Origin of the sequence: Streptomyces sp. NPDC056479 (assembly GCF_042795335.1) — a bacterium.
Classification (GTDB): domain Bacteria; phylum Actinomycetota; class Actinomycetes; order Streptomycetales; family Streptomycetaceae; genus Streptomyces.
In genome coordinates this window covers 1-229,706 of record NZ_JBHTRZ010000011.1, presented here as the reverse complement: position 1 = coordinate 229,706, position 229,706 = coordinate 1, and the positions used below count along the sequence as shown (strand labels likewise).

Genomic DNA, 229,706 nt, shown 5'->3' with positions numbered 1-229,706 from the left:
GACGACCACCGGCAGCGGATGGTAGTTGTGCGCCAGGACTGGCTCCTCGGCGCGGATCAGATCGGCGGACGAACGGGTCTGCGCGGGCGCGGTCATGAGCGGATCTCCTGGGTGCAGCACTTGATGCCACCGCCGGCCTTGCGGAACTCGGACAGGTCGACGGGGACGGGGACATAGCCGCGCTCGTCCAGCCCGGCGGCGAGGGCCTCGGCCTGGGGCGCGATGAAGACGTGGCGGCCGTCGGACACGGAGTTCAGACCGAAGGCCGACGCGTCGTCGCGGGTCGCGAGCACCGCGTCGGGGAACAGCCGCGCGAGCACCTCACGGCTGCCCGGCGAGAACGCCTCCGGGTAGTAGGCGATGTTGTCGTCGTCGAGCACGAACAGCGCCGTGTCCAGGTGGTAGAAGTACGGATCCACCAGCGTCAGGCTGATCACCGGGTGGCCGAAGAACTCCTGCACCTCGCGGTGCGCCTCGCGGGTGGTGCGGAAGCCGGTGCCGGCGAGCACATAGCGGCCCGTCCACACCAGATCGCCCTCGCCCTCGCACACGGACTCGGGCCGGTACACGTCGAAGCCCGCCGTCTTGAACCACGTCTCGTAGTGCGTGGACTCGGCGCGGCGCTCGGGCGCGTGGAAGAGGGAACCGAAGACGCGGCCGCCGACGACGACCGCCGAGTTCGCGGCGAAGACCATGTCGGGAAGGCCGACGACCGGCTCCACGACGTCGACCGCGTGGCCGTGGGAACGATAGGCGCGGATCAGCGACTGCCACTGATCCTGGGCCAGATCGAGGTCGACCCGGATGTCGGGTTGCATCCAGGGGTTGATCGCGTACTGCACGGCGAAGTGTCTGGGTTCGCAGACCAGGAAGCGCCGCCGGCGCGGCACACGGGTTTCGGGCACAGAGGGGTTCCTCCGCTTCCTACGGTGTTGATGAGGATTGACTCCAAGGTAGAAAGAGACGCCGACGAGCGACAAGAAACAAGAAGTGCGTGTTCGCGCAGGAACGCTGCGTCTTCGAGCCGGTCAGCGCACGACTGCTGCGTCAACCCCACGATCCCGTGTCTTCTTCCTGAATGGCCTGGGTGGCACCCGCTTCCGGACTCTCCGGGATGAGATGGGACAGCACCATGACGCTGATCGTCTTGCGGATGAACGGCTCGACGCGGATCCGCTCCAGCACCTCCTCGAAGTGCTCCACGTCCCGCGCCCGCACATGCAGCAACGCGTCCGCGCCCCCGGTCACCGTCATCGCCGCGGTGATCTCCGGATGGTTGCGGACCACCTCCGCCAGCCGCCGCGGCGGGGCCGCACCCTCGCAGTACACCTCGACGTACGCCTCCGTACGCCAGCCCAGCGCCGCCGGCTTGACCGTGGCCGTGAACCCGGTGATCACACCCGTGTCCCGCAGCCGGTCCACGCGCCGTTTCACCGCCGTCGCCGACAGCCCGACGCTCGAGCCGATCTCGGCGAAACTGGTCCGGGCGTTCGCCATCAGGGCCGTGATGATCTTCCGGTCGAGTTCGTCGAAGGAGGCCGCGCCGCTGTTCATGACGGCACTGTAAGCGGCACGACACCCGGCGGAGACGTCCACGCAGACCACATGTCCACGCGCACTCATTGCTCTTACACTCCCGTTCATGCTGCGCGCCCTGGCTGTCGACGACGAACGCCCCTCGCTGGAGGAACTGGTCTACCTCCTGAACGCAGACCCGCGCATCGGCAGCGCGGAGGGCGCCGGCGACGCGACCGAGGCGCTGCGCCGGATCAACCGCGCCCTGGACTCCGGACCGCACGGCCCGGAGTCGATCGACGTCGTCTTCCTCGACATCAACATGCCCGGCCTGGACGGCCTGGACCTGGCCCGGCTGCTCACCGGCCTCGCCAAGCCGCCGCTGGTCGTGTTCGTCACCGCCCACGAGGACTTCGCCGTCCAGGCCTTCGACCTCAAGGCCGTCGACTACGTGCTCAAGCCCGTGCGCAAGGAGCGCCTCGCGGAGGCGGTCCGCCGTGCCGCCGAGCTCAGGGACACCGCTCCCCGAATACCCGTGAGCGAACCCGACCCCGACCACATCCCCGTCGAACTGGGCGGCGTGACCCGATTCGTCGCCGTCGAGGACATCACCCACGTCGAGGCCCAGGGCGACTACGCCCGCCTGCACACCGACAAGGGCAGCCACCTCGTCCGCATCCCCTTGTCCACCCTGGAGGAGCGCTGGCGCTCGCGCGGCTTCGTCCGCATCCACCGCCGCCACCTCGTCGCCCTGCGCCACATCGGCGAGCTCCGCCTGGACGCGGGCACCGTCAGCGTCATGGTCGGCGCCGAGGAACTCCAGGTCAGCCGCCGGCACGCACGCGAGCTGCGCGACCTGCTCATGAGGAGGCCATGACGATGCCGCAGAGCCCCACCGAACGCCGGGTCGTCGTCACCGGCCCGCCCCGGCGGACCGGCCGGGTCTCCGGCTACTACCGCCCGCGTACCGAGATCGACGAGCAGACCACCCTCGGCCACACCTACGTCCGCTCCCTGATGCGCACCCAACTGCGCGCCGGCCTCGCCGTGTTCGCGGTCCTCGGCCTGCTGATAGGCCCCCTGCCGCTGCTGTTCGCGGCCATGCCGGACGCCCGCGGCCCGGAGTGGCTGGTCCTCGGCTTCTGCCTCTACGCCCCCATGGTCCTCCTCGCCCGCTGGTACGTGCGGCGCGCCGAACGCAACGAGCGCGACTTCGTGCGCCTCGTCGAAGACCGCTGAGCGGCGAGGGACAGATGAGGCCGTGAACTCCAGCTACGCCGTCCCCGCCGTCGCCCTCGTCGTCCTGGCGACCATCCTCGTCGGCGCCTTCGGCCTGCGCATCTCCCGCACCACCTCCGACTTCTACGTCGCCTCCCGAACCGTCGGCCCCCGCCTCAACGCGGCCGCGATCAGCGGCGAATACCTCTCCGCCGCCTCCTTCCTCGGCATCGCGGGCCTCCTGCTCGTCCAGGGCCCCGACATGCTCTGGTACCCGGTCGGCTACACCGCCGGATACCTCGTCCTGCTGCTCTTCGTCGCGGCCCCGCTGCGCCGCTCGGGCGCCTACACCCTGCCCGACTTCGCCGAGGCCCGGCTGTCCTCCCAGGCCGTACGGCGACTCGCGGGCGCCTTCGTCGTCGGCACCGGCTGGCTGTATCTGCTGCCCCAACTCCAGGGCGCCGGACTGACGCTGACCGTGCTGACGGGCGCGCCCGACTCACTCGGCGGACTGATCGTCGCCGTCGTCGTGGTCGCCATCGTCGCCGCGGGCGGCATGCGCAGCATCACCTTCGTACAGGCCTTCCAGTACTGGCTGAAACTCACCGCCCTGCTGGTCCCCGCCCTGTTCCTGATCCTCGCCTGGCAGGGCGACGGCGCCCCCCGCCACGCATTCGACGAACCGGCGACCTTCCGCGAACAGAGCGTCGTCCGCATCGACGACAGCATCAGGCTGAAGCTCGACCGCCCGCTCGCCGTCACCGTGAGCGGCACCATCGACGGCCGCGGTCACGAGGACGACAAGCTCGAACTCCGCGCCGGCACCCACCACATCGAGGCCGGCACCCGGCTGACCTTCGCCAAGGGCGCCGAGGTACCCGAACGCGAGCGCAGCGCGGGCGGCGGTCTGTCCCCCTCCCAGGCCGAGAGCCGCGGCGAACGCCCCCTGTACGCCACCTACGGCCTGATCCTCGCCACCTTCCTCGGCACCATGGGACTGCCGCACGTCGTCGTGCGCTTCTACACCAGCCCGCACGGCGTCGCCGCCCGCCGCACCACCGTCGCCGTGCTCGGTCTGATCGGCGCCTTCTACCTGCTGCCCCCGGTCTACGGCGCCCTCGGCCGTATCTACGCCCCCGAACTCACCCTCACCGGCGACGCGGACGCCGCCGCACTCCTCCTGCCGGACCGCATGATCGGCGGACTCGGTGGCGACCTGCTCGGCGCGTTGGTCGCGGGCGGTGCCTTCGCCGCGTTCCTGTCCACGGCGTCGGGCCTGACCATGGCCGTCGCGGGCGTGCTCACCCAGGACGTCCTCCCGGCACGCGGCGTACGGCACTTCCGGCTCGGCACGGTCCTCGCCATGGCCGTCCCGCTCGCCGCGAGCGCCCTGGTCGGCGGGCTGCCGGTGGCCGACGCGGTGGGCCTCGCCTTCGCCGTCTCGGCGTCGTCCTTCTGCCCGCTGCTGGTCCTCGGCATCTGGTGGCGCCGGCTCACCCCGCCCGGTGCCGCCGCCGGGATGCTGGTGGGCGGCGGCTCGGCGCTGCTCGCCGTCGCCGCGACCATGGCGGGCTTCCCGGGCTCCGGCGCGCTGCACGCGCTGCTCGCCTGGCCCGCGCTCTGGTCGGTGCCGCTGGGCTTCCTCACCATGGTGCTGGTCTCGCTGGCCACCCCGGGCCGGGTGCCGCCCGGAACGGCGGCGATCCTGGCGCGCTTCCATCTGCCGGAGGAACTACGGGCGGAGGCGAAGGCATGAGCGGATTCATCGCGGGCCTGTGCGTGGCGATCCTCCCCCTGCTCGCCGCGGGCTTCTGGCTCGGCCGGCGCACCGCCCGCCCCGAGAACCTCGGCGGCCTCGGCACCCCCGTCGAGCACGCCACTTTCGAGACACTGCACACCGCCTCCCTCGCCGCACCCCCGCTGCGCGCCGGACTCACCGAGGAGACCGCCCGCAAATCGGCCCGCAGGCTCCGCTCACTCCTCGGCACCGACGCGCTGTGCCTGACCGACCAGAAGGACGTCCTGATGTGGGACGGGGTGGGCGGCCATCACCGTACGCAGATCATGGAACTCCTCGCCGGCCCGCTGGAGTCCGGCCGCGGCGAGGCCTTCCCGCTCACCTGCGACACACCCGACTGCCCGGTGCGCTGGGCGGTCGTTGCCCCGCTCACCGTCGACGACCGGGTCCACGGCGCCCTCGTCGCCTGCGCGCCCCGCGAATCGGCGGTGCTGGTGCGCGCGGCCGGCGAAGTGGCCCGATGGGTGTCCGTGCAGCTGGAACTGGCCGACCTCGACCAGTCCCGCACCCGCCTGATCGAGGCCGAGATCAAGGCACTGCGGGCACAGATCTCCCCGCACTTCATCTTCAACTCGCTGGCCGTCATCGCCAGCTTCGTCCGCACCGACCCCGAGCGCGCCCGCGAACTGCTCCTGGAATTCGCCGACTTCACCCGCTACTCGTTCCGCAGGCACGGCGACTTCACCACCCTCGCCGACGAACTGCACGCCATCGACCACTACCTGGCGCTGGTGCGGGCACGCTTCGGCGACCGCCTCTCCGTCACCCTCCAGATCGCCCCGGAGGTACTGCCGGTCGCCCTGCCCTTCCTGTGCCTGCAGCCGCTCGTCGAGAACGCCGTCAAGCACGGTCTGGAGGGCGCGTCCGACAAGTGCCGCATCCAGATCACCGCGCAGGACGCCGGCGCCGAGGCCCTCGTCGTCATCGAGGACGACGGCGCCGGGATGGACCCGGCCCTGCTGCGCCGCATCCTCGCCGGCGAGGTCAGCCCTTCGGGCGGCATCGGGCTGTCGAACGTCGACGACCGGCTACGGCAGGTGTACGGCGACGACTACGGCCTCGTCATCGAGACCGCCCCGGGCGCGGGCATGAAGGTGACCGCCCGGCTGCCGAAGTACCAGCCGGGCGTGCACTCGGCGGGGCGACTCGCCCGGGAGTGAGGCTCACGTGGGACGGCTGACGACCATCCCCAGCGTGATGAGCCCCAGCACCACCCACCCGAACCACAGCCAGCCATTGCTCCCGAGCGCCACCGTGTAGGCCGTGACCACGACGAGTCCGCCCACGGTGAGCACCCCCATCGCCTTCGTAGAACCGTCCGTAGAACCGGGCATCGCAACACCCTCCTAGGGTTCGTCCCCCTCCATGGTGCCCCCGTTCTGCTTCCGGACGGTGCACACGACGAAATGCGTGCCGTTCTTCCAGGCCCCCTCGCTGGTCCAGGAGCCCGCCGTGTACACGGAAGGATCGAATCCGTAGTCGCCCGGCGGCACCTCCCGGGCGCACGCCGTGTCCGACTCGGTACGGGCCTCGCTCAGCGTGACGTCGGCGCCCAGCCGGGCGAAACCGAGCACCTGCTCGTCGTGCGGCCCCGTGCAGGACACCAGCCGGGCGTCCCGGTGCGAGCGGACGTCCAGACAGTCCCGCCGCTGCATGGTCGCCGTGTCCGCGAAGGCAGCCCCCATCTCGCGGTGCTCGCCCAGCGGCCCGTACACCGGCCCGTGCCCGCCCAGCACCAGACAGGCGGTCCGCCGCCCGGCCGCCTCGAACCCCGCCTCACTCGGCACCACGGCGAAGCTGCGGACGTCCGCCAGCCCCTCCCGGAGCTCCGCCGTCCGCTCCTCACAGGCCGCAGGACCCTCCTGGCGGGCCTCGGCGGCGGACGCGGCCGGCGCGAACGCCATCACCTGGCCGTCGGGCACCTTCTCCCCGCAACCGGCATCCAGACTCAGCCGGGGCGTGCCCTGGAAGGCGGCCCCGCCGGGCCAGTCGGCGAGCACACAGTCGCCGCCCTTCAGCGGTGTGCCGAGTCCGACGGCGTCGCCGTACGGCCGCTCGGTCCCGCCGGTCTCCGACTGCCGGGACATCGCGTACCAGACGCCGGTGCCCGCGAGCGCCAGCCCGAGCAGACCGGCGAGGACCGCATGGAGGATGCGGGGGCGGGTCCGGCGTGGCCCACCGGCCCCGAAGCCCTGCAGCCCACCGGGAGGCTCCGGCAACCAGTCGCCGGGCTGCCCGTACCCGGAGCCCGGGCCCTGCGATCCTTCGATACGTCCGGACGGGGGACGGAAGCCCTGCGCACCGCCCGGCCGCTCGGACACGGGCAGGGACCCGAACCCTCCCGCCTCGGGCACGGCCCCCGAAGGCGGCGCTCCACCCCAGTGCGGCTGCGAACCGAGGTCGGTCTGGGTCCGCGCGTACGCGTCTGCCTCCGGAGCGACGATCCGCGACAGCGCCGCCTCCGCCTCCGCGGCCGACATCCGCCGCGCCGGATCCTTCTCCAGCAACGCCCGCACGACGGGCTCCAGCGCCCCGGCCCGCCCGGCCGCCCGGGGCTCCTCCATGACCACCGCGGTCAGTTCCGCCAGATGGGACTCGCGGTCGAAGGGACCCCGGCCCTCGACGGCGTAGTACAGCGTGCAGCCCAGGGAGAACACATCGGTGGCCGGCGTGGGTGCCCCGCCCGTGACCCGCTCCGGCGCCAGATAGCCCGCCGTGCCCACGAGCACCGACGCCAGCGTGTACCGCGTCTCACCGGCGTCCGGCTGCACCGAGATGCCGTAGTCGGTGAGCAGCACCCGCCCGTACGGCGCCCCGGTGCGGTCCGGTGCCAGCAGGATGTTCGCCGGCTTCACATCCCGGTGCATGACACCCCGCCGGTGCCCGGCGGTCAGCGCGTCGAGCACGGCGAGGCCGATGCGGGCGCACTCCGCGGGCGCCGGCGGGCCCTGCTGATCGACCAGGTCACGCAGGTTGACGGCGCCTTCCACGTACTCCATGACGATCCACGGCAGCCCCTCGTGCTCCAGCACGTCGTGCACGGTCACCACATGCGGATGCCCACGCAGCCCCGCCGCGTGCCGGGCCTCGGCCCGGGCACGGGCCACCCGGGCCTCGTGCTCGTCGGCCTCGGCCGGGTCCCGGAACACGATCTCCTTGAGCGCCACCTCGCAGGCGAGTCTCCGGTCATGGGCGAGCCAGACATGGCCCATGCCGCCGCTGCCGAGCCGGTTCAGCAGCAGATAGCGGCCGGCGATGACCCGGCCCACTCCCGACGTCGGTGTTCCTGAAGGCATCCGGTGACTCCCCGGTTCTGCGGGTGCGCTGGCTGCGTGGTGGTCAGGCGGACGTGCTCGCGGTGGGCCCGTCGGTGGACGGCCTGCCCGTCGCCGGGTCGCTCGTGGCGGGGGCGGTGGTCACGGACGGCGGCGGTGCGCTGCTGGTGACCGGGGCGCTGGTCGGGGGAGCGCTCGTGGTCTCCGGCGGTGCGCTCGTCACGGTCGGGGGTGGTGAGCTCGTCGTGCTCGGCGGTGGTGAGCCGGAGGTGGTGGGGGCCTTGGTCGACGGGGGCGGGTCCGAGGAGGGCGGCGCGGAGGACGGCGGGGCCGGGGACGGGGGCCCGCTCGTGGGGCCGGGGCCACTGGGCCCGGAGCTGCCGGGAGGCGAGCTGCCGGGGCCCGAGCTGCCGGGGCCGGAGGACGGGGCCGACGGCGTCGAGGACGACGGATCCCGCGACGGCCGGGATGTGTCCGAGCCGGGGGGAGTGGACGTCGTGCCGTCGGACGATCCACTGGACCCGGAGCTCCCTCCGGCCACGCTCAGCGTCACGTACTCCCCGAACCGCAACTCGGTCCCGGCCGGCGGATCCGACGACGTCACCCGGGCGTCATCGGGCGGCAGCCCTCCGCCGTCGAAGCCCACCGCGAGTCCCTTGTCGGCCAGTCGCCGGCTCGCCTGCCCGAACGTCGCCCCGGCGAGGTCGGGCACCGCATGCCGCTCGCGCGTGTCGAAGGCGGCGTCGTCCTCGCCCGTGGTGCCGACGGGACGGTTGATGCCCCGGTCGGGCTCGTCGACATCGACGAGGGCGAGCCGCTCCACTTTCCGCGTGGCGGGCCGCACGGCCACCACGGACTCCTTTTCGTATCCCTTCCACTCCTCGTTGCGGTTGTCGAACTCGACCTTTATCCGAGTCGTGTCACCCGCGAAGGGCCGCAGCGGATTCCCGCACGAGCACTTCACTGCGGGAAGCCCGTCCGCGTCGACAAGAATCGCGATTCCCGCCTGAAGCAACGCGTTGAAGGGGGCGGCCTTTCCCTTCTTGTAGTCGTGATTCCGCACGAGAGTGTCGTGACGCAGGAGAACAGGTGTGAGTCGATCGATATAACCCGGAATCTCGTCCCTGGTGAGGGAGAGCGCGGCTGCCCACGCCTGTGCCTTGCGGTCATTGGCGGGATCGGTGAGAAACTCCTTCAGCCGTTCGACATCGCAGATCGTCGGCTGCTTGGAACCCCCGTACAGACCTGGCGTATCACCCTGCTGCAGACCGCCGTGCACCGTCTGCGCCCTGACCTGCGCGTCCCTCCCGAGCCCCTGGTTCTCGTCGAAGAAGGGTGCGAGAGAGGGAACTCCCGCCGCCACGGCCTTCACCACGAACAAGGGCGTGTCCCGGTCGCACGCACTGAGCGCCAGAACCAGGACCAACAGGACGGCTATCCTCCGAATCACCGCTTTACCGGACCTGTGTACGAAAACACGAAACGCCATTACCGCTCCCCCCGGCGGTTCCCCCGACGCGCTTCATGCTACTGAAAGGCGAAGCCTTTCGGTTTCGTCAGTTTCCGCGTGCGTTCAATGAGGCCAAATAGGCGTTGTACGCCTCGAGTTCCTTGTCGCCGTCGCGGTCGGCGGCCCGGTCCTTGCGCTTGGCCTGCCGCTGCTCCGAGCCGTACCACTGGAACAGCAGCGCGAGCAGGACCAGCACGGACGGAACCTCACTGAACGCCCAGGCGATACCGCCGGCGGCGTTCTGGTCGGAGAGCGCGTCGATACCGAGCGAGGCGGGCGGGTTCCTGAACGTCTCGACCATCGGCGACGACGCCATCATCAACGCGATACCGAAGAACGCGTGGAACGGCATACCGGCGAACAGCTCCAGCATGCGCATCAGATATCCCGGCCGATGCGGACCGGGATCCACCCCGATGATCGGCCAGAAGAACACCACGCCCACGGCGAGGAAGTGCACCATCATTGCGATGTGCCCCGTCTTGGAGCCCATCAGGAAGTCGAAGAGCGGTGTGAAGTACAGCGCGTAGAGGCTGGCGATGAACAGCGGGATCGTGAACGCCGGATGCGTGATGATCCGCATGTACCGGCTGTGCAGCAGGGCCAGCAGCAGCTCCCGCGGCCCTTTGTGTCCCCGCGCGGCGGGCGGCAGCGCCCGCAGCGCCAGCGTGACGGGCGCACCCAGCAGGAGCAGGATCGGCGACAGCATGCTGATCACCATGTGCTGCACCATGTGCACGCTGAACATGACCATTCCGTAGTCATTCAGCCCGGTACACATGACGAGCATCACGGACAGCACACCGACGACATAAGAGACGGTCCGCCCCAGCGGCCACTTGTCCCCACGCCGCCGCAGCCGCACGACACCCCACGCATAAAGCGCGAGCCCCACAAGACAGGCCACGAGAAAGAACGGGTCCGCGGACCACGCAAGCCCCCGCCCCAGCGTGAACGGCGGCAGATCCATCATCATGCCGTGCCCGCTGTGATCCATCCGGCGGCTCCTGCTTCGTGGGGGTTGTGCGCTGTCTGTCCCCCACAGACTAGAACCGCCCCCGGCCGAGCCATCGACCGGGGGCAATTACAGCAAGGCCCTCAGAGCACGCACTCAGCCTCTTCGTAACGGTTCTCGGGAACCGTCTTCAACGTCTCCACGGCCTCGGCCAACGGCACCATCACGATGTCCGTCCCCTGCAGCGCCGTCATATGACCGAACTCCCCACGGTGCACGGCCTCCACCGCATGCCACCCGAACCGAGTCGCCAGCACCCGGTCGTACGCGGTGGGCGTACCACCCCGCTGCACATGCCCGAGAATGACCGGCCGCGCTTCCTTCCCGAGCCGCTCCTCCAGCTCGATGGACAGCTGACGGGCGATCCCGGCGAACCGCTCGTGCCCGTAGATGTCCTTGCCGCCCTCGTCGAACCGCATCGAGCCGGGCCGCGGCTTGGCCCCCTCCGCCGCCACGACGATCGCGAAGCGCTTCCCGGCCTCGAACCGCGCTCCGACGACCCGGGTCAACTCCTCGATGTCGAAGGGCCGTTCCGGTACGACGACGGCGTGCGCGCCGGCCGCCATGCCGGAGTGCAGCGCGATCCAGCCGGTGTGCCGGCCCATGACCTCGACCACCAGCACCCGCTGGTGGGACTCGGCGGTGGTCTTGAGCCGGTCCAGCGCCTCGGTGGCCACGGTCACCGCGGTGTCGAAGCCGAAGGTGACGTCGGTGACCGCGATGTCGTTGTCGATGGTCTTCGGCACACCCACGACGGGAAGGCCGCTGTCCGACATCAGCCGGGCCGCCTTGAGCGTGCCCTCACCGCCGATGGGGATGATCGCGTCGAGGCCGAGCTCCTCGACATGGCCCTTGGCCCGCTCCACACCGTCCCGCAGATGGGAGGGCTGGACCCGGGAGGAACCGAGGATCGTGCCGCCGCGGGCGAGGATGCCGCCCACAGCGTCGAGGTCGAGCTTGAGGTAGTCGCACTCCAGGAGGCCCTTCCAGCCGTCCCGGAAGCCGATGACCTCGTCGCCGTGGTCGACGACGGCGCGGTGCACGACGGACCGGATGACGGCGTTCAGGCCGGGGCAGTCGCCGCCGGACGTGAGGACACCAATGCGCATAGCCCGAAAACCTTCTCGACGTGGGCCGGGACCGGACCACGCTGTCCGGCTCGAATCCCCGCCACCCTAGCGGCATCGGGGGGCGGGGCCGAACCATGCGTCCGCCTGCTGGACGACCCCGCTCACCTGTGCGGACGCACCGTCAGACGGGCTGGTTACAGCAGGCAGGCAGCCAGATGTACGAGCCCTCAGGCGGGCTGCTGCGCGGACGCGATGCGCTCGCCCCGCAGCGCCTCGTACCAGCGGTCGTCCGTCGGGGGCAGCGCGTTCACATCGAGCGCCAGTTTCAGCAGCAGATCCGCGATCAGCGGGTTCCGGGCTAGCACCGGGCCGTGCATGTACGTACCGAAGACGGTGTCGTTGTACGCCCCCTCCGTGCCGTCCCCCGTGCCGTTGCCGTTGCCCAGGCGGACCTGGGCCAGCGGGCGGGCGGTGGGGCCGAGGTGGGTGACGCCCTGGTGGTTCTCGAAGCCGGTCAGCGGGGGCAGACCGAGGCGCGGGTCGATGTCGCCGAGCACGTCGCCGACGCACCGCGCACCCTCACCACGCACGGACACCACGTCGATCAGCCCGAGCCCGGGCTCGCGCTGGCCGAGGTCGTTGATGAACTCGTGGCCGAGGATCTGGTACCCGGCACACACCGAGAACACGATGGCGCCGTTCTCGACGGCCCGGGAAAGACCGCCGTCCCGGCGTAGCCGCTCGGCCGCCAGCCGCTGCGGGCGGTCCTCGCCGCCGCCGATGAGGTAGATGTCACCGGAGGTCGGGATCGGCTGGTCGCTGCGCACGTCGAGCCGGGCCACATCGAGACCGCGCTGCCGCGCCCGCCGCTCCACGACGAGGACGTTGCCCTGGTCGCCGTAGGTGCTGAGCAGGTCCGGGTAGATCCAGACGACCCGCAGTTGGTTGTCGCTCACTTAAGTCCCCTGAAGTCTCGTGCTCAGTTGCCGACCCGACGGCGCAGGTCCTGGAACGCGGTGTAGTTGGCGATGACCTCGATCCGGCCCGGCGGGCACATCTGCACGGCCTGGTCGAGGTTCTCGCAGACCTGGAACTGCTGGTTCGCGACCTCCAGCCGCACCGCCAGGTCGAGCTTGCGGTCGCCGAGGACACAGATCGGGTGCCCGGTCAGCCGCGTGTAGTCCACGTCCCACAGCCAGGAGGTGTCGGTGCCGTCGGCGCCGCGCGCGTTCACCGAGAGGATCACCGGGGTCGGCGGCGGGTCGATCAGGGAGAACGTCTCCAGCCAGCCGGCCGGGTTCTTGGCCAGCAGCAGCCGCAGATCCCGCCCCTCGAACTGCACGACGTCATAGCGCCCGGCGACGGCCTGCACCTGGTACATGCGCTCCAGGGCGACCTGCGGGGGCACCCCGAACACGGCGGCGACGGCGGCCGAGGAGGTGGCGTTGGCCTTGTTGGCACGCCCCGGCAGCTGGAGTTGGATCGGCCAGGCCGAGCCGTGCGGGTCCAGCACATGGTCACCGGACAGCGCCCAGCTGGGGGTGGGACGCCGGAAGCCGCACTCACCGCAGAACCAGTCGTCGCCCGGCCGCTGCATCACACCGCCGCAGGACGGGCAGGACCAGGCGTCGTCCTTCCACATCTGCCCGGCGGCGACCCAGATCACATTGGGGGACGAGGACGCGGCCCAGACGACCAGCGGGTCGTCGGCGTTGGCGACGATCACCGCCTTCGAACCGGTGAGCCCCTCGCGCCAGTTCTCCGCGAGCATCCGGGTCTCGGCGGCCCGGTCCAGCTGGTCGCGCGAGAGGTTGAGCAGCGCGATGCACTTCGGGTCCGTGTCCCGGGCGACGCCGGCGAGGTACTTCTCGTCGACCTCGATGACGCCGTACCGGGCCTCCGAGCCGCCCGCCAGCGCCGAGGTGATGCCCGCGGGCATGTTGGCGCCGAGGGCGTTGGAGACGACCGGCCCGGCGGCCCGCAGGGCCTCGGCGATGAGCCGGGTCGTGGTGGTCTTGCCGTTGGTCGCCGAGACGAGGACCACGTCCAGGTTCTGGGCGAGCCGGGCGAGGAGGTCGGGGTCGAGTTTGAGCGCCACCCGGCCGCCGATCACCGAACCGCTGCCGCGCCCTGCGGCGCGCGATGCCGCCGCGACCGCCTTGCCCGCGGTCACGGCGATCTTGGCCCGCGGCGTGAGCGGGTCCGAGTTGCCTGCCATCAGTTCTCGATCCTCCTTGCGTACGCGCCGCGCCTGAAGCCCTACGGCAACGTGGTGGTGGTCAGCCTATCGAGATCCATTCGCACTCCCGAATCGCCGTACCCTTGCGGCCATGCGCAACGGCTCCATTCCGGGCACCCACGGACGTGTCCGGCCCCTCACCCTGCTCGGAAGCCCGGTGCTCCAGGCACCCTGCGAGCAGGTCACCGACTTCGGCCCGGAACTGGCGACGCTCGTGGACGACTTGTTCGCGACGATGTACGCCGCGCAGGGCGTGGGCCTTGCCGCCAACCAGGTGGGGGAGTCGCTGCGGGTCTTCGTGTACGACTGCCCGGACGACGAGGACGTACGGCACCTCGGCCATGTGGTGAACCCCCGGCTGGTGGAGGCGGACGGCGTGGTGATCCGCGGACCGGAGGGCTGCCTGTCGCTGCCGGGGCTGGAGGCGGGGACGGAGCGGTACGACCACGCGGTGGTCGAGGGTTTCACGGTGACGGGGGAGCCGGTGACCATCCATGGGACGGGCTTCTTCGCGAGGTGCTTGCAGCATGAGTGCGACCATTTGGAGGGCAGGGTGTACGCGGAGCGAGTCGGCGGCTGGCGCCACCGCCGCCTCATGCGCCAGGTGGCCCGCGCCTCTTGGCACCGCTGACCGCGGTGCCGTCAGGGGCGCGGGACTGTATCGATATGCGGCTTCCGCCGCGTGGGCGCGACCAGCCCCCACCGGCGGGTCGGACGGACTGCAACCGTCAGAACCCGGGACCGCCCACCTTGTCCCCCGCCGCGGCGAGCCGACCCCACAACAGGTCCGCCAGGCTCCGCACCAACTCCGCCCGCGTACAGGGCCGTTCCCCCAGCCACCAGTCACCCGCGGCATGCATCATCCCGACGATCCCATGCCCCCAGACCCGCGCCAGCTGCTGACTCCCGGGCCCGAGATCCAACCGCTCCTCGATCACGGTGGCCAGCTCCTCGCCCATCGTGCGGAGCAACGGCATCGAGTGCTTGCCGACGTCGAATCCCTGATCCGCCGTCTGAACCCCCTCGGTCGGATGCATCAGGAACCGATAGACCTGAGGGCGTGCCTCGATCGCCGCGAGGTAGGTGTCCAACGTGGCCTCGACCCGCTCGCGCCGATCCGCAGGGGCATCCAACGCCGCCCGGAGCGAGTCCAGCAGAGCGTCGGTGTGCCGCTTGGCCAACGCCGCGTAAAGTCCGCCCTTGTCGCCGAAGTGCCGGTACAGAATCGGCTTCGTAATACCCGCTTCCGCGGCGATGGCGTTCATCGAGGCCTGTGGCCCGTCGCGCAGGACCACCCGGTCGGCGGCCTCCAGCAGCTCGCGCCGACGCCGGTCGGCGGATCGTTGCTGATCGGTCCGCTGCGTGGTGTCCATTCGCTCTCCCCACCCGTGCTCAATCGATGACGCCTGCGCAAACTAACACCCACCATGCTCCATCCATCGAATGGGCTGTCGATGAGGCATCGGGAGTTGACTTTACCTACTAGCCAGTAACAAACTAGGGTTACCGCTAGTAACACGCACGTACCGCCGCTGGAGGGGACATGGCCGAGTTCACCATGGAGCTCAACGACGAACAGAAGGAGGTCCGGGACTGGTTGCACGGTTTCGCCGCCGATGTGATCCGCCCCGCGGCCGCCGAATGGGACGAGCGTGAGGAGACTCCCTGGCCGGTCATCCAGGAGGCCGCGAAGGTCGGCATCTACTCACTCGACTTCTACGCCCAGCAGTACTTCGACCAGACCGGCCTCGGCATCCCCATGGCGATGGAGGAGCTGTTCTGGGGTGACGCGGGCATCGCCCTGTCGATCGTCGGAACCGGTCTCGCGGCCGTAGGCGTCCTCGCCAACGGCACCGAGGAGCAGATCGGCACCTGGGTGCCGCAGATGTACGGCGACGCCAACGATGTCAAGCTCGCCGCGTTCTGCTCCTCCGAGCCCGACGCCGGATCCGATGTGGCCTCGATGCGTACGCGCGCCGTGTACGACGAGGCCAAGGACGAGTGGGTGATCAACGGCACGAAGACCTGGGCGACCAATGGCGGTATCGCCAACGTCCATGTGGTCGTCGCCGTCGTCGACGCCGACCTCGGCTCCAAGGGGCACGCGTCCTTCATCGTCCCGCCGAACACGCCGGGCCTGTCCCAGGGCCAGAAGTTCAAGAAGCACGGGATCCGCGCCTCGCACACCGCCGAGGTCATCCTGGACAACGTGCGGGTGCCGGGCTCCTGCCTGCTCGGTGGCAAGCAGAAGCTGGACGAACGGCTGGCGCGGGCCCGTGAGCGGGCCAAGGCGGGCGGCGAGCGCGTGAAGAACGCGGCGATGGCCACCTTCGAGGCGTCGCGGCCGGCCGTCGGCGCGATGGCCGTCGGTACGGCCCGGGCCGCGTACGAGGTCGCCCTGGACTACGCGATGACGCGTGAGCAGTTCGGGCGGCCGATCATCGACAACCAGGGCGTGGCGTTCCAGCTGGCCGAGATGGCGACGCAGATCGACGCGGCACGGCTGCTGGTGTGGCGGGCCTCCTGGATGGCGGTCAACGGCAAGCCGTTCAAGGCCGCCGAGGGGTCGATGTCGAAGCTGTTCGCGAGCGAGACCTCGAAGAAGGTGACGGCTCAGGCGATACAGATCCTTGGCGGCAACGGCTACACGCGGGAGTACCCGGTGGAGCGTATGCACCGGGACAGCGCGATCTACACGATCTTCGAGGGGACGAGTGAGATCCAGCGGCTGGTGATCGCCCGCACATTGTCGGGTATGCCGATTCGGTAAGCGCCGTATGGGTTCCGCGCCCCTGGGGTGGCTGCGCCGAGCCCGATTCCGAGTTGGAGGACGTCGATGACGGCCAACCCTTTCGTCGCGCAGATCGCTCGCGGTGAGGCCGACCGCACCAGCCTGGCCGGCCTCGCTCTCGAACAGAGCCGGGTGATCCCCGCCGACCGTCGCGCGTTCCTCCATCTGGCCCAGCGGGCCACCCCCGACGCCCCCGAGTGCGCCGCCTTCTTCACCCTGCTGGCCGAGGGCGAGGTCCTGGCGGGGGAGCGCCTGGGCGCGTTCGCGGCCGCGTGCGGAGTGACGGAGGCGCAGTCCGCCGCCCACGAACCCCTCCCGGGCTGCCAGGCCTACCCCGCGTACGTGGCCTGGCTGGCCCTGAACGCCGCACCGGCCGAGGCCGTTTTCGCGCTGACGGCCAACTTCGCGGCCTGGGGCGGCTACTGCGCGACCATCGCCGAGGCCCTGCGCACCCGGTACGGCTTCAGGGACGAGGCCTGCGCCTTTTTCGACTTCTTCGCGGAACCGTCCCCGGAACTGGACCGGCAGGCACGAGAGGCCCTGGAGGCAGGTGAACTGAACGAGCCACGAGCTCACCGGTACGCGCGCTTGCTCCAGTCCTACGAGGACCAGTTCTGGTCAACGCTGCGCGGGGCAACCCCGTAGGGGCGCGACCAGCCACACACGACCGACACTCGGCAACGCACGGCACCCCCCTACGGCGTGGTCCCGCTGCTGTGCGCGATGCACGCCACGTCGATCCGGTCCGCGAGCTTCGCCAGCTCGATCGTCAACGCGGCCACCGTGTCCTCGTCGAGCCCTTCGTCCCCGGCCTCGACAAGGTGCAGCCACCGACCACCGACCGTACGCAGCAGCTTGCTCACATCGGCGGCAGCCACCTGCAAGGTCCCGCGGTCATCGACGATCAGCGGCAGAGTAACTTCGCGGTTCACACCCGGGATCGTAACCGCGCGGCGCTCACGCACCCTGCCAAACCGTAGTGATGTTGCAGAACTCGCGGATTCCGTGCCCTGACAGCTCACGCCCGATACCGGACCGCTTCACTCCGCCGAACGGGAACGCCGGATGGGAGGCCGTCATCCCGTTGACGTACACGCTTCCGGCCTCCAGATCCCGTACGAAGCGGTCGACCTCGGCCTCGTCACGGGTCCACACATTCGAACTCAGTCCGAACGGCGAGTCGTTGGCGATCAGCACCGCCTCGTCCAGATCGGCCGCGCGATACAGCGTGGCCACCGGGCCGAACGCCTCCTCCCGGTGGATCCGCATCTCACGGGTGATGTCGGCGAGGACCGTGGGCGGGTAGTACCAGCCGGGCAGTTCCGGCCGGCGGAGCTCATGGCCGCCGCACAGCACGGTCGCTCCGCTGCGGCCGGCGTCGTCGACGAGTTCCTCGAGGTCCGTCCGGCCCTGTTCGCTCGACAGCGGGCCGACCTCCGTCTCCTCCCGCATCGGGTCGCCGACGACCAGCGCCTTCATGCCCTCGACGAAGCGCTCGGCGAAGGCGTCGTAGACGTCCGTGTGCACGATGAACCGCTTCGCGGCGATACAGGACTGTCCGTTGTTCTGCACCCTCGCGGTCACCGCGATCCTCGCGGCACGGTCCACGTCGGCCGACGGCATGACGACGTACGGGTCGCTGCCGCCCAGTTCCAGCACCGTCTTCTTGATCATCTCCCCGGACGTGGAGGCGACGGCCCGGCCCGCGGGTTCGCTGCCGGTCAGCGTCGCCGCCTTGACGCGCTCGTCGCGCAGGATCTCGTCGACCTGTCCGGAGCCGATGAGCAGGGTCTGGAAGCAGCCCTCGGGATAGCCCGCCCGGTGGAACAGATCTTCGAGGTACAGGGCGGTCTGGGGAACGTTCGAGGCGTGCTTCAGGAGGCCGACGTTGCCGGCCATCAGCGCGGGGGCGGCGAAACGGATCACCTGCCAGAGCGGGAAGTTCCACGGCATCACCGCGAGCACCGGCCCGAGCGGGCGAAACCGCACCCGAACGCGCGAGGCGCCCGAGTCCTTCACATCGGAGTCGGCCGGCTCCTCGTCGGCGAGCAGCTCTTCGGCCCGCTCGGCGTACCAGCGCATCGCTTTGGCGCACTTGGCGGCCTCCGCGCGGGCCTGCTTGATGGGTTTGCCCATCTCGGTGGTCATCACCCGCGCGATGTCCTCCTGGTCCGCGTCCAGGAGATTCGCGGCCTGGAGCATCAGACGCGAGCGGTCGACGAAGCTCGTCGTCCGATACGTGCGGAACGTGGCCTCGGCGAGCTGAAGCCTGCGCTCGATCTCCTCGGCGCCCATGGCCTCGTACGTCTTGAGCGTCTCGCCGTTCGCCGGGTTCACCGTCGCGATGGGCATGACCGACCTCCTGGGAGCGGACTGTTGCTTCGACCTTCCCGCGCGGCGGTGGCTACCGCAACGCGTGTACGGCTGCTCAGGCCGAGTGCTCCGCCAGCCGGTCGAGAAACGCGGCCTGAGCCTTGACGACGACCTCGCGCGCCCGGTCGAGGTCCAGCCACTCGACCCGGTCCAGCTCCGGGAACTCCTGGGTCCGGCCCGAGCGCGGTGGCCACTCCATGACGAAGGTGCCCGGCACCACCGTCGCCGGGTCGAGGTCGGCCTCGATCGCCCACACCGTCACGATCTTGCCGCCCGATTGCCTGACCTCGCCGAGCGGTACGGCCTCCCCGTCGGGCGGCGCCAGCCCCAGCTCCTCCTCGAACTCGCGACGGGCCGCGTCCCAGGCGGGCTCGTCGGGTTCGTACTCGCCCTTGGGCACCGTCCACGCCCCGGCGTCACGCTTGGCGAAGAACGGGCCGCCCATGTGGCCGAGCAACACCTCCAGGCCGTCATCGGCGCGGCGGAAGAGCAGCAGGCCGGCGCTGCGCTTCTCGCGGGACGCGGTCATGGCTTCACCTCCGGATGGGCGGCGAGCAGCGTCTCCACCGTGTCGGCCTCCTCCGGCCGCTTGTCCTCGCGGTAGCGGACCACGCGGGCGAAGCGCAGGGTTACGCCGGCCGGGTAGCGGGTGGACCGCTGCAGGCCGTCGTAGGCGATCTCGACGACCAGCTCGGGGCGTACGGTCACCACCCAGTCGCCGCTCTCCATGGCGAGCTCCTGGAGCCGCTCGGTCTGCCAGGTCAGCATCGCGTCGGTCATGCCCTTGAACGTCTTGCCGAGCATGGCGAAACCGCCGTCCGCCGTGCGCGCCCCGAGGTGCAGGTTGGACAGCTTGCCGGTCCTGCGCCCGTGGCCCCACTCCGCGGCCAGGACCACCAGGTCGAGGGTGTGGACCGGTTTGACCTTCAGCCAGGAGGCGCCGCGCCGGCCCGCGCTGTAGGGGGCGTCGAGGGCCTTGGCGACCACGCCCTCGTGGCCGCGTCTCAGGGTCTCGGCCAGGAAGTCCTCGGCCCGCGGGAGGTCCTCGGGCCCGGACACCAGCGCACGGCGCACCCGCATCGGCTCCGGGACGAGTCGGGCCAGTTCCGCGTGCCGCTCGGCGAACGGCAGGTCGAGCAGGTCGTGTCCGTCGACGGACAGGGCGTCGAAGAACACCGGGGAGACGGGGACCTCCCTGGACGCCGTCGACACGTCCACGCGCGAGCCGACGCGGCCCGCGGTCTCCTGGAAGGAGCGGGGGCGGCCCGCCTCGTCGAAGGCGATGACCTCGCCGTCCAGGATGAAGCGCTCACCCCTCAGTTCCAGGGCGGCGGCGGTCAGTTCGGGCAGCCGGTCGGTGATGTCGTCGAGGGTGCGGGTGTAGAGCCGTACCGTGTCTCCCTCGCGGTGGATCTGGACGCGGATGCCGTCCAGCTTCTCCTCGACCGCGCAGACGCCCAGCTTGCCGACCGCCTCGGACACCGAGGAGGCGGTGTGCGCAAGCATCGGCAGGACCGGGCGGCCGACGGTGAGCCGGAAGCGGGCCAGCGCCTGCGGTCCGTCCGCGAGTAGCGCCTGGGCGACGCTCTGGAGGGACCCGGCGAGCATCACCGCCCGCCGGACCTCGGCCGGCGGTGCCTCGGTCGCCTGGGCCAGGCCCTCCACCGCCACCGCGTCCAGCGCGCCCTGCCGGACCTCCCCGGTGATCAGCCCGAACAGGAACCGCTGCTCGTCCTGAGTGGCCGCACCCATCAACTCGCCGACCAGCCGGGCCCGTTCGGCCTGCGAACCGGCACCGGACACCTTGCCGAGCTCACTGAGCCGGGCATCCACCTCACGCACGGTCAGGGCCGGCTCGGCGGCGGGCGGCACCGGGCGGCTCAGCACCTTCCAGCCGATGCCGAGCCTCCCCTGCGGCAGTCGGCCCGCCAGATACGGGATCACGATCGGCACGTCGTCCGCCTCGGCGTCCCGGAACAGCTCCGCCAGCAGAGCGATCTTCCGGGACCGCGCCGAGGTCGCGGCGACCTCCTGGGACACCTGGGCCAGCCGGGTCAGCAGCATGCAGCCATCGTGCGGTGCGCTCCGCTGGTTTTCACCCGGACGAACGGGTTGTTGTTCGGCTGCGGCGCCGTCGTGGCTGGTCGCGCCCACGCGGCGGAGCCGCACATCGATACAGCCCCGCGCCCCTTAGGGCGTTGCGTCGAGGTCGGCGAAAAGTAGCTCTCCGTTGATGAAGGCCCCTGCCCGGTAGCCGCCTGCTGCCGCGTTGATGACCTGCTCGGCGAAGCCCATCACGTTGCCGACGGCCCAGACGCCGGGCACGGAGGTGAGCCCGGTCGGGTCGACCACCGGGTACGCGCCGAAGGGCGTCTGCTGGAACTCGGCGTCGAGCTGCTCCAGCAGTTCGTTCTGCGGTACCGCACGGGGCGCGACGAACAGCGCCTCGCGTGCGTGCACCGTGCCGTTCGCCAGGCGTACCCCCGTGAGGCGGTCCTCCTCGATCACCAGCCCGGCCACCGCACCCGGCACCACCTTCACGCCGGCCGCCGCCAGCCTGCGCAGGTCTTCGTCCGAGAGGTCCGGCTCGGCGACCTCGTGGAGGAAGAAGGTCACGTCCTTCGACCACTGCGACACCATCAGCGCCTGGTGCACGCTCAGCGTGGTGGTCGCCAGTACGCCGAAGGCCTGGTCACGGACCTCCCAGCCATGGCAGTACGGGCAGTGCAGCACGTCCTTGCCGAAGCGCTCGGCGACGCCGGACACGTCCGGCAGCTCGTCCTTGAGGCCGGTGGCGACGACGAGTCGCCGGGCGCGGACACTCCGGCCGCTCGCCAGGACGACCGTGAAGTTCTCGTCGCGCGTGACGTCCACCGCCCGGTCCTGGACCAGCTCGACGCCGTACCGCGCGATCTCCTCGCGTCCCACGGCCAGGAACTCGGCGGGCGACATGCCGTCCCGGGACAGATAGCCCTGCATGTGCGCGGCGGGCGCGTTGCGTGGTTCGCCGGCGTCGATCACCAGCGTGCGGCGCCGGGCGCGGCCCAGTACGAGGGCCGCGGACAGACCCGCCGCGCCGCCTCCGACGACGATCACTTCGTAAGTCTCGGTCACGTTGACCACCTCCACGAACGACGGTTGCGCGACGGCACGGGATTGACAAACATCTTTGCCGAAACTGCAATACGGGCATGAGTACCGACGACGACGTTCTCGCGGGCGTGGGCCCGAGGCTGCGCCAGATGCGGAAGGAGCGCGAGGTGACCCTCACCTCGCTGTCGGAGGCCACCGGAATCTCGGTGAGCACGCTCTCCCGACTGGAGTCCGGCCTGCGCAAACCCAGCCTAGAACTGCTGCTGCCGATCGCGCGGGCCCACCAGGTGCCGCTGGACGAGCTGGTCGGCAATCCCGTCGTCGGCGATCCGAGGGTGCGTGCCACCAAGCCGATCGAGCACTACGGCCGCAAGCACTGGCCGCTCACCCGCCAGCCCGGCGGTCTCCAGGCCTTCAAGGTGCTCGAACCCCAGCGCACGCTCGAACCCGAGCCGCGCACGCACGAGGGCTACGAGTGGCTGTACGTCCTGTCGGGCAGACTGCGGCTGGTGCTCGGTGACCACGACGTGGTGCTCACGGCGGGAGAGGCCGCCGAGTTCGACACACGGGTGCCGCACTGGTTCGGATCGACGGGGGAGGGGCCGGTGGAGTTCCTCAGTCTGTTCGGGCCGCAGGGGGAGCGGATGCATGTGCGGGCGCGACCCAAGAAGTCGTGACGCACGTGACTGTTCCCTGATCGGCAAGCGACCGCTTAGTATGCGAAGCGACCCCGGTCAGACGAAGCAGTCCCCCGTGGAGGCACCGCATGCAGGCATGGCAAGTGCACGAGAACGGCGAGCCGAGCGAGGTGATGCGCCTCGAGGACGTCGAGACGCCCACGCCCGGCGACGGCCAGGTCCTGCTGAAGGTGCGCGCCGCGAACATCAACTTCCCGGACGCGCTGCTCTGCCGGGGTCACTACCAGGTCCGGCCGCCGCTGCCGTTCACGCCGGGCGTGGAGATCTGCGGCGAGACCGCGGACGGGCGCCGCGTGCTCGCCAACCCGGCGCTGCCCTACGGCGGCTTCGCCGAGTACGCCGTCGCGGACGCCGCCGCCGTCCTGCCCGCGCCCGAGGCGCTGGACGACGCCGAGGCCGCCGCCCTGCACATCGGCTACCAGACCGGCTGGTTCGGCCTGCACCGCCGGGCCGGGCTGGAGGCCGGCGAGACGCTGCTGGTCCACGCTGCCGCTGGAGGGGTCGGCAGCGCGGCCGTGCAGCTCGGGAAGGCGGCCGGGGCGAGGGTCATCGGTGTCGTGGGCGGCGCCGACAAGGCCGCCGTGGCAAGGGAGTTGGGCTGCGACGTCGTCATCGACCGACGCGCCGAGGACGTCATCGGCGCCGTCAAGGAGGCCACCGGCGGCCGGGGCGCCGACGTCATCTACGACCCCGTCGGCGGCGAGGCCTACGCCCAGTCCGCCAAGGTCGTCGCCTTCGAGGGCCGGATCGTGGTCGTCGGCTTCGCGAGCGGCAGTATCCCCAGCCCGGCACTCAACCACGCCCTGGTGAAGAACTACTCGATCCTCGGCCTGCACTGGGGCCTGTACAACACCAAGAACCCGAAGCTGGTCCAGCACTGCCACGAGCAGCTCACCGAACTGGCCGCCCGGGGCGCCATCAAGCCGCTGGTGAGCGAACGCGTACCGATGGGCGGGGCCGCGGCCGCCGTGCAGCGGGTCGCCGACGGCGTCACCACGGGCCGCGTCGCCGTGATCCCGGGGCTCACCGAAGGAGGAGCGGCATGATCGACGCCACCGAACTGCGCCGCCGCACGGCGGAATTGCTGGCCGCGCATCCGCCGGCCACGACCGAGCGCCTGGACTTCCTGCGCGCCCGCTTCGACGCCGGACTGGCCTGGGTGCACTACCCCGAGGGCCTCGGCGGACTCGGCGTGCCCCGCTCCCTCCAGGTCGTCGTCGACGCCGAGCTGGAGGCCGCGGGCGCCCCCGACAACGACCCGCGACGCATCGGCATCGGCCTCGGCATGGCCGCGCCGACGATCCTCAAGTACGGCACCGAGGAGCAGAAGCAGCGATATCTGCGGCCCCTGTGGACCGGCGAGGAGGTCTGGTGCCAGCTCTTCAGTGAGCCCGGCGCCGGGTCAGACCTCGCGGCGCTCGGTACGCGTGCGGTGCGGGAAGGTGGGGGCCCCTCCCGCTCGAGCGAAGTCGAGAGTGGGGGAGACTGGGTCGTCAACGGGCAGAAGGTGTGGACGTCCAGCGCCCACATCGCCCGCTGGGCCATCCTCATCGCCCGCACCGACCCGGGAGTGCCCAAGCATGCGGGCATCACCTACTTCCTCTGCGACATGACCGACCCCGGCGTCGAGGTCCGTCCGCTACGCCAGATCACCGGCGAGGCCGAGTTCAACGAGGTCTTCCTGACCGACGTCCGCATCCCGGAGTCGCGGCGCCTCGGCGAGATCGGCGAGGGCTGGAGGGTCGCGCAGACGACGCTGAACAACGAACGCGTCGCCATCGGCGGCATGCGGCTGCCCCGCGAGGGCGGCATGATCGGCCCGATCGCCAGGACCTGGCGCGAGCGGCCCGAGCTGCGCACCCACGATCTGCACCAGCGGCTGCTGAAGCTGTGGGTGGAGACCGAGGTCTCCCGCCTCACCGCCGAGCGGCTGCGCCAGCAGCTCGTGGCGGGCCAGCCCGGCCCCGAGGGCGCCGGCATGAAGCTCGCCTTCGCCCGCCTCAACCAGGAGATCAGCGGCCTGGAGGTGGAACTGCGCGGCGAGGAGGGCCTGTTGTACGACGACTGGACCATGCGCCGCCCCGAGCTGGTGGACTTCGTCGGCCGCGACGCCGGCTACCGCTATCTCCGCTCCAAGGGCAACAGCATCGAGGGCGGGACCAGCGAGGTCCTGCTGAACATCGTCGCCGAGCGCGTCCTGGGCCTGCCGTCCGAGCCGCGCACCGACAAGGACGTCGCCTGGAAGGATCTGGCCCGATGACCGACCTGCTGTACTCGGAGGAGGAAGAGGCGCTGCGGGCGGCCGTACGGGACCTGCTCGCCGACCACTGCGACGCGCCCGGCGTCATCGCACGCACCGAGTCGGACGCCCCGCACGACCTCGCGGCCTGGAAGGCGCTCGCCGACGGTATGGGTCTGGCGGGGCTCCTGGTCCCGGAGGCGCAGGGCGGCCAGGGGGCCACGCACCGCGAAGTGGCCGTCGTACTGGAGGAGTTGGGGCGCGCGGTCGCTCCCGTGCCCTATCTGACGAGCGCCGTCGTGGCCACCGAGGCACTGCTCGGCTGCGAGACCGACGGGGGCCTGCTCGCCGAGCTGGCGTCCGGGCGGAAGATCGGCGCCCTCGCCGTCGCCCTGAATGTCGCACCCGACGGCGCCTACAAGGCCGTACGGCATGAGAACGGCGCCCTGCACGGGGAGTTGACCGCCGTCGCGGACGGGGCCGTCGCCGATGTGCTGCTCGTGCCCGCGGACGACGGCGGTCTGTACGCGGTGGAGGCCGACGCCGTGACCGTCACCCCGCAGTCGTCCCTCGATCTGACCCGGCCGGTCGCGACGGTCACCCTGGACGGTGCGCCCGGCCGGCTGCTGGGCGACGCCGAGCCCGCCGTACGACGCGCCCTGCGCGCCGGCGCCGGACTGCTGGCCTCCGAGCAACTCGGGCTCGCCGACTGGACGTTGACCGAGACGGTCCGCTATCTGAAGGACCGCAAGCAGTTCAACCGTCCCGTCGGCGGCTTCCAGGCCCTCAAGCACCGGCTCGCCCAGCTGTGGCTGGAGGTCGTCAACCTGCGCGCGGCCGCCCGGGGTGCCGCCGACGCGCTCGCGACGGGCGAGGACGTCGAGGTGGCGGTCGCGGTCGCCCAGGCCTACGCGGCGCCCGTCGCCGTACACGCGGCGGAGGAGGCCCTGCAGTTGCACGGTGGTCTCGGGATGACCTGGGAGCACCCGGTGCATCTGTATCTGAAGCGGGCCAAGGCCGACTCGATCGCCTACGGCACCGCCGGTGCCCACCGTGAGGCACTGGCCGAACTCGTCGACCTCCGGGCTCCCTGACGTACACCTGAGCGAACCACACGAAAAGCCCGCCCCACCTGGGGGCGGGCTTTTCGTGTGCGCTGCGCGGAGGAAGTGAACGAAGGACGGCAGTCCGGCCAACTCACCGCTCAGGCACTGCTGTTCGGGCCCTTCGGAATCGCATACTCACTGCGGTTCCATCCGGCCCTATCAGGGAGGCAGAGCATGGCCCTCACCACCCGTCGCAGAGCCCTCACCACCCTCGGCGCAGCCCTCGCGGGCACGGTCGCCCTGCCCGCCACCGGTGCGCTGGCCGGCGAACAGAAGCACCGTCCGCGTCCGCTGTGGCGGGCGCACGCCCACAACGACTACGAGCACCCGCGGCCCCTCTTCGACGCCCTCGACCACCGCTTCGGCAGCCTCGAAGCGGACATCTACCTGGTCGGCGACCAGCTCCTGGTCGCCCACGACCCCGAGGACCTCGACCCCGAGCGCACCCTTGAGTCCCTCTATCTCGACCCGCTGGCCGCGCGTGTCCGGGCCAACCACGGCTGCGTCTACCGGGGTCACCGGGGTTCGCTTCAGCTGCTCATCGACATCAAGACCGAGGGCTCCTCGACCTACCTCGAACTCGACGAGCACCTGCGCCGCTACAAGCACCTGTTCACGACGTACGCCCACGGCCGGGTGTTCCCGGGCCCCGTCACCGCCGTCATCTCCGGCGACCGCGCCGCGCGTACCCCGATGGAGGCCCAGACCGTCCGTCGCGCCTTCTACGACGGCCGTCTCAGCGACCTCGGCACCTCCGCGCCCGCCTCCTTCGTCCCGCTCATCAGCGACAACTGGACGCTTAACTTCACCTGGCTCGGCGTGGGCGCCTTCCCGGACGCCGAGCGGCAGAAGCTCCGCGGCATCGTGCGGGCGGCGCACTCGCGTGGACAGAAGGTGCGGTTCTGGGCCACCCCCGACATCGCGGGTCCCGCCCGGGACGCCCTGTGGGGCGAGTTGCTCGCCGCCGACGTCGACTACCTCAACACCGACGACCTCGCCGGTCTGGAGGCCTTCCTCGACGCCCATCGGACGGTCTAGCGACACCACGGAGGACACCACTCGTTCGGAGTACAGGTCAGCCGCACGGACGAACCCTCCGCTACGCCACACTTACGGCCGAACGCCGTGAACCGGGCAAGAGGCGTGGCGGAGGAGACTGACGATGGCCATTTCCATCTCTGTGGTGCTGCTGCTGTTCGTCCTGGCGGTGATCTTCGTGCGCAACGGCGGGCTGAAGATCACCCACGCGCTGGTGTGCCTGCTGCTCGGCTTCTATCTGGCCAGCACGAGCATGGCGCCCACCATCAACAGCGGGCTGACGGCCACGGCCGACATCGTGAGCGGCCTCAGACCGTGACCGTCAGGATCGACGCGAGGGCGTCCGTCAGGGGGCCGAGAAGACCCCGATGCCGTTGGGAACGGGGCGTTCCCGCCCGTCGGACGGATGGTTCCGTACGGACACCGTCGCCGCCCCCGGCTCACGGGCGACGAGCGTCGACGAGCCGCCGCCGTCCAGGCTGAAGGCGTCGGCCGAACCCAGATCACGCATCACCGAGGCCACCTCCGCGATGGTCAGGCCGGTGCGGTACTCCGGCGCGCCGTCCAGCGCGAGCAGCACCAGGCGCCGGCCGCCGTCCGCGATGCCGACGGCGGTGCGCACGGCCGAGGCCCGGTCGTCCAGGCCGGGCAGCGGCTGACCGTCGTCGAGCACCGGGTAGCCGCCGAGCGCGAAGCGGTACGGGATCCGCGACGACGCCGCCACCAGCCGGTGCCGTACCGACACCGCCTCGCCCGCGAAGAACTTCCGCAACTGCTGGGCACCGGCCTCGCGGCCCACCAGGACGGTGGTGCCCTCGGCGATGGGGCCGCTGCCCGGGGTGTCGGCGGTAGACACGACCTTGCCGTCCCGGACCGCCACCTCATAGGTGTCGGTGCTGCACGGAGCCGCCCGGTCCGTGTCCGTGCCGCAGGTCGCGCGCACCCGGGAGACGCTGCCCCACTTGGAGGTGAACGCCCCGATGGAGCCCACCGGCAGCGCGTACTGGTTGAGCCCGCCCAGCGGCAGGCTGCCCTCGGGCGTGGCGATCGAGCCGTCGAGGCTCAGCCCGTCCAGCCGGGCCCGGCGGTCGGTCCCCACACCGAACACGTCCTCGGTGCTCGTGCCGGGCGGCAGCGCGGGCCCGAAGCGCTGGCCGTTCGGGACCGCCGCCTTCAGCGCCAGGCCGCTCGCGATCACCGGTCCCACGCTCGAGCCGGTGGCCGCGACACCGGGGTGCTGGGTCTCGCTGATGTTGAAGAAGTCGCCGTTCACGCCGGCCACCGCGCCCTGTGCGGTGGCCTGCTGGGAGACGGTGGCCCGGGCCGCCGACGCTCCCGGGTACAGCAGATCGAGATGTACGCGCGGATTGCGCAGGTCGACGGTGAGGACGTGGGCGTGTGCCGTGCCCTTCGCCGCCGGGATGTCGAACTCGTCGTAGGCGACACCCGGCGCGAGCGGAGTGCCCTGCGCGGCGCCGGCCGGTGCCGCCCCCGCCAGGGCAGCGCCGGCCAGCGCGCCGAATGCCGTGAGCAGCGTGGCCGCCGCTCTCGCTGCCGCGAACCGTTTCTGACGAACAGTCACGTCTCTCCCTGAGGTCTCGTCAAATGTCCCAGGACTCAGGGAAAGTGCACCAGACGGCGATGGCCAGCCGGGTTTCTAGGTGCCGACGACGCGAGAACGGATGAGGAAACGCACTCCCTCGGGTGCCTCCAGCGAGAATCCGCTGCCCCGTCCCTCGACCACGTCGACGATCAGCCGGGTGTGGCTCCACGCCTCGTACTGGTTGCGCGACATCCAGAACGTCACCGGCTCCGCCACGCCCTCGACCTGCAGCTCGGCGAGCAGCACGTCCGAGCCGCCGGTCCGGAACTCGCCCGCCGGATAGCACATCGGCGCGCTGCCGTCACAGCAGCCACCGGACTGGTGGAACATCAGCGGGCCGTGCGCCGCGCGCAGTCGGCGCAGCAGGTCGGCGGCCGCGAGGGTCAGCTCGACGCGCGGGGTCTCCTCATACATGGCAGCAAGGGCAGCACAGGCAACGTTGCGAGAGGGTTGCACCAGCCGCGGCGCACGCGGCGGCGCTTCTAGCGCCGGCCGCCGCCGACGGTGATGAAGCCCGCGGTCCGTGCGCCGGTGACGTTGTCGTGGACCACGTCACCGGTGGACTTCTTCCAGATCCTGATACGGAAGGTGTCCGGGGCGTCGGTGGCGGTGACGCGGAAGCCGTAGCCACCGCTGCCATTGACCTTGCCGGAGCCCTGGTACACCGCCCGGGACCCGCTCACCACCAGCCAGTCGGAGCCGGTGGACCGGAACTTCAGCCCGGCCCGAGCGAAGTCGAAGTCGACCTTCCCGGTCGGGACGGTGGCTCCCTTCGGGTAGGCGACGGCGAACGAGAAGACCGCCTTGCCGGTCAGTCCGGGCCTGGCGGGGTAGGCCCCGGCCGGCGAGGTGATCACGCCCGTGCCCAGCGCGGGGCCGGCGGCGCGGTCGTAGACGATCAGCTCGGGGAGGGTGGTGCTGTCCGAGGCGTCGTCGTTGTCGGTGACGGTGACCACCGGGCGGTGGATGCCGGCCCCGGCGTAGGTGTGCTCGGCTCGGCAGGTCGAGCCCTCCACCTTGCCCGCCGTCGGATCCGTGCCGTCCTTCCAGTCGACCCGGCAGGTGTGCCGGTCGCCGACGTCCGCGTCCCGGAACCCGGCCGTGACGGTGACCCGGTGACCGGCCGGGACGGGGGACGTCGGTCCGGTCGAGGAGACGACCGTCGGAGCGCGGTTGACGATCGGGTCGATGCCCGTCAGCGTCGGGACGACCTTCTTGATCAGCCCTTCGGAGTCGAACTCCAGCTTGTCGACGGTCGTTTCACGGTGGGTGCCGTCACCGCCCGGTACGGCGAACCGGTGGTAGGCGATGTACCACTCGTCCGTCTTCGGGACATGCACCACCGAGTGGTGGCCGGGGCCCTTGATGCCGAGGGAGAGGTCCTTCTCCAGGATCACTCCGTGCCTGGTCCAGGGGCCGGTGGGGGAGGGGCCGGTGGCGTACGCGACACGGTAGTTCTCGTCCCGGGTGTCGTTCTCCGACCACATGAAGTAGTACGTGCCCTTGCGCTTGACGACGAAGGAGCCCTCGTTGTAGCCGTTCGGGGTGATCTCCTCGGCCTTCGAGGTGTCGATGGACGTCATGTCGGCGTTCAGGGGCGCGACGTACGCATGCCCGTTGCCCCAGTACAGATACGACTGCCCGTCGTCGTCGGTGAAGACCGCAGGGTCGATCATCTGGCCGCTGAACTGCCCGGCCTTGAGCAGCGGTTGGCCGAGCGCGTCCTTGAACGGACCCGTCGGCGAGTCGGACACCGCGACCCCGATGTTGGCGTCGGCGCAGAAGTAGAAGTAGTACTTCCCGTCCTTCTCGGCGATCGTCGGCGCCCAGGCCCTGCCGTCCGCCCAGGAGACGTCCGGACCGAGGTCGAGGATGACGCCGTGGTCCTTCCAGTGGACCAGGTCGGTGGAGGAGTACGCCTTGAACTGCGTACCGCTCCAGCCCTCGAAGCCGTCGGTCGTCGGATACAGGTAGTAGGTGTCGCCGAAGCGGACGATGTTCGGGTCGGCGTTGAGCCCCGGCAGTACCGGGCTCTTCATGACGAGTGCCGAGACCGTCCAGCTGCGCTTCCTGCCGTCGGAGCCCGTGACCTCGTACGTCACCGGCTTGCTGAAGTCCTGGACGCTGCCCGAGGCCGGGCTGATCGCCGCACCGTGCGCGAGGGTGAACTCCGGGGCGAGGGCGGTGAGATCGGTGCCCTCCCGCATCGGCAGGGTGACCCTGCTGCCCGCGTTGTCGATGAGCGCGTCGACCTTGAGCGCCGGGTGCGTCGCCTTCGCGATGCCCGCGGTGTTGCCGCTGAGCTCCATGACCTCGGCGGCGGTCAGGGCCCGGTCGTAGACGCGGAAGTCGTCGACCTCGCCGCCGAAGTACGGATCGGCGGCGTAGAGGGATCTGCCGATGTAGCCGCTGTGGTCCTTGCTCGCGTCGTACAGCTCGGACGGCTTGATGGTGGTCGTCGTGCGGGCCGCTTCGACGCCGTCCGCATAGAGGACCATCGTGCCCGTCGAACCGTCGAGGGTGACGGTGACGTGCCGCCACTCGCCGGGCGTGAGCCGTGAGCCCGCCGTCAGCTTCGACTCCGCCGACCAACTCGCCTTCGTGATCGCCGAGTACAGGCTGGAGCCGCCGTTGGAGGGGGTGGCGAAGAGGTACTTGTCGCTGTCGGGCCCGAGGCCGAACAGCCACTGGAAGTTGTCCCCGCCCTTCCACTTGGCGTACGTCGAGACGGTGACGCTGTCGGCGTCCTTCAGCACGCCGTTCGGGATCTTCACATATGGCGAGTTCGAGTCGCCGGACATCTTGAACGAGCCGCCCTCGACACCGGTGCCGAAGTCGGGCGTACGGACGTAGGTGCCGTGGTGGCCGTGACCGCTGGAGTCGCGGGCGATGCTGCCGCCGGTCTCGTCGAATCCGTAGTGCAGGAGCAGGTCGGCGGGGACGCCTGGGCCCGCCTCCGACACGGTGACCTCGGCGCGGACCGGGATCGCGGCGCCGTCGGGCAGGCTGCCCGTCACGGTGAAGGCGCCGGGCTGCGCGTACTTCGACTCCGGGACGTCCTCCCAGGTCACCGCGACGGGACGCTTCACACCGTCGGCGTATGTGGCGATCACGGTGGCCGGCAGAACGGGCGCCCGGCCGATGCCGGTCTGCACGGAGACGTCCTCGACGCCCTCCACCAGCTGGTCCGGCTGATAGGCGCGCAGCAGGCGGTCGTACTCGGCCTGGGTGACCGGGAGCACCGTGCCGTGGCGGGGCCTGGCCGGGAGGTCGTAGCCGGTGGACGGGGTCCAGACGCCGGAGGCGAGGTCGGTCGTCTCGAAGGGGATGTAGCCTCGGCCGCCGAACTCGTCCAGGAAGGCGTACCACTTGTCCTCGGTGTTCGACTTGAACACCAGCGGCCCCTCGGCGGCACTCATCGCGCCCTTGCCGATGCCCTCGGCGACGGCGTCCCAGGAGAGGTTGAGGAGGGAGTCGCTCTTCTCCTCGAAGATGAACTTGCTGTTGGGCGTGGAGGAGGAGTTGTTCCGCTCGTCCTTGGAGAGGCGGAAGTAGGTCCCGTCGTGCCGGATCACCGTGGAGTCGATGACCGAGTAGCCGCGGTCGATCCAGACCTTGGGCTCGCTGAAGGTGTAGAAGTCGCGGGTGGTCGCGTACATCATGCGGTTGTACGTGTCGCCCGAGTGCGCCTCGTTGTCGTACAGCTTCGACGCCCAGAAGACGACGTACTCACCGCGCCGGGCGTCGTAGAACGCCTCCGGCGCCCAGGTGTTGCCCGCGCTGTCCGGTGAGACCTCGACGAGGCGCTGGTTCGTCCAGTGGACGAGGTCGGTGGACTCCCACACCATGATGGACTTGCTGCCGGTGCGCTGGGCGGCGTCCCAGTCGCCGTTGCCGTAGATCCTGAGGTCGGTGGCGATCTGGTAGAACTTGTCGCCCTCCGGGGAGCGGATGATGAACGGGTCGCGCAGGCCCTTCTCGCCCAGCGTGGAGGTCAGGACGGGCTTGCCGTCGTTCAACTCCCGCCAGTGCAGCGGGTCGTCGCCCTTGCTCAGCGCGGCGTAGAGCTGTTCGCCGTCGGCCGTGCCCTCGCCGGTGAAGTAGCTGAACATGTAGCCCTTGAGGGCCGCTTGCTTCGCCAGCTCGGGCACCTTCGCGGTGAGGACGCGGGTCGTCCTCGCCTCGCCCTTGGTGACGGTGGCGGTCAGTTCGACGGTGGTGGCGCCGGTGCCGTGGGCCGGGCGGTGGACCAGGCCGTCGGAGGTGATGACGTCCGGCTGCGCGGAGGTCCAGGTGACGTCGGTGCCGTGGCCGCCTCGTGCGGGGAGCGTCAGATTGCCGCGTACGTCGTCGAGATTGCGCACGGTGAGGGCCGCGGCGGCCTGTTCGGTGGCGGTCCGGTCGTCGAAGTCGGGGAGCACGGTGACATCGAAGACCTTGGTGTCCGTCACGGTTCCCTTCTTCAGGGTCGCCGTGAGCGTGGCGTGGGCGTCGGGCTGACCGGCGGCGGGGCGGTTCACCTTGCCGGAGTCGGACAAGGCGGCCGGGTTGTCACTGGCCCAGCCGATCACGGAGCCGCCGGCCGTGCCGGTTCTCGGGAGGTCCAGGTCTGCGACGACGGCACCGGTGTCGCCGAGGCTCAGCGCGGCCTTGTCCTCGGCGACGCCCTGGGTGGCGACGGGGAGGGCGAGCTGCTCCACCTCGGTGGCGGCGAGGGCGCGGTCGTAGACCCGGAAGTCACGGATGCGGCCCTTGAAGAGCTTGTCGCCGGAGTAGACCGACCTGCCTATGTAGTTGGCGGTGGTGGTGCCGGAACCGATGGCGCCCGCAGTGATGCCGACGGCGGTGTTGCGGCCGACCTCGACGCCGTCCTCGTACAGGACACCCGTGGTGCCGGTCTGGGTGTAGGTGAGGTGCTTCCAGACCGAGCGGGTCAGGTTGTGGGAGTCGGCGGGCTTGGTGGTCTGCTCGGTCGACCAGTTGCCGCTCGCGACCGACGTCCGCAGGGAGTTGCCGGTGGTGAAGAGGTAGCCGTTGCCGTTGCCGCCGCTCGAGTTGCCGAAGCCGTAGACGAAGTACGGCGTGCTCTGGGCGGCGTCGACCATCACGTCCAGCGAGACGGAGATCGAGTCCATGCCCTTCATCACGTCGTTCGGCACCTTGAGGTAGGTGTCGGAGCCGTTGAAGGCGAGACCCTGACCGGTGCCCGACCAGTCGGCGGTGCCGTTCACCGAGGCGTCCAGGCCGTGGCCGGAGGCGTCGGTCACGGTGTCTCCGGAGGCGGTGTCGAGCTTGTACCAGAGGGCGAGTCCGTCGGTGACGTCCGCCGCCTCGGCCGTTTCGGCGGCCTGCGCGGGAAGGGCGGGGGTCAGTCCCAGTAACAGCGACGCGGCGGTGAGCCCGGCGAGTCGGCCCGCCAGGCGTCTCGCGCGGACACGGACACGTGCGATGTACGGCATGTCGAGTTCCCTGCTGAGGCATGGCGGGGCCTCGGCCATGGGCACCCTGCCGTTTCGGCTGTGTGACGTCGTGTGGCGAGAGTTTCAATCGGGGTGTGGTGGGGCGTCAAGGGTTTTCGAACAATGTCCGACCAGTCGAACGAGGTTGTTCAGCGGTCGCGCTTCGCCCGGCGGGCCTCCGTCAGCAGGGGGAGCAGCGGCAGCAGGGAGATCACGACGACGATGCCGACCATCGGCAGCAGATAGTCGTCGATGTCGGGGACGGACTCCCCGAGGGCGTATCCGGCCAGGACGAGACTCTGTGACCAGAGCAGCCCGCCGACGATCTGCCAGAGGGTGAAGGTCCGCGCGGGCACGCCGAGCGCCCCGGCCGCCGGGTGCAGGACGGTCCGCACCATCGGGATGAAACGGCCGATCACCAGGGCCTTGCCGTAGCCGTAGCGCGCGAGGAGTTTCTCCGCCCGCGCCGCCGTGTCGCGGACGCGCCGTCTGGAGGTGCGGGCGAGCAGGGGCCGGCCGCCGTGCCGGCCGATCAGATACCCGACCTGGCCGCCGGCCACGGCGCCCACGGCCGCGCAGAGCAGCACCTGCCACAGGACCAGTGGGGCCGCCTGCTCGGCGCTCGCCGCGCACAGCACACCGGCCGGGAGAAGCAGGGTGTCGCCCGGCAGGAAGAAGCCGACGACGAGCAGGCCGGACTCCGCGAAGATCACCACGAGGACACCGATGGCCCCGAACGTCGCCAGCACCGAGTCGCTGTCCATCGGGTTGACGGCGATCATCACCCTCACCTCCCGGCCGCCCTCGGCGCTCGCCCTCCGTACGGCATCTCCCGCTTCGGCCCGTGAAGCCGGGCGTCAGGCCCGTCCGTGCGCCTCCTGGGAGCGCCGCGACAGCGCGTCGATGACCACGGCGGCGAACAGCACCCCGCCCGTGATCATGAACTGCACGGCGGCGGGGGTGTCCGTGATCGCCATGCCCGAGGCGATCGACTGGATCACCAGCATGCCGAGCACCGCCGTCCACGTCGAACCACGGCCGCCGAACAGGCTGGTGCCGCCGATGACGGCCGCCGCGATGGCGTTGAGCAGCAGCACGCCCGAGCCCGAGGTCTGGCTCACCGAGGTGATGCGCGAGGCCAGGAACAGACCGCCGATCGCGGCCATGGTGCCCGAGACCGCGAGTACCGCGGTCTGTACCCCCGTAATCCGCAGGCTGGCGCGCCGGGCCGCCTCGACGCCGCCCCCGAGGGCGTAGACCTGGCGCCCGTAGTGCGTGCGGCGCAGCACGATGTCCAGGCCGGCCACCACCACGAGGAAGATCAGGAGGGCGAGCGGCAGGCCCTGGAACCGGTTGAGCAGATACGCCACGGTGAACGCGATCACCGCGAGGCCTCCCGCGCGCAGGGCGATGACCTGGAGCGAGCGGTGCGGCATGCCGGCGGCCGTCCGGCGCCGCAGATCCAGGTAGGAGACCAGGAAGACCATCCCCGCGGCGAGCGCCGCCAGTCCGTAGGCGACGGCGTCGTCGGTGAAGTAGTAGCTGGTCAGCTTGGCGATGAGCCCGTTCTCGTCGAGGTTGATGGTGCCGCTGGTGCCCAGGATGTACAGCATCAGGCCGTTCCAGGTGAGCAGCCCCGCGAGCGTGACGACGAACGCCGGCACCCGCGTTCTGGCGAACGAATAGCCCTGCACCGTGCCCGCCGCCGTGCCCGCGAGCACCGCGATGATGAGCGCCAGCCACTCGGGCACGCCGTTGTTCACGTTCAGCACCGCGAACACGGCCGCCGCGAGCCCGCTGATCGAGCCGACCGACAGATCCAGTTCACCGAGCAGCAGCACGAAGACGATGCCGACCGCTATCAGGCCCGTGCCGACGATGTCCACGCTGAGATTGGACAGGTTCCGGGGTGAGAGGAAGTTGTCGTTGAGGGACTGGAAGGTGATCCAGACGACGGCGAGGACGACGACGACGGGGAGCGAACCCACTTCACCGGCCCTCAGCTTGCGCCGCGAGAAGGCGACCCAGCTCTCCAGGGTCCGGGCGACGGACGACCCGCGGTGCGCCTTGCGGGCCTCGGCGGTGGGTGCGGAGGATTCGGCCTGCGGGGTGTCCGCCGTCTCGCGCGTACTTTTCACCTCGGCGCCTCCTGACGGGCTCACCACGCCGCCTCCTGGTGCGCCGGCCGGCGGGGCGTGTTCTCCGTCGCCCCGGTGATGCAGGAGATGATCTGTTCCTGCGAGGCGGTGTTCACGTCGAAGAAGCCGTTGTTGCGGCCGAGCCGCAGCACGGCGGCCCGGTCCGCGAGGGCCTTGACGTCGCCCATGTTGTGGCTGATCAGCAGGACACCCAGGCCGCGGTCCCGCAGTTCGTCCACCAGGTCAAGGACCTCGTTGGTCTGATTCAGGCCCAGTGCGGCGGTCGGCTCGTCCAGCACCAGGAGCCGGGGCTCGCCGAGGAGTGAGCGGGCGATGGCGACGGTCTGCCGCTGACCGCTGGACAGCGACACCACGGGGGCGCGCAGCTCCGGGACGCCTCTGGTCAGGCGCTCCAGCAGGGCGAGGGTGCGGCGCTCCATCTCCATCTCGTCGAGGAAGCCGTATCTGCGGATCTCGCGTCCCAGGAACAGGTTGCCGACGATGTCGAGGTTCCCGCACAGTGCGAGGTCCTGGTAGACGGTGGCGATGCCGAGGTCGCGGGCGTCGTTGGGGCGCCGGATGTGGACGGGACGGCCCTCCCACTCGATGACGCCCCGGTCCGCGGGGGCGACGCCGGAGATCGCCTTGACCAGGGTGGACTTGCCGGCGCCGTTGTCGCCCAGGAGCGCGACGACCTGCCCGGCATGGATCTCCAGGTCGATGTCCACGAGGACCTCGACGGCGCCGTAGCGTTTGCACACGCCACGCAACGCCAGCAAGGGGGCAGCAGGCACGGAGAACCATCTCCTTCCCGTGGCCCGGACGGCGCCGGGGCAGAGGTCAGGTCAGCCCCGCCCTGGCACAGGCGGCGCCGAGACCGGGGGTGCAGATCTGCCGGACCGTGTACACGCCGTCCTTCACCAAGGTGCTCTTGATGTTGTCGGCGGTCACGGAGACCGGGGTGAGCATGACCGCCGGAACCGTCTTTCCGGTGTTCGTCCTCACCTCGTCCTTGCCCACACGGTCGAGGTTCTCGCCACGGGCGGCGGCCACGACCATGGCGGCGCCGGCGGCGGTCTCCGGCCGGAAGGGCTTGTAGACGGTCATGTACTGCTCGCCGCGGACGATGCGCCGCACGGCGGAGAGTTCGGCGTCCTGCCCGGTGACCGGGGGCAGCGGGTCGACCTTGTTGGCCTTGAGCGCGGAGATGCTGCCGGCGGCGAGGCCGTCGTTGGCGGCGTAGACCCCCTGGATGTTGTCGACGCCGAGCGCGGAGATGGCGCCGGACATGTTCATGTTGGCGCTCTCGGGCCGCCACTGCAGCGTGTCGTACTCCTTGCCGATCTTCACCTTGCCGGTGAGCACGGACAGCGCGCCCTCCTTGAACAGCACCGCGTTGGGGTCGATGGGATCGCCGTTCATCATGACGATCTGGGCGCCGGGCACCTTGTCGCCCATGGCCTTCAGCAGCGCCCGGCCCTGCAGTCTGCCGACCTCCTGGCCATCGAAGGAGACATGGCCGGCGATGGGTCCCTCGGCGAGGCGGTCGTAGGCGATGACCGGGATACCGGCCTCGTCCGCCTTCTTGACCGTGGTGGCGAGCGATCTGGAGTCCACCGCCACGAGCAGGATGGCATCGACTCCCTGGGCGATCAGCGAGTTCATCTGCTGCTGTTGCGTCGCCACGTCACCCTTGGCGTTGCCGTGCTCGATCGTGCACGTGGGGCACAGTGCCCGGATCCTCTTGTTCAGCAGCGGCCGGTCCTGGGTCTCCCAGCGGGCCGTGGTCGCGTCCGGCAGCAGCACACCGATCCGGGGTCCGTCATCCGGCTCGGAGGTACTCCCGCCGTCCGTCCCGCAGGCCGCGAGGCCGACAGCGACGGAGATCGCGATCATGGAGAGGGCCGCATTCCTGATGGGGGCCTTCGAACGGGAGAACTCACTGGTGAGCATGGCGACACCTGGCCTTCTCACATGTCGACCACTTGGTCAGTGTGACACCGGGTGTCGTGATCTGCGAACGCAGCGAGGGCGCCCGGCAGGGTGGGTAAGCGGGCAGATATGTCCGGGTCATCCATATATGCGATTCTGGTGTTCAGGCGTCGCCTCACCGCGCTCGAACGTGCTGCGAGCGGGCGCCCCGATCTCCTTCGGCACCTCCGGCAGGGACGGGAGGAAGGTTGCGGACATGCCTCACGACGGCCGGGCCCGGACCGGAGTTTCGGCGCCGGGGGCATCCGGGGCCGGCACCGCGGACAACGGCTCAGCGCCCTCGGGGCCCGAGGCCGCCACGAGTGATCGTGCCCTGACCTTCGCCGGAGCGGCACTGGCGGCGCTGTACGCGCCCGCCGCCGGGGACGAGGAACTCGAACTGCTGGAGACGACCGGCGGCGCTCCCGAGTACCGGCTGCCGAAGCGGCTTTCCCTGTCGGGCGGTTCGGCCGCGGCCCACGCCTTCCGCACCGACCGCCCCATGTGGCTGAACGCCGCGGCTCTCGCCGCCTACCCCGAGGGCGCCCCCACCCCGCCCAGAGCGCGGACGGCGTCGCTCGGCGCGCTGCCGCTGGGGGCGGACGGGGAGCGGCTGGGCTGCCTCGTCGTCGTGGGGGCCATCGCGGACGGCTTCGACGCCGGGCAGCAGCGCTTCCTCGAGCGGTACGCCGTCGCCGTCGCCTGCGTACTGCGCGCCGGCGCCGAGGACTCCCCGCTGAGCCGTGCCCTGCGGGGGCTGCGCGTCGGTTCGTTCGTGCTGGTGCCCGACACCGGCCTGATCGAGGCCGACGATGCGCTGCTCGAAATCGTCGGCATCACGCCGGACGACTTCGACGGCAAGGTGGACACCCTGCTCGCGCACGCCCTCCCCGAGGACATGCCCGCGCTGATGTCCGTCACGGAGCCGTCCCTGCACGCACTCGGCCGACGGGAGCTGGAGTTCCGCGTCCGCCGCCCCAGCGGCGAGGTGCGCTGGCTGAGCCTGAGCTGCCGGGTCCCGGCGAGCGCCGACGACGAGCCGGAGCGGGTGCTGGGCGTGGTGACGGCGACCCAGGTCAAGAGCCGTGGCGTCGACGACGTTTCCCGGATCCAGTGGCTGACCGCCGCACTCGACGAGGCCGCGTCCGTCGGTGACGTCGGACAGGTCGCGGTCACCGCCCTGCGCGAGCCCTTGGGCGCCGACCGGGTGGCGCTCGCCGATGTACGCGACGAACGGCTCATGGTCACCCTGCTCGACCCGCCGGATCCGGACTCCTGGCCGCAGCTGTGGCGCCCGCAATGGCGTTCGGAGTGGCCCGACGCACCCATCAGCGCCCTGCCCACCCTGCAACTGGCCCTGCGGGACGGCCGGATGGATCTCTGGCCCGCCGGCACGGCCGTCGAACCGGGACTCGCGGGCGTCGGCCCCGGCGGACTGGCCGTTCTGCCGCTCCCGGCCAAGGGCAGCGTCGCCGGGGTGTGCCTGGTGGGCTGGGAGGAGCCGCACGAGTTCATCCCCGAGGAGCGATCCCTGCTCACCGCCACCGCGGCACTCGTCGGGCAGGCACTCAAACGGGCGCACGCCCACGACGCCGAGCAGGAGCTCGCCACGCTGTTGCAGCGCAGTCTGCTGCCCCGGCGCCTGCCCGAACTGCCCGGCGGGACGGCCGTCGCCCGCTATCTGCCGGCCCGGCGGGGGCTCCAGGTCGGTGGCGACTGGTACGACGTCATCGCCCTGTCCGAGGACCGGGTCGCGCTGGTCATCGGCGACGTACAGGGGCACAGCGCCGCCGCCGCGACGATCATGGGCCAGATGCGCACCGCGGTCAGGGCGTACGCGGTGGAGGGCCATCCGCCCGACGTGGTCGTGGCGCACGCCAACCGCCTCCTCGTCGGCATGGAGACCGACCTCTTCGCCACCTGCTGCTATGTCGAACTGGACTTGGAGGAGGGCACCACCCTGTTCGTCCGGGCGGGCCACATCTCGCCGCTGCTGCGCCATCCCGACGGCTCCACCGAGGAGGTGCTGATCGAGGGCGGGCCCCCGCTGGGCATTCTCGCGGAAGCTGAGTTCCCCCTGACCGCGGTCGCGCTCACCCCCGGCACGGTGCTCGCCCTGATCACCGACGGCCTGGTCGAAGCCGCCGACCTGCCCCTGGACGTCGGCATGGAGCGCACACGCACCGCGCTCGCCGGGGCCGATCCGACGGATCCGGCGCGGATGGCCGACGCGCTGCTCGGCGACGGCGGCCGCCGTGAGGACGACGTGGCGCTGCTGCTGCTGCGCTACGACGGCATGAAGACCCGGCCGATCCGGGCCGGCTGGGTGGTGTGGCGACTGCCCGACGCCGTCATGCACGCCCGCCGCTTCACCGCCCGCACCCTGCGCCACTGGCACGTCCAGGAAGCCGCCGACGCGGTGCTGCTCGTGGTGTCCGAACTGGTCACCAACGCCTTGGTGCACACCCAGGGCGCGGTCCGCCTCGACCTGGTGCTGCGCGGCAACCGGGTCCGGGTCAGCGTGAGCGACTCCTCGCCGCGCGCGCCCGCCAAGCCGGTGATCGTGGACTGGGAGTCGACCGGCGGCAGGGGCCTGCTGCTGGTCGAGGCGGTGTCGGACGCCTACGGCACGGTGCCGGTGGCCGGCGGCAAGCAGGTGTGGAGCGAGATCACGGTGCCGCGGGGCGAACCGGCCACCGCGGACGCGAAGGCATGACGGAAGGGAGGAGCTGCGATGAGGACCCGTACGCTGCCGGTCGTCGCGGCGCTCGTCACAGGACTCGTGATGGTGCCCCTGGCCGCCTGCGGCGACGACGACGCGGCGGGCTCGGACAGCAGTTTCACGGTCGGCCTGCTTCTCCCGAACCGGGTGACCCCCCGCTGGGAGCACGCCGACAAGCCGCTGATCGAGAAGCGGCTCAAGGAGCTGTGCGACGACTGCACCATGATGTACGCCAACGCCGAGAACGACGCGGCGAGGCAACGGGAACAGATGTCGTCCATGATCACCAAGGGGGCGGACGTCCTGATCCTCGACCCCGCGGACAGCAAGGCACTGCGCTCCTCCATCCAGGAGGCACGCCGGTCGGGTGTCCCGGTCGTCGCCTACGACCGGCTCGCCGAGGGCCCGATCTCGGGCTTCGTCAGTTTCGACGGCGCCAAGGTCGGCAGGATGCAGGGCGAGGCCCTCCTGAAGGCCATGGCGAACCGGGGGAACGGCAGCACCGTCGTGATGATGAACGGCGATCCGAGCAGCGCCAATGCGGTGTGGTTCCGCCAGGGCGTGATGTCCGTACTCTCCGGCAGGGCGACGATCGCCAGGTCGTACGACACCGCGGGCTGGAGTCCGGAGAACGCCCACGCCAACATGTCCGCCGCCATCGCCTCCCTGGGGGCGGACCGCATCAGCGGCGTCGTGGCGGCCAACGACGCCATCGCCTCGGGCGTCATCTCCGCCTTCAAGAAGGCCGGCGTGACGGACCTTCCCCCGATCACCGGTCAGGACGCCGACCTGGAGGCGGTGCGGCGCATAGTCGGGGGCGAGCAGTACATGACGGTGTACAAACCGTTCGAGAAGGAAGCCGCCGCTGCCGCCGCCATGGTCGTCGCCCTCGGGCGCGGCGAGGACGCCGAGGACGTCTCGACGACGAGCATCGACAGCCCCACCGACGAGGACATCCCCTCCATCCTGCTCACTCCGATCCTGGTGACCGCCGCCGACATGGAGAAGACCGTCATCCACGACGGCGTCTTCACCGTGGAGCAGATCTGCATCCCGAAACTCCGCGCCGCCTGCGTCAGGATCGGGCTCGCCGGATGAGGAGCACTGGTCGGCGGGCCAGGTCGGGCGCAGCATGGGAGAGAAACGACCGACGGAGGTCAGCCATGAAGACCGGAGACTCGGACTACGACCGCTGGCTGTACTCTCACACCCCCTCCCAGGCCGAGGGGGAACGCGAGGAGCCGCCCGGGCGTGCGGCCATGGAGCGGCATCCGCAAGTCCCCAGGACCGAGCCGTCCCAGGCCGAGGGCGAGCGGATGGACGACACCGGGACCAAGTGACCTACGAGCTGCTCGGCGTAGGGTCATCCGGCGCCGGACGAGGCGCCGGCGGAACGGCGGGCCCAGGCCGGCGTCCAGATCTCGCCGTCCGGGCGGTCGTGGTGCAAGGAGGCCAGATACGCGCGGAGTGCGGCGAGGGCCGGGTGCCGGTTGTCGGCTCGCCACAGGAGTGAGTGCGGGTAGACCGGGGTCGGGTCGCGCAGCGGGATCAGCCGCATCTCGTATCCGGCGGGCCGGATCAGGGGCGTCTGCACGCCGAGGAACGTCGCCAGCGTCGAGGAGGCGGCGACCCTCTCGATGAGTGCCTCGACCCCGAAGTTGGGGCCGGACGCCTCGATGGTCAGCCCGAACTCGGCGGCCAGCGCCTCGTAGTACGCGGTCCACTCCGTGCCGGGGACGTTGCCCGGCATCCAGATCCGGTGCCCGGCCAGCTGGGCCGGGGTGACCGCGGTGGCACCGGCGAGCGGGTGGGCGGGACCGGTGAACAGATGGAGCGGCTCGTCGCTGACCGGGGTGATCTCGATGCCGTCGGGGATCGGCTGACCGGGCATGGTCACGGCGCGGAAGGTGGCGTCGATGCCGCCGTCCCGGACGGCTGCGACGGCCTCCTGCGAGCCGGCGAGGGTCACGACGTCGAGATCGATCCCGGGACGGTCGCGGTGGAAGCCGCGCAGCAGACCTGCGAGCGAGGCCCGACGGCCGATCACATCGACACGCAGGGCACGACTCCCGGGTCGCACGGAGGCCCTCGCCCGTGCCTCCGTCCGGAGGAGGGCACGGGCGTGCGCCAGGAACGCCTGCCCGTCGACGGTGAGCTCCGCACCGCGCGGCGTACGGGTCAGCAGCCGCACCCCGAGCTCCCGCTCCAGCGCGGCGACACGCTTGGAGACGGCCTGCTGGGTGAGGGACAGATCGACGGCGGCCTTCTGGAACTGACCGGCGTCCGCGACGGCGACGAAGGTTCGGACGGCGTTGAGGTCCACGTCGGGCAGCCTATGCGTACGACGTGTGGTCGTGCCCGCGGCTCTAGAAGCCGTCCACACCCAGCTCGGTGATGCCTGCGTAGAACCAGCTCCACACATGGCCGCTGGGCGTCGTGCGGTCGAGCAGGCCCGGGGCCAGCTCGTCGATCTCCGCCAGGAACACCGCCGTCACCGCGTCCTGGCCCCGCTCCACCGGATAGGGGTGCCAGCAGGCGTTGCTGTAGCGGTAGACCGCCTCCAGGACGCGTGTGAAGACATCGAGGTCCGGAGCCAGTTGTACGAGTTTCCCGCCCGCCTTGCGGTCCAGCAGGCTCCACATGTGCACGGACCCGTTGTGGCGGTGCAGAAACAGCTCGCCGTAGTCGACCTGGCCGAAGGCGATCAGATCCGAGGTGCGCACACCGTCGGGCAGGCCGTTCCCCGAGAGGTCGCCGTCGGCCGGAGGACGCATGGCGTCGGCCGGCCGCGCCTCGTACTGGGCGCCATGGCACATCCACAAGGTGGGGAGGCCGATCTCCCGCAAGTGCCTCCTGCTTCCCGGGTGTTCGAGGCCCTCGGGAAGGCCGCTCTCCGGGATGCGCATCACGTGCCGTTCCCCGAAGGCGTCATCGACGCGGGCCGGGGTGAGCGGGCCGGTCGGCCGCCGCAGCTCCGGTTCGGGATCGGGCAGCGCCTCCTCGGACGAGGAGCAGTCGATTCCCTCACCGCGCGGCCAGTCCAGCAGTACCTTCTCGTCCGCCTCCAGCACCGCCAGGCCGTGGTTGCCGTTGACGAGATACCGGATCCTGCCCTCCTCGGCGCTGAACGCGGCCGCGTGCTCCCAGCTCTCCGGCGCGACCAGGTCGAACTCGTACAGCTCGGGCGCGTTGAGGGCTTCCAACGACAAGGGCGCCTCCGGCAAAGGCTCCTGGACCCGGACCTGCAGCCTCCGACCGGTCTCCGCGTCGAGCCAGGTCGGGCCCCGCCAGTTGTCGGCGACCTCGATGAGCTCGCGGCCCTCGTGGAGACGATGACGAACCTGGTAGTAGTCGCCGTTCAGACTCGGGTTGGCCACGAACCAGTTGGCCGGCCGCCACCACGCCCACACCGTCCGCCATGGCATCTCCGGCTCGACCGCCGCGATCGACTCGGCGTACTCCTCGTGGCCGGTCGCCTTGGCCGCGAAGTGCAGCCAGGAGGCGAACTCGGCGGGTGTGACCTCCGCGTTCCCGAAGATCGCCTCGGCCTGGAGGAAGACCTCACGCCCCACGCCGTCCACAGCGTCCCCGGCGGCGATGCGGTCCCGCACCGCCGCGCGGTCGGCGGTCAACAGCCGTGCGGGGTCGGCCAGTACGTCGTCAAACTCAGCACACATACGGCCATCCTGTCACCCTCCGGTGACGCCCCGGGTTGACGTCTCCAACGCTGAACTCAAGCCCCCTATACATCGGATGAGTTGGAGACTCCTGATGTCGCTGAGGTCATTGACAGGTTCATGAGCCCTGCTAGGTTCCGCGATACACCCGATGTATCGAAGATCCGTCAGGTCTGGAGGACAAGGATGACCTCACAGCCGGAGCAACGTTCGACGGTGGCCCGCCGGGCCTTACTCGGCACCGCGCTCGGCGGCGCGGCAGCGGCGGCCCTGCCCGGAACGGCCCACGCGGAAGAGCCCATGGAGAGCGTGCCGCCCGCCGCGGCCGGCGGCACCAGACGTCCCTGGCGTCTGCGCGACACCATGACCACCGACGGCGCCTGGGCGGGATTCCTGCGCGGCCAGGATCTGCGGTGGGCCAGGCTGCCCACTCGTTGGTACGAGGGCCCGTTCCTCGGCGACGGGCTGCTCGGCAGCATGATCTACCAGGAACCGGGCGCCAACCGCATCCGTTTCACCGTCCAGCACGGCCGGGTCCAGGACCACCGGCCGCAGTTCGGCAGCGGCTGGGGCACCTGTCGCCTCCCTGTCGGACACCTCACCCTCGACCCGGTCGGCACCGTCACCGCCGTCGACTGGCGGCTGAGCCTGTGGAACGCCGAACTCACCGGCACCGTCACCACCACGGCCGGCACGCTCACCCTCGCCGCCCTCATCCACGACGAGGTCCTCGCCGTCCGCGCGACGGCCGACGGCGACGAGCGCGTCGTCTGGACCTTCCACCCCGAGGAGGCCGTCAGCCCGCGCAAGATCAGCGAGGCTCCGCCCGCCGGCTACACCGCCAACCCGCCCTGGACCACACGGACCACCTCCGACGGCACCGAGCAGGTCCTCCAACCCCTCACCGGCGGCGGCAGTACCGCCACCGCGTACCGCCGTACCGGCGACGACCTGCTGCTCAGTGTCGGACACGGCTTCCCCTCCGCCACCGCTGCCGAGACCGACTCACTGCGCAACCTGAGCCGCGCGACGTCCTACGGCGACCTGAGACGACGGCACACCCGTTGGTGGCACGCCTTCTACCGCAAGAGCTTCGTGTCCTTCCCCGACCAGCGGCTGCAGAGCTTCCACTGGATCCAGCTGTACAAGGTCGCCTCCGCCAGCCGCGCGGGCGGCCCCGTCATGGCGACCTGCGGGCCCTGGCTGGAACCCACGCCGTGGCCCGCGGTCTGGTGGAACCTCAACGTCCAGCTGGAGTACTGGCTCATCCACGGCTCCAACCACCTGGAACTCGACGCGCTCGCCACCACCCTGCGCCAGAGCCAGGAACAGCTCATCGCCAACGTGCCCGCCGCCTACCGCGCCGACAGCTCCGGAGTCGGCCGCAGCTCCGACATGTTCGCCAACCGCGGCGTGGGACAGCCGGGCACCGGCGCCGAGACCGGCGACCTCACCTGGGCGCTGCACAACGTGTGGCTGTCCTACCGCCACTCCATGGACGAGGCCCTGCTGCGCGACACGATCTACCCCGTGCTCCGCCGGGCGATCAACTACTACCTGCACTTCCTCACCCCCGGCAGCGACGGCAGACTCCACCTGCCGAGCACCCTCTCGCCCGAGTACCCCATCGTGCCCCCGAAGGACACCAACTACGACCTCGCCCTGATCCGCTGGGGCTGTCGAACACTCATCGAGTCCGCCGAACTCCTCGGCATCGACGACGAGTTGACGCCGCGCTGGCAGGAGGTGCTGGCCTGGCTCACGCCCTACCCCGTCGACGGCAACGGCTTCATGATCGGCGCCGACACCCCGTACGCGCAGTCCCACCGGCACTACTCGCACCTGCTGATGGTGTACCCGCTGTACCTCGTCAACTGGGACCAGCCCGAAAGCCGCGAGCTGATCACGAAGTCCGTCGAGCACTGGCACGCGCTCACCGGCGCCCACCGCGGCTACAGCTACACCGGGGCCGCCTCGCTGTACGCGATGACCGGGGACGGCGACACCGCGATCGGCTACCTGAAGAAGTTCTTCGACCCCACCACCCGGTACCCCTGCCAGGCCAACACCCACTACACCGAGGCGGGTCCGGTCATCGAGACGCCGCTGTCCGCCTCGCAGTCCCTGCACGACATGTTCTGCCAGAGCTGGGGCGGGGTGATCCGGGTCTTCCCGGCCGTGCCCACCGCATGGGCGGACGTCACCCTGCACGACTTCCGCACCCAGGGCGCCTTCCTGGTCAGCGCCGTTCGCAAGGCGGGCACCACCAGGTTCATCCGGATCAGGAGCCTGGCGGGCGAGCCGCTCCACCTCCGCCACGGTCTGACCGGCACCCTCACCGTCCTCCTCGACGACGGCACCCCGGCCCGCACCCGCGACCTGGGCGAGGGCACCCTCGCCATCGACCTGCCCAAGGGCCGCGAGGTCCTCGTCCACTCCGGCTCCCGCCCCGACCTCGTCATCGCGCCCGTCGCCGTCGGCGAACCGGGTCCGGCCTGGGGACTGCCGTAGCCACCGTCCGAAACCACGCACAACAGGGAGGGTCCACATGGCGGTTCCCCTCAGGACCGCGGTCGCCGTGCTCAGCGCCGGGCTGGTGGCCACACTTCTCACCAACGGGCCCGCGCGGGCCGACCAACGCGAGCACGTCTGGACGGTGTCCGGCCCCGCCGCGCACCAACCGACAGCGCGGATACGGCTGGACGACACGACCGGCACCGTCAGTCTCTCGGTGACCCGCGGCGGCCGTACGGTCATCGAGCCGTCGCCCGTCGGCATCGTCACCGAACAGGCCGACCTCTCCGAGGACTTGCGCTTCCTGCACCGCAAGAGCCGGATGGTCGACGAGCGGTACCGGGCCAAGTCCGGCAAACGACTGGAGCGCCGGGTCCGGATGAACGAGACCCGGCTGTCCTTCGCCACGTCCACGGGCGCCCGGCTCGACCTCGTCGTCCGCGCCTCCGCCGACGGCGTCGCCTACCGGTACGTCCTGCCCGCCGGATACGGCGACGTGCTCGGCGAGTCCTCCGCGTTCAACCTGCCTCGGGACGCCGGCGCGTGGCTCGGCACCTACCGGGTCGACAACGAGGGCCAGTTCGCGCAGTACACCGCCGCGACGGCACCGACCGGCGAGTACTCGGACCAGGCACTGTTCGAGACCGACGGCGGCTACACCCTGCTCGCCGAGTCCGACCTCACCGGCGCCTACTCCGGTGCGCGGCTCGCCCACGACCAGGGCACGGGCAGCTACCGCATCAAGCTCGCCGACGACCGCGTCCCCGCCGACGGCCCGCTCGCCACCCCCTGGCGGGCGATGGTCACCGGCGACCTCGCCACCGTCACCCGCTCCACCTTCACCGACGACCTCGCACCCGCCTCCAAGGTCCCCGACACCTCCTGGATCAAGCCCGGTACCGTGCTGTGGACCTGGCTCGCGGGCGGCAAGGAGGCAGGTCAGAGCCTCGCGGCACAGAAGGCCTACGTCGACTACGCCGCCGAGCGGAACTGGCCGTACGAGGCGGTCGACGCGGGCTGGTACTTCAAGGCCGACGAGTGGGACACCACCGACCCCGACTGGCAGACCGACAGCTGGATGCCCGAACTGGTCGACTACGCACGCGCCAAGGGTGTGGGCATCATCGTCTGGATCCACCAACGCGACCTCGACACAGCCGAGGAGCGTGCCCGGTGGCTGCCCACCCTGGAGCGGTGGGGCGTCAAGGGAGTCAAGATCGACTTCATGAACTCCGAGGCGCAGCCCATGCTCCGCTGGTACGACACCATCCTCACGGAGACCGCCGCCCACCACCTCATGGTCGACTTCCACGGCTCGACCGTTCCCAAGGGTATCCAGCGCACCTGGCCCCAGGTCATGACCCTGGAGGGCGTCGCCGGGGAGGAGAAGCGCACCAACACCGCCGCCCACCTGACCACCCTGCCCTTCACCCGCAATGTCATCGGTTCCATGGACTTCACCCCCGGCGCCTTCCAGCGCGTCGGGCTGCGCCCCAACTCCGACGCCGCCGAGGTCGGGCTCACCGTCGTCGCCGAGTCGGGCCTGCAGATGTTCGCGGGCACACCCGAGTCGTACGACGAACGTCCCCTGGCCCGCGCCTACTTCGACCAGGTGCCGGCGGCCTGGGACGACACCCGGCTGCTCGCCGGCCGGCCAGGCCGGGAGGCCGTGCTCGCCCGGCGCAGCGGGGACCGCTGGTTCCTGGGCGGGGTGTATGCCGGCGCCGCCCGCACGGCCGAGGTGCCCCTGACCGTCGGCCCGGGGCGGTGGCTGGTCGAGACGGTCGAGGACGGCGCCACCGGCCTCGTAGGGAACCTGCGGGTACTGCGCGGCGGCGACACGCTGAGCGTGGATGTCGTCGCCAACGGCGGCTTCGCCGGTATCGCCTGCCCCTGGCGGCCGGGAATCACCACCTGTCACCGCTGAGCGGGGCCGTCCCGGCGGTCACGTGGACCCGCCGGGACGGCCGCTCCGCTGGATGTTCACATTGATGAACATTGCTCATGTGGGTGTACAGCGCGGAGCCTGTCGTGCAAGGCTCGGTCAACTTCGTTCTCCCGTTGACCAGTTGGAGGGACCGGCATGAGTGTTTCCCGGCGTACTGTGCTGGCTACGGCGGCCGGCGCCGCGGCGCTAGGTGCTTCCGTGGCACCGGCCGTGGCAGCGGAAGCGACCGCCGCTCGGACACCGGCACCGACCCTGCGGAAGTTCCGCGCGGCGGCCGACTACGCCGTCGACAAGCTCCACGCGGTCGCACCGACCGTGACCGCCTTCCCCGTCGGCACCAAGTTCGAGAAGTGGACCTACTCGCAGAACGGCGACTGGGTCGGCGGGTTCTGGCCCGGCACGCTGTGGATGGCGTGGCTCTACAGCAAGGACGACGCCTTCCGCACCTGGGCGCTGGCGTCGGCGGAGAAGCTGGCCCCGCGCCAGTACGACACCGGCACGCACGACCTCGGCTTCCTCTTCTACCCGTCCTGGGTCACCGCCTGGCGGCTGACCGGCGACGACAGGTGGCGCACGGGTGCCGTCAGGGCGGCCGACTCCCTGATCCAGCGCTACAACCCGCGCGGGCGCTTCCTCCGGGCGTGGGGTGCGCTGGGCGACGAGCGGAACGCCGGCCGGGTCATCATCGACACCATGATGAACCTCGACCTGCTGGCGTTCGCGAGCGGCGAGACCGGCGACCGGAAGTATCTGGACATCGCCGTGGAGCACGCCAAGACCGCCCAGCGGGTCTTCCCCCGCCCGGACGGTTCGACCCCGCACGTGTACGACTTCGACCCGGCGAGCGGTGCCGCGATCGGCCCGAACACCGTGCAGGGGTACAGCCCCGCGTCGTGCTGGTCGCGCGGACAGGCGTGGGGGCTGTACGGATTCACCACGATGTACCGGCGCACCGGGAACGCCGAGTTCCTGGCCACGGCCCGCAAGCTCGCGGACTTCGCGGTGGGGGCGCTGACCGCGGACCACGTCCCCGTGTGGGACTACCGCGCTCCGCAACAGCCGTACGACATCAAGGACGCGTCGGCCGGCGCGATCATGGCGTGCGGGCTGCTCGACCTGGCCGCGGCCACCGGCCGACAGACCTACCGCGAGGTGGCGCTGCGGCTGCTCAGCGCGCTGGCGGAGAGCTGTCTGACGAGGAACTCGACCCGCGCGGACGCGGTGGTGGCCCGCTGCACACGCAACCGGCCGAGCGAGGACGGGGTCGAGATCTCGCTTCCGTATGCCGACTACTACCTGTTGGAGGGCATCCTGCGGGTGTTGCAGCCGCAGGACGTCGACCGGGCGATCGACCTGTCCACGGTCTGATCGCCCGGGGACCGCCGCTCAGCCCGCGATCGAGTCCAGCTGTTCCGCCGCCGGGCGCAGTACCCACAGGTCGCCGCCCGGCGGCTCCTCCAGCAGCGGTACGGCCCGCTGGGCGGCCCTGTCTCCCGCGTCGGCGGCCGCGTGGACGACGTCGGTCGCCGCGTACCGGCGGAACTCCAGCTCCGGATGCGGCCAGGCGGCGGCGCCTGTCGCGGAGGGCAGCAGATAGTCCACCGCCTTGAACAGGCTCTGTCCGTCCGGTCCTCGGTAGCCCCACAGGTCCACACCGACATGCCGGCCGATGGCCGCGAGCCGGGTGTAGGCGACCAGGTCGAACGTCGAGTAGTGCCAGCTCCTGGTCCGGGTCAGCTCCTGGGGCTGGCTGCCGTCGGACGCGATCTGCGGCGCGATGCGCTTGGACCGGGCGTCCAGGACCGTTCGGCGGGCGAGGTCCTTGTCGCCGGTGGCGTAGGCGAGGCCCGCGAGCTGCATGTCGTAGAAGGTGCCGTGGTTGTTGGTGGCGGCGGCCTCCTGTTTGCCGAAGTCGCTGTTCTTGAGCCAATCACGGAAGTCGGTGTTCCACTTGGCCATGGCGGTGCGGTCCTTCGCGCTCCAGCCCGGTGCGCCGCTCTCCAGGAGGGCGAGTGCGTCGAGGACGCTGGTGTACGACTGCGAGAAGTCGATGATGCCGATCGCGCGGCCGTCGTACTTGCACGGGATGAACTGCGCGTGGTTCAGGTTCGGGTTCATCCGCGTGGCCGGATCCAGGAACCAGGTGCGCAGCACCTGCCCCGCCTTCTCGGCGTAGCGCCCATCGCCGGTGTAGTACCAGGCGAGGGAGAGGTCGTAGACGGAGTCGAAGGTCTTCTCGACGTCCTGGCGGTCGGTGCCGGAGTCCACCTCGGGGTTGCGCTCGCCGTCGCGCTGGACATAGGGGCAGCCCCAGGGGTTGTCCGGGGTCGGGGCCTTGGTGGGCCACCAGTACGGAGCCTGGCTGAGGTAGTCGTGGACATCGCCGCCGGGGGCGGGCCGGGGTTTGTCGACCACGGTCCACGGGCCCTGGTTCAGCCACTTGTCCGCGCGGACCTTCAACGCTGAGACGGCCCGGCGGAGTTGCGGGTCGCCGCGATCGAGGCGGATCTTCGTCTGCTGGAGGCGTGCGCCGTCCAGTACGGCGGTGTGCGGGACGCGAGGCGCGTGGTGGGCCTCCGTCCGGGCCGTGGCCACGGGGGCGACTGCGGTGGTGAACGCGGCCAAGGCCACCAGCAGGACGCCCAGTCGGGGGACGTGCACTCATGTCCGCTCTCCCCTGCTGCTCTTCATGGATGTGAACGACGTTCATATTTGCGTGCGATGGCCGTGAGCATGACATGCGCGTTCGGAAGTGTGAAAGGGGCGTGCGGCGACTTATTGGTTGACCCCTGCCCGGTGCTCCATGATGCTGTGTTGCGACAGATGAGATGTGTGCCGTAATGAGCAACATCAGCTTCAAGTCTCTCGACCAGCCGAGGAGTGGCCATGACGCACCAGGTCCGTGCTGTCGTCGCGCGGGGCAAGGGCGCCCCCGTCAGCCTGGAGACGATCCTCGTGCCCGACCCGGGCCCGGGTGAGGCACTGGTGAAGGTCGAGGCCTGCGGGGTCTGCCACACCGACCTGCACTATCGCGAGGGCGGCATCAACGACGACTTCCCCTTCCTGCTCGGCCACGAGGCGGCCGGCGTGGTGGAGTCGGTGGGGGAGGGGGTCACCGACGTCGCCCCCGGGGACTTCGTGATCCTCAACTGGCGGGCGGTGTGCGGGCAGTGCCGGGCCTGTCTGCGCGGGCGGCCCTGGTATTGCTTCAACACCCACAACGCGAAGCAGAAGATGACCCTGCCGGACGGCACGGAGCTGTCGCCGGCGCTGGGTATCGGCGCGTTCGCCGAGAAGACGCTGGTCGCGGCCGGGCAGTGCACGAAGGTCGACCGGGCCGCCTCGGCGGCCGCCGCCGGTCTGCTGGGATGCGGGGTGATGGCGGGCATCGGCGCGGCCATCAACACCGGGAACGTGGGGCGCGGCGACTCGGTCGCCGTCATCGGCTGCGGCGGTGTCGGCGCCGCGGCCGTCGCCGGCTCGAACCTGGCGGGTGCGGCGAAGGTCATCGCCGTGGACATCGACGACCGCAAGCTGGAGACGGCCCGTTCGATGGGGGCCACACACACGGTCAACTCCCGTGAGACCGATCCGGTCGAGGCGATCCGCGAACTGACGGGTGGCTTCGGCGCCGACGTCGTCATCGAGGCGGTCGGCCGCCCTGAGACGTACCGGCAGGCCTTCTACGCCCGCGACCTGGCCGGCACCGTCGTGCTCGTGGGCGTGCCCACCCCGGAGATGAAACTGGAGCTGCCGCTGCTGGACGTCTTCGGCCGCGGCGGAGCGCTGAAGTCGTCCTGGTACGGCGACTGCCTGCCGAGCAGGGACTTCCCGATGCTGATCGACCTCTATCTCCAGGGCCGCCTCGACCTGGACGCGTTCGTCACCGAGACCATTGCGCTGGACGAGGTCGAGAAGGCCTTCGAGCGGATGCACGACGGCGACGTGCTGCGCTCGGTGGTGGTCCTGTGACGGCCGGCGCCCGCATCGAGCACCTCGTCACCTCGGGCACTTTCTCGCTGGACGGCGGCACCTGGGACGTCGACAACAACGTCTGGATCGTCGGCGACGACCACGAGGCGATCGTCATCGACGCCGCCCATGACGCGGAGGCGATCGCCGGGGCCATCGGGGACCGAACCCTGCGGGCCATCGTGTGCACGCACGCCCACAACGACCACATCGACGCCGCGCCCGAGCTGGCGGCGCGTACCGGCGCCCCGATCCTGCTCCACGGCGACGATCTGCCGCTGTGGAAACAGACCCATCCCGACCGGGCACCCGACGGCGACCTGACCGACGGACAGGTCCTCAAGGTGGCCGGTGTCGAACTGGCCGTGCTGCACACACCCGGCCACGCTCCCGGCGCGGTGTGTCTGTACGCGCCCGCCCTGACAGCTCTCTTCAGCGGCGACACCCTGTTCGCCGGTGGCCCGGGGGCGACGGGACGGTCGTACAGCCACTTCCCGACCATCGTCGAGTCGATCCGGGAGCGGCTGCTGACGCTGCCCGGCGAGACGGTCGTGCACACCGGGCACGGGGCGGCGACGACCGTCGCCGAGGAGGCGCCGCACCTCCAGGAGTGGCTCGACCGGGGCTTCTGACCGTCTCGGCGGTGCTCGTCGTGGGGCGCCCGTTCCGCCTGTTTCCGCAGGTGGTTCGGGCGTTTCGCGCTGCCCGGAGAACGCGCCGCGGGCCGGTCCGAAGCGGGCTTTTTGACGCCTTGACAACGGTTCGGAGCGGCCCCCAAACTGGCGTTGCGCCAATCGCAATCCGTTTCGCTATACGCACCCGAGGTGTCATGATGATTCCCGCGTGCCGTCTCGCGGATCTCCCGCGAGGCGAGGCCCACCGGCTCGACATCGGTCCGCCGGTCTCGGTGTTCCACACCGAGGATGGTGAACTCTTCGCCATTGACGACACCTGCACCCACCAGGACGCCTCGCTCGCCGACGGCTGGTTGGAGGGCTGTGAGGTGGAATGCCCTCTGCATGCCTCGAAGTTCGACCTGAGGACCGGTGCGGTCGACGCACCGCCGGCCAAGCTCCCGGTCCGGACCCATGAGGTCGTCGTCGAGGAGGGCATGGTCTACGTCCAGCTCTCCCTGGACGCGCCCAACCTGCCGCCCTGCATCGCAGCCCGGCTCGCCGGAGGTCCCGCGTGAGGACCGTCGCCGTGGTCGGCGCCTCGCTGGCCGGCCTGTCGGCGGCGCGTTCGCTGCGCAAACAGGGCTACGACGGACGGCTGGTCGTCATCGGGGACGAGCTGCACCGTCCGTACGACCGGCCCCCGCTGTCCAAGGAGTTCCTCACCGGCTCACTTGGCGAGGCCGAGCTGGCGCTGGAGTCGGACGACGAGGATCTGCGGGTCGAGTGGCTGCTCGGCAGCCGCGCCGTCGGACTGGACGGCACCGACCGTGCCGTCCGGCTGGCCGACGGGAATCAGGTGCGCGCCGACGGCATCGTCGTCGCGACCGGTGCCGCGGCCCGCACCCTGCCCGGCTCCGAGGGCCTGGCCGGGGTGCACACCCTGCGCACCCTGGACGACGCCCGCGCCCTGCGGGACGAACTGGCCCTCGGCGGACGGCTGGTGGTCATCGGCGGCGGCTTCATCGGCGCCGAGGTCGCCTCCACCGCGTACGCCCTCGGGCTCGACGTGACGGTCGTGGAGGTGGCCCCGACGCCGCTCGCCGGGCCGCTCGGCGAGACCATGGGCGCACTCGTCTCCGCCCTCCACGCGGACCACGGCGTACGGCTGTTGTGCGGGGTGGGCGTCAAGGGACTCAGCGGTGAGACCCGGGTCGACGCCGTCCTGCTGGAGGACGGCCGCACCCTCCCCGCCGACATCGTCGTGGTCGGGGTGGGCGCACGCCCGTGCGTCGAGTGGCTGGAGGGCTCCGGCGTCGCACTCGACAACGGCGTCAAGTGCGGCGCGGACGGCCGCACCAGCCTGGCCGGTGTGGTCGCGGTCGGCGACTGCGCCAACTGGTACGACCCGCGGGCCGGTCTGCACCGGCGCGTCGAGCACTGGACCGGTGCGCGCGAACGCCCCGACGCCGCGGTCGCCACGCTGCTGGCGGGCGGTGCGCTGGAACCGGGCGTGCCCCGGCCGCCGTACTTCTGGTCCGATCAGTACGGCGTGAAGATCCAGTTCGCCGGCCACGCGGCGGGTGCCGACAGCGTGACCGTCGAGGCGGGCGCCGCGGCAGACCGCGATGTCCTGGCCGTCTACCGGCGGGCCGGGGTCCCGGTCGCCGTGCTCGGGATGAACCAGCCGCGGCTGTTCACCCGCTTCCGCAAGCAGATCGCGGCAGCGACGTCTTGACATCGCCCTTGGGCCATCCCATGCTGCGGTTTCACATGGCGCGCAGCGTTGCTCCATACACAACGCCGTCCGGAGTCGCTCTTCCCGGCGCGTGAATGACCCCTCAACGACGTTCGACGAGGAGTGCACCGTGACCTCGACCAGCCTGCCGGACAGTCTGATCGCCACCCTCCCCGGCACCGCCTACACCGATCCGGCGGTCTTCGCCCAGGAGCAGGAGCACATATTCGAGACCATGTGGTTCTGCGCCGTCCGCGCCGCCGACCTGGCGCGGCCCGGCGCCTTCCGCACGGTCGACGTGGGCCGCGAGAGCATCCTCGTCACCCGGGCCCGGGACAACAGCGTGCGGGCGTACTTCAATGTGTGCCGGCACCGCGGCGCCAAGCTGTGCACGGAGGAGACCGGCGAGGTCAAGCGGGCCTTCCAGTGCCCGTACCACGCCTGGACGTACGACCTGAACGGCAAGCTCGTCGCGGCGCCCAACCTCACCAAGATGCCCGATGTCGGCCGCACCGAGTACGGCCTGGTGAGCGTGGCCGTGCGCGAATGGCTCGGCTATGTCTGGGTGTGCCTCGCCGAGAACCCGCCCTCCTTCGAGGAGGAGGTCATGGGAGAGGTCGTCGCCCGGCTCGGCGACGTCGAGTCGATCGACCACTACGACATCGACACCCTCTCGGTCGGCCGGCGGATCGTCTACGACGTCAAGGCGAACTGGAAGCTCATCATCGAGAACTTCATGGAGTGCTACCACTGCGCCACCATCCACCCCGAACTCACCGAGGTGCTACCGGAGTTCGCGGACGGTTACGCCGCGCAGTACTACGTCGGACACGGTGCCGAGTTCGGCGAGGGCGTCCAGGGTTTCACCGTCGACGGCTCCGAGGGGCTCGACCGCATTCCCGGGGTCGCCGAGGACCAGGACCGCCGCTACTACGCGATCACCGTCAGGCCCCAGGTGTTCATCAACCTCGTCCCGGACCATGTGATCTTCCACCGGATGTATCCGGTGTCCGTGGACCGCACGATCGTCGAGTGCGACTGGCTGTATCTCCCGCACGTCGTGGAGAGCGGCAAGGACGTCAGCAGGTCCGTGGAACTCTTCGACCGGGTCAACCGCCAGGACTTCGAGGCGTGCGAGCGCACGCAGCCCGGGATGAGCTCCCGGATGTACGCCAAGGGCGGAGTGCTGGTGCCCAGCGAGCACCACATCGGTGCCTTCCACGACTGGGTGACCGAGCGACTCGGTGCTCCCCGTCCCTAGTCGGGCGGGTCAGCCCAGGTAGCCCATCCGGTGGCTGATCTCCTGGGCGCCCTTGAGGAGCATCGGGGAGAGCTCGTGCAGGCGCTCCTCGGTGAGCCGGTAGGCGGGACCGGAGGCGCTGAGGGCCGCGATGACCTCGCCGTCCCGGTCGCGGACCGGGGCGGCCATGGCGTGCAGGCCGATCTCCAGCTCGTCGAGGGTGAAGGCGTAGCCGCGCTCCCGAGCGTCGGCGAGGTTCTTCTCCAGCTTCGTCTTCGCGGTGATGGTGTGGGGGGTGACCTTCTTCATCCCGGCCGCGGTCAGCACGGCGGTGCGCTCCTTCGTGGGGAGGTGGGCCAGCAGGATCTTGCCGCTCGACGTGGCGTGCAGCGGAGTCAGCTGACCGACCCAGTTCTGCGCGGTGACCGCACCCGGGCCGCGCACCTGGTACAGGTTGATCGCGTAGTGCTCCTGCATGACCGCGATGTTGACCGTCTCGCCGAGCTCCTCGGCGAGACGCTCGCAGACCGGGCGGCCCTGCTGGGTGATGTCGATACGGCCGGTGACCGCACCGGCCAGCCGCACGATGCCGAAGCCGAGCCGGTACTTGCCGCGCTCGCCCGCCTGCTCGACCAGACCGCGCGCCTCCAGGGCGCCGAGCAGGCGGAAGGCGGTGGACTTGTGCACGTCGATCTCGCCCGCCACCTCGCTGACACCGGCCTCGCCACGCTGGGCGAGGATCTCCAGGACGCTGATGGCCCGGTCGACCGACTGCACTCCGCCGGCCTGCGTGTTCGACGTTTCCGCGTCAGGGCTGTAGTTGCTCACAGTGAAACTATACGCGTAGTAAACAACGTCACCACAAGTAACCGCGTCGAAATGCGACCGTCGGAAGTTGCGTCGTTCGCAACCTGGTGCGTATAGCGATACCGGCGCTAGCATGCCTCGCGTATCAAACGGCGCGAGCGAGACGAGGCACCATGGCTCCTGTGCACTACGACTTCGTCATCGTCGGCGGTGGTTCGGCCGGCAGCGCACTGGCGAACAGGCTCTCCGCGGACCCGGCGAACCGGGTGCTGGTGCTGGAGGCGGGCCGCTCCGACTATCCGTGGGATGTCTTCATCCACATGCCCGCGGCGCTGACTTATCCGATCGGCAGCCGGTTCTACGACTGGAAGTACGAGTCCGAGCCCGAGCCCCACATGGGCGGCCGCCGCGTCTATCACGCCCGCGGCAAGGTACTGGGCGGCTCCAGCAGCATCAACGGCATGATCTTCCAGCGCGGCAACCCCATGGACTACGAGCGCTGGGCGGCCGACGCGGGCATGGAGACCTGGGACTACGCGCACTGTCTGCCGTATTTCCGGCGGATGGAGAACTGTCTCGCGGCCGACCCGGACGACGAGTTCCGCGGCCACGACGGTCCCCTCGTCCTGGAGCGCGGCCCCGCCACCAACCCGCTCTTCACCGCCTTCCAGAAGGCCACCGAGGAGGCCGGCTACGCGCCCACCGACGACGTCAACGGCTATCGGCAGGAAGGCTTCGCCAAGTTCGACCGCAACGTCCATCGCGGACGCCGGCTGTCGGCCTCGAAGGCGTACCTCAAGCCCGCGATGAAGCGGCCCAACCTTGACGTCAGGACCCGCACCCTCGTCACCCGCGTCCTCTTCGAGGGCAAGCGGGCCGTCGGCGTCGAGTACCGGCGCGGCCGGGGCGCGCCCCAGCAGGTCCGCGCCCGCGAGGTCATCCTGTGCGGCGGCGCGATCAACTCCCCGCAGCTGCTTCAGCTCTCCGGCGTCGGCAACGCCGAGGAACTGCGCGCCCTCGGCATCGACGTGGTGCACGACCTGCCGGGCGTCGGCGAGAACATGCAGGACCATCTGGAGGTCTACGTCCAGTACGCCTGCAAGCAGCCGGTGTCCATGCAGCCGTACATGGCGAAGTGGCGTGCCCCCTTCATCGGGTTGCAGTGGCTCTTCCGCAAGGGCCCGGCCGCCACCAACCACTTCGAGGCCGGCGGCTTCGCCCGCAGCAACGAGGACGTGGCCTACCCCAACCTGATGTTCCACTTCCTGCCGGTCGCGGTCCGCTACGACGGCTCCTCGCCCGCAGGCGGCCACGGCTACCAGGTGCACGTCGGGCCCATGTACTCCGACGCCATCGGCTCGGTGAAGATCAAGAGCAAGGACCCGCGCGAGCACCCGGCGCTCCGCTTCAACTACCTCTCCACCGAGCAGGACCGCCGGGAGTGGGTCGAGGCGATCCGCGTGGCCCGGGGCATCCTCAACCAGCCCGCGCTCGCCCCCTACAACGGCGGCGAGGTCTCGCCCGGTCCGAAGGTGGCGACGGACGAGGAGGTCCTCGCCTGGGTCGCCAAGGAGGGCGAGACCGCCCTGCACCCGTCCTGCACCTGCAAGATGGGCACCGACGAGATGGCGGTCGTCGACCCGACGAGCCTGCGGGTGCACGGAGTCGAGGGCCTGCGTGTCGTGGACGCCTCCGTCATGCCCTACGTCACCAACGGCAACATCTACGCGCCGGTGATGATGGTCGCCGAGAAGGCCGCCGACCTGATCCTCGGCAAGGAGCCGCTCGCGCCGTCGAAGGCCGTGTACTACCGCCACCATGACGCCCAGAAGCAGGCGGAGTAGGCATTGGGCGCCGCAGGTCTCCGGGCGCTGCTGAGCAGTGTCCGCTACGAGGTGCTGCCCGCGAGGCCGACCGAGGACAAGGTCCTCGCCCATGTGCCGCGCGACGTCGTCGTCACCGTGACGGCGTCGCCGGTCAAGGGCCTGGAGCCGACCCTCGACCTCACCGCCCGGCTCGCGGCGCACGGCTACCGGGTCGTCCCGCACGTGCCGGCCCGGCTGTTGCGGGACGACGCCCATCTGAAGGAGGTCGTCGACCGGCTGCGCGAGAGCGGCGTCGACGACCTCTTCGTACCGGCCGGCGACGCTGATCCGCCGGCGGGATCCTACGAGGGCGCCTTGCCCGTGCTGCGCAGTCTTGGCGAGCTGGGCAGCCCCTTCGCGCACCTCGGCGTCACCGGCTACCCCGAGAGCCATCCCCTCATCCACGACGACGTCACCGTCCAGTCCATGTGGGACAAGCGCGAGCATGCCACGTACCTCGTGAGCAACCTCTGCTTCGATCCGCGGGTGCTGGGGGACTGGATCGGCCGGATACGGCGCCGGGGCATCGCCCTGCCCCTCCATGTGGGGGTCGCCGGGCCCGTGCAGCGGGCCAAGCTGCTGGCGATGGCGACGAAGATCGGCGTGGGGGAGTCGACGCGCTTCCTGACGAAGCACCCCTCCTGGTTTCTGCGCTTCGCGGCGCCCGGCGGCTACGCGCCCGACAGGCTGCTGCGACGTGCCGAAGCGGCCCTCACCGACCCATCGGCAGGGGTGGCGGGTCTGCACGTGTTCACCTTCAACCAGATAGCGGAGACCGAACGGTGGCGCCGTGCCCTGCTGGAAGGACTGGGTGGCTGAAACTGGGTAGGGGAGTGGGATGGCACCCGTCCCCACCTGGCAACTGACCCACAGCTTCACCAGCGCGTCCGGTGACGTCCGCTGGGACCGGCTGGGCCGGCCGGACCGCCCGCCCGTCGTCCTTCTGCACGGCACGCCGTTCTCCTCCTACGTCTGGCGTGCCGTCGCCCGCTCGCTCGCCCGGCACCATCAGGTGTTCGTCTGGGACATGCCCGGCTACGGGACGTCAGAGAAGGCGGCGGGCCAGGAGGTGTCGCTCGCCGCGCAGGGCCGGGTCTTCACCGAACTCCTGGGCCACTGGGGCCTCACGGAACCGCTCGTGGTGGCCCATGACTTCGGCGGGGCCGTCGCCCTGCGCGCCCATCTGCTGCACGGTGCCCGCTATCGTGCCCTGGCGTTGGTGGACCCGGTGGCGCTGGCGCCCTGGGGTTCCCCGTTCTTCCGGCTCGTCGGCGAGCACTCCGACGTCTTCGAGCGGTTGCCGCCCGCACTCCACCGTGCCCTGGTCCGTGAGTACGTCGCTTCCGCCAGCAGCCCCGGTCTGCGTCCCGGAGTCCTCGACCGGCTCGTCGAGCCCTGGCTGGGCGACCTCGGCCAGGCGGCCTTCTACCGTCAGATCGCCCAGGCCGAACAGCGCCACACCGACGAGATCCAGGGCCGGTACGCCGGGATCACCATCCCGACACTCGTCTGCTGGGGCGAGGACGACACCTGGATCCCGGTGGCGAAGGGACGCGAGCTCGCCGCCCTCCTGCCCGGCGCGCAGTGGGAGCCCATCGCCGGCGCGGGGCACCTCGTCCAGGAGGACGCTCCCGCGGAACTCACCGCCGTACTCCTCGACTTCCTTCAGCGGCAGCTCTGAACGGGGGCGTCGTGCACCTTCGTATACGACATCGCGTTCGCCTTCGTAACGACGTCCCGGGCGCCGTCGTACACGAGTCAGCGGAAGACCACCGTGCGGTTGCCTTCCACCATCACGCGGCTCTCGCTGTGCCACTTCACCGCGTGCGCGAGCACCTGCGCCTCCACGTCCCGGCCGACCGTGACCAGCGCGTCGGGGTCCAGCGAGTGGTCCACCCGGACAACGTCCTGCTCGATGATCTGGCCCTCGTCCAGATCCGGCGTCACATAGTGGGCCGTCGCGCCGACCAGTTTCACCCCGCGCGCGTAGGCCTGTTCATAGGGGCGCGCGCCCTTGAAGCTGGGGAGGAAGGAGTGGTGGATGTTGATCGCGCGGCCCTCCAGCTGCTTGCACAGGTCGTCGGAGAGGATCTGCATGTAGCGGGCCAGCACCACCAGATCGATGTCCAGCTCGTGCACGAGCTCCAGCAGCCGCGCCTCGGCCTCCGGCTTGGTCTCCTTGGTCACCGGCACATGGTGGAAGGGGATGCCGTAGGTCTGCGCGAGCCCCTCGAAGTCCCGGTGGTTGGAGACGATCGCGGGGATCTCGATGTTCAGGGCGCCGGTGCGCCGGCGGAAGAGCAGGTCGTTCAGGCAGTGGCCGAACTTGGACACCATGATGAGCGTCCGCGTCGGTGTGGCCGCCTCGGCCAGGGCCCAGGAGATGCGGTAGGCCTGGGCGACGGGACCGAAGCGGTAACGCAGGCTTTCCAGGCCGGCGTCCGGGTCGGAGACGTCGAAGTGGACCCGCATGAAGAAGCGGTCCTGAAGTCGGTCGTCGAACTGCTGGCTTTCCAGGATGTTTCCGGAGTTCCGGACGAGAAAGCCGCTCACGGCGTGGACCAGACCGGCGCTGTCGGGACAGGAAAGGGTGAGGACGAACTCACGGCCAGGGCGCGGTCGAGAGGGCTTGGTGGACACGTCGACCTCCGTCGGTGCGTATTGCACAACATGGTGAGCGATACGCAACATGGTCGGGTCGGTGCCCCCTGCGGTCAAGGGTGGCAGGGTAAGTGGTCACGCGGTGAAATCGTCACCGGCCAACCCCTTGACGTCTGTCTGGACATTCGCCAGGGTGTTCCACCACAAGCAATCGAGTGCACGATGCGCAACGAATTTCGTTGAAAGGCTCGGCGCGTGGCAGACCTGTACGTGGATGGCGAATGGCGGGATCCGGTGGCCGGCGGGCGCCGGGAGATTCGATGTCCCGCCGACGGCACGCCCGTGGCGACCGTCTCGGAGGCGACCCGTGCCGACACCGAGGCGGCGATCACCGCGGCCCGCCGCGCCTTCGACGAGGGGCCGTGGCCGAGCACCCCCGAGCGTGAGCGCGGCGCTCTGCTGCTGCGCACAGCCGACCTCATCGAGCGCGCGGCCAAGGAGTTCGCCCGCGCCGAGTCGCTGGACACCGGCAAGCGGCTGGTGGAGAGCGAGTACGACATCGCCGACATCGTCTCCTGCTTCCGTTACTACGGCGGCATCGCCGGCACCGACGCCGGCCGCGCGGTGGACACCGGCCGCGACGACGCCGTAAGCCGCGTGGTCTACGAGCCCGTTGGGGTGTGCGGACTGATCACCCCGTGGAACTACCCGCTGCTGCAAGCCAGTTGGAAAGTCGCTCCGGCGCTCCTGGCGGGCAACACGATCGTCCTCAAGCCCAGCGAACTCACTCCCTCCACCTCGATCCTGCTGATGAAGGCGCTGGAGGAGGCCGGGCTCCCGGCCGGTGCCGCCAACCTCGTCCTTGGCGCCGGACCCGAGGTGGGCGCACCGCTCTCCGAGGACCCCGCCGTCGACATGGTCTCCTTCACCGGAGGCCTCGAGACCGGCAAGCGCATCATGGCCACCGCCGCCGCGGGCGTGAAGAAGGTGGCGCTGGAACTCGGCGGCAAGAACCCCAACGTCGTCTTCGCCGACGCCGACTTCGACACGGCCGTCGACTTCGCCCTCACCGCCGTCTTCCTGCACTCCGGACAGGTCTGCTCGGCCGGCGCCCGGCTGATCGTCGAGGACTCCCTGCACGACCGCTTCGTCGACGAGGTCGTGCGCCGCGCCCGGCAGATCCGTCTCGGCGGCCCCTTCGACCCCGAGGCCGAGACCGGGGCGCTGATCTCCGCCCAGCACCGCGAGAAGGTCGAGGCGTACGTCGCCTCCGGCCTCGCCGAGGGCGCCGTACTGCGCTGCGGTGGCGCGCGACCCGACGACCCGGCGCTGGCGGGCGGCCACTACTACCTGCCCACCGTGCTCGACGAGTGCCGGCAGGACATGCGCGTGGTGCACGAGGAGTCCTTCGGCCCCGTTCTCACCGTCGAGTGCTTCACCGACGAGGACGACGCCGTACGCATCGCCAACGACACCGAGTACGGACTCGCCGGTGCCGTCTGGACGCAGGACGCCGGCAAGGCCCAGCGGGTGGCCCGGCGGCTGCGTCACGGCACGGTGTGGATCAACGACTACCACCCCTATGTGCCGCAAGCGGAATGGGGTGGCTTCGGGCATTCGGGCGTGGGCCGGGAGCTGGGACCGACCGGCCTGAACGAGTACCGCGAGCCCAAGCACATCTGGCAGAACATCCAACCCCGGCCGCAGCACTGGTTCCGCGGCTGAACGCCGAATGAGGTCGATCGTGACCACTCAGACCGAGGTGCCGCAGCGGCGCGGCACGCCCCAGGACTCGGGCTCCACCCCGGTCATCTCCGTGCGCGGGCTGTGGAAGGTGTTCGGCCCGAAGGCCGACCAGGTGCCGGAATCCGAGGAGTTGTGCGGCCTCACCCGCCGTGAGCTCATGGACCGCACCGGGTGTACCGCCGCCGTACGCGACATCCACTTCGACGTCTCGCCCGGCGAGGTCTTCGTCGTCATGGGCCTGTCCGGCTCCGGCAAGTCCACGCTGGTGCGCTGTCTGACCCGGCTGATCGAACCCACCGCCGGTGAGATCGTCTTCGAGGGCGAGGACATCCGCCAGGCCGACGCCGGGCGCCTGCGCGAGCTGCGGCGCCGCAAGTTCTCCATGGTCTTCCAGCACTTCGGTCTGCTGCCCCACCGCCGCGTCGTCGACAACGTGGCGTTCGGGCTGGAGATCCGGGGCATGAGCCGGGCCGAGCGCGTCAAGCGGGCCCAGGAGGTCGTCGAACTGGTCGGTCTCGCCGGTTACGAGAACTCCTACCCCGACCAGCTGTCCGGCGGTATGCAGCAACGCGTCGGCCTCGCCCGGGCGTTGGCGGGCGACCCGGACGTGCTCTTCTTCGACGAGCCGTTCTCCGCGCTCGACCCGCTGATCCGCCGCGACATGCAGAACGAGGTCATCCGTCTGCACCACGAGGTCGGCAAGACCATGGTGTTCATCACCCACGACCTCTCCGAGGCACTCAAGCTCGGCGACCGCATCCTCATCATGCGCGACGGCAAAATGGTCCAGTGCGGCACCGGCGACGAACTCGTGGGCGCCCCCGCCGATGACTACGTACGCGAGTTCGTCAAGGACGTGCCGCGCGGCGACGTGCTGACACTGCGCTGGATCATGCGCGCCCTGGAGGACGGCGACGAGCTGGACGGCCCCGAGCTGGGACCGGACGTGGTGGTGCGCGAGGCCACCCGCGCCGTGCTGGCCGCCGAGAAGCCGGTCAAGGTCGTCGAGAACGGCAAGCTGCTCGGCATCGTCGGCGACGAGGAGATCCTCGCGGTGGTCGCCGGACGGGAAGGCGACGCGTGATGACCGTCGCGATGGAGAAACCGGAGAAGACCGGGACCGTCGAGGAGCGGCCCCCTGCGCTGAAGACCGAGCGCGGGATCAGCCGGTCCACGGTGGTCGCCGTGATCCTCGTGCTCTGGCTGGCGCTGTTCTTCGTGCTGCGCGGCAAGCAGACCCTTTCCCTGGCGGCGGCGGACCTCACCGATCTGCACCGATGGTTCAACGACGTCAACGACTCGATCGGCGCCGATCGCAACTCCAACCCGCTCTTCCTGTACTTCTTCAACGAGATCCGGCTGGTCATCGACTCGCTGGTGACCTTCGTGCAGGAACTGATCTCGCAGCCCTCCGCCGGCCGCCCCGTCCCGCAGATCGGCTGGCTCGGGGTCGTCGGCATCGCCGGCTATGTCTCCTGGGCCGTGGGCAACTGGCGGGTCGCGCTGCTGGCGGTGGCCGGCTTCACCTTCCTGGGCCTTCAGGGGCTGTGGCAGGAGAGCATGGACACCCTCGCGCTGACGGTGTCCGCCGTCCTCGTGGCGCTGCTGTTCGCGATCCCGCTGGGCGTGTGGGCGGGGCTGTCCGACCGGTTCAACCGGATCATGACGCCCTTCCTGGACTTCATGCAGACCATGCCCACCTTCGTCTACCTGGCCCCGCTGACCCTGTTCTTCCTCATCGGCCCGGCCTCCGCCACCATCGCCACGCTGATCTACGCGGCGCCGCCCGCCATCCGCATCACCGCGCACGCCATCCGTTCCGTGCCCAAGACCACGGTCGAGGCGGCCGACTCGCTCGGCGCCACCCGACGGCAGACCCTGACGAAGGTGCTGCTGCCGATGTCCAAGCGGACCGTGGTGATGGGCGTCAACCAGACCATCATGGCCGCCCTCGCCATGGTGACCATCGCCGCGCTGATCGACGCGCCCGGCCTCGGCAAGACCGTCGTCCAGGCCCTCCAGTCGCTCGACGTCGGCACCGCCTTCAACGCGGGTCTGGCCATCGTCGTCATGGCCATCGTGCTGGACCGGGTCACCACCGCGGCGAGCGCACGCGAGGAGGCGGCCCGGCGTACGAAGAACCGTTTCCTGACCTGGCGGCGTCCGCTGCTGGGCGCGGGCGCGGTCGTCACGGTGGTCCTGATCTACCTCTCGCACACCTACCTGTGGGCGGCCGAGTTCCCCGGCGAGGGAGGCGTGGGCAGCGCCATCTCCAGCGGGGCGGACAGCGTGACCACCTGGGCGCAGGACAACCTGTCCGGCCTCACCAACGCGATCCGCGACGCCCTCACCAACGGCCTGCTCAACCCCTTCCAGACACTGCTCACGGACTCCCCGTGGTGGCTCGTCGGCGCGGCCCTGATCGCGCTCGCCGTCGTCCTCGGGGGCTGGCGCGCCGGCATCACCACGGCCGTCTGTGTGGGCCTGCTCGTCGGAACCGGCGTGTGGTCCGACAGCATGACGACACTGGCGTCGACCGTCGTCGCCACCGTGCTGGTGATGCTGCTCGGCGTCGGCTTCGGCGTGTGGATGGGCCGCAACGCCCTCGTCGACCGGCTGCTGAGGCCCAGCCTGGACGCGGCACAGGTCATGCCGCCGTTCGTCTATCTCGTGCCGTTCCTCGCGCTGTTCGGCGCGACCCGGTTCACGGCCATCGTCGCCGCCGTCGTCTACGCGGCACCCGTCGCCATGAAGATCATCGCGGACGGGGTGCGCAACGTGCCCGCCACCACCGTGGAGGCGGCCACCTCCGCCGGGTGCAGCACCTGGCAGATCATCACCAAGGTCCAGCTGCCGATGGCGCGCAGCGCCCTGACTCTCGCCACCAACCAGGGCCTGATCTATGTGCTGTCGATGGTCGTGGTGGGCGGCCTGGTGGGTGCGGGCGCCCTCGGCTACGACGTCGTGGCCGGCTTCTCGCAGGGCCAGCTGTACGGGAAGGGGCTCGCCGCGGGGCTCGCCATCGTCCTTCTCGGAGTCATGTTCGACCGGATCACTCAGGCAGCGGCTCGCCGCACCAGCGCATAAGGAGCACCACACCATGGCAAGACACTGGCGAGCAGGGGCGGCCGGCCTGGCGGTCCTCGGCCTCACCCTCACGGCCTGCGGCGGCGCGAAGGTCGGTGACGACTCCGCGGGGTCCGGCTCGGGCGACTCCGGCAAGTGCGGCACCTTCAACCTGGCGGTCAATCCGTGGGTGGGTTACGAGGCCAACGCGGCGGTCGTCGCCTACGTCGCGGAACACGACCTCGGCTGCAAGGTCAACCAGAAGGACCTCAAGGAGGAGATCGCCTGGCAGGGCTTCGGGACGGGCGAGGTCGACGCCGTCATCGAGAACTGGGGCCACGACGACCTGAAGAAGAAGTACATCACCGACCAGAAGACGGCCGTCGACGCCGGCGCGACCGGCAACAAGGGGCTCATCGGCTGGTACGTACCGCCGTGGCTGGCCAAGGCGCACCCCGACATCACCGACTGGAACAACCTCGACAAGTACGCGGCCGAGTTCAAGACCTCCGAGTCGGGCGGAAAGGGCCAGCTGCTCGACGGCGACCCGTCGTTCGTCACCAACGACGAGGCCCTCGTGAAGAACCTGAAGCTGGACTACAAGGTGGTGTACGCGGGCAGTGAGACCGCGCTCATCCAGGCCTTCCGCAAGGCGGAGAAGAACAAGGAATGGGTGATCGGCTACTTCTACGAGCCGCAGTGGTTCATGTCCGAGGTGCCGCTCGTCAAGGTCAAGCTGCCCGAGTACAAGGAGGGTTGCGACACCGACGCGGAGAAGGTCGCCTGCGACTATCCCGTGTACGAACTGGACAAGATCGTCAGCGCGAAGTTCGCCAAGTCGGGCAGCCCCGCCTATGACCTGGTGAAGAACTTCACCTGGACCAACGACGACCAGAACACCGTGGCGAAGTACATAGCGGTGGACAAGATGGCCCCCGAGGCGGCGGCCAAGAAGTGGGTCGAGGCCAACCGCGACAAGGTGGACGCCTGGATCAAGTAGCCCCTTGAGGAACGCCCGGTGGGCGGTGCGCGCAGACGCGCACCGCCCACCGGGCATTGCTGTTTTCCGGGCCGTTTCCCGACGTCACCGGGCCTCTTGACACCCACTTGCACGGCAGGCACATTGAGTTGCGCAACCTGAATCACGTTGCGTAGAAAGCAACTGAACCGGAGGTGCGGCGATGGCGGGACCCCGAGTGGTCATCATCGGAGCGGGCGTCGTGGGCGCGGCACTCGCGGACGAGATCTCCGCACGAGGCTGGACCGAAGTGACCGTGGTCGACCAGGGCCCGCTCCCCGCCACCGGGGGCTCCAGCTCGCACGCCCCGGGTCTGGTCTTCCAGACCAACTCCTCCAAGACCATGACCGAGCTGGCCCGCTACACCGTCGAGAAGTTCTGCTCCCTCGACGTCGACGGCAAGCCCTGCTTCCTCCAGGTCGGCGGCCTTGAAGTCGCGACCACCCCCGAGCGCCTCACGGAACTGCACCGCCGCCACGGCTGGATCACCGCCTGGGGCATCGAGTCCCGGCTGCTGACCGCCGACGAATGCCTCGAGCAACACCCCCTGGTCGACCGGGACAAGGTCCTCGGCGGCCTCCTCGTCCCGACGGACGGACTCGCCAAGGCCGTCCTCGCCGTCGAGGCGCAGATCCGCCGGGCCACCGAGCGCGGCGTACGCTTCCTCGCCCGCCACGAGGTCCTCGACGTCCTCAAGGCCGACGGCGAGGTGACCGGCGTCCTGACCGACCAGGGCGAGATCCCCGCCGACATCGTCGTGTGCTGCGCCGGCATCTGGGGCCCGAGGATCGCCCGCATGGTCGGCATGAACCTCCCGCTCACACCGCTCGCCCACCAACTCGCCTGGACCGGCCCGATCCCGGCCCTCGCCGGCCAGACCCAGGAGGCGGTCCGCCCGATCCTGCGTCACCAGGACGCCGACCTCTACTACCGCGACCGCTTCGACGGCATCGGCATCGGCTACTACGGCCACCGCCCGATGCCGATCTCCGCCGACGACATCCTCTCCGTGGACGAGGCCCACGAGATGCCGTCGGTGCTGAAGTTCACCGAGGAGGACTTCGAGGACGCCTGGACCGAGACCCAGTCCCTGCTGCCGGCGACGCGCGAGGCGAAGATCGAGGAGGGCATCAACGGCCTCTTCTCCTTCACCACCGACAACTTCCCCCTCCTCGGCCAGTCCCCGGACGTGAGGGGCTTCTGGGTCGCCGAGGCCGTCTGGGTCACCCACTCCGCGGGCGTGGGCCGGGCGATGGCCGAGTGGTTGGTCGACGGCCACTGCTCGTCCTTCGACCTGCACGAGTGCGACGTCAACCGCTTCGAGCCACACCAGCTCTCCCCGGAGTACGTCCTGGCCCGCGACTGCCAGAACTTCGTCGAGGTCTACGACATCCTCCACCCCCTCCAGCCGTCCGGGCACCCGCGCCCGATCCGCACCAGCCCCTTCCACCCCCGTCAGCAGGAGCACGGCGCCTTCTTCCTGGAGGCGAACGGCTGGGAACGCCCGCAGTGGTACGAGGCCAACGCGCCGCTGGTCGAGGGGCGTTCGGTGCCCACCCCGAACGACTGGGCGGCCCAGTACTGGTCGCCCATCGTCGGCGCCGAGGCCCAGGCCACCCGCGAGACCGTCGCGATGTACGACATGACGGCCCTCAAGCGCCTGGAGGTGAGCGGCCCCGGCGCCGCCGACCTCCTGGAGCGCCTGTGCACCGGCAAGGTCGCCAAGTCCGTCGGCTCGGTCACCTACACCCTGCTCCTCGACCACGACGGCGGCATCCGCAGCGACATCACCGTGGCCCGCTTGGCCCGCGACCTCTTCCAGGTCGGCGCCAACGGCAACCTCGACCTCGACTGGTTCACCCGCCACCTCCCCGCCGACGGCACGGTCCAGGTCCGCGACATCACCCCCGGGACCTGCTGCGTCGGCCTGTGGGGCCCGCTCGCCCGCAAGGTCCTCCAGCCCCTGACGGACGAGGACTTCTCGAACGACGGCCTCAAGTACTTCCGCGCCAAGCGCGCCTGCATCGGCAGCGTCCCGGTGACGGCGATGCGGCTGTCGTACGTCGGTGAGCTCGGCTGGGAGCTGTACACCACCGCCGACCAGGGCCTGAAACTGTGGGACACCCTGTGGCAGGCGGCCAGGCCGCTCGGCGGCGTCATCGCCGGCCGCGGCGCCTTCAACAGCCTTCGCCTGGAGAAGGGTTACCGCTCCTTCGGCACCGACATGACCTACGAGCACGACCCCTACGAGGCCGGCGTCGGCTTCGCCGTCAAGCCCGACAAGGGCGACTTCATCGGGAAGGCGGCCCTGGAACGCCGTAGGGCCGACGTCCGACGCAAACTGACCTGCCTCACCATCGACGACCCGCAGTCGGTCGTCATGGGCAAGGAGCCGGTGTACGACGGCGACCGCGCGGTCGGCTATGTCACCAGCGCCGCGTACGGGTACACGATCGGCAAGGGGATCGCGTACGCGTGGCTGCCGGCGGAACTGGCGGTCGCGGGAACCGCGCTGCACATCGGCTACTTCGACCGGCGTGTCTCGGCCGTGGTCGCCGAAGAGCCGCTGTTCGACCCGACCATGTCCCGTCTTCGGGGTTGAACCACTCGTAGTGGATGCCGCCATGGGCTGCCGGTCGACCGCCGGTACATGGTGGCCGGTCGCGCAGTTCCCCGCGCCCCTGTAGGCCTTGCAGCCCAGGTTCTAGGAAGGATTCCCGCCGGTGACCGCACAACTCCTCGACGGCAAAGGGACCGCCGCCGCCATCCGCCGCGAACTCGCCGAACGCGTGGCCAAGTTGACCGCGACCGGCGGTCGTCCGCCGGGACTCGGCACCGTCCTGATCGGCGACGACCCCGGCAGCCACGCCTACGTCGCCGGGAAGCACCGGGACTGCGCCCAGGTGGGCATCGCCTCCATCCGCCGGGACCTGCCCGCCGACGCCTCACAGCAGCAGGTCGAGGACGTCATCGACGAGCTCAACGCCGACCCGGCCTGTACCGGATACATCGTCCAACTCCCGCTCCCGCGCCACCTCGACGCGGCAGCCGTACTTTCCCGCATGGACCCGGCCAAGGACGCCGACGGTCTGCACCCGGTCAACCTCGGCCGCCTCGTCCTGGGCGTGGAGGGGCCGCTGCCGTGCACCCCGCGCGGCATCGTCGAACTGCTGCGCCGCCACGACGTGCCCCTCGCAGGCGCGCGGGTGTGCGTGATCGGCCGGGGCATCACGGTCGGACGTCCCCTGGGACTGCTCCTCACCCGCCGCTCCGAGAACGCCACCGTGACCCTGTGCCACACCGGCACCAAGGGCCTGTCCTGGCACGTGCGCGAGGCGGACATCGTCGTCGCGGCCGCCGGCTCACCCGGCCTGATCACCAAGGAGATGCTGCGCCCCGGCGCGGCCGTGCTGGACGTCGGCATCACCCGCACCGACCAGGGGCTGAGAGGCGACGTGCACCCGGAGGCGACCCAGGTCGCGGGGTGGATCGCGCCGATGCCCGGGGGAGTGGGGCCGATGACGCGGGCGATGTTGCTGGCCAATGTGGTGGAGGCGGCGGAGGGGTGCGCGAACGGCGGATGACCGTGTATGTCACCGAAGGCTTCACTGGTGGCATCCCCGGTGGCCTCCCTGGGGTTTCCCATCACCGGTGATAATCCGCTTGCACCATGGACAGGCGAACGTGGCAGGCTTGCGCGGTGATAGTCGACCTGGCTCCCCGCTTTCTGACCTGGGACGATGTGGATCCCGCCCGGCACCCCTTCGACCACGGTTCGGCGCCGTCGGTGGTGGGATCGCTCGGGCCCGCCCGGACGGTGCCCAGCCGTCCGGACGCCCCTCACGGAGACCCCGCGGTGCATGCCTGGAGCTGGGACAAGGGACAGCCCTGGGCCGACGCGATGTCGCACGCCCTCGCCGAGCACTACGGCCGCTGGACCCTGGGCTGGCGCTGGGCCCACGACGAAGGCGACTTCGACGGCGGACCGGTCGGGAACTGGTGCTGTCCGACGCACTCGATCACCACCCCCGAGGAGACGCTCGAGCGAGTCGTCGCGGCGCTCTGCGAGTGGCGTGAGTGGCTGGAGAGCCTCGCCGGGTGGTTCGAGGCATATCCGCTCGACCTGTCCGACATCGAAGGCCAGCGGATCCTGTGGGAGCGCGCGGCGCGAAATCTGATCCTCCAGGTGACCGACCGCACCGGCTGCGGCAGCGGCTGGTACGGGCACTGCCATCAGGTGCTCACCTGGTTCCTCAGCCGCTGGGGCGTGGCACCCGACCTCGGGCGGAAGCTGGTCGACGAGGCGATCGGCGGGCGGTTCGGCAGCTGGACCGGCCCCGACCCGGAGCTGGTCGAGGATGTCGCGGAGCGGCTCGCGAGGTCGCTGCGACCGGAAGACCACACCGCTTCAGGGCGGGCACGATCCGCCGCCCCCGTACCGGACCACCTGCGTCTCTGGCTCGACGTGCGCGCGAACGTGCCGTGGCAGGAGGCTCCGAACGGTGGCGGCGACGAACCGGTGGCCCCGCGACGCGACGGTGCCGCGGAGTACATCCGCGCCTACGACGCAGCGTTGGATCCCGCCCGGGCCCAGGGCCTGCTCGACGCCCTCCGACTGCTGCGGTCCGACGCGGCCCGCGGCGCCCGCCTCGACTTCGAGCTGCTCCGGCGCTGGCAGCAACACGTCCTGGGCACGCCGGAGCTCCCGCCCCTGCGCGACCAGCCGGCCTTCGCCAAGCAAGGCCGGGAACGCTACGGCATAGGCCCGGACACCCGAGTCCGCCTCGACACCTGCCTGGCCGAGAGCGAGCAGGACCCCGAACGACCCCTCCCGCTCACCGCCCGGGCCGCACGCGCCTACCTCGACGTCTGCTTCTTCCACCCCTTCGGCGACGGCAATGCCCGGTCCGCCTTCCTCGCCCTCGTCTACGTCCTCGCGCGCTCGGGCGTCGCGCTCGACGGGGTGAGCCTGTTGCGCCGGGTCACTTTCCAGGCCGACGAGCCGCAGGACGCGATGATCCTCGCCAGGTACATCGACGTCCACCTCACGGAGACGCGAAGCAATGCGGCGTCGGGCGGCTCATAGGGACCGGCGGCAGGTAGGGCAGGACGGTCCAAGCGATCCTACGGCCGATGGCGGCCGAGACCATCGGCGGCAGGCGCGGTCAGGTGGCCGGAGGGCCGAGTTGGACGGGGAGCTGCTGGTGGCCGTTGCTGATGAGGGAGGCCACGGGCTTCAGGTCTGTAGCGGGCACGGCGAGCCGGATGTCGGGGAAGCGGTCGAAGAGGTGTTGGAGCGCGCTGGTGACCTCCAGGCGGGCCAGCGGGGCGCCCAGGCAGAAGTGGATGCCATGGCCGAAGGCCAGGTGGTCCTTGTTCGTACGGGTGGCGTCGAAGGTGTCGGGGTCGGTGTGCCAGTCGGGGTGGCGATTCGCGGCGGCGTAGGAGGCGAGGATGGCTTCGCCGCGGGCGATGGTCCGGCCGTCGGGCAGCGGGATGTCTGCCACGGCGAAGCGCAGCGGGAGGTGTTTGACGGCGGGCTCGTGGCGCAGGGTCTCTTCGACGACGTCGTTCCAGGTGATGGCACCGGCACGGACCAGCTTCAGTTGGTCCGGGCGCGTCAGCATCGTGACGACGCTCTGGTCGATGACGTTGACCGTGGTCTCGTACCCGGCACTGATCATCAGCAGGAGCGTGTCGCGCAGCTCCTGCCGGCCGAGGCCGGTGCCGCCGTCCTCGTCGTCGCGGGCTTCGATCAGCAGCGACGTCATGTCATCACCCGGGTCGAGGCGCTTGGCGGCGATCAGCTCGTCCAATTGCCCGTACAGGCGCGCGGTGTTGGCCTGGGCCTCCGCCGGGCTCAGAGTGGTGTCGAAGACGCCGTCCACGAGCTTCCGGAAACCGTCACGGCGACCCTCGGGCACCCCCATGAGATGGCCGATCACGGCGATGGGGAGTGGGTAGGCCAGGTGCTCGCGCAGGTCCACCGCCTCGTGCGCCGGGAGCGTGGCGAGGCGATCGACCAGCTCACCGACCATGGTCTCGACGGCCGGCTTCATGGTGGCGATGCGCCGCGCGCTGAAGGCCGGCGCGATCAGACGCCGCAGCCTGCGATGGTCCGGGCCGTACGCCGTGAACATGTTCTCCACCGCGATCCACAGCGCAAGTGGCCAGCGAGTGACGGTCTCTTGGAAGGCCGGCCAGTGAGCGCGCCCGTCCTTCGACACATCCGGGCTGGTCAGCAGACGCTTGAGGAGATCCGGGTCGGTAACGGCCCAAGCCGGGACACCGAGGACGTCCACCTGCGCGGCGCTTCCGTGTGCCCGCAGCGAGAGGTGCTCTGCGTGGCGGTCGGCGCCGGTGGGGTCGAGGACGAACGGGGGCTGCTCGGGCACGGAGGGCTCCTTGGTGAGCGGCGGGGAAGTGGAACTGGTCGGGGAATGCTTCGAGCTCGCGGTGGACGCTCCTCGACAGTTTGACCGGATCACGAAAGAAGCCTCCCCGGCGGAGGCGTCTCCGGCTGAAAAGGCTTCACTGATGCCCGGAACTGATGCCGGGGGTGCGCGGCATCACCTTCCGCGATGTGGGCCGTAAACCCAGGCTCGCGGCGATCGTGGGCGGCTACGTGGTGCTGCGCCTGCGCGACGCCTGACCGCGCCACGGGCCTGCGGCTGTCCTTCCCGCAGGCCCGCGGCACAACTCCCGACTTGCGGCACGGTGATGCCGGTTAGAAGAAGCCCAGCTTCTGCGGGGCGTACGACACCAACAGGTTCTTGGTCTGCTGGTAGTGCTCGAGCATCATCTTGTGCGTCTCACGCCCGATACCCGACCCCTTGTACCCGCCGAACGCCGCGTGCGCCGGGTAGGCGTGGTAGCAGTTCGTCCAGACGCGGCCCGCCTGGATCGCGCGGCCGGCGCGGTACGCGGTGTTGATGTCCCGCGTCCATACGCCCGCGCCGAGGCCGTACAAGGTGTCGTTGGCGATCTTGATGGCGTCGTCGAAGTCGTCGAAGGACGTCACCGAGACGACCGGCCCGAAGATCTCCTCCTGGAAGATCCGCATGCGGTTGTCGCCCTCGAAGACGGTCGGCTGGACGTAGTAGCCGCCCTTCAACTCGCCGTCGTGCTCGATGCGTTCGCCGCCGGTCAGGATCCGGGCTCCTTCCTGACGGCCGATGTCGAGGTAGGACAGGATCTTCTCCAACTGGTCGTTGGAGGCCTGCGCGCCGATCATCGTGTCCGTGTCGAGCGGGTGACCGGTCTTGATCAGCTCGGTGCGGGCGACCGCCGCCTCCATGAACTCGGCGTAGTTGCCGCGCTGCACCAGCGCCCGGGACGGGCATGTGCACACCTCGCCCTGGTTGAGCGCGAACATCGTGAAGCCCTCGAGCGCCTTGTCGCGGAAGTCGTCGTTCGCCGCCCAGACGTCGTCGAAGAAGATGTTCGGGGACTTGCCGCCGAGTTCGAGCGTGACCGGCGTGATGTTCTCCGAGGCGTACTGCATGATCAGTCGGCCGGTCGTGGTCTCCCCGGTGAACGCCACTTTGGCCACCCTGGGGCTGGATGCCAGTGGCTTGCCCGCCTCCACGCCGAAGCCGTTGACGATGTTGAGCACGCCGGGCGGGATCAGGTCGGCGACCAGGCTGAGCCAGTAGTGGATGGACGCCGGGGTCTGTTCGGCCGGCTTCAGCACGACGGCGTTGCCCGCGGCCAGCGCCGGCGCCAGTTTCCATGTCGCCATGAGGATCGGGAAGTTCCACGGGATGATCTGCGCGACCACGCCGAGCGGCTCATGGAAGTGGTACGCCACCGTGTCGTCGTCGACCTCGCCGAGCGAGCCCTCCTGCGCCCTGATGGCGCCCGCGAAGTAGCGGAAGTGGTCGATGGCCAGCGGAATGTCGGCCGCCAGCGTCTCCCGCACCGGCTTGCCGTTCTCCCAGCTCTCGGCGACGGCCAGCTTCTCCAGATTCGCCTCCATACGGTCGGCGATCTTCAGCAGGATGTCGGCACGTTCGGTCACCGACGTCCGGCCCCACGCGGGGGCGGCCGCGTGCGCCGCGTCCAGCGCCCGCTCCACGTCCTCCGCGGTGCCCCGCGCGATCTCGGTGAAGGGCTGCCCGTTCACCGGCGTCGGGTTCTCGAAGTACTGCCCCCGGATCGGCGGCACATACTCACCGCCGATGAAGTGGTCGTAGCGCGCCTGGTAGGAGACGATCGCACCCTCGGTGCCGGGCGCCGCGTAACGGGTCATACTGCTCTGCCTCCCGAAGAAGCGCTGCCCGCCGTTGGGCAGCTCTCCGCGCGAGGCTAGGGACGGCGAGGTTGCAAGTACGTTGCGTGGGCCGGGGTTCCGCGGGGCGCTGGTTCGGTCAGTGCGTCGGCCGCCGGTCCCAGGCGGGCGGTGCCGAGAGTTCGGACTCCAGCGAGGCCAGCCGGGACCGTACCGCCGCCGTCGGGCGCACCACGGCCAGTGCCCGCCATACGCCGATGTCGTCCTCGCCCCACGGTGCGTGCGCCCAGTCAGCCAGCAGGTCCGGATCGTGGCGGGCGATCAGCGCCGTACGCAGCCCGTCGGCGAGGAGACGCCTGAGCCGCACCACCGCCGGCGCCTGGGAACCGGGCAGCAGCGGGCCCGTGTACGCCGTGGCCGCCGCTGTGACCGCACCCGTCTCCAGGCGTCGTTCGACGACCGTGACGTCCGACTCGACCGGTACCGTGAGCCGGTACGGCCGAGAGCCGAGCAGGCCGGGGCCGAGCAGACGGCGCAGACGGGCCAGTTCGGCTCGCAGCGTCACCGGCGTCACCGACTCGTCCTCGTACAGCGCGCACAGCAACTCGTCGCCGGTCAGACCCTCCGGGTGGCGCGCCAGCAGCACCAGGATCTCGCTGTGCCGGCGACTGAGCCTGACCCGGCGGCCGGCGATGCACAACTGCGCCTCGTCGCGGCCCAGCGCCGACAGCTCCAGCGTGTCGGCGCCGGGCAGCTGCGGCGCGAGCAGCGCCAGATGGGACTCCGCGGCACGCGCGACCGCCTGCACGAACCCCAGGCTGTGCGGATGGGCCAACCCGTCACCGCCGGTGATGTCCACCGCCCCGAGCACCCGCCCGGTGCGCGGATCGTGCACCGGCGCCGCCGCACAGGTCCAGGGCTGCACCCGGCGGATGAAGTGCTCGGCCGCGAACACCTGCACCGGCCGGTCCACGGCGACCGCCGTGCCCGGCGCGTTCGTGCCGACCGCGCTCTCCGCCCACCGTGCCCCCGGCACGAAGTTCATCCGCCCCGCCTTGCGCCGGGTCGTCGGATGGCCCTCGACCCACAGCAGCCTGCCGTGTGCGTCGCACACTGCGAGCAGATGCTCGCCGTCGGAGGCGAAGGTGCCCAACAGCTCCCGGAACAGCGGCATCACCCGCGCCAGCGGATGCTCCGCGCGATACGTGCCGAGGTCGCCGTCCGCGATTTCCACGCACGCCGTCCCGTCCGGACCGACACCGGCCCGCGCGGAACGCCGCCACGAGTCGGCCACCACGCCACGCACCGGCTTCGGCACGGTGCCCACCTCGGTGAACGTTTCGTGCGCACGGCGCAGCACCCGTACGCGCTCGGCGGGGTCGGCTCCCGGCTCCAGAGCCACCCACGGATCGGTCAACTCGGCCTCCCGGGAAAGCGATGCGCTGGGGACATCGTCACTCCGAGTACGCGCGCGGACAACCTTTTCGACGAGGGGCACCCGAACGACGGGCACACCGGCGCAGATGTACGAGTCCTCAGGCCGCGTTGACCAGCCGTATGTAGCGCGTCCAGTCCCAGTGCGGACCGGGATCGGTGTGGTCGGTGCCCGGCACCTCACGGTGCCCGATGATGTGCGTCCGGTCCTTCGGTATGCCGTGCCTGGCGCAGATCGAGGCGGTGAGACGGGCCGACGTCTCGTACATGACGTCGGTGAAGTAGGCGGGTTGGTCCACCCAGCCCTCGTGCTCTATGCCGATGCTGCGCGTGTTGTGGTCCCAGTCCCCGGCGTGCCAGGCGATGTCCGCCTCGCGCACACACTGGGAGGTGTGTCCGTCGGCCGACCGGATGACGTAGTGGGCGGACACCTGGTACTTGGGGTGCTGGAAGACGATCAGGGACTTGGGATAGCGGGTCTGTGTCACGTGGATGATCACCCGGTCGATCGGATGGGTCGTGGGGCGGTTCGACACGGTGTAGTTGGCGGTGCTCGCCGGGCGCCACTCGGCGAGCGGGTAGTCCGGGCCCGGGACGTGCGTGCCGGGCTGCCATTCGGGGAGCAGGGCGTACGGGACGGCGGCGAGAGCGGTGCCTTGGAGGATCTGCCGTCGGCTGAGACGCGGTCTCGCGCGTTCCAGACTTGGTCTTGCGCGTTCCAAAGGGACGATTTCCTTTCCGTGTTGACCTCGGCTGCGGGTCGCGGGTCGCGGGTCTCAGGCCGCCGGCGAGTGCGGCCGGGCGCTCAGGGCAGCGTCGTCGAGTGCGGCCGGGCAATCAGTGCAGCGTCGCCGCCGTCTCCCGCAGTCGTGCGTGTACTCCCCGGTGCGTCTCGCGCGTGGGCAGCCACTGTTTGCGGATCTTGGCCACACATGTGTAGTTGGTGTCGCACACGTTCGCCAGCGGTGACTCGACGGCCTGCGTCGCGAACTGGTACGCGTCCAGCTCACTGAACCCGTAGTCCCGCGCAAGCCACTGCACGAGGTCGAGCTGGGATATCCGGAACGCGTCCTCCAACGGCCGTGCCGAGCCGGTCGAGATGATGTGCGTGTCCGACTCGATCCGGGGCCAGGGCGTCGCGAGCCCCTTGAGAAGTTCGACGATCACCACGGTGTTCATCGCGCACTCGACCGCGACCCCACAGGTCTCGCCCTCACCCTGCCGGGCGTGCCCGTCGCCGAGGCTGAGCAGCGCGCCCTCGACGTTCACCCCGAGATAGCAGGTGACGCCCGCCCGCATCTCCGGCGTGTCCATGTTGCCGCCGTGCGCGTCGGGCACCAGCGCCGAACGGACCTCCAGGTTGGCAGGCGCCACCCCTACGGTGCCGTGCATCGGGTCCATGGGCAGCTCGGCCTCGATGTCACTGTCGTGCGCCCGGAACAGCGCCGTACGCCGTGTCCGGTCGAGTTGCCAGATCCAGACGGTCTCCGGCAGGGGCGGCTGCAGCGTGGTCGTGCTGTGGGTGGAGGTGAGCGCGCCGAACAGCGGGACGGTGGTGGACGCGGCCCAGTCCCGGGCCGGTTCGATCGACACGAAGTGCACGGCGATCGTGTCGCCCGGCTCGGCGCCCTCGATGTGGAAGGGGCCCGTCTGGGGGTTCAGGTAAGGGAATTCGCACACCTCCGAGACGAGGTCCTTCTCAGACCGCACCCGTCCCGCGAAGCAGTCCTCCGTGTACAGGTCGAGGACCGTACCGGGCGCGATGCGCGCCACGGGTGGTACGCCGCCGAACGTCCAGGCGTACTCGCCGGGCTCGGGTCGCACGGTGAGGATCCGGGGGTCGCTCATCGCTGCACAGCTCCGTTCTGCGAAAGGCCGGTGGGGAAAGGGGCGTCGACGAGGACATCCGCGGTGTCGGCTGTGGGCCCGGGGTGACACCGACACGACGGCTGCGCCTCGCGTGAATCACGGTACGGCGCTGGTGGGACGGGCAGAAGAGCACGCCGGGTTTCCGTGGACAGCCGCGAGATTGTGGATAACTCGCTCACTCACACGAGTGAACACGGCCTGGAATCAGCCCCGTTGTGCCCTGGGCCGGCCGAACCCGCCCGGAATCAGGCCCGCTCCGCCACCGCGGCCGGATCGTCCAGCACCGCTCGCACCACGGAGTGCGCGGCCCCCAGCAACGGCCCCTCGGGGCCCAGCCGGGACACGGACACCGGACAGGCCGGACCCGCGGTGCGCCGGTCCAGTTCGGCCTCCAGCGACGGCAGCAGCCAGGGCGCGAGCCCGGCCAGCGCACCGCCCAGTACCACGCTCTCGGGGTCCAGCAGATTCACGGCCCCGGTCAGCGCTACACCGAGCGCCGTTCCCGCGTCGCGCAAGGCACGCCGTACGTCCTCGTCCCCCTCGGCGGCCCGCCCGGCGAGCAGCCCGACGCGGTCCTCGCCGGGCTCCAGTCCGGCCGCGCGCAGCACCGCCTCCTCACCGGCGTACTGCTCCAGGCAGCCGCGGCCCCCGCACGGGCACTCGGGTCCGTCGGGCCGAACGGGCACGTGGCCCAACTCGCCCGCGAAACCGCGCGTTCCACGCAGCAGCCCTCCGTCCACCACGACCCCCGCGCCGATGCCGATCTCCGCCGACACATGCAGGAAGTCCCGAGGGGTGCCGTCACCGAGCCAGAGTTCGGCGAGCGCGCCGAAGTCGGCCTCGTTGCCCACGGTCAGGGGGCAGTCCGCAGGGAGCAGGGCGGCCAGGTCGGTGTCGTGCCAGTCGAGGTTCGGGGCGCGTACGACCGTGCGGGCGTCGCGCGCCACCAGACCCGGCACGGCGACCGCCAGGCCGGCGGGCCACAGTCCCTCGCGCTCGGCTTCGTCGACGACCCGGCGCACCAAGGCGTGGAGTTCCTCGATCACCGGTTCCGGGGCCCTGCCCCGGTTCGCTCCGTGCCGTACCGCCCTGGAGCGCACCTCGCCGCGCAGATCGACGGCACAGACGGCGAGATGGTCGACTCCGATCTCCGCGCCTATCCCGGCCGGACCGTGCCCGCTGACGGCGAGTGCCGACCCGGGACGGCCCACCCGGCCGGGCCGCTCGGGGCCGAGTTCCTCCAGGAGGCCCGAGCGGATCAGCTCGTCGACGAGGGTGGACACCGCCGCACGCGTCAGCCCGATGCGGGAGGCGACGGCGGCACGGGAGAGCGGCCCCGCGGCGCTGACGGTGTGCATCACCCGGGCGAGATTGCGGCGGCGCATGCCCTGCTGGGTGTTGGGCAGCGCGCGCCCGGCGCCGGTCGGGTGGGCTTCGTGCAGCGGTGCGGTCATTCCTCCGTCAGTCCTCAGTCCTCAGTGCGCCTCGGGGTTACGTTCCAGCAGCGGGGCCGCGTCGGAGAGTACCCCGCTGATCCTGTTCAGCGTCTCCTCGTCCCGCTCGACGGCGTCCAGCACCGGCCCCCGCGCGGTGTTCCAGCGCCGGGCGACCGCCGCCGGATCCTCGCCGGTCAGCAGGCCGGCCGCCTGGGCGGCTGCGCCGAGCGCGACCAGTTCCCTGGCCTCGGGCACCTGCACCGGACGCCCCGACAGCCGTCGTACCGTCTGCTGCCAGGCCGTGCCCCGGGCGCCGCCGCCGATCAGCAGCAGCGGGGCCGAGCGGTCCGCGTCCTCGTCCAGCACCAGGTCGAGGGCGCCGAGCAGGGCGTGCACGGCACCGTCGTAGGCGGCCTGGAGGACCTGGCCCCCGGTCGTGTCGTGACGCAGGCCGTGAAGGATGCCGGAGGCGTTGGGCAGGTTGGGCGTGCGCTCGCCGTCGAGGTAGGGCAGGAGCGTGAGGCCGGTGGTGGGTTCCACGGCCTCGCGGTCGAGGCCCAGCAGCGTCGCGAGGCGATCGACGGCGAGCGTGCAGTTCAGGGTGCAGGCCAGCGGCAGCCAGTCGCCGTGCGCGTCGGCGAAGCCCGCCACCGTGCCGGTCGGGTCGCCGGGGCGTCGCTGCGACACGGCGTACACCGTGCCCGATGTACCGAGGCTCAGCACCGGCATGCCGGGGCGCAGGCCCAGGCCCAGCGCGGCGGCGGCGTTGTCGCCGGTGCCGGGCGCGACCAGGGTGCCCTTGGAGAAGGGCAGGTCATGGCTGTCGCGCACGGTGCCCGCGATCTCACCGGGCCGGACCACACGGGGCAGCAGCGCCGGGTCGAGCCCCACATGCGCGAGGATCTCGTCGTCGTACGACTCCGTCCCGGACGCCCACCAGCCCGTACCGGAGACATCGCCCCGGTCCGTCGTGCCCTGGCCCGTCAGGCGTTCGGTGAGGTAGTCGTGGGGGAGGCGTACGGCCTTGATGGCCCGGACGGACTCCGGCTCGTTCTCGGCCAGCCAGGCCCACTTCGTGACCGTGAAGGACGCGGCCGGGACGGAGCCCGTGCGCTCGGCCCAGAAATTCGCGCCGCCCAGCTCCTCGGTCAGACGGCGCGCCTGGGGCGCCGAGCGCACGTCGTTCCACAGCAGCGCCGGGCGGACCGGCTCGCCCCGGTCGTCGAGTGTGACCAGGCCGTGCTGCTGCCCGCCGACCGACACCGCGGCGGCCTCGTGCGCGGCGTCGCCGCACTGGCGCAGCGCCTCGCGCAGGGCGTCCCACCACTGGCGCGGGTCGCTCTCGCGGCCGGCCCCGGAGGACACCGTGTGCGCTGCCTGGCCGCTCGCGACGACCTGCCCGGTCGACGCGTCGACGACCAGGGCCTTCGTGGACTGGGTGGACGTGTCCACGCCGACGACGAGCGGACCCTCGGCTGCTGACATCGGGCTCTCCCTTTTTTCCGGCTCGCGGGATCTGACCTGCTGTTTTGCGAGTGCCCGGAGTGTCACGGCCCGGACCTCACCCCTTCGGGGACATCTTGTCCCTTCCCAGGGACGCGTGGGCATACTAATTTGTAAAGCGCCATGACGAAATAGTCGTAGCGAGTCGTGCAAGCAGTCGTCAGCAAGCAAGGAGCCGCGACATGAGCTACCAGCCCACCCCCGACGACAGGTTCACCTTCGGCCTGTGGACCGTCGGCTGGCAGGGACGGGACCCCTTCGGCGACGCCACCCGCCGTGCCCTCGAACCGGTCGAGACGGTGCAGCGCCTGGCCGAGCTCGGCGCGTACGGCGTCACCTTCCACGACGACGACCTGATCCCCTTCGGGTCCTCGGACACCGAGCGCGAGGCGCACGTCAAGCGCTTCCGCGAGGCTCTCGACGCGACGGGCATGACCGTGCCGATGGCCACCACCAACCTCTTCACGCACCCCGTCTTCAAGGACGGCGGCTTCACCGCCAACGACCGCGACGTGCGCCGCTACGCCCTGCGCAAGACGATCCGCAACATCGACCTCGCCGTCGAACTCGGTGCACAGACCTATGTGGCCTGGGGCGGCCGTGAGGGCGCCGAGTCAGGCGGCGCCAAGGACGTGCGCGTGGCCCTCGACCGCATGAAGGAGGCCTTCGACCTCCTCGGCGAGTACGTGACCTCCCAGGGCTACGAACTGAAGTTCGCGATCGAGCCCAAGCCGAACGAGCCGCGCGGCGACATCCTGCTGCCCACCGTCGGCCACGCGCTCGCGTTCATCGAGCGCCTGGAGCGCCCCGAGCTGTACGGCGTCAATCCCGAGGTCGGCCACGAGCAGATGGCCGGGCTGAACTTCCCGCACGGCATCGCGCAGGCCCTGTGGGCGGGCAAGCTCTTCCACATCGACCTCAACGGCCAGTCCGGCATCAAGTACGACCAGGACCTGCGCTTCGGCGCCGGCGACCTGCGTGCCGCCTTCTGGCTGGTCGACCTCCTGGAGAGCGCCGGCTACGCCGGCCCGCGCCACTTCGACTTCAAGCCGCCGCGGACCGAGGACCTCGACGGCGTGTGGGCCTCGGCCGCGGGCTGCATGCGCAATTACCTCATCCTGAAGGAGCGTTCGGCCGCCTTCCGCGCGGACCCGGAGGTCCAGGAGGCGCTGCGTGCCTCACGTCTGGACGAGCTGGCGCAGCCGACGGCGCCGGACGGCCTGAAGGCGCTGCTCGCGGACCGTACGGCCTTCGAGGAGTTCGACGTCGAGGCGGCCGCCGCGCGCGGGATGGCCTTCGAGAGCCTCGACCAGCTGGCGATGGATCACCTGCTGGGCGCGCGCGGCTGAGGCCACGTGTGTATGCCCGACCGCGTGTGACCCCAGGTCGAGAGAACCGGTCGCACGCGGTGCGGCATGAAGATCGACCCCGACGCGGAATGTTCCGGAATCGTGCGGTCCGTGGCTTGGGCGCGTATTAACTCCCGTGTGGGGGTCGCGCCTTGCGCCGTACGCGGCGATTCTGGACGGTATGGCCATGCCGCCCGTACCGCCTCAGCCGCCAGGACCGCCGGGTGACACGCCACCTCCGGGTGGCGGCTTCGGACCGCCCACCGCAGGGGGGTATGGGACGCCGGGAGGATACGGCCCCCCTCCGGGGGACGGCGGCCCGCCCGCGTACGGTGGCTGGCCGCCTTCGGAACCGCCTGACTCAGGCGGCGGACCGGGACGGCGGCGCAGTCCGCTCGTCATCCTGCTTCTCGCGATAGTGGTCGTCGGAGCCGTCGTGGCCGTGGTGCTGATGGCATCGGGCAGCGACGACTCACCCGACGACAATCCGCCTGCCGGGAGCAGCACGAGCGGCTCGCCCAAGCCGTCCTTCAGCATTCCGACCGAACTGCCCAGCCGACTGCCGAGCTCCCTGCCGACGTCATTGCCGTCGGGGTTCCCGACCGAGCTGCCGAGTGATCTGCCGAGCGGTTTGGAGTCGCTGCTGCCGTCGCTGGCGGACGAGTTGCCGTAGGAGCCCGAAAGGAGCGGCACGCGCGCGTACCGCTCCCCGACGGCCACGCACGCGTGCCGTTCGTCGTGAGTCCGACGTCAGATGCCGTGCGGGAGGCGTACGTAGGTCACGGACGTCTCGATGCCGCTGTCGACCAGCCGGCCCTCGTCGTCGAACGCGCCCGCGCCGTCCGTCATCCCGAAGTCGTTGTCGTTGATCAGGGCAAGCGTGTCGTGGTCCACGCGCGCGATGCCCTCGATCTTCCCCGGCACACCGGCGACCGTGCCCAGGTCGACGACCAGCCGCTTGCGCAGCACCGGCACGCCCGAAGTCGCCGGGTCGTCGAGCTGCTCGAGCGACGGAGACGTCGTGTCGTCGTCCCAGCGGCTGCCGAGGATGTTCGCCGAGCGGTCCAGACGTACCAGCTGGACCCGCGCGGCCTTGTCGGTGCGCTCCTCGACCAGCAGCCGGTTCCCGCCGACGGCCACCACCGACGAGATCTTCAGCTCGGAGGTGTCGTCCTCGCTCGGGTCCACCACGTTCACCGCGTCGAAGCGGTACGCGTACTCCGCGGTGATCGCCTTCTTCTTCGGCGAGAAGCGCATCAGCCGTGTCGTGCGCGACGCCTCTCCGGCATCCGTGTCGGGCAGGGACAGCGGGCTCTGCACGGCCATCACCAGGTCGCCGCCCGGCAGCAGGGCGAGCCCTTCGAAACCGCGGTTGATCTTCCGGTGCAGCAGCACGGAGGGCAGCGCCTCCACGACCGGGTAGTCCGCGCCGGTGAGCCCGAGCCCCTGGGGCACGTACCGCGTGAGAACCTTCCCGCGCGCGGAGACGTGCACCAGGGAGGGTCCGTACTCGTCGACGAGCCAGAAACTCCCATCGGCGGCCCGGACGATGCCCTCGGTGTCCAGTCCGTTCGGGTTGTACGTGAGAGGAGTCCGCGCGTCGTAGGAGTACGGTGCCTCGTCGCGTCCCTGCTGGTTCGAAAGACCGGTGACGGCCTTGCCGGACGCCGTCGTGATCGCAATCGCGTCCAGCACCTTCACGGAGCTTGCCGTCACCCGGATCTTCACGATCGCCGGATCGAAGCCCGGCACGGGGAACGTACGGCGCTTCGTGCCGTCCACCTTGATCTGGCCGTTGGGCCCGCGGTCGGTGACCGTCCAGAACTCGCCCTTGCGGCCCGTCGGGTAGATGTCGCTGCCCATGCCGCCCAGGTCCACGCTCCGGTCGTCGCCCACGGTGCCGGGCAGCAGCGCGTTGCTGAACGCGCCGAGCGGGATGTCTCCGAGAGTGGCCGTACGCACGACGTGCGCGGTGCCGTGCCCGTCCCCGGCGCCGGCTGCGGGGCCGGCAGCCACAAGTGCCGCGATCACGGCGAGGGGTACGCCCCCTGCGACGAAACGGTGAGCACGGCGCCTGCCTGTGGCGTGCGGGGACATTCGGGCCTCCTGAGGACCAAGTTCGCTGACAGCGGCCAGATTTGGAGCCCGCGCGGAACACCGGACGACCAGAAGGTGAACGCGGAACGACGGGCGCTCGGCGAGCCGAAGACGCCGACAGGGGCATGAACTCGCCCAGAAATCAAGCCCGTTCGTCCCGAGTGGTGCCGCGCGATGGGGGTTTTCCGGTGCCCGTCACCCACGCCGTTGCCGCTGCGGGCCGGTCCTACGGTTGCTCCTCCTCCGTGTGCCGCACCGACGCCAGCGCCGTCGCCGGATCCCGCGCGGGGCCTCCCGCCGGCACCCAGCGGCCCCGTTCCTCGCGGTACGGCCACCAGCGTCCGTCCCGCCCGAGGCGCAGTTGCCCCGGTGTGCCGACGACCGTCCACCGGTTGCCCTGGGCCCGCAGGGCAGGCCGCTCCTCCTCGTCCCAGGCCGACTCCAGGGCGGCACGCGCGCGTGCGAGCGCTTCGCCCTCGACGGACCACTCCTCGTCGAGCACGGACAGCGCGGAGACACCGCCGAGTTGCCAGGCACGTACAGCCGTCGCCAACCCCTCCCGGCCGCGCCCCGATCCGTCGGCCAGCCGTTCGGTCACGCTCGTGTGGGGAGCGCCGTCGGTGAGGCGCACGGCGTCCTGTTCGAGATTCAACTCCATGTCTGCAATGTGCTGTTCCGGATCCGTCCGCAGCGCCTCCGCGAGCATGCGGTGCGCTTCCGCTGCCGTCCGGGCGGCAAGGAATTCCAAGGCGGCCGGATCGACACCGGGCGCGGGAGGGGTCTCGGTGTCCAGGGACGGCGGCACTCCCGGCTCGGCGGGCAGCTCGGGCAGGGCGGGCAGCGACGGGAGGATGTCGCCCGTCGCATAGGCCTCGGCGGCGTCCACGCCCTCGGGCTCTGACGGTTCGGGCCCGCCGGCGTCGGGCGCGGCGCTGCGGGCCTGGAGGTCGTTCAGGAGGTCGCGTTCGCCCCGTCCGCGCATCAGCAGCAGGACGAAGGGGTCCTGGTCCAGCAGCCGTGCCACCTGGTAGCAGAGGGCCGCTGTGTGTCCGCAGTGGTCCCACGCCTCGCAGCCGCACTGCGGCTCGAGATCGCCCATGCCCGGCAGCAGTTCGATGCCCGTGGCGGCCGCGTCCTCCACCAGGTGCGGCGGCATCTCGCGGTCCAGCAGCGCGGCGACATGCCCGGCCCGCTCCACGGCCATGTCCAGGAAGCGGTCCCACTCGTCCGCGGTCAGTTCCTCCAGCAGAACATCGGCCCGGTGCGCCGTACGGTCGCGGCCCTGCACCACGGCCGTGATGCGCCCCGGACGCACCGACACCGCCCCTACCGCTCCTGCCCGCGCGAGTCTGCGACCGGCCTTGAGCTGCGTCGAGTCCAGCGCGGTGTCCTCCAGCGCCTTCAACCAGGCCTGACCCCACCACGTCTGCGCGAACCCTCGCCCGTGCGCGGGCGGCAGCGCCGCGAAGGTGCGCTCCATGTCACCGTCGTACCGAGTCATCGCGTGCCCCCTCGCAGTTCCACCAGATCGGCCAGCTCCGCGTCCGTCAGCTCGGTGAGTGCCGCCTCGCCCGCGCCGAGCACCGCGTCGGCGAGCTCACGCTTGCGGCTCAGCATGTCGGCGATGCGGTCCTCGATGGTGCCCTCGGCAATCAGCCGGTGCACCTGCACGGGCCGGGTCTGGCCGATGCGGTACGCGCGGTCGGTGGCCTGTGCCTCGACGGCGGGGTTCCACCAGCGGTCGTAATGCACGACATGTTCCGCGCGGGTCAGGTTCAGGCCGGTGCCCGCGGCCTTCAACGACAGCAGGAAGACGGGCACTTCACCGTCCTGGAAGCGCTCCACCAGGGCCTCGCGCGCTGCCACCGGTGTCCCGCCGTGCAGGAACTGCGTCGGCACCCCACGGGCCGCCAGGTGCTCTTCGATGAGGCGTCCCATCCGCACGTACTGCGTGAAGATCAGGACGCTCGCCCCTTCGGCGAGGATGGTGTCGAGCAGTTCGTCCAGCAGCTCCAGCTTCCCCGAACGTCCGGCGATCGTCGGCCGCTCCTCCTTCAGGAACTGCGCCGGGTGGTTGCAGATCTGCTTCAAGCCCGTCAGCAGCTTCACGATCATTCCGCGCCGCGCCATGCTGTCGGCTTCGGAGATCTCCGCCAGCGTCTCGCGGACCACCGCCTCGTACAGACCCGCCTGTTCCGTGGTGAGGGACACCGCACGGTCGGTCTCCGTCTTGGGCGGGAGTTCCGGCGCGATCCCCGGGTCCGACTTGCGTCGGCGCAGCAGGAACGGGCGTACGAGCCGAGCGAGCCGTTCCGCGGCGGCCGGGTCCCGACCGCCCTCGACGGCCCGGGCGTAGCGCGCGCGGAAGGTGCCGAGACGGCCCAGGAGGCCCGGGGTCGTCCAGTCGAGGATCGCCCAAAGTTCCGACAGATTGTTCTCGACCGGGGTGCCGGTGAGCGCCACGCGCGCGCGTGCGCCGATGGAACGCAACGCCCGCGCGGCAGCCGAGTACGGGTTCTTCACATGCTGAGCCTCGTCCGCCACGACCATGCCCCAGGGCACCTCGGCCAGCCGGTGCGCGTCCAGGCGCATCGTGCCGTACGTGGTCAGCACGAACTCACCGTCCGCGACGGAGTCCAAGTCGCGCCGCGAGCCGTGGAAGCGACGCACGCGCGTGCCGGGCGCGAACTTCTCGATCTCGCGCTGCCAGTTGCCCATCAGGGATGTCGGACACACCACCAGCGTCGGGCCGGCGGACGAGGCGTCGGACTGCCGGTGAAGGTGCAGCGCGATCAGCGTGATCGTCTTGCCCAGGCCCATGTCGTCGGCCAGACAGCAGCCCAGACCCAGGGACGTCGTGCGGGCCAGCCAACTCAGGCCGCGCCGCTGGTAGTCGCGCAGCGTGGCCGCGAGGGCGGGCGGCTGGCCCACCGGCTCCAGTCCCTCGGGGTCCGCGAGGCGCTCTCGCAGCGCCGCCAGCCAACCCGTGGGCCGGACCTCGACCTGCCGGCCGTCCACCTCGGTGGAGCCCGTGAGCGCGGCACCCAGCGCGTCGATGGGCGTCACCTTGTGGTCCTGCTGCGCACGGGCCCGGCGCACCTCGTGCGGGTCGACGAGAACCCACTGGTCGCGCAGCCGCACCACTGGACGGTTCGCCTCCGCCAGACGGTCCAGCTCCTCGCGCGTGAGCCGCCGGTCGCCCAGTGCGAACGACCAGTTGAAGGCAAGCAGCGCGTCGGCGGACAGGAACGACGGTGTGTCCGACGAGATCCTGCCGGGCGCGGACTCGTCGTCCGGCGGACCGATCACCGCGCGGGCCGTCAGCTCGCGGGACAGTTGCCTGGGCCAGTGCACGTCCACGCCGACCCCGGCGAGATGCCGCGCGCCCGCCCCCAGGAGGTCGGTCACCTCCTCGTCGGAGAGTCCCACGACGTCCGGTACAGCTGCCGAGAGCAGCGGAGTGAGTGGAGGCCAGGCGCGGGCCGCGCGTCGCAGCGCCAGCAGGGCGTCCATCGGCGCGCGTGGGCCGAACCCGTCCGAGCCGGACCACACGTCGGCGGCGTCCGCGACCAGCGTCGGATCACTCACGCTGTGCACCTGGAGCACCGCCCGGAACGACAGCGCCGTATCGTCCTGCGTCACCTCGGCGAGGCCGGGTACCTCGAGCCGCAGCGAGAGCCGCACGCCCGCGTCGTGGCCCGCGGCGACATCGGCGGCCCACGCGCGCAGCGCGGGTACCTGCTGCGGCTCCCGCGCCGCGTAGGCGGGCCCGCCCGTCACGAGCGTCGCCGCGGGGGAGCGTGGCAGCGCGTCGGCGACGGCGTCCAGGAAGGCCCGCAGCAGCAGCTCCGGAACCGGCAGCCTCAGCGGCTGCACGCCGCTGAGCGGTACCGCGTGCGCTTCGGGTGGCATGGCGGCGGCGAGGGCACGGATGCGTTCGACGTCCTCGGGGCGCAGCGGACCGACGCGCCAGGCGTCGTGATCGTCCGCGGAGAGGCCCGGCAACATCAGTCCACGTGCCACGAGTTGCAGGGCCAGTACGGCGGCCGTGCCCCAGAAGGCCCCCGCTCGGGGCGCCTGCGCGAAGGTGCGCGCACGCGCGAGCGCGGGCAGGGCGGCACGGACCGGGAGGAGCACGGCCGGCACGCGCACCAGCTCGACACCGTCGCCGCCGGGCAGAACGACGTCCAGATCCTCGATGGATCCGGACGCGACGGGTGGTACGGCGCCGCCGTCGGCGCGCCAGAAGGCGATCCGGCCGGTGCGCGCCGGATCACCGGGCACGAAGACCGCACGGCAAAGAGCCAGTTCGGAGATCTCGGACGGTGTTGCCTCGGGAAGCCTCGGCACAGTTCTGCGACACTCCTCAAATTTGACTACCCGGGTTGGAGTGGTCGAGGGTACAGCACTCGGAAGCGTTCCGGCTTGCCTATGCTGTGACCTGGGTCACCCGTGTTCGGTATGGGTATCTCACATGTGCGGAGCCCGGGGCTCGACCGGGTGGAGCCGGCGCATCGGCCGTCCCCGGACCTTCGCAACCCGTAGGGGCCGCACCTCAGGGTCGTCTCAGGGTCGCGATTAGGAACCGCCGGCAACGCGGACCCGTTTTCAGGTCAGAGAGCGGCAGTGGCCGCGAAGGAGGCGACGCACATGTCGAAGAACGCGAAGATCGCCGCAGGAGGTGTGGCGGCCGGTCTCATCCTGCTGATCTGGCTGCCGTGGTGGGCCGCGCTCCTGATAGTCCTGGGAGTCCCGGCCGCCGCGTACCTCACGCTCGACCCGTCACAGCGGCGCAGGCTGCGCCGTGCCACGCGCAAGGAACTGGGGCGCTGATCCTCACCTGGCCGCCGGTGCGACAGGGGTGGACAGCGCGCAGGAGTTGAGCACATCCCCGCTCGCGGGCCTGCCGACGGTACGGTCCGCGGGCGGTCGGATGCCTCGCTCCACCCAGGAGACCAGCGTGTCGAACGCCGACCGGTAGCAGGGCAGGATCGGCCGGAGCCGGTCCGGGTAGGTGTCGTACAGCCCGTCGACGTGCGTGCCGCCCGCGATCGTGTAGTAGCGGTGCAGTGACCCGCGCCCGCTCGCGTCGATCATCCGCGCGTAGACATCGGAGTCGGCCGCCTTCGGCAGCAGCGCGTCCAGATCGCCGTGCAGCGTGATCAGCGGTCGGCCGACGCGCCCGGTCAGGGCGACGCGCTCCACGGCGCGACGGACCGACGCGGGGCGGGACGCGTAGTCGTACCGGGCGTCGGACGCGCACGGCGCGAGGATCTGCTCCGGCGTGCTCCCGGCGGACGGGCCAGGGCAGCCGGGGTCATAGGCCGGGTCGAACTCGGCGCGATAGATCTTCTGGGTGACCCCCCAGTAGGCCTGCTCGTGATACGGCCACAGAAACTCGGAGCCACGTGCGAAGCCGACCGCGTACAGGTCCTCATCCTGTGCGGAGCCGAGCACGCGGGCCACGGCCGTCGGCAAGGAGGTGAGGAGGCTGGGGCCGTCCGCGGTCCACAGGGCGCCCTCCCAGTCGACGCCGCCGTCGTACAGCTCGGGATGGTTCTCGAGCTGCCAGCGCGTCAGGTATCCGCCGTTGGAGATGCCGGTCATGTACGTGCGTCGCGGAGTGTGGCCGTAGCGCTGGGCCACCGCCTTGCGCGCGGCCCGCGTCAGCTGAGTGGTGCGCGTGTTCCACTCGGCGACCGCGTCACCGGGCCGTCTGCCGTCCCGGTAGAAGTCGGAGCCGCTGTTGCCCTTGTCGGTCGCCGCGTAGGCGTAGCCCAGCGCGAGCACCTGGTCGGAGATCGCCTTGTCCGTCGCGTACTGCCTGCGGGTGCCGGGGGCCCCGGTGACGACCAGCCCGCCGTTCCAGCGGTCCGGCAGCCGGATCACGAACTGCGCGTCATGACGCCAGCCATGGGTGTTGTTGAACCGAGAGGAGTCAGGGAAGTAGCCGTCGATCTGAACCCCGGGAACCCCGGACGGCGTCCGGGTGCCCCGTGCCGTCAGACCGGCCTGGTCGGCGGTGTCGGTGTAGGGCGTACCGGCGAGCCCCGCCGTGGTCAGATCCGGGAGGCAGACGGTCTGCTGGAAGGCCGCGCCGGGTGCCCGTACGCGATCCTGGTGCCCGCAGTGCTCCTCGCCAACTGCCTCGGCCATTGCGGGAGTCGGTCCGCTGAGGGCGGTGGCCAGCAGCGTGGCGGCGACGATCGGAACAGCCCTGGACAGGCGCATGGCGGTCTCCCGGCAGAGGAGATACGGGTGACATGAGAGAGCGGAATCGCGAAAGCTGCCTCATGGTGCGGGTCCGCCTCCGCGCCATCCATGGGTTGGGGCCACATGGAACGCCGCCGTCAGATGGGGCCTCGGGACAGGACCGCTGGAGAAGGCCCGCAGTGTCGCCACCATGAGCCCGATGGCCCTGGGGTCAAGGCGCGATGCGTCGCGCTCCCGGCACCGCAGCCGTGCCGAGACCCCACACCTAGCGTCCTGCCGACGCGCCACCCTCCGCCCGGCTCAGATCGGGCGGACGGCCATCTTGTCGAGGGCGTCCAGCAGCCCCGGCAGTTCCGGTCCACGGCCTACCGGCAGGACCTCGCCGGGTTCGTCGTCCAGGAGCACGAACGCGATGTCGTCGGTCCTGGCGACCAGCGACCAGCCGGGGCCGTCCGCGCGCAGGGTCCGCGCGTCACCCGGGGCGAAGGAGGACCGGACGCGGCCGAGGGGCGGCGGGGAGTCGACGTACGCCCGAGCCTCCGCGAGAACCCGCCGGATGCCGCTGTGGCCGCCCTCGCCCTCGGCGTTCTCACCCTTGTCGCCGCTCGCGGGCTGGTCGGCGTTCGCGGCCTCCGCGCCCTCGCCCTCGCTCTCGTCCGAGGTCGCGGCGGCCTCCGACGCGCCGCCCGGCGCGAACTGGGCGTCGTCGATCTGCTCCCGCCAGATCGCCCATTGCAGTGCGATCTCGTCGGCACCCAGACGCCGTTGAGCCGCGCCCCACACGCTCGTGTCCGGCGGAGTCAGCGGCGGGCCGTCGGCGATGTCGGGGGCGGGATCGTGCGGCGCGGGCACATTGGGGGCGGCGACGGCGACCGCCAGCGGCCAGCCGGGCAGCGCGGCCACGACCGTGCGTTCGTCGGGTGACAGGTCGTACTCCATGCCGCAGTCCCAGGACGCGATGGCGACGGCCACCAGGGACACGTCGTCGATGACGACCGTCCACCGGGCGCCGTCGCCGTCCTGGCCGATCACCAGGCCGTAGCCGTCGGCGAGCGGCGCGAGGCCGAGCGCCGCGCAGGCCTCCGGATAGTCGTCGCCCAGCACGCTCGGAAACTTCGCCGGCGTCAGCAACACCGCCGTGAGCACATAGAGCGCATCGTCCGCGGCGGCGACGGCCTCCTCGTCCGTCCCGGCCATCCCAGCCTCCCCATCGGTTCGTCCATCGGCGCGCACCCTAGTGCGACCGGAAGCCGCTTGTCACGACTCCCAGGCGCACCCGAGCTGCAGTTTTCCGGCCGGACGGGGCGAATCGACCGCGATTTTGCCAACACTGTCAGGCGGCCGGGAGCCCGAGCAGCGACCGGGCCACGGTCTGCGGCGACTCGTCGCGCTCCTGGGCGAGCGCGATGACGGCGCGGCACGCCAGCTCGCTCACCCCGAACGACAGTGCCTCCGGAGACACCCAGCCGGTGGCCTCGTCGATCTGGTCCTGGTCGTCCTCCGCGCAGGCCGACACGTACACGGCGGCTGCCTCGAACAGATTGTGTGTGCGCCGGTCCCCGCCGGTGTCCGGTTCCGAGCGAAAGGCACCGAAGAACCTCGCGCACGCCTTGCGCACCCTGCCCCACATACTGACCACCATCCCCCTCTTGGCTGTCCTGGTTGATCGCCCATCTCCTGGCAATCAACGTAGAGTTGGAGTCCCGGCGACAGAAGGGGGACGACGCGGTGAAGGGTCCCCGGCTCCCGGCCCTCGATGATCGTGACTCAGTCGTCGAGTGAGGCGATCGTCTCCCGCAGCCATCTGAGTTCGGCCCTGGACGTGGCCCGCGCGATGGTCAGGATGCCGCGGCGGAAGGGGTCGTCCAGCTCCTCGGCGCCCAGCGGGCGGTCGCCGTCGTAGAAGAAACTCGCGGGCTCCTCGAGGAAGGCCAGCCGACGTCGCAGTACGGCGGACTGGGCGGCCGCGTCGTCGAGGTGCCGCAGGAATGCGAGCACGGTGAACCACCGGTTCTCGTCGCTGATGTCGCGCGGGTCCGGCTCGGCGAGTCGGCGGCGCAGCTCCCGTCGTCCTTCCTCGGTCAGTGTCAGCACATGGCGCGGAGCCGCCACGGACCCGGGTGCCGTGGTCCGCGCCAGCAGGTCGGCCTTCTCCAGCCGCTTGATCGCGGGATACAGCGTGCTCTCGGCGACCGGTTTCACGTGCCCCGTCAGTGCCGCGATGCGTTTGCGCAGCTCATAGCCGTGGAGTGGGGTGTCGCAGAGGAATCCGAGGATGGCGAGCTCAAGCATGTCCACATTCTCTCCCGGCTTCGTTGTACATCGGAGTCCGCGTACACCTGTGTCTGGGTACATCGGATACTTGATACCTCGGCGACGATGTATATAGTTCGAGTAGTGAGTGCTGAAACGACTCCCAGGGGGCGCAATGAAGCAGGCCGACTTCGACGGCAAGGGCAGTCTCATCCGCTGGACGGAGACGCCGGGGGAGGAGCCCGCGCGCGTGTACGTGCACGGACTGGGGTCGGTCTCCTCCGTGTACCACGCCCACATCGCGGCCCGGCCCGAGCTCGCGGGGCGGCGAAGTCTGTTCGTCGATCTCCCCGGTCACGGCATCAGTGACCGGCCCGAGAGCTTCGGCTACACGCTGGAGGAGCACGCCGACGCGCTGGCGGCGGCGCTGGATGCGGCGGGGTTGAGCGGCGCCGAGCTGATCGCGCACAGCATGGGTGGTTCCGTCGCCATCGTGCTCGCCCACCGCCGCCCCGACCTCGTCTCCCGGCTGCTCCTCACCGAGGCCAACCTCGACGCCTCGCCCCCGCCCGCCGCAGGGAGCGCTTCGATCACCGTCTATGACGAGGAGACCTTCGTCGAAGAGGCGCACGCGCGCGTGCTGGAGGCGATCGGGCCGGCGTGGGCGGCGACCATGCGGTTGGCGGACCCGCGAGCGCTGCATCGCAGTGCCGTGGGGCTGAGGCGCGGCTCCGTGCCGATCATGCGCGACATCCTTGTGGGGCTGGCGATCGACCGGGTGTTCCTCCAAGGCGAGTCGAGCGGTGAACTCGCGGGCAGGCAAGCCCTGGAGGAGGCGGGCGTACGCGTGGTGAACGTGCCCGGCGCAGGCCACAACGTCATGCTCGACAACCCCGACGCCTTCGCCGCGGTCGTCGCCGGACAGGACTGAGCCGGCCGGGCTGAGCCGTCAGGACTCCCGTACGGCCAGCGCCAGGAAGCGGTCGTTCTCGTCGGCGTACGTCGTCATGCGCCACCCGGAACCGGCCAGCAGCGGCCGGAGGTTGGGCTCGGCCCGTAGGTCGTCCGGGGTGATCTGCCGCCCCTGCCGTGCCGCGAGCGCCGCCCTGCCGATCGGGTGGAACAGTGCGAGCATGCCACCGGGGCGCACCACCCGGGCCAACTCCCGCAGGTTCTCGGCGGGATGCGGCAGATGCGCGATGAGGCCGGCCGCGAACACGGCGTCGAGCGACTCCGACCGCAGCGGCAGCGCGGCCACGTCGGCGAGCAGCAACTGCCCGTCCGCGTCCCGTCCGGCCTGTACGGCGGCCTCCAGCATGGCCGGGGTCAGATCGGCCCCCAGTACCGCTCCCGAGGGCCCCACGGCGGCACGCAGCGGCGGCAGGGCGCGACCGGTGCCGCATCCCGCGTCCAGCACCCGAGATCCCGCGCGCAGTCCGAGCTCGGCGACCGCGGCAGCGTAGGCGGGCCCGTCGTCCGGGAACTTGCGGTCCCAGCCGTCGGCACGGGCGGTGAAGAACTCCTGCACATGTGTGTGGTCGTCGCTCATGCTCCGCATGATCCCTCACCGGCACGGATGACGCCGCTGTGCACACGTTCGAGCGTGAGGCGGTCGTTCCGGTGCATATCCACGTCATATTCCAACAGCTTTCGAAATGCGCCCCCTTCGTGCGCCCTTGCCCCGGCTAGCGTCCCGGGGCCATGGGACACCTGGACCACGCCGCCCTCGGCTGGCTGACCCCCGCTCTGTCGTACGTGATGGCCTGCACAGGCGCCGCGCTCGGCCTGCGCTGCACCGTCCGCGCCCTCGACGCCACCGGCCGGTCGCGCCGCAACTGGCTCGTCACCGCCGCCTCGGCGATCGGCACCGGCATCTGGACCATGCACTTCGTGGCCATGCTGGGCTTCAGTGTCAGCGGCACCGACATCCGCTACGACGTGCCGCTCACCATCCTGAGCCTCCTCGTCGCCATGACCGTCGTCTGCGCCGGCGTCTTCGCCGTCGGTTACAGCCGTGACCGCACCCGCGCGCTCTTCCTGGGCGGACTCACCACCGGGCTCGGCGTCGCGAGCATGCACTACCTGGGCATGGCCGCCGTACGACTCCACGGCGACATCACCTACGACCCGCTGCTCGTCGGACTCTCCGTGCTGATCGCCGTCGTCGCGGCGACGGCGGCCCTGTGGGCTGCGCTCAACATCAAGTCGCCCGTCGCCGTCACCATCGCCTCGCTGATCATGGGGGCCGCGGTCAGCAGCATGCACTACACCGGCATGTTCGCGGTCGGCGTCGACGTCACGCCCTCCGACCTGATCCTGCCCGGGGCCACGGCGATGCAGTTCATCTTCCCCCTCGCCGTCGGCCTCGGGTCCTACCTCTTCCTGACCTCCGCCTTCGTGGCGCTGTCGCCCACGACGGGCGAGCGCCAGGAGTCCGGGTCGGCCAAGCAGTCGGCACAGAGCGTCCCCGGCTAGCCGCGCGGCCGGACCGGCCCGGACCGGCGAGCCCGGGAAGTACGCCCCAACCACTTCCGAGCGAGGAGGCCATGCGCCCACCCCGTAGGACCACCGCAGCCGGCGCCGAGACGCCGTCCCCGCCCCCGGTGCGCGGCCGTCGCGCCCATGCCGGGCCCCCGGCCGACGAAGGGTCGGACGAGCCCGCGGGCCGGGAGCCGGACGATCCACCCGCGCGCGTGGTGCGTCGGCACATACGGCCGCGCACCGTACGCGCCAAGATCATCTGCCTGCTGATGGTGCCCGTCGTCTCGCTGCTGGCGCTGTGGGGCTACGCCACGGTCACCACCGCGCAGAACGTCTCCCGGCTGCGCCAGTTGCAGCACGTCGACTCCGAGATCAGGGCACCCGTCGCGGCAGCAGTGGCCGCGCTCCAGGCCGAGCGTGGCGCCGCGGTGCGCTTCGCGACCGACCCGTCGGACGGGCGCGGCGACGACTTGAGGAAGCGCGCGCGGGACACGGACAGGGTGGTGGCGCGCCTGCGGCTGGGCGAGCGCACCACGGTCGCCGACAGCGGGGAATTCCCCGCCGGAGTTGCCAGGCGCCTGGAGGCGTTCGTCAGCGGCGCGGAGCAGCTGAGCACCGTACGCGGTGACGTCCTCGACCGCCGTTCGGGATGGGACGCGGCCTACGGGCGGTACACGCGGACCATCGCGACCGCGTTCTCGGTGGACGGCGCGCTCACCGGCATCCAGGACGCGGAGCTCGGATCCGACGCGCGCGTGCTGCTCGAATTCGCCCGCGCGGGAGAGGCGTTGGCCCAGGAGGACGTTGTGCTCGACAGCGCACGTCTCGCGGGCCGCCTCGACGGAGTGCGGCTGCGGCTGTTCACCGGTGCCGTCGACACCCGCCGTACCCTCACCGAGTCCGCCACGGCCGACCTGCGCGGACCGGAAGGCGCGGCCTGGCAGCAGCTCACCGGCGGCAGGGACTACACGACCGTGCTGGCCGCCGAGGACCGGGTCCTCGCCGCCGCACCGGGCGTACAGGCCGTCGCCACGGCGACCGAGGGCACCTGGAGCAAGGCACACGCGCGCGTACAGGACGCCATGCGGACGATCGCGCAGGACGCCGGGCGCGATGTCGCCGATCGTGCCGACCCCTTCGCCCGCGGACTGCTCACCCCGGCCGGCGCCGCCGTCCTCCTCGGGCTGGTCGCCGTCGCCGCCTCACTCGTGATCTCCGTCCGCATCGGCCGCGGCCTCGTCGTCGAGCTGGTGAGCCTGCGCAACAGCGCGCTCGACATCGCCCGGCACAAACTCCCCGAAGCCATGCGGAAGCTGCGCGCCGGCGAGGAGATCGACATCCGGGCCGAGGCGCCGCCCGGACCGCCCGCCGAGGACGAGACCGGTCAGGTCGGCGAGGCCCTGGGCACCGTCCACCGTGCCGCGCTCAGTGCGGCCGTGGAGCGCGCCGAGCTCGCCAGCGGCATCTCCGGCGTCTTCGTCAATCTCGCCCGCCGCAGCCAGGTGCTCGTGCACCGCCAACTGAGCCTGCTGGACAGCATGGAGCGGCGTTCCGACGACCCGAACGAACTGAGCGACCTCTTCCGGCTCGACCACCTCACCACGCGCATGCGGCGGCACGCGGAGAGCCTGATCATCCTCTCCGGAGCGGCGCCCGGACGCGCCTGGCGGATGCCGGTCTCCCTCACCGACGTGGTCCGCGCGGCCGTCTCGGAAGTCGAGGACTACGCGCGCGTGGAGGTACGCCAGCTCCCCGAGGCGTCCGTCATCGGAGCGGCCGTCGCCGACGTCACGCACCTGCTGGCGGAACTTGTCGAGAACGCCGCCCAGTTCTCGCCTCCCCACACGCGTGTGCGCATCACCGGCGAGCCCGTCGGCAACGGATACGCCGTCGAGGTCGAGGACCGCGGCCTCGGCATGGGCAAGGAGACCCTGGCCGAGGCCAACCGGCGCATCGAACAGTCCGAGGCCCTCGACCTGTTCGACAGCGACCGCCTGGGCCTCTTCGTGGTCAGCAGGCTCGCCTCCCGGCACGGCATCAAGGTGCACCTGCGCACCTCGCCCTACGGCGGCACGACCGCGGTCGTCCTGCTGCCCACGGCCCTGCTGCACAGCGCATTGGCGGAACGTTCCCCCGGCGCCACGGCGGACGCCCCGCGGCCCGCGGAACGCGAGCACGCGCGTGTGCCCGTCACCGAACGGCACCAGGAGCCCGTCCACGCGGCCGCCGACCGGCCCGCCCTGGTGGCTCCGGCACCGGCCGCGACGCAGCCCGCGAACCACACCCCACCCTCCGGAGTCACCACCTTGAGACTGCACCGCCCACCGGAAGACTCCGAGACCTCCGACGACCTTCCACGCCGTGTGCGGCAGGCGAGCCTTGCCCCCCAACTGCGCGAGGGGCGCCCCGAGGAATCGGCAGCGGCGACCCCCTCACACGACGACCAGCGCACCCCCGAACTCGTCAGAGACCGCATGGCGGCCTACCGCGACGGATGGGCGCGCGGCGGCGGCAGGCAGCCCGGCCGCGCTGCCACCCCCGACATCCCACCGCGCGGCGACAGCAGCGAAGGAGACCCCGCATGATCCAGGATCCGAGCATGAGAGCCGCCCAGCGGTCCGGCGAACTCGACTGGTTGCTGGACGACTTGGTGCTGCGCGTGAGCGAGGTACGGCACGCCGTGGTGCTGTCCAACGACGGGCTCGCCGTGGGGGCGTCCACGGGCCTCCGCCGAGAGGACGCCGAGCATCTTGCCGCGGTCGCCTCCGGCTTCCACAGCCTGGCCAAGGGCGCGGGCCGGCACTTCGGTGCCGGCGGGGTGCGCCAGACCATGGTGGAGATGGACGACGCCTTCCTGTTCGTCGCGGCCGCGGGCGACGGCTCCTGTCTCGCCGTGCTCACCGCCGTGACCGCCGACATCGGGCTGGTGGCGTACGAGATGGCACGGCTGGTCAAGCGGGTCGGCGAGCACCTCTACACGCCCGCGCGCGCCGCCGCGCGGCCGCCCGCCGCGGGATGAGCCGGAAGGGCGGCTCACGCACATGACCGACGAGACGACGGGCGTCCCGCGCGAGCAGGGCATCCAGTGGTACGACAGCGAGGCCGGACCCCTGGTCCGCCCGTACGCCATGACCGGCGGCCGCACCAAACCCGGCCCCACCGGCATACGTTTCGATCTGATCGCCCTCGTCACGCTGTCCGCCTCCGCATCCGGAGCCGACGACGACCGCGCGCTCGGGCCGGAACACCGGGCCCTGATCGAGCTGTGCCGGCCGGAGACGCAGTCGGTCGCCGAACTCGCCGCGGGCGCCGACCTGCCCGTAGGCGTCGTCAGGGTGCTCCTCGGCGACCTCCTGGAACGGGGGCATGTCACCGTCAGCCGTCCGGTACCCCCCGCACAGCTTCCCGACGAACGGATCCTGCGCGAGGTGATCGAAGGATTGCGAGCGCTGTAGATGAGATGTCAGAACAGGAAGGAGACGGTCGCATCGGGCAAAAAGCGATCCAATCCCACGAAAGGCAGGCGCAGTTGTCATGATGCTGACTTCGCACAGTGACGTCGACCGATGCCGGCACTCCCGAGAGAAGTGATCGATGGTCTCCGAGCACTCCGACGCCTCCGACGGCGAGACGGCCGCGCTGGCGCTGAAGATACTGGTCGCCGGTGGATTCGGCGTGGGCAAGACCACCTTGGTGGGCGCGGTCAGTGAGATCAGGCCGCTGCGCACCGAGGAACTGCTCAGCCAGGCCGGTCAGTTGGTGGACGACACCGACGGTGTGGATCAGAAAGTGACCACGACCGTCGCCATGGACTTCGGACGCATCACCATCCGGTCCGGCCTGTCCCTCTACCTCTTCGGCACTCCCGGGCAGGACCGCTTCTGGTTCCTGTGGGACGAGCTGTCGCAGGGAGCACTGGGTGCCGTGGTCCTCGCGGACACCCGGCGTCTGGAGGACTGCTTCCCCGCCGTGGACTTCTTCGAGCACCGGCACATCCCGTTCGTCGTCGCCGTCAACTGCTTCTCCGGCGCCCGGACGTACGGCGCCCAGGACGTCTCACGCGCCCTCGACCTGGACCGGGGAACGCCGGTCGTGCTCTGTGACGCTCGGGACCGCGACTCGGGGAAGGAGGTGCTGATCCGACTCGTCGAGTACGCCGGGCGGATGCACACCGCCCGGCTGCTCAACTCGGTCGGCTGACCGGCGTCGGCCGGTCGGCACCGGGGCGCCGACCGGCCTTCTGCCTGCCGTCAGTCGGCGACGTCCTGCTCCGCCAGCACCTTGTCGATCGTGACGCGGACGAGGAGTTCACCCGGGACGCCGTTGCGTTTCCCGAACTCCTCCGCGCGCTCCTCGCCCATGTAGCGCGCCCCGATCCGACCCGCCCAGTGCCTCAACTCATCGAGATCCTCCGAGAGCTGGGCCCGTCCCTGGAGCACCACGAAGGAGTACGGCGGCCGGTCGTCGTCCACGCACAGCGCCACCCGGCCGTCACGGGCCAGATTGCGGCCCTTCACGCTCGACTTGCCGGTGTTGAAGATCAGGTCTTCGCCGTCGAGTACGAACCAGATCGGCGTCACATGCGGACTGCCGTCCGCGCGCACCGTCGAGAGCTTTGCGGTCCGCGTGCCGTGCGAGACGAACGCCCGCCATTCCTCATCGGTCATCTTCTTCGCCATGCCCCCATCCTCCTTGCCCATGGGCCGGATTGTCGGGAAGGCTGGCGAAGAGATCCTCCGGTGCAGGGGGAGACATCTACACGGGGAGACCGCATCATGGCGCAGAACCAGGGGCTTGACTGGCTGCTGGACGACCTGACGGAGCGTGTCGATCATGTGCGGCACGCGCTGGTGCTGTCCAACGACGGTCTGGTGACCGGCGCCAGTACCGGACTGCGACGCGAGGACGCCGAGCACCTCGCCGCCGTCTCGTCCGGACTGCACAGCCTGGCCAAGGGCTCGGGACGGCACTTCGGCGCGGGCCGAGTGCGTCAGACGATGGTCGAGTTCGACGACGCCGTGCTGTTCGTCACCGCGGCGGGCACCGGCAGCTGCCTGTGCGTCCTCAGTGGCGCGGAAGCCGACATCGGCCAGATCGCCTACGAGATGACGCTGCTTGTCAACCGGGTCGGCGAGCATCTCGACGTGGACGCCCGACAGCCCGAACGGGCACCGCTCACAGACCTCTGACCTGCCCATTCGACCTCACCCGTGGAGTTATCCACAGGCCGGCCCGAAGATCCGGCGAACCGGTTACGGTTTTTGTCACGGCGAGCGCACGGAGCGTGAGCCACTGACCGCACGGGGGAGATCGGCCATGTCGGGCGACACCATCACGACCACGCACCGCCTTGCCTGCACGCCAAGTCGCGCGGCCCGGGAACTGGGTCTGAAGCGAGGGGAGTTGGACCTCGCCCTTCACCTCGGGCTCATCCGGACCGTGCCCGACGAGGGAGGCGGGGGCCGCCGTGTCCCACGGTCCGAGATCGACCGGGTGAGTTCGGGGGACGGCTTCCCGGACACGTTGCTGGACCGTGTGAAGGTCGTGGGCACGACGCAGGGCGCGGACGTCATGGGCGTGCCCGCCGGCAGGTTCACGCGACTCGCCCGTCTGGGCCTGGTGGTGCCGGTCACCTTCTACCTGAACCGCTATCGAGCCGTGGTCTGGCTGTATCTGGCCGAGGAGTTGAAGCGGTTCGCCACCGACGAGAAGAACGCCTCACTGCTGAACGACCGCCGTATGCCCGAAGGGCTGCGCGCCATGCTGGACGCGGGCGTGGATCTGCGTCCTCGCAACTGGCGCGGACGCCACCGTGGATTCCTGCTGCGGCCGGCCGAGGACCCATGGGAGCGCGCCGGGGCACTGGCCGCCTTCCTCGATCCCGTCCAGATCGCGGAGATCGTCCCGGACCCCTATGAGCGCTCCCGTCTGAACCGCTTCCGGCCGGGGCCGCCGGCATCCGGTACTCCGGGTTCGCCCTTCGGGCTCATCGCCGAGAGGATCATGACGGCCGACGACCCGGACGAGATCGGCCTGCTGCGGGCCGACCTGACGGCGGTGCTGGACGAGGCGCGCCGGGTACGGCCCGCGCCGCGTCCCACGGGTGAACGGCCCCCGGCACCGGCGCATCCAAGGCAGCTCGGCTCGCCCCGGCCCGAGGAGCCGGCACCGCCCCGCGGACTGCTGAGCCGGTTCCGGCGCAGAACTCCATGGGCTACAGCGCTCTGAACAGTCCCTCCTGGACGACGGACACCAGCAGGCGTCCCTCCAGGTCGTAGATCCGTCCACGGGCGAGGCCCCGGCCACCCGTCGCGATCGGCGACTCCTGGTCGTACAGGAACCACTCGTCCGCGCGGAACGGCCGATGGAACCACATGGCGTGGTCCAGCGACGCGATGTCGAAGCTGCGCGGGCCCCAGAGAGGTTCGACCGGGATGCGGACGGCGTCCAGGAGCGTCATGTCGCTTGCGTAGGTCAGCGCGCAGGTGTGCACGACCGGATCGTCGCCCAGCGGCCCGACCGCGCGCATCCACACCGCGCTGCGCGGCTCGGCGTCCTTGACGTCCTCCTTGGTCCAGCGCAGCCGGTCGACATAGCGGATGTCGAAGGGCTGACGCCGGGCCATCCGCTCCAACTGCTCCGGCAGCCTGCCCAGATGCTCCCGGATCTCGTCGGTGACCGTCGGCAGCGACTCCGGGACCGGGACCTTCCGGGCCGGCGGCAGCTGGTGCTCGAAGCTCCCCTGCTCAGGCTTGTGAAAGGAGGCGGTGAGATTGAAGATCGTGCGGCCCTGCTGCACGGCGGTGACCCGCCGGGTCGTGAACGACCTGCCGTCCCGCACTCGTTCGACCTGGTACACGATCGGCACGCCGGGCCGCCCCGGGCGCAGGAAGTACGCGTGCAACGAGTGCACGGGGCGGTCGCCGTCCGTGGTGCGTGCGGCGGCGACCAACGCCTGGCCGGCCACCTGGCCGCCGAAGACCCGCTGCAGGGATTCCTGCGGGCTGCGGCCCCGGAAGATGTTGACCTCGATCTGCTCCAGGTCGAGCAGGTCGACGAGCCTCTCGGCCGGGTTGGTCGTCATGGGTGGGAGTCTCCTGTGCTCAGAGCTGGCCTACGTCGGTGACGCGGACCACGGCTCGGCCCTCCGCGTCGGAGGCGGCGAGGTCGACCTCCGCACTGATGCCCCAGTCATGGTCGTCGCTCGGGTCGTCGAAGATCTGGCGGACCCGCCACAGCCGATTCGCCGGCTCCTCCTCGATCACCAGGAGCTTGGGGCCGCGCGCGTCCGGTCCGGTGCCGAGGTCGTCGTACTCGTCCCAGTACTTGTCCATCGCCTCGCCCCAGGCCTCGGCGTCCCAGCCGGCATCGGCGTCCATCTCGCCCAGCTCCTCGACCTGGTCGAGCGCGGCGAGCTCGACGCGACGGAACATGGCGTTGCGGACCAGGACGCGGAAGGCGCGCGCGTTGGTGGTGACCGGCTTGACCTCGTCGGCCTTCTCCTGGGCCTCCTCGGCGGTCATCTCCTCGGGGTTGGCGAGCTGTTCCCACTCGTCGAGCAGGCTGGAGTCGACCTGGCGCACCATCTCGCCGAGCCACTCGATCAGGTCCTGCAGGTCCTCGGACTTCAGGTCGTCCGGGATGTTGTGGTCGAGGGTCTTGAAGGCGCTGGCGAGGTAGCGCAGCACGATGCCCTCGGTGCGGGCCAGCTCGTAGAAGGACACCAACTCCGTGAAGGACATCGCCCGTTCGTACATGTCCCGGATCACGGACTTCGGCGACAGCGGATGGTCGCCGACCCAGGGGTGGCTCTTGCGGTACGTGTTGTACGCGTGGAAGAGCAGTTCCTCCAGAGGCTTCGGGTAGCTGATGTCCTGGAGGCGCTCCATGCGCTCCTCGTACTCGACGCCGTCCGCCTTCATCGCGGCCACGGCCTCGCCCTTCGCCTTGTTCAGCTGGGCGACGAGGATCTGCCGCGGATCGTCCAGGGTGGACTCGACGACGGACACCATGTCGAGGGCGTAGGAAGGCGACTCCGGGTCCAGCAGCTCGAACGCGGCCAGCGCGAAGGTGGACAGCGGCTGGTTGAGCGCGAAGTCCTGCTGGAGGTCGACCGTGAGCCGGGCGATGCGGCCGGAGGCGTCCGGTTCGTCGAGCTTCTCGACGATGCCGCCGTCCAGCAGCGAGCGGTAGATCGCGATGGCCCGCCGGATGTGCCGCAACTGCTGCTTGCGCGGCTCGTGGTTGTCCTCCAGCAGATGCCGCATCGCCTCGAAGGCGTTGCCCGGCCGGGCGATCACCGACAGCAGCATGGTGTGCGTCACCCGGAAACGGGAGGTCAGCGGCTCGGGCTCGGAGGCGATGAGCTTCTCGAAGGTGTTCTCCGTCCAGGCGACGAAGCCCTCGGGAGCCTTCTTGCGGACGACCTTGCGGCGCTTCTTCGGGTCGTCGCCCGCCTTGGCGAGCGCCTTCTCGTTCTCGATGACATGCTCGGGCGCCTGGGCCACGACGAAGCCCGCCGTGTCGAAGCCGGCGCGTCCGGCGCGGCCGGCGATCTGGTGGAACTCACGGGCGCGCAGGGTGCGCACACGGCTGCCGTCGTACTTGGTCAGAGCCGTGAACAGCACCGTGCGAATGGGGACGTTGACCCCCACACCGAGCGTGTCCGTGCCGCAGATGACCTTCAGCAGACCGGCCTGCGCGAGCTTCTCCACGAGGCGCCGGTACTTCGGCAGCATCCCGGCGTGATGCACACCGATGCCGTGCCGGACGTAACGGGAGAGGTTGCGGCCGAACTTGGTGGTGAAGCGGAAGTTGCCGATCAGCTCGGCGATCTGTTCCTTCTCCTCGCGCGAGCACATGTTGATGCTCATCAGCGCCTGCGCCCGCTCCACGGCCTGCGCCTGCGTGAAGTGCACGATGTAGACCGGCGCCTGCTTGGTCTCCAGCAGTTCGGTCAGGGTCTCGGTGAGCGGGGTGAACTTGTACTCGTAGGACAGCGGCACGGGGCGGGTGGCCGAGCGGACCACCGACGTCGGGCGGCCCGTGCGCCGGGTGAGGTCCTGCTCGAACATCGAGACATCGCCGAGGGTGGCCGACATCAGGATGAACTGTGCCTGCGGCAGCTCCAGGATCGGGATCTGCCAGGCCCAGCCGCGGTCCCCCTCCGCGTAGAAGTGGAACTCGTCCATGACGACCTGGCCGACGTCCGCCTGCTTGCCGTCGCGCAGCGCGATCGACGCGAGCACCTCGGCGGTGCAGCAGATGACCGGAGCGTCGGCGTTGACGGACGCGTCGCCGGTCAGCATGCCCACGTTCTCGGTGCCGAAGATCTTGCACAGCTCGAAGAACTTCTCCGACACGAGCGCCTTGATCGGAGCGGTGTAGAAGGTGACCTCGTCCCGGGCCAGCGCGGCGAAGTGGGCGCCCGCGGCGATCATGCTCTTGCCGGAGCCGGTGGGCGTCGACACGATCACGTTCGCACCGGAGACCACCTCGATCAGCGCCTCCTCCTGGTGGGGGTAGAGCGTGAGCCCACGCTCCTCGGCCCACGACTCGAAGGCTTCGTAGAGGGCGTCGGGGTCGGCGGTCGGCGGCAGCTGATCGATGAGGGTCACCCGACCATCTTGCCTGCCCTCCTCCCCCATAGGGGAATCGGCTGCGAGCACGAAGATCGCGAACGCTACGCTGTGTCGCCGACAACACGTCAGCGAACCAGGTCAACTGGACAGCGGCACACGAGGAATGGGGCGGGCAACGGCCATGATGGGACCAGCACACTCTCTGTCGGGCGCTGCCGCCTGGCTCGGCGTCGGAGCGGCGGCCGCCGCTGCCGGGCACGGGATGCCCTGGCCGGTCCTCCTTGCCGGTGCGCTGATCTGCGCCGGAGCCGCACTCGCCCCGGACCTCGATCACAAGGCGGCCACCATCTCGCGGGCCTTCGGGCCGCTGTCGCGCTGGCTGTGCGAGATCGTGGACAAGCTGTCGTACGCCGTCTACAAGGCGACGAAGAAGCAGGGCGACCCGCGTCGTTCCGGTGGGCACCGCACCCTGACACACACCTGGCTGTGGGCGGTCATGATCGGCGGGGGCGCCTCGGCCCTGGCGATCACCGGTGGGCGCTGGGCGGTGCTGGCGATCCTGTTCGCGCACATGGTGCTGGCCATCGAGGGCCTGCTGTGGCGTGCGACCCGTGGCTCCAGTGCCGATGTCCTGGTGTGGCTGCTGGCCGCGACCAGCGCGTGGATCATCGCCGGGGTCCTGGACAAGCCGGGCAACGGCTCGGACTGGCTGTTCACGGCACCGGGCCAGGAGTATCTCTGGCTGGGGCTCCCGATCGTGCTGGGCGCGCTGGTGCACGACATCGGGGACGCGCTGACGGTTTCCGGCTGCCCGATCCTGTGGCCGATCCCGGTGGGCCGCAAGCGCTGGTACCCGCTGGGTCCGCCCAAGGCCATGCGGTTCCGGGCCGGCAGCTGGGTCGAGCTGAAGGTGCTGATGCCGGTGTTCATGGTGCTCGGCGGGGTGGGCTGCGCGGCGGCGCTCAATGTGATCTGAGCGGGTGGGTGCCGGTAGGGCACGACCCCGGTGACGGATCTTCGGGACCGGGCAGCCGCGGACCACGGACCTGCGGTGCGCTCAGCCCCGCCCGTCCAGGATCAGCCGCCCTGCCCCGTGCCACCGCCGTAGCGCCGCTCGAACGCGGCGACGCGGCCCTCCGAGTCCACCGTCCGGGCCTTGCCGGTGTAGAAGGGGTGGCTCTCCGAGGAGATCTCGACGTCCACTACCGGGTAGGTCTCGCCGTCGTCCCACTCGATGGTCTGGTCGCTGGTCGCGGTGGACCGGGTCAGGAAGGCGTAGCCTGCGGCGCGGTCACGGAAGACCACCGGGCGGTAGTCGGGGTGCTTGTCCTGCTGCATGGGAACTCCTCGGGTGGCGGCATCGGCAAGGCCGACGGCGTGGGACCCAACGGTGGGGCCGACGGGACGGGGACTGCGGTACGGCGGCGGGCGTCGGTCGCAGGGCGTTCACGGACGTCAGCTGCACGGCGGTCACGGGCGTCAGCCGTTCAGGGCGTCCTCGTCGACGATGTGCATGGCGGCCTCCTCGGCGGACGCCGCCGCGCCGTCGATGCCCACGTCCGTCGCGACGAGCGCGCTCTCGTCGTCCTCGTGGGCGCCCTCGTCGGGTGCCACGAGGCGGCCGGAGCGCAGGGCGCCGACCTCGTCGTCGAGGAGTTCCCCGTCGGTGCCCTCGGCGTCCCCGATGCCGTCGCCGTCGGGCGCGGGCTGGTCAGGCATCTCCTCGGCGAGCCGCTGGTCGAGGGTCTCGCCCTGGTGCCGCTCGGCGGCCGTGACACCGGAGTGCTCCACCGCCCACGGTCGCTCCGGAGGGGACCAACCCCGGTCCAGAGGGTCGTCGACGCCGTCGTTCTCCAGGGTGTCCTCGGTGTCCAGCAGCCCCGTGTCCTCACGTTGATCGGATGCGTCGGGCTGGTAGACGTCGTCACCCCATCCGTCGGCGCTGTTCACGGCTACCTCCAGGTGGTGCGGACGGGCCCGAACCCACCGCGGCCGACGGCAGGCCGCCGCGGCGCGGGGCACAGGCCGCACCCGGCGCGAACCGCGAGGTTCCCGTTCCCGGGTGCTCCCCGAACCGGTGCCGCTATCCAGCCTTCCACCCCTTTTCGCCCCGGCGCAACGGCACGGGCAAGGGTGAGCGTTCCGGATCCGTCGAGGCCGGTTCTCCGCCGTCGTGCAGGGTGCAGGCGACTGGGGCCGCCTCGGGGCGCCGACCGCGGACACGGCTGCCGTCGTGCCGGGTGGTGGCGGTCGGTCCCGCTCCGGGACGCCGACCGCGATCATGCCGCCCGGCCCATGCCGTGCCCGCTCTCCAGCCAGAGGGAGCGGCGTCCCAGGTCGCGACGGCACGCAGGCTCGAACACCGGTCCGAGGTCCGCCGGGGTTCCCCGCCTCGGCCGACCGGGTTACCGGTCCGGTCGGCTCAGGCTCCCGCCCTGGCCGGAGACCCTGCTGGTTCCGGCCGCGCGACGCCCCGGCCCTCACCCCCACTCACCCATGCCACGAGCGCCACAGCGCCGCATAGGCCCCGTTCGCCCTGACCAGTTCCTCATGGCTGCCCAGCTCGCTGATTTGGCCGTCCTCCACGACGGCGATGACATCCGCGTCGTGGGCGGTGTGCAGGCGGTGGGCGATGGCGACCACCGTGCGGCCGTCGAGGACGCGGGCCAGCGAGCGTTCCAGATGGCGCGCGGCGCGTGGGTCGAGGAGGGACGTCGCCTCGTCCAGGACAAGCGTGTGCGGGTCGGCCAGTACCAGGCGGGCCAGAGCGATCTGCTGGGCCTGGGCCGGAGTGAGCGCGAAGCCGCCGGAGCCGACCTCGGTGTCCAGGCCGTCGTCGAGCGCACGGGCCCAGGCGTCCGCGTCGACCGCGCCCAGCGCCGCCCACAGCTCGGCGTCGGCCGCGTCCGTGCGGGCCAGCAGCAGATTGTCGCGCAGGGAGCCGACGAACACGTGGTGCTCCTGGTTGACCAGGGCCACATGCGAGCGGACCCGCTCCGCCGTCATCCGGGACAGTTCGGCGCCGCCGAGGGTGATCCGGCCGTCCCGGGGTGCGTAGATACCGGCGAGCAGCCGGCCCAGGGTCGACTTGCCGGCGCCGGAGGGGCCGACGAGGGCCAGCCGGGTGCCGGGGGCGACCTCCAGGGAGACCTTGCGCAGCACGTCCACGCCCTCGACGTAGCCGAAATGCACCCGGTCGGCGTGCACGTCACGGCCGTCGGGCGCGAGCCGGGCGTCCCCGGCGTCCGGCTCGATGTCCCGGACGCCGACCAGCCGGGCCAGCGACACCTGGGCCACCTGGAGCTCGTCGTACCAGCGCAGGATCAGCCCCACCGGGTCGACCAGCATCTGCGCGATCAGTGCGCCCGTCGTCAGCTGGCCGACGCCGATCCAGCCCTGGAGGACGAACACCCCGCCGATCATCAGGACGGAGGCGAGCACGGTCACATGGGTGACGTTGATGACCGGGAAGAGCACCGACCGCAGCCAGAGCGTGTAGCGCTCCCAGGCCGTCCACTGCTTGATCCGCAGCTCCGACATCTCGACCCGGCGCCCCCCGAGGCGGTGGGCCTCGACGGTGCGACCGGCGTCCACGGTCTCGGCGAGCGCGGTGGACACCGCGGCGTACCCGGCGGCCTCCGAGCGATAGGCGGCCGGCGCCCGCTTGAAGTACCAGCGGCAGCCGGCCACCAGCAGCGGCACCGCGAGCAGCACGGCGGCCGCGAGCGGCGGCGCGGTGACGATGAGCCCGCCCAGCAGCAAGGCAGCCCACACGACGCCGATCGCCAGCTGGGGCACCGCCTCGCGCATGGCGTTGGCCAGCCGGTCGATGTCCGTCGTGATCCGGGAGAGCAGGTCGCCCGTGCCGGCCCGTTCCAGGACACCGGGCGGCAGCCCGACCGACCGGACGAGGAAGTCCTCGCGCAGATCGGCCAGCATCCGCTCGCCGAGCATCGCCCCGCGCAGCCGCACCTCCCGTACGAACACGGCCTGGACGACGAGAGCGACGACGAACAGGCCGACGGTGAGCTCCAGATGGAGTTCACGCTCGGCCGCCCCGTCCGACACCCGTTCCACCAGCGCGCCCAGCAGCCAGGGCCCCACCATCGAGGCGACCACGGCGGCCGTGTTCACGGCGACGAGGAGCAGGAAGGCACGACGGTGCCGACGGAACAACTCGACCACGTAGGTGCGTACGGTCGTGGGGGCGCCGACCGGCAGGGTGTTCGCCGTGGTCGGGGCCGCCGGGTCGTACGCCGGTGGCGCAACGCCGATCATGCCGACTCCTCGATCTCTTCCAGTTCCTTCAGTACGTCGTTGAGGCGGGACCCTTCGCGCGGTCCGTCCTCGCGGGTGGAGCTTTCACGCGGACCAGTGGTCGGGTCCGCTTCCTCCTCGGTCTCCCGGGTCACCACCGCCCGGTACCGCGGTTCGGCATGTACCAGCTCGCGGTGGACGCCGACCGCCGCGACCTCGCCCTCGTGCACGAGCACGACCCGGTCGGCGCGGTCCAGGAGCAGGGGCGAGGAGGTGAAGACCACCGTCGTGCGCCCCGCCCGCAGGTCCCGCACGCCCTGCGCGATCCGCGCCTCCGTGTGGGAGTCGACGGCGGAGGTCGGCTCGTCCAGGACGAGCACCTCCGGGTCCGTGATCAGCGACCGGGCGAGCGCGAGGCGCTGGCGCTGGCCGCCGGACAGGGACCGGCCACGTTCGGTGATACGGGCGTCCATCGGGTCCCCGGCGCCGAGCGAGCCCTGGACCAGTGCGGCCAGGACGTCCGCGCACTGCGCGGCGGCCAGCGCCTCCACGGCGCCGACGTCGCCCGACCTGGGCACGTCGAGCAGTTCGCGCAGGGTGCCGGAGAGCAGCACCGGATCCTTGTCCTGCACGAGGACGGCCGTACGGGCGTTGTCGAGCGGGAGTTCGTCGAGCGGGACGCCGCCCAGGAGCACCGATGTGCCCTCCTCGGAGGGGTGGCCGCCCAGCCGATCGGCCAGTCGGCCCGCCGCGTCCGGGTCGCCGCACACCACGGCGGTGAACCGGCCGGTGGGGGCGAGGAGACCGGTGGCCGGGTCGTACAGATCCCCGGACGGCATCTCGGACCCGTCGCGCGACCCGCCGGTGTCGGTGGCCCGCTCCAGGGCGAGCACGCGCGCGGCGCGCCGGGCCGAGGGCCGCGAGAAGGAGTAGGCCATCGCGATCTCTTCGAAGTGCCGCAGCGGATAGGTGAGGATCATGATCGAGCTGTAGACGGTGACCAGTTCGCCGACGTTCACCCGGCCCTGGCGGGCCAGATGGACGCCGTACCAGACCACCGCGATCAGCAGCAGCCCCGGCAACAGCACCTGGATCGCGGAGATCAGGGACCACATCCGGGCGCTGCGCACGGCCGCGTGGCGCACTTCCTGGGAGGCGCGGCGGTAGCGGTCGAGGAAGAGTTCCTCCCCGCCGATGCCCCGCAGGACGCGCAGGCCGGCGACGGTGTCGGAGGCCAGTTCGGTGGCGCGGCCGGCCTTCTCGCGCTGGAAGTCGGCCCGCCGGGTCGCGCGCGGGAGCAGCGGCAGCACGGCGAGGGCCAGCACGGGCAGGCCCACGGCGACGATCGCACCGAGCGCGGGCTGATAGACGACCAGGGCGACGCAGACCACGACGATGGTGACCGCCGCCGCGGTGAACCGGGACCAGGCCTCCACGAACCAGCCGATCTTCTCGACGTCACCCGTGGAGACGGACACGACCTCACCGGCCGCCACGCGCCGGGTCAGCGCCGAGCCCAGCTGCGCGGCCTTGCGGGCCAGCACCTGCTGGACGCGGGCGGCGGCGGTGATCCAGTTGGTGACGGCGGTGCGGTGCAGGAAGGTCTCGCCGATGGCGTTCCCGGCGCAGCACAGCACCAGCAGCCCGCCCGCGAGGGCGAGCCGTTCGCCGGAGCGGTCGACGACGGCCTGCACGGCGACGCCGACGCAGAACGGCAGCGCGGAGACGGACAGGAAGTGCAGGAGTCCCCAGGCCAGTGCCTTGAACTGGCCGTCCAGCTGGTTCCTGAAGAGCCACCACAGGAATCGGGGACCTGAGCGCGCGTCCGGCACACCTGGGTCGGGATACGGAAGGTCTTTGATTTGCATGACGTCCCAGTGGCTCGTGTCAATGGGGGGAGGTAGGGGGAGTTGGTCGGAAACCGGTGCGCGGAGCGGGCAGCGCACGGCGGCAGCAAACCGTGACAGGTTCGCGCCGCAGCGTGGCCGGACGCAAACGGTTTTCCATGCGGCCGCACAGTTCCGGTCCCCGCCGGGTACGTGGTGCGACCATGGAGCGATGCGCAACGGCGGAGCATGGCGTGCGATGGCCGTGACGGCGGCCCTCGGATCACTTCTGACGAGCCTGACGGCGTGCGACGGGGCGCGGGCCGGCGCCGGTTCGGACGTCGGCAAGCCCGCACCTCGACGGTCGGTCACCACCGTGCATCCGACCCGCATCCCGGACGTCGGCGACCGCTGGCAGCGGCGCATCCCCGCCGACTCCCGCCAGGTCGTCGCGGTCTACGGCGACGGCAAGGACTCCCCGGACTCCACCGTCGTGCTCTACACCAGGCACGGCTCCACCTGGGACCGTGTCCGCAGCTGGCCCGCGCACAACGGCAAGAGGGGCTGGACCACCGATCACCACGAGGGCGACAACCGCAGCCCCGTAGGGGTGTTCACGCTCAGCGACGCGGGCGGGGTACTCACGGACCCCGGCTCCAAGCTGCCGTACACACGGTCGGCCGCGTTCGCCGCGCCGCGCTGGTGGGCGAAGTCGTACTGGCACGACTTCGACTACGTCATCGCCATCGACTACAACCGGGTCGAGGGCACCCCGCCCAACGACCCCACCCGTCCCCTGGGGGACGCCAAGGGCGGCGGCATCTGGTTGCACATGGACCACGGCAGCGGTACGTCGGCCTGCGTGAGTGTGTCCGAATCGGCGATGGGGTATCTGCTGCGCACGCTCGATCCGGATCGGCATCCCGTGGTGGTGATGGGGGACAGGGCCGACCTGAAAGACTCGCGCTGACGGCGAAGGCCTCATTGCGGCGGATGGCCGACTCCCCGTAGAACACGGCCATGAAGAGACGGATCGTCATGTCCATGCTCGCGGGAGCGACCCTCCTGGCGAGCTCACTCCTCGGGGCGTCCCCCGCTCAATCCGCCGATGGGTCTTCCCCTGCTCAATCCGCCGAGGTGCCGCCCGAGTTCGGCACCGACTGGCACGACCCCATCACCGCCGCCCCGCCCATCGCCGCACCCTCGGGCAGGTCCTGCCAAGTCACCGTCGCCGAGGCGCAGTTCCGCGACTTCACGCCGTACAGAGGCAGCTACACACCGCCCGACGGCTGCGGCGACCGCTGGAGCAAGGTCGTGCTGCGGATGGACGGCAAGGTCAAGGGGCGCCAGTACGACCGGCTCGGCCATCTGAGCATCGGCGGGGTCGAGGTCTTCCGTACGTCGACTCCGGAGCCGTCGCCGGACGGCATCGAGTGGTCCGTGGAGAAGGACGTCACGCGCTACAGCGACACCCTCCGCCGTGGCCAGGACGTCGAGATGCTGATCGGCAACGTTGTCGACGACACCTACACCGGCGTCATCGACGTCAAGGTCACGCTGACCTTCTACACCGGCCGCGAGGCCGCGGCCGTGACCCCCGACCGGGTCCTCACCCTCCAGGACGGCACGCTCACCACCCCGCGCAACAGCGAACGCATAGTCGCCGAGGTGTACGCGACCGGCTCCGGCGGAGGCTGCGAGGAGTTCTGGTACCTGTCGGCACCCGACCCCGCGCCCTACTCCTGCAAGGCGGCCGGCGGCCCCTACCGCGAGGTGCAGATCAAGGTCGACGGTCGACTGGCCGGAATCGCCGCGCCGTTCCCGCATGTGTGGACGGGCGGCTGGTCCAACCCCTTCCTCTGGTACGTCGTTCCGGGGCCGCGCGCCTTCGACGTCAAGCCGATCGAATACGACCTGACGCCCTTCGCGGGCATCCTCAACGACGGCCGCCGGCACCGCGTCGAGGTCTCCGTCCTCGGTGTCCCCGAGGGGCAGAGCGGGTGGAGCGCACCCGTGAACGTCCTCGTCTGGCAGGACGCGAAGAGCGTGCACGTCACCGGCGGGCTCACCGCGCACCGGGTCGGCGACCTGGCCAACTCCTCTAGGTACACGCCCGGTTCGGAGCACCGGGTGGACACCGAGGGTGGTCACCGGCTGACCGTCTCCGGGTACGTCGACACCTCGCACGGCAGGGTGGCGACCACGGTGCGCCGGTCGCTGACGAACGACTCCGCGCACCGCTGGACCGACGGCGAGAACCTGGACGCCCTCGACGCCACCTGGACGGACGACGAGTCGGTCACCGTCGACGGACGCGGCCCGGCCCGAACGACGCGCACGCAGCGGACGTACACGATGGACGGCTCGATCACGATCGGCGCGGGCGACCGGCTGCGTACCGTGCTGACCCTCGGTGACCGTGCCGCGGTCGTCGCGACCCAGGACGGACGACGGACCGCGTGGTCGCGGCTCGACGACACCGTCGAGGGCGACGCCTCATGGACGTTGAACGTGCCGCGCGACCAGCGGCACGCGGTCGGGACGACGAGCGAGCGCTATCGGTCGTACGGCTCAAGCGGTTGCTACGACCGTTCGCTGACCACCGTCCAAGGGATGCTCACCGAGGATCGCGGCGGCTGCTGAGGCGAGTTGTGTGCGACGCGTCGCGCGGGGCGTGATTTACGCGGAAGCAACACGGCGGTCTTGTGCGGGAACAACATCACCCGCAAAGTGATCGGCACGGAATGCGCTTTCCGTATGGCAGAAGTCCCGGCCGTCCCTGGGGACTTCTGTGTGCCGCCGTCCCCAAGGAGTGCCCGTGCCGCCGTCCGTACCGTCCCTGCCGCGACGCGTCGCACGCATGCTGCGTACCTCTCTCTTCGCGCAGGTTGCCTGCGCGCTCGTGCTCGGAATCGTCGTCGGGAAGCTGTGGCCCGGATTCGCCGCGGATCTCCAGCCGCTCGGCGACGGTTTCATCCGGCTCATCAAGACGATCATCTCGCCGCTCGTGTTCTGCGTGGTCGTCGTCGGCATCGCCAAGGCCGGTGATCTGAAGGCGTTCGGCCGGATCGGGCTGAAGGCCCTGATCTGGTTCGAGGTCGCCAGCACGCTCGCGCTGGTCATCGGACTCCTCGCCGCCAACGTGGTTCAGCCCGGGTCCGGGATGAACGTCGACCCGTCCACGCTCGACGCCTCGGCGGTCGACGCGAAGACGGGCGGCGGGCATCTGCCCTCGACAACGGAGTTCGCGCTGGAGGCGATCCCGACCTCGTTCATCGGTGCCTTCGCGGAGAACTCTCTGCTCCAAGTGCTGGTCCTGGCCTGCCTGGTGGGTGCCGCGCTGCTGCATCTCGGTCATACCAAGGTGCCGCAGGTGCTGCCCGCCATCGAACAGGCGCAGGAGATCATCTTCGCCATCGTCGGCTTCGTCATGCGACTGGCCCCGATCGCGGTGTTCGGCGCGATGGCGGTTCTGATCGGCAACTACGGGCTCGGTGTGATCGAGACGTACGGCAAGCTGATCGTCCTGTGCTACGTCGCCGCCGCGCTGTTCATCGCGCTGCTCGCCCTCGCCCTGAGGGCGGTCACCGGGCTCAGCCTGTGGAAGTTCCTGCGCTACATCCGTGAGGAGATGCTGCTCGCGCTCGGCACCGCGTCCACCGAGTCGGTCCTGCCGCGGGTGATGCAGAAGCTGCGCAAGGCGGGGGCCCGCGACGACGCCGTGGGTCTGGTGCTGCCGACGGGCTACTCCTTCAACCTCGACGGCGCCTCGCTCTACCTGTCCATCGGCACGCTGTTCATCGCCCAGGCCGTGGGCGTCGACCTCAGCCTCGGCCAGCAGATCACCGTGGTCCTGGTGCTGATGCTGACCAGCAAGGGCATGGCGGGCATCCCGGGCTCGGCGTTCCTCGCCCTGTCCGCGACCGCGTCCTCGCTGGGCGCGATCCCGGCCGGCGCCGTCGCCCTGCTGCTCGGCGTGGACCGCATCATGGACTCGATGCGCGTCGTCACCAACCTGCTCGGCAACTGCGTCGCGGTCTTCGCGGTGTCCCGCTGGGAGGGCGCGCTCGACCGGGAGCGGGCGAGGAAGGTCCTGAACGGCGAGATCGAGGTCGATGTGGAGGACGGCGGGTCGGAGAAGCCGGAACCCACGGAGCCCGAGGTGCCAGAGATGGCGGAACTCGAGAAGTCCGAGGTACCCGGGAAGGCCGGACCCAGGAAGCCCGACGTGCCGACGGCCGCAGCCTCCGAGACCGGTTGACGTCCACGCACAGCCGGCGCCGCGGCCACCGCTCCAGCACCACGGAGCGGTGGCCGCGGCTCTTCGCGCTCAGCAGCCTCGGCCGGCGGTCCCGTCGATCAGCGTGTCCAGCAACTCACCCAGCACCGCCCGCTGTTCATCCGTCAGCGGCGCCAGGATCTCCTCGGCGGCCGACCGTCGCGCCCCGTGCAGTTCCCGCAAGGATCTACGCCCGTCCTCGGTGAGCTCTATCCGGATCACCCGCCGGTTCGTCGGATCCGGCGCCCGCCGTACCTTCCCGCTCGCCTCCAGCCCGTCGACGAGCGTCGTCACCGCGCGCGGGACCACCTCCAGGCGCTCGGCGAGATCGGCCATCCGGGGCGGCGAGTCATAGTGCGCCAGCGTGCGCAGCAGGCGCGACTGCGCCGGGGTGACGCCCAGGCCGCACTCCTGGAGGTGCCGTTTCTGGATCCGGTGCACCCGGCGGGTGAAGCGCAGCAGCTGCTCGGCGAGCGGGCCGTCGGGATCGGGGGTGCTCATGCGGGAACAATATCAGGACCATGTGCATTGTGAGCATAGGTAACAATGAGCTAAGCTCCGTCAGTCCCTTTCGTCACCCCTCCGTAGGAGCCCATGCACCCCGACAGCGAACCCACCTGGACGGCACCAGCCGAGCCGAAGGAACAGCCCCGGCAGGTCCGCCGCATCCTCAGGCTCTTCCGCCCGTACCGCGGACGGCTCGCCGTCGTCGGCCTCCTGGTCGGCGCCTCGTCGCTGGTCGGCGTCGCCACGCCGTTCCTGCTCAAGGCGATCCTCGACGTCGCGATCCCCGGGGGCCGCACCGGCCTGCTCAGCCTGCTCGCGCTCGGTATGATCCTCAGCGCCGTCCTGACCGGTGTCTTCGGAGTGCTGCAGACCCTGATCTCCACGACGGTCGGCCAGCGCGTCATGCACGATCTGCGCACCGCGGTCTACGGCCGCCTCCAGCGCATGTCGCTCGCTTTCTTCACCCGCACCCGCACCGGCGAGGTGCAGTCCCGCATCGCCAACGACATCGGCGGCATGCAGGCCACCGTCACCTCCACGGCGACCTCCCTGGTCTCGAACCTGACCAGTGTCGTGGCCACGATCGTCGCGATGATCGCCCTCGACTGGCGGCTGACCGTCGTCTCGCTGCTCCTGCTTCCGGTCTTCGTCTGGATCAGCCGCCGCGTCGGCAACGAACGCAAGAAGATCACCACCCAGCGCCAGAAGCAGATGGCCGCCATGGCCGCGACCGTCACCGAGTCCCTCTCGGTCAGCGGCATCCTGCTCGGCCGCACGATGGGCCGCTCCGACTCGCTCACCGACGCCTTCGCGGACGAGTCCGAGCGGCTGGTCGACCTCGAGGTGAGGTCGAACATGGCCGGCCGCTGGCGCATGGCCGTCATCACCGTCGTCATGGCCGCGATGCCCGCCGTCATCTACTGGACCGCGGGGATGGCCCTCCAGGTCGGCGGCCCGCAGGTCTCGATCGGTACGATCGTCGCCTTCGTCTCGCTCCAGCAGGGCCTGTTCCGCCCGGCCGTCAGCCTGCTGTCCACCGGCGTCCAGATCCAGGCCTCGCTCGCGCTCTTCCAGCGCATCTTCGAGTACCTCGACCTGCCCATCGACATCACCGAGCGGGACAACCCCGTACGCCTGGACCGGGTGAAGGGCGAGGTCCGCTTCGAGGACGTGGAGTTCCGCTACGACGGCAAGAGCGGCCCGATCCTCGACGGCATCGACATCACGGTCCCGGCGGGCACCGGCCTCGCGGTCGTCGGCCCGACCGGCGCCGGCAAATCGACGCTCGGCCATCTCGTGCCGCGGCTGTACGACGTGACGGGCGGCCGGGTCACCCTCGACGGGGTCGACGTGCGCGACCTCGACTTCGACACCCTCGCCCGCGCGGTCGGCGTCGTCTCGCAGGAGACGTACCTCTTCCACGCCTCGGTCGCCGACAACCTGCGCTTCGCCAAGCCGGACGCCACCGACGAGGAACTGCACGCGGCGGCGAAGGCGGCCCAGATCCACGATCACATCGCGTCGCTGCCCGACGGCTACGACACCGTCGTCGGCGAGCGAGGCCACCGCTTCTCCGGTGGTGAGAAGCAGCGCCTGGCCATCGCCCGCACGATCCTGCGCGACCCGCCCGTCCTGATCCTCGACGAGGCGACCAGCGCCCTGGACACCCGGACCGAACACGCCGTCCAGGAGGCCATTGACGCCCTGTCCGCGAACCGCACCACGGTCACCATCGCCCACCGGCTGTCCACCATTCGGGGCGCCGACCAGATCGTGGTCCTCGATGCGGGGCATGTCGCCGAACGGGGCACGCACGAGGAGTTGTTGGAGCGGGAGGGGCGTTACGCGGCGCTGGTGCGGCGGGACGCCCAACTGGCGCCGACCGGGTGACGATATGCCGGGTTTGTGACCATGTGCGGGTTACCGTTCCCGCATGTACTTGAACACTCCGCCACGGAGCACGTTTCGACTGACGCGCCGGGGGCGTATGGCCCTGATCGCCGCCGGCGCCGTCGTGGCCGGCACCGCCGTGGCGGTGCCGCTGCTGATCACGGACGAGGAGGAGGCCTCCAGGCCCACCTCGCTGGTGATCCCGGAGGGCTGGCGGGCGAGCCAGATCTACGTCGCCGTCGACAAGGCCCTCGCCCTGCCGTCCGGCACGACTAAGAAGTCCCTCGGAAAGCTCGACCTCAAGCTGCCGAACGACGCCGACGGCAACCCGGAGGGCTACCTCTTCCCGGCGACATATCCGCTCGAGCGAGGCGGGCAGAAGGAGACGTCGGATTCGCTGCTGTCGGCCATGGTCGACACCGCCAACAAGAAGTTCAGCGGCGCTCCGATCGCCGCCGGAGCGCAGCGCAACGCCATGAACGTCTATCAGGCGGTCACCATCGCGAGCATCGTCCAGGCCGAGGCCGCCACCAGGACCGACATGGCCAAGGTGGCCCGGGTCGTCTTCAACCGGCTCGAACGCGGCATGCCGCTCCAGATGGACTCCACCATCAACTACGCGCTGAACCGCTCCACCCTCAGGACGACCGAGGCGGACACCCGGATCGAGAGCCCCTACAACTCGTACCAGCGCATGGGCCTGCCGCCCACGCCGATCGGCAGCCCGGGCGACGAGGCGATGCGTGCCGCGACCAGTCCGGCCGCGGGCGACTGGCTGTACTTCGTCACGGTCAAGCCCGGCGACACCCGCTTCACGGCCGACTACGCGGAACACCAGCGCAATGTCGCCGAGTTCAACGCCGAGCAGAAGAAGGCGAGCCCCAAGCCCACGAAGTGAGCCGACGGGAGATCATGCGGATGCTGGTCCGTCCGGTCGGCGCGTCACGCCGCCACCGGCTCCTCGGCCAGCAACCGCCTGATGTCCCGTACGGCCGCGCGGCCCGCCCGGTTGGCGCCGATCGTGCTGGCGGAGGGGCCGTAGCCGACCAGATGGATACGGGGGTCGGCGACCGCGCGGGTGCCCTCCACCCGGATGCCGCCGCCCGGCTCGCGCAGATGCAGCGGGGCGAGGTGGTCGACGGAGGCCCGGAAGCCGGTCGCCCACAGGATGACGTCGGCGGCGACGTGCCGAGTGTGCTGCCCGTCACTCCACTCGACCCCGTCCGGTGTGATCCGGTCGAACATGGGCTGCCGGTCCAGAACCCCGTCCGCGAGCCCCTGCCGGATGGCGTCGTTGAGAGGCAGCCCCGTGACCGAGACCACGCTCTTCGGCGGCAGGCCCTGGCGGACCCGCTCCTCGACCAGCGCCACCGCCTCCCGGCCGACGTCCTCGGTGAAGGGACCCTCGCGGAACACCGGCGGGCGCCGTGTGACCCACGTCGTGGCGGCGGCGTAGGGGGCGATCTCCAGCAGATGCTGGGTGCCTGAGGCTCCACCGCCCACGACCACGACCCGTTGACCCGCGAACGCCTGGGGTCCGGGGTACTGAGCGGTGTGCAACTGGCGCCCCCGGAACGTCTCCTGACCGGAGTAGCGCGGCCAGAACGGCCGGTCCCAGGTGCCGGTCGCGTTGATCAGTGCCCGTGTCGCCCAGGTCCCGGCCGAGCTCTCGACGAGCAGCCGTCCGTCCGGACCCTCGCGCACGACACGCACGTCGACGGGCCGCCGCACACGCAGGTCGAAGGTCCGCTCGTACGAGTCGAAGTACTCCGCGATGACCTCGGACGACGGCCGCCCGGGGTCGGCGTCGGTCAGTTCCATGCCGGGCAGCGAGTGCATCCCGTGCACCCTGCCGTACGTCAAGGACGGCCACCGGAACTGCCAGGCGCCGCCCGGACCGGGGGAGTGGTCGAGGACGACGAAGTCGCGGTCCGGCTCGAAGCCGGTGCGCCGCAGGTGGTAGGCGCTGGACAGACCCGCCTGACCAGCGCCTATGACGACCACGTCGACTTCCTCGACCGCCTCAGCATTGTTCACGCTTCCACTAACGGCTTCGGGGGCGCGGATCTTCCCGAACTGAGATGGGCGGTCAGGTCAGGACCCCTCCGAGGCCCGGGCACGAGTGGTCGACGGCGGCAGGTCGCCGTTGTAGCGCGTGTCCACGAAGTCGCCGAAGTCCACCTTGTTCGGGATGAGCTTCAGCTCGGTGAAGGTGTCGGCGATCTCCTGCTCGGAGGCGATGACCGGCTTGTCGAGCGCGACCGAGATCCGGGTGGCGTTGGTGCGCTTGACCGAGGCCAGCGCGACGTCGTACGGCAGCCCGGTGTCCTTCGCCCAGACCTCGGCCCACTCCTCCTGGTGGTCGTACACCCACGCGGTGGCGCGCCGCAGCCGCTCCAGATAGTCCTTGATGGCGGCAGCCTTCTTTTTGTCCTTCAGCGCGGAGGGGGCCGCCACCTGGAAGGTCAGTCCGTTGGTGATCCCGTCGCCGGTCGTCAGGACCCGGCCCTGCTTGGACACCAGCACCTGCGAGGTGTACGGGTCCCACACCGCCCACGCGTCGACCTTGCCGGCGCTGAACGCGGCCAGCGCGTCGGCCGGTTGCAGGTACTTGACCTCGACGTCGCTCAGGCTCAGCCCGACCTTCTTGAGGGACGCGACCAGCTGGTAGTTGGCGGAGGAGCCCTGTGCCACGGCGATCGACCTGCCCTTGAGCTGCTCGGGCCCGGTCAGCTTCGAGTCGTTGGGTACGAGGATCGCGTCGCCCTTGGAGGTGCCCTTGAACGCGGCCACCGGCGTGATCTTCGAGCCCGCGCCCGCCGCGAAGACCGGCGGTGTGTTGCCGACGCCGCCGATGTCGACGGCCTTGGCGTTGACGGCCTCAAGGAGCGGCGGGCCGGAGGTGAAGGTCGACCACTTGATCTTGTAGTCGAGGTTCTTGAGCTCTCCGGCGGCGCGCAGGATGGCCTCCGAGCCGCCCTTCTGGTCACCGACTTCGAGCGTGAGGGAGCCCTGGCCGTCGATGTCGGTCCCCGTGCCGGCGGACGAGTTCCCGCCGCAGGCGGTGAGCAGGAGCGCGAAAGGGAGGAGGAGTGCGGCGGGGGCGAGGCGTCGTCGCATGGTGGTTCCGTTCAGGTGTGGGTGGTCAGGCGGCTTCGGCGGCGGTGTCGACGCCGAGTCGCTCCAGGAGGCCGGCGCGCAGTTCGGCGAACCGGGGGTCGGCGATGTCGCGAGGGCGGTCGAGATCGATGCGCTGCTCGTGCGCGATCACCCCGCCGTCCATCACCAGGACGCGGTCGGCCAGGAGCACGGCCTCCTCGACGTCGTGCGTGACGAGCAGGACCGCGCAGCCGCGCCGCTGCCACAACTCGCCCACCAGGCGCTGGGCCTTGATCCGGGTGAGCGCGTCGAGCGCGCCGAAGGGCTCGTCGAGCAGCAGCAGATCGGGTTCACGGACCAACGCCCTGGCCAGGGAGGCACGTTGGGCCTCGCCGCCGGAAAGTGTCTTGGGCCAGGCGTTCGTACGGTGGTCCAGGCCGACCTCCTCGAGCGCCCGCTCGGCGACCGCGCGGCCGGGCTTTCCCGGCAGGCCGAGCAGGACATTGCGCCACACCTTCTTCCACGGCATCAGCCGCGGTGCCTGGAAGGCGACCGCCTTGCGGCGCGGCACCAGGACGGTGCCCTCGATGTCGCGGTCGAGTCCGGCGAGGATGCGCAGCAGGGTGGACTTGCCGCAGCCGCTGCGGCCGAGGAGGGCGACGAACTCGCCGGGGCGGACGTCGAGTTGCAGGTCGTCGATGACCGCGCGCCCGTCGAAGGAGCGGGTCAGCCCCGCCACATGCACGGCCTGGGGGGCCTTTGTGGCCTTGCGGCTCACCGGCCGGTGAACGTCGGTCGCCATTGCAGCAGCAGCCTTTCGAGGGAGCGGACGATGAAATCGGCGAGCAGGCCGAGGAAGGCGTAGACGATCAGGCAGACCACGATCACGTCGGTCCGCAGGAAGTCCCGCGCCTGCACCATGAGGAACCCGATGCCGGAGTCGGCGTTGACCTGTTCGGCGAAGACGAGGGCCAGCCAGGCGATGCCGAGCGAGTAGCGCAGGCCGGTCAGGGCGCCCGGCAGCGCACCGGGCAGCACGACATGCCGTACGAGCCCCCACCTGGACAGCCCGAGCGACTCCCCGGCCTCGATCAGCTGGGCGTCCACGCCGCGGATACCCGCGTACACATTGAGATAGAGCGGGAAGGTCACGCCGAGCGTGATGATGGCGACCTTGGGTGCCTCGCCGATGCCGAACCAGATGATGAACAGTGGGATGAGCCCGACGAAGGGCACGGTCCGCAGCATCTGCACGGGCGCGTCCACCAGGTCCTCGCCGACCCGGAACAGGCCCGAGACCAGGGCGAGTCCGGTCCCGACGGCGGTACCCAGCGCCAGCCCGGCGGCGACGCGCTGGAGGGAGGTCCCCATGGCCGAGGTCAGCGAGCCGTCGGCGATCAGATCGCTCGCGACCTGGGCGATGCGGCCGGGTGAGGCGAGGACGTCGGCGGTCAACACGCCGGTGGCGCTGAGCAGTTGCCACAGGATCAGCAGCAGTACGGGGCCGGTGGCGCGGCGCAGCCAGCGCGGGATGCGGGTGCGGCGGGAGGAGGCGGGGACGAGGGGGACGAGGTCGGGTGGGGAATGGGTCGTGGCGGCGACATCGGCACCGGATATATCTGAAATATCCGTCGCGGATGAGTCGGGCGGGGCGTGGCTGATGCTCATGAGTGAGTGCTCCACGGGGGCGAGCGACCGGTGGGGGTCCGCGCTGGGGCACCGCCCCGTCTCATCGAGAGCTCAGGCGTACGGGTGGAGCGGTGCCGTGCCGGCGCAGGCGAGGTGAGGTGAGGTGAGGTGAGGTGAGAAGGGCGTCAGCGGCCGCGGCGACACGCGGCGGAGGCCACCCGCAGCAGGTCGATGTGACCGCGCGTGGTGAGCAGGGCTGAACGCAACATGCCGCAGAAAGTAGCCAGATGGCGTGGCCACGGTCAACGGTGTCTCGCGAAGTGGACCTCGCGTATCGCGCCCCGTCCGCCTCCTGACGTGTGAACTCCGTCGCATGGGGTGAGGATGGAGGACATGTCAGACGCCTTCACCACCCGAGTTCTGAACGTCGACTCCGGCTCCTCGGAGCGGGTCATGGACCTCACCCGCGACTGCGAGGCCTTTCTGCGGGAGGTGTCGGCGGGCCGCGACGGCCTGCTGAACATCTTCGTGCCGCATGCCACGGCCGGTGTCGCGATCATCGAGACGGGCGCCGGCAGCGACGACGACCTCCTGACCGCCCTGCACACCCTCCTGCCCGCCGACGACCGCTGGCAGCACCGCCACGGCAGCCCCGGCCACGGCCGCGACCACGTCCTCCCGGCGATCGTGCCGCCCCACGCGACGCTGCCGGTGGTGGGCGGGCGGCTGGAGCTCGGGACCTGGCAGTCGGTGTGCCTCGTGGATACGAACAAGGACAATCCTCGTCGCCAGGTGCGGTTGTCGTTCCTTGCGTGACGAAGGTGCCGACTGCAGGTCTGAAGTCCGGCCGAACCAAACGAGTCCGGCTCGCACTCTGCAGTCCACCCGCAGCTGACATCGAGCGATGCGGTGAACGATGAAGCCGAAGGCAGGGGGTGCTGCTGTGTTGTCTGAGCAGCGCGCCTTGTCTCTGATCGGCCTTGGGTTCGAGTCCCACCCGCCCCACCTGTGCGGGTCCGCGGCCTGGGGAAACGTCTCATCATGGGTGCGGATTCAGGACGTTGAGCCACCGGACTGAATCCGCTGCTCGCTGAGTTCGACTCCGTGGCCCTCAGCGCTAGTTTGAACTGCTCTGACCTGCGCAGATGTGGTGGTCCGGCGAAGGGGTAGGTCCCCACGGGTGGCGTGTACGAGGCCTTGGACGCCGGATTCGGGACGCCGGTAGGACAAACGCCGGGGAATCAGCTCAGTCCGTGGGGCGGGTGCCAAGCCGCGGACCGGCCCCGGCCGCGGAAGGAAGCTGTTCTTCCTGCTGGTGCTGCCGCTGTACCGGCTGGGCGCCGAGCCGCCGGCGCTGATTGCGGCGGGTTGGGCCCTGGTGGGCCCGCATCTGCTGTACCTGCTGCAGCCGGTGGTCGGCAGCCGCTCATTCCTCATCGTCGGCCAGGCAGAGGGCCTCGTCTCGCGGTTCTTCACGGGCGGCTGTCCGGCCCTGACCTGGGTCCCGTTCGTCATCGGCGGCATGGCTGTCGCACGTCTCGATCTGGCCGCCACGGCTGTCCTGGCTCTCGCCGGCGTCGCCCTTGCCGTCGTCGGCTACGGCGGCTCCTGGCAGGCGCTGCGTCTCGTGTCCGGTGCCGCCGCAGCCGTCCGGGAGGCCAAAGCGGGGTCGTCGATGCCGTCCGTGTCGCCCGGCAGTGTCGGCCTCTTCGGTGCCCCCGCCGGGTCCCGGACGCCAGCGCGGTGGCGGGTACGGCCACGGCCCGGGCGGCGTCGGAGCGGCGCGAGCGGGCTCGGCGCGGATGTGGGGTGGTGTTGCTGGTGTCGGTCGCAGAGAACATCGCCCTGAACACCGGTATCCCGCGCCGCGCCGGACTGATCTCCTGGCGGCGCCACCTCGTCAGCCAAGGCTCGCCGGCGGACCACCCCCCTGCCCGCCTGGGGCACGCCATCGGCGAGGAGCTGGCTGAACACCGCACCACCACGGCCCCAGCCGGCGGTCCGGCCGTCCTGGCCTTCGGCGGCGTCCAGCGAGCAGCACCAGGCGGTCACCGTACGCGAGCCGCTGTCCCTGCAGGGCCGGCAGACCGCCGACGAGTTCCGAGCCTTCTCCGGCCGTCGGCCAGCGGATATGTGGCCCCCTTCGTTGGGTTACCAGGGGGCGTACTGGGTGAGCAGGAGGGCGATGTCGTCCGCCCTGTCGGCGGACCGGCGGGCGTCCCGCAGCAGCGCGTCGGCCAGATCCTCCAGGCGGCCCCCGCCCATGCGGGCCAGTGACGCCCGGAGCCGGTCGACGTCGGAATCGATGTCCGAGTCACGCTTCTCGATCAGTCCGTCCGTGTACAGGGCCAGGACCGACCCGGGTACGAGGCGCAGCTCCGACTCCGGAAAGTGTGCCGCTGTGTCGATGCCGAGCAGGGGGCCGCCGGGCACGTCCAGGACTTCGGCCTGTCCGTCGGGCAGGCGTAGCAAGGGCGGAGGGTGGCCGGCACGGACGATGCGCACGACCCCCGAGCGAGGATGGAGGCGGGCATAGCAGCAGCTTGCGAGTAGCGCCGGGTCGAGGTCCATGTGGAGCCGGTTGGCGTTGGCGACGACGTCGCTCGGCCGGTGGCCGGCGGTGGCGAAGGCCCGCACCGCGCTGCGCAGCTGGCCCATGGCGGCCGCGGCGGCGACGTTGTGCCCCTCGACGTCCCCGACGATCAGCGCGACCTCGTCGCCGGTGGGGATGACGTCGTACCAGTCGCCGCCGATGTCCATCCCTCGGGTGCCCGGAAGATAGCGCCCGGTGACATCAAGGCCCGGCAGTGTGGGCAGCCGGTGCGGCAGCAGCGCGTTCTGCAGGCCGCGGGCGAGGGCGAATTCGGCGTCGTAGAGCCTGGCGCGTTCCAGGGCCTGGGCGATCAGGCCGCCCAGCGCGGTGAGGACTCCACGCTCCTCGTCGGGAAATCGGTGGACGTCGTTGAAGCCGAGCAGGCAGACGCCGACCGGGCGGTTCGAGGCGATCAAGGGCAGGAACGCCCAGGAGTTGGCCTGACTGACCATGATCCCGGGGTAGGTCTCGAGAAGCTCCTCACGGGACTCGACGAACAGCGGGGCCCCGGAGGTCAGCGCGTCCGTCACGGGCAGCCGGGCATGCAGCGGAGTGCCTTCGAACCGGGCGAGAAAGCGCTTCGAGTAGCCGCGCTGATCGAGCAGGCGCAGGCGCCGCTCCTCCACCACGGCGATCGCCAGCTTCTGACCGCCGAAAGCCGGCAGCAGCTGCTCGGCGACGGCCTCGAACACCTCGTGCGCGGTGACCGCCTCGGTGAGCGCGCTGCCCAGCGTGAGCACCCGATAGAGGGAACCCACACGCGGGGCCGCGGGCGGAGGCGACCAGGAGACGGGCGGCCCCCCGTCCGCGAGGGTTGCCCCGGGTCCGGTGTCGGCCGGTACGGGCTGTCGCACGGGTGCCGCCCACCCCGTCATGCCCTGAGCGCCCGGGTGGAGGGAGAAGACCAGCCATGTGGCCGGTGGGCGGCGGACCAGGAAGGAGACCGGTTGCTGGGAGACCAGGGCGGCCCGGTAGCGGTCCTCGTACACGGGATCGGCCAGCCAGGGCAGGACGTCCCAGGGGCGTCGGCCGAGCAGTTCGTCCTGGCGGACCCGCAGCAGATTCTCCAGGCTGTGGTTGGCGTAGGCGAGACGTCCGTCGGGCGAGAGCGCGAAAAAGCCGTCCGTGAGCTGCTCGATCGCAGCCACGGCGGCCATGCGGCTCCCGGAGTCGAGAACGGCGCCGACCAGATGGGCCGGGGCCTCCAGGTCGTCAGGGCTCTCGGGCACCCGGCCCCACAGCTCGACGGTGTGGTGGCCTCCGCGGCCGTCCCGGATGCGCAGGCAGTGTGCCAGTACGTGGCGTTTCTGGACCGCGGCACGGGCGGCGGCCCGGAAGCCGGGCAGATCGGCGGGCTCGATCATGGCCGCCAGGGTGGCCGCCCGTCCGTCGAACTCGCGGGGCGGCATTCCGAAGATCGCGCACAGCTCGTCGTCGGCCGTGAGGGCTCCGGTGTCGAGATCCCAGTCGAACAGGCCCACCCGGATCACCGGGGTGGATGGCAGCGGGACCACCACCGGAGCCGTCTGTTCGTCGTACTCACCGAGCGCGCCGCGGGCCCGCAGTCCGGCGAGGGTGGTGCCCAGCCGGTCGGCGGCGGAGCGCAGCTTCCGGCGCTGCGCCCTCGACAGCCCTGTCCCGTCCGGCCTGGCCGACCACACCACGGCCATGGTGCCGAAGGTCCGCTCGCCCGCCCGTACGGGGACCGATGCAGAGCCGAACGGGTAGGGCAGGGCGACCGAGAGCTGCGGGAAGCGCCGCATCGTCTCCTCCGCGCCGGCCAGATGGACCATGCGCCCGGAGCGGTACGCCTCCGCCACTGGCAGACCGCTGTTCACCGGGATCCGACGCCACCCGCTGAGCAGGGAGGGCGGCGACCCGCACGACGCGGCCACTACGAGCGAGCGGTGGTCGCCGGAGAGCAGAAACACGCTTCCGGTATGCGCTCCGGTCAGCTCCACGGCACCGACGATGGCGCTGACCAGCGCGTCCTCGCGCTCGGGTGCTTCGTCGACACTTGCGGCGCCGAACGGGTACAAGTTCGATGCCACACCGTTGGCCGACACGTTGCCCTCGATCATCGATGGATAATTCGTTCCATTTTAGGACGGTCTGTAGCTCCCCGTGGACAGGTGCCGGGCCGGGAAGGCTGCCCAGCACCCACGGACCGAGCGGCAAGTGCCCACGTTTCCGCTTGGCCGGCGGCCAGAGCAGGGGCCCACCCGGTCGGGATCGACCTGTCGGAGAAGCAGCTCGCCACGGCTCGCGCGATGCAGGCGGAGTGGGGCATCGGCTCCTGCACGACAGGGGGCTACCGTCCGGCCGCGCCGGTGGGGCTCGCCTCGACCGGTCACGCTCCTTCGACGCTCTGAGGGCCCCGGCACCCGCCCGAAGGACCGCGAAACGCCTACTGACCTGGCGTTCTCTCGCTCCTGCTTCATGCGAAGCGATTCCGGTGAGGCATCCAGTGGGGATTCCGTGCTCGGGTACCTTGGCGGTTGTCTTAACGGAGTTTGGCGGATATGAATAGGGATGATCCGAGCCGTCGGGTGCGATTGAGCTTCATGGCGTGAACCGGGCGCCTTCAGCTTGTCCCAGCCGACCTTGCCGGGAATCCCGTCCGCGTCCAGTCGGGGCTCGGGCCCTCCTCGTAACGGCCGCAGCCCTCCTCGACCAGGCGCTTGCCCAATGCGGTGATTCAGCGGGTCGCGGCGGCCGATCTGGAAGAAACCGGCGCCCGGGAACGGCTCGTACTCGGGCCGGGGCTGGGGCAGGCGCCTCCGCCGCCCGGCTTGCCCCGCAGGCGGCCCGCGATGCGGGAGCGCATGCCGTCGATCGTGAAGCCGCGCGGGTCCTGCTTGCCCGGCTCCCACTCCTCGTGGCCGATGACGGAATGTTCGGCAAGGTCGGCCCGCACACCTGGGGGCGCTGCGCCGATGACGGCGTCGGCGCGTGCTCGACCGGCGGCCCAACTGCGGGCGCTGCGACGGCGCACCAGCCTCAGCCCGGCCGGACCTGCCCACCGCTTGCCGTACGGCAAGTCCTCCCGGTCGCGGTACCTGAACGCAGAGCCCCGGTGCCCCGGCAGGCGGTCGAGGTGCTGTGCCGGCTCGCGGGCGAGCCTCGCAGCGGCCGGTCGCCCTGTGGGAACTGGCCGAGTGGAGCGGCCGTACGGGGGAGCGGAGTTCCGGCGACGCCTCGGCGACCGACGCGGACGGGGAGCGGACGGAGCCGGCGGATGCCGGGCGGCGGGAGGAGGCGCCGACGGAGTCCCCAAGGTCGGCCGGTTGTCGCGGCGTGTGTCGGCCCTCGTGGTCGGGACTGCCGTTGCGGTGGGGGTGGCGGTGAGGATGGTCTGGCCGCAGGGCGGGGAGGTGTCACCCGGTGAGGCCACGACGGTGTCGGTTCCGCCCCCGGGCTGTCGTGGACAGGCCTGCGAGGGCGGAGATCCGCAGAGCATGGCCTGCGGGCGGGACGCGCGCACGCTGGCCGGCTGGCGCACCCGCGCGGGAGCCGGGGCTCGAGATCAGGTTCAGCGCGCGATGCGATGCAGCCTGGGCGCGGATCTGGCAGACGCCGTCGCCGACAAGTTCGACGCCGGGGGTGGGGTAGCTCTTCACGCAGATGGTCCCGGCACGACAGCCCTCGGCGCTGCACGCCTGCCTCATGCCCACGTCCGGTGACGCGCGCGAGTGCGTCGTGCCTCAGGGCCTCGCTCAGCGGCTGGCGGCGAGTGCCGCGAGGACGGCGCGGGTGAGGCGGGCGACGTAGGCGTCGTCGGTGGGTCCGCCGACCGCGAGCATCCTGAAGTACAACGGGGCGCCGAACAGGTCGACGGCCAGGCCCATGTCGATGTCGGCCGACAGCTCTCCGCGGTCGATCGCCTGGTGCAGCACCGTCGCCACCGCGGCGCGCCGGGGGGCGAGGACCGCCTCGTGGAGCGCGGCGCTCAGCGAGGGGTTGCGGGCCGACTCGGCAACCAGGTCGGGGACGATCCGGCCGACGAGCGGATGGCGGAGGTCGGCCATGGTGTCCCGGACGAACCGTTCGACGTCGTCGCGCAGTGACCCGGAGTCGGCCGTCGCGGGGAGGTGTTCGGCGGCGGCCTCGGAGACCAGCTCCACGACCATCGCCTCCTTGGAGGGCCAGCGGCGGTAGAGGGCCGCCTTGCCGACGCGGGCCCGGCGGGTCACGGCCTCCATCGACATCCGGGCGAACCCGGTCTGGGCGAGCTCCTCGAACACCGCCCGCCTGATCGTCTCGGTCACGGACTCCCGCAGGACCGCGGAGCCCGTGGGCCTGCGGTCGACGTCGTCACGGCTGGTCGATTCCACTGCGGGAGATTAACACCGAACGGAACGGTTGCGTTCCGTCCGGGCCGGGTGTACGTTCCGGCGCGAGACGGAACGGCTCCGTTCCGTTCCATCTCGAAAGGGGCCCCGATGAAGTTCCTCTTCGACGACGCGGCGTTCTCCTTCCAGGCGCTGCGCACGGCCGGGCACGCCGCTTACGCGGGCGCCGATCTCGGCGAGGTCCTGGCCGCCTGCCGCAACATCCCCGACGGCGACGAGGAGGCCTGGTGCCGGGAGTGGACCGCCGTCTCCGAACGCCTCCACCGTGTCGGTGCCGAGGCACTCGCCGCCGGCCACCGGGTCAGCGCCCGCGAGTCCCTCCTGCGGGCCTCGAACTACTACCGCACCGCCGACTTCTTCCGCGTCGAGGACCGGGACTCCGACCTCGAGTCGGCCCGCCTCGCCCGGTGCTCGCGGCAGACCTTCGCGCAGGCGGCACAGCTGTTCGACACTCCGGTCGTGCCCCTGCGGATCCCCTACGAGGACACCACCCTCCCGGGATACCTGTTCCTCGTGGACGACACCGGCCGCCGCCGGCCCACCGTCATCCACCACGGCGGATACGACTCCACCCTGGAGGAGCTGTACTTCATGGCGGCCGGCGGGGCACTACGCCGCGGCTACCATGTCCTCGCCTTCGAAGGCCCCGGCCAGCAGTCCGTCCGCCGGGAGCAGGGACTGTTCTTCCGGCCGGACTGGGAACGCGTGGTCACGCCCGTGGTGGACCACGCCCTGATCCGCCCGGAGGTGGACCCTGAGAGGCTCGTGCTGTTCGGCACCAGCTTCGGCGGACTGCTGGCCGCCCGCGCGACGGCCTTCGAGGACCGCTTCGCCGCGTGCGTCCTGCACAACGGGGTCTACGACTTCTACGAGGCCCCCCTCCGCGGCATTCCGCCCTACCTGGGTGAGTGGGTGACGGACGGCCGGGACGACGTGGCCGGGCCCGCGCTGGCCGTCAGCATGTCCCAGAGCACCCAGGTGAGCTGGTTCCTGCGGCACGGCATGTGGGTCTTCGGGGCCAAGACGCCTCCCGAGGCGCTGCGCGCCTGCGCGCCGTACAACCTCGACGCCGCGGCCGCGCACATCACCTGCCCCACGCTCGTCCTCGACGCGGAGAACGACCTGGCCTTTCACGGCGAGGCCCAGCGGGTGCACGAGGCGCTGCGCTGCGCGAAGGAGTTGATGCTGTTCACCGTCGCCGAAGGGGCCGGCGAACACTGTCAGGAGGGCGCGGCACTCCGCTTTCACCAGCGGGTCTTCGACTGGCTCGACGAACGTCTGGCCCGCGCATGACCGTTGGGGCGGACACCCGGTCGGCCACGGCGGACGGCACCCGCCGCCGGGCCCGCACCGTCCTGGCCGTGCTGGCGCTCTTCATCGTCGTCAACGCCGCTGACAAGGCCGTCCTCGGCCTGACCGCGGGCCCCATCAAGGACGACCTCGGGCTCTCCGCCACCGAGTTCGGCACCATCGCCAGCAGCTTCTACCTCCTGTTCAGCCTCTCGGCCGTCTCGGTCGGCTTCCTGGGCGACCGCATCCGCCCCCGGCCCCTGCTCGCCGTGCTCGCCCTCGTCTGGGCGGCGGCGCAACTGCCGATCCTCGTCCCCGCCACAGGATTCGGAGCCCTCGTCGCCACCCGGGTCGTGCTCGGTGCGGGTGAGGGGCCGGGCTTCCCGCTGGCCAACTACACGGCGTTCACCTGGTTTCCGGAGAAGCGGCGCGCGCTGCCCTCGGCCGTCGTGGTCGCGGGCGGCGCGGGGGGCACCGTCCTGGCCGCCCCGCTGGTCGTCCTGGTCAGCAACACCCTCGGCTGGCGGGCCGCGTTCGGCCTGCTCGGGGCCACCGGGGTGGTGTGGACCCTGGTCTGGCTGCGGGTCGGCGGCGGCGGGCCGTACGCCGCACACCTGGGCCCCGGACCGGCAGACGACGAACCGTCGGCAGGGGACGTCCCGACGGTCTCCGCCGACGGGGCGCCTCCCACGGTCCCCTTCCGGCGCATCGTCACAACGGGCACCTGGCTCGGGGCCACCTTCTCCACCTTCGCGGTCATGTGGACGCTCTCCCTGGGTTTCGCCTGGCTGCCGCTCTTCCTGGAGGACCAGGTGGGCTTCAGCGACGCGGAGATCAGCGGGATCGTCGGGCTGCCCGCCCTGTCCATGGCCGTCCTGGTCCTCACCGCGGGAGCCGTCGCGCACCGGCTGCTGCGGAGAGGGGTGACCGCCCGGGTCGCGCAGGGACTGGTCGGCGCGCTGCTGCCGCTTCTCGCCGGCGTGTGTCTGCTACTCGCGACCCGGGCCGGTCCCGCCGTCCTCCTGCTGCCGTTGCTGGTCCTGGCGTTCTCCGCGGGCAACGGGCAGACCCCCCTGACCAACGCGGCGATCGCGGACATCTGCCCGGCCGGCCGGCGCAGCGCCGCCCTGGGTCTCTCGTACGCCCTCGCCGCCCTCTCGAGCCTGCTCGCCCCCTATGTCACCGGGCGGATCATCGACGCGGCGTCCACCGAGGCCGCCGGCTACGGCCGGGCCTTCGACCTGGCCGCCTGTCTGCTGATCGCCGGTGCCGTGGTCTCGGCGCTCCTGATCCGACCCGACCGGGACGCCCTCACCTTGCTCGCCGCACACCCGGCGACGTCCAGCGCGTCCGCCGCGTGTCCGCCGAGTCCAGCGCGGACGCGGAGCCCTCAACGAAGGAGTGACCCCCGATGCCCGTAGACATCGCCGTCGTCCACGGGGCGCGTACCCCGATCGGCCGGTACAAGGGCGCACTGAGCTCGGCTCCCGCGCACCGGCTGGGCGCCCTCGTGATCCGCGAGGCGGTCGTCGGCGGTGGGCTGGACCTCGGCGCCGTGAGCGAGGTCGTCCTGGGCTGCGTGGGCCAGGTGGGCCCCGACGCGTTCAACGCCCGGCGTGCGTCCCTGGCCGCCGGGCTACCCGTGACGACCCCCGCGTACAACGTCAACAGGCTGTGCGGGTCCGGCCTGCAGGCCGTCTGGTCGGCCGCGCAGAGCCTCACCCTCGGCGAGGTCGACGTCGTCGTGGCGGGCGGCAACGAGTCGATGACCCGTCAGCCGCTGCTCGACTACAGCGAACGGGCCCCCGACGAGGTGCCGGGAGAGCCGACCGTGGACGGCACCGTCTCCCTGGTCACCGACCCCTTCGGGCGTTACCCGATGGGCATGACCGGCGAGGTGGTGGCGGACCGGTACGACATCTCGCGGCAGCGCCAGGACGGGTGGGCCGCCGAGAGTCAGCGCCGGGCCGCCGTCGCCGTCGGCGAGGGACGTTTCGACGAGCAGATCGTGCCCGTGGCCACCCCGGGCGGCGTCGTGGAGCGGGACGAACATCCCCGGCCCGGCACGACGGTGGACAAGCTCGCCGGCCTGGCTCCCGTGTTCTCGCAGAACGGCACGATCACCGCCGGGAACTCCGCCGGCATCAACGACGGCGCTGCCGCCGTGCTGCTGATGCGCTCGGCCGATCTGACCCCCGGCGCCGTACCGCTGTGCCGGCTGCGCGACGCGGTCGTCACCGCGCTGGAGCCGGAGATCATGGGCGTCGCCCCGGCCGAGGCGATCCGCAGCCTGCTGCATCGCAACGGCCTCACCCTGGACGCGATCGACGTGATCGAACTCAACGAGGCGTTCGCTGCCCAGGTCCTGGCCGTCATGGACGGACTCAAGCTCGATCCGGACCGCGTCAACCCGAACGGCGGTGCGATCGCCCTCGGCCATCCCATCGGCGCTACGGGAACCGTCCTGTTGCTCAAGGCGGCTCACGAACTGCGCCGCACGGGCGGCCGGTTGGCCGTGATCGCCCTGTGCATCGGCGGCGGCCAGGGAATCGCCGCACTGATCGAGAACCCGGGCGGGACCCGATGAGCGCGTATGTCTGGCATCCCACGCCGGAGTTCACCGAACACGGCAACATCGCGGCCTTCTGCCGCAAGCACGGCATCGACGGCGGCTACCGCGAACTGCAGACCAGGTCCGTCACCCACCCCCAGTGGTTCTGGGAACGGGCCGTGGCGGACATCGGCATCGTCTGGCACACGCCGCCGACGCGCGTGTGCGACGACACCGGAGGCATCGCCTTCACCCGCTGGTTCCCGGGCGGACGCACCAACCTCGTGGACTCCTGTCTCCACCGCCATCTACGGCAGGGGCGCGGGCGGGCTCCCGCACTGCGCTGGGAGCGGGAGGACGGCACGAAGGGGGTCCTCACGTACGACGAGGTCGCCGCCCGCAGCTCCCGGGTGGCAGGCGGACTGCGCGCCCTCGGGGTCGCGGAGGGCGACCGAGTGGCCGGATATCTGCCGGCCGGTCCCGAGGCCTTCGTCCTGCTCTTCGCCTGCGCGCGCATCGGCGCCGTGCTGGTGCCGCTGTTCTCGGGCTTCGGCACCGAGGCGATCGCCGTACGGCTTGTCGACGCCGGGGCGAGGGTCCTGGTCACCGCGGCGGCCGCCACCCGGCACGGCCGCCGGCACGACATGGAGACGGTGGCCCGTACAGCACTGGAAAAGGCCACGTGCGTACGTCATCTCGTCGTCGTTCTCGAAGAGCCGGGCGCCCCGCTGGAACCCTCCGGGCAGAGCCGCCGGAACGTGCCGTCCGCACCCGTGGGGGCGGGCGCAACGCCCCGTGCGTCGAGGCACTCCCGGGCAGGCGACGTGTCGCAGGACGAGCCGACCGCCTCGCCGGGGCCCACGACGACGACCTGGCACCGGCTCTCCGGCGCCGAGCCCGCGGCGACCGTCTCGCTCCCCACCGACACCCCCTTCCTCCTGCTGCACACGTCGGGCACCACCGGGCGCCCCAAGGGCGCGATCCACACCCACGGCGGCTTCCCGGTCCAGGTCGGCAGCGAGACCCGGTACAACCTCGACCTGCGGCCGGACGACGTGGCCTTCTGGGTCACCGACCCCGGCTGGGTCATGTTCCCGCTCGTCGCCGTGGGCGCCACCCTCGCCGGCGCCTGCGTCCTGGCGTACCAGGGCACGATCGACCATCCGGACGTCACCCGCCTGTGGCGGCTGCTCGACGAACACGGGGTCACCGTCTTCGGCAGCTCGCCCAGCCTGGCCCGCATGCTGATGGGCCGCGCCCCCAAGCATCCGGCGCCGTCCCGGTTGCGCGTCCTCGGCTCCACCGGCGAGCCGTGGACCGAGGAGGCGTGGCGCTGGTACTTCGCCGACCTCGGCGGCAAACGCTGCCCGGTGATCAACATCTGCGGCGGCACCGAGGTCGGCGGATCCCTGCTCGCCTCCGCGCCCACCCTGCCCCAGTCGCCGTGCAGTTTCTCGGGGCCCTGCCTGGGCATCGACGCGGCGATCGAGGACGACCAGGGCACCGAGACGCCCGAAGGACACGTCGGTGAACTGGTCGTGCGGCACTCCTGGCCCGGCATGACCCGGGGACTGTGGCGAGCGCGGGAACGCTTCGCCCACACCTACTTCGGCCGGAGGCCGGGCCGCTGGTCCCACGGCGACCTCGTCTCCCGGACCGGTGACGAGTGGTTCGTCCACGGCCGCCTCGACGACATCATCAAGGTGGCCGGCAAACGCCTCGGGCCCGCCGAGGTCGAGGAGGCCGTCGTCGGCGACCCGGCCGTCGCCGAGGCGGCCGCAGTCGGGATACCGCACCCCGTCAAGGGCGAGGCCCTGTGGTGCTTCGCGGTCCCGGCGGCCGGGCGGCCCCTCGGCGCACCGGAAGCCGAGCGGATCCGCGGACGGGTGGCCCAAGCGCTCGGCCCCGCGTTCCGGCCCAGCCGGGTGGTCGCCGTACCGGAGCTGCCCAGGACCCGCAACGGCAAGGTGATGCGGCGGCTCATCCGCAGCCTCGTCACCGGCGAGGCGCCCGGTGACCTGTCCACCCTCGTCAACCCGGCCGGCCTCGACGCGATCCGTACCGCGCTGCAGGACCAGTGAAAGCGGGCAACCCGCCCACGGACCAAGGGAGTTCCATGCCGACGATCGACATCCTCCTGCCCGGCTTCGCCATCGACACCGACCAGGGCTATCCCGCCTTCTGCGGGGTGTTCCTGGTACGCGGCCCGGACGCCGCCGGACGGCACCGGAACATCCTCGTCGACGCCGCCCACGTCGGCCGCCGCCCCTTCCTGTGGAACGCGCTCGCCGCACACGGCCTCGACGCCGAGGACATCGACACCGTCGTCCTCACCCACGCCCACTGGGACCACGTCCAGAACATCGACCTGTTCCCGCAGGCCACCCTCGTCCTCCACCCCGACGAGCGCCGGTACGCGCACACCCCGCACGCCAACGACTGGGCCACGCCCGCCTGGACGGGGCTGCTCCTCGAACAACTCCCCGTCCGCGAGGTCACGGACGGGGAGGAGATCATCCCGGGCGTGGACGTCATCGGCCTGCCCGGCCACTCGCCCGGCAGCATCGGCGTGGTCGTGCGGACCGAGCGGGGGCGCGCCACCATCACCGGCGACGCCCTGCACTTCGCGTACGTCGCCCTCACCAAACGCAACCCCCTGGTCTTCTGGGACGCCGACCAGGCCGCCCGCAGCATCGAACGGGTCCTTACCGTGTCCGACGTGGTCTACCCGGGCCACGACCGGCCGTTCCGGCTCACGTCGGACGCCGGCATCGACTACCTGGAACCCTTCGCGCTCACCCTGACCGGACTGCGGCCCGACACCCGGGGACTGAGCTTCGCCGAAGCCTCGTCACGCCCGCTGTGGGTCATGCCGGGCGTCAAGGAGCAGCACACGCTGTACGAGAAGAACGCCGACGAGATCCAACGACGGATCAACCGGGTGCCGAAGGTGGTGCGCCCAGTTCCGCGAGAAGCCGGGCCAGCGAAGGGCTGAGCCGGTCGAAGAACGGATCGGGTGCCTGGCGCGGAAAGAAGTGACCGCCAGGGACGGTCGTCATGCGGAAGCTGTTCACGTACCTCCCCCAGGCCCGCACCGCGCCCGGGGTGACGAGCGGGTCGTCGACGCCCGCGAAAGCCTCGACGTGGAGCGGCAGCCGGGCCCGTTCGTCGTCCGGGTCCGGCAGTCCCGCCCGGTGGTGGGTCGCGCAGACCCGCAGGTCGTCGCGGAGGATGGGCAGCAGCACCCGCAGCCAGTCGTCCCGTCCGAGGAACCGCGGACTCAGACCGCCGAAGTCCACCAGCAGACGGGCCAGTTCGTGGTCGTCGTACCGGTCGGGCGGCGGCAGCGACGGCGACACATACGGCGCCGCGTACGCCCCGAGGAACAGGGCCTCGGGAGGGCGGCCGCCCTCGCGCAGCCGGGCCGCCGTCAGCGCGAAGGCCACCATCGCGCCCATGCTGTGGCCGTAGGCGGCCCAGGGCCCCTCGTCGAGCCGAGGCGCGAGATCGCGCCCGAGGGCCTCGACGACCTCGCCCGCGTCCTGGAAGCGGGGCTCGCGGTAGCGCGCCTCGCGGCCCGGCAACTGCACCGGCAGGACGTCGACGTCGAACGGAAGGCGACCGGGCCACGAGCTGAAGAACGAGGCCCCGCCGCCCGCGTGGTGGAAGCAGAACAGCCTGAGCCGGGCGCCCTCGCGGGGCGCCCGGCCGAGGCAGGACGCCGGAGCCGTGGTGGTCATGCAGGGGCTCCGGGCAATGTACGGGCGAGTCGGCGGCGTGCGCGCAGGACCCGGGCCCGGGCCGAGGCGGCCCGGCGGACGCCGCTCGCCGTGCCGGCCATGCGCAGCGCCTGCGACAGCAGCCACAGCCGGGTCTCGGCAGCCTGGTCGGGCCGGCCGCCGAGGGCGTCGTTCTCGACCAGGCGCAGGTGTGGCACGGTCTGCTCCAGCAACCGGACGTCGGACGGCGGCGCGACCTCGTCGTCGCGGCTCGCCGCGTACGCGACCGGGGTGCGCAGTCGGGTCAGCCGCTCCTCGTCGACGCCCCAGTCGGCGAGGGCGGCCGGGAGCCGGTCCACCGGCGTCCGCATCACGTGGGACAGGGTCAGCGTCATCAGGCGGGGCAGCGGCGTGCGGTGCGCGGCGCGGGTGAAGAAGTGGCGCACCGGCGCCCCGGCGGTCGCCAGTCCCCGGATGCGATCGTCCTCCAGCGCGTGTCGCAGGGCGAGATGCCCGCCGAAGCTCAGGCCCACGACACAGGTGCGGGAGGCGTCGGCGGCACGGCCGAGCAGGTCGAGGAGATACATGAGCATGCGCGTGCTGTCCGATCCGTAGGTGAGGGTGTTTTCGCCGACGCCGGGCAGTTCCGTGACCACGACGGCTGCGCCGAGCCGGTCGGCTCCGGCCAGCACCGGGGCCCACTGTTCCTTCGTACTGGTGACGCCGCCCAGAACGAGGATGAGCGGGAGACTGCTGCGCTGGGACAGCCCGGCGGCCCAGCAGGCGAAGCCCTCCCCATCGAAGGGCAGATCGAGCCGGGAGATGCCGCGGACGCGTTTGCGCCAGCGGTCGAAGGCCTCCACACCGGCGCTCTGTGCCGCCTGCCGGCTCGGCCCGTCGACGTACGGGAAGCGGGCCATCGTGTAGTAGCGAACCGCGTCCAGATCGCGGCCGCGTGCCTCGGCCGCCTTCGCGAGCGACGACCACTCGTGGGTCCAGACGCCGGGGCCTTCGCCCTTGGCGTCCTCATTGACGCTCCGCATCACCCGGTGGACGACATCCCCGGGGATGCCCTGGGCGTACGCGTGGGGAAGGGCGAACCTCCACAACTCGGCTACGGGGATCACCGGGCCGTTCCTTTCTCTTCGGGGACACGTGCCTCTTCCGGGACACGCGCCGGGACCTCGGACGCGCCGCCGGTGACGAGGCGGGCGAGGCCGGCCCGCATCCGCCTGCCGAAGCCGGGGGACAGGACGAGGTCCAGCGGGGTGTCGAGGAACAGGGCGCGGAAGTGCAGGCAGGCCTCGGGTTCGGCGGATACGAGTGCGGGATCGACCTGGGGCGTGGTCACCGGCCCACCACCACTTCGTACATCTGCCGGAAGGTCCTCGTCTCCAGCAGGTCGACCACTGGGATGCGCCGGCCGACGAGGTTCTCCACGACGGTCACCAGCCGCAGCAGCAGCACCGAGTCCCAGTCGGGGAAGTCGTCCAGGGGGCGGTCGAGGTCCTCGGCCCGGACCTGCAGGCCGAGTTCCTCCTCCAGGAGAGTGCGGAACTCTTCGGTGTCGGCGAGGGCAGTGGTCATGCGGAGTCTCCGTCGAACGGCCCGAACGCGGCATGCAGCCGCAGATGGGCGGGGGCAGGGGTGATGTCGCCGAGGTCGTGCCGCAAGATGACGGCGTCGGGGTGGTCCGGATCGATGCCGGTGACGGCGAAGCCGTGCTCGGCGTAGAAGGAGGCGAACGCGGAGTTGCGGGGCGTGGGCCGATAGCGGCCCGTCACGGCGCCCGCGCCGGTGTCACGGGCGAACTCCAGCACCGCCCTCACGCAGGCGCTCTCGATGCCCCGGGAGAACACCCGGCAGCTGAGGACGAAGTTGTCGATGCGCAGCACCTCTGCGTCGCGCCGCAGGAACAGGGCGCCGACCAGGCCGTGGTCGCCGAACCGATCGCGCGCCCGCACCGCGATCACGTGCAGCCCCGGGCGCTCCATCCGCGCCGACACCTGCGGGACCTGCAGGCGTTCGGTGGCCAGGTGGAACTGGTTGGTGCGCAGTGTGAGCTGGGAGACCCGGGCGATCTCCGACTCCTCCGGCGGCCGCAGGACGACCTCCAGCCCGAGTCCTTCGAGATAGTCCTGGTAGGAACCGAAGTCCTCGCGGAATTCCTGCCGCAGGGCCTCGGTGCGGTAGCGGCCGGCCCGTTCCAGGTCGGCCTCGGTGAGCTCGAACAGGTCGAACCAGCCGTCGGCCAGCAGCGCCGAGGGGTGCAGGGCGGGCTCCTCGTCGACCCGGATGACGGCGACCTCGGGCAGCTGCTCGGCGACCAGCCCGCACTCGAAGAGGCTGTCGTCGACGAAGACGAAGCTGTCCAGGCCGAGCCCGAGCCGGTCGGCGATGTCGCGGAGGTTGTCGTGCTTCGCCTTCCAGTTGGCGTTGACGCGGACGAAGTCGTCCTCGCGCAGCACCATGGCCGGATGGGTGCGCAGCGTCTCGCGCACCGCGTCGGTGTCGTTCTTGCTGCTGACCGCCAGCAGCACACCCTGCGCGCCGAGTTGCCCGAGCACCCGCTGGAACTCCTGGAAGGCCTCGCCCCGCAGCCCGGAGCCGAGTTCGACGCCGCCGGGCCCGTCCTCGCCGAGCACCCCTCCCCACAGCGTGCCGTCCAGGTCCAGCACCAGACACTTGCGGGTGCGGCCCAGGCGCGCGCGGACGACGTGTGCGGCCTCCCGGGCGTAGGCGGCGAGCAGCGCGTCGGACAGCCGGGCGCGGGCGTACTGCGCGGTGCGTGGATCGCACGCGGGAACGCCCTCGGCCACCAGCGGATCGAGGTCCACGATGACCACCCCGGGGTGCTGCTCGGCGAGGGACAGCAGACCGCGGTTGAAGTCCCGCCACTCCGCGCCGAGCCGGGCGCGGGAGCGCAGGTCGACCAGCTGGTGGGTGTAACGGCGGTGCAGCGGCACGGTGTTGAGGACTAGCAGGCCACGCCCGGCCTTCTGGTGAGTGCGCACGGCGCCGGCGACGAGCGAGAGCCGGGCCCGTGCCGCGGCCTCGACGTCTTCGACCCGCCAGGGCACGGTGACGTCGTCGAAGACCGTGTGCGCGTCGAGCAGACACAGCGTGAGTTGCGGTTGCACCTCTCCGGCCGCCGCGGGCCGCATCAGGTCCTGCAAATAGGAACCATACGGTGCGACCTTCGCCTCCAACAGCATCCCGTGCCGGGCCAGTTCGGCGGTGAGGGGGGCCACAAGGGGGGCTACCGTGGAGTGGCCCGTGACGGCGACCGTGACCACCGGCACGTCGGCGTGGCGGCATACCTCCTTCGCATCGAGCCGGGTCAGCAGCTGGCCCGCGGCCGGCAGGTCGGTCGCGGGCATGCGTGCCAGCAGGGCCCGTACCCGTCCGTACTCCGTGGCGAGCGTGCCCGCCCGGTGCAGGGCGCGCAGGGTGCCGAGAGCCTGGGGGTCGTGCCAGGTGCCGGACGCGCCGAAGGTGCGGTTCTCGGCCTCGGTCATGAACGCTCCAGGGCGATACCCGACTTGATCCACTTGCTGGACTCGATGGCGACCGCGACCGCGCGCCCGGGGCCGTCCCACTGCCGCAGCAGCTCGGCGAGCTGGAGGAACGGCAGGGCGTTGCCGTTGTTCCCGACGGTGCGCACCACGTTGATACGCCGGGCTTCCGGGGCGGGCATGCCCGCGGAGATGCGGTCGCTCATCCGGCCGGAGAGCTGTGGGGGCAGCAGGAAGTCCACTGCGTCGGCGCCCCAGCCGAGTTCGTCCAGGAGCTCCCAGAACATCTGCCCGGCCATGATCGGCACCGTCTCCTCGATCGTCTTGTAGTCCTCGGAGACAGCCGGGCGGTCGCTGTGCCGGTCGCCGAGCCCGAACCAGTCGATGACCTGGCCGGGCTCCCGGCCCAGGCCCACCAGCCGGTTGAGGACCTGCCGGATCTCGATGCCCTGGCCCATGGCCTCGGTGCTGAGCACGGCCGCGCCGGCCCCGTCGCCGAAGAGCACGTAGTTGACGAGTTCGGCGGAGGTACGGCTGCCCGGGTCGAAGTCCGTCTGAAGATGCTTGGCACACACGTCACCGCCGATCACCAGCGCGGTGCTGCAGCGCCCGGCCAGCAGCAGGGTGCGGGCCACGTCCAGGGCCTGTACGGCACCGGCGCAGCCGGACTGGAGCTGGTACGTGGGGACGTTGTCGACGCCGAGCCGGTCCGCGACCAGGTTCACCGTGGCGGGCATCAGATGGTCCGGGGTGGCCGTGCCCATGACGACGCAGTCGATGTCACCCGGCTCCAGGCCAGCCTCCACCAGCGCCCGGTCGGCCGCGGTCGTCGCGATGTCGGCCAGGCTGTGCCGTACCTGGCCGGTCGCCAGGTCGACAGCGAGGTACCGGCTGGTGTTGCCGATGAACATCTCTGCCCAGGTCTCGTCGACGCCGACGAGTTTGGCCAGGGTCGCGTTGTCCACCGGGTCCCCAGGAAGGCAGGTGCCGACCGAGGCCAGGTACGCGGTGGGAGGTGCCATCAACGTGTTCCTTCCATGGTCATGGGTACGGGAGTGGCGGAGCCGTGGGCGAGTTGGTCGCGCAGGTACGCGACCAGGTCGGCCACCGTGCGCAGGCTGGCGAGCAGGTCCTCGATCGGGAGCGACTCGAGCTGCGGCAGCGCGTCCTCGATGCGGGTCTTCAGCTCCATGACCCGGATCGAGTCGAAGCCCAGGTCCTCGTGGAGCCGGTCGTGGTCGTGCACGTGCTCCGGGTCGTGCCCGCCGACCCGGCACACCAGACGGCGTGTCAGCACGGCGAGGGAGTCGGGCAGGTCCCCCGCCGGGGCCGGCGGGCACGATTCCCCGCGGTCCGCGCCACTCGGTACCGCGGCGGTGTCCGCGCCAGGGGGGACGGATGGCGTGGACGGTTCCGGAAGCCCGGGGGCGGCACCGGAGCGCCAGGACCGGAACGACTCGTCGAACAGGTACGGCGGCAGTCGGCGCGGCACCCGGTCCGCCGCGTCGTACAGCAGGTCCCAGTCCGGCGTGAGACCGGCGCACCACAGCTCCCCGAACAGCTGCTGGGGGCGGTGTCCGGGAGCGTGCTCTCCCGGGTGCGCGCTGTGCAGGCTCACGGCATGGTCCCCGTCCGCCCGCAACGTCGACAGCAGCGGGGTGAGCACCGCGCGCGGGCCGATCTCCACCACATGGGTGACGCCGGTGGCGAGGAGCGCGCCCGCGGCCTCGGCGAACCGGACCGGCTCGGTGATCTGCCGCGCCCAGTACGCGGCGTCCATGGTCTCCTCGCCGCTCAACTCACGGCCGTACACCGTCGAGAACACCGGGAGCGCCGGCCGCCGGTCGGACACGTCCGCGCACTCCCGGCGGAACTCCTCGACCACGGGCCGCATCAGCGGCGAGTGGAAGGCATGCGAGACGGTGAGCCGCCGGACGGACACCTTGCGCTCGGTCAACTCCTCCTCCAGCGAGGCCAGTTCGCCGAGATCCCCGGCGATCACGGTGCTGCGCGGGCCGTTGACCGCGGCCACGCCGAGCCGCTCCCGTCCCACCAGCAGCGGTTCCACATGCGTGGCGCCCAGGCTCACCGAGAGCATCCCGCCGTCCTTGGGCAGCTTCTCCATCAGCGCCCCGCGCCGGGCGACCAGCCGCGCCGCTTCCGCCACGTCCAGCGCCCCGGCCGCGCACGCGGCGGCGAACTCGCCGATGCTGTGCCCGATCACGTACGACGGCCTGATCCCGGCCTCGGTCAGGGTGGCGGCCATCGCGTACCCCACGGCGAACAGCGCGGGCTGGGCCAGCCGCGCGCGCTGGACCTCCGCGTCTGCGTCGAGCACCTGGTCGCGCACGGACACTCCGGTGTGCGGGGCGAGCAGCGTGTCGATCTCCTCGAGGTGGCGTGCGTAGGCGGGGCACGACCGATACCAGGACGCGGTCATACAAGGGTGCTGGGCGCCCTGGCCCGTGAAGGCGAACGCCACCGACGGCCCCCCGCGCCGCCCGCCGTCCACCCGCGCGGTCCCCTCGGCGCGCTCCGCGGCCTTGCGCAACCCGGCGACCAGCGTGGGCAGATCGCCCGCTGCCACGGCCGCGCGGTGCGGCAGCCGGGACTTGACACGGTTGCTGGTCCAACACAGCTGCGCCAGCTGGCTCCCGGGACGGCGGGACAGGGCGTCGGCCTGCGCCAGCAGATTCGCGCGCAGCCGCTCCGGGGTGCGGGCGGAGAGGGTGAACACGCCCGGTGCCGCGTGCCGGCTGTGGTGGACCGCGCGGGGCGCTGAGGCCAGCACCGCGTGCGCGTTGCTGCCGCCCATTCCGAAACTGCTCACCGCGGCGTGCACGGTGCCGGACGGCAGCTTGAGCGGCGACCTCAGCAGGGACAGCCGGCGCCCGGACAGATCCAGTTTCGGGTTCTCGTCGTCGGCGAACCGACTCGGCGGCACCGTGCGGTGGTGCAGTGCGAGGACGGCCTTGATGAGCCCGGCGATCCCGGCCGCGCCCTCCGCGTGCCCGAAATTGCTCTTGACCGAGCCCAGCGCGACGCTTCCGCCGCCGCGGCCACTGGTCAGCTCGCCGAGCGCCTGGGCCTCGATGAAGTCGCCCAGCAGGGTCCCGGTGCCGTGCGCCTCCACGAAGCGGATGTCATCGGCGGTGACGTCGGCCCGCCGCCACACGGACTCGATCAGCCGCTGCTGCGCCCAGCGGTTGGGTGCCGTGATGCCGTTGCTGCGCCCGTCCTGGTTGATCCCGGTCTCCTTCAGAACGGCGTAGACCGGCTGACGGTCCGCCAGGGCGTCGCTCAGCCTGCGCAGCACCAGCACCGCCACGCCCTCGGCCCGTCCGATCCCGTCGGCGGAGGCGCTGAACGGCTTGCAGCGGCCGTCCGGCGCCGAGAGACCGGCCTGGGCGTAGAAGATGTTGATGACCGGCGTCATGATCAGGTTGGTGCCGGCCGCGAGGGCGTGGTCGCACTCTTTGGCGCGCAGCGCGTTCACCGCGAGGTGGACGGCGACGAGCGAGGAGGAGCAGGCCGTGTCCACCGCCAGGCTGGGGCCCTTGAGGTCGAGGTGGTACGAGACGCGGTTCGCGCCCATGAAGTAGCCGTTGCCCGAGCCGTAACGAGCGGTGATCCGGTCGTAATCGGCGAGTTGCAGGAACGCCCACTCGTTGGCCATCACGCCGACGAACACGCCGGTCTCGGTGCCGGCCAGGTCCTGAGGAGCGAGCGCGGCGTCCTCGATGGCCCGCCACGAGCACTGCAGCAGCAGCCGTTGCTGCGGGTCCATGGCGGTGGCCTCGCGCGGGGCGATCCCGAAGAAGCCGGGGTCGAAGGCATCGGGGTCGGCGATGAAGCCGCCGCGCACCGTGTTGCTGCGGCCCCGCGGCCGGGCCTCGCGGGCGCTCTGCGGGGCGGCCGACGGAGTGGCGTGGTAGCGGTCGGCGTCCCAGCGCTGTTCGGGCACGCGGTCCGTGCCGTCGCGTCCGTCCATGAGGAGCGACCAGTACTCCTGGGCGTTGCGTGCGCCGGGGAAGCGGCAGTCGAGGCCGACGACCGCGATGGGTTCGCGTTCGGTCATGAGGGCTCCTCGTCGTGCTTCGTCCTGTCGGCCAGGCGCTCGGCGAGGTGACCGGTGATCGCGTGGACGGTCGGGAAGTCGTACGCGATGGTGGGGGCGACCGCGAGCCGGTAGTGCTGTTCGATCTCGCCGCAGATGCTGATGGCCGCGACCGAGTCGATGCCGTAGTCGGCGAGCGGGGTGTCGGGGTCGATCTCGTCGCACGCCCGGTGCAGGTGGAAGGCCACCCGTTCGGTCAGCCACAGCTCGAGGTCGGGGGCGTTCCCATGCGGCAAGGGACGGTCCAGGGGTTGGGGGGTGGCGGTACGCGTGTCGGGGGCGATGCTCATGGCGTACTTCTTTCTCGGGATCTCGGACGCGGATCTCAGGGGCGGGGAGACACGGCGGCGGTGGGCGCGGGTGCCGCGTCCGTGGCGGGCAGCAGGGCGACGACCGCGGGTGCCAGGCGCTGGTGCAGCACGGGCAGGCCGCCGTCGAGGAAGAGCCGCCGCATGAGCGTGCGCTGCGTCTTGCCGCTGGTGGTCTTGCGGATCGCCCCGGGCCGTACGAGCACCACGCTCACCGCGGGCAGCTGGAACTGGCGGCTGAGCAGCGCCTGCACGGCGGCGGCGAGGCGGGTCAGGGTCTCCTCGTCGCTGGTCGCCCGGGCCCTGAGCTCCTGCACCACGACCACGTGGGCGCGTTCGGACGCCTCGTCGGTGACGCTGAACACCGCGCCGCCGCCAGGCCGGAACGCGTCCCCGGACTCCTGAACGGCCTGCTCGATGTCCCGCGGGTAAAGGTTGCGGCCGTGCTGGATGAGCATCTCCTTGATCCGCCCGGTGACATAGAGCTCCTCGTTGAGCAGCGCCCCGAGGTCGCCGGTGCGCAAGTAGCCGGCCCGGCCGTCCGCCGTCACCGCCCGGAAGGTGTCGGCGGTGAGCTCGCGCCGGTTCCAGTAGCCGGCGGCCACCGACGGTCCACGCAGCCAGATTTCGCCGACCCGCCCGCCGGGCAGCGCCCGCAGGGTCATCGGGTCCACGATCAGCACTTCGGTGTCCTTCGGGCGGCCGCAGCTGACCAGGGTGCGGCTCTGGCGGTCGGTGCGGGCGGGACGCAGCTCGTCCTGCTCCAGGGCCTGGGCGTCGACGGTGAGTTCCAAGTGCGGCGAATCGGGGTCGTTGCCGGAGACCAGCAGCGTGTTCTCGGCCAGGCCGTAGCAGGGCAGTACGGCCTCGGCGCGCAGTCCGTTGCCGGCGAATCGCCGGACGAAGGCGCGCAGGGTGTCGGCGCGCACGGGCTCGGCCCCGTTGAGAGCCACCCGCAGGCTGGACAGGTCCAGCCCCGCCGACTGCTCCTCGGAGACGCGCCGGACACACAGCTCGTAGCCGAAGTTGGGCGAGGCGGTGCCCTCCACCCGGTAGTCGTGGATCATGCGTAGCCAGCGCCCCGGCTGTTTGATGAACGAGATCGGTGACATCTGCACACTGGTGCCTCCCACCCACAGCGGCTGCAGCGTCATGCCGATGAGCCCCATGTCGTGGTAGAGCGGCAGCCAGCTCCCCGCCACGACACCCTGCGGCGTCTTCATGGCGGAACGGATGGCCTCCTGGTTGGCGGCGAGATTGGTGTGCGTGACCATCACGCCCTTGGGCTCGCTGGTGGAGCCGGAGCTGTACTGGAGGAAAGCCACGTCGGTGCCGCGCACCTGGGGCGGGGTCCACAGGTCGGGATCGGTGCCGTCGTCCTCGTCGGCGCCGGTTGACAGGCACACCACGTCCTGCTCCCCCGAGGCGGCCAGCCAGGCGCTGATGGCCTGCCGGTACTGGGGGAGGGTCAGGACCGCTCCCACCTTGGCGTCCCGCAGGATGCCGCTGACCCGGGCCAGCCGCTCGCCGGGCTCGTCGGGCAAAGGGGCCGGAATGGCCGTACGGCCGGCGTAGAAGCAGCCCAGGAAGGCTGCGACGAAGTCCAGGGTCGGCGGGTAGAGCAGCAGGACCGGGCGAGAAGGGTCGCCCTTGGACGCTTGGCGCAGCCGGGCGGCCACGACGCGGGCCCGCCGGTCCAGTTCGGCGTAACTGAGCTCCTCGGGCCTCATCCCCAGGCCGTCCTCGTGCAGGTACACGAAGGCGGCACGATCGGGATGGCGGTCCACGCCGGCTCGTACGGCGTCCGTCAACGTTCGGGGGTCAGGCTGGTGCGGCACAGGCTGTCCTTTCCGCGGTTGGTACCGGTGCGGTGTGGAACCTTCGGGAGGCACCGAGTGCCACCCGGTGACATCAGCCTTGAGGTGCCGTGAAAAGGAGACGTAAAGCGGAAATTGGTGCGCACGTCACGGGTTTGGGGTCCTCCGGGCGGTCGACGTACGAGCGGAGGCAACGGTGAGTGTGCGGATTGGCACAGTAAGTACTGGCACGCAGTGCCTACCGAGGCGACGAAGGAGACGGTGATGGTGGATTCGGACGCGGCATTCGAGGGGGCGGCCCCCGGGGGCTCCTTACCTGATGGGGGGCCGCTTCCCGGAGGTTCCCCACCTGACGGGAGACCGCTCCCTGTCGGCCCTTTGCCCGAGGTGGGCTGGCGCGCGGTCCATGGGGCCGTGCTGCGGCACGGATACGCGGTCTGCCACGGTCGGCCGGACGACTGGGGAAGCGGAGGGGAGATGGTGTCGGCCGTGCGTGAGGTGCTCGGCCCGGACTGGCCGCGCTACCGGACGGCACGCGAACCCCTCGTACGGGCAAGGCTTTTGGGCTCCCGGTTGCTGCTGCGCCATGCGGTGGCCGTCGTGGCGGGCACCGCACCGGGCCGGGTGGTCGTGGGCCGCGACGGCCACGGGCGCCCGGTCCTGCACCGGCCCGCCGGACTGGATGTGGGCATCAGCCACACGGCCGGGATGCTGGTGGTCGGGGTCGCCCGCGGCCGCCGGATCGGAGTGGACGTCGAGGCTTCGGACCGCCCCCTGCTGGCACCCGGACTCGCGGAGAAGTTCTGCCACCCGGAAGAACTGGCGGAATTGTGCGGGCTGCCGCCGGCCGAGCGGAACCTGAGGCTGGTACGCCTGTGGACGCTGAAGGAGGCCTACACGAAGGCACTCGGCGTAGGCCTGGCGCACGATTTCTCCCACCTGCGCCCCAGGCCCGAACCGAGGGGCGGCGGCTGGCGGTTGGACCGAACGGAAGGAGGCTGGCACCTGCGCTGCGATCAAGTCGCGGGCCGTTTTGTGGTCGCCTGCGCGCTGGGCCCGGAAGGCGGGTAGGCCGACTGCGCGCCTCACCGTACGACGGTCTTTCGGCAACGGTCCGGGATCGAAAGGCGGTGGCCGACTGTCAGGGCGCCCGGTCCGCACGGCGGTTGTTCGGCTGCGCGCCGGCCCCGGACGGCCCGTGACGGCTTGCGGAAGTGCGCCCCAGCGGGGAACAGGTAATCGAGTCAACGATGTTTCGATACACCGTTGACTCGATTGCCTGCCAGGTCTAGCGTCGACAGGACACGGCAGTAGAACGGCACTCGGCTCACGCACCCCCTCTTCCTTCCGAGGAGCGGAATCCGTGACATCTCAGCCCCGCCTCAAGCTCGCCGAGCACACCCCGCAGACCGCGCACCCGCACCGGTGGCGCGTTCTCGCGGTCCTGCTGGTGAGCCTCCTCCTCGTCGTCCTGGACACGTCGATCCTGAACGTGGCCCTGAAGACACTCGCCGAGCCGGCACCCGTCGGCCTCGGGGCCACGCAGAGCGAGTTGCAGTGGTCGATCGACTCCTACACCCTCGTCTTCGCCGCCCTGCTCTTCACCACCGGCGTCCTCGCCGACCGCTGCGGCCGCAAACGCACCCTGCTCGCCGGACTCGTCGTCTTCGGCGGCTGTTCCCTGTGGTCCGCCTACGCCCACAGCGCCGACGAACTGATCGTCGCCCGGGCCGGGCTGGGCGTCGGCGGCGCCCTCGTACTGCCCGCCACCCTCGCGATCATCATGGCCGTCTTCCCGCCCGCCGAACGCGCCAAGGCCATCGGCGTCTGGGCAGGCGCCGCCGGACTCGCCGTCGCGCTGGGGCCCATCACCGGCGGTGCCCTGCTCGAACGGTTCTGGTGGGGCTCGGTGTTCCTGATCAACCTGCCCATCGTCGTGATCGGCGCCGTCGCCACCCTGTTCGTCGTACCCGAGTCCCGCGATCCCGAGCGCACCGGCTTCGACCCCCTCGGCGTCGTCCTCTCCGTGGCCGGCCTGACCGTCCTGGTGTACGGCGTGATCAAGGGCGGCGAGTCGGACGACTGGGCGGACGCCACGGTCTGGGGGCCGATGCTCGGCGGCCTCGCCGTCCTGGCTCTCTTCACTCTCTGGGAACGCCGCAGCGCGCGCCCCGCGCTGGACCTCGGCCTCTTCCGGAACCGTCGCTTCTCCGCCGCCGTGACTGTGATCGGCCTGGTCTTCTTCGCCCTGCTCGGCGCCACCTTCTTCCTGGTCTTCTACCTGCAGAGCGTGCGTGGTTGGACCCCGCTGGAGGCCGGCTGCCTGCTGCTGCCCCTGGCCGTGGCCCAGTTGGCGTTCTCGCCGCCGGCCACGCTCGCCGCCAAGCGCATGGGGGTCCGGCCGGTGTGTGCCGGCGGCATGCTGCTCGCCTCGCTCGCCTTCCTCGCCGTGGCCACCATCGACGAACACACCGAGATCTGGGTCATCGAGTCCGTCCTCTTCGTCATGGGCATCGGCATCGCCTGCGTCATGCCCCCCGCGACATCCGCCGCGATGTCCGCCGTAGCCCAGGACCGCGCGGGCACCGGAGCGGCGGTCAACACCACCTTCCGGCAAGTGGGCGGCGCCCTCGGCGTCGCGGTCCTCGGCTCGGTGCTCTCCGTCGCCTACCGCTCCCGGGTCGAGGACCACCTGACGCCGCTGCCCGCCCCGGTCCGCGACACGGCGCGGGAGTCCGTCGCCGCCACCCTCACCGTCGCGGAGAAGCTGGGGGCGCCCGGCTCCGCGCTCGCGGCCCGCGCCGTCGACGCGTTCGTGTCCGCCATGCACCTCACAGCCCTCGTCGCCGCCGGCGTCACCTTCCTCGGCGCCCTCGTCTGCCTGCTGCTCCTGCCTTCCCGTACGGCAGCCGGGACGCCCGGCGCCGAAGAGCCGACCACCAACAAAAAGGTCCACACCACGGAGGTCTGAACCGCATGTCGCCACACGTCGACCGTCCGGCGGCCGCCCCGGGACACACTCCCCGGGGCGGCCGCCAGCGCGACCCCGCCGCCGACCGGGCGATCCTGGACAGCACGCTCGGCCTGCTCAGCGAGGGATGCAGCTTCGGCGACCTGTCCATGGACCTGGTCGCCCAACGCGCCGGCGTCGCCCGGGCCACCATCTACCGCCGCTGGCGCAACAAGGAGGAGCTGGTGCTGGCCGCGCTGAGCACCCTCGACCTCCCCGTGCCGCCGCTGGAAGGACTCGGCCTGCGGGACCAGCTGGTGGCCCTCGTGGACCAGCTGCGCCACCGCGGCCAGGACACCAACCTGCACCGACTGATCGGCAGCCTGCTCGGTGAGGCGGTGCGCCGCCCGCAGCTGGTCGAGAAGTTCGAGGACACCGTCGTCGCCGCACGACGCGAAGCCATGCTGCGGGCGCTGCGGGACGGCGTCGCGAGCGGTGAGCTGCGCGCCGACCTCGACCTGAACGACGCGGTCGAACTGCTCACCGGCCCGATGGCCGCTCGGCTGATCCTTCGTCAACGCCCTGTGGAATCAGTGGCGTTCGCCGAGTCGATCGTCGACACGTTCCTGAACGGAACCCGCACGACCCGTGCCGGGACAGGCCCCGGCACGGCACCGGAGCACCTCCCACCACCACAGGAGCCGCTGCCATGAAGTTCCTCTTCGACGACCCCGCCTTCGACTACCAGGCGCTGCGCACCGCCGGTTACGCCGATTACGGCGGTGCGCAGCTCGGCGAGGTCGTCGCGGTCGCCGCACACATCCCCGACGGCGACACCGAAGCCTGGCGGCACGCCTGGGCCACTCTCGCCGAACGCGTCCACCGGCTGGGCACCGCAGCCCGGGACGAGGGCCGCACCGTCGACGCCCGCTCCGCCCTGCTGCGGGCGCACAACTACTACCGGACCGCCGAGTTCTTCCAGCGCGAACAACCACGGGACCCGGAGGCCCTGCAACTGATGCGACTGTCCCGGGCGACCTTCGCCGACGCGGCCGAACTCATGGACCGGCCGCCGGAGTTCGTCCGCATCCCCTACGAGGACACCTCACTGCCCGCCTACTTCTACCGGGCGGACGACTCGGGCGAGCCCAGGCCGACCATCATCCACCACGGCGGCCTCGACTCCACCGTCGAGGAGGGCTACTTCTTCGTGGCGGCGGCGGCCCTCGCCCGCGGGTACCACTGTCTGTGCTTCGAGGGGCCCGGGCAGGGGTCGGTCCTGCGCGAGCAGGGGCTGGTCTTCCGCCCCGACTGGGAGAAGGTGGTCACGCCGGTCGTGGACCACGCACTGTCCCTGCCCGGCGTGGACCCCGACCGTCTGACGCTGATGGGCACGAGCCTCGGCGGTCTGCTTGCGGTGCGGGCCGCGGCGTTCGAGCACCGGCTGGCCGGCTGCGTCGCCCATGACGCGGTCTGGCAGCTGGGCGACGTCGTGGGGCTGCCGCCGTTTGTCCTGGAGTGGGTCGAGCAGGGATATGACGACTTCGCCGACCCGGTGATGTGGGGGATCGCCGCCCGGCAGACCTTCACCCGCTGGCTGCTGAGGCAGACACTGTGGACCTTCGGCGCCGACACCCCCTCCCAACTGCTGCGCAGGCTGACCGCGTTCGGTCTGTCGGAGGTGATCGGCCAAGTGCGCAGCCCCGTGCTCGTCCTCGACGCGGAGGAGGACTTGTTCTTCGCCGGTCTGGAGCACGCGAAGAAGGTGTACACAGGGCTCAACTCGCCCAAGACGTTGCATGTGTTCACGGCCGACGAGGGGGGTGGGGCGCACTGCCACTCGGGTGCGATGCGGCTGTTCCACGAGCGGCTCTTCTCCTGGCTGCTGGAAACACTCGGGGCGGAACGGCCGGCGGCGGCCTGACCGGCGGCCGCCCGATCGGCGGTCCAGCCGCGGAATTCTCCCCGGACAGCCCGGCCCGCTCACCGGCGGTCCGGGCTCCTGGCCGAAATCAGTCGGCGGCCCGGTGCACGGCGGCAGATTTCTCCGGCCGCCCGTATCCGGGCCGCCGGATTTTCATCCTCCTTAATGGCGGTGTAACGGAACCGACTGGCATCGTGTAACGACCCCGCATAAACTGCACGTCATAGCAGCGAACTGCTGTTCGTATGACGCCCCAGACCAGGGCGGACGGGGGAAGCCGGAATATAGTTGGATGCGTTTCACGCATTCGGGGGGTTGTCGTGTCCCTGTCCTGTTTACAGGCTGACCAGGCGCTTCGCTACGAACTGTTGGGCCGACTGCGAGTGACCCGCGGCGGAGTCGACCTGACGCCCGAGCAGCCCAAGCTCACCAAACTCCTCGCCCTCCTGCTGATCAGGGCGGGCGAGACCGTACCGGGGGACAAACTCGTGGCGGAACTCTGGGAGCAGGGTCCGCCGCGCTGCGCCGTGGCAAGTCTGCGCGTGTACGTCTCACAGTTGCGGAAAATCCTGAACGGGCCCAGAGGAACGTCTCCGATTGCCACAACATCGCCGGGATACATCCTCGGCGTGAGCGGCGTCACGACAGATTTCCAAGATTTCGAGGCGCTCTACACCCGTGGTCGAGAACGATATGGCGCAGCCGATTTCCTGCACGGCTCCGAACTTCTCCGCCAGGCGTTGTCACTGTGGCGGGGGCCTGTTCTGGAGGGAATTCATGGGTCATTGGAGATCGAATCATTCGTGGCCGTGCAGGAGGAAAGACGGCTGAATTGCACTGAACTGAGCATCGACTCCGCTCTGGCGCTCGGCCGCCATCACGAAGTGATCGAGGACCTGCAGGGCCTCCTCGTCCAGCATCCGCTGCGGGAGCCCTTCTACCGCCAGTTGATGGTCGCCCTGTACCGGGCGGGCCGTCAGGGGGACGCGCTGGGGGCGTACCGCAGCGCCCGCCGGATGATCAGAGAGGAGCTCGGCGTCGAGCCGGGACCCACCCTGCGCCTCGCCCACGAGGCCATACTCCGGGCGGATCCGGCACGCTTGGAGGCCGCCGGCGTCATCCCCGCCATCCGCTGACCGCGGGGCCGCGCACCCGTGCGTGCTTCATACGGCATTTGCAGTCGCTTAACTGCCCACGGATAGCGTGCAGTTGACCCCCGCACCAGCGGGGGGAGCTGGGATGCCGTGCTCGGCCGTGTACGAGCCGGCACCGGCCACGGTGCCGTGACCGTGGCCCTGGTGCCGGTCTCGGAAGACCGTCGAACCCACTCCGCTTGTGCCCTTTTCCATGCGCTCGCATGGAGGAGCCTTCAGGGCCGGTGTGTGGATGGTCCTCCTCTCGGTGTCTGATCGGATGCTCCGTCGCGCCGGCGAAGCGTCTGGCGCATCGCGACACCATGGGTCACCCGAACACGTTTCTCGCCACCCACCGAGCCGACGTCGGCTCCGCGGTGCTGCTCGGGGACGGCCCGGTGCTGTGGCTCTTCGGAAGTTCTTCACCTCGGATGCGGCTGGCCCGCCAACTGCGGTGCTTGGTACATCTCCCAGGTCCTCGACGCGCTCACCTCCGGCCCGGAGGTGTGGAGCAAGACGGCCCTGCTCATCACGTACGACGAGAACGACGGCTTCTTCGACCACCTCGTGCCGCCGTTCCCGCCGCAGTCTGCCGCGCAGGGCAAGTCCACGGTTGATCCCGGCCCGGACCTCCACCAGGGCGACGCGAGCCGCACGGCCGGACCGTACGGACTCGGCCGGCGTGTGCCGATGCTCGTCGTGGCGCAGCGCGTCGGCGTCAGGACGGGGTCCCCGGGTCGGTGTACCGCAGCAGGGCGCCCACGCCCTCGTACAGCCTCAGCTCGCTCTCCGGTACGACGACCAGCTCGGCACCGGTGCCGACGAGGGCCCGGAGAAGGGCCTCGTCGGCGCGTTCCTCGCGCGGGGCCCGCACGCCGAAGGACATCAGCTCCGCCTCGGTCAGGGCGACCTGAGTGGGCTGGGAGCCCGCCCAGAGCCGCAGCGAAGACCCTGGCGGCCGGTTCAGCAGCAGTGCCGCGACCTGGCCACGCTGGAGGGCGGCGACGGTGGCGGCCAGCCCCTCCGTCATGGGTCCGGCCAGGGCACGCCGGCCGATGAAGATGTCCACGAGTTCCCGGTCGTGCGCGGCCATGCGGCCGCGGAAGACGCCGTCGAGCTGCGGCTCCAACAGGGCGCGTCCGGTATCGGTGGGGGTCCGGCCGCCCACGCGTACGACCTTGTCCCGCAGGGTGTGCGGCAGGCGGCGGATCAGTACGTTGCACGCCCACTCGCTTCCGCCCACGACGACGGCGTCGGCATGGGCGCGTCGCGCCCGTTCGTCCAGCCGGTGACCGAGCCGGAGGGAGGTGCGGTGCCAGGTCGCCACAGCGACCCTGCGGTGCATCCGCTCACCCGGGGTGACGGTGGACGCGGGCCAGGTGCCGGTCTCCGCCTCCAGAGTTACCCAGCCGTGGGTCTCGGCGGTCGGGAGACCGCCGTAGTGGACGACTACGGCCATGTAGGGGATCTCCGGAACATGCTGGGTGACCAGGGGCATCGCATCCGGCAGGGTGCTGTAGTGCGCGGAGTCGTGCTCGGGCGGCCTGGGCAGCTCTCCGTCCAGGACGAGCGTGCCGTGGGCGGCGAAGATGGCCTGACCGTGCACCCCCGGCACATCTCTGTCGGCGCCGACCACCTCCTCCAGTACGTTCAGCAGCGCCCGGTCGGAGCCCTGACGGGACAGACTCTCGCGCAGCAGCCGCCAGCGCAGGGCGATCGCCCGCTCGGGATGCTCGACGTCTCGGGAGGTGTCCAGGTACACGGAGGCGAACGGGCCCGGCTCCTCGTAGAGGGGTTCAAGGAACGACAACCTCATCGCCACTCCTCGTCGATGGTCTCCCCTCCTTTGATGATGCGCCCCCGGGGGCGATGGAGATCGACGAGCGCAAAGCGGTGCCGAACGCGGGGCGGTCAGGCGCCGGTCGCCAGCGGCCGGCCCATCGTGAGCATGGTGGTGGCGACCAGGCCGTCCAGTACCGCCAAGCCGCGGGCCGGGACAGCAGGCCGCTGAGCAGCCGGGCTCCGTAGCCGGATGAAGGAGTAGTGTGCGCGGGAGTACCAGATCGTGGCGGGGGCCGCCTTGCCCCACACGTGAATACCGGGTTCTGGGCCGTATTCGACAGACCGAGCGGCGCATTCGTGAGCTGCGGATCCAGCACGGGCCCACCCATCCGGAGGCCATCGCGGCACACATGGGTTGGATGAGCTAACGGGTCGCTCAGGCGATGTGCGTGGTGCGGCGCAACTTTACGACGGACTCGGTCAGGACTGCTGCAGTTGGTTCGGTCCACATGACCGGAAGACACTCGACGCTTTCGAGGGCATCGCGCGCTGGACCGAGAGCACAGCGGGGTGATCCCGCAGCCGTCGGCTCCTGCACGACCTCGGTTGAGACAGCCCCGGGACCGCAGCCTCCTCGGCGCCATGGATCACCCATTGGAGCTGCGGCAGGCCGATCGGAAGGGTCGGGCTTGTCCTAGCGGAGGTTGGCGGACACCAACCGGGACAACCCAGATGGGCAAGTGCGGTTGAGCTTCCTGGGCTGGGCGGGCCGTGCGCGTGTAGCAACGATGACCCGGGCCGGACGCGGCCGAGCCGTCACGGCCGTACGCGTCCCCCGGATGCGTACGGACGCACCGGCTTCAGACGACCGGCCGGCGTCTCGACGGGCACGTTCTGGCCGTGCGCGGGCGTCGCGCACTGTCCCTGGAGGCGGGACAGCTCGCCCGCGCAGCGCTGAAGGGCCACCTCCAGGACCTCCGGCATGTGCAGGCTGCCGGTGCCGTCCGGCGGGACCAGCCAGCGCAGTGCGCCCCAGCGGCAGTGCGGAGCGGGAGCGGCGATCCAGGTGCCGGCGCCGAGCAGACGCACACCGGTGCCGATCCACACGGTCTGCGGCTCGGGAGGCAGCAGGAAGCCCACATGACGGCGCCGGGCGTCCAGCAGACAGGGGCCGGGGTCGAGCAGCGGCAGTTCCTCCAGCAGGTCGGCGACCCGCAGCCCGAGTTGCTCCGGCACGACCAGCACGTCCCAGAACCGGCCGGCCTCCAGGAGCGCGACGCCCGTGTCGCCGTTCTGCCACTCCTGCTTGCAGGCGCCGGGATCCTCCGACGCCGCCGCCAGCCACTCCATCGACCTCGTCCACTGCGTGAGTGCCATTGAGGAGCCTCCCTGTGGTGCGCTGCCGCGCGGTTGATGCCCTAGGCCGTGTCCGCAAGGTCCCGCCTGCCCCGCGACGCCCGGCACGCCGAGAGCACCCACCAGGCACCGCGGGGCCCGCCCTGCGGGCGGACGACGGGACCTTGCGGACACGGCCTAGTGCACCGGGTGCCGCGTGTCGCGGCCATACGACGGGAGCCCAATTCCCCGTATGGGGCGAGCGCCCGCGCGCCAAACAGGCAGGTAGCAGGGCATGCGCCCCCGTACTGGCGGAGCGCGCCGGGGTCGGTCGCGGGCGCCGGGTCCGCCCCGAGTCGCTCTTGTCCGCCCTGTCACCACCCGTACGCTGTCCGTGCTCGCGCCGCGCGCAGCGACCCCGTGCGGCGCGTGCGTCGCTTGTGAAGGATTGTCACCGTTCTAGGGTGTTTGGTGTGGTGCGCTGGTTTCAGTCGTTTCATCGACCGTCGGCGGTGCGGCCCGTCGCCTCCGGCGGCGTACCCGAGCAGGACCTCGTCGTGCCCTCCCGGCTCGCCGCGCTGCGCACCGCCCTGGCCAGGATCGGCACCACCCTCGACGAGAACGCCACGTGCGTGGAGCTGACCCGGGAGGCGGTCCGGCAGGTCGGCGGCACGGCGGCGGTACTGAGCCTGGACCGCGAGGCCGCTGCGGAGTACGAGGCCGTCAGCGGCGACCCGGCCCTGTTGCCCGACGTCCGCTGGGCCATGGCCGCGGCGCAGGCGACGAGCGCCCTGGGGGAGGTCGCGACCGCCATCTCCCACGTCGGTGCCGGCAGGTCCCGACCGGCGCTCTGCGTGCCGCTGAACACCGACGGAGAGGCCTACGGCGGGCTGGTCTGCGCCCGCGACCGGGCACCGTTCACCCCGGCGGAGGCCGAGTTCCTCGGCGTCCTCGCCGAACGCGCGGCGTCCCACATCCGGCACGCCCGTGAGCATCAGCGGGTCAGGGGGATCGTCGGCAATCTCCAGCGTGCGCTGCTCGCCGAGCCCGGCCGCCCGCACCCGAACCTGGACGTCGCCATCCGCTACATGCCCGTCGGACAGAGCGCCCTGGTCGGCGGCGACTGGTGCGAGACCGTCCGCCTGCACTTCGGCCGCACCCTGCTCGTCGTCGGCGACGTCATGGGACACGGTATCGAGGCCGCCGTCGACATGACCGCGTACCGCTCCTCGCTGCGCTACATCGCCTCCGCCGACCTGCCACCGCACCGGGTGCTGCGGCAGCTCGACGACAGCGCCTCCGCGGAGCCCGACCGTCGCCCGGCGACTTGCCTGATCGCCCGCGTCGACCCCAACCGCGGCCAGGTGACCCTGGCCAGCGCAGGCCATCTGCCGCCGGCCGTGATCGACGGCCAGGGCCGCACCTCACTGCTGCCGGTCCCGGTCGGCCCGCCCCTGGGCACGGGGTTCGGCGGCTACGAGCCGGCGACCTACCAGCTGGACCCGGCTCAGACGCTGGTGCTGTTCACCGACGGGCTCGTCGAGCATCGGGGCGAGGACATCGACCAGTCCCTGGACCGGCTGGCCGACGTCGTGTTCGAGCCCACCGCGGACGTCGAGGACGTCCTCGACACCGTGCTCGCCGGACTCGACGCCCGGCACGCCGAGGACGACGTCGCCGTACTCGCCGCCCAGCTGCACGAGCGCACGCTGCGCGGCGACGGCGTGGGCACGTGACGCCCCACCGCCCTCACCAGTCGTCGTCGCCGTCGTCGTACGGCGCACCCGAGACGTAGGGGTCGTGCCGTCTCTCCGGGGGCGCCGTCGGCGGTGCCGTGGGTGGCAGACTCGCCTCCCGCAGGGCGTCGCACCACGGGCAGCCGGCGGCGTCGTCGCTGTCGTTCGGGTCCATGCAGGCGGATCCTGTCTCGTTCGAGGACGGGTGTTGTGGGTCGAGCACGTCATGACTCCATCCGGGGGACCTGCTCACTCGACCGGGTGGTAGCGAGGGTCGTCGGCGTACCACCGGCGCACGCCTCGGCGTTGCCCCGGCATGGACAGCCCTGAATCGGTGCGGCGCGTCCTACGAGGCGATGCCGCACCCTTGTCGTATGTCGTACCGGTAACCGGCGTCCGGGGTCAGCCGTCGATCTACGCGGCGCTGGTCGCCGAGTGGCGTGCCAAGGGGCGAGCGGTCCCCGGACGGCGCGACACGGCGTGGGACGGCGAACCGGCCAGCGAAGGCCAGGGGCAGGCCGTCACCTCCTGGGCGGTCGGCCGGTGCGCCGGGCTGGCCCCGGCGGCCGACGCCGGACCGGCGGGCGCGCGATACTCCGGCGAACCCGACCGCGTACCGGCCGTCGTCGTGCCCCGGGGCCTTCCCGGGCCGATGTTCGTGTGGGAGGGAAGCGCGAGGCGCGGACGCGTCGGCGTCGCCGACCCGCTCACGTCCGACTGACGCGCGCTGCGGCGGCGAGCGCGCCGCCCGCCTCGCTCAGCGCCAGCCGCACGACGTCCGGGTCGTACAGGGCTCCGGTCCCGTCCGGCGGCAGCAGCCACTCCAGCCGCCAGCCACCGGACTGATAGGGCGGCGGTACGGCGACCCACGACCCCCTGCTGACATGGCGGACGCCGGCCCCCGTCCACTCGGTGCTCGGAGCGGGCCGGACGAAGAAGCCGACCCGGCGTGCCCCGCTGTTCATCAGGACGGGTCCGCACGTCCGCCGTCGTGCGCGGCTCAGCAGATCCAGGGTGCTCAGGCCGAGGTGCTCGGGCACACTCAGCACGTCCCACAGCCGCCCGGCCTCCAGCAGTACCGCGTCCGCGCCCCGGTCCCACTGCCGTTTGCACGAGCGAGGATCCACCGCGGCCGCCGCGAGCCACTCGACGGCCTGCTTCCCCATCGCGCGCTGCATGTCCTACCCCCAGCAATCTCGGTTCCCGGCCGTTCAGGGCCCCTCATGCTGGTGGATAAATCTATGCGCCGGAAGGGGTGGCGCGGCCTGGCGTTTGCAGTTGATCCGTGCGACGTTCGCAGAGCCGTTCGGCTCCGGCGGTGCCGCGCACCGCTGACACACCTCGCCGCGTGTAGCTGACGGGTCATCTGTTTCATGGGTTTTACGGTTATTTGATGCGACTTGTGCCTAGATGGGCCTTGCTCTCGTCGGGATGTGCTCCCTCCGTGCTGATCGCAGGCTGGGCGATCGCGGCGCAACTCGAAGGGCCCGCCTACGACCCGGCCACGCAGACGATCAGCGCCCTGGCGACCTACGGCGCCGCGGGATTCTGGGTGATGACCGCGGCGCTGGCAGGCCTGGGCGTCTGCCATTTCCTCACCGCCCTGGGGCTGCGCGCCGCGGCACTCCCCGGACGGGTGGCCCTGGGCGCCGGGGGAGTGACGGCATGCGTGGTGGCGGTCATCCCGCCGCCCAGCAGCGGGGGGTCCCTGCGCCACGGGGCGGCCGTGGGCATCGGTTTCGCCCTCCTCGCCGTATGGCCGGTGCTGGCCGCCGACCGTCGGGACGCCGCACCCTGGGCGCTACGGATCGTGCCCTCCGCCACGGCGACCGTCCTGATGCTGGTCAGCGCCGCCTGGTTCATGCTCGAGATGCACCAGGACGGCCCCGCGGGCGTCGCCGAACGCCTTGTGACGGCCATTCAGTCCCTCTGGCCCTTCGTGGTCGTCGCCTCCTGCCTGCGGCATCGCTACGGCGAAGGCCCTTCGAACTGATCGGAAGGGCATGGAACGTCCGGGAACTCCCCGGCCGCCGGGCCCGACTCCTGAAGCGGTACGTGCGTCAGGAGGCCGTTGATGAGAGCACCCCAACTTGTACCGCCCGCCCTCTGCGGGTTTCTGCTGCTGCTCGCCGTGATCTTCACGGTGTCGTACGCCGTCGGAGCCGCCGCGGGTCCCGTCGCGCCCGGCATGCATCGCACCGGAACGAGCGGCGACGGCGGCGGCACGGACACAGGGGAGACGGGCGAGATGGGGAACATGGACATGCGGCACGGGAGCGGTGGCTGATGACAACCGAACCGGCACCCCCGATGACCGTCACTGACCTGACCGTCGGCGGGATGACCTGCGCCGCCTGTGTGCGGCGGGTGGAGAAGAAGCTCGCGAAGCTGGCGGGCGTGACCGCGACGGTCAACCTGGCCACCGGGCGCGCCCGGGTCAGCCATCCGCCGGACATCCGCCCCCAGGAACTCGTGGCGACCGTCGAACAGGCGGGATACACGGCCGCGCTGCCCGAGCCGCCGAGGAAGCGGCGGAGCCAGGACCGGGAACCCACCGAGGACGGCCGCCCGGAACGCTCCGGGCTGCTGGTCACCGCATTGCTCGCGGTGCCGGTGCTCGTGCTGTCGATGGTGCCCGACTGGCAGTTCCGCAACTGGCAGTGGCTGTGCTTCGCGCTGGCCGCGCCGGTCGCCGTGTGGAGCGCCTGGCCGTTCCATGCGCGGGCGCTGCGCGGGCTGCGGCACTCCACGGCCACCATGGACACGCTGGTCTCCCTGGGCGTGGTGGCTTCCTTCGCCTGGTCGGCGTACGCGCTGTTCCTCGGCGGCGCGGGCGAGCCCGGCATGCGGATGCCGTTCAGCCTGCTGCCCTCAGCCCCGGACGGCGTGGCCCACGTCTACCTCGAAGCGGCGGTCGGCGTCCCGCTGTTCGTGCTGGCCGGTCGCTTCCTGGAGGCGAGGGCACGCCATGGCACCGGGGCGGCACTGCGCTCGATCGCCCGGCTCGCCGTCCGGGAGGTGTCGGTCCGCGCGGACGACGGCATCGAACGTCTGGTCCCGATCGAGGAGTTGACGGTCGGGCGGACCTTCGTCGTACGCCCCGGCGAGCGGGTCGCCACCGACGGCGACGTCGTGGAGGGCAACTCCGCCGTCGACCTGTCCCTCGTCACCGGTGAGAGCGAGCCGATCGAGGTCGGCCCCGGCTCGGCGGTGGTGGGCGGTGCCGTCAACGCGGGCGGGCTGCTGCAGGTGCGGGCGACGGCCGTGGGCGCGGACACGCAACTCGCCCGGATCACCCGCCTGGTGACCGACGCCCAGGCCGGAAAGGCGCGCGCGCAACGGCTCGCGGACTCCGTGGCCGGGGTCTTCGTGCCCGTGGTGCTGGCGCTCGCCGCCACCGTGCTCGGGTTCTGGCTCGGGGCCGGGGCCGATCCGCAGGCGGCGATCACCGCGTGTGTGGCCGTACTGGTCGTGGCCTGTCCCTGCGCGCTGGGCCTGGCCACCCCCACCGCGCTGATGGCCGCCACCGGACGCGGCGCCCAACTCGGCGTCCTGGTCCGGGGCCCGCAGGCCCTGGAGGGGCTGCAGCACATCGACACCGTCGTCCTCGACAAGACGGGCACCCTCACCTCCGGACACATGAGCGTCGCCCGGGTCACGGCCGTGCCCGGCGGGCTCGGCAAGGAGGCGGTGCTGCGGCTGGCCGGCGCGGTGGAGCAGGGCTCGGAACACCCGCTGGGCCACGCCGTCGTGGCGTACGCCCGCAGGAACACACCCGAGCACGGGCCGCTGCCCGAGGTGCGGGACTTCCGCGCGGAGCCCGGCCGGGGTGTGCGCGGCCGGGTCGAGGGCCGGCTGGTCGAAGTCCTCGCGCCGGACGACGAGTTGCCCACGGCGCTTGCGGAGGCGCTCCCGGTCGCGGAGGCCGCCGCGCACACACCGGTCCTCGTCCGCATCGACGGGACGGCGCAGGCGCTGATCGAGATCGGGGACGTCGTACGCCCGGGCAGCTACCGGGCCGTGGACCGGCTGCGCCGCCTCGGGGTTCGCCCCGTGCTCGCCACCGGCGACCGGGAGGCGCCGGCCCGGGCGGTCGCGTCCGCGCTCGGCATCGAGGAGGTGCACGCCCGCCGCACACCCGAGGACAAGGTCGACCTGGTACGGGAGTTGAGAGCACAGGGCCGCCGGGTCGCGGTCCTCGGCGACGGCGTCAACGACGCGGCGGCGCTGGCCTGCGCCGACCTCGGCATCGCCATGGGCACGGGCACGGACGTCGCGATCGGGGCCGCCGACGTGACCCTGGTGCGCGGCGACATCGAGGCGCTCGGGGACGCCGTACGGCTCGCCCGGCGCACCCTGGGCACGATCCGCGCCAACCTGCTGTGGGCCTTCGGCTACAACGCGGTGACCGTGCCCCTCGCCATGGTCGGTCTGCTCAACCCGATGGTCGCCGCGGTCGCCATGTCGGTGAGTTCGCTGCTCGTGGTGGGCAACAGCCTGCGGCTGCGGGCCTGGCAACCGACGCCCGCCGGTGGCCGTCGGCACGTCGGAAACGGAGAAGGACCCCGATGACCTCATCCACCGCTGCGCTTCGAAGCCGGCGCCGGGCCACCGACGGCCTGCTCGCCGCGCTCGCCCCGATCACCGCTTGCAGCGTCGCGCTGGGCGGCCTGACCACCTGGGTGAACACCGGCAACGCGGGCGGCCCCGCGCGGATCGCGGTCACCGACGGACGGGTCTTCCTGCCCTACGGCGACGTCCGGGACACCGCGGCGTTCTTCCGGATCACCAACTCCGGCGGCGCTGACGACCGGTTGCTCGAGGTGACGTCGTCGGCGGCCGATGGCGGTACGGAACTCAGTCGACACCGCATGATCAGCGACAGCGCGGCGTCCGCTCAGACGGTGGACTCGGCCCGGGTCCCGGCCGGTGACGGTCTCACCATGTCGCCGTTCGGACTGGACGTGACGCTGCGGGCACGGCCGGAGTGGGTGGTGGGCACCTTCGTGCCCTTCACGCTGCACTTCGAGGACGCCGGCCGGATCGAGGTGCAGGCCGTGGTCGTCCGCCCGGGCGATATCGAGTGAGAACGACCCCACTCCCCTAGAAGTCGTTCCCCGGGCGCGCCCGGTTCCCTCTTGTCGATGTGTCCTGTATCACTCTTCTGGGCTTGAGTGCGGAACAGGGGTGTTGTGCGTACCCACCCGTGACGAGTGGGCCCAGGATGCGAGGATGAGGGCCGTCATGACAGCTGGGTGGGGTGTGCGCACGATACGGGCCGCGGTGTTCGCGTCGGTCTGCGTGCTGCTCGCCGCCCTCGGCCACGTACTGATGTCGGGCGCCACCGTCCCCTGGTGGACGCTGGCCGCCGGTGCGCTCGTCACGGGCGGTGCGGGCTGGTGTCTGGCGGGCCGGGAGCGTGGACTCGGACTGGTCGTGTCCGTCGTGGTCGTCGCTCAGGGCGGGCTCCACGCGGTCTTCGAGTTCGCGCAGTCCTCCGCTGCCACCGGTCATGACGGCATGGGCGCCATGTCCGCCCACATGGGTTCCGGGGACTCCATGGGTTCCATAGGAGCCATGGCTGCGGGGCACATGGGCATGGGCAACATGGGCGCAGGCCACACAGGCCTGGGCCACATGGATGCCGGGCACATGGATGCCGGCCACATCGCCATGGGCCACGACATGACCGGCACGTCCTCGCTCGGCATGTTCGCCGCCCACACACTCGCCGCGCTGCTGTGCGGCCTGTGGCTGGGCCACGGAGAGCGTGCCGCGTTCCGCATCCTGCGTGCCGTCGCCGGCTGGCTCGCCGCGCCGCTGCGGCTCTCGCTCACCCTCCCCGCAGCGCCGCACCGACCGCGCCTCAGGCCGCGACGCGGTCGCTCCGACCGGGCGCCGCGGCTGCTTCCGCTCGTCCACACGATCACCTCTCGGGGGCCCCCGGCGGGGATCGCTGTCGTCTGAGACAGCCGGTTCCCCGGGGCAGCACGGTCAGGGACGTCGAGTCGTCGACGCGGACCGTGCCCTCGGGCCCCGGCCGTACCTGTCGTACGGCCGCATCCCTTGCTTCCCGGACTCATCCGGTACGGCGTGCCCGATACGTCTTCGCGCTCCCGTGCCTCGATGCCCGGTGGTGACGCCGTCGCGTCCGCCGCCGTACCGGAGTCCGGTCTACCCGAGAAGGACTCAGGTGATCACTCCTGCCCTGCCCGCACGCGCGGCGCGCGTGCGGCACACGATGGCGGACGACACTGCGCAAACGGCCTCCGGCGACGAGTCGACGACCGCGTGGGCGCTGGCCGCCGGCGGCGGCGACCCGGACGCCGCCGACCGGTTCGTCCGCTCCCTGCACCGCGATGTCGTGCGGTACGTGGCGCATCTCTCCGCCGATCCGCAGGCCGCCGACGACCTGGCACAGGACACGTTCCTGCGGGCGCTCGGCAGCCTGCACCGTTTCGAGGGCCGCTCCTCGGCGCGCGCGTGGCTGCTGTCCATCGCGCGTCGCGCGGTGATCGACAGCCACCGGTACGCCGCCGCCCGGCCACGGCTGTGCGACACCGACGACTGGACGCTGACGGCGGAACGCGCCCAGCCGACCGGCCTGCCCGGGTTCGACGACGGCATCGCACTGCTCGACCTGCTGGACGCGCTGCCCGACGAGCGCCGCGAGGCGTTCGTCCTGACCCAGCTGGCGGGCCTGCCCTACGCGGAGGCGGCCGAGATGAGCGACTGCCCCGTCGGGACGGTCCGCTCCCGCGTGGCACGCGCCAGGGCGACCCTCGTCGAGCTGCTCACGGAGGCGGAGGCGGAGGCGGAGGCGGACGTCGAAGCCGTGGCCGAACCGGTCGCCGTGGCAGCCTGACCGGGAACCCGGTGTCCGTTCCATCTGCCGGGAACTGACACCGGGTTCGCCCCGACTACTGGATCGGGCGGCGGGGATCCGCCCGATCATCCAGTGGATCCAGGGGAGTTGTTTCGATGCGTTCTCGTAGGTGGCGGGCGAAGACGGCCGTGGCACTCGGCGGCCTGTTGGCGGCGGGCTGCGGCAGCGGGGGCGACGGCAACGCGAGTCCGGCCGCCGGCAAGGGCTCCGCGGGCTACCCGGTCACCGTCACCGACTGCGCCGGCGCGAGAACGACGTTCACCTCGGCCCCGAAGAACATCGTGACCAGCAACGCCTCCAGCCTCGAACTGCTGCTGCGACTGGGCGCCGGGGACAAGGTGCTCGGCACCGGCTTCCCGCCCGGCAAGGGCACCCTGCCGGGCGCACTCGACGCCCAGGCCCAGCGGGTGAAGGTGCTCGGCGAGCACGTCATCCCCAAGGAGAAGCTCCTCGGCTCCGGCGCCGATCTCTACATCGACACCTTCGCCTCGATGGACATGGGCGCGGGGATGGGGGAGACGCCGAGCGAGGAGGAGTTCAAGGCGGCCGGCATCAAGCACACCTTTCTGAAGTCCACGGCCTGCGGCGCCATGAGCGAGGAGCCGGTCACCGACCTGTCCGCCGTCCAGGACGACATCACCTCCCTCGGCGCGGTCACGGGCACGCGCGCGAAGGCGAAGGAACTCGTCGACGGGATGAAGGAGAAGGTGGGTGCCGTCCGGAAGGCGCTGGCCGGCACCCCCGAGGACCAGCGGCCCACGTACTTCTTCTTCGACTACGACGCCGGCACCAAGCAGCCCATGGCCGTCTGCAACCGCCAGGTCGCCAACGCGGTCATCACCCTCGCCGGGGCCCGCAACGTCTTCGCCGACTGCGACGGCGACTACAAGCAGGTCGGCTGGGAGGACGTGATCGCGAAGAACCCGGACTGGATCCAGCTCGCCGTGCGCAACCGGGGCAGCGAGGCAGCGAACGAGAAGGCGTTCGACGAGGCGCAGAAGTGGCTGCGGACGAACCCCGCCACCAAGGGGCTGAAGGCAGTCGAGGAGGGCCACTTCCTGCGCATCGGCTCCGAGCCGACCACGATCGGCGGGGTCGCCAACGCCGCTGCCGTCGAGAAGATCGCGAAGACGCTGTACCCCGGCAAGGTCGGCTGACCGTGACCGACACCCTGGTGGGCCGGAAAACCTCGACGGACCCGCAGGAACACGCACGGACGCGTTCCGTACCCGCCGCGCTGCTGGCACTCGCCCTCGCCCTGGCACTCCTGGCCGCCCTCACCGCGGCGGTGTCCTGGGGTTCGACGTCCATCCCGGCGGGCGAGGTGTGGGAGGTGGTCCGGCGACGGCTGTCCGGTGCGGCACCACGCCCCGGCACCGACGACCTGATCGTCTGGCAACTCCGCCTCCCCCGCGCCCTGTTGGCGGCCCTCGTCGGCGCGGGCCTCGGTCTGTGCGGTACGGCGATGCAGGCCCTGGTGCGCAACCCGCTGGCCGACCCGTACTTCCTCGGCATCTCCAACGGCGCATCCCTCGGCGCGGTCGCCGCGATCGTGCTCGGCCTCGGCACGGGGGGCGCGCTCGGCCTGGGCCTGTCCGGCGCGGCCTTCGCGGGCGCACTCGGCACCTTCGCGCTGGTCTGGACGGTGGCCCGGCGCCGCGGGGGATTCGCGCCGCTACGGCTGGTGCTGGCCGGGGTGGCGATCGGGCAGTTCCTGTCCGGGTTCACCAGCTACCTCGTGCTCCAGGCCGGTGACGAACAGCAGACCCACAGCGTGCTGTTCTGGCTCATGGGCAGCCTGAGCGGCGCGAGTTGGCCGCTGCTCGCCGCCCCGGCCGTCGCCGTGCCCGGGACGCTGCTGTGGCTGCTGGCCCGCGCCCGGGGACTCAACGCCCTGACCATGGGCGACGAGACGGCGGCCGGACTCGGCGTCGACGCCGGCCGGCTGCGCCGGGAACTGTTCACGCTCACCAGCCTGCTCACCGGCGTCCTCGTCGCCGTGTCCGGCGCGATCGCCTTCGTCGCGCTCATGGTGCCGCACGCCTGCCGCCTCGTCGTCGGCGGCGACCACCGCCGTCTGCTGCCCGTCTCGGCACTGTTCGGGGCGCTGCTGCTGGTCGTCGTGGACATCGTGTGCCGTACGGCGATGAACACCGAGGAGTTGCCGGTCGGCGTCGTCACCTCGCTCATCGGTGCTCCGGCGCTGCTGTATCTGCTGGACCGGCGCCTGGGGAGCGGGAGTTGAGGATGCGGAACATCTGGGGGAGCGGTCGTTGAGAGTCGACATCGAGGATCTGCACGTCGCCTACGACGGCCGTACGGTCGTCGCGGGCGCCCGGCTGATGGCGGCCGAGGGTGAGATCACCGGCCTCGTCGGGCCGAACGGCAGCGGCAAGTCCACGTTGCTGCGCACCGTCTACCGGCACCTGAAGCCGGCGGCCGGCCGGGTCCTGCTGTCCGGCACCGACCTGCGCCGGCTGAGCCCCGTCGAGGCGGCCCGGCATGTCGCGGCCCTCCCGCAGGAGCGCGGCGGCGACTTCGAACTGACCGTCCGCGAGGTCGTCGCCATGGGCCGTACGCCCTACAAGCGGGCCTTCGCCGGCGAGGACGCCACCGACCGGGACGTCATCACCCGCGTCCTGGCCGACGTCGGCATGGCCGGACACACCGGGCGCCGTTTCACCGAACTGTCCGGCGGCGAACGTCAACGCGTCCTGCTGGCCCGTGCCTTCGCCCAGCAGCCGGACGTCCTGGTCCTGGACGAGCCCACCAACCATCTCGACATCCGCCACCAGGTGGAACTCCTCGCCCTGCTGCGGGCAGGGCGCCGTACCACGCTGGTGTCGCTGCACGACCTCAATGCCGCCGCCTCCGTCTGCGACCGGCTGCATGTCCTGCACGACGGCCGGGTGGTCGCCTCGGGCCCGCCCCGCGAGGTGCTGCGACCCGCCCTGCTGGCCGAGGTGTTCGGCGTACGGGCGACCGTCGTCGACCACCCGCTGACCGGCGACCCGCTCATCGCCTTCGACCACCGCACCCCGGCGGACGAACCGGCCCCCGAACCCGGCCCCACCGACACCGTCCCCACCTGATCCAGGAGCCCGCATGTGCGGAATCACCGGCTGGGCGTCCTTCCACGGCGACGCCCGCACCCAGGCGCCGGTCATCGAGGCCATGACCGGCCGGCTCGCCCGGCGCGGCCCCGACGCCGGGGGCGTATGGCTGGGAGAGCGTGCGGCGATCGGCCACCGCCGCCTCGCCGTGATCGACCTCGAGGGCGGCGTACAGCCGATGACCGACCGGCCGCACGAACCCACCGTCGTGCTCAGCCACAGCGGAGAGATCTACAACCATCACGAGCTGCGCGCGGAACTGCGCGGCCGGGGCCACCGCTTCGACACCCGCAGCGACACCGAGGTCGTGCTGCGCGCCTACGCCGAGTGGGGGGACGGCCTCGCCGACCACCTGGAGGGCATGTTCGCCTTCGCCGTCTGGGACGAGCGGGCCCAGCGCCTCCTCCTCGTCCGTGACCGGCTCGGCGTCAAACCGCTGTTCTGGGCGGCCGTCGACGGAGGACTCGCCTTCGCCTCCGAGCCCAAGGCGCTCTTCGCGCACCCCGAGCTGCGGCCCCGGGTGGACGCGGACGGGCTGCGCGAGGCGTACAGCCTGCTGTTCAACACCGGGCCCACGGTGTGGTCCGGCGTACGGGAGGTCGAGCCGGGCGGCCTGCTGGTCCTGGACCGGGACGGCATCCGGGAGCGCCGCTACTGGCAGTTGGAGGCCGGTGCGCACCGGGACGACCGGGACGCCACCGTGGACCGGATCGCCCACCTGGTCGGCGCGGCCGCCCGTAGTCAGCTGGAGGCCGATGTCCCCCTGTGCAGCCTGCTGTCCGGCGGCATCGACTCCACCGTCCTGACCGCACTGCTCGCCGACGAACTCCGCCTGCGCGAGGGCCCGGACGCCCGGATCCGCTCCTACGCCGTCGACTACAGCGACCAGGCCGAGCACTTCACCGGTGACGTCCTGCGCACCGGCCACGACACCCCCTACGCCGTCGAGGCGGGCGCGTTCATCGGCACCGACCACAGCACGGTCGTACTCGACCCGCGTGCGCTGCTCGACCCCGAGCACCGCAGGGCCGTCGTCGTGGCCCGTGACTCGCCGATCGGCGTCGGCGACATGGACACCTCGCTGTACCTGCTGTTCGGGGAGATACGGCGGCACTCCACGGTCGCCCTGTCCGGCGAGGCCGCCGACGAGGTCTTCGGGGGCTACCCCTGGTTCCACAGCCCCAAGGCCCTCGCGGCCGATACCTTCCCCTGGCTGCTGGTCACCGGCGACGAGGCCGCGATGCCCCTCAACCCCGAACTCGACCTGAACATCGGCGAGTTCCGCGCCGACACCTACCGCAGCGCCCTGGCCGCCGTACCCCACCTCGACGGCGAGAGCGCCGCCGAGCACCGGCAGCGCGAGATGCAGCACCTGTCCCTGACCCGCTGGCTGCGTCAACTCCTGCACCGCAAGGACCGGTTGAGCATGGCCCGGGGACTGGAGGTCCGCGTCCCGTACTGCGACCACCGGCTCGTCCAGTACGCCTTCGAGGCCCCCTGGGCGCTGCAGAGCTTCGACGGCCGGGAGAAGAGTCTGCTGAGGGCCGCCGCATCGGGGCTGGCACCCGACTCGGTGCTGCGGCGCCCCAAGAACCACTACCCGGCCACCCACCACCCCGACTACAACCGCGGCCTGCAGGACCTGGCCCGCGACGCCCTCGCCGTCGAGCAGGTCCGGGCGCTCGCCGACGAGACCCGCGTCAAACCCTGCCTCGACACCCCGCCCGAGCGGCTGGAGTGGGGCCACCGCCTGCGCCTCGAACGCGTCGTGGACCTCGCCCTGTGGCTGGACCACCACAAGCCCGAACTCGCCCTCTGAGGAGCCCGCGCATGACCCTCCAGGAACCCCTTCCGGCCGTGGACCCGGAGCCGCTCCCCGACCCGGTGCCGCTCATGGGCTGCCCGTACAAGGCCGACCCCTATCCGCTGTACGAGCGGATGCGCGAGGCCGGGCCGGTCCACCGCGTCCTTTTCCCCAGTGGCGTACGGGCCTGGCTCGTCACCGGCTACGAAGCCGCCCACGCCGCCCTGAACGACGACCGCCTCGGCAAGAACCACGACCGGGGCAACGACGGCTGGCGCGCCCGCGCCTCGATCATGCCCGAGCCGCAGCATTCCCGGCTCCAGGTCCATCTCCTCCACCAGGACCCGCCGATCCACACGCATCTGCGGCGCTTCGTGACGGACGCGTTCACGCCCCGCCGGATCGAGCGACTGGGGCCCCGATTCCAGGAGTTGGCCGACCGCCTGGTCGATGCCCTCCCGGAGTGCGGACCCGCCGACCTCGTCGCCGCTTTCGCCGCCCTCTTCCCCTTCCAGGTCCTCGCCGAAGTCATCGGGCTGCCGGGAGAGCTGGCCGCGCGCTTCGACCGCGACTGGGGCAAGGTCGTCCAGCCGGTCGGGCCGACGGACCCCGGACGACCGCTGTACGAGGCACGCCTGCACGGTCTGGAGAGCTATATCGCCGAGGTCGTCGCCCACAAGCGGGAGCACGGGGACGACGACCTGCTCGGCCGTCTCGTCGGGGCCCGCGACCGGGGCGAACTGGCCCAGGAGGAGCTGGACTCGATGATCTTCCAGCTGCTGGTCGCGGGTCAGGAGCCGGTCACGAACCAGATCACGACAGCGCTGATCGCCCTGCTCCGCCACCCCGGCCGGCTCGCCCGGCTGCGCGACGATCCCGGTCTGATGCCCCGCGCGGTCGAGGAACTCCTGCGCCACGACAGCGCCTTCGAGCTGACCACCTGGCGCTTCTTCGACCGGGACAGCGATCTGCACGGCACCGAGATCCCCGCCGGCGACTCCGTGATCGTCTCCCTGTGCGCCGCCAACCGCGACCCGCGCCGCTTCCCCGACCCCGACACCCTCGACCTCGACCGCAGCCCCAACCCCCACCTCGCCTTCGGCCACGGCATCCACTTCTGCCCCGGCGCCGCCCTCGCCCGCGCCGAACTGCGGATCGCCCTCGGCACGCTGCTCGCCCGGCTGCCCGGCCTGCGCCTTGCGATCAGGGACGAGGACATCGAGTGGATCCCGTCCGTCCTGGGCCGCGGCACACACCGGCTGCCCGTCGGATACGACCGGCGGCTGTGAAGCCGGCCCACGGCTGATCCCCCACCCGAACGACAGCGCCCGGACCGCCGAGGCGCCATGCCCGCATGCCCTGGAGGAACGACATGCTGCTGACGACCGCACCGGACACCCTCCCCACAGCCACGGCCACCCGGATCCTGAACCTGCTCCTGCCGCACCACCGCACGACTGACCACGACCACGCCTCCGCCGAGGCCTTCCCGCGTCAGCTGCGCCGGATCTCCGACTTCGTCCGCGAGGGCACCCCCATCGTCTTCACCCTGCCCGGCTTCCCCTGCAAGTCACCCAATCCGGCCAAGACCCTGGGCCACCTCCCCGACATGGGCGAACGCCTCTCGCTGACCTTCCTCGACACGCTGTGCACGAGGATCGAGCGGATCCATCCGCCCGGCGCCCGCGTCGTGATCTGCTCCGACGGCCATGTCTTCGCCGACCTGATCCACGTCCCCGACCACCACATCGACGCCTACGCGGACGAACTGCGCGCGCTCATACGGGAGTCGGACCTGACTCATCTGTCCGTCCTCGACCTGCGCGACATCCTCGGCGACCTTCCGCACGACATGAAACGCGCCCACGTCCACGACCGCCACGCCCCCGCCCTGGACGCCCTGCGTGCCGAGGTCCGCACCGACGCCCCCACCCTCGCCCTGTACCGGGGCATCACCCGCTTCCTCGTCGAGGACACCGCCGGCTTCACCGGCACCCGCTCCGCGCTCCAACGCGAGTGCCGCAGACGGGCGTACGGCGTCATCCAGCGCAGCCGGGCCTGGGGCGCGCTGATCGCCGACCGCCACCCCGGCGCTGTACGTCTGTCGATCCACCCACAGCCGATCGGCGCCGCCAAGTTCGGCATCCGCCTCCTCGACGCCCCGGACGTCTGGACCACCCCCTGGCACTCGGCCGCCCTGCGGGAGCCGGGTGGCGGTTGGACCCTCATGCCACGCGCGCGGGCCGAGCGACTCGGCCGCCTGGTCCACCGCGACGGCCGGCCGAGCCACTTCGAGCGGTAAGGCGCCGGGATTCACCGTGCGCGGAGCACGATCACGTCGGGCGTTGTCAGTGGGGCGCGTTATCCAGGTGGGGACCTGGGAGGTGGCTCGATGCTGATCGACCCGACCGCTCCGCGGGCCCGTGCCGTCGTGGAGGCGATCCGGACCGGCGACGTGGCGGCGTTGGAGGAGCTGCTCACCGCGCATCCGGGGCTGGCCACGGCACGCGTGGGCAACGAGACGACCGCGCGGACCCTGCTGCACATCGCGACCGACTGGCCGGGCCACCTGCCCGACGGCGCCCGGACGGTGAGCGCGCTGGTCGCCGCGGGCGCGGATGTGAACGCCCGGTTCACCGGCGCGCACCGTGAGACGCCGCTGCACTGGGCGGCGAGCTGCGACGACGTGCCCGTCCTCGACGCCCTGCTCGACCGGGGCGCGGACATCGAGGCCGACGGCGGCGTGATCGGCGACGGCACCCCACTCGCGGACGCGGTGGCCTTCGGACAGTGGAAGTGCGCACGGCGCCTGGTGGAACGAGGCGCGCGCACCACCCTGTGGCAGGCCGCCGCCCTCGGCGAGGCCGACCGCGTCGCCGCCTGCTTCACGTCCGGCACCGAGCAGCCCACCGCCGAGGACGTCACCGCAGCGCTGTGGTGCGCCTGCCACGGCGGGCAGCGCGCGATGGCCGACCACCTGCTGCGACGGGGCGGTGACGTCAACTGGATCGGCTACGACGGGCTGACCGCACTGGACGCCGCCCACCGCGAGGGGCACCTCACGCTGGTCGCATGGTTGCGCGACCAGGGGGCGAAGCCCGCCGAGGAGTTGGCCTGACACGAGGCCGACCAGGCGCCCTCTTCCCGCCGACGTGCGGCCGACCGGGCGGAGGTGAAGACTGGAACACGGCGGGGCGGGTCCGTCCTGCCGACATCGACACGTCGACAGATCGATACGAGGTGCGAACGGAACCGCGCACCACGCCCGCAATCCCGCCCGGACGTCATGCGCCGTCATCCGTCCGCGGCTCACCGTCTTCACACTGAGGGAGCCGGCCATGGGCGGCATCAACGGAACAGCACTTCAAGGCCTGCGTGAGGCACTGCGCGGCCCCGTCATCACGCCGAGCGACCCCGGCTACGACGAGGCCCGCAGCATCTACAACGCCATGATCGACCGGCGCCCCGCGGCCATCGCGCAGTGCGTGGACGTGGCGGACGTACGGACCGTGATCTCCGTCGCCAGGGACACCGGAGCGGAGCTCACGGTGCGCGGCGGCGGCCACAGCGGCCCCGGTCTGTGCCTGGTCGACGACGCGCTCGCCCTCGACCTGTCGACGATGCGCGGGGTGCGCGTGGACCCGGGCACGATGACCGCGCAGGTGGCCGGCGGAGCCCAGCTGGGCGACCTGGACCACGCGGCCCACACCTTCGACCTGGGCGTGCCCGCCGGCATCATCTCGATGACCGGCGTCGGCGGCCTCACCCTCGGTGGCGGCCATGGTCATCTGACCCGCAAGTACGGACTGACCATCGACAGCCTGCTGTCCGCCGACGTCGTCCTCGCCGACGGGAGCTTCGTCACCGCCTCCGAGGACGAGCACCCCGAGCTGTTCTGGGCGCTGCGGGGCGGCGGCGGCAACTTCGGCGTCGTCACCTCGTTCACCTTCCGGCTGCACCCGGTGGGCACGGTCGGCGTCGCGGTGACGGTGTGGCCGGTCGACCGCACCCCGGAAGTGCTGCGCTGGTACCGGGAGTTCCTGCCCGCCGCGCCGCGGGACCTCAACGGCTTCTTCACCCTGTTCACCATCCCGCCCGGACCGCCGTTCCCCGAACCGATCCACGGGCAGAAGATGTGCGGCGTCGTCTGGTGCTACACCGGCGACCTGGCGGGCGACCGCCTGGAACAGGCGCTGGCCCCGGTGAACGAACCGGCGCCGTCCGCCTTCCACTTCACCACGCCCATGCCCTACCCCGCCCTGCAGGGCATGTTCGACGAGTTGATCCCGAAGGGCTACCAGTGGTACTGGCGCGGCGACTTCTTCGACACGATCTCCGACGCCTCGATCGACGTGCACCACAAGTACGGCGAGAACCTCCCCACCGAGCTGTCCCTGATGCACCTCTACCCCGTGGACGCCGCCGCCCACGAGCTCGCCGCCGACGACACGGCCTGGGCCTACCGTGACGCGACGTGGTCCGGGGTGATCGCCGGGATCGACCCCGACCCCGCCAACGCCGAACTGATCCGGCAGTGGAGCGTCGACTACTGGAGCGATCTGCACCCGCACTCCATGGGCGGCTCCTACATCAACTTCATCGGCGAGGGGGAGAGTACGGACCGCGTCCGGGCCACCTACCGTGGCCACTACGACCGGCTCGCCGCGACCAAGCACACCTACGACCCGGACAACTTCTTCCACGCCAACCAGAACATCCCGCCGACCGCCGGCTGACCTCCCTCGCCCCGTCGTTCACCCGGGAATGTCGCCTGGGGTAGGGCTCCCACGGAACTCGCCCCGCTGTCCGCCCGGCAGCGTTGGTCGCTGTGGCGCTATCTCACGGGCCTGATCCGCGGCGGTCGCTGACCCTGCGCCGCGCACGGCTTCCCGGCGCCGAACAGCCGCGGCAGCTCGCGGCTCCGTGATCGACTGGAGGCCCGTCCGGCACCGGCGTACCGTCGAATGGTGGCGGGAACCAGCCACCGAACCCCCGCCACGGCGTGATGCCATGAGCAATCCCGAGCCGACACCCGAAGCACGGACCACCCCGCAGGAGACGGAGCGGGGTCAGGGCCGTGGCAGCGGTATGGCGCTGTTCGTCATCGCGTCCTGTCAGCTGATGGTGGTGCTCGACATCACCATCGTGAACATCGCCCTGCCGGACATCCAGAGCTCGCTCGACTTCTCCACCACGAGCCTGTCCTGGGTGGTCAACGCCTACACGCTCACCTTCGGCGGGCTGCTGCTGCTCGGCGGCCGGATGGGCGACATCCTCGGCAGACGGCGGGTGTTCGTCTTCGGCGTCCTGCTCTTCGTCCTCGCCTCGTTGCTCGGCGGACTGTCCCAGAACTCCTGGCAACTCCTGGCCGCCCGCGCCCTGCAGGGTGTCGGCGGCGCCATCGCGTCCCCGACCTCCCTCGCCCTGATCAGCACCACCTTCCGTGAAGGGCCCGAACGCAACCGGGCGTTCGGCGTCTTCGCCGCGGTCTCCGCGGGCGGCGGCGCGATCGGGCTGCTGATGGGCGGCATCCTGGTCGAGTGGCTGAACTGGCGCTGGGTGCTGTTCGTCAACGTGCCCATAGGGCTGCTCATCGTGCTCGCCACGCCGCGCTGGATCCGGGAGTCCGAGCGCCACCCCGGGCGCTTCGACATAGCGGGCGCGATGACCTCCACCATCGGCATGGTGCTGCTGGTGTACGGGTTCATCCGGGCCGCACAGGACGGCTGGCGGGACCCGCTCACCCTGGGCTCGTTCGGGGCGGCCGTCGTCTTCCTGATCCTGTTCGTCCTGGTCGAGCAGCGCTCCAGACAACCGATCACGCCCCTGCACATGTTCGCCGACCGCAACCGTGCGGGCACGTACGGCATCATGCTGAGCCTGGCCGCAGCGATCTTCGGCATGTTCTTCTTCCTCACGCTCTTCGTGCAGGACGTGCTCGACTTCAGCCCGCTGGAGGCCGGACTGGCCTTCCTGCCGGTGAGCGCCGTGATCGCGGTGGGCGCGGGGATCGCCTCTCAGCTCCTGCCGAGGTACGGGCCCAAGCCGTTCATGGTGACGGGCGCGATCCTCGCAGCCGGAGGCCTGTCCTGGCTGACCCTGACCGATGTCGACTCCACCTACCTCGGCAGCATCCTCGGGCCCATGCTCGTCTTCAGCCTCGGCATGGGCATGGAGTTCGTGTCCCTGACCCTGATGGCGCTGTCCAACGTGACCGTCCAGGAGACGGGCGCCGCCTCCGGGCTGCTCAACGCCACACAGCAGGTGGGCGGTTCCCTCGGGCTGTCCATCCTGGTCACGACGTTCGGTACGGCCAGCAACAACGAGGCCGACAAACAGATCCCCGCGTTCCTGTCCCAGGCGACCCCGCTGGAACGGCTGCGCTTCGAACGTACCGGGCAGCTCCCGGCGCAGTACGCCGACGAGATCCTCACCTCGGGCGTCTCCGCCGCCTTCATCGCGGCCGCGATCTTCACCGGGATCGCCGCGGTGATCGCCCTGCTCGTCATCCAGGTCCGCCCTTCGGACCTGGAGCGGCTGCAGGGCGGCGGGATGCCGACTCCCTGACTCGACGTCTGTCGTTGGCACACCCGTCACCCGGCGCTCTTACTGTGCGCGCCATGAGAAGAATTACGATCATGGTCAGTGCCGCGGTGCTGACCGTCGGCCTCGCGTCCCCCGCCGTGGCCGACCGCGGTGGGCAGGACTTCGGCCGGGCCACGCTGACCGGCTTCGCGTCGCTGCCCGCCGAGACGTTCGTGCCGGGCAGCGAGCCGTCCGGCTCCGCCATCGGTGCGGGCCCCTTCAACGGAATCGCGGCGCCGTTCGCGCACCAGCCGGTGCAGGGCTTCAGCGGTGTCGTGAACCGGCGTGACGGCACCTTCGACGTGCTGTCGGACAACGGCTACGGCAACAAGGCCAACAGCGCCGACTTCCAGCTGCGCGTCCACCGCATCAAGCCGGACACGCGGACCGGCGAGGTCAAGGTGCTCGGCGGGTTCAACCTGAGCGACCCCGACCGCCACGTGTCGTTCCCGCTGACGCGGGCCGACCGGGTGCTCACCGGCGCCGACTTCGACGTCGAGTCGATCCAGCGGATGCCCGATGGGACGTACTGGCTGGGCGACGAGTTCGGCCCCTGGCTGCTGCACTTCTCCGCCAAGGGCCGCCTCCTGGAGGCTCCCATCGCGCTCGACGGGGTGAAGGCGCCGGAGAACCCGTACCTGGACGGCGCCCAGCCGAACATAGCGAGCAGCAAGGGTTTCGAGGGCCTGGTCCGCTCCGTGGACGGCCGCCGTCTCTACCCGCTCCTCGAAGGCACCGTGAACGGGGACACCCCCGGCGATCTGCGGTTCAGCGAGTTCGACCTGCGCATGCGCGCGTACACCGGGAAGCGGTTCGTCTACCGCCTGGAGTCGACCGCGAACGCCATCGGGGACGCCATCGCCGTCGACCGGCACCGGTTCCTGGTCATCGAGCGCGATGGCGGGCAGGGCGACACGGCCAAGTTCAAGCGGATCTACCTCGCCGACACCCGGGACCGCAACGGCGACGGGCTGATGGACAAGACACTGGTCGCCGACCTGCTGGACATCGCCAACCCCAAGGGGCTCGGCGGCTTCGGGGAGACCTTCCGCTTCCCCTTCCAGACGATCGAGGACGTGAACCTCGTCGACGACCGGACGCTGGCCGTCCTGAACGACAACAACTTCCCGTTCTCCTCGGGCCGTACGGCCGGCCAGGCGGACGACAACGAGTTCATCACCATCCGGCTCGCGGAGCGACTGCACGCCGACAAGCGCGCGTTCCGCTGACCTCCGGGCGTGGCTGGACCGGTCGAGGGGGCGATCGGTCCAGCACACGGAACGACACATCCGGCGCCGCCATGGCGTACGAGGCCTTACGGGAGCACCAGCCGGTCATCACCTGGCGGGAGTTCGCCGGATTCGGCGCGACGCCGGGCATGCAGGCGCTCGACGCAGGCATCGGGCTGATCGACGATCAGATCACCCAACTGACCCAGGCCGCCCCGCCCTTGCTCCGCGCACTGCGCTCGGACGCCGCGGAGGCCTGAGGGGGCCCACCGGGCACCGCTCGCCCAGTCACCGGTGACAGTTCTCGCGCCGCGTCCGATGAGTGACTTGTGGGGACCGTGCAAGCGGCTGGTGCCCTTGATGTGTGACCACGTTCACCCTGATGTGGCGGAAAGTGATGAATTCCTTACGCAAGTGACGCGTAAAGGACGGTAACTCAGACAACGACCGTGGAGGCTTCGAGTGCGACCGTTCACTCTCAACTACGCGATATCCAGGGGGCTTCCGAGCGCGGTGATCCCCTATCACTTCGACGCGGCCAGGCAACTGAACGTTCTTCCCGACGGACGCCCCGCCGTCAGTGACCCGGACCTGATGCTCGCGGCCGGCACGACGACGTCCACCGCCGGGTCCGCGACCCACTTCGACGACTGACGGACCGGGCCGCGCATGACGGTTCTGATCCTCACGTCCGAGGAGGACGTGACCGCCGACATGGTGGTGGCCAGGCTGCACGGGACGGGAACGCCCGTGATGCGCCTGGACCCCGCCGACCTGCCGGGCAAGGCCGTGCTGTCCGCCGACTACGCCCACGGCGACTTCGACGGCCACCTGTCGGTCAACGGACACGTGCTCAGCATGGGCGGTCTGCGCTCCATCTGGGTGCGCAGGCCCGGCGAACCGGCCGCGCACGCGGCCGAGCCCTCACCTTGGCTGACCGCCGAGACCCGGCAGGCGCTGTACGGGATGCTCTACTCCGCCACCGCACGGTGGATGAACCATCCGCGCAACGCCGACCAGGCCCGGCTGAAGCCCTGGCAGCTGCGGGTCGCCCACGTCAGCGGCTTCGCCGTGCCGCCGACGGTCTTCACCACGGCACCCCGGCTGGCGCGGGAGTTCGCCGAGGAGTACCGGGACGTCGTGGTGAAGTCCGCCTCGGGGCCGCCGCCCGGTGAGCCGGCGCTGGCCCTGCCCACCACCCTCGTCGGCCCCGACGCGGACTTCTCGGCCGTCGCGGCCGGGCCCGCGCTGCTCCAGCGGTACGTCCGCAAACGGGCCGACATCCGCCTCACCAGCGTGGGTCCCCGGCTGTTCGCCGCACGCAAGGCCGCCGAACCCGACCAGGTCGACGGCCGCTACGGCGACACCGGGCACGGCTGGGAACCGGTTCCGGTCCCGGACCGCATCGGCAAGTCGGTGCACGAGTACGTCACTCTGGCCGGACTGGCGTACGCCGCCTTCGACTTCGCCGAGGACGAGGACGGCATCTGGTGGTTCCTGGAGTGCAACCAGAGCGGCCAGTTCGGCTTCGTCGAGCTGGAGACCGGGCAGCCCATCGCGGAGACGGTCGCCCTGTGGCTGGCGCAGCGCGGGGCGGAACGCCGCGGCGGGTGAGCCGGCCCGCACTACGTTGGGTCGGGCCAGGGACATACGGGCAACGGCGGGACGGGGAGGAAGACGCGATGACCACGCGGCGGACGATCGCTCCGGAGGAGATCGACACGCTGAATCTGGCCGATCCGCGGCTGCGCGCCGAGAGCGATCTGTCCGCCGTGTGGCACCACTTGAGGGAGCGTCGCCCCCTCCACAGCTGCCTCAGCACCCTGCCGCTCGCGCTGAAGGCCGCCTGAACTGCCCTGCGGCCTACGCGGCCAGTTCCTTGCGGATGCGGTCCAGCATGAACGCCGAGGATTCCTCGGCCCGTTCCTCCCAGGCGAAGACGCAGGCCGTGGCGACGCCGTCGACGTTCAGTTCGCGCAGCGTGCCGAAGAAGGCGTCCCAGTCGATCTCGCCCTGGCCGATGTCCAGGTGCTGGTGGATACGGGCAACGCACGACCACCCCGCCTCGAAGGAGACGGGGTGGTGATGGCCGGTCGACCGCTCAGGCGGGGCGTATCGCGCTGTGGATCGCCGCCTCGCCGGCGTAGTGGATCGACTCCTCGCGGATGATGGCCCCCGGCCCCGGGGCGTGGATCATCATGCCGTTCCCGGAGTAGATACCGACGTGCCCGGCATGGAAGAGCACCAGGTCACCGGGCTCCAGACGGGTCAGGGCGACCCCCTGGCCGGCGATCGCCTGCTCCTGAGCCGTGCGCGGGAGGCTGATGCCGGCGGCCTTCCAGGCTGCCTGGGTGAGGCCGGGGCCGTCGTATGCCTCCGGGCCGGTCGTGCCCGAGACGCAGGGCTTGCCGAGTTGGGCGCGGGCGAACTCCAGGGCGCGGATGGACCGGGTGTCCTGCGGCCCCGTCGAGGTGAGGGCGGGGTAGGCGCCGAGGGTCTGGTCCGTGACCGGGAGCGCGAGGACGTCGGCGATGGGGGCCGGCGCGGCCGCGGGCCAGGCCGTGGCGCCGGGCGGGACCGTGGTGAGGTCGGCGGCCGACTGCGCTTGCAGTGCCTGCCACTGTGCCTCGGGTGAGGGCTGGATCGGATCCGGCGTCGCGCTCCAGTTGTCAGCCGCGGGCAGGACCAGCGGCGCCGTGAGCGGATCGTTCTGCCGCGCGAGGTAGGTGGACAGCAACTGCCGGGCCCGGTCCAGCTTGCGCTGGTTCTGCTCCTTGGTCGTCCGCAGTGCGGAGCGCTGCTGCGGCTCGGCCGCCGGTGCGGTGTCCCAGGCCGTGTCCGGGGCGTTTCCGGCCGGGAGAGCGAGGACGGGCGGGATGACCTGGGTGGCCTGAAGGTCCGCTCCCGGTGCCGGCGGGGCGGGCGGCAGGGCGGCGATCGGGCCGGCGGTGAGCTCCGCGAGGGGAGCCGCGCCGATGGCCCGAGCGGACGTCGACTCGGCGGCCGGCCCGGCCGTGAGTTCCAGCGCCGGGCGGCCGGAGGAGTCCCGCGCCCGGTCGGGGCCGTCCAGCTCGCGCGGAGGCCGCTGCGGGGCGGGCCGGTCCGGCGTCCGGTCGCTCGGCAGCACCGCCGGCACGGTCGGACCCAGCTTTGCGCGTGCGACGTCGAACCACTGCCGGGTGACGCTGTCGAGTGCGGGGTCGCCGCCCCTGCTCTCGCCGGCCCGGGGCGCTGCGGCGGGCGAGGATCCGAAGTCCGCCGGCCGGGCGGCGCGCTTGCGCGGTCCCGTCGACGCCGCGCGGGTGGCGTTGAAGGTCCCCGAGTCGGTCTCGGCCCGGTCGTAGAGCGAGCTGATGCGTCGGCCGACCTCTTCACGGCTGGGCGTCTCGTCCGCCGCCGAGGGGGTGGCGCCCGCCGTCTGGCCGAGCAGGGCCACCGACGTGAGGGCCGCTGACGCGAGTGCGGAGTTGCGCATGCCGGGGAGGCTGAGAGCCCCCGGCCGCGCGGTGCCTTCCGGCGCCATGGGCGACGTACTCCTTCCTGATCCGCCTACCGAGTTAGCGGTGGGGGTACCCCCAGGCCGTTCAGGCTCTGGGGGAGGGTTCGGGCGGTTGTTCCGGAAGGTGTGCCCTACGGCCTGTGCCCCGAGGGGCAGTTGGCCGATTCACCCCAAGTTCGGTTGGGTCCCCGGCTCCAGTGAACCCTGCGGGCGCACCGGACTCGGCGGAAGCCGCGCGTCCCGGCGGGGTTCGCCGGAGATCGTCGTGCGGTCTGAGCCGTAACCTAGCCAACTTGTGCGCCTCCCGTGAAGGTTGAGGCGTTAAATGTCCGATACGTTTCTGTGACCTTCGACGCTTGCGCGGAGCGGGAGCCCGATTTACTGCGCGGTGCGTCTACGTCGCCACGCTTCGTAGTGATCCAGGACCGTTTCCTCGATCGGGCGGTAGGTGATGCCCAGTTCGCTCACACTGCGGCTGTTGTCCACCCGGAACCGGATGCCAAGGTGTTTGCGGATGTAATCCTGGCTCAGTCCGAAGGCCGGACCCAGGACGCGCACCGGCCAGTGCGGGAGCGCGGTGCGCGGGAGGCGGAGATCGCGGGGGTATCGGGTCCGCAGGATGCGGGACATCTCGTGGAACGACGTCATGGTCTCGGACGCCACGATGTAACGGCCCTTCGCGTCCGGGTTCTCGGCCGCCGCGATGTGCGCGTCGGCCACCTCCCGCACGTCCGCCGTGGTGAAGCTGAAGTCCGGTGCGCCGTAGAAGAAGTAGCCGTTGAACAGCTCCTGGAGCAGGAACAGACTGCCCGACTCCGAGGTGGGCGTGAGGGACGGACCCAGGATCAGGCCGGGGTTGACCGACACCATGCGCCAACGCCCCTGCGCGGCCTCCGCGTCCCACGCGGCGCGTTCGGCGACCGTCTTCGCGTAGTGGTACGGATTGTTCTCCACCGTGCTGGTGGTGTTGAAGTACCGCTCCGACAGCACCCCGTCGTCCATCTCCAGGACGTCCGCGTAGTCGCCGAAGATCGCGCCCACGGTCGAGGTCAGGACGAGCCTGTCCACCGTGGGCGTCCGCTCGATGGCCGCCAGCACATTGCGCGTGCCGAGCAGGGCCGGGTCGACCATGTCCCGGCGCCCGTCCTTGATCTTCTCCGGCATACGGAACGGCGACGCCACATGGAACACGGTCCGGCACGCCGTCATCGCCTCGTCGAAGGAACCCTCGGCCAGCAGGTCCGCCTCGAACAGCGACAGTTGCCCGGGGTGCGCCTCCTGCATCTCCCGCAGCGGCCGCACTTTGGCCGTGGCCGCCGAGCTCCGTACGGTGGCGTGCACCCGATGACCGCGCTCCAGCAGCCGCTTCACCAGATGACTGCCGACGAACCCGCTGCCACCGGTTACCAACACGGCCGTCGACCCGTCTGCGCCCACCCTCACTCCTTCGCCCGCGCGGAAGCCGGTCGATCACGGTAGCGGCGTTGCCCGTGCGGGGCCATGGCTGCGATGGAGCCCGATCGCTCGGGACGCCAAGGTCCTCGCCGCGGCCGGCGTCCGGCACCGCGTCGAGGTCACCAGCGCGGCAGTCGCAGTTCGTACTCCGGGTGGATCCGCCGCATGTAGCCGGTGTCGTCACGGGAGCGCACCCCCGAGTCGACGTACAGCCGGTGCAGCCGGTCGAGGGCGTCGTGGTCGAGGTCCACCCCCAGGCCGGGTCCGGTGGGGACCTCGACCGCCCCGTCGCGCAGCTCCAGGACGCCGGGGACGATCACGTCGTCGGCCGAGTTCCACGGGTAGTGCGTGTCGCAGGAGTGGTCGAGGCCGGGAATGGCCGACGCCACATGGGTCAGGGCCGCGAGGCTGATGCCCAGGTGCGAGTTGGAGTGCATCGACAGGGCGATGCCGAACGCCTCGCAGACGGCGGCCAGTTCACGGGTGCGGCGCAGTCCGCCCCAGTAGTGGTGGTCGGTCAGCAGGACTTGGATCGCGTTCTGCTCGATCGCCGGCTTCAGATGCTCCCAGGCGATCACACACATGTTGGTGGCAAGAGGGAGCGGCGCGTCGTTCGCGACCTCGGCCATGCCGGGGATGGTCGCGGTCGGGTCCTCCAGGTACTCCAGTACGCCGTCCAGCTCGCGTGCCACGTACCGCGAAGTCTCCACCGTCCAGGCCGTGTTGGGGTCCAGGCGCAACGGCAGGCCGGGGAAGGCCTCCGCCAGCGCCCTGATCGCCGCGATCGCCTCGTCCGGCGGGAAGACGCCGCCCTTGAGCTTGAACGAACGGAAGCCGTACCGCTGTTGCATCAGCCGGGCCTGCTCGACGATCCCGGCGGGATCGAGCGCCTCACCCCAGTCGTCGCCGACCGCCGGGCGGCCGTCGAGGGCGGGGTGTTGCGCCCACTTGTAGAAGAGGTACGCGGCGAAGGGCACCGAGTCCCGGACCCTGCCGCCGAGCAGATCGCTGACCGGACGGCCGAGCAGCCTGCCCTGGGCGTCGAGGCAGGCGACCTCCACCGCCGAGGTGGTCCAGCCGCGTTCGTGGGAACTGGGCACGGTGGGCAGCAGCGCTGCGTCGACCGCGGCCGTCACGGCCGTCGTGTCGAAGACGTCCATGCCGACGACCACCTTCGCGGCCGCCCGCAGTCGCTCCAGACGGGCGGCGCCGCCCGGGGATTCGCCGAGGCCCACCGTGCCGTCCTCCAGGACGAGTTGGAGGATGACGCGCAGGGCGAGGGGCTCGTGGACGCCGTTGGAGTTGAGCAGGGGCGGGTCGCGGAAGGCGATCGGGGTGACGATCAGCTCGCGGATCCGGGTGCCGTCGGTGCTGCTCATGCGCGGACCGCCTCCAGGCCGTGGTTCATGTGCATGTACGTGAACTCACTTCACGCACCTAGATGATCAATCAAGCTATGAATCGCTCCCGTCGTATGTCAAGACATGGTTGCCGGATCTCGCCGGACCTCTGACGGAGGCTCTCCGTGGGGCGGTTTCGGGTCACCCCGGGAAAACCAGCCACCGAGGGTTGTGTGCGACTCGAGGAGGTCGCACGTACGTACGACCAGTCGAACGTCGGGTGTGCGGGCGCTCCCTACGGGGCTGGGCCCGTCCGGCGTCCCGTGACGGCACCCGGTGTGCAGAACCTGTGAACCACCTGGCCGGGGCGCGCAGGCACGATGTGCGGATGCCGGGAGGGCGCCTTCACCAAACCCCCTCGCGGGGTGGCCTGAAGGCGCCTTGCTCGGTCAACTTCGAACGCACCAAGGTGGATTGAGCACTTGAGCATCAGGAGTCACAAGCGCGTTGCTTGGCCCGGACGGCCGACAAGTCCGGGGTACCGACGGGGGAAACTGATGCGGTGCGCCTGCCGCCGCCATTGACCATGGGCGCTGTTCGCGCACCCGTCCACCACTTCCCCCTGCCGTCTCTTGGTGCCCATGTCCCGGTGCCCGAGACAGGGATAAAGGAGGGGGAAAGCCGATGAGCGCGGTGAGCGCCGCCAAGCCGACGTATCCCGGCGTCTACGTCGAAGAGCTTCCCAGCAGCACCCGTACGATCTCGACCTTGACCACGTCCGTGACCGCCTTTGTGGGCCACACCCGACGCGGTCCGCTCAACGAGCCGGTACGCGTCACCAGCTTCGCGGAGTTCGAGCGCCGCTTCGGCGGCCTGAGCGCACAGAGCGCCGTCGGCTACGCAGTCCACCAGTTCTTCGGCAACGGCGGCACCATCGCGGTGATCGTCCGAGTCGCCAAGGCCGGCAGTGGCAAGGCCGCCTGCGTCACCCTCAAGTCCACCGAGGGCCACAGCGAGGGCCCGGTCCTCGAGGTGCACGCCAAGGAACCCGGCCTCTGGGGCAACGGCCTGCGCGTCGCCGTCGACCACGACACGACGTGCCCCGACGAAACCTTCAACCTCAGGGTCTACGACGCCAAGGGCGACGCCCGGGAGAGCTTCACCGGCCTGTCCATGGACGCCGCGAACGGCCGCTACGCGCAGACCGTGATCAACGCGGCCTCGAAGCTGATCCGCGTCGAGGTCGTCGGCGAGGGCCGCCCCGACCCGTCGGGCACCGTCTCCAAGCCCTTCGGCGACGAACTCCCGAACCTGGCGGTCGACCTGACCGTCAAGATCGGCGAGGTGGAGCGCGAGTTCACGCTCTACGACCCCGACTGCGACGGTGAAGCGCCGTGCAGCGTCGCCGAGTTGGCGCTGCTCCTGGAGCGCAAGCTGCGCGCCCTGCCCGACGCGCCCGGCAAGCACGCCTTCGCCGGCGCCGAGGTCACCGCCTTCGGCCGCCGTATCCAGGTCGTCGCCGGCTCCACCGACCCCGAGGACGTCGTTCGCTTCCTCGGTGAGTGCGCCAACGACCTCGGTCTGGAGGCCTCCGTCAACCCGCCGGTCTTCCCGCTGGAGGGCGGCGAGGACGGCGAGGCACCCGGACCGCGCGACCTCATCGGCAGCGAGGGCGACAAGACCGGCATCCAGGCGCTGCGCGGCGTCGCCGACGTCAACCTGCTGGCGCTGCCCGAGCTCGCCGCGTACGAGAAGACCGAGGACGCCCTCACGGTCATCTCGGCCGCCCAGCGGCTGTGCGCCGAGCGGCGGATCTTCCTGCTGGTCGACGCGCCGAGCACCTGGGCAAACGTCGACACCGCGCGCGCCGGGCTCGCCGCCTTCGACGCGGTGCGCGGCAACCACGCGGGCCTGTACTTCCCGCACCTGCAGCTCACCGACCCGCTCACGGGCCGGCTGCGCTCCTTCCCGCCGTCCGGAGCGGTCGCCGGCGTCATCGCGCGCACCGACTCCGAGCGCGGGGTGTGGAAGGCCCCGGCCGGCACCGAGGCGCGGCTCGCGGGCGTGCACTCGCTCACCGTCAACCTGACGGACCGCGAGACCGGCCTGCTCAACCCGCTCGGCGTCAACTGCCTGCGCACCTTCCCGGTGACCGGCCCGGTCGTCTGGGGCGCGCGCACGCTGGAGGGCTCGGACGCGCTCGACAGCGAGTGGAAGTACGTGCCGGTGCGCCGGCTCGCCCTCCATGTGGAGGAGAGCCTCCAGCGCGGCCTGCAGTGGGTGGTGTTCGAGCCCAACGACGAGAACCTGTGGCAGCAGATCCGGCTCGCCGCCTCCTCGTATCTGCACACCCTCTTCCGTCAGGGCGCCTTCAAGGGCGGCACCCCGCGCGAGGCGTACTTCGTCAAGTGCGACAGCGACACGACGACCGCCGAGGACATCGAGAACGGCATCGTCAACGTCCTCGTCGGCATCGCACCGGTCCGGCCGGCGGAGTTCGTGATCGTCAAAATCCAGCAGACGTCCGGGCAGTTCGCGCTGTAGGCGCGGGGAATCGTGGAGAACTGAAGGAATCCGATGGCTGAGTTCACGGTCAACGCGCATCGCTTCGACCCCTACAAGAACTTCAAGTTCCTGGTCCTGTGGGACGGTCGGACGGTCGCGGGCATCAGCAAGATCAGTCCGCTCAAGCGGACGACGGAAGTCGTCAAGCACCGGCACGGAGGCGACCCTTCGTCTCCCCGCAAGTCTCCGGGCCGCTCCGAGTTCGAGGGCATCACCCTGGAGCGCGGCGTCACCCACGACCCCGAGTTCGACCGCTGGGCCAACAAGGTCTGGCAGGTCGGCGCGGGGCTGGGATCGGAGGTGTCCCTCGCCGACTTCCGCAAGGACATCGTCATCCAGGTCCTCAACGAGGCCGGGCAGGTGGCCGTCTCGCACAAGCTCTACCGGACCTGGCCCAGCGAGTACCAGGTCCTCGGCGAGCTGGACGCCAACGCCAACGCGGTGGCCATCCAGTCGCTGAAGCTCGAGTGCGAGGGCTGGGAGCGGGACTACGAGGTGCCCGAGCCGGAGGAGCCGTCGTTCCTCAACCCAGCTTGAGCAGTGGGTAGGTGAGGGGGGACGAGATGGCGATCACCGGGGCGGCCGAGCTGCTGGCCACCTGGGAGGCGGGCCTCGCCGAGGCGCCGACGGGGCGTGCCCTGCTGCTGCACCGCACGGCACGCCCGGACGTCGACGTCGCGACCCTGCCGGTACTGCCGGTGGGGTCGCGCGAGGCCGACCTGTTCGCGCTGCGCCGCGCCCTGTTCGGGGAGCGGATGCAGGTGCGGCTGGTCTGCTCGGCGTGCGGGGAGGACATGGAGTTCGACCTGGACGCCGGGGAGTTCGCGCGCTCGCTCGGCGGGCCGGGTGACTCCGTGGTGCGGGTCGAACAGGACGGCTGGGACGTGGAGTTCCGGCTGCCCGGTGTCGCCGACCTGACGGCGGCGGCCCGGACCGCGGACCCGCGTGCCGCCCTGCTCGCGCGGTGCGTCGTTTCGGCGGAGCGCGCCGGGGCGGCCGTGTCCGCCGAGGACCTGCCCGCCCCGGTCCAGCGCCGGATCGCCGAGGCCGTCGAGGCCGCCGACCCGGGCGCCGACGTGACACTCAACATCGCCTGCCCCGAGTGCGGCGAGGCCACCCGGGCCGAGCTGGACATCGCCTCCTACCTCTGGACCGAACTGGACGCCTGGGCACGGGATGTGCTGCTCGACGTCCATCTGCTCGCCACGTCGTACGGCTGGAGCGAGCCGGAGATCCTGGCGCTCAGCCCGCTGCGGCGCCGCTACTACCTGGAGCTGTGTGCGGATGTCTGACAGCGGCGGGGCGCCGGCACCCGACTTCCTCGACCGGCTGATCGCCCGGCACGCCCCGGCCGCCGCCGGTCCGCGTCCGGACGTGGTGAAGGTACGGCCCCGGCTGCCCGGCCCGTTCGAGCGGGTCGAGGCCGTACGGAGCACCGCGACGGCACCCGACGACGGCTCGGACCTGCTCCGGCCCGCCGCCACGCCGTCGGACGTACGTCGGGATTCGGCGCCGCGTCCGGCGACGCCCGCCACCCGCTCGCACACGGAACGGGAGCGGACGGTCGTACGCACCGAACACACCCCGGCCGACCCGGCACCCCGGCCCGCCGCGAGGGCACTGCCCGAGGCGCCGCTGCTGCGTCCCGTCGCGCCGCTCGCGCCGGGACCCCGGCAAACACCGGACGCCGTGCAGCGGACGGCGGGTCGAGGGCGCCCGGAGCGGGGCGCCGCGCAGACCGCGGCGTCCGTGCCCAACCCTCCGGGTACGGACGCCGCCACCTCCGCCACCGTGTCGAGCCCCCTGCGGCCCAGCGCCGCGGACACGGCGGCGGCCCGCGACGCCGTGCGGCAGGCCGCCGCGCGGCGCCCCGGGCGGCCGCCCGAGCAGGTGGTGCAGGTGCAGATCGGGCGGCTTGAGGTGACGGCGGGAGCGTCGCCGTCCGGCGGCACCCGGCAGCGGACATCGTCGGCGGCGCGACCGGGGACGACCCTGAGCCTCGCCGAGTACCTGGCGCGAGGGCGGGAGTGACATGACAGACCGAGGAACCGAGGAACCGACGCCATGAGCAACGCACTCGCCATCGCCCATGTCACCCAGGCCCTCGCCCTGCTGCTCGCGTCCAACGTGGGCCCGGAGTTCGACGAGGCCGTGAAGGTGGAGCCGCACAAGCCGCCGACGGAGCCGCCGGACTACCCCACCATCAACGTCTTCCTGTACCAGGTCACGCCCAACACCTCGATGCGCAACAACGACCTGCCGACCCGGGCGTCCGACGGCACGCTGGTGAAACGGCCCGCCGCCGCACTGGACCTGCACTTCCTGATCAGCGCGTACGGCGACGAGACGACGCTCGTCGGGCAGCGGCTGATCGGCTCGGTGGTGCGGACCCTGCACGAGATCCCGGTGCTCCCGAAGGACGTCATCGAAGAGACCGGCCACCTCCCGCACCTGATGGGCAGCGACCTCGCGGAGGCCGCCCAGCGGGTGCGGTTCACGCCGACGGTGATGGACATCGACGAGACGTCGAAGCTGTGGGGGATGCTCCACCAGACGCCGTACTCGCTGTCCGTGGTCTACCAGGCCACCCTGGTCCTCATCGACGGCCGTGAGCAGCCGGCGCCGGCCAAGCCCGTCGAGCGGCCCGAGGTACGGGTGCTGCCGTTCGGGGCGCCGGGGGCGCCGGTCCCTCCGGGGGGCGAGCCAAAGCCTGAGCTTCCGTCAACTGAGCGCGACGCGACTGGTGTTGAGAAGACGACGGCTGTTGAGAAGGCGACGGCAGATCCCGGGCCGGTGAGTGCTGCTGCCAAGAAGACCACGAAGGCCCCGGCCAAGACCGTCGCCAAGGCTCCGGCACGGGCCCGCAAGACCGCCCGGGCGAGCAAGCCGCCGCAGCCGGAGCCCCGGAAGGGCACGGAGGGCTGAGAAGCAATGGGGACGACGGGGGCAGGTGAGGGCATGGGGACGAACGAGCCGGGAACGGCGGCCACCTCGGGTACGGCGGGCGGTCACGACGTGGGCGCGCCGCTGATCGAGGAGATCCGGCGTGTCCTGTCCCGCGTCGACGCCCACGCCACCGGCGCCGGGGAGACATCCGGCTCGGAGCCCGCCCGACCGAGCAGCACGAGCCCGGTGCCCGTGGCCGCCCCGGGCACCGCCCCCCTCGACGCCCTCGTCACCTGCTTCGGGCTCACCGCCTTCGAACGCGACCTGATCCTCCTCGCCGCCGCCCACGAGCTGGATCCGACGACCCCGGCCCGCTGCGCCGCCGCCTCCGGCGACCCCCAGCGCGCGTACCCGACGTTCTCGCTCGCCCTGGCCGCCCTCGCCGAACCGCACTGGAGCGCGCTCACGCCCGTCGCGCCACTGCGCCGCTGGCAGATCGTCGAACTCGACGACGAGTCCCGGCTGACCACTTCCCGGCTGCGCCTGGACGAGCGGATCCTGCACTTCCTGCTGGGCTCGCCCTATCTGGACGCCCGGCTGCACGGCCGCCTGCGCCGCACCTCGGTGCCGGAGCAGCTGCCGCCGTCGTACGACCTGGCCGCGAGCCGTGTCGCCGAGGGCTGGACGACCGGGGCGAGCCCCGACGCGCCGCTGCTCGTCGAGGTCACCGGCGGTGACCTGCGCAGCCGTGCCGACATCGCCGCCGCGGCGGCCGCGCGGTCCGGGCTGGGGGTGTACGCCATGGGCGCCGAGGACATGCCCACCGACCCCGCCGAACGCGACCGGCTCGCCCGGCTCTGGCAGCGCGAGGCGATCCTGCTGCCCGCCGCACTGCTCGTCGAGGTCGGCGACCTGGACCGCGACCAGCGGGCGGCGACGGAGGCGTTCCTGGCCGGAGCGGCCGTACCGGTCGTCGTATCGAGCGAGGACCCGCTGCGCTCGGACCGCCCGCACGGCGCGCGGGTGGCGGTGCCGCGTCTCGACGACGAGGAGCAGGTCGAGCTGTGGGCCCAGGCCATGCACCCGATCGCCGACCTCGACGACGGTGAACTGCGCTCCCTGGTGGCCCAGTTCCAGCTGCCGCCGCACGTCATCCGGTCCGCCGCCGCGACCGTACGCCGCCGGCTGCCCTACGAGGACCTCGACGCAGCCCAACTCGCCTGGCGGGCCGGCCTGGAGGAGGCCCGGATCGGCATGGACGAGCTGGGACGCCGGATCGAGCCTGAGGCGGCCTGGGGCGACCTGGTCCTGCACGACCGGCAGACCAACGTCCTGCGCGAGATCGTCGCCCATGTGCGCCAGCGCGCGACCGTCCACCAGGAGTGGGGATTCGCGGGCACCCTGCGCCGCGGACTGGGCGTCACGGCCCTCTTCGCGGGTGGTTCGGGCACCGGCAAGACGCTGGCCGCCGAGGTCATGGCGAAGGAACTGGGCCTCGACCTGTTCATCGTCGACCTCTCCCAGGTCGTCAGCAAGTACATCGGCGAGACCGAGAAGAACCTCCGCCGGGTCTTCGACGCGGCCGAACGAGGTGGCGCGCTGCTGCTGTTCGACGAGGCCGACGCGCTGTTCGGCAAGCGCAGCGAGGTCAAGGACAGTCACGACCGCTACGCCAACCTGGAGGTCAGCTACCTGCTGATGCGGATGGAGGCCTACCGCGGCCTGGCCATCCTCACCACCAACATGAAGAAGGCCCTCGACACCGCCTTCCTGCGCCGCATCCGCTTCGTCGTCGACTTCCCCTTCCCCGCCGAGCACGAGCGTGCCGAGATCTGGCGGCGGGTGCTGCCCTCACAGGCCCCGGTCAAGGGCATCGACGCGGACCTGCTCGCCCAACTCACCGTCGCCGGCGGATCGATCCGCAACATCGCCCTGTCCGGGGCGTTCCTCGCGGCCGAGGAGGGCGACCGGTTGCAGATGCGGCACATGCTGGCGGCGGCACGCACCGAGTACCAGAAGCTGGAGCGGTCCCTGACGCCGGGGGAGGTGCGGGGATGGGTGTGAACGGGGAGACCCGGGACGAACCGCGTGAGATCCGGGTGGAGATCGGCGAACTCGCCCTGAACGGCTTCCGGGTGGACGCCGAACGGGTCACGGACGCCTTCGAGCGCGAGCTGACCCGCTTGATCCGCGTCCACGGCGTGCCGTTGGCGGCCGACGGCGCCCTGACCGCCGACACGCTCTCCGGCCTGCCGCCACTGCCCGCCGGCCTGTCCGCCCGCCGCCTCGGCCAGGAGCTGGCCCGCGCGGTGCATGAAGGGCTCAGCGGCCACGGGGAGGTGGCGCGATGAGCTCGACCCAGGATGCCCGTGCCGAGCAGTCCGCCGAACAGCGCCGCCGCAAGCGCAAGGAGCGTGCGGCCAAATCCCGTGCGCCGGAACCGAAGGACATCGTCAGCGGCGCCGGTCAGCCTCTCGACCCGGGCGTACGACGGGAGTTGGAGGAGCGGCTCGGTCACGACCTCAGCCGGGTACGGCTGCACACCGGCCGCGACGCCGGGCAGCTGACCGACCTCCTCGGCGCCGACGCGGTCGCCGTCGGCCAGGACGTCTTCTTCGCCGAGGGCGCCTTCAAGCCGGGAACCGACGAGGGCCGCCGCCTCCTCGCCCACGAGCTCCTGCACACCGTCCAGAACCCACACGGCCTCGGCACCCTGCGGGCCGGACGGGAACTGGGCGCGGTCAGCCTGCCGCAGCAGGGCATCGAGCGGGAGGCGGAGACGGCGGCGCGGGATCTCGTACGGGATCCGGAGGCGGGGCCGGAGACGGCGGACGTCGAGCAGGACCAGGCCACACCCGGGTGGCTGCGATACGCCACCGTGGACGCCGACCGGAACCGCGCCGAGGCCATGGACCCGGCGACCCTCGTCGACCGCCTCGCCAACTCGGTCGTCCGCTCCCTGCGCGGCGACCCGGAGGACCTGTCCCACCGCACCCGCAAGCAACTCGCCCGATTGCCGGAGGAGTTGCTCGACGGCGTTCTCGTCCGGCTGGAGAACCGGCTGCTCGCCCCCGAGCACGACCGGGTGCTCGACCTCGTGGACGAGGTCGAGGCGTACGACGACCACGCCGAGGCCCCCGAGCGTAACGCGCACGACGCCCCCCAGATCGAGCCGGATGTCGCGGAAGAGGTGCGCACCGAGCGCGAGAACGAGCGGCGGGACGCGGAAGAGCGCAAGACGGAGGAACAGCGCCCGAAGCCGGCGCCCGGGCCGGAGAAGGAGCAGACCGACGACGAGGGCGCGGCCGGTAGCACCCCGCAGAACGGCGGTACGCCGGAACACGGGACGACTCCGCAGGGTGGCGGTGCGCCACGGGGGTCCGAGGCGTCCGGTGCGGGACCTGCCGGAAAATCCGGGGCGTCTGGGGCCTCCGGGGCAGGGGGCGGGCAGGGGGCGGCGGCGCCCGCACCCCAGAAGGACCAGTCCTCGTCCTCCTCGGCATCCGGGGGGAAGCCGGAGGGCGGGCAGCGCGGCGGTCAGCAAGGCGAGAAGAAGTCGCAGGACGCGACGGGGGGCAAGGAGAAGGCCGGCAAGGAGGCCACCGAGCAGGAGCAGACGCCCGCCGCGAGCAAGGAGGAGTCCGCGGCGAAGAACCGGTCGGGCGCGGCCGAGGCGATGGTGGCGGGCCGGCAGCTGAAGCAGCAGGACAAGCGGGGCCAGGAGAAGCCAAAGGGCTCACCGACCACCTCCGGCAAGGACACCCTGTCGGCGGGCCGGATCAGCACGCTGGAAGGAAAGCGCAACCAGGACGTCGAGGGGCTGGAGGAGGAGACCGAGGAGGACACCGACGGCTCACGGAGCGAGTCGGAGGTCGAGGTCGGCGGCGAGGAGCCGAGCGCCTGGGACATCAAGCTCCAGCCCGAGGACTTCCTGCCGAAGCAGGACCTCGACGTGTCCGGCATCCCGACGGCGGACACGCTGGATCCGTCCGCCACCCCGTCCGCCCCGTCCTTCCCCGCTCCGCCGCCGACCAGAGCCGAAGAGGTGCAGGCGCGACGGGACGCGGAGGACGCCGAGGACGAGGCGGCGGAGGCCGAGCCCGAGGAGCAGGTCCTCGCCGAGGAGGCGGAGTCGTCGTCGGCACCGGAGACCGAGGGCGGGCCGCAGAGCGACGGCGGGTTCGCCGGCCTCGCCCTGGAGCAGGCCGCCGCACCGCCCGTGGCGAGCACGGCGACCCGGGACCCGAAAGCCGGCGACGACCCGAAGGTGGGGGCGGTCGCGTCGCAGACGACCGTGCAGGAGGCGCCGGGCAGGACGGACGGGAAGTCCGAGGGCGGCAGCGAGGCCAAGGAGTCGGCGGCCAAGGAGGAGAAGGGCACCGCGGCCGGCGGTGACAAGGCCGCGGCAGCGCCGGAGAAGGAGTCGCAGCAGGCCACGGGCGGCCGGTCCGCGCAGTCCGAGGCCGGGGGCAAAGAGGGCGCGAAGGAGTCGGGGGGCGGTGCCGCTACGGAGGCCGCCGGCGCCCAGAACACTCAGGCCGCGCAGGACCGGGCCGCGGGAGGCGAGTCCGGCCCAGGCGCCGCCCCGGGGACGTCCGCCGGTGGCCCGACCGGTGCCGCGGGTTCGTCGGAGAGCGCCACGTCGGGCGGTACGACCCAGGAGAGCGCGCTGGAGTCCAGTACTCCTGCAGAGGCCCCGACGGCGCGTACGGAGACCCCGGCCGCGGCGCCCAAGTCGGCGCCCGCCGCTCAGGAGCCGGCACCGGCACCCGCGTCGCAATCCGCCGCCAAGGCAGCCCCCGAGGAGAAGGGCGCACCGGAGACCGCACCCGCGCCCAAGGCGGCACCGTCGCGTGGATCCTCGGGTGCCGGAGGCGGTGGCGGCGGTGGGGCGGCTGCCCCGGCTCGCGGAAAGGGCAAGAAGGATTCCGCCCCGGCTCCGAACCTCTCGGGCGTGGCCCCTGAGGCCGGCTTGTCCACCGCCTCGAAACTCAAGCCGCACAAGGCACTTCAGGCCATGGGCGGCGTCGGCGGCGCGGTGGACCGTACGGTCGGTGACGAGCACAAGACGCTCGCCGCGGCACCGCCGTCCATGCAGCGTCCGGCGGGCGCGCCGCAGACACTGGAAGGCAAGCCGAAGACGGACGCCCCGGCCGCGTATTCGCAGGATCCGGCCGCGCAGGCGCAGACACCGGACCAGGAGAACGCCGAGGTCACCGGCGCGAAGGAGCCCGAAGGCCAGATCGAGGCGGAGAAGGCCGAGGAGCCCGGCGGCTGGGACACCTTCAAGATGGCCCTGGGCTTCATCGGCGGCAAGATCGTGAACGGGGTCGCGAGCCTCTTCGGCGCTGACGAACCCGTGGTGGATCCACAGGAGTTGGCCGCGAAGTTCGCGGGCCTGCCGACGAAGGACGACGCCCTCAAGCAGGCGCAGGCCGGCAACGCGCCGGGCGTCGAGATGCAGGGCGGCGCCGAGCAGGCGTCAGGGGAACAGGGCGGCAACGTCGATGCCAAGGGCCAGGAGACCATGGGGACGGCCCAGGACGACGCCGGCCGCGGAATGGGCGAGAACCAGGTCTACCCCAACGCTCCCAAGGAGCGGCTGACCGCGAAGGTCCCGGGGCAGGGTGGCGGCGGCGAGGGGGTTGCCGTCGAGGGCGGGGGCGCGACCGGTGCCGTACCGCCGGAGGCCGCCTCAGAGGTGGCCGAGCACGAGCGTGGCCCGCAGTTCCAGGCCGCGTTCAGCGAGGGTCAGAAGGGCGTGTCGGAGGGTCGTCAGGCCAAGGACCGTGACTTCCGCGACTCGCAGGCGAAGCACAAGCGGCAGGTCGATGCCGAGATCACGGCCAACACCGAGACGCAGGCGGGCGAGCGCGAGAAGGCGATGGCCGATGTCACCGCCCAGCGCGAGGACTGGCGCACGGAGCAGGACAAGGAGCTCAAGAGCCTCGGCGACAAGAAGTCGGACCGGCAGGAGAAGGTCCGCCAGGACGTCAAGGACGAGGAGAAGAAGACAGACGACAAGGTCGACACCGAGAAGGAGGGCAGCGACAAGAAGGTCAAGGACAAGGCCGAGAACGCCGAGAAGGACGCGGACCGGCAGAAGGACAACGCTGCCCAGGACTCGGGCAATTGGATCTCGAAGGCCTTCGAGTGGATCAAACAAAAGGTCATCGAGATCAAGAACGCGATCGTCAAGGTCATCCGCGAGGCGCGTGACGCGGTCATCACCTTCATCCGCGACTTCAAGAAGAACGTCGAGGGATGGATCAACGCGGCCCGCAAGGGCATCATCGACGCGATCAAGAACCTGATCAAGGATCTGATCGAGTTCGCGATATCGATGGTGCGGGCGGTCATCGATCTGGCCAAGCGCATCCGGAACCTGATCACCTCGCTGATCAACGCGGCGATCGCACTCGTCAACAGGCTCGCCGTCGCTCTCAAGCAGGCCATCAGCGATCTGCTGGACTCCATCGGCAAGCTGCTGAGCAGCATCCTGGAGATCCTGAAGAAGGCCCTCCTGGACGTCATCAAGGCCGTCGTGGACGCGGTGAAGGCGGTCCTGGACTTCGCCGCCGGACTGCTGAACGCCCTCGGCGACTTCATGCTCATCGCGGTCGACTTCCTGTCCGACCCGGGCGGTTGGCTGAGCGGCGCGAAGAACTCCGCCGTGGACGGCGCGAAGAACCATCTGTTCCGCGAGGTCAAGGCGGCCGTCAAGGAATGGTTCCAGTCGAAGATCGAGGAGATCATCGGCGTCCCGAAGGCCATTCTCGACAAACTGATCAAGGGCGGCATCTCCCTCGAACAGATCGTCAAGGAGACCTGGGACGCCATCGTCCCGCAACTCCCCTTCATCATCGGCGAGATCGTCATCACGAAGGTCATCGCCAAACTGATCCCGGGCGCCGGCTGGGTCATGGCCGTCATCGACGCCATCCGCACGGCCATCGGGGCGCTGGGCGAGATCCTGCGAGCGATGGGCGCGGTCCTCGACTGGCTCAAGGCCGTCCGAAGCGGCGCCGCGGGCATCCTCTTCGCGAAGGCGGTGGCGGCGGGGATCGTCGCGCTGCTCGAACTCGCCTATGAGGCCTTGCTGTCCGGCATCGGCAAGTACGTGGCGAAGGTGGGGCGGCGCTTCAGGGGCATCGCCGAGAGGCTGGGCCGAGGCAAGGACGGCAAGGGCGACGGCAAGAAGCCCGCTGCCGGTGGCTCGGACGACAAGGGCGGCAAGCAGGGTGACAGGACACCCGCGGACGGCAAGCCGGAGACCGGGGTACCGACGGTGCGTCCTACGTCCGTCCTCCCCAAGCCGGGCAGGGGCCCGGGCGCGGTCACGAAACCGCACGCGAAGCCGGATCCCAAGTCCGGCCCGAAGCCGACGACGAAGACCCCGGACACGGACACGACTCCGAGCAAGCCCAAGGATGTCAAGGACGTCTCCGCCAAGCCCAAGGACACGGACAAGCCGGGCCGGCCGAAGCAGGACGGGCAGAGCGAAAAGCCGGACACCCGCCCGACGCCTGCGCCCAAGCCGAAGGCGAAGCCGGAACCCAAGCCGAAAACGGAACCGGACGCCAAGCAGAAGGACGCGGATGGCAAGTCCCCGGACAAGCCGAGGGACGACAAGAACGCACCCGCGACCACCAAGCCGAAGGACGGCGACGGCAAGAGCCCCGACAAGCCCAGGACCGACAAGCCGAAGAACGAGAACGACGGCACGAAGAAGTCGAAGGAAGACGGCAAGGACCCGACGAAGCCCAGGGGCAAGGACGACAAGGACGGTAAGGACGCACCGGGTAGGTCCAAGGACGACAAGGACGGTCCGACCAACCCCCGCAACTCCAAGCCTGCCGGCAAAGGCCCCGGCAATTCGAAGCCCCGGCCCGACAAGGCCGGACCGGGTAGGCCCAAACCCAAGGTGGAGAAGGACAAGCAGAAGCAGAAGGAAGGCTCCCAGGACGACCTGGGCAAGAAGCTCGCCATCATCACTGCGCGCATACGCGCCAAGCTGCTGCCGCTGCTCGACGAAGACGGCATGTGGGAATCGAGCTTCGACCCGCTGCTCACCGCAATGAAGGGTTGGTACGGACTCACCAGCCTGCGCGCCCTTGGTGACCCGGATGTGAACGTCGTGGCCACGCTCAACCCTTCGTCCGTACCCGTGAGGGCCAAGCGCTGGCGTGACCCGCAGCTGTTGCAGCCGAAGATCGCACTGAAGCAGCTACGCGAGGACGGGCTGCCCAAACCGGATTTGCCGGCCTTCAACGGCAACCAGGCAAGTTCCATGGATGCGCGCTTCCTCAGCCGCTCGGTGCGGAACACGGGAACCGTCCCCGGTCCCCACAGCAATCCGCCCGGTTGGTCTTACGTGACGTCGAAGGGACTCTCCAAGGATTCTGCCTGGGTGCGCATGCATCTTCTCCCGGAGAAGCTCGGGGGCATGGCATCCAACAACAACTTGGTCCCGGCGCCCGGATATTCAGTGAACACGCCGATGAACAACGAACTCGAGAAGTTTGCATACAATGACATTGCGGGCAAGGGGGACATGATCTGGTACAGGTCCGTTGTCTCTTTCCACCCCCTGTCGAAAGATGAGCCCGGGCCCACGGGGGAAGTCCTCAGGGGATTCCCTCGACAGATCACCTCCAGCTACGGCGAATACGATCACATCAAGGGAACCGGGAAGCATCGAGGCGACTGGAAACCGCACACCACGGCCAAGAAGACCAAGTCCATGGGAAACATTCGGCTGCCTTCCCCGGACGAGCACACGCAACTCCTCATCAACTCCGCACGGGCCAAGACCATTTTCAATCATCTCGGCGGAGATGCGGACATGGGCCGCCCCTGGGGGCAGATCGCCCGCTATATCGCAGGCCTGAGCACGAGCGGCGAGAACAGAACCACTACGAGGTACGGCCGCGAAGTGCCGGACGGCCACCCGCACTACTATTCGGTTTCCGACGTGCAACGGTATCTGGACACCAGAAGGGGAAGCATGTCGGACCAGGTGCGGCGGTTGATCAACCCTGCTCTGGCAAAACTCAGGAAACTTGCCAGAACAGGGAAGATTGACTGGAAGAACTAGCCAGGGAGGAAGAGATGCCAAGCGTATTCCAGTTGCGTGCCCGTGAGGTGTTCGAGGAAGTGAGGTCCACGGCCGAGTTCACCGTGGAAACCTACGAAATCGAAAGCGAGGGGGAGCGCCCACTCACGGAGGATGATGCGAAGCTGATTCGCCAGTACATGGGGCCGACCACTGTTGATGAGGTGAGGGACCATCTGCTCGACGTGGAGCAGATCCATCTCTCCTGGCGCACCGCCGACTACCGCGTACACGGAGAGTTCGCTCTCAAGGACCTCAGGACCTGCCTGTCGGGGCGCTATATGCCCCACACGGACGAACGGCTCACGCCGGAAGAGCAGTTGGTGATGGACGAGATAAAGACGCTCGAGGAAGCGCCGGGTTCCGGCCGCCTGACGGCATTGCGGGTCCACATGGACATGTCTCCGTGCCGTGAGATCTGGTTCTACGACATGAACCAACAACGGCTTGCGCTGCTCGATCTTGACTACTCGTCATACGTGGACAACCTGCTCATCACAAAAGGCATCCCTGGCTGGCAGTATCTCTATTCCGACACGCGATTGGACGACGAAGAATTTCGCCAGCTCGCTCGTCAGCTGAAGATTTCCCTGGACGCACTTGAAGAAGTCTTCCCCGACCATGACTACACGGACCTGCGGGCCCGACTTGAGGAACGTCTGTGACCCGCTACGCCGACATCCCCAAACCCATCCGCTCCGGCATCGTCGTGGTCAACCCCGACACCGGCACCCCCCAACGCATCATCGTCCTGCAATTCAACCCGGACACCCTGGAGCGCAGCGTCGCCCCCCAGTCCGCGGGCGACAGTGGCGACTCCGGAAGCGGCGGCGCCGGCAGTGGTGACCGTAATGAGGCTCTCCGGCTGAAGGGCCCCGCTCAGGAGACCTGGAAGTTCACCGCCGAGATCGACGCCACCGACCAGTTCGAGATCGCCGCGCCGGACGGGATTCACCCGCAGCTCGCCACGCTCGAAATGCTGGTGCAGCCGACCGTCGCCCAGCTCCGTGCCGCGATGAAGCTGTCGCAGAAGGGTGCCATCGAGATCAGCCCGATCGAGATGCCGCTCACCCTCTTCACGTGGGGGAGCAAGCGAGTGATGCCGGTCCGGCTCACCGAGCTCTCCGTCAATGAGTCCGCCTTTGACGTGAATCTGAATCCGATCCGCGCCTCCCTCAGCATCGGCATGAAGATCCTCACCGTCAGCGACCTCCCGGCCGGCCACCGCGGCGCGGACCTGTACATGGCCCACCTCGCCCAGAAGGAGCGGCTCGCCGCAGCGGCCCGCGGTGGCGGCCTCGGCTCGCTGGGGCTCGGTGGAATCGGCACCGGAACCAACGTCGTGATCGGAAGGGGCTGAACAACACACCATGGCCGAGATCGAGCCGTACGAGAACGCCCTGGACGCCATACCCGGCGCACACCCCTACCCCCGCACCAGCCGTTACCACGACGCCGAGATAGGGATCCATCGGCAGCCCGACGGGACCGAAGTGCGGTACACCAAGCGCCGCCTGCTGCCCCCGCTCGACCCGACCGGCCCCGACAGCGACCTGACCCAGCCCCACACCGTCGGCGCCGGCGAGCGTCCGGACCTGCTCGCGCAGCGCTACTTCGGCGACGTCGGCCAGTGGTGGCAGATCGCCGACGCCAACCCCGTCCTCGATCCACGGGAGTTGACGGACGAGGCCGGGCGCGTCATCGACATCCCGCTCGCCGGCGGGTTCCCGGGCGGCAGGGGAGACCGGCGTGTTTGATCTGCCCGTGGGGCAGGGCCCCGTTCACATCACGCTCCTCATGGGGCCCAAGCTCGTCCGGCCCGTCCCGGCCGAGGTGACCGAGGCCCTGCTGTCCGCCCAGATCACGGCCACGGCCGGGGAGCGCAGCGGCTTTCAGCTCGCCTTCGATCTCACCAAGAACGGGATCATCAGCCGCCGGCTGCTGCCCGAGGGGTTCTTCGACCCCAAGACACGGCTCGTCGTGACCGTCAGCGTCAAGGGCACCCCCGACGTGCTCTTCGACGGGCTCGTCGTCCGGCACGAGGTCGGCGCCAGCAACCAACCCGGGCACTCCACCCTCACCGTCACCGGCGAGGACCTGACGCTGCTCATGGACCTGGAGGAGCGCACCGCCAGGTACCCGAACCTGCCGCCCTCCGAGCGGGTGCTCGCCATCCTGCGGCGCTACTCCGACTACGGCATCCGGCCCGACGTCTACACCGAGAAGGTCGCCCAACCCCCGCACCAGGACCTCCGGGTGCAGTACCAGACGGGTACCGATCTCCAGTACGTCACCGAGCTCGCCCGTGCGAACGGCTACACCTTCTATCTCGAAGCCGGTCCCAACCCCGGTCAGTCCTGCGCCCGTTGGGGACCGGAGGTCCGCCTCGGCATCCGCCAGCACGCCCTCAACGTCAACATGGACGCCAACTCCACCGTGGACCAGCTGACGTTCGCCTACGACGGCACCGCACGCGAGGAGCCGCAGGCCCGTTGGCAGAACCCCGAGACCCGGCTGTCGGACCTGCTCCCGCAGCCCTCCATCAGCCCGTTGCGCCCGCCGCTCGGCAAGCGGCCCACCCCGGCCCTCAAGCGCAGGACGCTCTCCGGCACCGCCAAGCAGCAACGTGAGCAGGCCGAGGCCGAGCTGCTGGCGCGCGCCGCCGTGTCCGCCGACGTCGTCTCCGGTTCCGGCTCGCTCGACGTCATCAGGCACGGCTACATCCTCCAGCCCCGCCAGCTCGTCGGCGTCCGCGGCTCGGGGCGCGCGTACGACGGCGACTACTTCGTCAAGTCCGTCACGCACAACCTGCGTCCGGGCTCGTACCAGCAGAACTTCACCCTCTCCAGGGAGGGCCTGGAAGCGCGCAGCGACTACGTCCGGCCGTGACGAAACGCCACTCACGATCCATCTACCAGGAGCACTCCCACCATGGCGGCACCCAGCAATCGCTACCTCGGCAAGTTCCGCGGCCGGGTCGTCAGCAACGACGACCCGCTGCGCATCGGCCGTATCACCGTCGAGGTCCCGGACGTCCTCGGCGACGAGCCGTCCACCTGGGCGCTGCCCTGTCTGCCCTTCACCGGACCGGAGTCGGGGCAGTTCGTGGTGCCGCCGCCGGGCGCGGGCGTGTGGGTGGAGTTCGAGCAGGGGGATCCGAGCTTTCCGGTGTGGACCGGGTGCTGGTACGGGGCCGCCGAGGAGCTTCCGCCCGACGCGCGGCGGGAGCTTCAGGGCAACTCGCCGAACAAGCCCGTCGTCGTGCAGACGCCGCAGGCGCACAAGCTCGTCATGAACGACACGCCCGGCACCGAGCAGGGGATTCTGCTGCAGGCCCAGGGCGGCGCGTACATCCGTATCACCAAGGAGGCCGTGGTCATCTCGACCGGCGCCGGCGCCGAGGTCCTGCTGCGCGGCAATGAAGTGACCATCAACGAGGGCCAGTTGACCGTGCTCTCGAAGCGATGAGCGATGAGCAATGAAGCGATGAAAGCGACGAAGGAAGACGGGGGACCCAGAACCATGTCCGGGAGTCTGCTCGACGCCGGTGCCGTGATCGGCTGTCCGCACGGCGGCCGTGTCGCGCCCGCCACCACATCCTCCGGCGGCGTACGTCTCGCGGGCGGCGCCGTCGCCACGGCCGCCCACAGCTACGTCGTCACCGGCTGCCCGCACACCGTCGACGGCGTGCCCTCGCCGTGCGTGACGGTCCGCTGGACGGCCGACGGCACCGGCATCTTGGTCGACGGCGCCTCGGTGCTGCTCGACACCTCCGCGGCCGAGTGCTTCACCGCGGCCTTCGTGCCGCAGGGACCGCCCGTCGTCCAGGGCGCGCAGCGAAAGGTCACCGTCCGATGAGCCGCCACACCAGCAGTCGTCCGCGCAGCGACATCGCCTTCCCCTTCCGCGCCGACCGTCGGGGCCGTACCGCGCACGCCACCCGCGGCGAGCACGTCCACGACCTCATCGAGCAACTGCTGTTCACCAGCCCCGGCGAGCGCGTGATGCGGCCCGACTTCGGCTGCGGGCTGCTCGATCTGGTCTTCGCGCCGACCAGCCCGGAACTGATCAGCACCCTCGAACTCTCCGTCCAGGCCTCGCTCCAGCGCTGGCTCGGCGATCTCATCGACGTGGAGGCCCTCGACGTGATCAGCGAGGACAACGTCGTCCGTGTGTATCTGTCGTACGTCGTACGCGCCGACGGCGCCCGGCGCGACGACGTGTTCGAAGGGAGGGCCGCGGCATGACCGGGACCACCGCCACCCCCCGCCGCTCCAAGGTCCGGGCCGCCCAGCTCAACGGCGTCGACTCCGTCGAGGTCGGCGACGACGGACTGCTGCTCACCGTCAGCTTCCTCGGGAAGGCCCCGCACAGACTGGGGCCCGAGAACGTCCGCGTCGACGGCGGCCGCCGTGTCACCGGCATCACCGCCGTGGACGTCAGTGTGGAGCGCGAGGAGGACCCCGAGCTCGACGACCGGCTCTACGTCACCCTCGACAAGGCCGGCGACACCTCCCGCTACCGGCTCTCCCTCGTCGAGACCGACCCTTACGGACGGCCCGGCACAGAGCCGTATCGAGGCTTCGACCAGCGCTACCACAGCGCGACCTTCGCCTTCCGGCCCGACTGCCCCACCCCCTTCGACTGCAAGGACGGCGAACCGGAGCCCGAGGGCTTCCCGTCCGCGCCCGTCATCGACTACACCGCCCGCGACTACGAGACCATCCGCAAGCTGCTCCTGGACCGCCTCGCGCTCACCACCCCCGACTGGGTGGAGCGCAACCCCGCCGACCTGGGCGTGACCCTCGTCGAGCTGCTCGCGCACACCGGCGACCAGATCGGCTACCAGCAGGACGCGGTCGCCACCGAGGCCTACCTCGACACCGCGCGGCGTCGTGTCTCGGTACGGCGGCACGTCCGGCTCATCGACTACGCGATGCACGACGGCTGCACCGCGCGTGCGTACGTCGCCGTCGAGACCGCCGGCGATCACACGCTCGCCCCGGGCACCTACCGCTTCGCCTCCGTCGACGTGCGCACCCTCGACCCGCACGACCGCCCCGAGCCCGGCACCGTCGTCGACGAGGCCGACCTCGGCGACCTCGACGAGCGCGGCTCGGTGGAGGTCTTCGAACCCGTCGTCAGCGCCGATCCGCTGGAGCTGCGCGTCGCGCACAACGCGATCCGCCTGTGGACGTGGGGCGGCGAGGTCCGCACCCTGCCGAAGGGCGCCACCTCCGCGACCCTGCGCGACGCATGGGTGGACCCGGAGACCTGCCGCGAGCGGCAACTCGACCTCCGGCCCGGCGACCTGCTCGTCCTGGAGGAGGTCAAGGGGCCGCGGACCGGTACCCCCGGCGACGCCGACCCCGGTCACCGGCAGGCCGTCCGGCTGACCTCCGTCACTCCGGGCGTGGACCGCATCGAGGACCAGCCGATCCTGGAGGTCGCCTGGACCGCCGAGGACGCCCTCCGGTTCCCGCTCTGCCTCACGACACGCGGCGGTCGTGACTGTCTGCCCGTCGAGGACGTGACGCTCGCCCGCGGCAACGTCGTCCTGGTCGACCACGGCCGTACGCTCCGCGGGCTGCCCGAGACGTTCACCGTTCCGCAGGTGCCCGCCGAGGTCGCCCCGTGCGACCCTCCCGCCTTCGGCTGCTACGACCGTGACGAGGGCAACGCGCCGGCGCGGCTCATCAACTCCCTCACGGACCAGGCGGAATCGAGCCGGGCCCTGACCCCCGATGACGTCCGTGAGCTGTTCGAGGTGGTCGGCGAGGGCGCGACCAACCGCGCCGGAATCGGTCTGGAACGCGCCGGTCAGCGCCATGAACGCGTCGTGCCCGGCACGGCATACGCCCAGGCCGGCGCCCTGCGCACGCTTCTCGCCCAGTCGGTCTATCCCGGCATCCGGCCCCGCCTGCGCCCTGTCCTCGGCCGCGCGCCCGTCGTGCAGGCGGTGCCCTTCCCCGAGCCCGTCGCCGTCGCCGCCGGGCAGGCCGAGCGGATCGCCGCGATCCCGGGGCGGGTGCGGCAGCGGCTCGTCGAGCTGTGGCGCAGTGCTCGCGACCGGGACGGTCTCGCCGAGGAGGAGATCACCGAGCTCGCGGTGATCTACGGCCTGCGGATCCTGGAGCGGATCGAACTGCGCCGCCACCCGGTCCGCGCCCTGCGTGAACTCCTGTTCCGCAGCGACCAGTTGCTCGACGCCAAACTGCGCCGCATCGAGGTCCTCACGGCACGCGCCCGTGCGGGCACCGTCCTGGACGGCCACATCGCCTGGGAGATCGCCCACAGTTGGGGTCCGTCGTACGCGGCCGGGCTGCACCCCGAGGAGCTGGTGCTGCGCGGCTCCGCCACCGCGGCCCTGGACCAGGATCCGCGTCGCGCCCTGCCCGCCGTACGCCTGCACACCGGCGCGGACGACGAGGTCTGGGAAGCGCGCCGTGACCTGCTCGACAGCGGCCCCCGCGACCGGCACTTCGTCGGTGAGCTGGAGGACGACGGCCGACTCGCCCTGCGCTTCGGCGACGGACGGCACGGCGCCGAGCCTACGCCGGGGTCCCGGCTCGCCGCGCACTACCGCCTCGGTGGCGGAACGGCAGGCAACGTCGGCGCGGAGGCCATCAACCACCTCGTCGTCCAGTCCGACTGCGAGCCGCCGCCCGCCGCCGTCGTACGCAACCCGCTGCCCGCCGTCGGCGGCACCGAACCCGAACCGATCGAGCAGGTACGCCAGTTGGCCCCGCTCGACCTGCGCCGCACCCGGCTGCGCGCGGTCACCGCCGAGGACTACGCAGCCCTCGCCACCGCCCTGCCCGGCGTCCAGCGGGCGGCGGCGGAGCTGCGCTGGACCGGCAGCGTCCAGGAGGCGCACATCGCGATCGACGCGTACGGCAGCGGCGCCCCGTCGGCCGAGTCGCTCGCTTCCGTCGCCCAGGCGCTGGAGCCGTACCGGCGTATCGGCCATGACCTCGTGGTCGGCGCCGCGCGTCTCGTCCCGCTGGACGTCGCGCTCGCCGTGTGCGCCGAGCCCGGCCACCAGCACGGGCAGATCCTGGCCGAGCTGTACCGCGTACTCGGCAGCGGCGCGCGCGGCTTCTTCCACCCGGACGCGCTGACCTTCGGGGAACCGGTACGACTGAGCCGGCTCGTCGCCGTCGCGGCCGCGGTGCCCGGCGTTCAGAGCGTCCAGGTCACCCGCCTGCAAAGGCTGTTCGAGCCGGACCGAGGAGAGAGGGAGGACGGCGTGCTGCGGCTCGGCCCGCTGGAGATCGCCACCTGCGACAACGACCCGGACCGGCCGGAGAACGGCCGGCTGGCGATATCCCTGGGAGGTGCCCGATGACCGAGGGCACGATCACAGACGACTGCGGCTGCGGCGGCGCCTGCCGCAGCGGCCACGACGAGCGGCTCGCCCCGGCCCCGGTGCACAACCCGCCCGGCCGTACCGCCCTCGACTACCGCGTCGGCGAGTACGGCTCCTTCCGGGCCGCCCTGCTCGACCGCCTCGCCTCACCGGCCTACCCGGCCCTGGCGGGCCTCACCGTCCGCACCCCGGACGACCCGGCGATCGGCCTCCTCGACGCCACCGCCGTCCTCGGCGACCTGCTCACCTTCCACTCCGAGCGCATCGCCGACGAGGCCTACATCCGCACGGCCAACGAACACCGCTCGCTGGTCCTGCTCGGCCGCCTCGTCGGCCACCGGCCCCGCCCCGGCGTCGCCGCCGCCACGCATCTGGCGTACACCCTGGAACGCGACCCGCGCGCCGAGGCACTGCCCGTGCCGATCCCGCGCGGTGCCCGCAGCCACAGCGTGCCGGCCTCGGCCGACGAGCAGTCCCTGACCTTCGAGACCAGCCGTGACCTGACGGCCCGCTGGGACTGGAACGAGCTGAAGGTACGCCGCCGGCGACCCTCCCTCGTCACCCCCGGGGACCTGGAGCGCCGCTCGGAGCTCTTCGTCGAGGGCACGGCCAACTCGCTGCAGACCGGCGACCAGTTGCTCTTCGTCTTCGGTGAACAGGCGGGCGGCGAGCGCAAGTTGCTCCCGGTCGCGAAGGCGCGGGTCGACCGGGAGGACGAGATCACGGCGATCTCCCTGCCGAAGTCGGCTCCGCCGACGCTGAAGGAACTCGTCGACGAGGTGCGGCGCTGGACGGCCGCGCCGGCCGCTCCGGGCGAACCCGGCGATGAGCCGCCGACGCCGGAGGTGCCGAACCCGCGGCCGGTCAGCCGGCTGATCGAGGACTTCGAGGACCAGGTGCTCGCACCCCTGCGGGGTGACTTGGACGGCATCAAGAGCCCCGAGCGACTTGCGGCTCGTCTTGCGGAGCCGGTCGCGCGTCTTGGCGAGGCTCAGGTGTTGGCCGAGCCGTATGAGGACGTCGCCGCCTGGTTCGAGCAGTTGGAGGCGGTGCTGGCCGAACTCGCGGAGCGCGCACTGGAGCTGGCGCCGGCGCAGTCGGAAGAGCCGGGCAGTCGCTCGTCTGCTGCGCCGTTGGGGCTGGTCGCGCCCACGCGGCGGAGCCGCGTATCGACACGGCCCGCGCCCCTGAAAGGCGATGGGCGCGCCGCCGCTCTCCAGGCCCTGGGCGCTGTACTCCCCGCCCTGCGTGCCTCGACTCCGGCCCCGCGTGGTGGCACCGGACGCCGGCTCCCGGGCACCGACACCGCCCGCCTGCTCTCCGCCCTCAACCCCGGTCTCGGCACCCTCTATCCGGCATGGCGGACGGCCGCCGCCCCCGGCGTCCCACAGCTTCTGCGCGAGCTGCTCGCCATGCGGGTCACCGCCGCCCCCTTCGGCGCGACGGCCCCGCTCAAGCCGGTCCAGGACAACCGCGGCCGCGTCATCCGCACCGCCGACTGGCCGCTCACGGGCGCCGTGCTGGCGAGCATGCGGGTCGTGTACGACACCTCGGGCAGGACGCCGGTCCGGGCCGAGTTCCAGTACGTCGAGGGCAGCAGCTCCGACCAGCGCGCCGAGAACCTCCCGGTCACCCAGCCGGTGAACTTCCCGCTCGGCACGGGCCAGGTCGAGCTGTCGGTGCGCTCCGGCCAGGACCGCGACCTCAGCTGGCTCAACCGCCGCCCCAGCGACTCCCAGGAGCCCGGTGTCACGGCCCGTCTCCACTCGGGCCTGCCCGAGCGCACCATCTTCGTGTCCCGGCCGGACGACGAGGGTCTCGTCCACGTCGGCATGCACAACGGCACGTCCGAGCAGATCACGCTGCGGCCCAACGCCAACGAGCAGTTCACGCACGGCGAGTACGAGGTCAGCCTCAAATACACGGTGGGCACCACCGAGCCCAACGTCGAGGTCGTCATCGCCAGCAAGCCCGAGCCGCTCAACCGCCGTGTCCTCCAGCTCGACTCGGTCCACACCGGCATCACGGTCGGCAGCTGGGTCGCCGTCCAGCGCCCCGCGAAGGGCGCTCAGGACGGCATCCCGGGCGCGGCAGAGCTCGCGTTCGTCACCACGCAGGTCGTCGCGGCGCGTACGGCGGCGTACACCAACTACGGCATCTCCGGACGCGGCACCGAACTCACCCTCGCCGACCCGTGGTTGGACGAGTTCGACGTCCTCCTCTCGCACATCCGGGACACCACGGTGCACGCGGCGGGCGAACCGCTCCGCCTCGCCGACGAACCGCTCGGCGAGGACGTCCACGGCAACGAGATCGAACTCGCCGAGCTGTACGACGGGTTGCAACCCGGCCGGACGCTCATGGTGAGCGGCGAGCGCAGCGACATCCCGGGGACGGCGGGCGTCAGGGCCACCGAGGTCGTCGCCATCGCCGCCGCGGACCCGGCGGTCGATCCCCGACTGCCCGGCGACCACGTCCACACCAGGCTCACCCTCACCGCCGGCCTCGCGCACCGCTACCGCCGCGAGACCGTCAAGATCCTCGGCAATGTCGTCGAGGCCACCCATGGTGAGAGCCGCGAGGAGGCCATCGGCAGCGGTGACTCGGACCGCGTGAACCAGACGTTCGCGCTCTGGCAGTCCCCGCTCACCTGGCTCGCCGACGACAATCCGCTCGGCGCCACACCGGTTCTGCAGATCCGCGTCGACGGAGTCCTGTGGCACGAGGTCGACAGCCTCGCCGGACGGCGTCCCGGCGAGCGGGTCTACATCACCGGCTCGACCGCCGACGGCCGCACGACGGTGACCTTCGGCGACGGCGTCAACGGCGCCCGGCTGCCCTCCGGCCACGAGAACATCCGCGCCCGCTACCGTTTCGGCACCGGCAAGGCGGCCAACGTCGCCGCCGAGCGCATCACCCAGCCCCTCACCCGGCCGCTCGGCGTCACCCAGGTGACCAACCCGCGCCCGGCGAGGGGCGGTGCGGACGCGGACGGTCCCGGCCTGACCCGCCGGACGATCCCGCTCGCCGTCTCGGCGCTGGACCGCCTGGTCTCCGCGTCCGACTACGAGGACTTCGCCCGCTCCCGGGCCGGCATCGGCCGGGCCGCCGCGCGCGAACTCTTCGACGGGCGGCGGCGCGTGCTCCATGTCACGGTCGCGGGCACCGACGACGTGCCCATCGACGGCGACTCGGACACGCTCAAGGCCCTGCGCGGCGCGCTGACCGAGTACGGGGACATGAGCCTCCCGGTCCGGGTGGACGTGCGCGAGCTGGTCCTGCTGCTGGTCGCCGCCAAGGTGAAGGTCGCTCCCGACCACGCCTGGGAGATCGTGGAGCCCCGTCTTCGCCAGGTCCTCTTCGGCCGACTCGGTTACGAGGGGCGGGAGTTGGGCCGTCCGGCCCGGCTCTCGGACGCCCTCGCCGCCGCCCACTCCGTGCCCGGCGTCGACTACCTGGACGTGGATGTCTTCACCGGCGTCCCCGCGTCGGCCACGCCCGAGGAACTCACCGAGATCCTCACCGACCCAGGTCCGCCCAAGGCGTCGGTCCCGGCGCACCCGGCCGCGTACGACGAGAGGGTCCACACGGTCCGGGCCACGAACGGCGAGACCCTGTCGGAGATCTCCGCCAAGTACGGCGTCCCGCTCGCCGAACTCCTGCGACTCAACCCCGACATCACCGACACCCGGCGCCTGGCGAAGGGCCGTTCGGTGTTCGTCTTCCGCGGTATCCGCCCGGCACAGCTCGCACTGCTGTCACCGAAGGCCGCGGACACCCTGATTCTGACGGAGGTCAAGTGATGTCCCCGGACGTCAAGTTGGAGACCGCGACCCCGGCGACGACGTCCAGGGAACCCGACGGGCTGGCGGCGCTGCTGCCCCGCTGGCACCTGCTGCGCGACGCCGAGGAGGGCGAGCCGCTGCGCGCGCTGCTCGCGGTGATCGCCGAGCAGCTCGACCGGGTCCGCGACGGAGTCCAGCAGGGCTATGAGGACCTGTTCGTGGAGACGGCGGCGCCCTGGGTGCTGCCGTACCTCGGCGATCTGGTCGGCTACCGCACCCTGCCCGGCTACGAGCGGGTCCTGACGACCGGTCTGCACGAGGGGGGCCGGGCCGCCCTCGCCGAGGCAGTCGCCCCGCGCCGCGAGGTGGCCGCCACCGTCGCCAACCGCCGCCGCAAGGGCACCCTGCACCTCCTGGAGGAACTCTCCGAGCAGGTCACCGGCTGGCCCGCGCGCGCCGTCGAACTGTCCCGGCAGGTCTCCCACACCCAGCCCGTGAAGCTGTACGGCGACACCGGCGTCCACCGTGGCGGGCGCGGCCGGCTCGTGGACCTGCGCGACAACTCCGCCCTCGACCTCGTGGGCGGCCCCTTCGGCACCACGGCCCGCACGGTCGACGTCCGCCGCGCCGACTCACGGAACCGGCAAGGTGGTCTGACCCCTGCGGGGGTGGCGCTCTTCGTCTGGCGGCTGAAAGCGCATTCGCTGACCCAGTCCCCGGCGTATTGCATCGACCGCGCCCGCAACCTCTACACCTTCTCGATCCTGGGCAATGACACTCCGCTGGTCACGAAGCCGTTCCCGGAGCCGTCGCCCACACACATCGCGACCATCGACAACGTCCCGGCGTTCATCACCCGCCGTCAGCTCCACGACCGGCTCACCGACTACTACGGCCCCGGCAAGAGCCTCGTCATCCGGCGCGACGGCGAGGACCAGCCCGTACCGCCGCAGGACATCGTCGTGGCCGACCTGTCCGACTGGCGCTACCGGCCGAAGCGCGGCCAGGTGGCCGTCGACCCGGAGCTCGGGCGGATCGCCTTCGGGTCGCGGTCCGCGCCCCGGCAGGGCGTATGGGTGGACTACCGGTACGCGATCGGCGCGGACCTGGGCGGCGGTGAGTACGAGCGTCCCGACCGTGAGCCGCGTCCCGAGGCGGAGGTCTACCGGGTGGGGCCCGGGCAGCCGCACCGCCAGATCATGGACGCCTACCGGGCCTGGCAGCACGACCGGCGCGCCGACCGGATCGGCCCCGACGGCATCATCGAGATCACGCACAGCGGCGCCTACCAGGAGCAGCTGGACTTCGACCTCGACCCCGGCGACCGTCTGGAGGTCCGCGCCGCCGAGGGCACCCGGCCGGTGATCCGCCTGCTCGACTGGTACAGCAACCGCCCCGACGCCCTCAACATCCGTGCCGTCTCCGAGGACTGCGCCCCGCACGAGCGTCCACGCCTCGTCCTCGACGGCCTGCTGGTCGCCGGACGCGGCATCAACGTCACCGGCCCCATGGGCGCCGTCGTCGTACGGCACTCCACGCTCGTGCCCGGCTGGTCGCTGGAGCCCGAGTGCGATCCGCACTCGCCCGAGGAACCCAGCATCGTCCTGGAGCGCACCACCGCGTGCCTCCAGATCGAGCACAGCATCCTCGGCACCATCGAGGTCATCGGCGACGAGGTGAGCGAGGAGCCCCTCGACATCCACCTGCGCGACAGCATCCTCGACGCCACCGGCCCCGGCCGCGAGGCCCTGTCGGCGCCGGACTGCCGCCACGCCCACGCGGTGCTGCATCTGCACCGCACCACGGTGATCGGGGAGATCTTCACGCATGCCGTGAGGATCGCCGAGAACTCGATCCTCACCGGTCGGCTCCATGTGGCCCGGCGCGGCATCGGCTGCCTGCGGTACTCGTATGTGCCGCCCGGCTCGCGCACCCCACGCCGGTACCGCTGCCAGCCCGATCTGAACGCCGGTGTACGGCCGTTGTTCACGTCGCAGCGCTACGGGACGCCCTGGTACGGGCTGTTGGCCGACCGGTGCGCCGAGGAGATCCGGCGCGGCTCGGACGACGGCGCCGAGATGGGCGCCTTCCACGACCTCTACCGGCCGCAACGCGAGGACGGCCTCAGGGCACGGCTCGCGGAGTACACCCCGGCGGGCACGGACGCCGGGATCTTCTTCGTGACGTGAGGCGAGACATGACACATGACGTGCGCGCCGCCGCCGCAAGCCCCACCCGCACTTTCCTGAACCAGGGGGACCCCCTTCATGCACGCTGACCTCTCCCGCCTCACGTTCCGCCCGCAGCGGCGCTACTCGGCGGTCATCGCCCAGCAGGGGCGCGTCCAGCTCGACGCCGACATCAACGAGCAGACCGCGATCCAGCTGCACCAGGCCCGCACCCTCGCCGCCGACCTGATCGGCCGGCACGGCGGACCCCGTGACGCCGCGGGCTTCAAGATCGACTACCTGGGCGGCAAGCACGACATCGACACGCTCCTCATCCACGGCGGCCGCTATTACGTCGACGGCATCCTGGTCGACGCGACCCGCCCGGCGCCCGGTGTGCCGGTCCCGGACGAGGACGCCGAGGAGCAGGACCCCGCGGCCCCTGCGGCGTACTGGACGTACTGGGACCAGCCCGACGGCTTCCGTGACCCGGAGAAGCCCGGCGACCGGCTGCCCTCGCCGGCCACGTCGCCGTTCGTGGTGTACCTGAACGTGTGGGAGCGTGCCGTCTCCGCCGCCGAGGACCCGGCGCTGCGCGAGGTCGCCCTCGGCGCCGCGATGCCGGACACCGCCGCGCGCGTGAAGGTCGTATGGCAGGTGCTGCCGCTGTCGCTGGCCGCGCTGGACATCGAGGAGACCGACCCGTCCAAGGAGGTCGTGCGGGCCGCCTTCGACAAGTGGGCGCAGAAGCAGGCCGCGCCCACGGCACGCCTCGCCGCCCGCAGCGAGCGGCCCGACCACGCCGACGAGGACCCGTGTCTGGTCAAGCCGGACGCCCGTTACCGCGGCCAGGAGAACCAGCTGTACCGCGTCGAGGTGCACGCGGGCGGCGAGGCCGAGGACGCCACCTTCAAGTGGTCCCGTGAGAACGGCTCGGTGGTCTTCCCGGTCGACGAACTCGACGGCACCTGGGTGCAGTTGGCGTCCCTCGGCCACGACGACAAGCTGGACCTGGACGTCGGCGACCACGTGGAGCTCACCGACACCGCGTACGCCTCCCGCCTCGAACCCCTGCCCCTGCTGCGGGTCGAGGAGCTGGATCTGCCGGGCCGCCGGGTCCGCCTGAGCGCCGAGCCCGACCAGGCCGTCGGACGGCTGCCCCACCTCAACCCGTTCCTGCGCCGCTGGGACCACCACGAGGGGCCCAGGCGCAAGGGCCGGACGACCGCACTGAAGGGCGGCGCCGTCCCCGTCGCGGAAGGGGAGTGGCTGCCGCTGGAGGACGGCGTGGAGGTGTACTTCGCCGAGGGCGCCGCCTATCGCACCGGCGACCACTGGATCGTCCCCGCCCGCACCGCCACCGGCAATGTCGAGTGGCCCACGGACGCCGCCCGCCGCCCGCTGCTCCAGGCCCCCTCCGGCATCGTCCGCGGCTTCGCGCCGCTCGCCCTGGTCAAGGGCGAGGGCGGCACCGTCGACCTGCGCCTCGCCTTCAACCCGCTGGCCAGCAGCATCCCGGCCGTGGACGAGGCGACGCTCGCGGCGGAGGAACAGGCACGCCGTGAGGAGCAGTTGGCGGAGGACCCGTCCCGGGGGAGGTCGCAGACCACTGCGGATGCGGAGGCCTCGGCGGAAGGAGACGAGTGATGGCGAAGCCACTGAGCGCGTCCAAGATGGTGGAGATCCTCCGCGCGGAGGGCCTGACGGTCCACGAGGTCCGCAGCTGGCGCACCCACAACCGCAACGGCAAGGGGCCCTGGGGCCCGGTGAACGGCGTGATGATCCACCACACCGTCACCAAGGGCACCGACGCCTCGGTGAACATCTGCTACAACGGCTACTCCGGCCTGCCCGGCCCGCTCTGCCACGGTGTCATCGACAAGCAGGGCCACATCCACCTCGTGGGCAACGGCCGCGCCAACCACGCCGGCCTCGGTGACAGCGACGTGCTGCGCGCGGTGATCAACGAGTCCAGGCTGCCGCACGACAACGAGGCCGACACCGACGGCAACGCCCGCTTCTACGGCTTCGAGTGCATCAACCTCGGCGACGGCAGGGACCCCTGGCCCGAGGCGCAGAAGGAGGCCATCGAGAAGGTCTCGGCCGCGATCTGCCGCCACCACGGCTGGAGCGAGCGCTCGGTGATCGGGCACAAGGAGTGGCAGCCGGGCAAGCAGGACCCGCGCGGCTTCACCATGGACGGCATGCGGGGGCGCATCGCGCAGCGGCTGAAGGGCGGGGGAGGGGGGAACCCCGAGCCGGACCCGAAGCCCGCGCCCAAGCCGAAGTACGAGCCCTTCCCGGGCAGCGGCTTCTTCCACATCGGCCAGAAGTCCCCGATCATCACCGCGATGGGCCGCCGCCTTCTCGCCGAGGGATGCGGCCGCTACGAGGAGGGTCCGAGCCCCGAGTGGACCGAGGCCGACCGCCGCTCCTACACCGCCTGGCAGCAGAAGCTCGGCTTCAAGGGCAAGGACGCGGACGGCATCCCCGGCAAGGTCAGCTGGGACCGGCTGCACGTGCCCAACGTGTGACGGCCTCGCACACACCCTGAATCGGCCCAGGTACCCCTCGGGGGTGTCCTGGGCCGATTTCGCGGGCCCGAAGGGTCTTGCTCCCCTGGCGGAAACCCGTCACACTGGATACCGAACGAATGGTCGGTTGGGAAGCGGGATTCGATGACGACTGCACACTCCGCCGAGGCACCGCCCGAGGAGCCGCTCCAGGAGCATTTCGACGCGACGATCTCGCGCGACCAGCGGATCGAGCCGCGGGACTGGATGCCGGAGGGCTACCGCAAGACGCTGATCCGGCAGATCGCGCAGCACGCCCACTCGGAGATCATCGGCATGCAGCCCGAGGGCGAGTGGATCACGCGCGCGCCGTCGCTGCGCCGCAAGGCCATCCTGTTCGCGAAGGTGCAGGACGAGGCCGGGCACGGGCTGTACCTGTACTCGGCGGCCGAGACCCTGGGCGCCGACCGCGCCGACCTGACCGACCGGCTGATCGAGGGCCGCCAGAAGTACTCGTCGATCTTCAACTACCCGACCATGAGCTTCGCCGACGTCGGGGTGATCGGCTGGTTCGTGGACGGCGCCGCGATCTGCAACCAGGTGCCGCTGTGCCGCAGCTCGTACGGGCCGTACGCGCGCGCGATGGTGCGGATCTGCAAGGAGGAGTCGTTCCACCAGCGCCAGGGCTATGAGCTGCTGATGACGATGATGCGCGGCACCGAGGCCCAGCGCGAGATGGTGCAGGACGCCGTGAACCGCTGGTGGTGGCCGTCCCTGATGATGTTCGGCCCGCCCGACGACGCCTCGCCCAACTCCGCCCAGTCGATGGCCTGGAAGATCAAGCGGCACAGCAACGACGAACTGCGCCGGCGCTTCGTCGACATGACCGTCCCGCAGGCCGAGAAGCTCGGCGTCACCCTGCCCGACCCCGAGCTGCGCTGGAACGCCGAGCGGGGCCACCACGACTTCGGCACCCCCGACTGGGACGAGCTGATGCGCGTCATCAAGGGCGACGGACCGTGCAACGACCAGCGGATGGAGCGGCGCAGAAGCGCCCACGACGAGGGCGGCTGGGTCCGCGAGGCGGCCACCGTCCACGCGGCCAAGCAGGCCGCCCGTGCGGAAAAGGGAGCGGTGGCATGAGCGCCGACAAGCAGGACTGGCCGCTGTACGAGGTGTTCGTGCGCGGCAAGCGAGGGCTGAACCACGTCCACGTGGGCTCGCTGCACGCCGCCGACGACCGCATGGCGCTCACCCACGCCCGCGACCTGTACACACGGCGCAACGAGGGCGTGTCGATCTGGGTGGTGCGCTCCGAGCACATCGCCGCCTCCACACGCGACGAGAAGGACCCGTTCTTCTCACCCAGCGCCGACAAGGTCTACCGCCATCCGACCTTCTACGACATCCCCGACGACGTCCCGCACATCTGAAGGAGAGGGCATGAGCGACGACCACGTCTACATGACCCTCGCCGAGGGACACGAGGACGACACCCGCTGGGCCTACGGCACCGGCTTCGAGGACCCGCTGCACGGCGTCGACACCACCCTGCCCGAGGGCATCGACGCCGGTGAACTGGCCGCCCTCTGCGTCGCGTTGGCCGACGACGCCCTGATCTCGGCCCAGCGCCTGGCCGAGTGGATCACCCGCGCCCCGGAGCTGGAGGAAGAGGTGGCGCTGGCCAACATCGGCCTCGACCTCCTCGGCCAGGCCCGCCTGCTGTACTCCCGCGCCGGCCAGGCCGACGGCACCGGACGCGACGAGGACGCCTACGCCTACTTCCGCGACGCCGCCGACTTCCGCAACGTACGTCTGGCCGAACTGCCGTGCGGCGACTTCGCGTTCTCGATCGTGCGGCTGCTGGTGCTCTCCAGCTGGCGCCTCGCACACTTCGAGCGACTGGCATCGCACCCCGACCCCGTGCTGGCGGCGATCGCCGCGAAGGGCGTCAAGGAGCTGGCCTACCACCGGCAGTACGCCGCGGAATGGGCCGTGCGCCTGGGCGACGGCACGGACGAGTCGCACCGCCGGATACGCAGGGCCCAGGAACAAGTGGCGCCCTACATCGGCGAGTTGTTCACCGCCTACGACGTACGGGACGAAGTGGTCGCGGTCATCCGCCAGGTCACCGCGGCCGCCGGACTGCCCATGCCGGTGTACCGGCCGCTGCCCGGATCCGGCCGCGACGGCGAGCACACCGGGCATCTCGCCCCGCTGCTGGCCGAGCTGCAGGGCGTGGCCCGCGCCCACCCGGAGGCGACATGGTGACCGCCCTGCTGGACGCCCGCCGCGCCCGGCACATCGCCGCGACCGTGCCGGACCCCGAGCTGCCCATGCTCACCCTGGCCGACCTGGGAGTCCTGCGCGACGTCGAGCTGACCGAGGACGGCACGGTGGTCGCCAGCCTGACGCCGACGTACTCGGGCTGTCCGGCGATGGCGGAGATGCGGGCGGACGTGGCGGCACGACTGCGTGACGCCGGGTACCGCAGCGTGGAGATCCGTACGGTGCTGAACCCGCCGTGGACCAGCGACTGGATCACCCCGACGGGCCGTCACAAGCTCGCCGAGCACGGCATCGCCCCGCCCGGCCCCGCACCGCGCGGCGACGGCCCCGTCCCGCTGGTGCTGGCACCCACCCGGCACGCGGTCACCTGCCCGCGCTGCGGCTCGGCGGACACCGAGGAGACCTCCCGCTTCGCCGCCACGTCCTGCAAGGCGCTGTGGCGCTGCCGGGCCTGCCGCGAGCCGTTCGAGTACGTCAAGGAGATCTGAATGGAAGGCCTGAGGGAAGCACAGACGGCCGGCACGGTACGCCCGCGCGCCCGCCGCCGTCCGGCCTTCCACCCCCTGCGTGTCGCCGTCATCGAGCCCCTGTGCGCGGACGCGGTCGCCGTCGGCTTCGACATTCCGGCCGAGCTGGCGGAGGAGTTCGCCTTCGCGCCCGGCCAGTCGCTGACGCTGCGGCGCGAGATCGACGGACGCGACGAGCGGCGGTCGTACTCGATCTGCTCGCCGGTGGGTTCGAGCCCGCGCATCGGCGTACGGGTCGTGCCGGGCGGCCTCTTCTCGTCCTGGCTGGTCAACGACGTACGCCCCGGCGACACCGTCGAGGTGATGGCCCCCACCGGCGCCTTCACGCCCGACCTCACCAGGTCCGGCCACCATGTGCTGATCGCGGCGGGCTCCGGCATCACGCCGATGATGTCCATCGCCGAGTCCGTCCTCGCCGCCGACTCCCGCTCGACGGTCACCCTCTTCTACGGCAACCGCCGCAGCGACACCGTGATGTTCGCCGACGAGCTCGCCGACCTGAAGGACCTCTACCCGACCCGGTTCCAGCTCGCCCACGTGCTCTCCCGCGAACCCCGCGAGGCCGAGGTGCTCTCCGGCCGGATCGACGCCGACCGGCTCGCGGCGCTCGTCGACGCGCTCGTCGACGTGACGACCGCCGACCACTGGTGGCTGTGCGGCCCGCACGGCATGGTCCGGGACGCGCAGGGAGTGCTGGCGGGCCTCGGCGTGCCGGCCGAGCGTGTGCACCAGGAGCTGTTCTTCGCCGACGACGAGCCGGTGCGGGAGGTGCACCACGAGGAGGCCGGCCCGCAGGGACCGGTCAGCCAGGTCACCATCACCCTCGACGGCCGCTCCACCACCGCCGCCCTGCCGAGGGAGCGGAGCGTCCTCGACGGAGCCCAACGCACGCGTCCCGACCTGCCGTTCGCCTGCAAGGGCGGCGTCTGCGGCACCTGCCGGGCCCTCGTCACCGAAGGCAAGGCGGACATGCGGCGCAACTTCGCGCTGGAAACGGCCGAGGTGGCGGCTGGTTACGTGCTGACCTGCCAGTCCTACCCGGTGTCCGAGACGCTGACGGTCGACTACGACAGCTGAGCCGACGAGAAGAGTTGAGTGGCGAGGAAAGCGAAAGGACTATTTCAAGAAGGAGTTGAGAAGGAAGTCCCTTCATGGCCTCGCCACGGCCGACTCTAACAGTCACTCGGGGATCAGGTCGCGCAGATTTTCGGGGACGACGATCCGCGACCCGGGGTGCAGCCCCTCGGGCCGCTGAAGGCCTATGTAGGTGACCGGGCCCTCCGGGACCGACTTGCCGTCCCACAAGGTCGTCGTCGTGGCGTCCATCAGGCCCGTCAGATAGCGCACCGTCAGCTGCTCGCGCTCCACGATGCCGCGCAGCAGCGTCGCCACCGACACCCGGTTGGCCTCGACCCGGTTGGCTGCCGGCGTTCCCTTCAGATACAGGTGCAGCCACTTGGCACGCCACCGGCCGTCGGGACCGCGCCGGAACGCCAGCGGCAGCGCGACCCGGCCCGGTCCGCGGAGATCGGACTTCATGCGCACGGTCCGCGGCTCGAAGGGACGGCCCTGCTGCTCCGCGTCGCGCAGCATGAACCCGAAGAACGACTCCTCGACCTCCTCGAAGCCCTCCCCGGCGAAGATGTTGACCTGCGGGACGATGAACTCTCCGCTCACCGCGCCCAGGCGCAGGTTGATGAACTCCGAGGCACCGTCGGGTGCTTCGGTGATGTCGCCGGAGTGCTCGCCCTCCAGATTCTTGAGGTTGGTGTACGCCAGCCAGCAGACCGTCTCGTAGTCGGCGTCCAGCATGAGCGCCGACAGGTCGTAGTCGGTGCGGTGGCCGGCCTGCTTCCAGTACACGAAGAAGCGCAGCAGCTCGCCGTCCACGGGCGACACCGAGCCGCGGGGCAGCACGCCGAGCCCTGCCGCGGCCGCCCTGCCGCTGAGCGGCAGCGCCACATCCAGGGCGTCCGGGTCGATCAGCAGATGCCCCGGGGCCGGCAGCCGGCGACGCAGCTCCGCGTCGAGGGCGGCGATCAGGCGCCCCCGCTCGGGTGGCAGCACGGGCGGACGCTCGTCCCCGGTGACCCAGGCCCGGCCGAGGCGGTTCACGAACACACGGGTCTCGCCCGTGTCCTGCGCTCGGTTGGCCAGGTGCTCGCGGACGGACAGCAGGACCCGGCCCGAGACGTCGGCCACGACCTCCTCGGCGGCGGCCACCACCGTGTCCCGCTCCTCCTGGTCGAGCGCCATGCGCAGCAGCCGGTCGAGCGCGCGGAACAGCTTGCCCGGCGCGGACTTCAGCAGCAGCGTCGCGCCGATGACATCGTGCATGCCGAGCAGCTCCTCCACCCGGCCGTCGAACGAGCGCGCCTTCTTCTCACCCCGCGCGACCGCGAACACGTCCGCCGCGTACGGCCACTGCGGGTACTCGTGCGGATGCAGCCGCTCGCCCAGCCGCTTCCAGTCCTCACGATGGGGGCGGACATCCGCGAGCTTCGCGGGCGCGGCGGCGACCACCGAGTCCAGGCCCGCCAGCAGTGCGCGGCGCAGCGGCCGGGACAGCCCGCGGAACCTGGTCGGCTCCAGCAGGGTCACATCACCGTTCGACAACGCGCAGGCCAGCCGCAGCACATCGGTGACCGTGTCCAGCAGCGGCCGCGAACCGGCTCGCACCCGGGCCCGGTTGAGCACGGCCCGGTTCTCCCGGACCGGGATCGTCTCGGGCTGTGGCCCGTCCACGCACACCTTGGCCAGCGCTTCGAGGTCCCGCAGCGCGTCCTCGCCCAGCGGCGTGCTGCTGCCCGCCAACGCCAGGTACAGGTCGGTGACTTCCGCGTCCGTGTCACCGCCGAGGTGCAGCACCGTCATCCGGACGCCCGCCGCCGCGATCAGCTCGCCGTGGTGGCCGAGCATCTCGGCGTACGTGTGCCGGTAGCGGCCGTACGACGGCAGGGTGAGCAGATCGACGACACCGCTGCTCAGCTGCTCCAGGACGCCGGCTCGCGCGCCGTCGTCGGCGAGCGCCTCGGCGATGCAGCGCATCCAGAAGTCATAGGTGTCCGGCACGTTGGCCGGGAAGTCGACGAAGTAGACGTTGTGCCGCACATGGTCGCCGACCATCTCGCGGACCGTGCCCAGCGTCCGCACCGCGATGTCGACGACCGCGCCCTCGGACAGCCCCGACAGCCGCTCCAGCAGCTCGGCCGAGAGCTTGAAGCCCACGGACATGAGCGCGGCGTCGAACTGCCGCGCCGCGACGGCGCCTTCCCCGGCGGGGCCGGTGGGGCGGGGGAGACGACGGGTGTGCCGGATGATCAGTGGTTCGAGACGGTGGACCATGCCGGGATGATCCCAGAGCCGTACGAGCGTTCGCATGCGGGTTTTTGCGGCCGAACCGGCCGAACTCCCCTCGCACACGCGCCAGAAGTGCGGGAATTCGCCGGGTATCGTTCCCGGTTCGGCCGGGCATCGTTAGGTGGCGGGGTCCGAGGGTGAGAGGGGAACCATGCCGTCATCCAAGCCGTCGTCCATGCGCTCGGCCGGTGCACTGTCGCAGCCGGTGCTGAGTCCGCCGGCGCCCGTCGCGGTGTTCCTGGTGGTCACGATCGAGCCCGGAGGTGAGCCCGCGGTACGCGATCTGCTGGCCGGGCTCGCGGGGCTCGTGCGAGCCGTGGGGTTCCCCAGTCCGGACGGAGGACTGTGCTGTGTGGCCGGTGTGGGATCCGCCGCCTGGGACCGGCTGTTCGAGGGCCCCCGCCCCCAACAGCTGCATCCCTTCCAGGAGTTGACGGGGACCCGGCACCGAGCCGTGGCCACCCCGGGGGACCTGCTCTTCCACATCCGCGCGGCCCGCACGGATCTGTGCTTCGCGCTGTCCGCCGAAATCATGAAGCGGCTGCGGCGCGCCGTCACCGTCCAGGACGAGGTCCAGGCCTTCGCCTACTTCGACTCGCGCAATCTCCTCGGCTTCGTCGACGGCACCGAGAACCCGGTCGGCCCGGCGGCGGCCGGGGTGGCGATCATGGGCGACGAGGACCCCGCGTTCCAGGCAGGCAGCTATGCGCTCGTGCAGAAGTACGTGCACGACGTCGACGCCTGGGAGGCCCTGGCCGTCGAGGCCCAGGAGAAGGTGATCGGCCGCTCCAAGCTGACCAACATCGAGCTCGACGTGCCCGGCTCCCACATCGATGTGAACACGGTCACCGGCCCCGACGGCGAGGAGCTGGAGATACTGCGCGGCGCCATGCCGTTCGGCAGGCCGGGTCACGGTGAGTTCGGCACGTACTTCATCGCCTACGCCCGGACGCCCGAGATACCCGAGGCCATGCTGCGCAACATGTTCCTGGGCGGCCCGGAATCGGGCCCCGACCCGATCCTCGACTACTCCCAGGCCGTCACCGGAACGCTCTTCTTCGTGCCCTCGGCCACCTTCCTGGAGGCGATCCCGGCAGAGGACATCACGGCCTGAACGACCGGGGCGGCCCGGATGAGCTCAGGACTGCGGAGCCTCGCGCTCGGCGTTCCGCTTCTTGATCCGGGCCGTCTCCTTGCGGACCTCGGCCTGAGTGGTGCGCTCCTTGACCAGCCACTCGGGCTGCTCCTCCTTGAGCGCCTCGATCTGCTCGCTGGTCAGGGGCTCGGTGACCCCGCCGCGGGCCAGCCCCGCGATGGAGACGCCGAGCTTCTGCGCCACGACCGGGCGGGGATGCGGGCCGTCGCGTCGCAGGTCGCTCAGCCACTGTGGCGGGTCGGCCTGGAGCGCGTTCAGCTCGGCCCGGGTGACGACCCCTTCCTGGAACTCGGCGGGGGTGGCTTCGAGGTACACACCCAGCTTCTTCGCCGCGGTGGCGGGCTTCATCGTCTGGGAGTTTTGGTGCGACGTCATGGTCCCCAGGGTATCGACCGAGTGAACGGTCGCCGACCACGGCCGGTAACCTGGCCAGGTGACAGGCTCGGAAGTACCCCCGCCCGCCCCGGAGGCGACGCCCTCGTTCCGGCTCGCGTACGTCCCGGGAGTGACGCCCGCGAAGTGGGTGCGGGTCTGGAACGAGCGCTTGCCCGACGTCCCCCTCACCCTCCACTCGGTGACCCCCGCGGAGGCGCCCGGCCTGCTCCGGGAGGGCGGCGCGGACGCCGGTCTCGTACGGCTCCCGGTCGACCGTACGTTCTTCAGCGCGATCCCCCTCTACACCGAGACCACGGTCGTCGTCGTCCCGAAGGACCACGTCATCGCGGCGGTCGAGGAGGTGACCGCCGAGGACCTGGCCGATGAGGTCGTCCTCCACCCCCTCGACGACGTCCTCGACTGGGAGCGGCCACCGGGGGAGCCCGCCTTCGAGCGCCCCGCGACCACGGCGGACGCCGTCGAGCTGGTCGCGGCGAACGTCGGCCTGCTCGTCGTACCCCAGTCCCTGGCCCGTCTCCACCACCGCAAGGACCTCACCTACCGCACTCTCGTGGACGCCCCCCAGTCGGGCGTCGCCCTGGCCTGGCCCGAGGACGCGACCACGGACCTGGTGGAGGACTTCATCGGCGTCGTCCGGGGCCGCACGGTCAACAGCACCCGCGGCCGTACGGCCTCCCAGCCCGAGGCCGCCAAGGACCAGCCCAAGCGCAAGCGCCCCGAGAGCAGCGGTGGCGCACGCCGCCAGCCCGGCGCCGGCGGCCGGAGCCCACGCGGCGGCTCCGGCGGGGCCAAGGGCACGAAGGGCACCAAGGGCACCCGGCGGGGCAAGCCCCGCAATCGCTGAGGCCGGCAGGGCCCCGGATCCGCACCGGGGCCCTTGAGCGGCCGGCGGCTCAGGGGGCGTACGTGGCCTGCTCGGCCGTACGGACGACCGTCGTCCCGTCTGCCTGGCTCAGCAGATCCGCGGCCATCCAGGCGTTCACGGTGGCCCGCACCCGCGAGACCAGCGCATCCTTGCTGCCGAACGGAGCCCCGGCCCAGATCTCGTCCAGCAGTGTGGTGCCGTCGGACTTGGCGGGGTTGGTGACGCCGGAGTCGGAGTTGCCGAAGATCACGCGAGGCTCGGAGCGCCGGAAGTAGGCGTGGGTCGGGTTCTCGGTGCCCTCGAGGAACGGGGCGAACTCGGTGCCGCCGAGGGTGTAGTGCAGTGGCTTGCCCGACACCGGGGTCAGCGACGGCAGCAGGTCGCCGGAGAGCCCGGCGTTGCGGTAAAGACCCAACTGCAGGTAGGTCGTGGCGGAGTTGCGGCCGACGAGATTGATCGGGCCGTGGAAGAGGGTCTGCAGTGCGGGGTCGTCGATCGCCTTCTCCACCCGGAGCCGGAACGGCATGGAGATCCGGACGGTGTCCCCGCTCCGCCACGTCCGCGACACGGAGAAGTAGCTCCCCGGTGTCGGAGTGCCGCTCACCGTCTGCCCGTTGACCGTCACCCCGAACCCGGCGGTCGCCCACGACGGCACCCGCAGCCGCAGGGCGAAGACCGCGGTGCCGCCGGCGATCGTGAGCGTGGTGCCCTGCTCCCGGGGGAAGGAGGTGATCTGAGTGACCGTCACACCCTTTTCGGCCCAGTTCAGTTGGGACGGGCTGTACAGATTGACGTAGAGCGCGCTGCCGTCGGCGGCCTTGAAGTACACCGAGTCCTGGTACTTGGTGGCGCTCTCCATCCCGGTGCCCTCGCAGCAGGTCGTGCCCTGCTTCGGCGTGTAGTCCCGTACATGCCCCGGCGTCAGCCCGATGAAGTAGGTGACGAGCGGCTTCTCGGCGTCCGCCTTGTCCTGCTTGGAGCCGAGGACCTGGTTGTAGAGGGCCCGCTCGTAGTAGTCCATGTACTTGGGCTGCTGATCGTGGAAGAACAGGGTCCGGCTCAGCTTCAGCATGTTGTACGCACAGCATGTCTCGGCGGTCGTGTCGGTGATCGTGTCCGCGATCACGTCGCGCGCCTTCCAGAACTCGGCCGTGCTCGTGCCGCCGATGCCGTACATGCGGTGGGGCACGACCATGCCCCAGAAGTTCCGGGCGGCGTCGAGATAGCGCTGCTCGCCGGTCGCGTCGTACAGCCGCAGGTAGCCGGTGAAGATCGGTATGTGCTGGTTGGCGTGCAGCCCGTCGAGGATGTCGGTGTTCGCCGCGCAGTTGTCGATGAGCCGGTCGAGGTCGAACAGCCGGGCCAGCGCGAGGTGTTCGGCCCTGCCGGTGATCGAGTGCAGCTCGCAGATCGCCTCGACGATGCCGCCGAACTCGCCGCTGGAGAACAGCCCCCACATGCGCTGGAGCGTGGCCTCCGGCAGCTTGGACAGCCGGGCGTACATCCAGTCGCACATTCCGGACGCGAGATCGAGGGCCCGCGCGTCCTCCGTGGCGAGATAGGCGTCCAGCACACCCCGGAGGATCTTGTGCGCGGTGTAGTACGGCGCCCAGACCTTCGTGTAGTCACTGCTGGTCCTCGACTCCAGGTCGATGAACTGCGTCTCCGGGTACGCCGCCAGGAACCCGGGGTGGCTGGGCCCGCCCCAGGTCCGGCGCAGGGTGGCGGTGAGCCCGCGGCCGGAGGCGTCGGCGAAGGACCCGCCCGAGGTCTCGTCGAAGGCGTACGACGCCAAGTCGCCCCGGCCTGTTGCGGCGTCGGCCGCCCGGGTGCTCTGCAACTGCGTGATCTCGGCGGCGCTCAGGGCGCGCGACCAGATGTTGAACTCGTCGTAGGCGCCCGCGAAGACCGGGTCGGTGGCGAAGTTGGAGCGGCCGAGCCAGTTGTTGGTGAGGGTGCCGAGGGCGGCCGGGGTGAGGGTCATCGCCGTGTTCCGGGCCACGGCCGTGCCGTTGACGTACAGCGTGCCGGTGCCGCCCGCGATCGTGACCGCCAGGTGGCTCCACTGGTTCAGCGGCAGCGCTGTGGTGCCGTCGAGGCCCTGCTCGCCGCCCGGCCCGCCGGTGGTGATGGCGAACCGTGGCACACCGGCTGCGTTGCGGGCGGCCAGGTACAGGTACCGGGTGGTGTTGTCGCCGAAGTCGAAGACCCGCGCCCAGTTGCCGTCGTGGCCCGGCCTCACCCAGGCGGACAGGGTGATCGCCGAGGCGCCCCCGAGGACCGCGGCGGGGAGATCGACGTACTGGTAGGACCCGCGGACGTTCTCGGCGGCCGTACCGAACCTCCCGGCGGCACTCAGCACGGCCGGGTCCTTCCGCAGCGCCGCGCGCACCTCGGTCAGCGCCCCCACCATGGTGCGGATCCGGTCGGCGAACACCTGCTCACCGGTGCCGGCGTAGGCCTGCGACAGCATGGTGAGGAAGTGCCCGGTGTAGTGCCCGCGCAGATTGCCGTTCGCCTCACCGTCCAGCCCCTCCCACCCGCCGGGCGCGACCGCACCGCCCGTGGCGAGCCCGGCGTTGGCGCGGAACACCTGGAGCAGCCGGTTGACGTCGTAGCCGCGGGCGTGGTCGAGCATCAACTGCCGTTTGTCGGCGAAGAGTCCGGGCCGCAGTGCCACGTCGTCGAGGGCGAAGGGCCGCACACTCCAGGCGGACGGGGTGACGGTCACGGCCTGCGCCTCCTGAACGGCGACCGCTGCCCGGCCGGTCGCCGGGTAGCTGAGCGCGGGGGTCGTCGCGGCGAGAGCGGCGGCCTGGAGAAGGGATCGTCTGGAGAGGGGCGGTGCCATGTGTGCTCCTCCACGGGGGGTCGCGTTGTTCGATGTTGTTCGGAATCACGAACAATGTGCGAGAGATCGACCAGACGCTATGCGTGGGGTGAGGAGGCGTCAACGGTGCCGACGGGATTGGCGGTCGGCCGGCCCGGCAGCTGCCGGCGGCGGGTGGTGGTGACCGGTAGGCCGCCGCCGAGAGTCAGTCGGAGGCCGGCGTGCGCAGGAGCCAGTCGTATGCCGCCCGTGCCGTGAACTCCGCCTGACCACCCCGCAGCAGAAGCCCGGCCGTCGCAAACTCCGGCGCGTCCGCCTGGGCGGACACGTACGGGACGGCGATGCAGCCCATGCCGGCCGCGTGTGCCGCGGCGGCGCCCGGGACGGCGTCCTCGACGACCACGCAGTCGGCCGGTGCCGCGCCGAGCCGACGCGCCGCCTCCAGGAAGACGTCCGGGGCGGGCTTGCCGTGGGCGACCTCGTCGGCCGAGACGACGGTGTGCAGGTGGGCGTCCAGGCCCGTGCCGGCCAGAATCGCCGTGATCGCCTCGCGGGACGAACCCGAGGCCACGGCCATCGGGACGCCCTCGGTCGCCAGCAGCTCCACGAACTTGCGCATTTCCGGGTACGCCCGCGCGGCTGTGCGGGCGAGTTCCAGATAGCGCCGGTTCTTGGCGGCCAGCAGGTCGTCGACCGAGGCGTCGAGGCCGTACTCGCCCTTCCAGAGCGTGACCGTCTCCAGGGTGCTGATGCCGACGTAGCGCTCGTGATCCGCCCAGCTGAAGTCGGGGATCCCGTGCTCGGCGAGGATCTGGCGGCCCGCCTCGTAGTAATGGGGCTCGCTGTCCACGAGTGTTCCGTCGAGATCGAAGATGACCGAAGTGCCGCCGAGTCCGCTCATGGCACCAGGATGTCAAAGGTCATTTCCGGGCCGACGCCCGCCCGATCGACTCCACCAGCGGCAGCAGCCGGTGGGTGACGCGCTCGCGCAGGGCGACCTCGGAGCGGGTGCGGACCACGCCGGGCAGACTGATCAGCTTCTGGATCACGTCCTCCAGGTGGGCGTTGTCGCGGGCCACCACCCGGGTCAGCAGATCCCCGCCGCCCGTGATCGAGAAGGCCTCGACGATCTCGGGTACGGCGGCGAGCGCGTCGCCCACGTCGTCGAGATGGCCCTGGGTGACCTCGATGTGCACGAACGCCAGCACCGGATGGCCCAGCGCGGCGGGCGACAGCGTCGGCCCCGTGCCGGTGATCACACCGTCCCGCTCCAGCCGGTCGAGCCGGGCCTGGAGCGTGCCGCGGGCGACGCCCAGGATGCGGGCGTACTCGCGCACGCTCGTGCGGGGCTGTTCCAGCAGGAGCCGCAGGATGCGGGTGTCGAGCTCGTCCACGGGCATGGTGCCGGCCTCCTTCGTCTCCCGTCCGTCGGGTCCGCCCCCGGCCCGTCATGGTCCGTTGGCTCTCCGATAGGCGTACGGGATCCGCAACGTCTGTACCAATGGCCCATCATTCTAGGAGGCGCTTGAGCCAGACGGTGCCTTGATGCTGCAATGAACCCGTCGATGGCGCTGCGGACCCCCGCGGCGCCTTTTTCATGCCGGTTCAGAGGGGCGGTAATAGTGCTGAAGAGGGTGTTCGCGGCGCCGGACCCGGGGCGTGCGCGGCTGCGCTTCGCCGCGCGGGCCGTGCTCGGCATCGGGCTCGCGGTCGTCGTGTCCGCGCTGGCCGGACACTCCCTCGTCGGCGCCGTCACCGGCGGGCTCGCCGCGCTGCTCGCCCTGTTCACCGTCACGGACTCCACGGTCCGCGGACAGGCGGTCACCACCGCGCTGCTGCCGCTGGTCGGCCTTCCCGTCCTCGCGGCGGCGGCCGAGCTGCACGACCAGCCGGTCGCCCGCGACCTCACCTTCCTGGCCGTCGTCGGCGCCGGTGTGTACGCCCGTCGCTGGGGGCCGCGCGGGCACAGCCTCGGCGTGTTCGCGTTCATGACCTTCTTCGTGGCGCAGTTCCTGCACGCGACCCCGGCGCAGCTGCCCGAGCTCTACGCCGCCGTACTGCTGTCCCTGCTCACCGCGGCCGCCGTGCGCTTCGGGCTGTGGTGCTACGAGCGCCGGATGCCCCCGCCGCCCGTCCCCGCACCGCCGGCGGGCAGCGGACTGGCCCGCGTGACCACCCGCCAGGCGATCCAGGCCACCGCCGGGGCGGGCTTCGCCCTGGTCGTGGGGCAGCTGGTGTCCGGGCAGCGCTGGTACTGGGCCGTCGGCGCCACCTGGTGGATCTTCGTCAACACCACCTCGCGCGGCGAGACGCTGGTCCGCGGCTTCCGCCGGGTCCTCGGCACGGTGATCGGCATCGGTCTCGGCCTGCTCGTCGCCGTCCCGCTGCAGGGCGCGGCGGTCCCGTCGGCGGTGATCCTGGCCGTGTGCGTCTTCGGCATCTTCTACACCGCCGCCGTGTCCTACACCTGGATGATGCTCTGCGTCACGGTGCTCGCCGAGCTCCTCTACGGCCTGCTGGGCGTCCTCGATCCCGCCCTGCTGGCACTGCGGCTCGCCGAGACCGGCGTCGGGGCGATCGGCGCCGTGCTGGCCGTGCTGTTCGTCCTGCCCGTCACCACCCACGCCATCACCGACACCTGGATCCAGCGCGCCCTGCGCTGCGTCCACACGGCCACCGCCGAGGCCGCCGCCCGCCTCGCAGGGGACGAGAGCGCCGACCCGGCCTCCCGGGTGGCCGAACTGGAGCAGCTGCTCGCCCGGGTACGGCTCTCGATCGCACCGCTGGTGCACCCGCTGAACCCGATGCCGGCCCGCAAGCGCCGCGCCCGCCGCGTCCTGGCCCTCCTCGACGACTGCGCCCGCGAGATCCGCGGCCTGGCCGCCGTCGCCGCCGACCCGGAGGCCTCGCACGACGCCCGCCTGGCCGCCGCGTGCTGGCGCGTCGAGGCGGCGGTGGAGTCGCTGACCGGCGGTGCGGACGTCACCGCGGTGACCGTGCAGCCGACGTTGCTCGACCCTGCGCTGGCTCATTTGCACGGCGTGGAGCGGGCTCTGGTCGAGCTTGCGCAGCCGTTGCGTACGCCGTCGGGTTCGCCGCTGGTCGGGGCCTGAGGCTGCCGTCGGGGCCGGCGCGTGCCGGCGGGTCGCGGCGGCGGTGGAGTCGCTGACCGGCGGTGCGGACGTCACCGCGGTGACCGTGCAGCCGACGGTGCTCGACCCTGCGCTGGCTCATTTGCA

General features: G+C 71.1%; 192 protein-coding genes, 4 pseudogenes and 1 riboswitch (1 of these 197 running past the window's edge). Of the genes and pseudogenes, 114 read left to right on the top strand and 82 right to left on the bottom strand.

Features of this window, described 5'->3' with window-relative positions; genetic code table 11:
• From rocD to ACFQ6S_RS36765, 3 genes are all read right to left on the bottom strand, one after another.
• Nucleotides 1-96 carry the 5' portion of an ornithine--oxo-acid transaminase gene (gene rocD, locus ACFQ6S_RS36775; RefSeq protein WP_383419393.1) on the bottom strand. Its footprint begins 1,122 nt before the window's first position, so 96 of the gene's 1,218 nt are visible here — the first part of the coding sequence; it begins with the start codon at nt 94-96; its stop codon lies beyond the left edge, outside the window.
• A complete protein-coding gene (gene ddaH, locus ACFQ6S_RS36770; RefSeq protein ID WP_383419391.1) occupies nt 93-905 on the bottom strand; it encodes a dimethylargininase in 813 nt (270 codons plus the stop codon). The genes rocD and ddaH overlap by 4 nt, the downstream gene beginning before the upstream one ends.
• A 142-nt stretch (nt 906-1,047) precedes the next feature.
• The gene (locus ACFQ6S_RS36765; RefSeq protein WP_383419389.1) at nt 1,048-1,554 is read right to left on the bottom strand and encodes an Lrp/AsnC family transcriptional regulator; all 507 of its coding nucleotides are present in this window, start codon (nt 1,552-1,554) and stop codon (nt 1,048-1,050) included.
• Nucleotides 1,555-1,642: 88 nt separating this feature from the next.
• Here ACFQ6S_RS36765 and ACFQ6S_RS36760 point away from each other — a divergent pair, with 88 nt between their 5' ends.
• The 4 genes from ACFQ6S_RS36760 to ACFQ6S_RS36745 are packed head-to-tail and all read left to right on the top strand — an operon-like array spanning nt 1,643 to nt 5,691.
• Nucleotides 1,643-2,392, top strand: a complete 750-nt coding sequence (locus ACFQ6S_RS36760; protein WP_383419387.1) for a LytR/AlgR family response regulator transcription factor — start codon at nt 1,643-1,645, stop codon at nt 2,390-2,392.
• 2 nt (nt 2,393-2,394) lie between these two features.
• On the top strand, nt 2,395-2,754 hold the full coding sequence (locus tag ACFQ6S_RS36755) for a hypothetical protein (RefSeq protein ID WP_383419733.1): 360 nt from the start codon (nt 2,395-2,397) through the stop codon (nt 2,752-2,754).
• A gap of 22 nt (nt 2,755-2,776) precedes the next feature.
• Nucleotides 2,777-4,489 (top strand): cation acetate symporter, encoded by a 1,713-nt coding sequence (locus ACFQ6S_RS36750; RefSeq protein ID WP_383419385.1) that lies wholly within the window; start codon nt 2,777-2,779, stop codon nt 4,487-4,489.
• Complete coding sequence (locus ACFQ6S_RS36745) at nt 4,486-5,691, top strand: sensor histidine kinase (RefSeq protein WP_383419383.1); 1,206 nt, start codon at nt 4,486-4,488, stop codon at nt 5,689-5,691. The genes ACFQ6S_RS36750 and ACFQ6S_RS36745 overlap by 4 nt, the downstream gene beginning before the upstream one ends.
• A gap of 3 nt (nt 5,692-5,694) precedes the next feature.
• Here ACFQ6S_RS36745 and ACFQ6S_RS36740 read toward each other — a convergent pair whose 3' ends face one another.
• The 7 genes from ACFQ6S_RS36740 to ACFQ6S_RS36710 form a co-directional block, all read right to left on the bottom strand.
• Nucleotides 5,695-5,865 (bottom strand): hypothetical protein, encoded by a 171-nt coding sequence (locus ACFQ6S_RS36740; protein ID WP_190072240.1) that lies wholly within the window; start codon nt 5,863-5,865, stop codon nt 5,695-5,697.
• A 12-nt stretch (nt 5,866-5,877) separates the two neighbouring features.
• A complete protein-coding gene (locus ACFQ6S_RS36735) occupies nt 5,878-7,827 on the bottom strand; it encodes a protein kinase (protein ID WP_383419380.1) in 1,950 nt (649 codons plus the stop codon).
• Nucleotides 7,828-7,870: 43 nt separating this feature from the next.
• Complete coding sequence (locus ACFQ6S_RS36730) at nt 7,871-9,295, bottom strand: DUF6777 domain-containing protein (RefSeq protein ID WP_383419379.1); 1,425 nt, start codon at nt 9,293-9,295, stop codon at nt 7,871-7,873.
• Between the two features lie 67 nt (nt 9,296-9,362).
• A complete protein-coding gene (locus ACFQ6S_RS36725; protein ID WP_383419377.1) occupies nt 9,363-10,313 on the bottom strand; it encodes a cytochrome c oxidase assembly protein in 951 nt (316 codons plus the stop codon).
• A gap of 101 nt (nt 10,314-10,414) precedes the next feature.
• On the bottom strand, nt 10,415-11,440 hold the full coding sequence (locus ACFQ6S_RS36720; protein ID WP_383419376.1) for a 6-phosphofructokinase: 1,026 nt from the start codon (nt 11,438-11,440) through the stop codon (nt 10,415-10,417).
• A 188-nt stretch (nt 11,441-11,628) separates the two neighbouring features.
• Complete coding sequence (locus ACFQ6S_RS36715) at nt 11,629-12,357, bottom strand: type 1 glutamine amidotransferase (RefSeq protein ID WP_383419375.1); 729 nt, start codon at nt 12,355-12,357, stop codon at nt 11,629-11,631.
• Between the two features lie 23 nt (nt 12,358-12,380).
• Nucleotides 12,381-13,619, bottom strand: coding sequence for a MurT ligase domain-containing protein (locus ACFQ6S_RS36710; protein WP_383419373.1), 1,239 nt, complete (start codon nt 13,617-13,619; stop codon nt 12,381-12,383).
• Between the two features lie 112 nt (nt 13,620-13,731).
• Between ACFQ6S_RS36710 and def the strand changes: the two genes are divergently transcribed.
• Complete coding sequence (gene def, locus ACFQ6S_RS36705) at nt 13,732-14,271, top strand: peptide deformylase (RefSeq protein ID WP_383419371.1); 540 nt, start codon at nt 13,732-13,734, stop codon at nt 14,269-14,271.
• Nucleotides 14,272-14,368: 97 nt separating this feature from the next.
• Here def and ACFQ6S_RS36700 read toward each other — a convergent pair whose 3' ends face one another.
• Nucleotides 14,369-15,013 (bottom strand): TetR family transcriptional regulator, encoded by a 645-nt coding sequence (locus ACFQ6S_RS36700; protein WP_383419369.1) that lies wholly within the window; start codon nt 15,011-15,013, stop codon nt 14,369-14,371.
• A 170-nt stretch (nt 15,014-15,183) separates the two neighbouring features.
• Between ACFQ6S_RS36700 and ACFQ6S_RS36695 the strand changes: the two genes are divergently transcribed.
• Both ACFQ6S_RS36695 and ACFQ6S_RS36690 read left to right on the top strand, forming a co-directional pair.
• Nucleotides 15,184-16,410, top strand: a complete 1,227-nt coding sequence (locus ACFQ6S_RS36695) for an acyl-CoA dehydrogenase family protein (RefSeq protein ID WP_383419367.1) — start codon at nt 15,184-15,186, stop codon at nt 16,408-16,410.
• A 66-nt stretch (nt 16,411-16,476) separates the two neighbouring features.
• Entirely contained in the window at nt 16,477-17,076 is a 600-nt protein-coding gene (locus tag ACFQ6S_RS36690; RefSeq protein WP_383419365.1) for a transcriptional regulator, read from the top strand.
• A 50-nt stretch (nt 17,077-17,126) separates the two neighbouring features.
• Here ACFQ6S_RS36690 and ACFQ6S_RS36685 read toward each other — a convergent pair whose 3' ends face one another.
• From ACFQ6S_RS36685 to ACFQ6S_RS36665, 5 genes are all read right to left on the bottom strand, one after another.
• Nucleotides 17,127-17,363, bottom strand: a complete 237-nt coding sequence (locus ACFQ6S_RS36685; protein ID WP_383419363.1) for a DUF6213 family protein — start codon at nt 17,361-17,363, stop codon at nt 17,127-17,129.
• Nucleotides 17,364-17,388: 25 nt separating this feature from the next.
• Complete coding sequence (locus ACFQ6S_RS36680; RefSeq protein WP_383419361.1) at nt 17,389-18,783, bottom strand: NADP-dependent succinic semialdehyde dehydrogenase; 1,395 nt, start codon at nt 18,781-18,783, stop codon at nt 17,389-17,391.
• Nucleotides 18,784-18,859: 76 nt separating this feature from the next.
• On the bottom strand, nt 18,860-19,333 hold the full coding sequence (locus tag ACFQ6S_RS36675) for an NUDIX domain-containing protein (RefSeq protein ID WP_383419359.1): 474 nt from the start codon (nt 19,331-19,333) through the stop codon (nt 18,860-18,862).
• Nucleotides 19,330-20,868, bottom strand: a complete 1,539-nt coding sequence (locus ACFQ6S_RS36670; protein ID WP_383419357.1) for an ATP-dependent DNA ligase — start codon at nt 20,866-20,868, stop codon at nt 19,330-19,332. The genes ACFQ6S_RS36675 and ACFQ6S_RS36670 overlap by 4 nt, the downstream gene beginning before the upstream one ends.
• 126 nt (nt 20,869-20,994) lie before the next feature.
• A complete protein-coding gene (locus ACFQ6S_RS36665) occupies nt 20,995-21,918 on the bottom strand; it encodes an NAD(P)/FAD-dependent oxidoreductase (RefSeq protein ID WP_383419355.1) in 924 nt (307 codons plus the stop codon).
• A 77-nt stretch (nt 21,919-21,995) separates the two neighbouring features.
• On the opposite strand from ACFQ6S_RS36665, the gene ACFQ6S_RS36660 reads away from it, so the two are divergent.
• From ACFQ6S_RS36660 to ACFQ6S_RS36635, 6 genes are all read left to right on the top strand, one after another.
• Nucleotides 21,996-22,574, top strand: coding sequence for a helix-turn-helix domain-containing protein (locus tag ACFQ6S_RS36660; protein WP_383419353.1), 579 nt, complete (start codon nt 21,996-21,998; stop codon nt 22,572-22,574).
• 89 nt (nt 22,575-22,663) lie between these two features.
• Nucleotides 22,664-23,641 (top strand): NADPH:quinone oxidoreductase family protein, encoded by a 978-nt coding sequence (locus tag ACFQ6S_RS36655; protein WP_383419351.1) that lies wholly within the window; start codon nt 22,664-22,666, stop codon nt 23,639-23,641.
• The gene (locus ACFQ6S_RS36650; protein ID WP_383419349.1) at nt 23,638-24,855 is read left to right on the top strand and encodes an acyl-CoA dehydrogenase family protein; all 1,218 of its coding nucleotides are present in this window, start codon (nt 23,638-23,640) and stop codon (nt 24,853-24,855) included. The genes ACFQ6S_RS36655 and ACFQ6S_RS36650 overlap by 4 nt, the downstream gene beginning before the upstream one ends.
• Nucleotides 24,852-25,928 carry an acyl-CoA dehydrogenase family protein gene (locus ACFQ6S_RS36645; protein ID WP_383419348.1) on the top strand — a complete coding sequence of 359 codons (1,077 nt, stop codon included), beginning with the start codon at nt 24,852-24,854 and terminating at the stop codon, nt 25,926-25,928. The genes ACFQ6S_RS36650 and ACFQ6S_RS36645 overlap by 4 nt, the downstream gene beginning before the upstream one ends.
• A gap of 186 nt (nt 25,929-26,114) precedes the next feature.
• Complete coding sequence (locus tag ACFQ6S_RS36640) at nt 26,115-26,978, top strand: phosphatidylinositol-specific phospholipase C/glycerophosphodiester phosphodiesterase family protein (protein WP_383419346.1); 864 nt, start codon at nt 26,115-26,117, stop codon at nt 26,976-26,978.
• A gap of 124 nt (nt 26,979-27,102) precedes the next feature.
• Nucleotides 27,103-27,297, top strand: coding sequence for a hypothetical protein (locus ACFQ6S_RS36635; RefSeq protein ID WP_383419344.1), 195 nt, complete (start codon nt 27,103-27,105; stop codon nt 27,295-27,297).
• A 27-nt stretch (nt 27,298-27,324) separates the two neighbouring features.
• On the opposite strand, the gene ACFQ6S_RS36630 is transcribed toward ACFQ6S_RS36635, so the two are convergent.
• From ACFQ6S_RS36630 to ACFQ6S_RS36600, 7 genes are all read right to left on the bottom strand, one after another.
• A complete protein-coding gene (locus ACFQ6S_RS36630; protein WP_383419342.1) occupies nt 27,325-28,560 on the bottom strand; it encodes a phosphodiester glycosidase family protein in 1,236 nt (411 codons plus the stop codon).
• Between the two features lie 75 nt (nt 28,561-28,635).
• Nucleotides 28,636-28,995 (bottom strand): DUF779 domain-containing protein, encoded by a 360-nt coding sequence (locus tag ACFQ6S_RS36625; protein WP_383419340.1) that lies wholly within the window; start codon nt 28,993-28,995, stop codon nt 28,636-28,638.
• A gap of 68 nt (nt 28,996-29,063) precedes the next feature.
• A complete protein-coding gene (locus tag ACFQ6S_RS36620) occupies nt 29,064-34,040 on the bottom strand; it encodes a family 43 glycosylhydrolase (RefSeq protein WP_383419339.1) in 4,977 nt (1,658 codons plus the stop codon).
• Nucleotides 34,041-34,189: 149 nt separating this feature from the next.
• Nucleotides 34,190-34,822, bottom strand: a complete 633-nt coding sequence (locus ACFQ6S_RS36615) for a DedA family protein (protein WP_383419337.1) — start codon at nt 34,820-34,822, stop codon at nt 34,190-34,192.
• 75 nt (nt 34,823-34,897) lie between these two features.
• Nucleotides 34,898-36,178 (bottom strand): sugar ABC transporter permease, encoded by a 1,281-nt coding sequence (locus tag ACFQ6S_RS36610; RefSeq protein ID WP_383419334.1) that lies wholly within the window; start codon nt 36,176-36,178, stop codon nt 34,898-34,900.
• A gap of 20 nt (nt 36,179-36,198) precedes the next feature.
• Nucleotides 36,199-36,972 carry an ATP-binding cassette domain-containing protein gene (locus ACFQ6S_RS36605; RefSeq protein WP_383419332.1) on the bottom strand — a complete coding sequence of 258 codons (774 nt, stop codon included), beginning with the start codon at nt 36,970-36,972 and terminating at the stop codon, nt 36,199-36,201.
• A 46-nt stretch (nt 36,973-37,018) separates the two neighbouring features.
• Nucleotides 37,019-38,131 carry a substrate-binding domain-containing protein gene (locus ACFQ6S_RS36600; protein WP_383419331.1) on the bottom strand — a complete coding sequence of 371 codons (1,113 nt, stop codon included), beginning with the start codon at nt 38,129-38,131 and terminating at the stop codon, nt 37,019-37,021.
• Nucleotides 38,132-38,366: 235 nt separating this feature from the next.
• Here ACFQ6S_RS36600 and ACFQ6S_RS36595 point away from each other — a divergent pair, with 235 nt between their 5' ends.
• The 3 genes from ACFQ6S_RS36595 to ACFQ6S_RS36585 all read left to right on the top strand — a co-directional run bounded on the left by ACFQ6S_RS36595 (nt 38,367) and on the right by ACFQ6S_RS36585 (nt 42,211).
• Entirely contained in the window at nt 38,367-40,865 is a 2,499-nt protein-coding gene (locus ACFQ6S_RS36595) for a SpoIIE family protein phosphatase (RefSeq protein ID WP_383419329.1), read from the top strand.
• A gap of 18 nt (nt 40,866-40,883) precedes the next feature.
• Nucleotides 40,884-41,969, top strand: coding sequence for a sugar ABC transporter substrate-binding protein (locus ACFQ6S_RS36590; RefSeq protein WP_383419327.1), 1,086 nt, complete (start codon nt 40,884-40,886; stop codon nt 41,967-41,969).
• Between the two features lie 65 nt (nt 41,970-42,034).
• Nucleotides 42,035-42,211: a hypothetical protein gene (locus ACFQ6S_RS36585; protein WP_383419325.1), complete on the top strand. Its 177-nt coding sequence runs from the start codon at nt 42,035-42,037 to the stop codon at nt 42,209-42,211.
• Between the two features lie 23 nt (nt 42,212-42,234).
• Here the strand turns inward: ACFQ6S_RS36585 and ACFQ6S_RS36580 are convergent, their stop codons facing one another.
• Nucleotides 42,235-43,194, bottom strand: a complete 960-nt coding sequence (locus ACFQ6S_RS36580; protein ID WP_383419323.1) for a LysR family transcriptional regulator — start codon at nt 43,192-43,194, stop codon at nt 42,235-42,237.
• Between the two features lie 43 nt (nt 43,195-43,237).
• The gene (locus ACFQ6S_RS36575; protein ID WP_383419321.1) at nt 43,238-44,548 is read right to left on the bottom strand and encodes an SUKH-4 family immunity protein; all 1,311 of its coding nucleotides are present in this window, start codon (nt 44,546-44,548) and stop codon (nt 43,238-43,240) included.
• Between the two features lie 186 nt (nt 44,549-44,734).
• On the opposite strand from ACFQ6S_RS36575, the gene ACFQ6S_RS36570 reads away from it, so the two are divergent.
• The 3 genes from ACFQ6S_RS36570 to ACFQ6S_RS36560 all read left to right on the top strand — a co-directional run bounded on the left by ACFQ6S_RS36570 (nt 44,735) and on the right by ACFQ6S_RS36560 (nt 50,378).
• Entirely contained in the window at nt 44,735-47,059 is a 2,325-nt protein-coding gene (locus ACFQ6S_RS36570) for a Tat pathway signal sequence domain protein (RefSeq protein WP_383419320.1), read from the top strand.
• A 37-nt stretch (nt 47,060-47,096) separates the two neighbouring features.
• Nucleotides 47,097-48,989 (top strand): glycoside hydrolase family 97 catalytic domain-containing protein, encoded by a 1,893-nt coding sequence (locus ACFQ6S_RS36565; RefSeq protein WP_383419318.1) that lies wholly within the window; start codon nt 47,097-47,099, stop codon nt 48,987-48,989.
• 156 nt (nt 48,990-49,145) lie between these two features.
• On the top strand, nt 49,146-50,378 hold the full coding sequence (locus ACFQ6S_RS36560) for a glycoside hydrolase family 88 protein (RefSeq protein ID WP_383419316.1): 1,233 nt from the start codon (nt 49,146-49,148) through the stop codon (nt 50,376-50,378).
• A gap of 18 nt (nt 50,379-50,396) precedes the next feature.
• On the opposite strand, the gene ACFQ6S_RS36555 is transcribed toward ACFQ6S_RS36560, so the two are convergent.
• Nucleotides 50,397-51,671, bottom strand: a complete 1,275-nt coding sequence (locus ACFQ6S_RS36555; protein WP_383419314.1) for an alginate lyase family protein — start codon at nt 51,669-51,671, stop codon at nt 50,397-50,399.
• A 225-nt stretch (nt 51,672-51,896) separates the two neighbouring features.
• Between ACFQ6S_RS36555 and ACFQ6S_RS36550 the strand changes: the two genes are divergently transcribed.
• The 5 genes from ACFQ6S_RS36550 to ACFQ6S_RS36530 all read left to right on the top strand — a co-directional run bounded on the left by ACFQ6S_RS36550 (nt 51,897) and on the right by ACFQ6S_RS36530 (nt 56,595).
• Complete coding sequence (locus ACFQ6S_RS36550; protein ID WP_383419313.1) at nt 51,897-52,982, top strand: S-(hydroxymethyl)mycothiol dehydrogenase; 1,086 nt, start codon at nt 51,897-51,899, stop codon at nt 52,980-52,982.
• Nucleotides 52,979-53,614 carry an MBL fold metallo-hydrolase gene (locus ACFQ6S_RS36545; RefSeq protein ID WP_383419311.1) on the top strand — a complete coding sequence of 212 codons (636 nt, stop codon included), beginning with the start codon at nt 52,979-52,981 and terminating at the stop codon, nt 53,612-53,614. Before ACFQ6S_RS36550 ends, ACFQ6S_RS36545 begins: the two co-directional genes overlap by 4 nt.
• A gap of 197 nt (nt 53,615-53,811) precedes the next feature.
• Nucleotides 53,812-54,174 carry a bifunctional 3-phenylpropionate/cinnamic acid dioxygenase ferredoxin subunit gene (locus ACFQ6S_RS36540; RefSeq protein WP_383419309.1) on the top strand — a complete coding sequence of 121 codons (363 nt, stop codon included), beginning with the start codon at nt 53,812-53,814 and terminating at the stop codon, nt 54,172-54,174.
• Nucleotides 54,171-55,334, top strand: coding sequence for an NAD(P)/FAD-dependent oxidoreductase (locus tag ACFQ6S_RS36535; RefSeq protein WP_383419307.1), 1,164 nt, complete (start codon nt 54,171-54,173; stop codon nt 55,332-55,334). The genes ACFQ6S_RS36540 and ACFQ6S_RS36535 overlap by 4 nt, the downstream gene beginning before the upstream one ends.
• A 130-nt stretch (nt 55,335-55,464) precedes the next feature.
• Complete coding sequence (locus tag ACFQ6S_RS36530; protein WP_383419305.1) at nt 55,465-56,595, top strand: aromatic ring-hydroxylating dioxygenase subunit alpha; 1,131 nt, start codon at nt 55,465-55,467, stop codon at nt 56,593-56,595.
• A gap of 9 nt (nt 56,596-56,604) precedes the next feature.
• On the opposite strand, the gene ACFQ6S_RS36525 is transcribed toward ACFQ6S_RS36530, so the two are convergent.
• Nucleotides 56,605-57,351, bottom strand: a complete 747-nt coding sequence (locus ACFQ6S_RS36525; RefSeq protein WP_383419731.1) for an IclR family transcriptional regulator — start codon at nt 57,349-57,351, stop codon at nt 56,605-56,607.
• Between the two features lie 203 nt (nt 57,352-57,554).
• Between ACFQ6S_RS36525 and betA the strand changes: the two genes are divergently transcribed.
• From betA to ACFQ6S_RS36510, 3 genes are read left to right on the top strand one after another with little or no spacing between them, the layout of a single operon-like run.
• The gene (gene betA / locus ACFQ6S_RS36520) at nt 57,555-59,225 is read left to right on the top strand and encodes a choline dehydrogenase (protein WP_383419303.1); all 1,671 of its coding nucleotides are present in this window, start codon (nt 57,555-57,557) and stop codon (nt 59,223-59,225) included.
• 3 nt (nt 59,226-59,228) lie between these two features.
• Nucleotides 59,229-60,065, top strand: coding sequence for a 5,10-methylenetetrahydrofolate reductase (locus tag ACFQ6S_RS36515; RefSeq protein ID WP_383419301.1), 837 nt, complete (start codon nt 59,229-59,231; stop codon nt 60,063-60,065).
• 19 nt (nt 60,066-60,084) lie between these two features.
• A complete protein-coding gene (locus tag ACFQ6S_RS36510; RefSeq protein WP_383419299.1) occupies nt 60,085-60,927 on the top strand; it encodes an alpha/beta fold hydrolase in 843 nt (280 codons plus the stop codon).
• 77 nt (nt 60,928-61,004) lie between these two features.
• On the opposite strand, the gene purU is transcribed toward ACFQ6S_RS36510, so the two are convergent.
• Complete coding sequence (gene purU, locus ACFQ6S_RS36505) at nt 61,005-61,886, bottom strand: formyltetrahydrofolate deformylase (protein WP_383419297.1); 882 nt, start codon at nt 61,884-61,886, stop codon at nt 61,005-61,007.
• 216 nt (nt 61,887-62,102) lie between these two features.
• Here purU and ACFQ6S_RS36500 point away from each other — a divergent pair, with 216 nt between their 5' ends.
• The 7 genes from ACFQ6S_RS36500 to ACFQ6S_RS36470 all read left to right on the top strand — a co-directional run bounded on the left by ACFQ6S_RS36500 (nt 62,103) and on the right by ACFQ6S_RS36470 (nt 72,763).
• A complete protein-coding gene (locus ACFQ6S_RS36500) occupies nt 62,103-63,572 on the top strand; it encodes an aldehyde dehydrogenase family protein (protein ID WP_383419295.1) in 1,470 nt (489 codons plus the stop codon).
• A gap of 7 nt (nt 63,573-63,579) precedes the next feature.
• Complete coding sequence (locus ACFQ6S_RS36495) at nt 63,580-64,677, top strand: glycine betaine/L-proline ABC transporter ATP-binding protein (RefSeq protein ID WP_383419293.1); 1,098 nt, start codon at nt 63,580-63,582, stop codon at nt 64,675-64,677.
• Nucleotides 64,677-66,680, top strand: a complete 2,004-nt coding sequence (locus ACFQ6S_RS36490) for an ABC transporter permease (protein WP_383419291.1) — start codon at nt 64,677-64,679, stop codon at nt 66,678-66,680. Before ACFQ6S_RS36495 ends, ACFQ6S_RS36490 begins: the two co-directional genes overlap by 1 nt.
• Nucleotides 66,681-66,693: 13 nt before the next feature.
• Complete coding sequence (locus ACFQ6S_RS36485) at nt 66,694-67,659, top strand: ABC transporter substrate-binding protein (RefSeq protein WP_383419289.1); 966 nt, start codon at nt 66,694-66,696, stop codon at nt 67,657-67,659.
• A gap of 181 nt (nt 67,660-67,840) precedes the next feature.
• Nucleotides 67,841-70,279 (top strand): FAD-dependent oxidoreductase, encoded by a 2,439-nt coding sequence (locus ACFQ6S_RS36480; protein WP_383419287.1) that lies wholly within the window; start codon nt 67,841-67,843, stop codon nt 70,277-70,279.
• A gap of 121 nt (nt 70,280-70,400) precedes the next feature.
• Nucleotides 70,401-71,261: a bifunctional methylenetetrahydrofolate dehydrogenase/methenyltetrahydrofolate cyclohydrolase gene (locus ACFQ6S_RS36475; RefSeq protein WP_383419285.1), complete on the top strand. Its 861-nt coding sequence runs from the start codon at nt 70,401-70,403 to the stop codon at nt 71,259-71,261.
• 86 nt (nt 71,262-71,347) lie between these two features.
• Complete coding sequence (locus ACFQ6S_RS36470) at nt 71,348-72,763, top strand: Fic family protein (protein ID WP_383419283.1); 1,416 nt, start codon at nt 71,348-71,350, stop codon at nt 72,761-72,763.
• Nucleotides 72,764-72,842: 79 nt separating this feature from the next.
• Here the strand turns inward: ACFQ6S_RS36470 and ACFQ6S_RS36465 are convergent, their stop codons facing one another.
• From ACFQ6S_RS36465 to xylB, 7 genes are all read right to left on the bottom strand, one after another.
• Complete coding sequence (locus ACFQ6S_RS36465) at nt 72,843-74,072, bottom strand: cytochrome P450 (RefSeq protein WP_383419281.1); 1,230 nt, start codon at nt 74,070-74,072, stop codon at nt 72,843-72,845.
• 332 nt (nt 74,073-74,404) lie between these two features.
• Nucleotides 74,405-75,928 (bottom strand): aldehyde dehydrogenase family protein, encoded by a 1,524-nt coding sequence (locus ACFQ6S_RS36460; RefSeq protein WP_383419279.1) that lies wholly within the window; start codon nt 75,926-75,928, stop codon nt 74,405-74,407.
• A gap of 118 nt (nt 75,929-76,046) precedes the next feature.
• A complete protein-coding gene (locus ACFQ6S_RS36455) occupies nt 76,047-77,324 on the bottom strand; it encodes a GAF domain-containing protein (RefSeq protein ID WP_383419277.1) in 1,278 nt (425 codons plus the stop codon).
• A gap of 118 nt (nt 77,325-77,442) precedes the next feature.
• The gene (locus ACFQ6S_RS36450) at nt 77,443-78,042 is read right to left on the bottom strand and encodes an N-acetylmuramoyl-L-alanine amidase (protein ID WP_383419729.1); all 600 of its coding nucleotides are present in this window, start codon (nt 78,040-78,042) and stop codon (nt 77,443-77,445) included.
• A 136-nt stretch (nt 78,043-78,178) separates the two neighbouring features.
• Complete coding sequence (locus ACFQ6S_RS36445) at nt 78,179-79,189, bottom strand: acetamidase/formamidase family protein (protein ID WP_383419275.1); 1,011 nt, start codon at nt 79,187-79,189, stop codon at nt 78,179-78,181.
• A gap of 266 nt (nt 79,190-79,455) precedes the next feature.
• Nucleotides 79,456-80,664, bottom strand: coding sequence for an ROK family protein (locus ACFQ6S_RS36440; RefSeq protein WP_383419273.1), 1,209 nt, complete (start codon nt 80,662-80,664; stop codon nt 79,456-79,458).
• 21 nt (nt 80,665-80,685) lie between these two features.
• On the bottom strand, nt 80,686-82,131 hold the full coding sequence (xylB, locus tag ACFQ6S_RS36435) for a xylulokinase (RefSeq protein ID WP_383419271.1): 1,446 nt from the start codon (nt 82,129-82,131) through the stop codon (nt 80,686-80,688).
• A gap of 200 nt (nt 82,132-82,331) precedes the next feature.
• Here xylB and xylA point away from each other — a divergent pair, with 200 nt between their 5' ends.
• Nucleotides 82,332-83,498 carry a xylose isomerase gene (gene xylA, locus ACFQ6S_RS36430; protein WP_383419269.1) on the top strand — a complete coding sequence of 389 codons (1,167 nt, stop codon included), beginning with the start codon at nt 82,332-82,334 and terminating at the stop codon, nt 83,496-83,498.
• Nucleotides 83,499-83,934: 436 nt separating this feature from the next.
• Nucleotides 83,935-84,171 carry a hypothetical protein gene (locus ACFQ6S_RS36425; protein WP_383419268.1) on the top strand — a complete coding sequence of 79 codons (237 nt, stop codon included), beginning with the start codon at nt 83,935-83,937 and terminating at the stop codon, nt 84,169-84,171.
• A gap of 77 nt (nt 84,172-84,248) precedes the next feature.
• Here the strand turns inward: ACFQ6S_RS36425 and ACFQ6S_RS36420 are convergent, their stop codons facing one another.
• The 3 genes from ACFQ6S_RS36420 to ACFQ6S_RS36410 form a co-directional block, all read right to left on the bottom strand.
• Nucleotides 84,249-85,595, bottom strand: coding sequence for an esterase-like activity of phytase family protein (locus ACFQ6S_RS36420; RefSeq protein ID WP_383419266.1), 1,347 nt, complete (start codon nt 85,593-85,595; stop codon nt 84,249-84,251).
• A 226-nt stretch (nt 85,596-85,821) separates the two neighbouring features.
• Complete coding sequence (locus tag ACFQ6S_RS36415) at nt 85,822-87,096, bottom strand: SWF or SNF family helicase (protein ID WP_383419264.1); 1,275 nt, start codon at nt 87,094-87,096, stop codon at nt 85,822-85,824.
• Nucleotides 87,093-89,945: an SNF2-related protein gene (locus ACFQ6S_RS36410; RefSeq protein WP_383419262.1), complete on the bottom strand. Its 2,853-nt coding sequence runs from the start codon at nt 89,943-89,945 to the stop codon at nt 87,093-87,095. The genes ACFQ6S_RS36415 and ACFQ6S_RS36410 overlap by 4 nt, the downstream gene beginning before the upstream one ends.
• Before the next feature lie 300 nt (nt 89,946-90,245).
• On the opposite strand from ACFQ6S_RS36410, the gene ACFQ6S_RS36405 reads away from it, so the two are divergent.
• On the top strand, nt 90,246-90,428 hold the full coding sequence (locus ACFQ6S_RS36405) for a hypothetical protein (protein WP_062704261.1): 183 nt from the start codon (nt 90,246-90,248) through the stop codon (nt 90,426-90,428).
• Between the two features lie 3 nt (nt 90,429-90,431).
• On the opposite strand, the gene ACFQ6S_RS36400 is transcribed toward ACFQ6S_RS36405, so the two are convergent.
• From ACFQ6S_RS36400 to ACFQ6S_RS36385, 4 genes are all read right to left on the bottom strand, one after another.
• A complete protein-coding gene (locus tag ACFQ6S_RS36400; RefSeq protein ID WP_383419259.1) occupies nt 90,432-91,826 on the bottom strand; it encodes a tannase/feruloyl esterase family alpha/beta hydrolase in 1,395 nt (464 codons plus the stop codon).
• A gap of 282 nt (nt 91,827-92,108) precedes the next feature.
• Nucleotides 92,109-93,005: a hypothetical protein gene (locus ACFQ6S_RS36395; RefSeq protein WP_383419257.1), complete on the bottom strand. Its 897-nt coding sequence runs from the start codon at nt 93,003-93,005 to the stop codon at nt 92,109-92,111.
• A 136-nt stretch (nt 93,006-93,141) separates the two neighbouring features.
• Nucleotides 93,142-93,438: a hypothetical protein gene (locus ACFQ6S_RS36390; protein ID WP_383419255.1), complete on the bottom strand. Its 297-nt coding sequence runs from the start codon at nt 93,436-93,438 to the stop codon at nt 93,142-93,144.
• 137 nt (nt 93,439-93,575) lie between these two features.
• A complete protein-coding gene (locus tag ACFQ6S_RS36385) occupies nt 93,576-94,100 on the bottom strand; it encodes a PadR family transcriptional regulator (RefSeq protein ID WP_383419253.1) in 525 nt (174 codons plus the stop codon).
• Between the two features lie 136 nt (nt 94,101-94,236).
• Between ACFQ6S_RS36385 and ACFQ6S_RS36380 the strand changes: the two genes are divergently transcribed.
• Nucleotides 94,237-94,992, top strand: coding sequence for an alpha/beta fold hydrolase (locus ACFQ6S_RS36380; RefSeq protein ID WP_383419251.1), 756 nt, complete (start codon nt 94,237-94,239; stop codon nt 94,990-94,992).
• Nucleotides 94,993-95,010: 18 nt separating this feature from the next.
• Here ACFQ6S_RS36380 and ACFQ6S_RS36375 read toward each other — a convergent pair whose 3' ends face one another.
• A complete protein-coding gene (locus ACFQ6S_RS36375) occupies nt 95,011-95,610 on the bottom strand; it encodes a class I SAM-dependent methyltransferase (RefSeq protein ID WP_383419249.1) in 600 nt (199 codons plus the stop codon).
• Nucleotides 95,611-95,762: 152 nt separating this feature from the next.
• Between ACFQ6S_RS36375 and ACFQ6S_RS36370 the strand changes: the two genes are divergently transcribed.
• From ACFQ6S_RS36370 to ACFQ6S_RS36350, 5 genes are all read left to right on the top strand, one after another.
• Complete coding sequence (locus tag ACFQ6S_RS36370) at nt 95,763-96,536, top strand: MHYT domain-containing protein (RefSeq protein WP_383419247.1); 774 nt, start codon at nt 95,763-95,765, stop codon at nt 96,534-96,536.
• Nucleotides 96,537-96,607: 71 nt separating this feature from the next.
• Complete coding sequence (locus tag ACFQ6S_RS36365) at nt 96,608-99,127, top strand: nitrate- and nitrite sensing domain-containing protein (protein ID WP_383419245.1); 2,520 nt, start codon at nt 96,608-96,610, stop codon at nt 99,125-99,127.
• Nucleotides 99,124-99,561, top strand: coding sequence for a roadblock/LC7 domain-containing protein (locus ACFQ6S_RS36360; RefSeq protein ID WP_383419243.1), 438 nt, complete (start codon nt 99,124-99,126; stop codon nt 99,559-99,561). Before ACFQ6S_RS36365 ends, ACFQ6S_RS36360 begins: the two co-directional genes overlap by 4 nt.
• Before the next feature lie 22 nt (nt 99,562-99,583).
• Entirely contained in the window at nt 99,584-99,997 is a 414-nt protein-coding gene (locus ACFQ6S_RS36355; RefSeq protein ID WP_383419241.1) for a DUF742 domain-containing protein, read from the top strand.
• A 139-nt stretch (nt 99,998-100,136) separates the two neighbouring features.
• A complete protein-coding gene (locus ACFQ6S_RS36350; RefSeq protein ID WP_383419239.1) occupies nt 100,137-100,742 on the top strand; it encodes an ATP/GTP-binding protein in 606 nt (201 codons plus the stop codon).
• Between the two features lie 50 nt (nt 100,743-100,792).
• Here the strand turns inward: ACFQ6S_RS36350 and ACFQ6S_RS36345 are convergent, their stop codons facing one another.
• On the bottom strand, nt 100,793-101,221 hold the full coding sequence (locus tag ACFQ6S_RS36345; RefSeq protein ID WP_383419237.1) for a PPOX class F420-dependent oxidoreductase: 429 nt from the start codon (nt 101,219-101,221) through the stop codon (nt 100,793-100,795).
• Between the two features lie 96 nt (nt 101,222-101,317).
• On the opposite strand from ACFQ6S_RS36345, the gene ACFQ6S_RS36340 reads away from it, so the two are divergent.
• On the top strand, nt 101,318-101,731 hold the full coding sequence (locus ACFQ6S_RS36340; RefSeq protein ID WP_383419235.1) for a roadblock/LC7 domain-containing protein: 414 nt from the start codon (nt 101,318-101,320) through the stop codon (nt 101,729-101,731).
• Nucleotides 101,732-101,858: 127 nt separating this feature from the next.
• Nucleotides 101,859-102,770, top strand: coding sequence for a DUF6397 family protein (locus ACFQ6S_RS36335; protein ID WP_383419234.1), 912 nt, complete (start codon nt 101,859-101,861; stop codon nt 102,768-102,770).
• On the opposite strand, the gene ACFQ6S_RS36330 is transcribed toward ACFQ6S_RS36335, so the two are convergent.
• Both ACFQ6S_RS36330 and ACFQ6S_RS36325 read right to left on the bottom strand, forming a co-directional pair.
• Nucleotides 102,757-103,626 carry an acyl-CoA thioesterase gene (locus ACFQ6S_RS36330; RefSeq protein WP_383419233.1) on the bottom strand — a complete coding sequence of 290 codons (870 nt, stop codon included), beginning with the start codon at nt 103,624-103,626 and terminating at the stop codon, nt 102,757-102,759. The genes ACFQ6S_RS36335 and ACFQ6S_RS36330 overlap by 14 nt on opposite strands.
• A gap of 19 nt (nt 103,627-103,645) precedes the next feature.
• Nucleotides 103,646-106,159 (bottom strand): DEAD/DEAH box helicase, encoded by a 2,514-nt coding sequence (locus ACFQ6S_RS36325; protein WP_383419231.1) that lies wholly within the window; start codon nt 106,157-106,159, stop codon nt 103,646-103,648.
• Between the two features lie 145 nt (nt 106,160-106,304).
• Here ACFQ6S_RS36325 and ACFQ6S_RS36320 point away from each other — a divergent pair, with 145 nt between their 5' ends.
• A complete protein-coding gene (locus ACFQ6S_RS36320) occupies nt 106,305-107,099 on the top strand; it encodes a metal-dependent hydrolase (RefSeq protein WP_383419229.1) in 795 nt (264 codons plus the stop codon).
• A gap of 101 nt (nt 107,100-107,200) precedes the next feature.
• Here ACFQ6S_RS36320 and ACFQ6S_RS36315 read toward each other — a convergent pair whose 3' ends face one another.
• The 4 genes from ACFQ6S_RS36315 to ACFQ6S_RS36300 all read right to left on the bottom strand — a co-directional run bounded on the left by ACFQ6S_RS36315 (nt 107,201) and on the right by ACFQ6S_RS36300 (nt 112,248).
• On the bottom strand, nt 107,201-107,461 hold the full coding sequence (locus tag ACFQ6S_RS36315; protein WP_383419227.1) for a type B 50S ribosomal protein L31: 261 nt from the start codon (nt 107,459-107,461) through the stop codon (nt 107,201-107,203).
• A 141-nt stretch (nt 107,462-107,602) separates the two neighbouring features.
• Nucleotides 107,603-108,073 (bottom strand): DUF5709 domain-containing protein, encoded by a 471-nt coding sequence (locus ACFQ6S_RS36310; RefSeq protein ID WP_383419225.1) that lies wholly within the window; start codon nt 108,071-108,073, stop codon nt 107,603-107,605.
• A gap of 540 nt (nt 108,074-108,613) precedes the next feature.
• On the bottom strand, nt 108,614-110,401 hold the full coding sequence (locus ACFQ6S_RS36305) for an ABC transporter ATP-binding protein (RefSeq protein ID WP_383419223.1): 1,788 nt from the start codon (nt 110,399-110,401) through the stop codon (nt 108,614-108,616).
• Nucleotides 110,398-112,248 carry an ABC transporter transmembrane domain-containing protein gene (locus ACFQ6S_RS36300; RefSeq protein ID WP_383419221.1) on the bottom strand — a complete coding sequence of 617 codons (1,851 nt, stop codon included), beginning with the start codon at nt 112,246-112,248 and terminating at the stop codon, nt 110,398-110,400. Before ACFQ6S_RS36300 ends, ACFQ6S_RS36305 begins: the two co-directional genes overlap by 4 nt.
• A 190-nt stretch (nt 112,249-112,438) precedes the next feature.
• On the opposite strand from ACFQ6S_RS36300, the gene ACFQ6S_RS36295 reads away from it, so the two are divergent.
• The 3 genes from ACFQ6S_RS36295 (at nt 112,439) to ACFQ6S_RS36285 (ending at nt 116,467) form a co-directional block, all read left to right on the top strand.
• Nucleotides 112,439-113,176: a hypothetical protein gene (locus ACFQ6S_RS36295; protein WP_383419219.1), complete on the top strand. Its 738-nt coding sequence runs from the start codon at nt 112,439-112,441 to the stop codon at nt 113,174-113,176.
• A gap of 50 nt (nt 113,177-113,226) precedes the next feature.
• Nucleotides 113,227-114,849 carry a peptide-N4-asparagine amidase gene (locus tag ACFQ6S_RS36290; protein WP_383419217.1) on the top strand — a complete coding sequence of 541 codons (1,623 nt, stop codon included), beginning with the start codon at nt 113,227-113,229 and terminating at the stop codon, nt 114,847-114,849.
• A gap of 175 nt (nt 114,850-115,024) precedes the next feature.
• On the top strand, nt 115,025-116,467 hold the full coding sequence (locus ACFQ6S_RS36285) for a cation:dicarboxylate symporter family transporter (protein ID WP_383419215.1): 1,443 nt from the start codon (nt 115,025-115,027) through the stop codon (nt 116,465-116,467).
• 69 nt (nt 116,468-116,536) lie between these two features.
• On the opposite strand, the gene ACFQ6S_RS36280 is transcribed toward ACFQ6S_RS36285, so the two are convergent.
• Nucleotides 116,537-116,986 carry a MarR family winged helix-turn-helix transcriptional regulator gene (locus ACFQ6S_RS36280; protein ID WP_383419214.1) on the bottom strand — a complete coding sequence of 150 codons (450 nt, stop codon included), beginning with the start codon at nt 116,984-116,986 and terminating at the stop codon, nt 116,537-116,539.
• Nucleotides 116,987-117,079: 93 nt separating this feature from the next.
• Between ACFQ6S_RS36280 and ACFQ6S_RS36275 the strand changes: the two genes are divergently transcribed.
• Both ACFQ6S_RS36275 and mltG read left to right on the top strand, forming a co-directional pair.
• On the top strand, nt 117,080-118,882 hold the full coding sequence (locus ACFQ6S_RS36275; protein ID WP_383419212.1) for an ABC transporter ATP-binding protein: 1,803 nt from the start codon (nt 117,080-117,082) through the stop codon (nt 118,880-118,882).
• A gap of 43 nt (nt 118,883-118,925) precedes the next feature.
• The gene (gene mltG / locus ACFQ6S_RS36270) at nt 118,926-119,780 is read left to right on the top strand and encodes an endolytic transglycosylase MltG (RefSeq protein WP_383419211.1); all 855 of its coding nucleotides are present in this window, start codon (nt 118,926-118,928) and stop codon (nt 119,778-119,780) included.
• Between the two features lie 44 nt (nt 119,781-119,824).
• Here the strand turns inward: mltG and ACFQ6S_RS36265 are convergent, their stop codons facing one another.
• From ACFQ6S_RS36265 to ACFQ6S_RS36245, 5 genes are all read right to left on the bottom strand, one after another.
• Nucleotides 119,825-120,919: an NAD(P)-binding domain-containing protein gene (locus ACFQ6S_RS36265; RefSeq protein WP_383419210.1), complete on the bottom strand. Its 1,095-nt coding sequence runs from the start codon at nt 120,917-120,919 to the stop codon at nt 119,825-119,827.
• 57 nt (nt 120,920-120,976) lie between these two features.
• Nucleotides 120,977-122,002 (bottom strand): ABC transporter substrate-binding protein, encoded by a 1,026-nt coding sequence (locus ACFQ6S_RS36260; RefSeq protein WP_383419208.1) that lies wholly within the window; start codon nt 122,000-122,002, stop codon nt 120,977-120,979.
• A gap of 25 nt (nt 122,003-122,027) precedes the next feature.
• The gene (locus ACFQ6S_RS36255) at nt 122,028-122,783 is read right to left on the bottom strand and encodes an ABC transporter ATP-binding protein (protein WP_383419206.1); all 756 of its coding nucleotides are present in this window, start codon (nt 122,781-122,783) and stop codon (nt 122,028-122,030) included.
• Nucleotides 122,756-123,649: an ABC transporter permease gene (locus ACFQ6S_RS36250; RefSeq protein ID WP_383419204.1), complete on the bottom strand. Its 894-nt coding sequence runs from the start codon at nt 123,647-123,649 to the stop codon at nt 122,756-122,758. Before ACFQ6S_RS36250 ends, ACFQ6S_RS36255 begins: the two co-directional genes overlap by 28 nt.
• 146 nt (nt 123,650-123,795) lie before the next feature.
• On the bottom strand, nt 123,796-123,879 hold the full coding sequence (locus tag ACFQ6S_RS36245) for a putative leader peptide (protein WP_313884353.1): 84 nt from the start codon (nt 123,877-123,879) through the stop codon (nt 123,796-123,798).
• 124 nt (nt 123,880-124,003) lie between these two features.
• On the opposite strand from ACFQ6S_RS36245, the gene ACFQ6S_RS36240 reads away from it, so the two are divergent.
• Both ACFQ6S_RS36240 and ACFQ6S_RS36235 read left to right on the top strand, forming a co-directional pair.
• Nucleotides 124,004-124,426, top strand: a complete 423-nt coding sequence (locus ACFQ6S_RS36240; protein WP_383419202.1) for a secondary thiamine-phosphate synthase enzyme YjbQ — start codon at nt 124,004-124,006, stop codon at nt 124,424-124,426.
• Between the two features lie 484 nt (nt 124,427-124,910).
• A pseudogene (locus ACFQ6S_RS36235) lies at nt 124,911-125,336 on the top strand (hypothetical protein); the annotation flags it as partial.
• A 425-nt stretch (nt 125,337-125,761) separates the two neighbouring features.
• On the opposite strand, the gene ACFQ6S_RS36230 reads toward ACFQ6S_RS36235, so the two are convergent.
• From ACFQ6S_RS36230 to ACFQ6S_RS36220, 3 genes and pseudogenes are all read right to left on the bottom strand, one after another.
• Nucleotides 125,762-128,284 carry a SpoIIE family protein phosphatase gene (locus ACFQ6S_RS36230; protein ID WP_383419200.1) on the bottom strand — a complete coding sequence of 841 codons (2,523 nt, stop codon included), beginning with the start codon at nt 128,282-128,284 and terminating at the stop codon, nt 125,762-125,764.
• Nucleotides 128,285-128,779: 495 nt separating this feature from the next.
• Nucleotides 128,780-129,105 (bottom strand): annotated as a pseudogene (locus ACFQ6S_RS36225) (N-acetylmuramoyl-L-alanine amidase); the annotation flags it as partial.
• 814 nt (nt 129,106-129,919) lie between these two features.
• The gene (locus ACFQ6S_RS36220) at nt 129,920-130,537 is read right to left on the bottom strand and encodes a TetR/AcrR family transcriptional regulator (protein ID WP_383419198.1); all 618 of its coding nucleotides are present in this window, start codon (nt 130,535-130,537) and stop codon (nt 129,920-129,922) included.
• 108 nt (nt 130,538-130,645) lie between these two features.
• Here ACFQ6S_RS36220 and ACFQ6S_RS36215 point away from each other — a divergent pair, with 108 nt between their 5' ends.
• The 5 genes from ACFQ6S_RS36215 to ACFQ6S_RS36195 are packed head-to-tail and all read left to right on the top strand — an operon-like array spanning nt 130,646 to nt 137,391.
• Nucleotides 130,646-131,848 (top strand): alpha/beta fold hydrolase, encoded by a 1,203-nt coding sequence (locus ACFQ6S_RS36215; protein WP_383419196.1) that lies wholly within the window; start codon nt 130,646-130,648, stop codon nt 131,846-131,848.
• Nucleotides 131,845-133,266, top strand: a complete 1,422-nt coding sequence (locus ACFQ6S_RS36210; RefSeq protein ID WP_383419194.1) for an MFS transporter — start codon at nt 131,845-131,847, stop codon at nt 133,264-133,266. Before ACFQ6S_RS36215 ends, ACFQ6S_RS36210 begins: the two co-directional genes overlap by 4 nt.
• Nucleotides 133,257-134,432, top strand: a complete 1,176-nt coding sequence (locus tag ACFQ6S_RS36205) for a thiolase family protein (RefSeq protein ID WP_383419192.1) — start codon at nt 133,257-133,259, stop codon at nt 134,430-134,432. Before ACFQ6S_RS36210 ends, ACFQ6S_RS36205 begins: the two co-directional genes overlap by 10 nt.
• Nucleotides 134,429-136,477 (top strand): AMP-binding protein, encoded by a 2,049-nt coding sequence (locus tag ACFQ6S_RS36200; RefSeq protein WP_383419190.1) that lies wholly within the window; start codon nt 134,429-134,431, stop codon nt 136,475-136,477. Before ACFQ6S_RS36205 ends, ACFQ6S_RS36200 begins: the two co-directional genes overlap by 4 nt.
• A gap of 35 nt (nt 136,478-136,512) precedes the next feature.
• Nucleotides 136,513-137,391: an MBL fold metallo-hydrolase gene (locus ACFQ6S_RS36195; RefSeq protein WP_383419188.1), complete on the top strand. Its 879-nt coding sequence runs from the start codon at nt 136,513-136,515 to the stop codon at nt 137,389-137,391.
• Here ACFQ6S_RS36195 and ACFQ6S_RS36190 read toward each other — a convergent pair.
• Genes ACFQ6S_RS36190 through ACFQ6S_RS36150 form a run of 9 tightly spaced genes read right to left on the bottom strand, consistent with a single transcriptional unit; the run spans nt 137,330 to nt 147,893 of the window.
• Entirely contained in the window at nt 137,330-138,136 is an 807-nt protein-coding gene (locus ACFQ6S_RS36190) for a thioesterase domain-containing protein (protein ID WP_359053961.1), read from the bottom strand. The genes ACFQ6S_RS36195 and ACFQ6S_RS36190 overlap by 62 nt on opposite strands.
• Nucleotides 138,133-139,242 (bottom strand): alpha/beta fold hydrolase, encoded by a 1,110-nt coding sequence (locus ACFQ6S_RS36185; protein ID WP_383419186.1) that lies wholly within the window; start codon nt 139,240-139,242, stop codon nt 138,133-138,135. Before ACFQ6S_RS36185 ends, ACFQ6S_RS36190 begins: the two co-directional genes overlap by 4 nt.
• Entirely contained in the window at nt 139,239-139,466 is a 228-nt protein-coding gene (locus tag ACFQ6S_RS36180) for a hypothetical protein (RefSeq protein ID WP_383419184.1), read from the bottom strand. Before ACFQ6S_RS36180 ends, ACFQ6S_RS36185 begins: the two co-directional genes overlap by 4 nt.
• Nucleotides 139,463-139,702 carry a phosphopantetheine-binding protein gene (locus ACFQ6S_RS36175; RefSeq protein WP_383419182.1) on the bottom strand — a complete coding sequence of 80 codons (240 nt, stop codon included), beginning with the start codon at nt 139,700-139,702 and terminating at the stop codon, nt 139,463-139,465. The genes ACFQ6S_RS36180 and ACFQ6S_RS36175 overlap by 4 nt, the downstream gene beginning before the upstream one ends.
• Nucleotides 139,699-141,633 (bottom strand): HAD-IIIC family phosphatase, encoded by a 1,935-nt coding sequence (locus ACFQ6S_RS36170; RefSeq protein WP_383419180.1) that lies wholly within the window; start codon nt 141,631-141,633, stop codon nt 139,699-139,701. Before ACFQ6S_RS36170 ends, ACFQ6S_RS36175 begins: the two co-directional genes overlap by 4 nt.
• Entirely contained in the window at nt 141,630-142,652 is a 1,023-nt protein-coding gene (locus tag ACFQ6S_RS36165) for a 3-oxoacyl-ACP synthase III family protein (protein ID WP_383419178.1), read from the bottom strand. Before ACFQ6S_RS36165 ends, ACFQ6S_RS36170 begins: the two co-directional genes overlap by 4 nt.
• Complete coding sequence (locus ACFQ6S_RS36160; RefSeq protein WP_383419176.1) at nt 142,652-145,708, bottom strand: type I polyketide synthase; 3,057 nt, start codon at nt 145,706-145,708, stop codon at nt 142,652-142,654. The genes ACFQ6S_RS36165 and ACFQ6S_RS36160 overlap by 1 nt, the downstream gene beginning before the upstream one ends.
• Nucleotides 145,705-146,037 carry an acyl carrier protein gene (locus ACFQ6S_RS36155; RefSeq protein ID WP_383419174.1) on the bottom strand — a complete coding sequence of 111 codons (333 nt, stop codon included), beginning with the start codon at nt 146,035-146,037 and terminating at the stop codon, nt 145,705-145,707. The genes ACFQ6S_RS36160 and ACFQ6S_RS36155 overlap by 4 nt, the downstream gene beginning before the upstream one ends.
• A gap of 35 nt (nt 146,038-146,072) precedes the next feature.
• Nucleotides 146,073-147,893 carry a fatty acyl-AMP ligase gene (locus tag ACFQ6S_RS36150; protein WP_383419172.1) on the bottom strand — a complete coding sequence of 607 codons (1,821 nt, stop codon included), beginning with the start codon at nt 147,891-147,893 and terminating at the stop codon, nt 146,073-146,075.
• 468 nt (nt 147,894-148,361) lie between these two features.
• Here ACFQ6S_RS36150 and ACFQ6S_RS36145 point away from each other — a divergent pair, with 468 nt between their 5' ends.
• From ACFQ6S_RS36145 to ACFQ6S_RS36120, 6 genes and pseudogenes are all read left to right on the top strand, one after another.
• Nucleotides 148,362-148,943 carry a 4'-phosphopantetheinyl transferase family protein gene (locus ACFQ6S_RS36145; protein WP_383419170.1) on the top strand — a complete coding sequence of 194 codons (582 nt, stop codon included), beginning with the start codon at nt 148,362-148,364 and terminating at the stop codon, nt 148,941-148,943.
• Between the two features lie 292 nt (nt 148,944-149,235).
• Entirely contained in the window at nt 149,236-150,843 is a 1,608-nt protein-coding gene (locus tag ACFQ6S_RS36140; protein ID WP_383419168.1) for a DHA2 family efflux MFS transporter permease subunit, read from the top strand.
• A gap of 5 nt (nt 150,844-150,848) precedes the next feature.
• Entirely contained in the window at nt 150,849-151,535 is a 687-nt protein-coding gene (locus tag ACFQ6S_RS36135) for a TetR/AcrR family transcriptional regulator (protein ID WP_383419167.1), read from the top strand.
• Complete coding sequence (locus ACFQ6S_RS36130; RefSeq protein ID WP_383419165.1) at nt 151,532-152,746, top strand: alpha/beta hydrolase family protein; 1,215 nt, start codon at nt 151,532-151,534, stop codon at nt 152,744-152,746. The genes ACFQ6S_RS36135 and ACFQ6S_RS36130 overlap by 4 nt, the downstream gene beginning before the upstream one ends.
• Nucleotides 152,747-153,066: 320 nt before the next feature.
• Complete coding sequence (locus ACFQ6S_RS36125) at nt 153,067-153,882, top strand: BTAD domain-containing putative transcriptional regulator (protein WP_383419163.1); 816 nt, start codon at nt 153,067-153,069, stop codon at nt 153,880-153,882.
• Between the two features lie 435 nt (nt 153,883-154,317).
• Nucleotides 154,318-154,584: pseudogene (locus ACFQ6S_RS36120) on the top strand (alkaline phosphatase family protein); the annotation flags it as partial.
• Nucleotides 154,585-154,597: 13 nt separating this feature from the next.
• On the opposite strand, the gene ACFQ6S_RS36115 reads toward ACFQ6S_RS36120, so the two are convergent.
• The 3 genes from ACFQ6S_RS36115 to ACFQ6S_RS36105 form a co-directional block, all read right to left on the bottom strand.
• Nucleotides 154,598-155,695: a hypothetical protein gene (locus ACFQ6S_RS36115; protein WP_383419161.1), complete on the bottom strand. Its 1,098-nt coding sequence runs from the start codon at nt 155,693-155,695 to the stop codon at nt 154,598-154,600.
• A 95-nt stretch (nt 155,696-155,790) separates the two neighbouring features.
• The gene (locus ACFQ6S_RS36110) at nt 155,791-155,970 is read right to left on the bottom strand and encodes a hypothetical protein (RefSeq protein WP_383419159.1); all 180 of its coding nucleotides are present in this window, start codon (nt 155,968-155,970) and stop codon (nt 155,791-155,793) included.
• A gap of 507 nt (nt 155,971-156,477) precedes the next feature.
• Nucleotides 156,478-157,038 carry a hypothetical protein gene (locus ACFQ6S_RS36105; RefSeq protein ID WP_383419157.1) on the bottom strand — a complete coding sequence of 187 codons (561 nt, stop codon included), beginning with the start codon at nt 157,036-157,038 and terminating at the stop codon, nt 156,478-156,480.
• A gap of 431 nt (nt 157,039-157,469) precedes the next feature.
• Between ACFQ6S_RS36105 and ACFQ6S_RS36100 the strand changes: the two genes are divergently transcribed.
• A complete protein-coding gene (locus tag ACFQ6S_RS36100; RefSeq protein WP_383419155.1) occupies nt 157,470-158,732 on the top strand; it encodes a PP2C family protein-serine/threonine phosphatase in 1,263 nt (420 codons plus the stop codon).
• A gap of 13 nt (nt 158,733-158,745) precedes the next feature.
• Here ACFQ6S_RS36100 and ACFQ6S_RS36095 read toward each other — a convergent pair whose 3' ends face one another.
• A complete protein-coding gene (locus tag ACFQ6S_RS36095) occupies nt 158,746-158,907 on the bottom strand; it encodes a hypothetical protein (RefSeq protein WP_383419153.1) in 162 nt (53 codons plus the stop codon).
• 141 nt (nt 158,908-159,048) lie between these two features.
• On the opposite strand from ACFQ6S_RS36095, the gene ACFQ6S_RS36090 reads away from it, so the two are divergent.
• The gene (locus ACFQ6S_RS36090) at nt 159,049-159,453 is read left to right on the top strand and encodes a hypothetical protein (protein WP_383419151.1); all 405 of its coding nucleotides are present in this window, start codon (nt 159,049-159,051) and stop codon (nt 159,451-159,453) included.
• Here the strand turns inward: ACFQ6S_RS36090 and ACFQ6S_RS36085 are convergent.
• Nucleotides 159,440-159,910, bottom strand: coding sequence for a hypothetical protein (locus ACFQ6S_RS36085; protein ID WP_383419149.1), 471 nt, complete (start codon nt 159,908-159,910; stop codon nt 159,440-159,442). The genes ACFQ6S_RS36090 and ACFQ6S_RS36085 overlap by 14 nt on opposite strands.
• 215 nt (nt 159,911-160,125) lie before the next feature.
• Between ACFQ6S_RS36085 and ACFQ6S_RS36080 the strand changes: the two genes are divergently transcribed.
• The 20 genes from ACFQ6S_RS36080 to ACFQ6S_RS35985 all read left to right on the top strand — a co-directional run bounded on the left by ACFQ6S_RS36080 (nt 160,126) and on the right by ACFQ6S_RS35985 (nt 180,199).
• Nucleotides 160,126-160,725 carry a DUF998 domain-containing protein gene (locus ACFQ6S_RS36080; RefSeq protein ID WP_383419147.1) on the top strand — a complete coding sequence of 200 codons (600 nt, stop codon included), beginning with the start codon at nt 160,126-160,128 and terminating at the stop codon, nt 160,723-160,725.
• 81 nt (nt 160,726-160,806) lie between these two features.
• A complete protein-coding gene (locus ACFQ6S_RS36075; RefSeq protein ID WP_383419145.1) occupies nt 160,807-161,019 on the top strand; it encodes a hypothetical protein in 213 nt (70 codons plus the stop codon).
• The gene (locus ACFQ6S_RS36070; RefSeq protein ID WP_383419143.1) at nt 161,019-163,304 is read left to right on the top strand and encodes a heavy metal translocating P-type ATPase; all 2,286 of its coding nucleotides are present in this window, start codon (nt 161,019-161,021) and stop codon (nt 163,302-163,304) included. The genes ACFQ6S_RS36075 and ACFQ6S_RS36070 overlap by 1 nt, the downstream gene beginning before the upstream one ends.
• Complete coding sequence (locus tag ACFQ6S_RS36065; protein WP_383419141.1) at nt 163,301-163,819, top strand: copper chaperone PCu(A)C; 519 nt, start codon at nt 163,301-163,303, stop codon at nt 163,817-163,819. The genes ACFQ6S_RS36070 and ACFQ6S_RS36065 overlap by 4 nt, the downstream gene beginning before the upstream one ends.
• Nucleotides 163,820-163,976: 157 nt before the next feature.
• Nucleotides 163,977-164,699 (top strand): hypothetical protein, encoded by a 723-nt coding sequence (locus ACFQ6S_RS36060; protein ID WP_383419139.1) that lies wholly within the window; start codon nt 163,977-163,979, stop codon nt 164,697-164,699.
• A 226-nt stretch (nt 164,700-164,925) separates the two neighbouring features.
• Nucleotides 164,926-165,597, top strand: coding sequence for a sigma-70 family RNA polymerase sigma factor (locus ACFQ6S_RS36055; protein ID WP_383419137.1), 672 nt, complete (start codon nt 164,926-164,928; stop codon nt 165,595-165,597).
• A gap of 116 nt (nt 165,598-165,713) precedes the next feature.
• Nucleotides 165,714-166,775 carry an ABC transporter substrate-binding protein gene (locus ACFQ6S_RS36050; protein WP_383419135.1) on the top strand — a complete coding sequence of 354 codons (1,062 nt, stop codon included), beginning with the start codon at nt 165,714-165,716 and terminating at the stop codon, nt 166,773-166,775.
• 2 nt (nt 166,776-166,777) lie between these two features.
• Entirely contained in the window at nt 166,778-167,863 is a 1,086-nt protein-coding gene (locus ACFQ6S_RS36045) for a FecCD family ABC transporter permease (protein ID WP_383419133.1), read from the top strand.
• 28 nt (nt 167,864-167,891) lie between these two features.
• Nucleotides 167,892-168,710, top strand: a complete 819-nt coding sequence (locus ACFQ6S_RS36040) for an ABC transporter ATP-binding protein (RefSeq protein WP_383419131.1) — start codon at nt 167,892-167,894, stop codon at nt 168,708-168,710.
• A 13-nt stretch (nt 168,711-168,723) separates the two neighbouring features.
• A complete protein-coding gene (gene asnB / locus ACFQ6S_RS36035; protein ID WP_383419129.1) occupies nt 168,724-170,550 on the top strand; it encodes an asparagine synthase (glutamine-hydrolyzing) in 1,827 nt (608 codons plus the stop codon).
• Nucleotides 170,551-170,561: 11 nt separating this feature from the next.
• A complete protein-coding gene (locus ACFQ6S_RS36030; RefSeq protein WP_383419127.1) occupies nt 170,562-171,824 on the top strand; it encodes a cytochrome P450 in 1,263 nt (420 codons plus the stop codon).
• 83 nt (nt 171,825-171,907) lie between these two features.
• Entirely contained in the window at nt 171,908-172,837 is a 930-nt protein-coding gene (locus tag ACFQ6S_RS36025; protein WP_383419125.1) for an L-tyrosine/L-tryptophan isonitrile synthase family protein, read from the top strand.
• Nucleotides 172,838-172,927: 90 nt separating this feature from the next.
• Nucleotides 172,928-173,653 (top strand): ankyrin repeat domain-containing protein, encoded by a 726-nt coding sequence (locus tag ACFQ6S_RS36020; RefSeq protein ID WP_383419123.1) that lies wholly within the window; start codon nt 172,928-172,930, stop codon nt 173,651-173,653.
• Nucleotides 173,654-173,873: 220 nt separating this feature from the next.
• Nucleotides 173,874-175,271: an FAD-binding oxidoreductase gene (locus ACFQ6S_RS36015; protein WP_383419121.1), complete on the top strand. Its 1,398-nt coding sequence runs from the start codon at nt 173,874-173,876 to the stop codon at nt 175,269-175,271.
• Nucleotides 175,272-175,623: 352 nt separating this feature from the next.
• Entirely contained in the window at nt 175,624-177,102 is a 1,479-nt protein-coding gene (locus ACFQ6S_RS36010; RefSeq protein ID WP_383419727.1) for an MFS transporter, read from the top strand.
• Between the two features lie 53 nt (nt 177,103-177,155).
• Entirely contained in the window at nt 177,156-178,349 is a 1,194-nt protein-coding gene (locus ACFQ6S_RS36005) for an esterase-like activity of phytase family protein (protein WP_383419119.1), read from the top strand.
• Between the two features lie 71 nt (nt 178,350-178,420).
• Nucleotides 178,421-178,609, top strand: coding sequence for a hypothetical protein (locus tag ACFQ6S_RS36000; RefSeq protein WP_383419117.1), 189 nt, complete (start codon nt 178,421-178,423; stop codon nt 178,607-178,609).
• A gap of 202 nt (nt 178,610-178,811) precedes the next feature.
• Nucleotides 178,812-179,003: a putative ATP-grasp-modified RiPP gene (gene tgmA, locus ACFQ6S_RS35995; RefSeq protein WP_383419115.1), complete on the top strand. Its 192-nt coding sequence runs from the start codon at nt 178,812-178,814 to the stop codon at nt 179,001-179,003.
• Between the two features lie 15 nt (nt 179,004-179,018).
• Entirely contained in the window at nt 179,019-179,963 is a 945-nt protein-coding gene (gene tgmB, locus ACFQ6S_RS35990) for an ATP-grasp ribosomal peptide maturase (RefSeq protein WP_383419113.1), read from the top strand.
• Nucleotides 179,964-180,031: 68 nt separating this feature from the next.
• Nucleotides 180,032-180,199, top strand: coding sequence for a hypothetical protein (locus tag ACFQ6S_RS35985; protein WP_383419111.1), 168 nt, complete (start codon nt 180,032-180,034; stop codon nt 180,197-180,199).
• Nucleotides 180,200-180,212: 13 nt separating this feature from the next.
• On the opposite strand, the pseudogene ACFQ6S_RS35980 reads toward ACFQ6S_RS35985, so the two are convergent.
• The 4 genes and pseudogenes from ACFQ6S_RS35980 to ACFQ6S_RS35965 all read right to left on the bottom strand — a co-directional run.
• Nucleotides 180,213-180,395: pseudogene (locus ACFQ6S_RS35980) on the bottom strand (TIM barrel protein); the annotation flags it as partial.
• A gap of 55 nt (nt 180,396-180,450) precedes the next feature.
• Nucleotides 180,451-181,872, bottom strand: a complete 1,422-nt coding sequence (locus ACFQ6S_RS35975) for an NlpC/P60 family protein (protein WP_383419109.1) — start codon at nt 181,870-181,872, stop codon at nt 180,451-180,453.
• A gap of 8 nt (nt 181,873-181,880) precedes the next feature.
• A riboswitch (cyclic di-AMP (ydaO/yuaA leader) is annotated at nt 181,881-182,085 on the bottom strand.
• 141 nt (nt 182,086-182,226) lie between these two features.
• Nucleotides 182,227-183,285: an NAD-dependent epimerase/dehydratase family protein gene (locus ACFQ6S_RS35970; protein ID WP_383419107.1), complete on the bottom strand. Its 1,059-nt coding sequence runs from the start codon at nt 183,283-183,285 to the stop codon at nt 182,227-182,229.
• 137 nt (nt 183,286-183,422) lie between these two features.
• Entirely contained in the window at nt 183,423-184,682 is a 1,260-nt protein-coding gene (locus ACFQ6S_RS35965) for a glucarate dehydratase family protein (protein WP_383419105.1), read from the bottom strand.
• Nucleotides 184,683-185,327: 645 nt separating this feature from the next.
• Here ACFQ6S_RS35965 and ACFQ6S_RS35960 point away from each other — a divergent pair.
• The 25 genes from ACFQ6S_RS35960 (at nt 185,328) to paaE (ending at nt 218,937) form a co-directional block, all read left to right on the top strand.
• Nucleotides 185,328-187,187, top strand: coding sequence for a phage tail sheath family protein (locus tag ACFQ6S_RS35960; protein ID WP_383419103.1), 1,860 nt, complete (start codon nt 185,328-185,330; stop codon nt 187,185-187,187).
• A gap of 33 nt (nt 187,188-187,220) precedes the next feature.
• Nucleotides 187,221-187,745, top strand: a complete 525-nt coding sequence (locus ACFQ6S_RS35955; RefSeq protein ID WP_004003113.1) for a phage tail protein — start codon at nt 187,221-187,223, stop codon at nt 187,743-187,745.
• Between the two features lie 26 nt (nt 187,746-187,771).
• Nucleotides 187,772-188,500 carry a hypothetical protein gene (locus ACFQ6S_RS35950; RefSeq protein WP_383419101.1) on the top strand — a complete coding sequence of 243 codons (729 nt, stop codon included), beginning with the start codon at nt 187,772-187,774 and terminating at the stop codon, nt 188,498-188,500.
• Nucleotides 188,493-189,239 (top strand): hypothetical protein, encoded by a 747-nt coding sequence (locus tag ACFQ6S_RS35945; RefSeq protein WP_383419099.1) that lies wholly within the window; start codon nt 188,493-188,495, stop codon nt 189,237-189,239. Before ACFQ6S_RS35950 ends, ACFQ6S_RS35945 begins: the two co-directional genes overlap by 8 nt.
• Nucleotides 189,240-189,272: 33 nt before the next feature.
• Complete coding sequence (locus ACFQ6S_RS35940) at nt 189,273-190,133, top strand: Pvc16 family protein (protein WP_383419097.1); 861 nt, start codon at nt 189,273-189,275, stop codon at nt 190,131-190,133.
• Between the two features lie 33 nt (nt 190,134-190,166).
• A complete protein-coding gene (locus ACFQ6S_RS35935; protein WP_383419095.1) occupies nt 190,167-192,158 on the top strand; it encodes an ATP-binding protein in 1,992 nt (663 codons plus the stop codon).
• The gene (locus ACFQ6S_RS35930; RefSeq protein ID WP_383419093.1) at nt 192,149-192,445 is read left to right on the top strand and encodes a hypothetical protein; all 297 of its coding nucleotides are present in this window, start codon (nt 192,149-192,151) and stop codon (nt 192,443-192,445) included. The genes ACFQ6S_RS35935 and ACFQ6S_RS35930 overlap by 10 nt, the downstream gene beginning before the upstream one ends.
• A complete protein-coding gene (locus ACFQ6S_RS35925; protein ID WP_383419091.1) occupies nt 192,442-199,191 on the top strand; it encodes a DUF4157 domain-containing protein in 6,750 nt (2,249 codons plus the stop codon). Before ACFQ6S_RS35930 ends, ACFQ6S_RS35925 begins: the two co-directional genes overlap by 4 nt.
• A gap of 14 nt (nt 199,192-199,205) precedes the next feature.
• The gene (locus ACFQ6S_RS35920) at nt 199,206-199,874 is read left to right on the top strand and encodes a hypothetical protein (protein WP_383419089.1); all 669 of its coding nucleotides are present in this window, start codon (nt 199,206-199,208) and stop codon (nt 199,872-199,874) included.
• Entirely contained in the window at nt 199,871-200,569 is a 699-nt protein-coding gene (locus ACFQ6S_RS35915) for a hypothetical protein (protein ID WP_383419087.1), read from the top strand. The genes ACFQ6S_RS35920 and ACFQ6S_RS35915 overlap by 4 nt, the downstream gene beginning before the upstream one ends.
• Before the next feature lie 10 nt (nt 200,570-200,579).
• Nucleotides 200,580-200,966, top strand: coding sequence for a hypothetical protein (locus ACFQ6S_RS35910; protein ID WP_383419085.1), 387 nt, complete (start codon nt 200,580-200,582; stop codon nt 200,964-200,966).
• Nucleotides 200,959-202,098, top strand: a complete 1,140-nt coding sequence (locus ACFQ6S_RS35905; RefSeq protein ID WP_383419084.1) for a hypothetical protein — start codon at nt 200,959-200,961, stop codon at nt 202,096-202,098. The genes ACFQ6S_RS35910 and ACFQ6S_RS35905 overlap by 8 nt, the downstream gene beginning before the upstream one ends.
• A gap of 42 nt (nt 202,099-202,140) precedes the next feature.
• A complete protein-coding gene (locus tag ACFQ6S_RS35900; protein WP_383419082.1) occupies nt 202,141-202,677 on the top strand; it encodes a phage baseplate assembly protein V in 537 nt (178 codons plus the stop codon).
• Between the two features lie 54 nt (nt 202,678-202,731).
• Nucleotides 202,732-203,067 carry a hypothetical protein gene (locus tag ACFQ6S_RS35895; RefSeq protein WP_383419081.1) on the top strand — a complete coding sequence of 112 codons (336 nt, stop codon included), beginning with the start codon at nt 202,732-202,734 and terminating at the stop codon, nt 203,065-203,067.
• Nucleotides 203,064-203,456 (top strand): GPW/gp25 family protein, encoded by a 393-nt coding sequence (locus ACFQ6S_RS35890; RefSeq protein ID WP_383419080.1) that lies wholly within the window; start codon nt 203,064-203,066, stop codon nt 203,454-203,456. The genes ACFQ6S_RS35895 and ACFQ6S_RS35890 overlap by 4 nt, the downstream gene beginning before the upstream one ends.
• Complete coding sequence (locus ACFQ6S_RS35885) at nt 203,453-206,557, top strand: putative baseplate assembly protein (RefSeq protein WP_383419079.1); 3,105 nt, start codon at nt 203,453-203,455, stop codon at nt 206,555-206,557. Before ACFQ6S_RS35890 ends, ACFQ6S_RS35885 begins: the two co-directional genes overlap by 4 nt.
• Nucleotides 206,554-210,381 carry a putative baseplate assembly protein gene (locus ACFQ6S_RS35880; protein WP_383419077.1) on the top strand — a complete coding sequence of 1,276 codons (3,828 nt, stop codon included), beginning with the start codon at nt 206,554-206,556 and terminating at the stop codon, nt 210,379-210,381. Before ACFQ6S_RS35885 ends, ACFQ6S_RS35880 begins: the two co-directional genes overlap by 4 nt.
• Nucleotides 210,381-212,552, top strand: a complete 2,172-nt coding sequence (locus tag ACFQ6S_RS35875) for a hypothetical protein (RefSeq protein WP_383419075.1) — start codon at nt 210,381-210,383, stop codon at nt 212,550-212,552. Before ACFQ6S_RS35880 ends, ACFQ6S_RS35875 begins: the two co-directional genes overlap by 1 nt.
• 78 nt (nt 212,553-212,630) lie before the next feature.
• Entirely contained in the window at nt 212,631-214,178 is a 1,548-nt protein-coding gene (locus ACFQ6S_RS35870) for a DUF6519 domain-containing protein (protein WP_383419073.1), read from the top strand.
• Nucleotides 214,178-215,065 carry a peptidoglycan-binding protein gene (locus tag ACFQ6S_RS35865; RefSeq protein WP_383419071.1) on the top strand — a complete coding sequence of 296 codons (888 nt, stop codon included), beginning with the start codon at nt 214,178-214,180 and terminating at the stop codon, nt 215,063-215,065. The genes ACFQ6S_RS35870 and ACFQ6S_RS35865 overlap by 1 nt, the downstream gene beginning before the upstream one ends.
• 144 nt (nt 215,066-215,209) lie before the next feature.
• On the top strand, nt 215,210-216,187 hold the full coding sequence (gene paaA / locus ACFQ6S_RS35860) for a 1,2-phenylacetyl-CoA epoxidase subunit PaaA (protein WP_383419069.1): 978 nt from the start codon (nt 215,210-215,212) through the stop codon (nt 216,185-216,187).
• Nucleotides 216,184-216,477, top strand: coding sequence for a 1,2-phenylacetyl-CoA epoxidase subunit PaaB (gene paaB / locus ACFQ6S_RS35855; RefSeq protein WP_383419067.1), 294 nt, complete (start codon nt 216,184-216,186; stop codon nt 216,475-216,477). The genes paaA and paaB overlap by 4 nt, the downstream gene beginning before the upstream one ends.
• 10 nt (nt 216,478-216,487) lie before the next feature.
• The gene (paaC, locus tag ACFQ6S_RS35850) at nt 216,488-217,315 is read left to right on the top strand and encodes a 1,2-phenylacetyl-CoA epoxidase subunit PaaC (RefSeq protein ID WP_383419065.1); all 828 of its coding nucleotides are present in this window, start codon (nt 216,488-216,490) and stop codon (nt 217,313-217,315) included.
• Nucleotides 217,309-217,821, top strand: coding sequence for a 1,2-phenylacetyl-CoA epoxidase subunit PaaD (gene paaD, locus ACFQ6S_RS35845; protein WP_383419062.1), 513 nt, complete (start codon nt 217,309-217,311; stop codon nt 217,819-217,821). Before paaC ends, paaD begins: the two co-directional genes overlap by 7 nt.
• The gene (paaE, locus tag ACFQ6S_RS35840; RefSeq protein WP_383419060.1) at nt 217,822-218,937 is read left to right on the top strand and encodes a 1,2-phenylacetyl-CoA epoxidase subunit PaaE; all 1,116 of its coding nucleotides are present in this window, start codon (nt 217,822-217,824) and stop codon (nt 218,935-218,937) included.
• Nucleotides 218,938-219,039: 102 nt separating this feature from the next.
• On the opposite strand, the gene ACFQ6S_RS35835 is transcribed toward paaE, so the two are convergent.
• Nucleotides 219,040-221,205 (bottom strand): TerD family protein, encoded by a 2,166-nt coding sequence (locus ACFQ6S_RS35835; RefSeq protein ID WP_383419058.1) that lies wholly within the window; start codon nt 221,203-221,205, stop codon nt 219,040-219,042.
• A 166-nt stretch (nt 221,206-221,371) separates the two neighbouring features.
• Between ACFQ6S_RS35835 and ACFQ6S_RS35830 the strand changes: the two genes are divergently transcribed.
• On the top strand, nt 221,372-222,334 hold the full coding sequence (locus tag ACFQ6S_RS35830; protein ID WP_383419056.1) for a Dyp-type peroxidase: 963 nt from the start codon (nt 221,372-221,374) through the stop codon (nt 222,332-222,334).
• Between the two features lie 24 nt (nt 222,335-222,358).
• Here the strand turns inward: ACFQ6S_RS35830 and ACFQ6S_RS35825 are convergent, their stop codons facing one another.
• Nucleotides 222,359-222,751, bottom strand: a complete 393-nt coding sequence (locus tag ACFQ6S_RS35825) for a DUF5997 family protein (RefSeq protein ID WP_383419055.1) — start codon at nt 222,749-222,751, stop codon at nt 222,359-222,361.
• 58 nt (nt 222,752-222,809) lie between these two features.
• On the opposite strand from ACFQ6S_RS35825, the gene ACFQ6S_RS35820 reads away from it, so the two are divergent.
• A complete protein-coding gene (locus tag ACFQ6S_RS35820; protein ID WP_383419053.1) occupies nt 222,810-223,616 on the top strand; it encodes a LysR family substrate-binding domain-containing protein in 807 nt (268 codons plus the stop codon).
• 49 nt (nt 223,617-223,665) lie between these two features.
• Here ACFQ6S_RS35820 and ACFQ6S_RS35815 read toward each other — a convergent pair whose 3' ends face one another.
• From ACFQ6S_RS35815 to ACFQ6S_RS35805, 3 genes are all read right to left on the bottom strand, one after another.
• Nucleotides 223,666-226,488 carry a beta-L-arabinofuranosidase domain-containing protein gene (locus tag ACFQ6S_RS35815; protein ID WP_383419051.1) on the bottom strand — a complete coding sequence of 941 codons (2,823 nt, stop codon included), beginning with the start codon at nt 226,486-226,488 and terminating at the stop codon, nt 223,666-223,668.
• A 184-nt stretch (nt 226,489-226,672) separates the two neighbouring features.
• The gene (locus ACFQ6S_RS35810) at nt 226,673-227,368 is read right to left on the bottom strand and encodes an HAD family hydrolase (RefSeq protein ID WP_383419049.1); all 696 of its coding nucleotides are present in this window, start codon (nt 227,366-227,368) and stop codon (nt 226,673-226,675) included.
• 19 nt (nt 227,369-227,387) lie between these two features.
• Entirely contained in the window at nt 227,388-227,867 is a 480-nt protein-coding gene (locus ACFQ6S_RS35805; RefSeq protein WP_383419047.1) for an Lrp/AsnC family transcriptional regulator, read from the bottom strand.
• A 222-nt stretch (nt 227,868-228,089) separates the two neighbouring features.
• Between ACFQ6S_RS35805 and ACFQ6S_RS35800 the strand changes: the two genes are divergently transcribed.
• Nucleotides 228,090-229,580, top strand: coding sequence for an FUSC family protein (locus ACFQ6S_RS35800; RefSeq protein ID WP_383419046.1), 1,491 nt, complete (start codon nt 228,090-228,092; stop codon nt 229,578-229,580).
• The last annotated feature ends 126 nt before the right edge of the window (nt 229,581-229,706 follow it).

Coding starts and splice junctions, on each gene's coding strand:
- ACFQ6S_RS36675 (WP_383419359.1), bottom strand. CDS start 19,333: ATGACCGCGTCCCGCGAGAAGCGCAGCGCCGGCCTGCTGCTCTTCCGC.
- def (WP_383419371.1), top strand. CDS start 13,732: ATGCGCAACGGCTCCATTCCGGGCACCCACGGACGTGTCCGGCCCCTC.
- ACFQ6S_RS36470 (WP_383419283.1), top strand. CDS start 71,348: ATGGACAGGCGAACGTGGCAGGCTTGCGCGGTGATAGTCGACCTGGCT.
- paaD (WP_383419062.1), top strand. CDS start 217,309: ATGGTGACCGCCCTGCTGGACGCCCGCCGCGCCCGGCACATCGCCGCG.
- ACFQ6S_RS36175 (WP_383419182.1), bottom strand. CDS start 139,702: ATGACCACTGCCCTCGCCGACACCGAAGAGTTCCGCACTCTCCTGGAG.
- ACFQ6S_RS36640 (WP_383419346.1), top strand. CDS start 26,115: ATGGCCCTCACCACCCGTCGCAGAGCCCTCACCACCCTCGGCGCAGCC.
- ACFQ6S_RS36720 (WP_383419376.1), bottom strand. CDS start 11,440: ATGCGCATTGGTGTCCTCACGTCCGGCGGCGACTGCCCCGGCCTGAAC.
- ACFQ6S_RS36155 (WP_383419174.1), bottom strand. CDS start 146,037: ATGAGCATCGCCCCCGACACGCGTACCGCCACCCCCCAACCCCTGGAC.
- ACFQ6S_RS36490 (WP_383419291.1), top strand. CDS start 64,677: ATGACCGTCGCGATGGAGAAACCGGAGAAGACCGGGACCGTCGAGGAG.
- ACFQ6S_RS35880 (WP_383419077.1), top strand. CDS start 206,554: ATGACCGAGGGCACGATCACAGACGACTGCGGCTGCGGCGGCGCCTGC.
- ACFQ6S_RS36740 (WP_190072240.1), bottom strand. CDS start 5,865: ATGCCCGGTTCTACGGACGGTTCTACGAAGGCGATGGGGGTGCTCACC.
- ACFQ6S_RS36105 (WP_383419157.1), bottom strand. CDS start 157,038: ATGGCACTCACGCAGTGGACGAGGTCGATGGAGTGGCTGGCGGCGGCG.
- ACFQ6S_RS36205 (WP_383419192.1), top strand. CDS start 133,257: ATGCCCGTAGACATCGCCGTCGTCCACGGGGCGCGTACCCCGATCGGC.
- ACFQ6S_RS36480 (WP_383419287.1), top strand. CDS start 67,841: ATGGCGGGACCCCGAGTGGTCATCATCGGAGCGGGCGTCGTGGGCGCG.
- ACFQ6S_RS36070 (WP_383419143.1), top strand. CDS start 161,019: ATGACAACCGAACCGGCACCCCCGATGACCGTCACTGACCTGACCGTC.
- tgmB (WP_383419113.1), top strand. CDS start 179,019: ATGACGGTTCTGATCCTCACGTCCGAGGAGGACGTGACCGCCGACATG.
- ACFQ6S_RS36240 (WP_383419202.1), top strand. CDS start 124,004: ATGTCAGACGCCTTCACCACCCGAGTTCTGAACGTCGACTCCGGCTCC.
- ACFQ6S_RS35940 (WP_383419097.1), top strand. CDS start 189,273: ATGAGCAACGCACTCGCCATCGCCCATGTCACCCAGGCCCTCGCCCTG.
- ACFQ6S_RS36690 (WP_383419365.1), top strand. CDS start 16,477: ATGACGGCCAACCCTTTCGTCGCGCAGATCGCTCGCGGTGAGGCCGAC.
- ACFQ6S_RS36485 (WP_383419289.1), top strand. CDS start 66,694: ATGGCAAGACACTGGCGAGCAGGGGCGGCCGGCCTGGCGGTCCTCGGC.
- ACFQ6S_RS36730 (WP_383419379.1), bottom strand. CDS start 9,295: ATGGCGTTTCGTGTTTTCGTACACAGGTCCGGTAAAGCGGTGATTCGG.
- ACFQ6S_RS36165 (WP_383419178.1), bottom strand. CDS start 142,652: ATGGCACCTCCCACCGCGTACCTGGCCTCGGTCGGCACCTGCCTTCCT.
- ACFQ6S_RS36080 (WP_383419147.1), top strand. CDS start 160,126: ATGCGACTTGTGCCTAGATGGGCCTTGCTCTCGTCGGGATGTGCTCCC.
- ACFQ6S_RS36375 (WP_383419249.1), bottom strand. CDS start 95,610: ATGAGCGACGACCACACACATGTGCAGGAGTTCTTCACCGCCCGTGCC.
- ACFQ6S_RS35950 (WP_383419101.1), top strand. CDS start 187,772: ATGGCGATCACCGGGGCGGCCGAGCTGCTGGCCACCTGGGAGGCGGGC.
- ACFQ6S_RS36570 (WP_383419320.1), top strand. CDS start 44,735: ATGACCTCACAGCCGGAGCAACGTTCGACGGTGGCCCGCCGGGCCTTA.
- ACFQ6S_RS36050 (WP_383419135.1), top strand. CDS start 165,714: ATGCGTTCTCGTAGGTGGCGGGCGAAGACGGCCGTGGCACTCGGCGGC.
- ACFQ6S_RS35960 (WP_383419103.1), top strand. CDS start 185,328: ATGAGCGCGGTGAGCGCCGCCAAGCCGACGTATCCCGGCGTCTACGTC.
- ACFQ6S_RS36250 (WP_383419204.1), bottom strand. CDS start 123,649: ATGAGCATCAGCCACGCCCCGCCCGACTCATCCGCGACGGATATTTCA.
- ACFQ6S_RS36635 (WP_383419344.1), top strand. CDS start 27,103: ATGGCCATTTCCATCTCTGTGGTGCTGCTGCTGTTCGTCCTGGCGGTG.
- ACFQ6S_RS36095 (WP_383419153.1), bottom strand. CDS start 158,907: ATGGACCCGAACGACAGCGACGACGCCGCCGGCTGCCCGTGGTGCGAC.
- ACFQ6S_RS36655 (WP_383419351.1), top strand. CDS start 22,664: ATGCAGGCATGGCAAGTGCACGAGAACGGCGAGCCGAGCGAGGTGATG.
- ACFQ6S_RS35815 (WP_383419051.1), bottom strand. CDS start 226,488: ATGGCACCGCCCCTCTCCAGACGATCCCTTCTCCAGGCCGCCGCTCTC.
- ACFQ6S_RS36060 (WP_383419139.1), top strand. CDS start 163,977: ATGACAGCTGGGTGGGGTGTGCGCACGATACGGGCCGCGGTGTTCGCG.
- ACFQ6S_RS36335 (WP_383419234.1), top strand. CDS start 101,859: ATGTCGGGCGACACCATCACGACCACGCACCGCCTTGCCTGCACGCCA.
- ACFQ6S_RS36295 (WP_383419219.1), top strand. CDS start 112,439: ATGCGCAACGGCGGAGCATGGCGTGCGATGGCCGTGACGGCGGCCCTC.
- ACFQ6S_RS36115 (WP_383419161.1), bottom strand. CDS start 155,695: ATGAGGTTGTCGTTCCTTGAACCCCTCTACGAGGAGCCGGGCCCGTTC.
- ACFQ6S_RS36370 (WP_383419247.1), top strand. CDS start 95,763: ATGGGACACCTGGACCACGCCGCCCTCGGCTGGCTGACCCCCGCTCTG.
- ACFQ6S_RS36765 (WP_383419389.1), bottom strand. CDS start 1,554: ATGAACAGCGGCGCGGCCTCCTTCGACGAACTCGACCGGAAGATCATC.
- ACFQ6S_RS36495 (WP_383419293.1), top strand. CDS start 63,580: ATGAGGTCGATCGTGACCACTCAGACCGAGGTGCCGCAGCGGCGCGGC.
- ACFQ6S_RS35885 (WP_383419079.1), top strand. CDS start 203,453: ATGACCGGGACCACCGCCACCCCCCGCCGCTCCAAGGTCCGGGCCGCC.
- ACFQ6S_RS35925 (WP_383419091.1), top strand. CDS start 192,442: ATGAGCTCGACCCAGGATGCCCGTGCCGAGCAGTCCGCCGAACAGCGC.
- ACFQ6S_RS36290 (WP_383419217.1), top strand. CDS start 113,227: ATGAAGAGACGGATCGTCATGTCCATGCTCGCGGGAGCGACCCTCCTG.
- ACFQ6S_RS36755 (WP_383419733.1), top strand. CDS start 2,395: ATGCCGCAGAGCCCCACCGAACGCCGGGTCGTCGTCACCGGCCCGCCC.
- paaC (WP_383419065.1), top strand. CDS start 216,488: ATGAGCGACGACCACGTCTACATGACCCTCGCCGAGGGACACGAGGAC.
- ACFQ6S_RS36255 (WP_383419206.1), bottom strand. CDS start 122,783: ATGGCGACCGACGTTCACCGGCCGGTGAGCCGCAAGGCCACAAAGGCC.
- paaE (WP_383419060.1), top strand. CDS start 217,822: ATGGAAGGCCTGAGGGAAGCACAGACGGCCGGCACGGTACGCCCGCGC.
- ACFQ6S_RS35865 (WP_383419071.1), top strand. CDS start 214,178: ATGGCGAAGCCACTGAGCGCGTCCAAGATGGTGGAGATCCTCCGCGCG.
- ACFQ6S_RS36660 (WP_383419353.1), top strand. CDS start 21,996: ATGAGTACCGACGACGACGTTCTCGCGGGCGTGGGCCCGAGGCTGCGC.
- ACFQ6S_RS36590 (WP_383419327.1), top strand. CDS start 40,884: ATGAGGACCCGTACGCTGCCGGTCGTCGCGGCGCTCGTCACAGGACTC.
- ACFQ6S_RS36700 (WP_383419369.1), bottom strand. CDS start 15,013: ATGGACACCACGCAGCGGACCGATCAGCAACGATCCGCCGACCGGCGT.
- ACFQ6S_RS36695 (WP_383419367.1), top strand. CDS start 15,184: ATGGCCGAGTTCACCATGGAGCTCAACGACGAACAGAAGGAGGTCCGG.
- ACFQ6S_RS36260 (WP_383419208.1), bottom strand. CDS start 122,002: ATGCGACGACGCCTCGCCCCCGCCGCACTCCTCCTCCCTTTCGCGCTC.
- ACFQ6S_RS35875 (WP_383419075.1), top strand. CDS start 210,381: ATGTCCCCGGACGTCAAGTTGGAGACCGCGACCCCGGCGACGACGTCC.
- ACFQ6S_RS36615 (WP_383419337.1), bottom strand. CDS start 34,822: ATGATCGCCGTCAACCCGATGGACAGCGACTCGGTGCTGGCGACGTTC.
- ACFQ6S_RS36000 (WP_383419117.1), top strand. CDS start 178,421: ATGGCGTACGAGGCCTTACGGGAGCACCAGCCGGTCATCACCTGGCGG.
- ACFQ6S_RS36130 (WP_383419165.1), top strand. CDS start 151,532: ATGAAGTTCCTCTTCGACGACCCCGCCTTCGACTACCAGGCGCTGCGC.
- ACFQ6S_RS35870 (WP_383419073.1), top strand. CDS start 212,631: ATGCACGCTGACCTCTCCCGCCTCACGTTCCGCCCGCAGCGGCGCTAC.
- ACFQ6S_RS36595 (WP_383419329.1), top strand. CDS start 38,367: ATGCCTCACGACGGCCGGGCCCGGACCGGAGTTTCGGCGCCGGGGGCA.
- ACFQ6S_RS35920 (WP_383419089.1), top strand. CDS start 199,206: ATGCCAAGCGTATTCCAGTTGCGTGCCCGTGAGGTGTTCGAGGAAGTG.
- ACFQ6S_RS36065 (WP_383419141.1), top strand. CDS start 163,301: ATGACCTCATCCACCGCTGCGCTTCGAAGCCGGCGCCGGGCCACCGAC.
- ACFQ6S_RS36620 (WP_383419339.1), bottom strand. CDS start 34,040: ATGCCGTACATCGCACGTGTCCGTGTCCGCGCGAGACGCCTGGCGGGC.
- ACFQ6S_RS36280 (WP_383419214.1), bottom strand. CDS start 116,986: ATGAGCACCCCCGATCCCGACGGCCCGCTCGCCGAGCAGCTGCTGCGC.
- ACFQ6S_RS36085 (WP_383419149.1), bottom strand. CDS start 159,910: ATGCAGCGCGCGATGGGGAAGCAGGCCGTCGAGTGGCTCGCGGCGGCC.
- paaB (WP_383419067.1), top strand. CDS start 216,184: ATGAGCGCCGACAAGCAGGACTGGCCGCTGTACGAGGTGTTCGTGCGC.
- ACFQ6S_RS35975 (WP_383419109.1), bottom strand. CDS start 181,872: ATGGCGCCGGAAGGCACCGCGCGGCCGGGGGCTCTCAGCCTCCCCGGC.
- ACFQ6S_RS36710 (WP_383419373.1), bottom strand. CDS start 13,619: ATGGCAGGCAACTCGGACCCGCTCACGCCGCGGGCCAAGATCGCCGTG.
- ACFQ6S_RS36200 (WP_383419190.1), top strand. CDS start 134,429: ATGAGCGCGTATGTCTGGCATCCCACGCCGGAGTTCACCGAACACGGC.
- ACFQ6S_RS36360 (WP_383419243.1), top strand. CDS start 99,124: ATGATCCAGGATCCGAGCATGAGAGCCGCCCAGCGGTCCGGCGAACTC.
- ACFQ6S_RS36560 (WP_383419316.1), top strand. CDS start 49,146: ATGAGTGTTTCCCGGCGTACTGTGCTGGCTACGGCGGCCGGCGCCGCG.
- ACFQ6S_RS36005 (WP_383419119.1), top strand. CDS start 177,156: ATGAGAAGAATTACGATCATGGTCAGTGCCGCGGTGCTGACCGTCGGC.
- ACFQ6S_RS36010 (WP_383419727.1), top strand. CDS start 175,624: ATGGCGCTGTTCGTCATCGCGTCCTGTCAGCTGATGGTGGTGCTCGAC.
- ACFQ6S_RS36025 (WP_383419125.1), top strand. CDS start 171,908: ATGCTGCTGACGACCGCACCGGACACCCTCCCCACAGCCACGGCCACC.
- ACFQ6S_RS36090 (WP_383419151.1), top strand. CDS start 159,049: ATGGACAGCCCTGAATCGGTGCGGCGCGTCCTACGAGGCGATGCCGCA.
- ACFQ6S_RS36585 (WP_383419325.1), top strand. CDS start 42,035: ATGAAGACCGGAGACTCGGACTACGACCGCTGGCTGTACTCTCACACC.
- ACFQ6S_RS36190 (WP_359053961.1), bottom strand. CDS start 138,136: ATGACCACCACGGCTCCGGCGTCCTGCCTCGGCCGGGCGCCCCGCGAG.
- ACFQ6S_RS36315 (WP_383419227.1), bottom strand. CDS start 107,461: ATGCAGCAGGACAAGCACCCCGACTACCGCCCGGTGGTCTTCCGTGAC.
- ACFQ6S_RS35900 (WP_383419082.1), top strand. CDS start 202,141: ATGGCGGCACCCAGCAATCGCTACCTCGGCAAGTTCCGCGGCCGGGTC.
- ACFQ6S_RS35830 (WP_383419056.1), top strand. CDS start 221,372: ATGCCGTCATCCAAGCCGTCGTCCATGCGCTCGGCCGGTGCACTGTCG.
- ACFQ6S_RS35895 (WP_383419081.1), top strand. CDS start 202,732: ATGTCCGGGAGTCTGCTCGACGCCGGTGCCGTGATCGGCTGTCCGCAC.
- ACFQ6S_RS36020 (WP_383419123.1), top strand. CDS start 172,928: ATGCTGATCGACCCGACCGCTCCGCGGGCCCGTGCCGTCGTGGAGGCG.
- ACFQ6S_RS36415 (WP_383419264.1), bottom strand. CDS start 87,096: ATGACTCGGTACGACGGTGACATGGAGCGCACCTTCGCGGCGCTGCCG.
- ACFQ6S_RS35810 (WP_383419049.1), bottom strand. CDS start 227,368: ATGAGCGGACTCGGCGGCACTTCGGTCATCTTCGATCTCGACGGAACA.
- ACFQ6S_RS36215 (WP_383419196.1), top strand. CDS start 130,646: ATGAAGTTCCTCTTCGACGACGCGGCGTTCTCCTTCCAGGCGCTGCGC.
- ACFQ6S_RS36355 (WP_383419241.1), top strand. CDS start 99,584: ATGACCGACGAGACGACGGGCGTCCCGCGCGAGCAGGGCATCCAGTGG.
- ACFQ6S_RS36320 (WP_383419229.1), top strand. CDS start 106,305: ATGATGGGACCAGCACACTCTCTGTCGGGCGCTGCCGCCTGGCTCGGC.
- ACFQ6S_RS36015 (WP_383419121.1), top strand. CDS start 173,874: ATGGGCGGCATCAACGGAACAGCACTTCAAGGCCTGCGTGAGGCACTG.
- ACFQ6S_RS36405 (WP_062704261.1), top strand. CDS start 90,246: ATGTCGAAGAACGCGAAGATCGCCGCAGGAGGTGTGGCGGCCGGTCTC.
- ACFQ6S_RS35825 (WP_383419055.1), bottom strand. CDS start 222,751: ATGACGTCGCACCAAAACTCCCAGACGATGAAGCCCGCCACCGCGGCG.
- ACFQ6S_RS36380 (WP_383419251.1), top strand. CDS start 94,237: ATGAAGCAGGCCGACTTCGACGGCAAGGGCAGTCTCATCCGCTGGACG.
- asnB (WP_383419129.1), top strand. CDS start 168,724: ATGTGCGGAATCACCGGCTGGGCGTCCTTCCACGGCGACGCCCGCACC.
- ACFQ6S_RS35935 (WP_383419095.1), top strand. CDS start 190,167: ATGGGGACGAACGAGCCGGGAACGGCGGCCACCTCGGGTACGGCGGGC.
- ACFQ6S_RS36030 (WP_383419127.1), top strand. CDS start 170,562: ATGACCCTCCAGGAACCCCTTCCGGCCGTGGACCCGGAGCCGCTCCCC.
- ACFQ6S_RS36670 (WP_383419357.1), bottom strand. CDS start 20,868: ATGCTGCTGACCCGGCTGGCCCAGGTGTCCCAGGAGGTCGCCGCGACC.
- ACFQ6S_RS36230 (WP_383419200.1), bottom strand. CDS start 128,284: ATGATCGAGGGCAACGTGTCGGCCAACGGTGTGGCATCGAACTTGTAC.
- ACFQ6S_RS36365 (WP_383419245.1), top strand. CDS start 96,608: ATGCGCCCACCCCGTAGGACCACCGCAGCCGGCGCCGAGACGCCGTCC.
- ACFQ6S_RS36575 (WP_383419321.1), bottom strand. CDS start 44,548: ATGTGTGCTGAGTTTGACGACGTACTGGCCGACCCCGCACGGCTGTTG.
- ACFQ6S_RS36300 (WP_383419221.1), bottom strand. CDS start 112,248: ATGCAAATCAAAGACCTTCCGTATCCCGACCCAGGTGTGCCGGACGCG.
- ACFQ6S_RS36510 (WP_383419299.1), top strand. CDS start 60,085: ATGGCACCCGTCCCCACCTGGCAACTGACCCACAGCTTCACCAGCGCG.
- ACFQ6S_RS36440 (WP_383419273.1), bottom strand. CDS start 80,664: ATGACCGCACCGCTGCACGAAGCCCACCCGACCGGCGCCGGGCGCGCG.
- ACFQ6S_RS36625 (WP_383419340.1), bottom strand. CDS start 28,995: ATGTATGAGGAGACCCCGCGCGTCGAGCTGACCCTCGCGGCCGCCGAC.
- ACFQ6S_RS35805 (WP_383419047.1), bottom strand. CDS start 227,867: ATGCCCGTGGACGAGCTCGACACCCGCATCCTGCGGCTCCTGCTGGAA.
- ACFQ6S_RS36195 (WP_383419188.1), top strand. CDS start 136,513: ATGCCGACGATCGACATCCTCCTGCCCGGCTTCGCCATCGACACCGAC.
- ACFQ6S_RS36550 (WP_383419313.1), top strand. CDS start 51,897: ATGACGCACCAGGTCCGTGCTGTCGTCGCGCGGGGCAAGGGCGCCCCC.
- ACFQ6S_RS36345 (WP_383419237.1), bottom strand. CDS start 101,221: ATGGCGAAGAAGATGACCGATGAGGAATGGCGGGCGTTCGTCTCGCAC.
- betA (WP_383419303.1), top strand. CDS start 57,555: ATGGCTCCTGTGCACTACGACTTCGTCATCGTCGGCGGTGGTTCGGCC.
- ACFQ6S_RS36160 (WP_383419176.1), bottom strand. CDS start 145,708: ATGACCGAACGCGAACCCATCGCGGTCGTCGGCCTCGACTGCCGCTTC.
- ACFQ6S_RS36565 (WP_383419318.1), top strand. CDS start 47,097: ATGGCGGTTCCCCTCAGGACCGCGGTCGCCGTGCTCAGCGCCGGGCTG.
- ACFQ6S_RS35910 (WP_383419085.1), top strand. CDS start 200,580: ATGGCCGAGATCGAGCCGTACGAGAACGCCCTGGACGCCATACCCGGC.
- ACFQ6S_RS36385 (WP_383419253.1), bottom strand. CDS start 94,100: ATGCTTGAGCTCGCCATCCTCGGATTCCTCTGCGACACCCCACTCCAC.
- ACFQ6S_RS35890 (WP_383419080.1), top strand. CDS start 203,064: ATGAGCCGCCACACCAGCAGTCGTCCGCGCAGCGACATCGCCTTCCCC.
- ACFQ6S_RS36650 (WP_383419349.1), top strand. CDS start 23,638: ATGATCGACGCCACCGAACTGCGCCGCCGCACGGCGGAATTGCTGGCC.
- ACFQ6S_RS36680 (WP_383419361.1), bottom strand. CDS start 18,783: ATGCCCATCGCGACGGTGAACCCGGCGAACGGCGAGACGCTCAAGACG.
- ACFQ6S_RS35945 (WP_383419099.1), top strand. CDS start 188,493: ATGTCTGACAGCGGCGGGGCGCCGGCACCCGACTTCCTCGACCGGCTG.
- ACFQ6S_RS36460 (WP_383419279.1), bottom strand. CDS start 75,928: ATGACCCGTTACGCGGCGCCCGGCACCGAGGGTGCGATCGTCTCCTAC.
- ACFQ6S_RS36245 (WP_313884353.1), bottom strand. CDS start 123,879: ATGTTGCGTTCAGCCCTGCTCACCACGCGCGGTCACATCGACCTGCTG.
- ACFQ6S_RS36725 (WP_383419377.1), bottom strand. CDS start 10,313: ATGGATCACAGCGGGCACGGCATGATGATGGATCTGCCGCCGTTCACG.
- ACFQ6S_RS36210 (WP_383419194.1), top strand. CDS start 131,845: ATGACCGTTGGGGCGGACACCCGGTCGGCCACGGCGGACGGCACCCGC.
- ACFQ6S_RS35985 (WP_383419111.1), top strand. CDS start 180,032: ATGACCACGCGGCGGACGATCGCTCCGGAGGAGATCGACACGCTGAAT.
- ACFQ6S_RS35965 (WP_383419105.1), bottom strand. CDS start 184,682: ATGAGCAGCACCGACGGCACCCGGATCCGCGAGCTGATCGTCACCCCG.
- ACFQ6S_RS35930 (WP_383419093.1), top strand. CDS start 192,149: ATGGGTGTGAACGGGGAGACCCGGGACGAACCGCGTGAGATCCGGGTG.
- ACFQ6S_RS36340 (WP_383419235.1), top strand. CDS start 101,318: ATGGCGCAGAACCAGGGGCTTGACTGGCTGCTGGACGACCTGACGGAG.
- xylA (WP_383419269.1), top strand. CDS start 82,332: ATGAGCTACCAGCCCACCCCCGACGACAGGTTCACCTTCGGCCTGTGG.
- ACFQ6S_RS36350 (WP_383419239.1), top strand. CDS start 100,137: ATGGTCTCCGAGCACTCCGACGCCTCCGACGGCGAGACGGCCGCGCTG.
- mltG (WP_383419211.1), top strand. CDS start 118,926: ATGTACTTGAACACTCCGCCACGGAGCACGTTTCGACTGACGCGCCGG.
- ACFQ6S_RS36170 (WP_383419180.1), bottom strand. CDS start 141,633: ATGACCGAGGCCGAGAACCGCACCTTCGGCGCGTCCGGCACCTGGCAC.
- ACFQ6S_RS36135 (WP_383419167.1), top strand. CDS start 150,849: ATGTCGCCACACGTCGACCGTCCGGCGGCCGCCCCGGGACACACTCCC.
- ACFQ6S_RS36540 (WP_383419309.1), top strand. CDS start 53,812: ATGATGATTCCCGCGTGCCGTCTCGCGGATCTCCCGCGAGGCGAGGCC.
- ACFQ6S_RS36305 (WP_383419223.1), bottom strand. CDS start 110,401: ATGATCGGCGTTGCGCCACCGGCGTACGACCCGGCGGCCCCGACCACG.
- ACFQ6S_RS36275 (WP_383419212.1), top strand. CDS start 117,080: ATGCACCCCGACAGCGAACCCACCTGGACGGCACCAGCCGAGCCGAAG.
- ACFQ6S_RS36600 (WP_383419331.1), bottom strand. CDS start 38,131: ATGCTCACCAGTGAGTTCTCCCGTTCGAAGGCCCCCATCAGGAATGCG.
- ACFQ6S_RS36395 (WP_383419257.1), bottom strand. CDS start 93,005: ATGGCCGGGACGGACGAGGAGGCCGTCGCCGCCGCGGACGATGCGCTC.
- ACFQ6S_RS36445 (WP_383419275.1), bottom strand. CDS start 79,189: ATGAGCGACCCCCGGATCCTCACCGTGCGACCCGAGCCCGGCGAGTAC.
- ACFQ6S_RS35835 (WP_383419058.1), bottom strand. CDS start 221,205: ATGGTCCACCGTCTCGAACCACTGATCATCCGGCACACCCGTCGTCTC.
- ACFQ6S_RS36400 (WP_383419259.1), bottom strand. CDS start 91,826: ATGCGCCTGTCCAGGGCTGTTCCGATCGTCGCCGCCACGCTGCTGGCC.
- ACFQ6S_RS36330 (WP_383419233.1), bottom strand. CDS start 103,626: ATGACGACCAACCCGGCCGAGAGGCTCGTCGACCTGCTCGACCTGGAG.
- ACFQ6S_RS36735 (WP_383419380.1), bottom strand. CDS start 7,827: ATGCCTTCAGGAACACCGACGTCGGGAGTGGGCCGGGTCATCGCCGGC.
- paaA (WP_383419069.1), top strand. CDS start 215,210: ATGACGACTGCACACTCCGCCGAGGCACCGCCCGAGGAGCCGCTCCAG.
- ACFQ6S_RS36420 (WP_383419266.1), bottom strand. CDS start 85,595: ATGTCCCCGCACGCCACAGGCAGGCGCCGTGCTCACCGTTTCGTCGCA.
- ACFQ6S_RS35955 (WP_004003113.1), top strand. CDS start 187,221: ATGGCTGAGTTCACGGTCAACGCGCATCGCTTCGACCCCTACAAGAAC.
- ACFQ6S_RS36760 (WP_383419387.1), top strand. CDS start 1,643: ATGCTGCGCGCCCTGGCTGTCGACGACGAACGCCCCTCGCTGGAGGAA.
- xylB (WP_383419271.1), bottom strand. CDS start 82,131: ATGTCAGCAGCCGAGGGTCCGCTCGTCGTCGGCGTGGACACGTCCACC.
- ACFQ6S_RS36745 (WP_383419383.1), top strand. CDS start 4,486: ATGAGCGGATTCATCGCGGGCCTGTGCGTGGCGATCCTCCCCCTGCTC.
- ACFQ6S_RS36390 (WP_383419255.1), bottom strand. CDS start 93,438: ATGTGGGGCAGGGTGCGCAAGGCGTGCGCGAGGTTCTTCGGTGCCTTT.
- ACFQ6S_RS36645 (WP_383419348.1), top strand. CDS start 24,852: ATGACCGACCTGCTGTACTCGGAGGAGGAAGAGGCGCTGCGGGCGGCC.
- ACFQ6S_RS36075 (WP_383419145.1), top strand. CDS start 160,807: ATGAGAGCACCCCAACTTGTACCGCCCGCCCTCTGCGGGTTTCTGCTG.